The 221272-nt window shown below is 60.1% G+C and carries 202 protein-coding genes and 4 pseudogenes (1 of these 206 running past the window's edge); 102 read left to right on the top strand and 104 right to left on the bottom strand.

Annotation, left to right across the window (positions count from 1 at the left end; all coding sequences use genetic code 11):
* Nucleotides 1-3885: N,N-dimethylformamidase beta subunit family domain-containing protein (locus tag RLEG4DRAFT_RS42425; RefSeq protein ID WP_003576842.1), on the bottom strand; the 3885-nt coding region annotated here is incomplete at its 3' end.
* Between the two features lie 530 nt (nucleotides 3886-4415).
* Between RLEG4DRAFT_RS42425 and RLEG4DRAFT_RS08210 the strand changes: the two genes are divergently transcribed.
* Nucleotides 4416-5741 carry a polysaccharide biosynthesis/export family protein gene (locus tag RLEG4DRAFT_RS08210; RefSeq protein WP_245277935.1) on the top strand — a complete coding sequence of 442 codons (1326 nt, stop codon included), beginning with the start codon at nucleotides 4416-4418 and terminating at the stop codon, nucleotides 5739-5741.
* 136 nt (nucleotides 5742-5877) lie between these two features.
* Nucleotides 5878-7386: an O-antigen translocase gene (locus RLEG4DRAFT_RS08205; protein WP_003576838.1), complete on the top strand. Its 1509-nt coding sequence runs from the start codon at nucleotides 5878-5880 to the stop codon at nucleotides 7384-7386.
* 255 nt (nucleotides 7387-7641) lie between these two features.
* On the opposite strand, the gene RLEG4DRAFT_RS08200 is transcribed toward RLEG4DRAFT_RS08205, so the two are convergent.
* The 6 genes from RLEG4DRAFT_RS08200 to RLEG4DRAFT_RS08175 are packed head-to-tail and all read right to left on the bottom strand — an operon-like array spanning nucleotide 7642 to nucleotide 13185.
* Nucleotides 7642-8871: a DegT/DnrJ/EryC1/StrS family aminotransferase gene (locus RLEG4DRAFT_RS08200; RefSeq protein WP_003576836.1), complete on the bottom strand. Its 1230-nt coding sequence runs from the start codon at nucleotides 8869-8871 to the stop codon at nucleotides 7642-7644.
* On the bottom strand, nucleotides 8868-9839 hold the full coding sequence (locus tag RLEG4DRAFT_RS08195; protein WP_003576834.1) for an NAD-dependent epimerase/dehydratase family protein: 972 nt from the start codon (nucleotides 9837-9839) through the stop codon (nucleotides 8868-8870). The genes RLEG4DRAFT_RS08200 and RLEG4DRAFT_RS08195 overlap by 4 nt, the downstream gene beginning before the upstream one ends.
* Nucleotides 9836-10555, bottom strand: coding sequence for an acyltransferase (locus RLEG4DRAFT_RS08190; protein ID WP_003576832.1), 720 nt, complete (start codon nucleotides 10553-10555; stop codon nucleotides 9836-9838). The genes RLEG4DRAFT_RS08195 and RLEG4DRAFT_RS08190 overlap by 4 nt, the downstream gene beginning before the upstream one ends.
* Nucleotides 10545-11648, bottom strand: a complete 1104-nt coding sequence (locus RLEG4DRAFT_RS08185) for a DegT/DnrJ/EryC1/StrS family aminotransferase (RefSeq protein ID WP_003576830.1) — start codon at nucleotides 11646-11648, stop codon at nucleotides 10545-10547. The genes RLEG4DRAFT_RS08190 and RLEG4DRAFT_RS08185 overlap by 11 nt, the downstream gene beginning before the upstream one ends.
* A complete protein-coding gene (locus RLEG4DRAFT_RS08180) occupies nucleotides 11645-12682 on the bottom strand; it encodes a Gfo/Idh/MocA family protein (protein WP_003576829.1) in 1038 nt (345 codons plus the stop codon). Before RLEG4DRAFT_RS08180 ends, RLEG4DRAFT_RS08185 begins: the two co-directional genes overlap by 4 nt.
* Nucleotides 12679-13185 (bottom strand): acyltransferase, encoded by a 507-nt coding sequence (locus tag RLEG4DRAFT_RS08175; protein ID WP_003576826.1) that lies wholly within the window; start codon nucleotides 13183-13185, stop codon nucleotides 12679-12681. The genes RLEG4DRAFT_RS08180 and RLEG4DRAFT_RS08175 overlap by 4 nt, the downstream gene beginning before the upstream one ends.
* Nucleotides 13186-13748: 563 nt before the next feature.
* Between RLEG4DRAFT_RS08175 and RLEG4DRAFT_RS08170 the strand changes: the two genes are divergently transcribed.
* Nucleotides 13749-14504 carry a response regulator transcription factor gene (locus RLEG4DRAFT_RS08170; RefSeq protein WP_037093347.1) on the top strand — a complete coding sequence of 252 codons (756 nt, stop codon included), beginning with the start codon at nucleotides 13749-13751 and terminating at the stop codon, nucleotides 14502-14504.
* A gap of 222 nt (nucleotides 14505-14726) precedes the next feature.
* Here RLEG4DRAFT_RS08170 and RLEG4DRAFT_RS08165 read toward each other — a convergent pair whose 3' ends face one another.
* The 6 genes from RLEG4DRAFT_RS08165 to RLEG4DRAFT_RS08140 all read right to left on the bottom strand — a co-directional run bounded on the left by RLEG4DRAFT_RS08165 (nucleotide 14727) and on the right by RLEG4DRAFT_RS08140 (nucleotide 24307).
* Complete coding sequence (locus RLEG4DRAFT_RS08165; protein ID WP_003576820.1) at nucleotides 14727-16553, bottom strand: glycosyltransferase family protein; 1827 nt, start codon at nucleotides 16551-16553, stop codon at nucleotides 14727-14729.
* Nucleotides 16554-16557: 4 nt separating this feature from the next.
* Nucleotides 16558-17601 (bottom strand): UDP-glucuronic acid decarboxylase family protein, encoded by a 1044-nt coding sequence (locus RLEG4DRAFT_RS08160; RefSeq protein WP_003576819.1) that lies wholly within the window; start codon nucleotides 17599-17601, stop codon nucleotides 16558-16560.
* 39 nt (nucleotides 17602-17640) lie between these two features.
* Nucleotides 17641-19134 (bottom strand): sugar transferase, encoded by a 1494-nt coding sequence (locus tag RLEG4DRAFT_RS08155; protein WP_003576817.1) that lies wholly within the window; start codon nucleotides 19132-19134, stop codon nucleotides 17641-17643.
* Between the two features lie 14 nt (nucleotides 19135-19148).
* Complete coding sequence (locus RLEG4DRAFT_RS08150) at nucleotides 19149-20036, bottom strand: WecB/TagA/CpsF family glycosyltransferase (protein ID WP_432416790.1); 888 nt, start codon at nucleotides 20034-20036, stop codon at nucleotides 19149-19151.
* An 822-nt stretch (nucleotides 20037-20858) separates the two neighbouring features.
* Nucleotides 20859-22991 (bottom strand): right-handed parallel beta-helix repeat-containing protein, encoded by a 2133-nt coding sequence (locus RLEG4DRAFT_RS08145; RefSeq protein ID WP_003576813.1) that lies wholly within the window; start codon nucleotides 22989-22991, stop codon nucleotides 20859-20861.
* A complete protein-coding gene (locus RLEG4DRAFT_RS08140) occupies nucleotides 22988-24307 on the bottom strand; it encodes an O-antigen ligase family protein (protein ID WP_003576811.1) in 1320 nt (439 codons plus the stop codon). The genes RLEG4DRAFT_RS08145 and RLEG4DRAFT_RS08140 overlap by 4 nt, the downstream gene beginning before the upstream one ends.
* A 610-nt stretch (nucleotides 24308-24917) precedes the next feature.
* Here RLEG4DRAFT_RS08140 and RLEG4DRAFT_RS08135 point away from each other — a divergent pair.
* The 12 genes from RLEG4DRAFT_RS08135 to RLEG4DRAFT_RS08075 all read left to right on the top strand — a co-directional run bounded on the left by RLEG4DRAFT_RS08135 (nucleotide 24918) and on the right by RLEG4DRAFT_RS08075 (nucleotide 40633).
* Nucleotides 24918-25868 carry a glycosyltransferase family 2 protein gene (locus RLEG4DRAFT_RS08135; protein ID WP_003576808.1) on the top strand — a complete coding sequence of 317 codons (951 nt, stop codon included), beginning with the start codon at nucleotides 24918-24920 and terminating at the stop codon, nucleotides 25866-25868.
* Entirely contained in the window at nucleotides 25865-26965 is a 1101-nt protein-coding gene (locus RLEG4DRAFT_RS08130) for a glycosyltransferase family 4 protein (RefSeq protein ID WP_003576806.1), read from the top strand. Before RLEG4DRAFT_RS08135 ends, RLEG4DRAFT_RS08130 begins: the two co-directional genes overlap by 4 nt.
* Complete coding sequence (locus RLEG4DRAFT_RS08125) at nucleotides 26959-28101, top strand: glycosyltransferase family 4 protein (RefSeq protein ID WP_003576804.1); 1143 nt, start codon at nucleotides 26959-26961, stop codon at nucleotides 28099-28101. The genes RLEG4DRAFT_RS08130 and RLEG4DRAFT_RS08125 overlap by 7 nt, the downstream gene beginning before the upstream one ends.
* Nucleotides 28098-30386 (top strand): GumC family protein, encoded by a 2289-nt coding sequence (locus RLEG4DRAFT_RS08120; RefSeq protein WP_003576802.1) that lies wholly within the window; start codon nucleotides 28098-28100, stop codon nucleotides 30384-30386. The genes RLEG4DRAFT_RS08125 and RLEG4DRAFT_RS08120 overlap by 4 nt, the downstream gene beginning before the upstream one ends.
* A 9-nt stretch (nucleotides 30387-30395) precedes the next feature.
* On the top strand, nucleotides 30396-31499 hold the full coding sequence (gmd, locus tag RLEG4DRAFT_RS08115) for a GDP-mannose 4,6-dehydratase (protein WP_003576800.1): 1104 nt from the start codon (nucleotides 30396-30398) through the stop codon (nucleotides 31497-31499).
* Nucleotides 31492-32562: a GDP-L-fucose synthase gene (fcl, locus tag RLEG4DRAFT_RS08110; protein WP_003576798.1), complete on the top strand. Its 1071-nt coding sequence runs from the start codon at nucleotides 31492-31494 to the stop codon at nucleotides 32560-32562. The genes gmd and fcl overlap by 8 nt, the downstream gene beginning before the upstream one ends.
* Nucleotides 32563-34095: 1533 nt before the next feature.
* A complete protein-coding gene (locus RLEG4DRAFT_RS08100) occupies nucleotides 34096-34410 on the top strand; it encodes a co-chaperone GroES (RefSeq protein WP_003576794.1) in 315 nt (104 codons plus the stop codon).
* 42 nt (nucleotides 34411-34452) lie between these two features.
* Entirely contained in the window at nucleotides 34453-36081 is a 1629-nt protein-coding gene (gene groL, locus RLEG4DRAFT_RS08095) for a chaperonin GroEL (RefSeq protein ID WP_003576792.1), read from the top strand.
* A 94-nt stretch (nucleotides 36082-36175) separates the two neighbouring features.
* A complete protein-coding gene (locus tag RLEG4DRAFT_RS08090) occupies nucleotides 36176-36589 on the top strand; it encodes a hypothetical protein (protein WP_003576791.1) in 414 nt (137 codons plus the stop codon).
* Nucleotides 36590-36648: 59 nt separating this feature from the next.
* On the top strand, nucleotides 36649-37743 hold the full coding sequence (locus RLEG4DRAFT_RS08085) for a glycosyltransferase family 4 protein (protein ID WP_003576789.1): 1095 nt from the start codon (nucleotides 36649-36651) through the stop codon (nucleotides 37741-37743).
* Between the two features lie 16 nt (nucleotides 37744-37759).
* Nucleotides 37760-39967 carry an amylo-alpha-1,6-glucosidase gene (locus RLEG4DRAFT_RS08080; protein WP_003576786.1) on the top strand — a complete coding sequence of 736 codons (2208 nt, stop codon included), beginning with the start codon at nucleotides 37760-37762 and terminating at the stop codon, nucleotides 39965-39967.
* A gap of 411 nt (nucleotides 39968-40378) precedes the next feature.
* Nucleotides 40379-40633 carry a helix-turn-helix domain-containing protein gene (locus RLEG4DRAFT_RS08075; protein WP_003576784.1) on the top strand — a complete coding sequence of 85 codons (255 nt, stop codon included), beginning with the start codon at nucleotides 40379-40381 and terminating at the stop codon, nucleotides 40631-40633.
* Nucleotides 40634-40710: 77 nt separating this feature from the next.
* On the opposite strand, the gene RLEG4DRAFT_RS08070 is transcribed toward RLEG4DRAFT_RS08075, so the two are convergent.
* Nucleotides 40711-40935, bottom strand: a complete 225-nt coding sequence (locus tag RLEG4DRAFT_RS08070) for a hypothetical protein (protein WP_003576782.1) — start codon at nucleotides 40933-40935, stop codon at nucleotides 40711-40713.
* A gap of 218 nt (nucleotides 40936-41153) precedes the next feature.
* On the opposite strand from RLEG4DRAFT_RS08070, the gene RLEG4DRAFT_RS08065 reads away from it, so the two are divergent.
* From RLEG4DRAFT_RS08065 to RLEG4DRAFT_RS08045, 5 genes are all read left to right on the top strand, one after another.
* A complete protein-coding gene (locus tag RLEG4DRAFT_RS08065; RefSeq protein WP_003576780.1) occupies nucleotides 41154-41630 on the top strand; it encodes an Hsp20 family protein in 477 nt (158 codons plus the stop codon).
* Nucleotides 41631-41708: 78 nt separating this feature from the next.
* Complete coding sequence (locus RLEG4DRAFT_RS08060) at nucleotides 41709-42218, top strand: Hsp20/alpha crystallin family protein (RefSeq protein ID WP_003576778.1); 510 nt, start codon at nucleotides 41709-41711, stop codon at nucleotides 42216-42218.
* A gap of 455 nt (nucleotides 42219-42673) precedes the next feature.
* A complete protein-coding gene (locus tag RLEG4DRAFT_RS08055) occupies nucleotides 42674-43198 on the top strand; it encodes a hypothetical protein (protein ID WP_003576774.1) in 525 nt (174 codons plus the stop codon).
* Nucleotides 43191-43607: a phage holin family protein gene (locus tag RLEG4DRAFT_RS08050; protein WP_003576772.1), complete on the top strand. Its 417-nt coding sequence runs from the start codon at nucleotides 43191-43193 to the stop codon at nucleotides 43605-43607. The genes RLEG4DRAFT_RS08055 and RLEG4DRAFT_RS08050 overlap by 8 nt, the downstream gene beginning before the upstream one ends.
* Nucleotides 43607-44614: a DUF3618 domain-containing protein gene (locus tag RLEG4DRAFT_RS08045; protein WP_003576770.1), complete on the top strand. Its 1008-nt coding sequence runs from the start codon at nucleotides 43607-43609 to the stop codon at nucleotides 44612-44614. The genes RLEG4DRAFT_RS08050 and RLEG4DRAFT_RS08045 overlap by 1 nt, the downstream gene beginning before the upstream one ends.
* A 557-nt stretch (nucleotides 44615-45171) precedes the next feature.
* Here the strand turns inward: RLEG4DRAFT_RS08045 and RLEG4DRAFT_RS08040 are convergent.
* From RLEG4DRAFT_RS08040 to RLEG4DRAFT_RS08035, 4 genes and pseudogenes are all read right to left on the bottom strand, one after another.
* Nucleotides 45172-45513 (bottom strand): NIPSNAP family protein, encoded by a 342-nt coding sequence (locus RLEG4DRAFT_RS08040; RefSeq protein ID WP_003576768.1) that lies wholly within the window; start codon nucleotides 45511-45513, stop codon nucleotides 45172-45174.
* 227 nt (nucleotides 45514-45740) lie between these two features.
* Nucleotides 45741-45857: pseudogene (locus RLEG4DRAFT_RS38540) on the bottom strand (ATP-binding protein); the annotation flags it as partial.
* Between the two features lie 55 nt (nucleotides 45858-45912).
* Nucleotides 45913-46077: a hypothetical protein gene (locus RLEG4DRAFT_RS40740; protein WP_003576766.1), complete on the bottom strand. Its 165-nt coding sequence runs from the start codon at nucleotides 46075-46077 to the stop codon at nucleotides 45913-45915.
* Nucleotides 46078-46249: 172 nt separating this feature from the next.
* Nucleotides 46250-47206 (bottom strand): SDR family oxidoreductase, encoded by a 957-nt coding sequence (locus tag RLEG4DRAFT_RS08035; protein ID WP_003576764.1) that lies wholly within the window; start codon nucleotides 47204-47206, stop codon nucleotides 46250-46252.
* A 399-nt stretch (nucleotides 47207-47605) separates the two neighbouring features.
* Here RLEG4DRAFT_RS08035 and RLEG4DRAFT_RS08030 point away from each other — a divergent pair, with 399 nt between their 5' ends.
* The 9 genes from RLEG4DRAFT_RS08030 (at nucleotide 47606) to RLEG4DRAFT_RS07990 (ending at nucleotide 56770) form a co-directional block, all read left to right on the top strand.
* A complete protein-coding gene (locus RLEG4DRAFT_RS08030) occupies nucleotides 47606-47845 on the top strand; it encodes a hypothetical protein (protein ID WP_171898188.1) in 240 nt (79 codons plus the stop codon).
* A gap of 394 nt (nucleotides 47846-48239) precedes the next feature.
* Nucleotides 48240-48767, top strand: coding sequence for a sigma-70 family RNA polymerase sigma factor (locus RLEG4DRAFT_RS08025; protein WP_003576760.1), 528 nt, complete (start codon nucleotides 48240-48242; stop codon nucleotides 48765-48767).
* 211 nt (nucleotides 48768-48978) lie between these two features.
* Nucleotides 48979-51375: an FdhF/YdeP family oxidoreductase gene (locus RLEG4DRAFT_RS08020; RefSeq protein ID WP_003576758.1), complete on the top strand. Its 2397-nt coding sequence runs from the start codon at nucleotides 48979-48981 to the stop codon at nucleotides 51373-51375.
* Nucleotides 51376-51391: 16 nt separating this feature from the next.
* Nucleotides 51392-51988, top strand: a complete 597-nt coding sequence (locus RLEG4DRAFT_RS08015) for a c-type cytochrome (RefSeq protein WP_003576756.1) — start codon at nucleotides 51392-51394, stop codon at nucleotides 51986-51988.
* Nucleotides 51985-52965 (top strand): cytochrome c oxidase subunit II, encoded by a 981-nt coding sequence (gene coxB, locus RLEG4DRAFT_RS08010; protein WP_003576754.1) that lies wholly within the window; start codon nucleotides 51985-51987, stop codon nucleotides 52963-52965. Before RLEG4DRAFT_RS08015 ends, coxB begins: the two co-directional genes overlap by 4 nt.
* Nucleotides 52962-54875 (top strand): cytochrome c oxidase subunit I, encoded by a 1914-nt coding sequence (gene ctaD / locus RLEG4DRAFT_RS08005; RefSeq protein ID WP_003576752.1) that lies wholly within the window; start codon nucleotides 52962-52964, stop codon nucleotides 54873-54875. Before coxB ends, ctaD begins: the two co-directional genes overlap by 4 nt.
* Nucleotides 54872-55474 carry a cytochrome c oxidase subunit 3 gene (locus tag RLEG4DRAFT_RS08000; protein ID WP_003576750.1) on the top strand — a complete coding sequence of 201 codons (603 nt, stop codon included), beginning with the start codon at nucleotides 54872-54874 and terminating at the stop codon, nucleotides 55472-55474. The genes ctaD and RLEG4DRAFT_RS08000 overlap by 4 nt, the downstream gene beginning before the upstream one ends.
* Entirely contained in the window at nucleotides 55471-56373 is a 903-nt protein-coding gene (locus RLEG4DRAFT_RS07995; RefSeq protein WP_003576748.1) for a cytochrome c oxidase assembly protein, read from the top strand. The genes RLEG4DRAFT_RS08000 and RLEG4DRAFT_RS07995 overlap by 4 nt, the downstream gene beginning before the upstream one ends.
* A complete protein-coding gene (locus RLEG4DRAFT_RS07990; protein WP_003576747.1) occupies nucleotides 56348-56770 on the top strand; it encodes a c-type cytochrome in 423 nt (140 codons plus the stop codon). Before RLEG4DRAFT_RS07995 ends, RLEG4DRAFT_RS07990 begins: the two co-directional genes overlap by 26 nt.
* 69 nt (nucleotides 56771-56839) lie before the next feature.
* On the opposite strand, the gene RLEG4DRAFT_RS07985 is transcribed toward RLEG4DRAFT_RS07990, so the two are convergent.
* From RLEG4DRAFT_RS07985 to RLEG4DRAFT_RS41110, 4 genes are all read right to left on the bottom strand, one after another.
* Nucleotides 56840-57235, bottom strand: coding sequence for a response regulator (locus tag RLEG4DRAFT_RS07985; RefSeq protein WP_003576745.1), 396 nt, complete (start codon nucleotides 57233-57235; stop codon nucleotides 56840-56842).
* A gap of 352 nt (nucleotides 57236-57587) precedes the next feature.
* Nucleotides 57588-58769, bottom strand: coding sequence for a helix-turn-helix domain-containing protein (locus RLEG4DRAFT_RS07980; protein WP_003576742.1), 1182 nt, complete (start codon nucleotides 58767-58769; stop codon nucleotides 57588-57590).
* A gap of 121 nt (nucleotides 58770-58890) precedes the next feature.
* Nucleotides 58891-59808: a c-type cytochrome gene (locus RLEG4DRAFT_RS07975; protein WP_003576740.1), complete on the bottom strand. Its 918-nt coding sequence runs from the start codon at nucleotides 59806-59808 to the stop codon at nucleotides 58891-58893.
* Nucleotides 59802-60203 (bottom strand): hypothetical protein, encoded by a 402-nt coding sequence (locus RLEG4DRAFT_RS41110; protein WP_210161324.1) that lies wholly within the window; start codon nucleotides 60201-60203, stop codon nucleotides 59802-59804. Before RLEG4DRAFT_RS41110 ends, RLEG4DRAFT_RS07975 begins: the two co-directional genes overlap by 7 nt.
* Nucleotides 60204-60473: 270 nt before the next feature.
* On the opposite strand from RLEG4DRAFT_RS41110, the gene RLEG4DRAFT_RS07965 reads away from it, so the two are divergent.
* Entirely contained in the window at nucleotides 60474-61643 is a 1170-nt protein-coding gene (locus tag RLEG4DRAFT_RS07965; RefSeq protein WP_003576739.1) for a zinc-dependent alcohol dehydrogenase, read from the top strand.
* A 65-nt stretch (nucleotides 61644-61708) separates the two neighbouring features.
* Nucleotides 61709-62197: a cupin gene (locus RLEG4DRAFT_RS07960; protein ID WP_037093471.1), complete on the top strand. Its 489-nt coding sequence runs from the start codon at nucleotides 61709-61711 to the stop codon at nucleotides 62195-62197.
* A 310-nt stretch (nucleotides 62198-62507) separates the two neighbouring features.
* On the opposite strand, the gene RLEG4DRAFT_RS07955 is transcribed toward RLEG4DRAFT_RS07960, so the two are convergent.
* From RLEG4DRAFT_RS07955 to RLEG4DRAFT_RS07945, 3 genes are all read right to left on the bottom strand, one after another.
* Complete coding sequence (locus RLEG4DRAFT_RS07955) at nucleotides 62508-62774, bottom strand: DUF2277 domain-containing protein (RefSeq protein WP_003576735.1); 267 nt, start codon at nucleotides 62772-62774, stop codon at nucleotides 62508-62510.
* Between the two features lie 424 nt (nucleotides 62775-63198).
* Nucleotides 63199-63465 carry a hypothetical protein gene (locus tag RLEG4DRAFT_RS07950; RefSeq protein WP_003576733.1) on the bottom strand — a complete coding sequence of 89 codons (267 nt, stop codon included), beginning with the start codon at nucleotides 63463-63465 and terminating at the stop codon, nucleotides 63199-63201.
* A 55-nt stretch (nucleotides 63466-63520) separates the two neighbouring features.
* A complete protein-coding gene (locus tag RLEG4DRAFT_RS07945) occupies nucleotides 63521-63766 on the bottom strand; it encodes a hypothetical protein (protein WP_003576731.1) in 246 nt (81 codons plus the stop codon).
* Nucleotides 63767-63937: 171 nt separating this feature from the next.
* On the opposite strand from RLEG4DRAFT_RS07945, the gene RLEG4DRAFT_RS07940 reads away from it, so the two are divergent.
* From RLEG4DRAFT_RS07940 to RLEG4DRAFT_RS07925, 4 genes are all read left to right on the top strand, one after another.
* A complete protein-coding gene (locus RLEG4DRAFT_RS07940) occupies nucleotides 63938-65167 on the top strand; it encodes a protein-L-isoaspartate(D-aspartate) O-methyltransferase (RefSeq protein WP_003576730.1) in 1230 nt (409 codons plus the stop codon).
* 10 nt (nucleotides 65168-65177) lie between these two features.
* Complete coding sequence (locus RLEG4DRAFT_RS07935) at nucleotides 65178-65630, top strand: DUF421 domain-containing protein (protein ID WP_003576729.1); 453 nt, start codon at nucleotides 65178-65180, stop codon at nucleotides 65628-65630.
* 60 nt (nucleotides 65631-65690) lie between these two features.
* Entirely contained in the window at nucleotides 65691-66218 is a 528-nt protein-coding gene (locus tag RLEG4DRAFT_RS07930) for a DUF4142 domain-containing protein (protein ID WP_003576728.1), read from the top strand.
* A 140-nt stretch (nucleotides 66219-66358) separates the two neighbouring features.
* Nucleotides 66359-66652: a hypothetical protein gene (locus RLEG4DRAFT_RS07925; RefSeq protein WP_003576726.1), complete on the top strand. Its 294-nt coding sequence runs from the start codon at nucleotides 66359-66361 to the stop codon at nucleotides 66650-66652.
* Between the two features lie 92 nt (nucleotides 66653-66744).
* Here the strand turns inward: RLEG4DRAFT_RS07925 and RLEG4DRAFT_RS07920 are convergent, their stop codons facing one another.
* The 7 genes from RLEG4DRAFT_RS07920 to RLEG4DRAFT_RS07890 form a co-directional block, all read right to left on the bottom strand.
* Nucleotides 66745-67509, bottom strand: a complete 765-nt coding sequence (locus RLEG4DRAFT_RS07920; RefSeq protein ID WP_003576724.1) for a FadR/GntR family transcriptional regulator — start codon at nucleotides 67507-67509, stop codon at nucleotides 66745-66747.
* A 21-nt stretch (nucleotides 67510-67530) separates the two neighbouring features.
* Complete coding sequence (locus RLEG4DRAFT_RS07915; protein WP_003576722.1) at nucleotides 67531-68592, bottom strand: four-carbon acid sugar kinase family protein; 1062 nt, start codon at nucleotides 68590-68592, stop codon at nucleotides 67531-67533.
* Nucleotides 68589-69581: an ABC transporter ATP-binding protein gene (locus RLEG4DRAFT_RS07910; protein WP_037093342.1), complete on the bottom strand. Its 993-nt coding sequence runs from the start codon at nucleotides 69579-69581 to the stop codon at nucleotides 68589-68591. The genes RLEG4DRAFT_RS07915 and RLEG4DRAFT_RS07910 overlap by 4 nt, the downstream gene beginning before the upstream one ends.
* Entirely contained in the window at nucleotides 69581-70588 is a 1008-nt protein-coding gene (locus RLEG4DRAFT_RS07905; RefSeq protein ID WP_003576718.1) for an ABC transporter ATP-binding protein, read from the bottom strand. Before RLEG4DRAFT_RS07905 ends, RLEG4DRAFT_RS07910 begins: the two co-directional genes overlap by 1 nt.
* Nucleotides 70585-71544: an ABC transporter permease gene (locus tag RLEG4DRAFT_RS07900; RefSeq protein WP_003576716.1), complete on the bottom strand. Its 960-nt coding sequence runs from the start codon at nucleotides 71542-71544 to the stop codon at nucleotides 70585-70587. Before RLEG4DRAFT_RS07900 ends, RLEG4DRAFT_RS07905 begins: the two co-directional genes overlap by 4 nt.
* 2 nt (nucleotides 71545-71546) lie before the next feature.
* Nucleotides 71547-72503, bottom strand: a complete 957-nt coding sequence (locus RLEG4DRAFT_RS07895; protein WP_003576714.1) for an ABC transporter permease — start codon at nucleotides 72501-72503, stop codon at nucleotides 71547-71549.
* Between the two features lie 137 nt (nucleotides 72504-72640).
* Entirely contained in the window at nucleotides 72641-74278 is a 1638-nt protein-coding gene (locus RLEG4DRAFT_RS07890) for an ABC transporter substrate-binding protein (protein WP_003576712.1), read from the bottom strand.
* Nucleotides 74279-74599: 321 nt separating this feature from the next.
* Between RLEG4DRAFT_RS07890 and RLEG4DRAFT_RS07885 the strand changes: the two genes are divergently transcribed.
* The 4 genes from RLEG4DRAFT_RS07885 to pdxA all read left to right on the top strand — a co-directional run bounded on the left by RLEG4DRAFT_RS07885 (nucleotide 74600) and on the right by pdxA (nucleotide 79216).
* Nucleotides 74600-75505, top strand: coding sequence for a dihydrodipicolinate synthase family protein (locus RLEG4DRAFT_RS07885; protein ID WP_003576710.1), 906 nt, complete (start codon nucleotides 74600-74602; stop codon nucleotides 75503-75505).
* Nucleotides 75506-75516: 11 nt separating this feature from the next.
* Nucleotides 75517-76704, top strand: coding sequence for a sialidase family protein (locus tag RLEG4DRAFT_RS07880; protein WP_003576708.1), 1188 nt, complete (start codon nucleotides 75517-75519; stop codon nucleotides 76702-76704).
* 350 nt (nucleotides 76705-77054) lie between these two features.
* Nucleotides 77055-78188, top strand: a complete 1134-nt coding sequence (locus tag RLEG4DRAFT_RS07875; protein WP_003576707.1) for an iron-containing alcohol dehydrogenase — start codon at nucleotides 77055-77057, stop codon at nucleotides 78186-78188.
* A 14-nt stretch (nucleotides 78189-78202) separates the two neighbouring features.
* Nucleotides 78203-79216 carry a 4-hydroxythreonine-4-phosphate dehydrogenase PdxA gene (gene pdxA, locus RLEG4DRAFT_RS07870; protein WP_037093339.1) on the top strand — a complete coding sequence of 338 codons (1014 nt, stop codon included), beginning with the start codon at nucleotides 78203-78205 and terminating at the stop codon, nucleotides 79214-79216.
* Here the strand turns inward: pdxA and RLEG4DRAFT_RS07865 are convergent.
* The 5 genes and pseudogenes from RLEG4DRAFT_RS07865 to RLEG4DRAFT_RS07845 all read right to left on the bottom strand — a co-directional run bounded on the left by RLEG4DRAFT_RS07865 (nucleotide 79185) and on the right by RLEG4DRAFT_RS07845 (nucleotide 84155).
* Nucleotides 79185-80276 carry an acyltransferase family protein gene (locus RLEG4DRAFT_RS07865; protein WP_003576702.1) on the bottom strand — a complete coding sequence of 364 codons (1092 nt, stop codon included), beginning with the start codon at nucleotides 80274-80276 and terminating at the stop codon, nucleotides 79185-79187. The two genes, pdxA and RLEG4DRAFT_RS07865, sit on opposite strands and share 32 nt — an antisense overlap.
* A gap of 91 nt (nucleotides 80277-80367) precedes the next feature.
* Entirely contained in the window at nucleotides 80368-81894 is a 1527-nt protein-coding gene (locus tag RLEG4DRAFT_RS07860) for a lipopolysaccharide biosynthesis protein (protein WP_003576700.1), read from the bottom strand.
* 20 nt (nucleotides 81895-81914) lie between these two features.
* On the bottom strand, nucleotides 81915-83000 hold the full coding sequence (locus tag RLEG4DRAFT_RS07855; RefSeq protein WP_003576698.1) for a polysaccharide pyruvyl transferase family protein: 1086 nt from the start codon (nucleotides 82998-83000) through the stop codon (nucleotides 81915-81917).
* 244 nt (nucleotides 83001-83244) lie between these two features.
* Nucleotides 83245-83727 (bottom strand): annotated as a pseudogene (locus tag RLEG4DRAFT_RS07850) (RES family NAD+ phosphorylase).
* Entirely contained in the window at nucleotides 83724-84155 is a 432-nt protein-coding gene (locus RLEG4DRAFT_RS07845) for an antitoxin Xre-like helix-turn-helix domain-containing protein (protein ID WP_003576694.1), read from the bottom strand. Before RLEG4DRAFT_RS07845 ends, RLEG4DRAFT_RS07850 begins: the two are co-directional and overlap by 4 nt.
* A 73-nt stretch (nucleotides 84156-84228) precedes the next feature.
* On the opposite strand from RLEG4DRAFT_RS07845, the gene RLEG4DRAFT_RS40735 reads away from it, so the two are divergent.
* Entirely contained in the window at nucleotides 84229-84372 is a 144-nt protein-coding gene (locus tag RLEG4DRAFT_RS40735; protein ID WP_171898176.1) for a hypothetical protein, read from the top strand.
* Between the two features lie 27 nt (nucleotides 84373-84399).
* Here the strand turns inward: RLEG4DRAFT_RS40735 and RLEG4DRAFT_RS07840 are convergent, their stop codons facing one another.
* From RLEG4DRAFT_RS07840 to RLEG4DRAFT_RS07820, 5 genes are all read right to left on the bottom strand, one after another.
* Complete coding sequence (locus RLEG4DRAFT_RS07840) at nucleotides 84400-85170, bottom strand: ABC transporter permease (protein ID WP_003576692.1); 771 nt, start codon at nucleotides 85168-85170, stop codon at nucleotides 84400-84402.
* Nucleotides 85167-85955 (bottom strand): ABC transporter ATP-binding protein, encoded by a 789-nt coding sequence (locus RLEG4DRAFT_RS07835; protein ID WP_003576690.1) that lies wholly within the window; start codon nucleotides 85953-85955, stop codon nucleotides 85167-85169. The genes RLEG4DRAFT_RS07840 and RLEG4DRAFT_RS07835 overlap by 4 nt, the downstream gene beginning before the upstream one ends.
* Before the next feature lie 10 nt (nucleotides 85956-85965).
* Nucleotides 85966-87006, bottom strand: coding sequence for an ABC transporter substrate-binding protein (locus RLEG4DRAFT_RS07830; RefSeq protein ID WP_003576688.1), 1041 nt, complete (start codon nucleotides 87004-87006; stop codon nucleotides 85966-85968).
* Nucleotides 87007-87053: 47 nt separating this feature from the next.
* Entirely contained in the window at nucleotides 87054-87500 is a 447-nt protein-coding gene (locus tag RLEG4DRAFT_RS07825) for a VOC family protein (RefSeq protein ID WP_003576686.1), read from the bottom strand.
* 107 nt (nucleotides 87501-87607) lie between these two features.
* Entirely contained in the window at nucleotides 87608-88471 is an 864-nt protein-coding gene (locus RLEG4DRAFT_RS07820; protein ID WP_003576684.1) for a helix-turn-helix domain-containing protein, read from the bottom strand.
* Nucleotides 88472-88881: 410 nt separating this feature from the next.
* On the opposite strand from RLEG4DRAFT_RS07820, the gene RLEG4DRAFT_RS07815 reads away from it, so the two are divergent.
* The 4 genes from RLEG4DRAFT_RS07815 (at nucleotide 88882) to RLEG4DRAFT_RS07800 (ending at nucleotide 93521) form a co-directional block, all read left to right on the top strand.
* On the top strand, nucleotides 88882-89895 hold the full coding sequence (locus tag RLEG4DRAFT_RS07815) for a sugar ABC transporter substrate-binding protein (protein WP_003576683.1): 1014 nt from the start codon (nucleotides 88882-88884) through the stop codon (nucleotides 89893-89895).
* 65 nt (nucleotides 89896-89960) lie between these two features.
* Nucleotides 89961-91508 (top strand): sugar ABC transporter ATP-binding protein, encoded by a 1548-nt coding sequence (locus RLEG4DRAFT_RS07810; RefSeq protein WP_003576681.1) that lies wholly within the window; start codon nucleotides 89961-89963, stop codon nucleotides 91506-91508.
* Nucleotides 91498-92517, top strand: coding sequence for an ABC transporter permease (locus tag RLEG4DRAFT_RS07805; RefSeq protein WP_003576679.1), 1020 nt, complete (start codon nucleotides 91498-91500; stop codon nucleotides 92515-92517). The genes RLEG4DRAFT_RS07810 and RLEG4DRAFT_RS07805 overlap by 11 nt, the downstream gene beginning before the upstream one ends.
* 2 nt (nucleotides 92518-92519) lie before the next feature.
* Nucleotides 92520-93521 carry an ABC transporter permease gene (locus RLEG4DRAFT_RS07800; RefSeq protein ID WP_003576678.1) on the top strand — a complete coding sequence of 334 codons (1002 nt, stop codon included), beginning with the start codon at nucleotides 92520-92522 and terminating at the stop codon, nucleotides 93519-93521.
* Nucleotides 93522-93546: 25 nt separating this feature from the next.
* Here the strand turns inward: RLEG4DRAFT_RS07800 and glpK are convergent, their stop codons facing one another.
* The 13 genes from glpK to RLEG4DRAFT_RS07730 form a co-directional block, all read right to left on the bottom strand.
* Entirely contained in the window at nucleotides 93547-95049 is a 1503-nt protein-coding gene (gene glpK, locus RLEG4DRAFT_RS07795) for a glycerol kinase GlpK (RefSeq protein WP_003576677.1), read from the bottom strand.
* A gap of 152 nt (nucleotides 95050-95201) precedes the next feature.
* Entirely contained in the window at nucleotides 95202-96926 is a 1725-nt protein-coding gene (locus RLEG4DRAFT_RS07790; protein WP_003571810.1) for an ABC transporter substrate-binding protein, read from the bottom strand.
* 78 nt (nucleotides 96927-97004) lie between these two features.
* Nucleotides 97005-97301: a DUF2160 domain-containing protein gene (locus RLEG4DRAFT_RS07785; RefSeq protein WP_003576676.1), complete on the bottom strand. Its 297-nt coding sequence runs from the start codon at nucleotides 97299-97301 to the stop codon at nucleotides 97005-97007.
* Nucleotides 97301-98212, bottom strand: a complete 912-nt coding sequence (locus RLEG4DRAFT_RS07780) for a carbohydrate ABC transporter permease (protein ID WP_003576675.1) — start codon at nucleotides 98210-98212, stop codon at nucleotides 97301-97303. Before RLEG4DRAFT_RS07780 ends, RLEG4DRAFT_RS07785 begins: the two co-directional genes overlap by 1 nt.
* A gap of 1 nt (nucleotide 98213) precedes the next feature.
* Nucleotides 98214-99080 (bottom strand): carbohydrate ABC transporter permease, encoded by an 867-nt coding sequence (locus tag RLEG4DRAFT_RS07775; protein WP_003571814.1) that lies wholly within the window; start codon nucleotides 99078-99080, stop codon nucleotides 98214-98216.
* 2 nt (nucleotides 99081-99082) lie between these two features.
* Complete coding sequence (locus RLEG4DRAFT_RS07770) at nucleotides 99083-100153, bottom strand: ABC transporter ATP-binding protein (RefSeq protein ID WP_003576674.1); 1071 nt, start codon at nucleotides 100151-100153, stop codon at nucleotides 99083-99085.
* 9 nt (nucleotides 100154-100162) lie between these two features.
* A complete protein-coding gene (locus tag RLEG4DRAFT_RS07765) occupies nucleotides 100163-101242 on the bottom strand; it encodes an ABC transporter ATP-binding protein (RefSeq protein WP_003576673.1) in 1080 nt (359 codons plus the stop codon).
* Nucleotides 101243-101284: 42 nt separating this feature from the next.
* Nucleotides 101285-102799: a glycerol-3-phosphate dehydrogenase gene (gene glpD / locus RLEG4DRAFT_RS07760; protein ID WP_003576672.1), complete on the bottom strand. Its 1515-nt coding sequence runs from the start codon at nucleotides 102797-102799 to the stop codon at nucleotides 101285-101287.
* Nucleotides 102800-102919: 120 nt separating this feature from the next.
* Nucleotides 102920-103693: a DeoR/GlpR family DNA-binding transcription regulator gene (locus RLEG4DRAFT_RS07755; protein WP_003576671.1), complete on the bottom strand. Its 774-nt coding sequence runs from the start codon at nucleotides 103691-103693 to the stop codon at nucleotides 102920-102922.
* A 296-nt stretch (nucleotides 103694-103989) separates the two neighbouring features.
* Nucleotides 103990-104223 (bottom strand): hypothetical protein, encoded by a 234-nt coding sequence (locus tag RLEG4DRAFT_RS07745; RefSeq protein ID WP_037093469.1) that lies wholly within the window; start codon nucleotides 104221-104223, stop codon nucleotides 103990-103992.
* 55 nt (nucleotides 104224-104278) lie between these two features.
* Nucleotides 104279-104749, bottom strand: a complete 471-nt coding sequence (locus tag RLEG4DRAFT_RS07740) for an Hsp20 family protein (protein ID WP_003576668.1) — start codon at nucleotides 104747-104749, stop codon at nucleotides 104279-104281.
* 557 nt (nucleotides 104750-105306) lie between these two features.
* Complete coding sequence (locus RLEG4DRAFT_RS07735) at nucleotides 105307-105567, bottom strand: DUF4242 domain-containing protein (RefSeq protein ID WP_003571824.1); 261 nt, start codon at nucleotides 105565-105567, stop codon at nucleotides 105307-105309.
* 40 nt (nucleotides 105568-105607) lie between these two features.
* Entirely contained in the window at nucleotides 105608-109129 is a 3522-nt protein-coding gene (locus RLEG4DRAFT_RS07730) for an ATP-binding protein (protein WP_003576667.1), read from the bottom strand.
* 153 nt (nucleotides 109130-109282) lie between these two features.
* Between RLEG4DRAFT_RS07730 and RLEG4DRAFT_RS07725 the strand changes: the two genes are divergently transcribed.
* Nucleotides 109283-109915 (top strand): hypothetical protein, encoded by a 633-nt coding sequence (locus tag RLEG4DRAFT_RS07725; protein ID WP_003576666.1) that lies wholly within the window; start codon nucleotides 109283-109285, stop codon nucleotides 109913-109915.
* 41 nt (nucleotides 109916-109956) lie between these two features.
* Here the strand turns inward: RLEG4DRAFT_RS07725 and RLEG4DRAFT_RS07720 are convergent, their stop codons facing one another.
* Nucleotides 109957-110874 carry a DMT family transporter gene (locus tag RLEG4DRAFT_RS07720; protein WP_171898196.1) on the bottom strand — a complete coding sequence of 306 codons (918 nt, stop codon included), beginning with the start codon at nucleotides 110872-110874 and terminating at the stop codon, nucleotides 109957-109959.
* A gap of 72 nt (nucleotides 110875-110946) precedes the next feature.
* Between RLEG4DRAFT_RS07720 and RLEG4DRAFT_RS07715 the strand changes: the two genes are divergently transcribed.
* Nucleotides 110947-111876: a LysR family transcriptional regulator gene (locus tag RLEG4DRAFT_RS07715; RefSeq protein ID WP_003576663.1), complete on the top strand. Its 930-nt coding sequence runs from the start codon at nucleotides 110947-110949 to the stop codon at nucleotides 111874-111876.
* Between the two features lie 29 nt (nucleotides 111877-111905).
* Here RLEG4DRAFT_RS07715 and RLEG4DRAFT_RS07710 read toward each other — a convergent pair whose 3' ends face one another.
* Nucleotides 111906-112373: a GNAT family N-acetyltransferase gene (locus tag RLEG4DRAFT_RS07710; protein ID WP_003576661.1), complete on the bottom strand. Its 468-nt coding sequence runs from the start codon at nucleotides 112371-112373 to the stop codon at nucleotides 111906-111908.
* Between the two features lie 176 nt (nucleotides 112374-112549).
* Nucleotides 112550-113071: a DUF992 domain-containing protein gene (locus tag RLEG4DRAFT_RS07705; RefSeq protein WP_003576659.1), complete on the bottom strand. Its 522-nt coding sequence runs from the start codon at nucleotides 113069-113071 to the stop codon at nucleotides 112550-112552.
* A gap of 581 nt (nucleotides 113072-113652) precedes the next feature.
* On the opposite strand from RLEG4DRAFT_RS07705, the gene RLEG4DRAFT_RS07700 reads away from it, so the two are divergent.
* On the top strand, nucleotides 113653-113901 hold the full coding sequence (locus RLEG4DRAFT_RS07700; RefSeq protein ID WP_003576658.1) for a membrane protein: 249 nt from the start codon (nucleotides 113653-113655) through the stop codon (nucleotides 113899-113901).
* A 33-nt stretch (nucleotides 113902-113934) separates the two neighbouring features.
* Nucleotides 113935-114291 carry a hypothetical protein gene (locus RLEG4DRAFT_RS07695; RefSeq protein WP_003576657.1) on the top strand — a complete coding sequence of 119 codons (357 nt, stop codon included), beginning with the start codon at nucleotides 113935-113937 and terminating at the stop codon, nucleotides 114289-114291.
* An 80-nt stretch (nucleotides 114292-114371) separates the two neighbouring features.
* Here the strand turns inward: RLEG4DRAFT_RS07695 and RLEG4DRAFT_RS38535 are convergent, their stop codons facing one another.
* The 4 genes from RLEG4DRAFT_RS38535 to RLEG4DRAFT_RS07675 all read right to left on the bottom strand — a co-directional run bounded on the left by RLEG4DRAFT_RS38535 (nucleotide 114372) and on the right by RLEG4DRAFT_RS07675 (nucleotide 117411).
* The gene (locus tag RLEG4DRAFT_RS38535; protein ID WP_003571841.1) at nucleotides 114372-114536 is read right to left on the bottom strand and encodes a DUF1328 domain-containing protein; all 165 of its coding nucleotides are present in this window, start codon (nucleotides 114534-114536) and stop codon (nucleotides 114372-114374) included.
* Between the two features lie 100 nt (nucleotides 114537-114636).
* Nucleotides 114637-115227 (bottom strand): hypothetical protein, encoded by a 591-nt coding sequence (locus tag RLEG4DRAFT_RS07685; RefSeq protein ID WP_003576655.1) that lies wholly within the window; start codon nucleotides 115225-115227, stop codon nucleotides 114637-114639.
* 69 nt (nucleotides 115228-115296) lie between these two features.
* Nucleotides 115297-115689, bottom strand: a complete 393-nt coding sequence (locus RLEG4DRAFT_RS07680) for a VOC family protein (protein WP_003577247.1) — start codon at nucleotides 115687-115689, stop codon at nucleotides 115297-115299.
* 99 nt (nucleotides 115690-115788) lie between these two features.
* Nucleotides 115789-117411 carry an ABC-F family ATP-binding cassette domain-containing protein gene (locus RLEG4DRAFT_RS07675; protein ID WP_003576651.1) on the bottom strand — a complete coding sequence of 541 codons (1623 nt, stop codon included), beginning with the start codon at nucleotides 117409-117411 and terminating at the stop codon, nucleotides 115789-115791.
* A 143-nt stretch (nucleotides 117412-117554) separates the two neighbouring features.
* On the opposite strand from RLEG4DRAFT_RS07675, the gene RLEG4DRAFT_RS07670 reads away from it, so the two are divergent.
* Nucleotides 117555-117884 (top strand): DUF6665 family protein, encoded by a 330-nt coding sequence (locus tag RLEG4DRAFT_RS07670; RefSeq protein ID WP_003576649.1) that lies wholly within the window; start codon nucleotides 117555-117557, stop codon nucleotides 117882-117884.
* Between the two features lie 109 nt (nucleotides 117885-117993).
* Entirely contained in the window at nucleotides 117994-118863 is an 870-nt protein-coding gene (locus tag RLEG4DRAFT_RS07665) for an aldose 1-epimerase family protein (protein WP_003576647.1), read from the top strand.
* Between the two features lie 96 nt (nucleotides 118864-118959).
* On the opposite strand, the gene RLEG4DRAFT_RS07660 is transcribed toward RLEG4DRAFT_RS07665, so the two are convergent.
* On the bottom strand, nucleotides 118960-120543 hold the full coding sequence (locus RLEG4DRAFT_RS07660; protein WP_003576644.1) for a DHA2 family efflux MFS transporter permease subunit: 1584 nt from the start codon (nucleotides 120541-120543) through the stop codon (nucleotides 118960-118962).
* Between the two features lie 23 nt (nucleotides 120544-120566).
* Nucleotides 120567-121748: an HlyD family secretion protein gene (locus RLEG4DRAFT_RS07655; protein WP_003576642.1), complete on the bottom strand. Its 1182-nt coding sequence runs from the start codon at nucleotides 121746-121748 to the stop codon at nucleotides 120567-120569.
* Nucleotides 121749-121884: 136 nt separating this feature from the next.
* Here RLEG4DRAFT_RS07655 and RLEG4DRAFT_RS07650 point away from each other — a divergent pair, with 136 nt between their 5' ends.
* A complete protein-coding gene (locus RLEG4DRAFT_RS07650; RefSeq protein WP_003576640.1) occupies nucleotides 121885-122532 on the top strand; it encodes a TetR/AcrR family transcriptional regulator in 648 nt (215 codons plus the stop codon).
* 59 nt (nucleotides 122533-122591) lie between these two features.
* Here the strand turns inward: RLEG4DRAFT_RS07650 and uxuA are convergent, their stop codons facing one another.
* Complete coding sequence (gene uxuA, locus RLEG4DRAFT_RS07645) at nucleotides 122592-123779, bottom strand: mannonate dehydratase (RefSeq protein ID WP_003576638.1); 1188 nt, start codon at nucleotides 123777-123779, stop codon at nucleotides 122592-122594.
* Nucleotides 123780-123823: 44 nt separating this feature from the next.
* The gene (locus tag RLEG4DRAFT_RS07640; RefSeq protein WP_003576636.1) at nucleotides 123824-124543 is read right to left on the bottom strand and encodes a GntR family transcriptional regulator; all 720 of its coding nucleotides are present in this window, start codon (nucleotides 124541-124543) and stop codon (nucleotides 123824-123826) included.
* Nucleotides 124544-124695: 152 nt separating this feature from the next.
* Here RLEG4DRAFT_RS07640 and RLEG4DRAFT_RS07635 point away from each other — a divergent pair, with 152 nt between their 5' ends.
* The 3 genes from RLEG4DRAFT_RS07635 (at nucleotide 124696) to RLEG4DRAFT_RS07625 (ending at nucleotide 127005) form a co-directional block, all read left to right on the top strand.
* Complete coding sequence (locus RLEG4DRAFT_RS07635; protein ID WP_003576634.1) at nucleotides 124696-125094, top strand: DUF2934 domain-containing protein; 399 nt, start codon at nucleotides 124696-124698, stop codon at nucleotides 125092-125094.
* Nucleotides 125095-125121: 27 nt separating this feature from the next.
* Nucleotides 125122-125373: a hypothetical protein gene (locus RLEG4DRAFT_RS07630; protein ID WP_003576632.1), complete on the top strand. Its 252-nt coding sequence runs from the start codon at nucleotides 125122-125124 to the stop codon at nucleotides 125371-125373.
* A 357-nt stretch (nucleotides 125374-125730) separates the two neighbouring features.
* Entirely contained in the window at nucleotides 125731-127005 is a 1275-nt protein-coding gene (locus tag RLEG4DRAFT_RS07625; protein WP_003576631.1) for an O-antigen ligase family protein, read from the top strand.
* A gap of 73 nt (nucleotides 127006-127078) precedes the next feature.
* Here RLEG4DRAFT_RS07625 and RLEG4DRAFT_RS07620 read toward each other — a convergent pair whose 3' ends face one another.
* The 3 genes and pseudogenes from RLEG4DRAFT_RS07620 to repC all read right to left on the bottom strand — a co-directional run.
* Nucleotides 127079-129103: a polysaccharide biosynthesis protein gene (locus RLEG4DRAFT_RS07620; protein ID WP_003576628.1), complete on the bottom strand. Its 2025-nt coding sequence runs from the start codon at nucleotides 129101-129103 to the stop codon at nucleotides 127079-127081.
* Nucleotides 129104-129226: 123 nt separating this feature from the next.
* Complete coding sequence (locus RLEG4DRAFT_RS07615; RefSeq protein ID WP_003576626.1) at nucleotides 129227-129793, bottom strand: sugar transferase; 567 nt, start codon at nucleotides 129791-129793, stop codon at nucleotides 129227-129229.
* A gap of 226 nt (nucleotides 129794-130019) precedes the next feature.
* A pseudogene (gene repC / locus RLEG4DRAFT_RS42415) lies at nucleotides 130020-130384 on the bottom strand (replication initiation protein RepC); the annotation flags it as partial.
* A gap of 57 nt (nucleotides 130385-130441) precedes the next feature.
* On the opposite strand from repC, the gene RLEG4DRAFT_RS42410 reads away from it, so the two are divergent.
* Nucleotides 130442-130792 (top strand): hypothetical protein, encoded by a 351-nt coding sequence (locus tag RLEG4DRAFT_RS42410; protein WP_037093334.1) that lies wholly within the window; start codon nucleotides 130442-130444, stop codon nucleotides 130790-130792.
* A 47-nt stretch (nucleotides 130793-130839) separates the two neighbouring features.
* On the opposite strand, the gene repB is transcribed toward RLEG4DRAFT_RS42410, so the two are convergent.
* From repB to RLEG4DRAFT_RS07585, 5 genes are all read right to left on the bottom strand, one after another.
* Nucleotides 130840-131892 carry a plasmid partitioning protein RepB gene (repB, locus tag RLEG4DRAFT_RS07605; RefSeq protein WP_003576625.1) on the bottom strand — a complete coding sequence of 351 codons (1053 nt, stop codon included), beginning with the start codon at nucleotides 131890-131892 and terminating at the stop codon, nucleotides 130840-130842.
* A gap of 42 nt (nucleotides 131893-131934) precedes the next feature.
* A complete protein-coding gene (gene repA, locus RLEG4DRAFT_RS07600; protein ID WP_003576624.1) occupies nucleotides 131935-133149 on the bottom strand; it encodes a plasmid partitioning protein RepA in 1215 nt (404 codons plus the stop codon).
* Between the two features lie 197 nt (nucleotides 133150-133346).
* A complete protein-coding gene (locus RLEG4DRAFT_RS07595) occupies nucleotides 133347-133586 on the bottom strand; it encodes a hypothetical protein (RefSeq protein WP_003576622.1) in 240 nt (79 codons plus the stop codon).
* Between the two features lie 130 nt (nucleotides 133587-133716).
* A complete protein-coding gene (locus RLEG4DRAFT_RS07590; protein WP_003576620.1) occupies nucleotides 133717-135666 on the bottom strand; it encodes an SARP family transcriptional regulator in 1950 nt (649 codons plus the stop codon).
* A 26-nt stretch (nucleotides 135667-135692) separates the two neighbouring features.
* Nucleotides 135693-136151, bottom strand: coding sequence for a helix-turn-helix domain-containing protein (locus RLEG4DRAFT_RS07585; protein ID WP_003576618.1), 459 nt, complete (start codon nucleotides 136149-136151; stop codon nucleotides 135693-135695).
* A gap of 345 nt (nucleotides 136152-136496) precedes the next feature.
* Between RLEG4DRAFT_RS07585 and RLEG4DRAFT_RS07580 the strand changes: the two genes are divergently transcribed.
* From RLEG4DRAFT_RS07580 to RLEG4DRAFT_RS07560, 5 genes are all read left to right on the top strand, one after another.
* The gene (locus RLEG4DRAFT_RS07580) at nucleotides 136497-137699 is read left to right on the top strand and encodes an MFS transporter (protein WP_003576616.1); all 1203 of its coding nucleotides are present in this window, start codon (nucleotides 136497-136499) and stop codon (nucleotides 137697-137699) included.
* A gap of 212 nt (nucleotides 137700-137911) precedes the next feature.
* Nucleotides 137912-138472, top strand: a complete 561-nt coding sequence (msuE, locus tag RLEG4DRAFT_RS07575) for an FMN reductase (RefSeq protein ID WP_003576614.1) — start codon at nucleotides 137912-137914, stop codon at nucleotides 138470-138472.
* 244 nt (nucleotides 138473-138716) lie between these two features.
* Nucleotides 138717-139556 (top strand): MetQ/NlpA family lipoprotein, encoded by an 840-nt coding sequence (locus RLEG4DRAFT_RS07570; RefSeq protein ID WP_003576612.1) that lies wholly within the window; start codon nucleotides 138717-138719, stop codon nucleotides 139554-139556.
* 89 nt (nucleotides 139557-139645) lie between these two features.
* On the top strand, nucleotides 139646-140731 hold the full coding sequence (locus RLEG4DRAFT_RS07565) for a methionine ABC transporter ATP-binding protein (protein ID WP_003576610.1): 1086 nt from the start codon (nucleotides 139646-139648) through the stop codon (nucleotides 140729-140731).
* Nucleotides 140712-141365: a methionine ABC transporter permease gene (locus tag RLEG4DRAFT_RS07560; RefSeq protein ID WP_003576609.1), complete on the top strand. Its 654-nt coding sequence runs from the start codon at nucleotides 140712-140714 to the stop codon at nucleotides 141363-141365. The genes RLEG4DRAFT_RS07565 and RLEG4DRAFT_RS07560 overlap by 20 nt, the downstream gene beginning before the upstream one ends.
* Nucleotide 141366: 1 nt before the next feature.
* Here RLEG4DRAFT_RS07560 and RLEG4DRAFT_RS07555 read toward each other — a convergent pair whose 3' ends face one another.
* A complete protein-coding gene (locus tag RLEG4DRAFT_RS07555; RefSeq protein ID WP_003576607.1) occupies nucleotides 141367-142725 on the bottom strand; it encodes an LLM class flavin-dependent oxidoreductase in 1359 nt (452 codons plus the stop codon).
* A 98-nt stretch (nucleotides 142726-142823) separates the two neighbouring features.
* On the opposite strand from RLEG4DRAFT_RS07555, the gene scpA reads away from it, so the two are divergent.
* Nucleotides 142824-144962, top strand: a complete 2139-nt coding sequence (gene scpA / locus RLEG4DRAFT_RS07550) for a methylmalonyl-CoA mutase (protein WP_003576605.1) — start codon at nucleotides 142824-142826, stop codon at nucleotides 144960-144962.
* Between the two features lie 59 nt (nucleotides 144963-145021).
* On the opposite strand, the gene RLEG4DRAFT_RS07545 is transcribed toward scpA, so the two are convergent.
* Nucleotides 145022-146182: a fumarylacetoacetate hydrolase family protein gene (locus RLEG4DRAFT_RS07545; RefSeq protein WP_003576603.1), complete on the bottom strand. Its 1161-nt coding sequence runs from the start codon at nucleotides 146180-146182 to the stop codon at nucleotides 145022-145024.
* A 368-nt stretch (nucleotides 146183-146550) separates the two neighbouring features.
* On the opposite strand from RLEG4DRAFT_RS07545, the gene RLEG4DRAFT_RS07540 reads away from it, so the two are divergent.
* From RLEG4DRAFT_RS07540 to RLEG4DRAFT_RS07530, 3 genes are read left to right on the top strand one after another with little or no spacing between them, the layout of a single operon-like run.
* Entirely contained in the window at nucleotides 146551-147561 is a 1011-nt protein-coding gene (locus RLEG4DRAFT_RS07540; RefSeq protein ID WP_003576601.1) for a Gfo/Idh/MocA family protein, read from the top strand.
* Nucleotides 147562-147571: 10 nt separating this feature from the next.
* The gene (locus tag RLEG4DRAFT_RS07535) at nucleotides 147572-148666 is read left to right on the top strand and encodes a Gfo/Idh/MocA family protein (RefSeq protein WP_003576600.1); all 1095 of its coding nucleotides are present in this window, start codon (nucleotides 147572-147574) and stop codon (nucleotides 148664-148666) included.
* Nucleotides 148667-148684: 18 nt separating this feature from the next.
* On the top strand, nucleotides 148685-149080 hold the full coding sequence (locus tag RLEG4DRAFT_RS07530) for a VOC family protein (protein WP_003576598.1): 396 nt from the start codon (nucleotides 148685-148687) through the stop codon (nucleotides 149078-149080).
* 15 nt (nucleotides 149081-149095) lie between these two features.
* Here RLEG4DRAFT_RS07530 and RLEG4DRAFT_RS07525 read toward each other — a convergent pair whose 3' ends face one another.
* On the bottom strand, nucleotides 149096-150016 hold the full coding sequence (locus tag RLEG4DRAFT_RS07525; RefSeq protein WP_003576596.1) for a helix-turn-helix domain-containing protein: 921 nt from the start codon (nucleotides 150014-150016) through the stop codon (nucleotides 149096-149098).
* Nucleotides 150017-150102: 86 nt separating this feature from the next.
* On the opposite strand from RLEG4DRAFT_RS07525, the gene RLEG4DRAFT_RS07520 reads away from it, so the two are divergent.
* The 5 genes from RLEG4DRAFT_RS07520 (at nucleotide 150103) to RLEG4DRAFT_RS07500 (ending at nucleotide 156301) form a co-directional block, all read left to right on the top strand.
* Nucleotides 150103-151377 (top strand): ABC transporter substrate-binding protein, encoded by a 1275-nt coding sequence (locus RLEG4DRAFT_RS07520; RefSeq protein WP_003576594.1) that lies wholly within the window; start codon nucleotides 150103-150105, stop codon nucleotides 151375-151377.
* An 88-nt stretch (nucleotides 151378-151465) separates the two neighbouring features.
* Nucleotides 151466-152326, top strand: coding sequence for a carbohydrate ABC transporter permease (locus RLEG4DRAFT_RS07515; protein WP_003576592.1), 861 nt, complete (start codon nucleotides 151466-151468; stop codon nucleotides 152324-152326).
* Entirely contained in the window at nucleotides 152323-153159 is an 837-nt protein-coding gene (locus tag RLEG4DRAFT_RS07510; protein ID WP_003576589.1) for a carbohydrate ABC transporter permease, read from the top strand. Before RLEG4DRAFT_RS07515 ends, RLEG4DRAFT_RS07510 begins: the two co-directional genes overlap by 4 nt.
* Before the next feature lie 18 nt (nucleotides 153160-153177).
* Nucleotides 153178-154260 carry an ABC transporter ATP-binding protein gene (locus tag RLEG4DRAFT_RS07505; RefSeq protein ID WP_003576587.1) on the top strand — a complete coding sequence of 361 codons (1083 nt, stop codon included), beginning with the start codon at nucleotides 153178-153180 and terminating at the stop codon, nucleotides 154258-154260.
* A gap of 37 nt (nucleotides 154261-154297) precedes the next feature.
* On the top strand, nucleotides 154298-156301 hold the full coding sequence (locus RLEG4DRAFT_RS07500) for an aldo/keto reductase (protein ID WP_003576586.1): 2004 nt from the start codon (nucleotides 154298-154300) through the stop codon (nucleotides 156299-156301).
* Between the two features lie 44 nt (nucleotides 156302-156345).
* Here RLEG4DRAFT_RS07500 and cydX read toward each other — a convergent pair whose 3' ends face one another.
* The 7 genes from cydX to RLEG4DRAFT_RS07465 all read right to left on the bottom strand — a co-directional run bounded on the left by cydX (nucleotide 156346) and on the right by RLEG4DRAFT_RS07465 (nucleotide 164270).
* On the bottom strand, nucleotides 156346-156468 hold the full coding sequence (cydX, locus tag RLEG4DRAFT_RS38525; RefSeq protein ID WP_003576584.1) for a cytochrome bd-I oxidase subunit CydX: 123 nt from the start codon (nucleotides 156466-156468) through the stop codon (nucleotides 156346-156348).
* 97 nt (nucleotides 156469-156565) lie between these two features.
* The gene (gene cydB, locus RLEG4DRAFT_RS07490; protein WP_003576583.1) at nucleotides 156566-157720 is read right to left on the bottom strand and encodes a cytochrome d ubiquinol oxidase subunit II; all 1155 of its coding nucleotides are present in this window, start codon (nucleotides 157718-157720) and stop codon (nucleotides 156566-156568) included.
* 6 nt (nucleotides 157721-157726) lie between these two features.
* Nucleotides 157727-159307, bottom strand: a complete 1581-nt coding sequence (locus RLEG4DRAFT_RS07485; protein WP_003576581.1) for a cytochrome ubiquinol oxidase subunit I — start codon at nucleotides 159305-159307, stop codon at nucleotides 157727-157729.
* Between the two features lie 77 nt (nucleotides 159308-159384).
* Complete coding sequence (locus RLEG4DRAFT_RS07480) at nucleotides 159385-161076, bottom strand: amino acid ABC transporter ATP-binding/permease protein (RefSeq protein WP_003576579.1); 1692 nt, start codon at nucleotides 161074-161076, stop codon at nucleotides 159385-159387.
* Nucleotides 161073-162803, bottom strand: coding sequence for a thiol reductant ABC exporter subunit CydD (gene cydD, locus RLEG4DRAFT_RS07475; protein WP_003576577.1), 1731 nt, complete (start codon nucleotides 162801-162803; stop codon nucleotides 161073-161075). Before cydD ends, RLEG4DRAFT_RS07480 begins: the two co-directional genes overlap by 4 nt.
* A 4-nt stretch (nucleotides 162804-162807) precedes the next feature.
* Nucleotides 162808-163386, bottom strand: a complete 579-nt coding sequence (locus tag RLEG4DRAFT_RS07470) for a GbsR/MarR family transcriptional regulator (RefSeq protein ID WP_003576575.1) — start codon at nucleotides 163384-163386, stop codon at nucleotides 162808-162810.
* A 284-nt stretch (nucleotides 163387-163670) separates the two neighbouring features.
* A complete protein-coding gene (locus RLEG4DRAFT_RS07465) occupies nucleotides 163671-164270 on the bottom strand; it encodes a HupE/UreJ family protein (protein ID WP_003576573.1) in 600 nt (199 codons plus the stop codon).
* 291 nt (nucleotides 164271-164561) lie between these two features.
* Between RLEG4DRAFT_RS07465 and RLEG4DRAFT_RS07460 the strand changes: the two genes are divergently transcribed.
* Nucleotides 164562-165593, top strand: coding sequence for a hydroxyacid dehydrogenase (locus RLEG4DRAFT_RS07460; protein ID WP_003576572.1), 1032 nt, complete (start codon nucleotides 164562-164564; stop codon nucleotides 165591-165593).
* A gap of 85 nt (nucleotides 165594-165678) precedes the next feature.
* Here the strand turns inward: RLEG4DRAFT_RS07460 and RLEG4DRAFT_RS07455 are convergent, their stop codons facing one another.
* Nucleotides 165679-166710: a Tim44 domain-containing protein gene (locus RLEG4DRAFT_RS07455; RefSeq protein WP_003576570.1), complete on the bottom strand. Its 1032-nt coding sequence runs from the start codon at nucleotides 166708-166710 to the stop codon at nucleotides 165679-165681.
* Nucleotides 166711-166794: 84 nt separating this feature from the next.
* Entirely contained in the window at nucleotides 166795-167253 is a 459-nt protein-coding gene (locus RLEG4DRAFT_RS07450; protein ID WP_003576568.1) for a YbaK/EbsC family protein, read from the bottom strand.
* Nucleotides 167254-167588: 335 nt separating this feature from the next.
* Between RLEG4DRAFT_RS07450 and RLEG4DRAFT_RS07445 the strand changes: the two genes are divergently transcribed.
* Genes RLEG4DRAFT_RS07445 through RLEG4DRAFT_RS07415 form a run of 7 tightly spaced genes read left to right on the top strand, consistent with a single transcriptional unit; the run spans nucleotide 167589 to nucleotide 174784 of the window.
* The gene (locus RLEG4DRAFT_RS07445; protein ID WP_003576566.1) at nucleotides 167589-168935 is read left to right on the top strand and encodes an extracellular solute-binding protein; all 1347 of its coding nucleotides are present in this window, start codon (nucleotides 167589-167591) and stop codon (nucleotides 168933-168935) included.
* A gap of 59 nt (nucleotides 168936-168994) precedes the next feature.
* Nucleotides 168995-170296, top strand: coding sequence for an ABC transporter permease subunit (locus RLEG4DRAFT_RS07440; protein ID WP_003576564.1), 1302 nt, complete (start codon nucleotides 168995-168997; stop codon nucleotides 170294-170296).
* A gap of 2 nt (nucleotides 170297-170298) precedes the next feature.
* Nucleotides 170299-171141, top strand: a complete 843-nt coding sequence (locus tag RLEG4DRAFT_RS07435) for a carbohydrate ABC transporter permease (RefSeq protein WP_003576562.1) — start codon at nucleotides 170299-170301, stop codon at nucleotides 171139-171141.
* Nucleotides 171141-172196 (top strand): ABC transporter ATP-binding protein, encoded by a 1056-nt coding sequence (locus RLEG4DRAFT_RS07430; RefSeq protein WP_003576560.1) that lies wholly within the window; start codon nucleotides 171141-171143, stop codon nucleotides 172194-172196. The genes RLEG4DRAFT_RS07435 and RLEG4DRAFT_RS07430 overlap by 1 nt, the downstream gene beginning before the upstream one ends.
* Nucleotides 172196-172975, top strand: a complete 780-nt coding sequence (locus RLEG4DRAFT_RS07425; protein WP_003576558.1) for a glycerophosphodiester phosphodiesterase — start codon at nucleotides 172196-172198, stop codon at nucleotides 172973-172975. Before RLEG4DRAFT_RS07430 ends, RLEG4DRAFT_RS07425 begins: the two co-directional genes overlap by 1 nt.
* Nucleotides 172959-173963 (top strand): LacI family DNA-binding transcriptional regulator, encoded by a 1005-nt coding sequence (locus tag RLEG4DRAFT_RS07420; RefSeq protein ID WP_003576556.1) that lies wholly within the window; start codon nucleotides 172959-172961, stop codon nucleotides 173961-173963. Before RLEG4DRAFT_RS07425 ends, RLEG4DRAFT_RS07420 begins: the two co-directional genes overlap by 17 nt.
* Complete coding sequence (locus RLEG4DRAFT_RS07415; RefSeq protein WP_003576553.1) at nucleotides 173963-174784, top strand: inositol monophosphatase family protein; 822 nt, start codon at nucleotides 173963-173965, stop codon at nucleotides 174782-174784. Before RLEG4DRAFT_RS07420 ends, RLEG4DRAFT_RS07415 begins: the two co-directional genes overlap by 1 nt.
* Here the strand turns inward: RLEG4DRAFT_RS07415 and RLEG4DRAFT_RS07410 are convergent.
* The 10 genes from RLEG4DRAFT_RS07410 to RLEG4DRAFT_RS07365 all read right to left on the bottom strand — a co-directional run bounded on the left by RLEG4DRAFT_RS07410 (nucleotide 174781) and on the right by RLEG4DRAFT_RS07365 (nucleotide 185942).
* On the bottom strand, nucleotides 174781-175644 hold the full coding sequence (locus RLEG4DRAFT_RS07410; RefSeq protein ID WP_003576550.1) for a glycerophosphodiester phosphodiesterase: 864 nt from the start codon (nucleotides 175642-175644) through the stop codon (nucleotides 174781-174783). The genes RLEG4DRAFT_RS07415 and RLEG4DRAFT_RS07410 overlap by 4 nt on opposite strands.
* 70 nt (nucleotides 175645-175714) lie before the next feature.
* Entirely contained in the window at nucleotides 175715-176809 is a 1095-nt protein-coding gene (locus RLEG4DRAFT_RS07405) for a pyridoxal-phosphate-dependent aminotransferase family protein (RefSeq protein WP_003576549.1), read from the bottom strand.
* A gap of 11 nt (nucleotides 176810-176820) precedes the next feature.
* On the bottom strand, nucleotides 176821-177603 hold the full coding sequence (locus RLEG4DRAFT_RS07400) for an ABC transporter ATP-binding protein (RefSeq protein WP_003576548.1): 783 nt from the start codon (nucleotides 177601-177603) through the stop codon (nucleotides 176821-176823).
* A complete protein-coding gene (locus tag RLEG4DRAFT_RS07395; RefSeq protein WP_003576545.1) occupies nucleotides 177600-178394 on the bottom strand; it encodes an ABC transporter ATP-binding protein in 795 nt (264 codons plus the stop codon). Before RLEG4DRAFT_RS07395 ends, RLEG4DRAFT_RS07400 begins: the two co-directional genes overlap by 4 nt.
* A complete protein-coding gene (locus RLEG4DRAFT_RS07390; RefSeq protein ID WP_003576544.1) occupies nucleotides 178391-179224 on the bottom strand; it encodes an ABC transporter permease in 834 nt (277 codons plus the stop codon). Before RLEG4DRAFT_RS07390 ends, RLEG4DRAFT_RS07395 begins: the two co-directional genes overlap by 4 nt.
* A complete protein-coding gene (locus RLEG4DRAFT_RS07385) occupies nucleotides 179221-180210 on the bottom strand; it encodes an ABC transporter permease (RefSeq protein WP_003576542.1) in 990 nt (329 codons plus the stop codon). The genes RLEG4DRAFT_RS07390 and RLEG4DRAFT_RS07385 overlap by 4 nt, the downstream gene beginning before the upstream one ends.
* Before the next feature lie 40 nt (nucleotides 180211-180250).
* Complete coding sequence (locus RLEG4DRAFT_RS07380; RefSeq protein ID WP_003576541.1) at nucleotides 180251-181861, bottom strand: ABC transporter substrate-binding protein; 1611 nt, start codon at nucleotides 181859-181861, stop codon at nucleotides 180251-180253.
* 123 nt (nucleotides 181862-181984) lie between these two features.
* Nucleotides 181985-183382: an LLM class flavin-dependent oxidoreductase gene (locus tag RLEG4DRAFT_RS07375; RefSeq protein ID WP_003576539.1), complete on the bottom strand. Its 1398-nt coding sequence runs from the start codon at nucleotides 183380-183382 to the stop codon at nucleotides 181985-181987.
* 17 nt (nucleotides 183383-183399) lie between these two features.
* Nucleotides 183400-184461: an ABC transporter permease gene (locus RLEG4DRAFT_RS07370; RefSeq protein ID WP_003576537.1), complete on the bottom strand. Its 1062-nt coding sequence runs from the start codon at nucleotides 184459-184461 to the stop codon at nucleotides 183400-183402.
* On the bottom strand, nucleotides 184458-185942 hold the full coding sequence (locus RLEG4DRAFT_RS07365; RefSeq protein WP_003576533.1) for a sugar ABC transporter ATP-binding protein: 1485 nt from the start codon (nucleotides 185940-185942) through the stop codon (nucleotides 184458-184460). Before RLEG4DRAFT_RS07365 ends, RLEG4DRAFT_RS07370 begins: the two co-directional genes overlap by 4 nt.
* Nucleotides 185943-186179: 237 nt before the next feature.
* Between RLEG4DRAFT_RS07365 and RLEG4DRAFT_RS07360 the strand changes: the two genes are divergently transcribed.
* Both RLEG4DRAFT_RS07360 and RLEG4DRAFT_RS07355 read left to right on the top strand, forming a co-directional pair.
* Nucleotides 186180-187226, top strand: a complete 1047-nt coding sequence (locus tag RLEG4DRAFT_RS07360; RefSeq protein WP_003576532.1) for a substrate-binding domain-containing protein — start codon at nucleotides 186180-186182, stop codon at nucleotides 187224-187226.
* A gap of 73 nt (nucleotides 187227-187299) precedes the next feature.
* Nucleotides 187300-188508 carry an acyl-CoA dehydrogenase family protein gene (locus RLEG4DRAFT_RS07355; RefSeq protein WP_003576530.1) on the top strand — a complete coding sequence of 403 codons (1209 nt, stop codon included), beginning with the start codon at nucleotides 187300-187302 and terminating at the stop codon, nucleotides 188506-188508.
* Between the two features lie 73 nt (nucleotides 188509-188581).
* Here RLEG4DRAFT_RS07355 and RLEG4DRAFT_RS07350 read toward each other — a convergent pair whose 3' ends face one another.
* The 5 genes and pseudogenes from RLEG4DRAFT_RS07350 to RLEG4DRAFT_RS07330 form a co-directional block, all read right to left on the bottom strand.
* Nucleotides 188582-189799 carry an SfnB family sulfur acquisition oxidoreductase gene (locus RLEG4DRAFT_RS07350; protein WP_003576528.1) on the bottom strand — a complete coding sequence of 406 codons (1218 nt, stop codon included), beginning with the start codon at nucleotides 189797-189799 and terminating at the stop codon, nucleotides 188582-188584.
* 357 nt (nucleotides 189800-190156) lie between these two features.
* Nucleotides 190157-190962 (bottom strand): annotated as a pseudogene (locus tag RLEG4DRAFT_RS07345) (ABC transporter ATP-binding protein).
* 12 nt (nucleotides 190963-190974) lie between these two features.
* On the bottom strand, nucleotides 190975-191676 hold the full coding sequence (locus tag RLEG4DRAFT_RS07340) for an ABC transporter permease (RefSeq protein WP_003576523.1): 702 nt from the start codon (nucleotides 191674-191676) through the stop codon (nucleotides 190975-190977).
* Nucleotides 191673-192398 (bottom strand): ABC transporter permease, encoded by a 726-nt coding sequence (locus tag RLEG4DRAFT_RS07335; protein WP_003576521.1) that lies wholly within the window; start codon nucleotides 192396-192398, stop codon nucleotides 191673-191675. The genes RLEG4DRAFT_RS07340 and RLEG4DRAFT_RS07335 overlap by 4 nt, the downstream gene beginning before the upstream one ends.
* Nucleotides 192399-192431: 33 nt before the next feature.
* A complete protein-coding gene (locus RLEG4DRAFT_RS07330; RefSeq protein WP_003576518.1) occupies nucleotides 192432-193130 on the bottom strand; it encodes a GntR family transcriptional regulator in 699 nt (232 codons plus the stop codon).
* A 172-nt stretch (nucleotides 193131-193302) separates the two neighbouring features.
* Here RLEG4DRAFT_RS07330 and speB point away from each other — a divergent pair, with 172 nt between their 5' ends.
* The 7 genes from speB to RLEG4DRAFT_RS07295 all read left to right on the top strand — a co-directional run bounded on the left by speB (nucleotide 193303) and on the right by RLEG4DRAFT_RS07295 (nucleotide 202328).
* Complete coding sequence (gene speB / locus RLEG4DRAFT_RS07325) at nucleotides 193303-194352, top strand: agmatinase (RefSeq protein ID WP_003576515.1); 1050 nt, start codon at nucleotides 193303-193305, stop codon at nucleotides 194350-194352.
* Nucleotides 194353-194427: 75 nt separating this feature from the next.
* On the top strand, nucleotides 194428-195270 hold the full coding sequence (locus RLEG4DRAFT_RS07320) for a transporter substrate-binding domain-containing protein (RefSeq protein ID WP_003576513.1): 843 nt from the start codon (nucleotides 194428-194430) through the stop codon (nucleotides 195268-195270).
* Between the two features lie 113 nt (nucleotides 195271-195383).
* Nucleotides 195384-196766 carry an aspartate aminotransferase family protein gene (locus RLEG4DRAFT_RS07315; protein ID WP_003576511.1) on the top strand — a complete coding sequence of 461 codons (1383 nt, stop codon included), beginning with the start codon at nucleotides 195384-195386 and terminating at the stop codon, nucleotides 196764-196766.
* 17 nt (nucleotides 196767-196783) lie between these two features.
* Nucleotides 196784-198376, top strand: a complete 1593-nt coding sequence (ggt, locus tag RLEG4DRAFT_RS07310) for a gamma-glutamyltransferase (protein ID WP_003576510.1) — start codon at nucleotides 196784-196786, stop codon at nucleotides 198374-198376.
* A gap of 17 nt (nucleotides 198377-198393) precedes the next feature.
* Nucleotides 198394-199827: an NAD-dependent succinate-semialdehyde dehydrogenase gene (locus RLEG4DRAFT_RS07305; RefSeq protein ID WP_003576508.1), complete on the top strand. Its 1434-nt coding sequence runs from the start codon at nucleotides 198394-198396 to the stop codon at nucleotides 199825-199827.
* Nucleotides 199828-199896: 69 nt separating this feature from the next.
* Complete coding sequence (locus RLEG4DRAFT_RS07300) at nucleotides 199897-200961, top strand: phosphotransferase (RefSeq protein ID WP_003576507.1); 1065 nt, start codon at nucleotides 199897-199899, stop codon at nucleotides 200959-200961.
* Between the two features lie 44 nt (nucleotides 200962-201005).
* Nucleotides 201006-202328, top strand: a complete 1323-nt coding sequence (locus RLEG4DRAFT_RS07295) for an aspartate aminotransferase family protein (RefSeq protein ID WP_003576505.1) — start codon at nucleotides 201006-201008, stop codon at nucleotides 202326-202328.
* Between the two features lie 100 nt (nucleotides 202329-202428).
* Here RLEG4DRAFT_RS07295 and RLEG4DRAFT_RS07290 read toward each other — a convergent pair whose 3' ends face one another.
* Nucleotides 202429-203538, bottom strand: a complete 1110-nt coding sequence (locus RLEG4DRAFT_RS07290) for a substrate-binding domain-containing protein (RefSeq protein WP_051040883.1) — start codon at nucleotides 203536-203538, stop codon at nucleotides 202429-202431.
* 135 nt (nucleotides 203539-203673) lie between these two features.
* Here RLEG4DRAFT_RS07290 and RLEG4DRAFT_RS07285 point away from each other — a divergent pair, with 135 nt between their 5' ends.
* The 16 genes from RLEG4DRAFT_RS07285 (at nucleotide 203674) to RLEG4DRAFT_RS07210 (ending at nucleotide 219383) form a co-directional block, all read left to right on the top strand.
* Complete coding sequence (locus RLEG4DRAFT_RS07285; protein ID WP_003576500.1) at nucleotides 203674-204708, top strand: Gfo/Idh/MocA family protein; 1035 nt, start codon at nucleotides 203674-203676, stop codon at nucleotides 204706-204708.
* Nucleotides 204709-204719: 11 nt separating this feature from the next.
* On the top strand, nucleotides 204720-205619 hold the full coding sequence (locus tag RLEG4DRAFT_RS07280; RefSeq protein WP_003576497.1) for a sugar phosphate isomerase/epimerase family protein: 900 nt from the start codon (nucleotides 204720-204722) through the stop codon (nucleotides 205617-205619).
* Between the two features lie 103 nt (nucleotides 205620-205722).
* Nucleotides 205723-206985, top strand: a complete 1263-nt coding sequence (locus tag RLEG4DRAFT_RS07275) for an ABC transporter substrate-binding protein (protein WP_003576493.1) — start codon at nucleotides 205723-205725, stop codon at nucleotides 206983-206985.
* A gap of 66 nt (nucleotides 206986-207051) precedes the next feature.
* Nucleotides 207052-207960 (top strand): carbohydrate ABC transporter permease, encoded by a 909-nt coding sequence (locus RLEG4DRAFT_RS07270; RefSeq protein ID WP_003576492.1) that lies wholly within the window; start codon nucleotides 207052-207054, stop codon nucleotides 207958-207960.
* Nucleotides 207961-207963: 3 nt separating this feature from the next.
* The gene (locus RLEG4DRAFT_RS07265; protein ID WP_003576489.1) at nucleotides 207964-208851 is read left to right on the top strand and encodes a carbohydrate ABC transporter permease; all 888 of its coding nucleotides are present in this window, start codon (nucleotides 207964-207966) and stop codon (nucleotides 208849-208851) included.
* A 61-nt stretch (nucleotides 208852-208912) separates the two neighbouring features.
* A complete protein-coding gene (locus tag RLEG4DRAFT_RS07260) occupies nucleotides 208913-209989 on the top strand; it encodes an ABC transporter ATP-binding protein (RefSeq protein WP_003576487.1) in 1077 nt (358 codons plus the stop codon).
* A gap of 255 nt (nucleotides 209990-210244) precedes the next feature.
* Nucleotides 210245-211267: a LacI family DNA-binding transcriptional regulator gene (locus tag RLEG4DRAFT_RS07255; RefSeq protein WP_003576486.1), complete on the top strand. Its 1023-nt coding sequence runs from the start codon at nucleotides 210245-210247 to the stop codon at nucleotides 211265-211267.
* Nucleotides 211268-211305: 38 nt separating this feature from the next.
* Nucleotides 211306-212259, top strand: coding sequence for an ABC transporter substrate-binding protein (locus tag RLEG4DRAFT_RS07250; protein ID WP_003576483.1), 954 nt, complete (start codon nucleotides 211306-211308; stop codon nucleotides 212257-212259).
* Nucleotides 212256-213077 carry an ATP-binding cassette domain-containing protein gene (locus RLEG4DRAFT_RS07245; RefSeq protein ID WP_003576481.1) on the top strand — a complete coding sequence of 274 codons (822 nt, stop codon included), beginning with the start codon at nucleotides 212256-212258 and terminating at the stop codon, nucleotides 213075-213077. Before RLEG4DRAFT_RS07250 ends, RLEG4DRAFT_RS07245 begins: the two co-directional genes overlap by 4 nt.
* Nucleotides 213074-214078, top strand: a complete 1005-nt coding sequence (locus RLEG4DRAFT_RS07240) for an ABC transporter permease (protein WP_003576479.1) — start codon at nucleotides 213074-213076, stop codon at nucleotides 214076-214078. Before RLEG4DRAFT_RS07245 ends, RLEG4DRAFT_RS07240 begins: the two co-directional genes overlap by 4 nt.
* 4 nt (nucleotides 214079-214082) lie before the next feature.
* A complete protein-coding gene (locus tag RLEG4DRAFT_RS07235) occupies nucleotides 214083-215162 on the top strand; it encodes a phosphotriesterase family protein (protein WP_003576477.1) in 1080 nt (359 codons plus the stop codon).
* Between the two features lie 37 nt (nucleotides 215163-215199).
* Nucleotides 215200-215973 (top strand): glutamine amidotransferase, encoded by a 774-nt coding sequence (locus RLEG4DRAFT_RS07230; protein WP_003576475.1) that lies wholly within the window; start codon nucleotides 215200-215202, stop codon nucleotides 215971-215973.
* Nucleotides 215974-216008: 35 nt separating this feature from the next.
* A complete protein-coding gene (locus RLEG4DRAFT_RS07225; RefSeq protein ID WP_003576473.1) occupies nucleotides 216009-216851 on the top strand; it encodes a BtpA/SgcQ family protein in 843 nt (280 codons plus the stop codon).
* A 2-nt stretch (nucleotides 216852-216853) separates the two neighbouring features.
* Complete coding sequence (locus RLEG4DRAFT_RS07220) at nucleotides 216854-217501, top strand: TenA family protein (RefSeq protein WP_003576471.1); 648 nt, start codon at nucleotides 216854-216856, stop codon at nucleotides 217499-217501.
* 24 nt (nucleotides 217502-217525) lie between these two features.
* Entirely contained in the window at nucleotides 217526-218419 is an 894-nt protein-coding gene (locus tag RLEG4DRAFT_RS07215; protein ID WP_003576468.1) for a ribokinase, read from the top strand.
* Between the two features lie 130 nt (nucleotides 218420-218549).
* Nucleotides 218550-219383 (top strand): inositol monophosphatase family protein, encoded by an 834-nt coding sequence (locus RLEG4DRAFT_RS07210; RefSeq protein WP_003576466.1) that lies wholly within the window; start codon nucleotides 218550-218552, stop codon nucleotides 219381-219383.
* 19 nt (nucleotides 219384-219402) lie between these two features.
* On the opposite strand, the gene RLEG4DRAFT_RS07205 is transcribed toward RLEG4DRAFT_RS07210, so the two are convergent.
* On the bottom strand, nucleotides 219403-220482 hold the full coding sequence (locus tag RLEG4DRAFT_RS07205; protein ID WP_003576465.1) for an ABC transporter ATP-binding protein: 1080 nt from the start codon (nucleotides 220480-220482) through the stop codon (nucleotides 219403-219405).
* A 34-nt stretch (nucleotides 220483-220516) separates the two neighbouring features.
* Nucleotides 220517-221272: the 3' portion of an ABC transporter permease gene (locus RLEG4DRAFT_RS07200; protein WP_003576463.1), read on the bottom strand. Its footprint extends 72 nt past the window's final position; the window shows 756 of its 828 coding nt (coding positions 73-828); the start codon falls outside the window, past its right edge — the gene reads right to left on this strand; it ends in the stop codon at nucleotides 220517-220519.

Raw genomic sequence — 221272 nt, 5'->3', positions numbered from 1 at the left:
CGAGGCGTTGAAGGCGAGCCAGCTCGGAAGCGCCGTGCCGTCGGCAGCCGTTGCCGAATAGGTCAGCGTCTCGCCGCTATCGACATCGGTGAAGGTGGTCGTCGGCAGCACGAAGGAGAAGGCCGAGCCGAGGGTGGCGTTCTGCGTCGCCGTCTGGACGGCGAGCACCGGTGCGTCATTGGCGCCATGGATGGTGACGGTCAGGTTTGTCGTGGAGGTGGCCCCGGCGGCATCACGCATCGTATAGCTGAAGACATCGTTCAGCGTGTTGGTCGACAGGCGCAGCGCCTGGACGGCGGAATTGTTCTCGTTGATCGTATAGGTATAAGCACCAGCTGCATTGAGAACGAGACTGCCATAGGTGCCGTTCAGCGCCGAGCCGAGGGTGCCCGATGTGGCACCGAAGCTGATTGCCGTCACCGTCTTGGTGTCGCCGGCATCCGGATCGGTGTCGTTGGTCAGTACGTTGCCGCTGGCAACCACACCGCCCGAACCATTGGCAACACCGCCCTTCTCGGTCGCATTCCCCGTATCGGCAACTGCCGTCGGCGCCGTGTTGTTTGCATTCGAGGGGTTGAACATCACATCGACCCAATAGTTCGTCTGGTCGAAGCTGCTCGTCGGGAATGCGCTGGAGGCGCCATAATTATAGACGCCGTTGCCGCTTGCCGGTGCCGTCAGCGGGCCACTGGTCACATTGGACAGGAAGTAGTTGGCGGTCGTCGAATAGTTGCCGACATTCGTATGGTAAGATGCCGTATAGGTCTGCCCGGGGGTCAACGACACCGGGCTGGTGAAATAGGCGGTCTGCCAGCCGCTGGCAGTTTCGTTGGTAAAGGTGAGGGTCGCAAGTCGCGTCCCCGTGCTTGACCAGAGCGATCCGGTATGTGTGCCGGTATCCAGGCTGCCCTTGTAAAACCGGATACCGCTCACCGTGCCCGCCGCGGAGGATTGGAATTTGACCCCGAGTTCGACTGCTGCAGTATCGTTGGTGTTGACGACCGCGGGCGTCGCGCCACCGAAGAGTGATGTAAAAGTCGGCCCGGTGACGGTGACAGTGCGTCCCGCTGAGGGTGTCTCGAGATTGATGTTGTCGTCCACCGCCCGCGACCGGATTGTATAAGTGCCTGCAATCGACGGCTGCCATGTATAGGTCCAGTTCTCGTCGCCCGTCGCCGGATGCCAGCTCGCACCGTTGTCGGTCGAGACCTCGACGCTGGCAATGACCCCGCCGCCCGTGTCGGCAGCGGTGCCTGAAATCGTCACGGTGGACCCAGCGGTCACCGTGGCGGGTACCGTGATGACGGAGGTCGGTGCAGCATGGTCCGACGAAGCGGTCGCCGCGGTAAGCCCGGATTGCAGCGTTCCCGGCTGAATGCCCATATCGGCAAGCAAATTGACCATTGCCTGCTGTACGCGAGGATCGGTCGGGGTCGCCTCGTTATCGTGATTATCGCTCAGGCCCCATGTCCAATAGACCGTGCCGGCGCCGAACACCAGCGCACCGCTGGGGGCGCGATAGAGTGTCAGATTGTGGGTCGCGGTGGCATCCCCAGTCGTGTTTCCGTAGTCGAGCAAGTAGGTGGTGACGGGCAGCGTCGTCGACGACAGCTTGACGAGGCCGGCCGGATCGAAGCCATTGTCAGGCGCTTCATCCCACTCGTAGCCAAGATAATTCTTGGTAAGCGTTGCCGTCTGGCCAGGCTGAAGGTTTGCGACGCTCGTATTGCGCCAGAAGCGCAGATTGGCGTCATCATAAGCGACCTTGATCGCACCAAGATTGCCGCCGACGTCGTCGACCTTGAATAATTGGCCGGTTAGCGAGTTCTCAGGATTGCCGCCGCCGATAGCGGGTGGACTGAAACGCGGATCACGGAATGTGCCGGTCCATTCGTTGGAAGGATCGATGCCGCTGTTGGCCCACGTCTCCTTGTAGGAGATGAGAGTGCGATAGGGCGTTCCGTCGGCGCTGTAGGCATTGCCCCAACGGGTACGCCAATAGACCTCGTTACCGCTCCAAAACATCAGGTTGACGCCCGCATCGCGTGCGGCTTCGACATTGGTCCGCTGCTGTCCCGACCAGTACTCGTCGTGCCCGGCATCGACATAGGTCTTGTGATTGAGCAACAGACTGCCATAGCGGTCGGCGTCGACGCCCGACAGATAGGAGACGTCATAACCGTTCTGTTCCAGCCAGTAGATGCCTGCATATTCGGCGCCGAACAGATAGTCCTGCGGGCCGGCATAGGTGCCGACCCCGTCGCGGGTCGCAATCGGCCTGTTGTAGCTGACCGCATAGGCACGGCCTGCCCCCTGCCCCGTCGCTGGGCCGTTGCCGCCATAGAAGTTTGCGCCACCCCAGCCGTTGTAAGCTTGCCAGGTCTCGTCTGCGGTCTGGAAGACGATGTCGCTGTGACTAGCGTCGTCGCGCACGATGAACGGAATTTGATTTTCGCCGAAGGTGCCGTCCTGACGCACGAGCTTGGCGATATACACGCCGGAGACGGCATCATCCGGTACGGCCCACGACGCCGAGACGGCCCAGTTGCCGGCGTCCACCGTGCCGGTCGTAGCATTGCGCAGCGGATTGGGCTGCGTCTGCAATCCGGTATGCTGTATGGTCGTGACCTTGCGGGCGCCCATGCCGCCATAATAGCCGAGCCGATAGATATCGATCCGGTAGTTGGTGGAATTGGTATTGATCTTGAAGCTGACGGTCGCGCCGTTGTCAACGCTGATGTCGGTCGCAAACCCCTCGATGTTGGTGCTGCCGGAGCCGCTGAGGCCCCACTCACTCTCCGGATTGCCCTGCTTCTGGTTTTCCAGCACGATCGCGTTGCTCGCCACCGCCGCGGCGGCTGCCAGATCTTGCGTTGCCAACGACCGCTGCGCAGAAGGTTGGGGTGGCTTCGTCACCGAGCCGGAAAGGACAGCGATACCCTTGGTGCCGGTTCCCGTTCCCAACTCTCCGCCGCCGGGCAATGATCCGTCTGTCATCGCCGAGTTCATCAGGTCTGCGGTTGCGCGCCAGCCCGCGAACGACGATACGTCACGATCGAGAAGCGGATCGCTGACCGAGGCGCCGATGGCCTTCTTGATCGTCGACACATAGTCCGGCCCGTCGGTAAATTTGGTTCCCGGCAACTGACCGTCCTGCTGAAGCAGGCCGCTGCCATGGGCCCAATCGAGAATCCGCGTCGGGGAGGTATAGTAGCCGCATCCGCACACGCCAAAGGGCATGCCAACCGCCAGTGCATTCGGCCCAGCATGATGCGCAGTCGACTGCGCTGACGGCGTCGACTCGAGAATGACGACCTTGCCCGAGTGAGAACGCTCGCCCCCCACGGTAGCGGAATCTGGCCCCGAAGCGGTTGGTGCAGGGCTTTGCGGCAAATACGGAGCCAGAGGATCGTCGCCTATGACGCTCATTCCAGCGTAGGTGTGCGGAAGGGTCGATGCGGCCCTGAATGCAACTCCGTCCGCATCCGGCACGAAATTCACAAAACTTGGCGTATAAGCGGAGGGTACAATTGCGGCCAGATCACCACTTCGCGATCCCATTTCGAGATTGGTTGTGAAAGCGTCAGGCAAGGGCGGCGCTGCGAGCCTATCGTCGACCCGACCGTCCGCGTCGCCGTTCAAGGCCTCTTTCTGTCCCACATCATGCTCGCTGAGCACCGCGTCCTTATGGGGATCGTCGACAAGGGCGCTTTGATTGTTTCCTGCCGCAGTTTGCACCGATGCCGCAAGTTGGGCGCTATCCCAGTGTCCTTCGGCAGGCTTGCGCGGCCTTCCCTTTCCGCCCGCGCCGACAGTGAACCATCGGGGGATCAACGTATCCACCAGGAGTGAGCGCGCAGTCCAGCGGCGAGCGTTGCGATACATGGCAGGTACCTCTCGCGAGATTGTCAGGATCGTCTATGAGGATCGCTTAAACACGAAGTTCTCAAGTATAATCGAAAATGAGCAGAGTATATCCTACGCCTTTCGCCCTACTGGCGGCATCCTTTGGGCAAGCGGCCGTGTTGCCTGGGCGGAAGCCGCGCACTGGACTATTCGAGGCATGGCAAAGGCCGTTGGAATTGCGACATCTTCGATCGGACACGAGCTGGTTTCACGCCGGAGCCGGTCGCCGTCCTTCTCGCCCAGCGCGCCTATTCCTCCGTGCAAACCTTTGATCTTCCGGTATGTTACTTCTGGGCCGCGGGGATATGCGCTCCTGCCCGATTGGGCTGAGGCCCCCGCCCCCACCTCATCAATAATGATGAGGCAAAGCAAGCGAGCTCCACCTTCCTCAAGGCTTCGCCAGACTGCACACTAGCGATGCGGCTTCGGACCTGTCGTCCGGCCGTCGAACAGAATCAAGGCATTGGACTGGCATCCGTTTAAGGATGTTTTGCAGGCGAGATATGTATATGAATTCATCGCACCGGGCCGCTTACCTGTTCTTCCGCGCGACGGCTGTCATCGGCGCCCTCGTCTTTCTCGCCGGAGCCGTGCCGCCGGCTCTCGCCAACAGCGTCCCCCCGGCTTCACAAACCTTAGCTCCACAAACGAAAATCCGCCTGACGATCGTCCAATGGATGCAGTCCAGGGGCCAATATGAACGATGGGATGCGCTCGGCGGCGAATACACCGTCTCGGATGACGGCACGGTCTTTCTGCCGTTTCTTGGATCCCTTTCCGTCGGCAATCGGACAAACGCCGACCTCACAAACGAGATTGGCAAGCGTCTGCAGGAAAAGATCGGTTTGGTTCAGGCACCGGCGGTCAACATCGAAATTCTAGAATACCCGCCAATCTACGTCGTGGGAGACGTCACCACGCCTGGGCAGTACAGTTTCCGCCCCGGATTGACCGTCCTGAAATCCCTGGCAATGAGCGGCGGGCCGCGTCGCGCCAAAGATGAGCAGCAAACGCACTCGATCCAGATCGTCGGAGAATTGCGCGAAATCGATCACTCGATCCTGCGCAGCACTGCGAGGCTGGCGCGGCTGCAGGCGGAGATGGACGGAGCCGACGCGATTACCTTCGATCAGATGACCGGCGCCGATCAGCAATTTGCCGCCGGCATATACAATGAGGAGAGGATAATCTTTCGGGCTCGCGCCAATGCGTTGGAGAGGCAATCGAGGGCGTTCACGGAATTACGCGATCTTTTGACCACTGAGATATCGACGTTGGAAGAGAAACTGACGGGCGCCGACGACAATATCAAATCCGTCGAGGACCAACTGGTCAGCGTCAAGTCCCTGGTCCAGAAAGGCCTGACGATCTCGTCGAGGCAGATGGATCTGGAACGGTTGCTGACGACTTACCGCTCCGACAAGCTCGACCTTCTCACCGCCGTCATGCGCGGCCGGCAGGCGGTCAGTGAGACGACGCGGAACCTTGAGGGACTTTACGACGCACGCCGGAGCGAAGTGGCAACCGAAGCACAGTCCGAACGGGCAAGTCTCGATCAATTCAAGCTGAAGCGCGAAACACTTCAGAAGCTACTCATCGCAGACCTGGGGAGCAATGACGGCGTCAAGACCCTCGTCGAGGACCTCCCGCTTACCTTTAGCGTGACCCGTCGCAACGATGGACAAATCAATCAGTTCCAAGCCTCGGAAACGACGATGCTGGCACCAGGCGATGTGGTGAGAGTCGTTCAGCCGCACATTTTGGATAATACGCCTCAGGCCAACACAAGCCCGTCTTTCGAGACCCAAGCGCTCGCAGATCGAGCCGGCCAGTGACCCGCGAGGTGCGCGTGTTCTCAACAAAATTGAAGCGGAGGTTCGAGCGCCATCGAGGCGCTCAGGCCGCCTGCCCCAAAGAAATCGCCCTTGATATGGACCAGCCTGTATCTCACCTGGCAGCTAGGGTTGAGTGATGACCTTGCGCATGATCCCCCCCAGCGATCAGACTTATACCCAAATCCTGAAATCGACGATGCTGATGGGCGGTTCCTCGCTGATCAATGTCGCCCTGAGCATCATTCGCAACAAGGCGCTCGCCGTTCTGCTCGGTCCGGAAGGCGTGGGGCTTCTCGGCCTTTACGGGGCAATCCTCGACATCGCGCAAGCGATTGCCGGTCTCGGCGTGAGCAGCAGCGGTGTGCGCCGGGTCGCTGAGGCGGCGGGCGCCGGCGACGACGAAAAGATCGCCCGGTCGGCGACAGCGCTCAGACGCATCTCATTGGTGCTCGGGTTGCTTGGCGGGCTTTTGCTTGCGGCGCTGGCGTTTCCGGTCTCGAAATTCACCTTCGGCGACTACCAGCACTCCGGCGGCATTGTGCTGCTCTCCCTGGCCGTATTCTTTCGGCTTGTCGCTGCCGGACAGGCTGCGTTGATCCAGGGCTTGCGGGGCATTGCAAATCTTGCCCGCATCAACGTGCTTTCAGGACTGTTCGGCACGATCGTCAGCATCCCGCTGATCTATCTGTTCGGCGAAAAGGCGATTGCACCCTCTCTCGTGGCGATCGCAGCCGTCTCGCTCCTTCCCACCTGGTGGTACAGCAAACAAATATCCACGCAGCCGCCGGCGATGTCGGCGCGCCAGTTCGGCCGGGAAGCGACAGCTCTGTTCAGGCTGGGTGTTGCTTTCATGGCAAGCGGACTTCTGACTTTCGGCGCGGCCTATGCCATCCGCATTATCGTGCTGAATGAAGGGGGCGTCGTAGCGGCGGGATTGTATCAGGCAGCCTGGGCGCTTGGCGGTCTTTACGCCGGCTTCATCCTGCAGGCGATGGGAACGGACTTCTATCCGCGCTTGACCGCAATCGCCAACAACAATGCCGAGTGCAACCGGCTGGTCAATGAGCAGGCGGAAATTAGCATATTGCTGGCCGGCCCTGGTCTGATTGCCACGTTGACCCTGGCGCCACTCGTGATGAGTTTGTTCTATTCCGCGCAATTCCATGGCGCCGTGGATCTTCTGCGCTGGATCTGCCTTGGGATGATGCTCAGGATCGTCGCCTGGCCGATGGGTTTCATCGTCCTGGCGAAGGGTGCGCAGACGATCTTCTTTTGGACGGAGGTCGCAGCAACGCTGGTGCATGTGGGGCTGGCGTGGCTCTTCGTATCGAAGCTCGGCACGCCAGGGGCCGGCATGGCGTTCTTCGGCCTTTACGTCTGGCATAGTATTCTGATTTACGTGATCGTGCGTCGGCTCACCGGATTTCGCTGGTCGCCCGCCAATCGCAGGCACGCGCTTCTTTTTCTGCCTGCTTCAGGATTGGTAGTCTCGGCCTTTTTCCTCTTACCGGAATGGTCGGCGATGGTGATTGGCTGCCTCGCCGTGGTCGTGACCGGGCTTTACTCGCTGCGCATGCTGGTCGACCTGCTTCCGCCGGAGTCGGTGCCCGCAATCGTCAGAGGATGGATCGTGAAATCCGCATAAGAAAAAGCGCGCAAGATGAGGCGGGCTGAAACCGCAGACAAACCACTGCAAAACTCGCAACGTCACCCCCGGCCTTTTGCGCCTTTTGCCGACGATCTACGAGCACAGACTAAACCACTGAAACGATTTTTTACCTGATGCAGTGATTAGAGGCTCGGCACTACCCAGGAGAGCGGAGACTTTGTCAACGAATTGAGCGCGCATCAGATGATGCGCGCTCAATGATGTTGGGTCCACATGCCGCACGGTGTCTCTTCAGGCAGGGACGACGTCCTGCTCGGGCTGATGGACGACACGCCCGGTGGTGGCCTCAGCAATGGCCTGGCGCAATGTCTCGACCACCCGGACGATATCAACCTCCGTCATCTGGGCATAAAGCGGCAGGATGATCGTTTGTTGCTGCGCAGATACGCTCCGCATCAGGCTCGTGGCAGCGCGGTGGGAGCTCTCACCCGAATAGGCGCCCTCCAGATGGATGTTCATCACACCACGCCGGGTCGAGATGCCCTGATCGAGCAGGGTCTGCATGACGGCCCGCTGGTCGACCGTAGCAGGCAATCTCACACAGAAGCTCTGCCAGTTGCTGCGAGCCCAGCGGGGCTCGGCCGGCAGAGAAAGCCCGGCAATGGTCGACAGACGTTCGCAATATTGCTCGGCAAGCATCCTGCGCTGGGCAACCAGTTCCGGCAGCCGACGCAACTGCTCGCGTCCGACGGCGGCCTGGAGATCGGTCATGCGGTAATTGTAACCCAACTCGTCATAGTCTTCGAAGATGACCTGTTTCGAGCCGTGACGAACGGCATCGGTGACGCTCATGCCATGCTGGCGCCAGAGCCGGAACTTTCGGTCATATTCGGGATTGGCCGTGGTCAACATCCCGCCATCGCCTGTCGTGACCACCTTTCTCGGGTGGAAGGAGAAGCAGGCGATGTCGCCATGCGCTTTGCCGATCTTTTCCCAACGCCCGTCCCACAGGATTTCGCTTCCCGTCGCACAGGCCGCATCCTCGATAACCGGTATCTGATGGCGCTTGCCGATTCCGACGATGGCGCGGAGATCGCAAGGCATGCCGAGTTGGTGCACGCAGAGAATTGCCTTGGTGCGGGGCGTGATTGCCCGTTCGATCAGATTGGCGTCGATGTTGTAACCATCGTCTTCTATATCGACGAAAACGGGCACCGCATCGCAGTATCGAACCGCGTTTGCGGTCGCGATGAAAGAATGGCTGACAGTGACGACTTCATCACCAGCGGTTACGCCGACCGCCTTCAGCGCCAGATGCAACGCGGTCGTGCAGTTGGACATGGCGCAGGCATGTGCGGCGCCGACAAAGGCCGCGAATTCACGCTCGAAAGCGGCGACTTCCGGCCCCTGCGTCACCCATCCCGACAGAATGACGCGGCGTGCAGCCTCAGCCTCTTCTTCACCAAGAACGGGTTTGGCGACCGGAATTGTAGCCAGAATTGTGGATTGAGACGAGCTCATGCTGCCCGCCCTCCGGCGTCGGTCTGCTTTTGCCACCAGGCAACGAGATCACGAAGCCCTTGCTCCATGGAGATCTCCGCCTTGAAGCCGAGCAGCCGTTCGGCCTTGCTGATGTCGGCAAGACGACGAGTCACGCCGTTGACCGTGCGGGCTTCCTTGTGCTCCGGCTCGAGTGAAGAACCCATAATGTCGCTCAGCAACTTGGCGAGTTCCAGCAGGCTTATTTCCTTGCCGCTGGCAACGTTGAACACCTCGTCCGTGACATCGCTTTTGGCGGCCAGAATGTTTGCGCGGGCGATGTCGCGTGCATCGACGAAGTCCATCGTCTGGCTGCCGTCCCCATAGATCAGCGGCGGCATTCCGGCCATAAGACGCTCCATCCAACGGATCAAAACTTCCGTATAGGCGCCGTAAACATCCATGCGCGGCCCATAGACGTTGAAATAACGCAGCGCGACGTAACGCAAGCCATACATTTCCGCAAAGCTGCGCAGCAGCCCCTCGTTGAAGGTCTTTGCCGCACCGTAAATCGTCCGGTTATTGTAGGGATGATGCTCTTCGGTCGTCGGGAAGCTCTCGGCCAGCCCCAGAACGGAAGCCGAGGACGCAGCAACCACCTTCGAGACACCTGCCTTGACGGCAGATTCGAGAACGTTGAACGTCCCCTCTGCCAGAACCTCAAAAGCCAATCGTGGCTCTTCCGCGCATTGCGTGATGCGGATGGCGGCCTGATGAAACACGATATCGACGCCTTCAAAGACTTTTGCCAGAAGCGCCCTGTCGCGGATATCTCCCTCGATGATATTAACGGACCCGCTGGCTATTGCCGTGCTGAGATTATCCCGGCCTCCGCGCACGAAATTGTCGAGGATGATGATCTCGCGCGGTTTTTCCAATGCGACAAGATCGGCAATATGCGACCCGATCAGACCGGCGCCGCCGGTAATGAGCACCCGTTGATTTCTCACGCTCTTCCTCCATGCGATATATCCAGCACAGGATCGGCTTCCGTGCGCCAGCGTATGAACTTCGCCGGCACGCCGGCGACAACTGAAAACGGCTCGACATCTGAGACGACAACGGCGCCCGCACCGACGATCGCGCCTTTGCCTATGCTCACGCCGGGAAGGATTGTGGCGTTCGTGCCAATGTCGGCCCATGCGCCGATACGGACCGGCTTGATTTCGAGATCGGTGCGGATGATCGGCACATCCACCGGCAGTGCCGTGTGGGTCGAGCCAAGCACCTTAGCGCCTGGCCCCCAGCCGACAGAATCCTCGATCACCAAGTCGCGCGCGTCGAAATAGGCCATCGGCCCGATCCAAACATTGTCGCCGATCCTGCATCGCCCGTCGAAGCGTCCCTGGATATAAGCCTGAGACCCGATGAACACGCCATTGCCGATCTCGAACGTCTCCGGATGTTTGAAGCCGGCGCCGCCTGCGACCTGCAGTCCTGTGCCGCAACTCCGCGTGATCGCTTGCCAAATGGCTTTGCGCATCATCGTGTCGACAACCCCGTCGCCCGTCGCGAAACGACCGTAGAGTTCGATCAGGCCGGCGCGCCCGTATGATTGCCTGAGCTCTTCGGCCAGACCGGCCTGGTATGCTGGATCTGCCGGCCTTTCATGACGGCCGTGGACCGCTTGCACGATCCGGACCTCGCCCACACGATCAACTGACATAGGCGTATTCCAGCGCTGCGGCCACCTGATCGACATGCCAAGCCGGCATCTCGGGATAGATCGGCAGTGAGAGGACCTCCCGTGCTGCAACTTCAGAGACCGGAAAGTCGCCGGCCCGGTGGCCGAGATCGGCATGCGCCTTCTGCAGGTGAACAGGGATCGGATAGTGCAGCCCGGACTGAATGCCCTCTGCGGTCAGCAGGCGCTGAAGCTCGTCGCGATCGCGGCTTCTGATGGCATAAACATGGTAGACGTGGCGCCGGTCGGCGATTTCGACAGGCATCGTCAAATTCGGCGAACCGCCCAGCAGCAATGAGTAGCGGCGGCCATGGGCGCGCCGCGCTTCGGTCCAGGCTTCGAGATGGCGGAGCTTGATGCGCAGGATCGCACCCTGAATGGCATCCATCCGGTAGTTGAAGCCCTTCAGCAGATGGTGATAACGCTGTTCCTGGCCCCAGTCGCGCAGCATGCGCATCGTCTTGGCCTGATCGTCGCTGTTTGTGACGACGATACCGCCCTCGCCGCAGGCGCCGAGATTTTTGCCGGGATAGAAGCTGAAGCAGCCGGATGCGCCGATGCTGCCGGCGCGCGCGCCTCTGTACTGCGCTCCGTGCGCCTGGCAGGCGTCCTCGATGACCGGTATCCGGTAGTGGTCGGCAATCGTCTTGATCGCGTCCATATCGGCCATCTGACCATAGAGATGGACGGGAATAATGGCCTTGGTTCGCGGCGTAATCTTTGCCTCGAGTTGAGCCGGATCCATTGTCAGCGTCACGGGCTCGACATCGACGAAGACCGGTCGTGCACCTGCGTAGCAGATTGCCGATACGGTCGCGACAAAGGTAAACGGCACGGTGATGACTTCATCGCCGGGGCCGACGCCTGCCGCAAGCAGCGACAGGTGCAGAGCACTCGTCCCGGTGTTGACCGCTATCGCATGTTTGACGTTGCAATATTCCGCGAATTCCTGCTCGAGGCGGGCGACTTCCTCGCCCAGTATGTATTGCCCCGAGGCGAGCACGCCGAGAACTGCGGCGTCGATTTCGCTCTTGATGGATTGATATTGTGCTTTGAGGTCCAGGAACGGGATCATGCGATGCGCCTCGCCTCTTCCAGCTCGATGATGCGACCGCGCTGGGCGAGCGACCGGCTTGCTGCTTCAAGGATACGAACGACACGCAGCCCGGCTTGGCCATCGGTAATGGGACGCGTACCCTGGTCGATGCAATCGACGAACTGATCCAGTTCGCGTTTCAATGCTTCGGTCATATCGAGCTTGGGTGCCCACATATCGCCGCTGCGATAGCCGACCATCATCTGGTGCACCTTCTCGCCGTAGGCGTGGGAATTCGGGTTCAGTGTGATGCCTTTGTCGTAAACCTTGATTTTTTCGCTGGGTTCGAGATCGTCGTAGACGACCATCTTGTTGCTGCCACCGATCAATGTGCGGCGCACCTTGACCGGCGCCAGCCAGTTGACGTGGATGTGGGCGATAAGCTTGCTTTCGAAGAAGAGCGTCAGATAGGCGATGTTCTCCGGCTCGCCGAGCACGTGGCTCATGCCCGTCGCAGAAACAGCCACCGGCCTTTCCTGCACAACATGGTCCAGGATGGAGAGATCATGCACCGCGAGGTCCCAGATGACGCTGACATCGTGCTGGAAGAGCCCGAGATTGACCCGAACCGAGTCGTAATAATACATGTCGCCCAGGCCGCTTTCGACCAGTTCGCACATCTTGCGCACGGCCCCGGTGTGAACGAAGGTGTGGTCCACGGCCAACACCAGGCGGCGGCGGGCGGCTTCCTCGACCATCCGCGAAGCTTCCTCCGTCGTCGATGCCATGGGCTTTTCGACAAAGACATGCTTTCCGGCCATCATAGCCTGCATTGCGAGTTTGAAATGGGTCGAGACCGGCGTTGCAATGGCGATTGCATCCACTCTCGGATCGCGCAGAACTTCCTCGAAATTGTCGGTGATGGTTACCGCGGGGTACCGGCTTTTAACCGCCGCCAACCGTTCGACATTCAGATCACAGACTGAAAGGAGCTGCGCGCCGGCCGCTTCCGAGATGTTACGAACCAGGTTTGGACCCCAATACCCATACCCAACAACAGCAATGCCGATCATCGCATTCCTCCCAACGCTTGTATGTCAACTGTCCGGTCATGAACGCGACCGGTGATTCTCGCCGGAACGCCGGCAACAATGGCGCCGTCAGGCACATCTTTGGTTACAACCGCGCCGGCGCCGACTTGTGCAGCCACTCCGACGGTCACGCCCGGCAGAATGGTGGCGTTGCTGCCGATCGACGCATGGCGCTTGACCAGAGTGGGGATGACGACCCAGTCGGCCTCCGTCTGCAGGCTGCCATCCGAATTGACGGCGCGCGGGTAGGTATCATTGGTGAACATCACCCCGTGGCCGATAAAAACGCCGTCTTCCAGCGTCACGCCTTCACAGAGGAAGGAATGGCTGGAGATCTTGCAGTCTTTTCCGACAAGGACGTTTTTCTGGATTTCAACAAAGGTGCCGATGCGCGTTCCCGCACCGATCGTGCAGCCGTAGAGATTCACAAGATCCCGATGGTGGATAACGCAACCGTCACCCAGGTTGACGTTCGATGCAATCATCCCAACTCGCCCCCTACTCTTGAACAGACCCTGATGTGGGTGAAACCGGCAATCGCAAGATTGGATCCAAGGTTTCGTTTCACCAGAGCAAATATTTCTTCCCCTTCAAAAAGAATTGTTTTCTTCATCTGAGTAAAGGGACAAAACGTTGAAGCTCATCCACCTAAAGGAGTATCTGCTTACGAAAATAGGATGACGATCGCATGCGAACGTCTAAGGTCATCGCTCGTCAGCAGCGGCAGACCATGCGCCGACTCATCCTGACTCTCCACGTTGAAGACGGCATAGTTTACATGGGTTTAGCGAGTTCGGCCGAATATATGCAGCAACCTGGTGGTCCGATATACAAATGAATTAGCTGCAGATTGATCAGTTTCGGCGATGTAACCATTTGTATCTGCCGATGGAACTTATGTACTGGGGTAACCACTATTAATTAGTTTAACATCCTCGGAACTGTGGTATTAAATTAGCACTTCTGGTAATTAAACTCCCTTATTTACAGAGGAGTTTAATATTCGACTTTGAAGTACCGCGTAAAAAAAGGCTGGGAGGACAAGGCTTTGGATACAATAAATATAAGCCACAGGCAGGAAAACGTATCTCTTCCGTTGGAGATAGAAGACGGTTCGCCGGCATTTGCCGGACCATCAAAATCAAAGCATTCGCTGGTCATTCTTGACAAGAGGGAACTTGATCGGCACTGCCTTGCGCAATGCATGGCCGCCCATACGGCGGATTTTGTTATTCTGGCGTTCGGATCGATTGAAGAGTGGAAGCAAAAGCGTGAAGAATATCCTCCGCTTTCGGCAATCCTCTTGAACGTCGGTGGCAAGACGGTCGACGACCCTGTCGTTTCGGAACAGATCAAGAGTCTTTCGTCGGAATTCGTGTCGACACCGGTCGTCATATTGTCCGATAGTGACGACTTTACCCAGATCGTCAGGGCTATCGATTACGGAGCAAAGGGTTACATACCGGCCTCCGTCAGCATTAGCGTCTGCATGGAACTGATTGCGCTATCGGTAGCAGGAGGACTTTTCGTGCCCGCAAGCGCTCTGTTCGCCATGCGTCACTTGCTGCAGTCGAACAACCCGACAACGCACCCGCTCGCCGGGATATTCACGGATCGCCAGGCCGAAGTCGTAGCAGCACTGCGGCGCGGAAAGGCAAACAAGATCATTGCCTATGAGCTCAATCTGCGGGAGAGTACCGTCAAGGTGCATGTTCGCAACATCATGAAAAAGGTCAAGGCAACCAACAGGACGGAAGTTGTGTTCAAGCTCAACGACTTGTTCCAAACAGGTATTCCGGCATGAGCGTGAGTAAGGTGTTGTTCTGACATCATTGTTGGGGCAAATCTTTCTCTTCATTGCACAAGCGAAACTGCCTTAAATTCTCGTTGGTGGCCGCAAAGCAAATCGGCCATCGACGCAGCGATTTCGTCACACGGCACCTCAGGCCGTGCGGTAGCCGCCGAAATCTGCGGAAATTTTGACGAGCGCCTTCGGCTGCAAGGCCTCGCACACATGTGGCAATCGCTAACGTCCAAACGTTGGCCTGGAGAGCGCCATTCGGATCCTGCGCAACTGACCTCTTCGCGAACGGGGAACCAGACCCCGTGCAAGGTGCCGAAAATATTCGAACTCCGGCAGAGGTGGCACGTTCGGCCTTACGCTGGTCAGACGCATTTTCATCAATAGGCTATCAATGCCCAGATAAAATCGCAGGCGCCAACGAAGATGACGTTCAACGCGTAAAGGTGCCTCACGCTCGCCCGTCTTGTTCACGGGAAGTGGGACATAACGAACGGCATTCGCAAGATCTGACTTCTGACAACGCTCAAGAATATCGGCAACCCATGAAAGCCACTCGTGATCGCTCCGCTTAGGAAGCTGGTGAATGCTTTTTCGATCGCTGGAGTGCCGTTCCGAGGCAGCCGGATTGCCTTCTCGACGCGGTAGATCGAGGATGAGGCACACGCGCCTGAGTTCCTCATGAGACAAAGATGGATAAAAGTACCGTAACCTCCGCCCCTGCTCGAAATCCCCCTTGCAGACCGAAGCAAGCAGAAAATATGCCCATTCGACCGGATCCGGGTCGGTTGCACCATAGTCGATCATCGTTATCTTGACCAAGTTCACTAAAAGGTCATAGGCGCGATCGGCATCGCCGTCACGCAATGCGCAGATGGCAAGACGCAGTTTGGCTTCAGGCAGGTAGGACACATAGTCCAGGCAGCGGACATAACAGTGCTTGGCCTCCTCAACCCTGCCCTGCTCAAGAAACAAATCGCCCTGCTTCAGCAAAGCGCGATCTCTCGCCTCACCGACAACGTGGATGCTCCCCTGCTGTGAGATACGGTCGACCTTTATGAGATCGTCGAAAGGCCCGGGTTGGATGATCTTTTCGCCGAATTGCAGGCCTCGGTTCAGCATGAACCATTGATATATCTGCGCTCTGTGCTTCAGCGTATGACGCGAGTGGACCAAATTATAACCGGCTGTCGCGATGCGCTGTATTTCGTCGGGATGAGCAAAGAGATATTCCAATCGATCAACCACGTTGTGGTGGTCGGCAAAGATACAGCTCTCCATGTCTGCAAAGCCGGCGGCCTCCACTGCTGCCGTACGTTCCGTCAATAGACAGGCGTTTGCACCGGGGATCTCGAAGTGCTTTCGCACGATCTCGCCTCCCGCGGTGCCACATGTGGGGACGACGAAGCTTGCGTTGAGCACGCGCGCATAAGCCTCTCCCGACAACAATTGAGAAGCAAGCTTGCTCTCATAGCTGTGTTGCGGCGAGACCAGGCAGGGATAGCGGTCGCGAATTATTGGAAAGACATTCTGCCGCCACGGATAAAGACCGTAGACTTGGCCCGTAAGCGTGACCGGTATGATCTTCTGCTGACCATAGTCGTGATAGACTTCGGGGTCGATGAAGTTTGGCCAGACGAACAGGCTATCCTTGAGCTCCGGCATATATTCAGGAGTCATGGTTCCAATCGAGAAATATGTCTCGATGCCCCACTGCTCCATATCGGAAAGGAAGCCACTGCGCCGGTCGCACCATGGATCGGCGTTGTGAAGGCCAAGCTTGGGAACTTGGGCATTGATGTTGGTGATTTTTATCCGCTGTGATCCATGTGACCGGTAGCCGCTTTCAAACAGCGTCAGATCCGGCTCATAGCGATCGCATATTTCCGCATAATCACAGTCGCGGTTGACGACGACAACATCGAAGTGGGTGGCGAGGCATTTGACCTGCTGCTGCATGTGCAGCAGCAGGTAACCGGCCGCCTTCGCATTGGGCTGATGGTCCCACTGGAAGAATACCAGCCTTGGTTTGCGGTGTTCGATCCTATCCATGTCCCTATCGTGCGGTTTCCTGAACGGGAAGGCCGACAGCCGGAGTAGGCAGATAGGTGTAAGGCGTTCGCGAGGACCGGATTGCGGGCGTGGTCTTGGCTCCGGCGGCAAGCTTCCACTCGAAATACGCGATCGTTTTCTCGAGCCCCTCTCGCAGGTTCACCGTCGGCTGCCAGCCCAGGTCCTCCTTTGCACGGCGGATGTCGGGCTTGCGCTGTGTCGGATCGTCAATCGGCAGAGGATTGTATACGATGCTTGATTTCGATCCCGTCATCTCGATGACCATTTCGGCGAGTTCCCGGACCTGGAATTCTCCCGGGTTACCGAGATTGATAGGACCCGTAACGCCGGCCGGCGCCCCCATCAGGCGGATGAAGCCCTCGATCAGATCGTCTACATAGCAGAAGGAACGCGTCTGCGTGCCGTTGCCGAAGATAGTGATCGGTTCGTTTTGAAGAGCCTGAACGATGAAGTTCGAGACGACGCGACCGTCATTGGTCTGCATGCGCGGCCCATAAGTATTGAAGATCCGCGCCACCCGGATTTCCACACCGTATTGACGATGATAGTCGAAGAACAATGTTTCGGCACACCGCTTGCCTTCGTCATAACATGCCCGCGGGCCAATGGGGTTGACGCTGCCTCGATACTCTTCGGGCTGAGGATGGACTGCCGGATCGCCATAAACTTCGCTGGTGGAGGCCTGAAAGATCTTCGCCTTGGTGCGTTTAGCCAAGCCGAGCATATTGATGGCCCCGTGCACATTGGTCTTCACCGTCTGCACGGGGTCGTGCTGATAGTGGACGGGAGATGCCGGGCAAGCGAGGTTATAGATCTCGTCGACCTCCACATAAAGCGGGAAGGTAATGTCATGGCGAAGAATCTCAAAGCGTGGGTCGTCGAGGAGGTGCAGCACATTGTCGCGCGAACCGGTGTAGTAGTTGTCCACGCAGAGGACGTCATTGCCCTCTCGCAAAAGCCTTTCGCACAGGAATGATCCCAGAAACCCGGTGCCGCCGGTAACCATAATTCGCTTGTGTCCGTGCATTGATGTGCTCCGTTGTTGATGGTTGGCTCGTGGAAGTGGTCAGCAGGCTCCCCTGCGCTTGAAGACCGCAGGGATTGTGCCGAGAAGAATTTGGCAGTCGAACCACAGGGACCGGTTGTCGATGTAGAACTCGTCGAGTTGCTGCTGCAGCTCGATATCCGCATCGCTTCGTTCGGATATCTGCCAAAGGCCCGTGAGCCCCGGCGTGACGGAACGGCGCTTGTCTCGAAATTCGCTGTCCATAGCCAGGAGGTGATATTCCGGAAACGGACGCGGTCCGACGATGGCCATCTCGCCCGCAATGATGTTGGCCAATTGCGGGAGCTCGTCGATACTCGAAGAGCGCAACATATGTCCTATAACCGGAAGAATGCGCGGATCGTCCTTGAGCTTGAAGTGGCTCAACCACTCGGCGCGCATAGTGGGGTTGTCTCGGAAGAGTGCTTCGAGGCGCTGTTCTGCATCTTGGTACATCGTCCGCAATTTCAGGACGCGCACCGTCTTGCCGGACCGTCCTTCCCTGGCATGGCGAAAAAAGACAGGACCTGGATCGATGGCATAGATTGCGGCCGCTGCAATTGCGACGAATGGCGCGACCACGATCGTTGCAGGAACGGCGATTGCGAGATCGAGGATCCGGCGAACCGGATCCGAGTTGACCGAACCCCCTCCGGTGGTGAGGCGAATGCCGATCTCTCCGCCGATATCGGCAGGTCGCAATCCACTGACCTTGAGGCTCGGCGTGTCGGAAAGCAAAATGACTTCGGCGAACTTGCCGCGCATCGCCGCCAGGTCGGACACAAGCGAGCCTTTGTCACCGGCAATCAGCGCAATGGATGGCCCGCCACCCGGCAATGCGTCCAAAGTATCGGGGGCAAATGGCTCGGGCCTGATGCCATACTGCCAGCGGTCGGTGAAATGTGCCACGATCGCTGGAGCAAGGTTGCCAGCCCCTACGACAACCGCGCGCTCCCCCCAAATTCCAAGTCTCCAGCAAAGGCCTCGTGCAAACCAATGCACAAGCGGCTGAGCAACCAGCCCGAGACCGAGGAACACAATAATGGCAAGCAGCAGTCCTTCCCCCTCCGGCAGGATAACCGCTCCAAATGCCGCAAGGACGGCCACCTTGACGGTAGCTATCGTGCGCCGCCGCAGATGTTCGTGATCATGCAGCCGATATCCAGGATAGAGGCCGGCCGATGCGTAAAGAACAATCGCAGCCAGTGCGGCGACCGCGAACGCACGCTCCATAATCGTGCCTTCCGAACCACCGGGAAGAAAGGACAGGAGAACGAAATAGGCAATCAAATAGCTGGCGGCGTCGCCGGCGATCAGCAAGGACGACGTTGCAAGCCGTGGAAGCCGGCGCCGCAATGCGACGGGCACAGTCAGCCCTGCCGGTACGGAGGCATCGGCAGTCCTGGCTCCTATGGGCGGCACGGACCCTGCCGAAATCGCCCGCGATGTCATGTCATTTGATGTGGATGCCTTCGACGGACCCGGTGTCATCGCTGACGGCATAAATAAGGACATGACGCTTTTACCCCCTACTGCATTTGTCCCGACGCACCCGATCCAGAAATCGCGTCTTCAATCGGAAACTTCCGAAGTCCCAGTCTCTGGAACGCTGTCAGCGAGATGAAGGTCGGCACGACGAGCGCATAACGCCGCCACAGCCGCCGCGGCTCGCACAGAAGACGAAACGCCCATTCGAAGCCGCTTCTTTGAATGAATCTCGGAGCCTGCCGCTTGAGGCCGGCGTGGAAATCGAATGCGGCTCCGACACCGATGAGCATCGATGCTTCCAGACGATCGCGCATGCGCGCCATCCAGAGTTCCTGCTTGGGACTACTCAGCCCGACCCAGATGATATCGGCGCCCGACCGATTGAGCCGGTCGGCAATATCCGTTTCCTCTTGCAGCGACAGTTTATGAAAAGGCGGCGCATAGGAGCCGACGATCCGAGCCTGCGGAAATTTTGCGAGAAGGCGTGCCTGCAACTGCTCCAATGTCTCGGCTGTTGCGCCATAAAGGAAGTGGCGCACGCCTGTTGATCTGCCGGCATCGAAAACGGATAACATCAGATCCGGTCCGTAGACCCTGTCGCTCTCCAAATGACCAGCACGTTTCAATGCCCATACCAACGGCATGCCATCGGGGGTCACGAGGAACGCCCGGTTATGTATCGACCGCAGCTCGGGGTCATCCTGGCATCGGACGATGCCGTGCGCGTCGCGAACGCACACATATTCCTTCCTGCCGTCTTCGATCGCTGCTTGAATAAATCCGGTCGCGCTTTTGAGATTTACTGCCGAGACGCGAACACCAAGGACATTCGTCCATCCTGAAGAGCCACCCGGATGAAGAAGTGAAGTTGGAATTCTGCCTACTGGTTGTTTTCTCATGACCTGCGCTCTCGCGACTGAAACTGTCATCAGAATATCCCGGCAGGTCGATTGCCTCCATACTTGCGGCTCCAGCTATTGGACGTAGAAGAGACTTCACATTTACGTCTTACGCCGGGATGGCGTACGATATTCGAAGTAAGTGTATGTACCCCACCACCTGCCATGCTGCTCTTTTTGATGACTGCAGAGCCGCAGAAGATATTCGCCATGGCTCGAACAAAGCTCGTGAGGTTTAGCGCGGACAAAGCCGGAAGAGAGACATGTTCAAACCAATCGCGAAATGAAGGCCCCGGCCGGCAAACCTTAAGAGATGCCCCAATCAGCTACGGAAAGACCGAAGTCTTGAGGGCTATGTATAGATCACGGAAGCCCTGCCCCCTGAGCAGATGAACGCTTGGAGTTGGTCGACGAACAATCGCTGAGGACGGAAGTCGGTATCAGCACGGTGAAAAATTACAGCGTCATGCCCAGCATGCCGCCGAGGAAGTCGCTAGATTCTGACTCCGATACAATCCTCAATCATCTCAAGGAAATTACGCACCAATATCGGAATGAAGGGCCGCCCGCGAATTGAAGCTTCGACCGAAATCTCATCTCCACTGCCTGGTAAAGAGCATGTCCGAAAGGGGCCCGCGCGTGCGCGCGGCAATGCCATCATTTAATGTGCGGAACGAACATGCGGGCAAATGCCGACGCTGGTTGACAGGAGCCAGAAGATCTCCAAAGCGATCTGGCTGCAACTTCGCCTGACCCTCAGATGACTTTCACCTTGACGCGATCGTTCATTCGCGGATCGGCAGGGCTTCTGCGGACTTTATAGCCGCAGAACACCCCTCGTCCCGGCGCCTTTTATTGCTCGGAGGGCGCGACCATGCTTCCGGTGTCCGCCCCAGCCTTTTGAAGATCACCTAGACTACCAAATTCTCCCGAACGCATGATCCTCGGATCTATTCGAAAGCTCTGGTTGTTCAAGTTGCCGCTGTAGCGGTTGCGCGCGAATTGCACAAATCCAAGCCCAAGATCGGGAGCGTTGACATACGCGGCCATGCCGCTGTCACTGTCAACCGATACAATATTCTCCTCAATACGATTGGGGCGTGCCCATGGCGGACGCCAACCCCTGCCGGTGCCATCATCAACACGAAAAGCCGCGCCCGATCCGTGTGTGATGACGTTTCCTGTCACCAGGTTGCTCCAACCGCCGTTGATACCGATCGCCGTGACATTACCCGAGAGCGTATTTCCCTCGATACGAATCCCGCTTGCCTTCCCATCCGTATAGATCGCCCAGCTGACTGGAGACGGCCACTCCCTGGTATTCTCATAACCGGAAGGCCAGAAGGTCCCATCGGCCCTGTTCATCAGATGACCGGTCCCGGTCACGAGATTGGAGCGGATGGTGCTGTTCAGAGAGTCGGCCTGCTCGCCCATCATCTTGATGGCGCCGCCATCTGCCGTCTGCCGATTGGCATTACGGATGATGTTGTGCTCAATGACAGCGTTATAGACGGCGTCACTGGAACCCCACAGCGAACCGCCGGCGATTCCGAATTGCGCCGTGTTTTCGATCAGGTTGTCGGCGATCCTTACATTGTCGGCCGCCTGGAACCATATTCCGGCGGTTTCAATGTAAACCTTTCCGATGTCATGGATATGGTTTGAAAGGATCCTGGCGCCGTTCGACTTAAGGAACGTGCCATAGTTTGTGCCGACGTAGATCCCGTTGCCAGCCACTTCCGCAATCACATTGCCGGCAATCAATGCATCCTTGCTCTCCGTCACATGGACTCCGACCCCAACATTCTGGATGCTGTTGCCGACTATCTTGACGCCGTCAGCGTGTTCGATCCGTATGGCGCCAAATCCTCTGGTTTCGGTATAGAACTTGCCGCTGCCGTCAGGCGCTCCATCTCTAAACTCGAGCCCGGATACGACCATCCCATTAGCCCCATCCAGCTTGAAGAATGTCGGCAGAATGCCAGCAACGACGACGGAATTGGGTAGCGACCCATCGACAGGGATATAGTGAAGCTGGCCCGCGGCAAGGTCGTACCACCACTCTTCAGGAGCATCGAGCAAGACCTCGGCCCCGGTAAGGAAATAGCGGCTGCCTTCTGCGGTAAAGAAATAGCCTGTGCCTTTGGTATGGATGGTCCGGCCGGCGTCATCGATGGAGACAACTGGGAGCGTATCATTGCCCCACTGGCTTCCGGGTTGATACCCTCCAACGATGTCTGCGACCAGTCCACTTATATCATTCACTGCCGGCAGATCGCCGGCATGGAAACAAAAGCGCGTGTTTGCTGTCGACACGTCGATGGCAGGCTGGCACTTTGCAGCAAACAACCATCCCTTGCGTGGATCGCCATCAGCGGGGGCGTTCGGGAATCGAGCCCTGGTTTGTCGTATCCCATTGACGAAAAGGTCACCGACCCCTTCACCCGGTGGCAATTTCAGAGGCGCCATCCAGCGACCATCGGCCTGCTGCACCCAGTCGCCCACGCGTAGTCCCCCATGCAAAATCGGCGCTTCATTGCATCTTGCCGTGAGGATCAAGCCCGTATCGCGAGAGTCAAAGACGATCGGCTGAGTCAAGTAGTAATCGCCTTTACCCAGCGCGATTGTGTTGGTGCCGCCCTTCGCGCGGGCAGCGTCACGAGCTTTTTCAATGCTGGCGAAAGGGCCATCGCCCCCTTGCTGATTTGCTGCGGGAAGAAGGCCGCTCCAGGTGTCTTTGCCATCGGGAGAGACGTAAAATACCGTCCGCGCCCCGGTGCCGCCGCTCAATACGCCGCTTAAAGAAGTCTCATTCAACCTGGCTGGCAAGGTCGCGGAAGCTTCCGCACAAGTCGCCTCCCTGACAAGAATCTGAAGGCGCTCCGGCGCATCTATTTCTGTCCCGACTGAAGCCGGATTGGCGGGCTGCGGAAAGATCAGGACAGGCAAAAAGTTGAGGATCACTCCAAAACGCCACCGCCTCATGACATCTGCACCCCGCTCGTCACGTCTCGCGAGGGCGCCTGCCAAAGTGGAGAATGTCTGCTCGAAACGACGGGCGCGTATAGCGAAAACATAATGATGGTTGCGGTAAAGAGGATGAAGATGGTGTCATTCTGAACCAGAAAAAAACTCTCGGTCAGATTCATCACCAGGATCATGATCGTAAGGACATTGAGCCACAGCCACCCGTACTGCGGGTCATGACATTGAAGAACCGCGCCCTGGTGGATTGCATGGAGAAGCATCAGAGCAAACGGGATCATTCCCATTATTCCAAAGCTCAACAAGATATCGCGATATCCATTATGCGCGTGGGGTGCTGCCCACCCCAACTTTAACCATATGTGCGTCGCTTCGGGATTCTCAGTTGTCCAGAAAGCCTGGTAACCATAGCCAAGCATCCAACGATCGGATATTTCGCGATCAACCAGTTCCCACAATGGCACCCGGCCCGTCAAAGTCGCATCCTTGCCGAGCGCTTCGAGGGCTGGAACCAGGAACTCGTGCAGCGAAATCAGTATGCCGATAGACAGTTGAACGAAAAGCAGGACGACGACGACGCGGCCGATGCTGCTGCTTCGTTGCAGGAGGGAATAAAAGCCGCTCAGGCAAAACGCCGCTGACGTTGCAATGATAGCGGTCATCGATCCAGAGCTTGCAAGGCAGATGATACCCGCAGCCAACAAGACGAATGCGGTTCGCCGCAGACCGAGCGTCCCGTCGATCAGCACAGCCGTCGCCACCAAAATCATTAAACACGCGTACCAGCCTAGGACGTTCTTATGGATGAAGACGCCCCGCATAGCACCATCTGGCATGTTGGCGAGGTTTGGTGACACCACGGACATAATCACACTGAGGACGATACAGGCTCCGAAGGTCACGAATAACAGGAACAGCAACTGCCTAGGCGTGAAACGTATCGCCAGGACATAGGAAAGAAGCAGGCAAAACAGAAGGCCGATTGCGCGCCGCAAGCTCGTTGTAGGATCTATTGACCACAACGTAGACAGAAATGGCGCGGCGAGGATCAGGGGAATAATAAAATTTCGCTTTATTGCCAGTATAAATTGCGGAAAATTTCGTATCAAAATTACAATTGTAAATAAGTACACCGGAAAGCAAGTAAGGCGCAGTATAGATCTGGCAGAATCGCTGAGCGCTCCGTCGGCATTTGCAAGAATAAGAGGCAGAAAGGCGCCTGCCTGAACAAAAAGGGATATCCCGGCACCCCAGCATTCTATAGCCCGCCAACTGATGGTTGGTCCGCTGGCAGTTGTGAGGCTATCTACTCTCATTATCCGTCCCGACTGAATTGAACAGACAAGCGACCGTTGATCGCGGCACATCAAAAACAAGTGTCGGCCTTTATGGCTGCGATACTCTCAAGCAATCACTCAGCCACATCCGCAGTCAACCTATCCTAGGGAGGTGCGGGCTAAGCCCAATGCACCCTGGCTACACCCAAAGACGATGTTGCACCTAAACTTTCAGCCGGCATGTACCCAAAAGACGGGTCTTCATGTCCGCTAATTGCCCTTAAGAGCAGATGTTGCGCGTGTCCGTTCACCGCTACCGTGCCGATGAATGTCTTGTGCAGCGTGGTGGGTAAACCGCGGTTTCACTGGAATGGGGCAACAATTCTGACAGAGGCGATCTCTGCAGTCGAAGCCTGGAAGGTTAGGATTTCTATGTTTCTGCGTCATAATCCTAGTTCTCTGCGCAACACAACGGGCGCTCTACTCGTCGTGACATTGTCAGCAGCGATCTCATCGGCTCTTCGCAAGATCCTGTTCGGCCGACAAGGTATTTTGGCTTCAAAGCTCACTGGCTGCGTAAAGCTCGACCCCTTAAGCAACTTTGCACTGCTCTACAGCGGTGCATCGCGGCAAACTGCCTGAGCGCGTCATGGAGATATCGGCCCTCAGTGTCCTGATCAATAATTACAACTACGCGCGCTTCGTTGGGCGGGCGATAGATAGCGTGTTGAGTCAAGACGCAGGTAACGTCGAGATAATCGTCGTCGATGACGGCTCTACCGACCAGTCGCGGTCCGTTCTGGAAGCGTATGACCGCCGAGTGAAGGTGATCTTTCAGGAGAACGCAGGACAGGCGGCTGCGATCAATACCGCTGTGGAATCAAGCACAGGGGAGATCCTCTGTTTTCTGGATGCCGACGACTGGTGGGCTCCGGGCAAGCTGTCGGCGACTGCTGCAGCATTCCGGGCAAACCCTCAAGCATCGCTCGTTTATCACCGACTGCAGCCAACGCTTCTCGATGGCACGCCGACGTCTAAGCCGATCCCTCGAACCCTGTGCTCGGGCGCCTTGTCGCCGCTCCTGACCAGCTCGGCCGGCTGGTGGCCTTTTCCGATGACGTCAGCCGTCGCGGTACGCCGCAGCGCATGGAATTTTGCAGGGAACATTCCCGAACAATTCCGCATATCGGCCGACGCCTGGCTCGTGGGGATCTATCCGTTTCTGGGGGACGTCATTGCCATGCCGGATCCGCTTGGATTCTATCGCATCCACAACAACAACTGGTATCGATCGACCGAAGACGCCGCCACACTAAGGAGGCGGATGACGCACTGGCAGCATACCGTTGAAGCAACGAACCAGTTTCTCTCAGCCCATGAACTGCCGGCAAGACTACATCTGACGGATCACCATCCCTATCGCATTGCGTCGGCAAAGCTGCAGGGAGCCGATGCACGCACCCGGCTCAAGCTTGCCGTCGAAGGCCTTTTCTTTGCCGGCGAACCGAACCTGCTCAGGCGGATCCGCGATAGTTTCCGCTCGGCACGCGGCCTGTCACGGCTCGCCCTCGACGCCGGCTTGTCGGAGGCAGCGAAATGAAGGCGCTGTTACTGGTTTCAGAATTGGAAGACTATACCATCGCCTTCGCCAGCGGCGTTGCTCAACACCTGGACGTTGTGCTGGCAGTGCCACGCCGGCGCTATGCGCATCTCGCCTCTTCCATCGATCCGGCTGTCGACCTGCACCTTCTGGACTGGCCGAGACACCGTTCTCTCTCCAATCCCTGGTTTCTGTACCAGCTTACGCTTCTGATCCGGAGAGAGCAGCCGAATCTCATTCACCTCCTCAGCAATTCTACACTTTGGCTGAACCTTGCCGTGCCGTTCTGGCGCCCGATTCCGCTCGTGACAACCGTTCATGATGTGGAAGTCCATCCCGGCGATTCCGATACGCGTACGCTGCCCGTCTGGGCTCCCGAATTGATGGTGAAGCAATCCGGACATCTTGTCGTCCACGGCGAGGGACTGAAGCAGCTGCTTCTCGATCGATACGCGAAATCCGCAGATCACGTCCATGTCCTGTCTCATCCCTCCATCCTTCGTTATGCGGAAATCGCCCGGCGACAGAAGATGACGCCGCGTGAAGCCGATGGAACTACGCGCGTCCTGCTCTTCGGACGGATTTTTGCCTACAAGGGCCTGGAACATCTGGTCAGGGCCGAGGCGATGCTAAAGGACGCGCTTCCCGACCTGCGCATCACGGTCGCAGGCCGCGGCGACGATCCGGCGATATTCAAGCCGCTTATGGGGGATCCCGGCCGCTATGATATTCGCAATCGCTTTATCGAGGATGCAGAGGTCGCCCAGCTTTTCCTGGACACCGACATCGTCGTGCTTCCCTACACGGAAGCGTCGCAAAGCGGAGTGCTCAACCTTGCCGCCGCGTTTGGCAAACCGGTCATCGTTACGGATGTCGGCGAGTTGCGGAGCACCGTTGAGCCCAACGGGTTGGGATTGGTGGTGCCTCCAGGCGATGCCACAGAGCTTGCGGCAGCGATCAGGACATTGGCGGACAACGGCGAGCTTAGAAATCGCTTCGGTGACCGGGCGCTCAAATGGGCCAACGGACCGAATTCGCCCGAACGGGTCGGCGCTCAGGCTGCGGCGGTTTATCGGGAGGTGGTCGGTTCATGCTGACGGAGGCCCTTACGGACAGAAATCGAATGGCTGCACGGAGCGCGGCTAGCGTCCGCCACTATGTTCCAGGCGGCTGCGAGAACGGCGGCGGCATTGGCAGGCTGGTCGGCTATATAACAGAGACAGCGAAAGAGACCGGCACGAAACATTTCGTGACCGATACCAGAGGGGCTCGATGGTCCAAGCTGACGTCCCCCGCCCGCCTGCTCGGCGCCATCCTGACGATGGCAAAGGACCGGATTGTTGCGCCAGCCCGCATTCACCATGTCCATATCGCTGGCCGCGGCAGCACGTCGCGAAAACTGATCCTGACGGAGGCTGCCCGCTTGTTCGGGTGCAGCCACATATTGCACCTGCACGACTACGATTACGCCGGCGACTTTGCGCAACGCTCGCCCCGTCAAAAGCGACTTATTCGTCGGATGTTTCAGAAAGCCGATTGCGTTGTGGCCCTGGGCAAGCGCGACCGCATGACGCTGACGGCACTTCTTGGCGTTGACGAAGCTCGCACGCTTGTGGCCCATAATTGCGTTCCCGACCCCGGGGCGCACAATATTCGCGTCGGCCAGACGCCGTTGATCGTATTCCTAGGCCGGTTGAGCGAACGCAAAGGTGTCCCCGAGCTTCTATCGGCCCTGAGCCACCCGGTCATGAAGGAACTTCAGTGGCGGGCTGTGCTGGCAGGTGACGGCCCTGTCGAGGATTATCGCCGTCAGGCCGACGCTATGGCGCTTTCAGATCTGGTAGAGATGCCCGGCTGGCTTGACGCCGGTGAGGCACGGGCCCTGTGCGCGCGCGCAGATATCCTGGTTTTGCCCTCGCACGCCGAAGGTCTGGCGATGGCGGTGCTCGAAGGGCTGTCCCACGGGCTCGCGGTCGTTACCACGCGGGTTGGGGCACATGATGAAGTCATAACCGACGGTGAAACCGGGATCTTCGTCCCCGTCGGAGACCAGAATGCCCTGGCTTCGGCCCTGGCCAAGCTGGTTTCCGATCCTGAAATCTGCATCCGCCTCGCCGTCCAGGGGCGCACGCATTATCTCAACCATTTCAGCATGAGGGCATATATGCGGTCACTCGAGAAACTTTACGAAACCGTTTCCGCCAAACCTCAAGCAATGGTTGGCGCACGATGACGATTTCAACTGTTCCACCGGACCGCAACCTTCCGATCTCACCGATGCGCTATGATCCTCGCTTTCAGGCCGAGACCAAGGCAGACCACTTCGATCTGGCATCCGCTATTGGCCTCGTCCGGCGCAGAATGATCATGATCATCACGATAACCGTGCTGCTGATGGTGCCCGCGGTGAATATGATCTCTGGGTTGAAGCCCACCTATCAGGCCTGGGCCCGATTGATTGTCCACCAGCCCCTCGCGAACGCGCTTGGTGCAGACGACACCAGCCGCGGTGATCTCCTTGACGTGAAGTCGGAGACTGAGCGGCTTCTATCCAGAAGCATCGCAGAGCGAGTCGTCCGCGAAATGCGGCTTAACGCGCTACCGGAATTCAATCCAGCGCTGCGGAAAATCTCGTTCATTGAGAGGATCCGGGCGAAGTTGCGCGGCCTGTTCGACACGAAAAAATCCGCTCCGGTGGGAGACGGCCTCGAAGCCACTATCCCGGAATTTTATCAAGCGCTCGGCGTCTGGCACGAAGAGAAGAGTGAAGTTATCCAGATCAGCTTCACTGCGACTGATGCTGAACTCGCAGCCGCGGTTCCGAATCGGGTCGTCAGCATTTACCTCGATGAGCGCAAGGACAGTGTCAGTGGCCGCCTCGATGCAGCGGAAGAATGGATTCGACAGCGCATCACCGAACAGCAGGTTCGCTCGGATATTGCTCGCGACACTGCCCGCAACTATCAAGAATCGATGGACATCGTATCGAGAGAAGACGCTCAGGATGAACGTATAAAAACACTGCTGGAAGTCACTGGCCGCCAAGGGAAAATCGAGGAAAGCCGGATGGAGGTAAAGGCGACGATATCCATGCTGGCAGCAGCGAATGACGCTTCGGTCGCAGTGCAGAATATCGTCGTCCCAGACAGCATTGCCACAAAGCAGCGCGATCTGCACGCTCAGGAGCAAGATCTCGCCCGTCTTCTTCAGACGTATGACGGCAACGCCGAGGCCGTGGTGGATTTACGCGAGAAGATCCAACAATCCCGTCTCGATCTCGACCTTGCGAACAAGCAATATCTTCAAACAATGCGTGCCAAGCTGGTCGCGCTTGATCGTGAAGCCAACGCAGTGCAATCCATCTTGGCAGTCGCCCAGGAAAAACGCACACGCGACGCTCTGGCGCAGACGGAATTGACGCGCCTGCAGCGTATTGCCGAAAAGGAGCAAGCGGCTCTCGACAAGCTTGAGGACCAGCGCCGTGACCTTGCCGCCAAGGCCAAGCTGCCTGGGGCGGAATTGGAGGTTTTCTCACCGGCTTCAGTGCCGCTCGTGTCACAGGGACGTGGACGGCTTTTCTATCTGGTGGGCGCCCTCCTGGCTGCCATCTCAGCAGCCGTAACGGCTGCTTTCGTGATCGAAATGTGGGACCGGACGGTCCGGAGTTTCGACCAAATCGCTCGAACACCGCGCACGATACCGGCTGGACTTATCCCGCGTCTGGCACGGAGGGAAAATTCGAAAACGATGTTCGACCATATGCCGGTCCCGATGTTCGACGAAGCAATCCGTACCGTGGTACTTTCACTCAAACAGTCCAGTGGCGGCAAGTTGCCGAACAGTATCGTCGTTACGTCGGCTCACAGCGGAGAAGGCAAGTCGCTTGTCGCGAGATCGCTGGCTATTGAACTTGCCGCAGCAGCAATTCCGGTGCTCCTGGTTGATGCCGATTTTCGCCGGGGAAAGCTCGATTCGTTTTTCCGGTCGGAACTAACGCACGGATTGAGCGAATTCCTGAATGGGCAGGCGGATATCCGCGACATCGTCTACCGCCATCCAAGCGGTATCCACTTCATTCCATCGGGCAAATCCCGTCTCCAGCGGCGCACCCGTTCGAATGGCATGGCAGAAATCATCGAGATGGCAGGCGCGGCCGGCCATATTGTCATCTTCGACAGCGCGCCTGTGCTCGTCTCGACAGATACCGTGCATTTGACTGCCCTGACGGAAAGAACATTGGCAGTTGTCAGATGGGGAAGGACGAGCCGCCGCGCGTTCGAATTCGGCCTCCAGCAAATGAAAAGCTCGCGAAACTCGGAAATCCTTGTCGCGATCAACAACGTAAATCCCAAAACTCACGCATTGTATAACTTCAGTGACTCGGAGCTTTTTTCGAAATCTCTGATGAAATACTACGATCAAAAGCCTGAATACAACACACATAAAGGTAATCTCTCAATTCTTGAGATTGTCCGAACCGTGAAACATCATTTTCTTCTGCATTGGTATTCGAGTTAGAGGGCAATCATGGATACAGGAATGAGAGACAATCGAAAAGTTGCACTGATTACGGGCATAACAGGTCAGGACGGTGCGTATCTGGCCGAATTGCTCTTGGAGAAAGGCTATATCGTTCACGGCCTGAAGCGGCGTTCGTCGTCCTTCAATACCAGCCGCATCGAGCATCTCTACGAGGATCCGCATATCGAGAACCCCCGCTTTATCCTGCATTTCGGGGACATGACGGATTCAACCAATCTTATCCGGGTCGTTCAGGAAACGCAGCCCGACGAGATCTATAATCTTGCCGCACAAAGCCACGTTCAAGTCTCCTTCGAGACGCCGGAATATACGGCGAACGCCGATGGAACCGGCACCCTTCGACTGCTTGAAGCCATTCGCCTCCTGGGCCTGACCAGGAAGACCCGCTTCTATCAGGCGTCCACCTCAGAGCTCTACGGCAAAGTCCAGGAAGTCCCGCAGAGCGAAACGACGCCTTTTTACCCTCGCTCACCCTATGCGGCGGCCAAGCTCTACGCCTATTGGATCGTGGTCAATTATCGCGAGGCCTATGGCATGCACGCCTCGAACGGCATTCTGTTCAATCATGAAAGCCCGATCCGCGGCGAAACATTCGTGACCCGCAAGATCACCAGGGCGGCGGCTGCGATCCATCTCGGACTGCAGGAACGGCTCTATCTCGGCAATCTGGATGCCAAGCGCGACTGGGGACATGCACGTGAATATGTCCGCGGCATGTGGCTGATGCTGCAACAGGACGAACCGGAGGACTACGTCCTTGCGACCGGCGAAACGCACTCGGTTCGTTCCTTTGTCGACAAGGCCTTCGCCAGGGTGGGCATGCCGATCGATTGGCGTGGCCTGGGGGTCGAGGAAAAGGGGTACGACAAGACATCCGGCCGATGTGTGGTGGAGATCGATCCCGCTTATTTCCGTCCGACAGAAGTTGATCTTCTGATCGGCGATCCGACGAAGGCGCACACGAAGCTTGGCTGGAAACATGAGACCAGTCTTGATCAGCTGGTGGCGGAGATGGTTCGCGAGGATCTGAAAGTCATGGCACGAAATGTCCCGTCGGTCGGTGTCACCAGGGGATTTGCCTATGCCTGAGGTGATCTACAGCCTTGCCGGAAAAAGGGTCTATGTCGCGGGCCACCGCGGCATGGTGGGCTCTGCGATCGTGCGGCGTCTCGCCTCCGAGGGCTGCGAGATTTTGACTGCCACCCGCGCCGAGGTCGATCTCAGACGTCAAGAGCAGGTAGAGGCCTGGATGAGCACGAATCGTCCCGACGCCGTCTTCCTGGCGGCTGCGCGGGTGGGCGGTATTCTTGCCAACGCGACCTATCCGGCCGACTTCCTTTACGACAACCTGGTTCTTCAAGCGAACGTCATCCACGCGGCCCATAATGCTGACGTCGAAAAACTGATGTTTCTCGGCTCGTCCTGTATCTATCCGAAATTGGCCGATCAGCCGATCGTTGAAGAGGCACTGCTGACGGGATCGCTGGAGGCGACGAATGAATGGTATGCGATCGCCAAGATCGCCGGCTTAAAGCTCTGCGCTGCCTATCGCAAACAGCACGGCAAGGATTTCGTCTCGGCCATGCCGACCAATCTCTATGGTCCAGGCGACAATTTTGACCTCGACTCAAGCCACGTCATGCCGGCGCTCATACGCAAGGCGCATGAGGCCAAGATCAACAGGCAGCGAGAGATATGCATCTGGGGTACTGGCACGCCGCGCCGCGAATTCCTGCATGTCGACGATTGCGCCGACGCCTGCCTCCATCTCATGAAGACCTATTCTGCCGAAAGTCATGTCAACGTCGGTTCTGGCGAAGACATTGCCATCCTTGATTTGGCACACCTCGTTTCCAAGGTCGTTGGTTTCGAAGGCAAGATCACGCGCGACCTTACCAAGCCAGATGGCACGCCGCGTAAACTCTTGAGCGTCGACAAGCTTCGCAGTCTCGGCTGGTCTCCCAAGATCGGTCTGAAGGAGGGCATCGCAGACGCCTACAGCTCCTTCCTTGATGGGCATTATCTCGAACGCAGCAACAGGGCGATGTCCGGCGATCTGACCGGTCAAAGCGACATCAGCTTGGGGAAGGCCAAGACTTCGGCGCCGCACGCGCCGGCGCGCTCTGCGGTCGCGCATCATCCTCGGGCATAGCGAATTTGCGCGAGGGATAAAAGGATTGGTCCGGGGGGACGCATATGCTGGGATGGAGCAATACATGCAACCAGTCGAAATCAGGATTGCGGCGCTCATTTTCCTGATAGTCGTGTGGGCGGTGATCATCGGTGCGGCAATGAATTTTTTTTCAGTCGAGATACCGACATCGCTTGTCGCTCTATTGCGCAGATAGCCCACGTCAGGGTCGGCGCGATTGCCTTCAACTGAGGACGACCACCGCCGTGGTAAAGTGGCAGGCGCGGCCGTACCACATGCGGCAGCGATCGAAGAATTGCGCCGGCTTTTTCCATTATAGCCATCAACTCGCCATTGCATGGCTGGCCGCTGACCCACTAACGCGTGGAAATCGGGGAACTTCTCGACTCCAGATGCATGTGCCGCATCAGGCCGCTGAGTTTATGCTGACTGCGAATACCACATTCGAACCAGGAAACGAGCTCCCTTGCGACGTGCTGCGCCGCCGAACTGTCAATGTCACATGAATTTTCCTGACACCACTGCCTGAGAACAGCTTTCAGCATGGCGACGTCATCAGGCTGCAGCGCCGGCTTCGTAATCCCCGAATGCTGGGTCATCCGCATTCCTCCCGATTGGGTCAGCCGATCCTAACCGGCGAACCTGCGATTTCAACCGCGAGTACGGAAGCGTACGTATGAGGGGCTGCGGCATACGGGAACAACGGCCCGGATAAGCAACGCGTAACCCTCTGACGAAGCCATGTCCGCAATTGCGGAACCAGACGCATCGCCTATCGTTATCGCGCTGGGACCATGCGAGAGGGGCCTGTTCGCAAGCCTCTCACTTCTGTCCGTTCCCCCGCGTGGTCTCACTTCCCTAACTACCCGTGTCGCGGGGCTTTTTTGTTGCGGTCCGCAGCCATGCTAAAAGCTGTTGTGCACTCTTGATGAGTGACTTCCTGCCATGGGCGAACATAAAAAGAACATCAAACCGACAATTGAAAGCCGAAATGTGACGCTCCCAGCGAGTGCCATTTGGGAGATGTGCAGATGGCGATCGACGAGCCCGCCGGCGAAGCATCCGGCTCTTGTGGGGGGTTCATGTAACCGGTGTAGACGCCGAAACCGGCAGCTGATCTTCGCCAACGAAGCCAACGCGACCATTCAAGTTTCCCTGCCGCGACGGCGCCGACAAGCTATCTGAATATTTTCTCGGACCTTAGACCTGCCGGCATCATCCTGGGTGCAACGGCAAACCAGCTTCGGTTGTCTCCGCAAAACACCCCGCAAAACCGGATGACTCCCATGCGGTTGCTTCCTTGACTGCGCCCGCCTTCTTGGCCCAAAATTGAAATCATTATTTAATTACAGGAACTTAGCAGTCAATAACTGGGAGTGCTAATTTTTTCTGGCTACCCTCTTGAAACCGGATTTATTCGAAACCAAATCGATCGCGCCGATTGCTCCGAAGATGAGGATTGGCACCCGCCCGGACTGGTCATCCGGTTCGGTAGGGGAACAACATCATCATTGTTTTGCCGTTGGAGGAAACATGTCGTTCCGACCGCTTCATGACCGCATTCTCGTCCGCCGGGTCGAATCCGCAGAGAAGACCAAAGGCGGCATCATCATTCCCGATACTGCAAAGGAAAAACCTCAGCAAGGCGAGGTCATCGCCGTCGGCCCCGGCGCGCGCAATGATGCAGGTCAAATCGAGGCGCTCGACGTGAAAACCGGTGATCGCATCCTTTTTGGCAAATGGTCGGGGACCGAGATCAAGATCAACGGTGAGGACCTTCTGATCATGAAGGAGAGCGATGTGATGGGCGTTATCGAAGCCCAGGCCACGGAGAAGAAAGCCGCGTAAGCGACTTAAACAGTCAAGAGCTGCCGAGAAAGGAGTGCCGAAATGGCTGCCAAGGAAGTCAAGTTTAATGCTGAAGCCCGGGATAAGATGCTTCGCGGCGTCGACATACTCGCCAATGCGGTCAAGGTGACGCTCGGCCCGAAAGGTCGCAACGTCGTCATCGACAAGTCCTTTGGTGCTCCGCGCATCACAAAGGATGGCGTTACCGTGGCAAAAGAAGTCGAGCTTGAAGACAAGTTCGAAAACATGGGCGCACAGATGTTGCGCGAGGTCGCCTCAAAAACCAACGATCTTGCCGGCGACGGCACCACGACCGCCACGGTTCTGGCCCAGGCGATCGTCAAAGAAGGCGCCAAAGCCGTGGCGGCGGGCATGAATCCGATGGATCTGAAACGCGGCATCGACCTTGCCGTCGACGCCGTCGTCAAGGAACTAAGGACCAACGCCCGCAAAGTCTCCAACAATTCCGAAATCGCTCAGGTCGGCACCATTTCGGCCAACGGCGATTCCGAGATCGGCCGTTATCTTGCAGAAGCGATGGAAAAGGTCGGCAACGAAGGTGTCATCACCGTCGAGGAAGCCAAGACGGCGGAGACGGAACTCGAAGTGGTCGAAGGCATGCAGTTCGATCGCGGTTATCTTAGCCCCTACTTCGTTACAAATGCGGAGAAGATGCGCGTCGAGTTCGAGGACCCTTATATCCTCATCCACGAGAAGAAGCTCTCCAACCTGCAGTCGATGCTGCCCGTCCTGGAAGCTGTCGTGCAGTCGGCCAAGCCGCTCCTGATCATTGCTGAGGACGTCGAAGGAGAAGCGCTTGCGACCCTTGTCGTCAACAAGCTGCGCGGCGGGCTTAAAATCGCTGCCGTCAAGGCACCCGGCTTTGGCGATCGCCGCAAGGCAATGCTCGAAGACATCGCCATCTTGACGGGCGGCACTGTCATCTCGGAGGACCTCGGCATCAAGCTCGAGAATGTGACGTTGAACATGCTCGGCCGGGCAAAGAAGGTGTCGATCGAGAAGGAGAATACCACCATCATCGATGGTGTTGGTTCGAAAAGCGAGATTGATGGCCGCGTCGCGCAGATCCGGGCCCAGATTGAAGAAACGACCTCCGACTACGACCGCGAGAAGCTGCAGGAACGCCTTGCCAAGCTCGCCGGCGGCGTTGCCGTGATCCGTGTCGGTGGCTCGACGGAAGTGGAAGTCAAGGAACGGAAGGATCGGGTGGACGATGCACTGCATGCGACGCGCGCAGCCGTCGAGGAAGGCATCCTCCCTGGCGGCGGCGTTGCGCTGCTGCGTGCTGTTAAAGCGCTCGACCATCTCGATACGCCGAACGAGGATCAAAGGGTCGGCGTCGAGATCGTCCGCCGTGCAATCGAAGCCCCGGTGCGCCAGATCGCTGAGAATGCCGGGGCCGAAGGCTCGGTGATCGTGGGCAAGCTGCGCGAGAAGAGCGACTACTCGTATGGCTGGAACGCCCAAACCGGCAACTATGGTGATCTCTATGCTGACGGTGTCATCGATCCGGCCAAGGTCGTTCGCACTGCTCTTCAAGATGCGGCTTCGGTCGCCGGCCTTCTGGTGACGACGGAAGCAATGATTGCTGAAAAGCCAAAGAAGGAACCCGCTCCGGTCATGCCTGCAGGTGCCGGTATGGACTTCTAAGGCTAACAGGGGAGAGGTCCGCGCGGTCCGACGACTGCCGGCCTCCCCTTCACCAATCCATCAGTTCCATCGGTCAAGATCAATGGAGCAAGCTATGAGAAAGGAAAATGTCATCAATTCGGAGCAAGCGCCGGCGGCGATCGCTGCCGCGCAGTTGCTCCATCCGGCTGAACATTTCGATCACCCCCTTGACGTGCTGGCGATCAACGACATCAGCGTTGACGAGAAGCGGGCGATCCTGGCTTCGTGGGCATCCGACTGCTTTGCCATCGAGTCAACGCCAGCGCTTCGCCTTTATCCGGGAACGGATAAACCGGTGTCATATGATGAGATCATCCAAGCACTGAAGATGTTGGACAAGGACGGTCCGCAGTCGCAGGATCAATGTCCTTTCGAGTCTTTCAAAAACCACAGAACTCGCCGCAGACCGCAGGCGCTCCGCTTTGGAGGCAGTGGGCTGTGCAGCTACTGGAAAGGAGGACGTCGCCCACACCGATTTGAAACCTGACCGCTCCAAATGCATGATTTTTGCCGTCGACTCTTTGCTCAACTGAGGAGGTTTTGCCGATGAAGATCGCCCAGATCGCACCGCTTGCTGAAAGTGTTCCACCGAAGCTTTATGGGGGAACCGAGCGTATCGTTTCCTACCTTACCCAAGAACTTGTCGCCCAAGGCCACGAGGTCACACTCTTTGCCAGCGGCGATTCCGTCACCAATGCCAGACTGGTGACATGTTCGGACGTCGCGCTGCGGCTTGACCCTGCGGTCAAGGAACATCTGCCGCACCACGTCGTGATGCTCGAGCAAGTCCGCCGGGAGGCGCATCAGTTCGATGTCCTCCATTTCCACACGGACCTCCTGCATTTCCCGTTGATTGGGGAGTTTGCGGACCGCACGGTCACGACGCTGCATGGGCGGCTCGACCTACCCGACCTCAAGCCGTTCTACAAAGCCTTCCCTGATATTCCGCTGGTTTCGATCTCGAACGATCAGCGCCGACCGATGCCACCGGTCAAGTGGGTAGGAACGGTCTACCACGGGCTTGCCAGCGATATCCTCCCCTTTACCGCGAAACCCACAGGCAACTACCTTGCGTTCCTTGGGCGCATCTCGCCGGAAAAGCGTCCGGATCGGGCGATCGAGATCGCCGCAAAGGTCGGCATGCCGCTGAAAATGGCGGCCAAAATAGACAATGCGGACAAAGCCTATTGGGAGACAGTGATCGAACCGATGGTGAACAGCCACGCGAATGTCGAATTTATCGGCGAGATCAATGAGCTCGAAAAGGCTGAATTCCTCGGCAATGCCGGCGCGCTGCTATTCCCGATCGACTGGCCCGAACCCTTCGGACTGGTGATGATCGAGGCAATGGCCTGCGGCACACCGGTCATCGCCTTCAATTGTGGATCGGCCCCGGAAGTTATCGACAATGGGTTGTCCGGCATACTGGTCGACAGTGTTACCGAGGCGGTCGAGAACGTTGAATGGGCGCTTCGGCTTGATCGGCGAAAGGTCCGGGCGACCTTCGAGAAGCGCTTTACGGCGGAACGGATGGCGCGGGACTATCTCGACATCTACCGCAGCCTGCCGGGGGTTCGTGCCAACGCAGCTCCGCTTCACCGGCCAAACCGTCGCGCGCCCGACCTTCAGATCGTCGCCTGAGCCTTGAGGAGAAACTATGTCGACCGCCTCCACGAACGATCCGCCCGCCGCGTCGGCAGGTCCGGCAGCGCCCATCGCGCAGTTCTTCATTCCGGCTGCCGCGTCGTTGCAGGAACGCCGGCCACGCACGCTGAAGCACGGCGACACCTTTGCTGTCTTCGACCACAATGGGGACGCGCTTTCCGGGCCTGGCAGCCCGGAGGGCCTGTTCCATCGGGATACGCGTTATCTCTCGCACCTCTATCTGACGGTCAACGGTAAGCGGCCGATGCTTTTGTCGTCGACGTTGCGCGATGACAACGCCACCCTGACCTGCGACCTCACCAACCCCGATCTCTTCGACGACAACGGCAAGCTCCTCCTCGGCCACGACCTTGTTCATCTGCGCAGGACCCGCTTTCTTTGGCAGGCCCATTGCTACGAGCGACTGACTGTGAAGAACTTTGACGAGCGACCGCAACGTATCCGCATCGATATCGCGTTCGGCGCAGACTTCGCCGATCTATTCGAGGTTCGAGGAACCGTCAGGGCAAAAAAAGGACGCCGTTTTCCAACTGTTATTGAGCAGGACCGCGTCCTTCTCTCCTATATTGGCCTGGACGGGCGCAAACGGTCGACGCGCCTGTCCTTCGATCCACAGCCGGATGCGGTTCGAAGCGATCTGCTAACCTATGAACTCGATCTCGCGCCCCATGAGACCCGCTCGCTGTTCATCGAAATTGGCTGTGACCAAGGCGAAGCACTGAGCCCGAGCTTTCGCTCCTTTTTCGTTGCACTGCGGGATGCGCGTAGGGCGTTACAGAAATCTTCCTCGCGTGCGGCGTCGGTCATAACGTCAAATGAAATCTTCAATGAAGTTGCGCGCCGCAGCATCTCCGACCTCTATATGCTGATGACCGATAAACCTGAGGGGCCTTATCCTTATGCCGGCATCCCCTGGTTCAGCACAGTGTTCGGACGCGACGCGCTCATCACCGCGCTCGAAACCCTTTGGCTGGATCCCGAGATTGCTCGCGGCGTTCTTGGTCATTTGGCTGCCAATCAGGCGACGGAGGTGGATCCAGCGTCAGATGCCGAACCAGGCAAGATCCTTCATGAAGTCCGGTGTGGGGAGATGGCCGAACTCGGAGAGGTGCCCTTTCGGCGCTATTACGGCAGCGTCGATTCGACCCCTCTGTTTGTCGTGCTGGCTGGCGAATATCTCAAAAGGACCGGTGATCTTGCTACCACCAGTCGTCTTTTGCCGCATGTCGAGGCGGCGCTGACATGGATTGACGAGCATGGCGATCGCGACGGCGACGGCTTCGTTGAATATGGACGACTGACCGCAGAAGGACTGATTAACCAAGCTTGGAAAGACAGCCACGATTCCGTTTTTCATGCTGATGGAACGCTCGCCAGCGGGCCGATCGCCATCGCCGAGGTGCAGGCCTATGTGTACGGCGCCTGGCAGTGCGCCGCCGAGATCTTCCGTCGGCTCGGCCGGCCGGACCGTGCTGCAAGGTTCATCGCAAGGGCAGAAGGTCTGCGCCAAGCATTCGATGCTGCCTTTTTCGACGAGGAGCTCGGAACCTACGTTTTGGCACTCGATGGCGACAAGAGGCCGTGCCGGGTCCGCTCCTCCAACGCAGGACATGCCCTCTTCACTGGTATTTCCTATCCGGAGCGCGCAAAACAGGTCGCCCGCACGTTGATGAGCGGTTCCTCATTCTGCGGCTGGGGCATCCGCACCATCGCCGCCACAGAGACGCGCTTCAATCCCATGAGCTACCACAACGGCTCGATCTGGCCGCATGATAATGCTCTGATTGCCAGCGGCCTTGCGCGCTACGGCTATCGGGCGGAAGCGGCACGGATATTCGAAGGACTGTTTGCAGCTTCGACCTATATCGACCTGCGGCGTCTTCCCGAACTCTTCTGCGGGATGCCACGTCAGCGGGCGCAGGGACCGACTTTCTATCCGGTCGCCTGCTCTCCGCAGGCATGGGCGGCGGCAGCTTCCCTATCACTCCTGCAATCCTGCCTTGGTCTCGATTTCGATCCAAATGCGCTGCAGATCAGCTTTAGGGAACCGCGGCTTCCAACCTTCCTCGACGAGGTGACATTGCGACACCTGCTGATCGGATCGGGTTCGGCCGATGTTAGCCTCCGCCGCTCCGGCCGAAATGTCGTCGTGGAGGTAATCGATCGTCGGGGCGATATCCGAATTCAGACGGCCACCTAACGTTTGGTAATGTTCGGTTGGCCCTATCGTCTCGCAATTGCGAGCGACGACGGCCGGCTGGCGCGGTCAACAGACATTGACTTGCGGCTCTTCTCAAACGGCGCCCTCGGAGATCACCCTCATCTTGTGAGGCGGATGGTTCGTGAGATGTGGAACAGTCTTGCCTTTGCCGCGTTGCCAAGCCATGACAGAGAAGCACCATGAAGCACTGACACATCTCGTGATCCGGTACGCGTCCCATCCCGTTGTCAAGCGGCAGTTGCGCAGGCTGCCTGCCTTCGCGGTCCCGGGGGATTCAAATGATGTGATTCAAGATCTGCTCCGAGAGCTTCATCAGGTTTCAGCGCTAAAAGCCAAACCTTGAGCTGAGGCACTGAAACACCCAGAAGCGGTAATGACGGAGGTGCCGCGATGAAAGCGTCAGAACTTATCCAAGCCCGTGAGCAACTGGATTTTACGCAGGCGGAGCTCGCGAACCGGCTTGGCCTGCCGTTGGTGGAAATCCAGCAGTTGGAATCCGGAAACCGCGAGATTTCGACTATTCATGTCCTCGCGTTCGACATGATCCGGCTGCAGGCGGCCCGTGAAAGAAAAAACGTTGCAACATTGCCGCCAGATCTTCAATCGCTCGTCAACCACCTCGGCCGGCAACTCTATCCGAGCTGACGATCGCCAACGCATGTGGATGCGAACCGCTTGATCTTGGCTGGCCTGCCTTACGATTATTGCTCCGATCCAGCGAGCTATTCTATTTCTTCGTCTTCGTCATCCTTCAGTAGATCGGCAAGCGTAGCGACCCTTCCCGTGGGCAGACGGCGCCCTTCTCCCATTAAGGCCTCGTCGTTGCTAATCCAGGCCCACGCCTCCGCCAGTTCGGCTTGAGTGGCACCGGTCGCGATAACCGCGCTCACGAGAGTTTCGTCGACTGGACCAAGGACAGCGACGACGTCTTGCAAAGTCATGGTCATGTCTGATTGGCTCCTTTCTCGCGAAAAGCATTGATCTGGTTCATATGGAGGAGAAGGCAAAAACGTCCATTTTTTTTGGGCGGAATTCCGCTCCTCTTGAATCCGTAACCAGCTGAATTATATTAATCAATTCCGAAAGAATCGGCAAAAAGTCCAGGAGGCGCTAATGCTTTTTGGCGCCTCCTTGTATCCATGTTGCTTCAAAGGAGGATATGGCTATGAGGACAAACCTCGACTTCTCGCCCCTGTTTCGCTCAAGCATCGGCTTTGAGCGAATGTTGAACGCCCTCGAACCGGCAAGTCGCATCGAGACCAGGGATAATTGGCCAGCCTATGACATCGTAAAAACCGGCGATGACGCCTACCGCGTCACAATGGCGGTAGCAGGCTTCTCCCAGGACGAACTGACGATGACTCAGGAGCAGAACATGCTTGTCGTTGCGGGGCAGAAGCCGAGCGCCGAAGACGTCCAGTATCTGCACCATGGCATCGCCGGCCGGAGCTTCGAGCGCCGGTTTGAGCTTGCCGACCACGTCTGGGTCGTGGGTGCCGGTCTCGCAAACGGTCTCTTGAGCATCGATCTCAAGCGCGAAATCCCCGAGGAGATGAAGCCGCGTCAGATCGAGATCAAGACAGATCAGGCGCTGCCCAAGGTCGAGACGAAGCAGATCGAAGCAGAGAAACAAGCGGCGTAAGCCTTCCGGGAAAGGCAAAGGTGCGGGCGATGCCCGGCACCGATGGAAGAGGCCGAGCCAATAGAAAGGAGTAAAGACATGGGTGTCCGTGATCTAATACCTTGGAGCCGGACCAACGGCCATCAGGTTCCAAGCCTTTTGCGTGATGACGACCGGGATACGTTCCTGTCATTGCATCGCGAGGTAAACCGGTTGTTCGACGACGTGTTGCGTGGCTTCGGTTCGGGCCTGCCGTCATTGAGTAGCGCCAATACCTTCGGTGGCGGATGGCCGAGCGTCGAGGTCTCCAATAACGAAAAGGAGATTAAGGTGACGGCCGAGGTCCCCGGCCTTCAGGAGAAGGACATCGAAGTCCTGCTCAATGATGGCGTGCTGACGCTGAAAGGCGAAAAGCAGTCGGAAACCGAGGACAAGGACCGCCAATTTTCTGAGCGCTACTACGGCCGCTTCGAGCGCCGCATTCCGCTCGGCGTCGAGGTCAAGGAAGATCAAGTCGATGCCATCTTCAAGAATGGTGTGCTCACCGTGACCTTGCCGAAGAGCGAGAAAGCGCAGTCGCAGGTCAAGCGCATCGCAATCAAGAGCTAAAGGTCAGTCATGGCGGCGTCTCTGAGGGACGTCGCCGTGACCCTCTAATGAGGGCAAATGGGCCCATAGGTGTCAAAGACCAGTTAGATAGCAAAACGAAGGCAGAAACCAACCTGCAGGCGAGCGGCTTCGAGTGATGTGGCAGGACGCCGAGAACCCAGGATTTCCGCCGGCACCGCGGTCGCCAGAACATGGCAAGGCTCCTAGGCCATCCGCCCTCGCGAAGCTCGCAAAAGAGGTCGGATGCCCGGAGGACAAATTTGCCAGGGGTGCAAACTCAACTATCTCCGAATCTGACAATACTCGTTCCAACTGGAGACGCGACCTCCGCCGCCAGTGAGTGATCACACGCCCCAGGCGGTCGGCACCGAAGCTCTTTCCCACACAAAGTTTGTCATCGGGAACAAAACTACAAGATCGAGGTTCGGCACCACAATCATCTATGGAGGCCCTCGATGACTAACGAATTTTCCCTTCCATCAGCGGAACCCAGTCCTTCTCCAGACACCTCACCCGTCACTGACTTTAAAAACAAGCTGAGCGAAGACATCAGCTCGACGAGGCAGATAATCAAGGAGGGCTCCGGAGCCGTTATTCAGCAGGTGGACGAGGTGGTTTCCGAACAAACCCACTTTGTCGGTCATCAGGTTAGTGGCGTCGCGGCCGCCTTGGAGAAGGTCGGGGCAGAGCTCGAAAGCTCTGATCAGCGACAGGTCGGCCGCTACGCCCGCGAGATCGGCCGAAGCGTCGCAGCTGTCGCCGAAAAGATCGAGGGCAAGGACCTTGGCGAGATTGCCACTCTGGCCGAGAACTTCGGACGCAAGCAGCCGATCGCCTTCCTCGCAATCGCGGCGCTTGCCGGACTATCAGCAAGTCGATTTTTGATCGCTTCCGCCAAACGAGGCGATGAAGTTCGCCCAATCGAAACATCGGCCAAGATGAGAGCTGCTTCTGCAAGCGGGGGCGCCTCAAATGACTAAAACCCCAGAGAATGCGCCTCTTTCCGAATTGATCGGCGGACTTCTACGTGATGTCACCGGTCTTTTGCGCAAGGAGATCGATTTAGCCAAAACCGAAGCATCCGAAAAACTATCGGATGTTTTAAGCGGCGCTGAAATCCTTCTTATCGGATTGGTCATGGCGATCGGAGCTGTCGGCGTCCTGTTGGGCGCCATCGTGAGTGGTCTGGCCGCGTTGCTCGTAGCACAAGGATTTGCCGAGCCGACCGCCAATGCGCTTGCTTCGATTATCGTCGGGGCGATGATCGGCATCATTGCGTGGGCGTTGATCGCACGGGGCCTGGCCGCCTTCAGACGCAGCAATCTGACACTCGCACGGACGACAACATCGCTCCGCAGTGACGTGCAAACCGTGAAGGATAAACTCTGATGGAAACGTCTACAGACAGAACATCCGCCGAGCTTCAGCGAGAAATCGAGCATGATCGACAACGCCTTGGAGATCGCATCGACGCCATCCAGGAGCGAATGTCGCCAGGGCAATTGGTCGATGAGGTTCTGGCCTATGCCAAGAACAGCGGCGGCAACGAGTTCGTTGGAAACCTTGGCCTGGCGCTAAAGGAAAATCCGCTTCCTGTCGCGTTGATGGGTGTTAGCCTGGCTTGGTTGATGGCCAAGGGCGCTCCCTCATCGTCTACTTCACCGGCTTCGGTGGAGCCCGACTATGCGCTTTATCCCGTTCAAGGACCGGTGCGCCGCCTAGGCCCGCCGACGTCGATCGGGGGAGTGCGTTATAGCCATTTTGGCGACGGGTCTGGCAAACAACTGAGGGCCCTGACCGACGAGACAGGACGCCGAGCCGGCCATTTCATGGACGAATCAGGCAAGACATATCGCGGTTTCGTTGATGCGAGCGGCAAGCAGGTCGATCAAATCCTCGACGAGACCGGGGCGATGTTTGACGCAGCGTCTGGCTGGGCCGCCGAAAAGTGGGAACAGGCCAAGAATGCTGCGAAAGAGATTGCCGACCGCGCGGCGGGAACTGCCAGTTCATTGACCAACCAAACCTCTTACGCTGCGGCAAACCTGAGCGAACAGACTACCAGGCTCAACACGTTGATCCTCAGACAGTTTCGCGATCAGCCGCTGGTTGGAGGCGCCCTGGCCTTTGCGGTCGGGGCTGCTATCGGTGCAGTGCTCCCGAGCACTGAAGCGGAAGATGAATTCGCAGGAGAAGCCTCAGATGCCGCCAAGGAAGCGTTGGGCGCTCAGACCTCCCAACTCGTCGACCGCGGGAAAGCCGCTGCATCGGACGTTTATGAGCGCGCTGTCGGAGTGGCACCGGACGCTCACGACGAGATCAAGGATCGTCTTGCGGAGCAAGTTGACGCGTTGAAAAGCGGAGCAAATAGTCGAGATACCACGACTCCAATCTGACGAATTTCTTGGATGCTTAGTCGTTTACCAGGCGATAGATCCGGTAGCGGCTCCGGTTTCTCGCTCGATCCAGACCGGCACATGATCGCTCCTATGTTCCAGCCACGGGCGTGCTTGTCGACCTCCGCTTTCGCTAGAGGGACGGGCGCCCCCGAGCTTATGAGGAAGTGATCGCCCGGCATCGGGCTGAAGTAGCGATGCGTGTCAACGGCGAACAGAAACCGACCGCCTATTGGCGTCCAGTATTCCCTTTGTAAGCGATCAGCATTTGGGCGCGCTCCATGCTGGCCGGGGTTGCAGAGGGTGGATCAAGTGCAGGTGATGGGGACTGACGGCTTTGGCTCCGAGATCGGTTCTTGAAGGGCCAGGAATCGTTTGCGGTCTCAATGATCTCGCGGGATGACTGAGCCTGTCCATCAGAGCGGGCGTTTCCGCCGCCGAAAGACGGATGGTCGGACGAAATCTGAGAGGGGTCAAAAAGGGACACCGATCAATATTCTGCGCCGAAACACAACCGAAATCCCTGCTCAATCAATTGCGTGCGGAGTTTCTGGCCGTTACTCCGATGGCTTGGAGAAGCCGCGGTAGAAGCGTGTCGGCTGGAGCAGTGAACTGACGATGTTGGCGACGATCGGCCCATCCGCCTCGCTCTTGGCCCTCGCTTCCTGCCACTCGCAATCGGCTATGAACTCGGCCCATTTCTGCTCGCGCTCCGCCAGCGACCGCCATTCCAGCAGGTAGGTCAGGTCGTTGCTGCAAGAACCGATCATCGTCGTCCAGAAGCCTAGTGAGCGGATGCCGAGGCGTTCCCAGATCGCCAGCGTTGCGGTCTCGAAACGCTGCTGCAGTGCCGGCAGCCTCCCCGGCAGACATGTATAGATGCGCAACTCGTGGATCACCGGATGCTCCTCATGTTTGATCAGGCAAGATCGTGCATATCGTTCAGCGCCGGAAAAAGCGAGGGGCGCTTGCCTGCCCCAGCCCGCCGGAAGCAAGCAGCCAGCCGCCGGCACGATAGGGTAGCATGACCCCGCCCGCCTCGCGGATCAAGGCAAGCCTACCTGGCACGCCCGGCGCTGGTCGAGGTTGCAGAGGGTGGGCCAAGTGCGGGTGATGAGGTTGTTGGTTAGCTTTGAGATCGGTTCTTGAAGCGCCAGGAATCGTTTCCGGTTTCGATGATCTCGCAGTGATGAGTGAGCCTGTCCAGCAAGACCGGCAAGGCGTCTCCGACAACCGCCTGATACAGTTCGGGCGCGGAGTGATCCGCGCCCGTCGACATTCGAATGAAGAATTCGAAGTTACTTCGAGTTCTTGTGGCTCTGCTCGCCGGCCTTGACGTGCTGCTCGTGCGAGCCACCCTGCTTGCCTGACGAGGTGCCTGTCTTTGCCGACGAAGCACCCTTGGCTGCGCCCGACTTCGAGCCGCCTTTGGAATGCGATGTATCTGTTCCAGTGGATGCCATGATTGTACTCCTCTCGAGAGATCTTGATGACCTCGGGGAATGAACTTTGATTAGAAGATCGAGTTCCCGAATAAATTTCGACTAAACACGCCGGCGTAACGAGATCTGCAACGAATGCGTCTGATCGCCGACGTTTCAAACACCGCGGCCGGAAACTCGTCTGCCCACCCTCTCAATATCCGCCGACGATCGGCAAAATCTCGCCGGTGATGTAACTCGACATCTGCGGGGACGCGAGGAAGACGTATGCGGGCGCGATCTCCTCGGGCTGCGCCGCACGCTTCATTGGCGTCTGACTGCCGAACTTCGCAACGTCATCGGCCTGCTTGTCCGAAGGATTTAATGGTGTCCAGACGGGTCCCGGCGCCACGGCGTTAACGCGAATTCCCTTTGCAACGAGTTGGCTTGAGAGAGCCTTTGTGAAAGCGTGGATTCCACCCTTCGTCATCGAGTAGTCCAGCAGATCCTTCGAACCTTCCAGTCCTGTGACCGATCCGGTGTTGATGATCGCCGACCCGTTCGTCAAGTGAGGTATGGCCGCCTTCGCCATGTAGAAGTAGCCGTAAAGGTTGGTTTTCAGCGTCTCATCGAAGTGCTCGTCGGTCAGGTCCTGGATGTCCGCGGTGTGAACCTGGAACGCGGCATTGTTTACGAGTACATCGAGGCGCGAGAACTGCTTGGTAGTCCTTTGGACAGCGTCGCGGCAGAACTTCGGATCCTTGACGTCGCCCTTGATGACGAGGCATTGGCGGCCCTCCTTTTCGACAGCCGCCTTCGTGTCCGCCGCATCCTGATCCTCGTCGAGATGAACGATGGCGATGTCGGCGCCCTCCCTTGCGAAGAGGATCGCCACGGAACGGCCGATGCCGGAATCGCCACCTGTTATAAGGGCGACCTTGTCTTTAAGCTTTCCGGAGCCCTTGTAGAACGGTGCGTCGTACATTGGGGGGAGCGGAAGATCGGCTTCCGAGCCGGGCTTGTCCTGATGAACTTTCGGAAACGGTGGTTCGGGATAGTGCCGAGCGCCAGCCTGCATCGCACCGGTCGCCTTCGATTTCGCTTTCTCGTCGGCCTTTTCGACCTGACCCTGGATATCGCGCTGCTTCGCGCTGGTGGCTTTCGATGACATCTCGTTCTCCTCTTCTCGTAGGAAGACAACGTTGGCGGTGCAAAAAGGTCCCCCTGGCAGCGGCAAAAAGACCCCAGCGACTGCGAGGCCTTCCGACGGTTTCTGGTGATGCGAACTGCAGACGGTTGACGCGGTAGCAGTCGGGGTCGACGGATCTCGGGGAGCCTCAACATCAGCTTCCTTCGCCCAGACGCTTTGCCCATCGATTAGCTCCGCCATGACGTCCGCGAACGCCAGATCGTTCCCTCGCAGAGGCGACCGATGAGAACGGCGGGATGGCCGGTCGCGGTTGCAAGGACTGCTGGTCGGAGGGAACGAAAGCCATGGCCCTTGGTTTAAGCCTCGGTACGCGGCGTCTGATTCAGGGCGCTGCCGATGACACTAGGGGAGGAGTATGTCGTGAACGTCCTGATATTCAGCAGAGTGAGAAACGATCGCGACGATCCGGATGCTGGTTTCGTCACGACCGACAGTGATCATCGGAAGCTCTATAGGTTCGCTCTGCAATACGACATGGACGGCAAGAGCTGGGCGACAGACGTCTGGGCCTATTCTGTCAAAGATGCCGAAGAGCGCGTGGCGGCGATGCGGCGATCGCTGACGATGTGCGGCCAGCTCTATGGCGAAGTGGAAGGATAAAGCCGAAATGGCGCAGCGTGCGATAGTCCGCACTTGCGCCGGCTGGTTGTCAGCAACACGACGAGGCGGCGCCGGAGTGGTTGAGGACCTCGCAGTTGAAAGGCTTATACACCAATCCTTCGCCACCCAATCTAGGTAAACACCGATTGGATTTGATTGGATCCGACCAATTTGCCAGATGGTTGAAAGGCACGTCGTCCGCTGACGACGAGCCGCCTCAGCGCTTCGGGCTCCTCATTCTGGCTCATGATCTCTGTTGTTCCGGCAGGTGCCAAGCCTTTACGCGCACCTCCGTGGAAAACGAGGGGGCGGAGCAAAACGATCCATCTGTCCGGTATCGTACAGCAACGAAGAGCACGCGTTCGGCTTTTCTTCCCATTACAGGAGAGAAAAAATGACGTCCTCTTTCTCAGTACACTCCGACTTGGATACCAAGGATACATCCATCATCCAGATGGAGATCATCCAATTAACGCCTGCGTTGCATTGCTTTGCCCGGAGGTTCTTACGAAGCAAGGATGACATCGATGATCTCGTGCAGGAAACGCTGCTGAAGGCGTTGAAGTCGATCCATCATTACCAGCCCGGCACCTCGCTCCGGTCGTGGCTGTTTACAATCCTACGAAACACATTCTGCTCCAACTATCGCCGGCAGCAACGCGAACCGACCGGAATGGACGCGACGGTGGGACAAATCGCAGTTGCACCTGCCCAGGAGTGGGTGCTGCGGGAGCGCGAGATACAAAAAGCAATGGCGAAACTTCCGGACGACAGGCGCCGCGCGCTGATACTGGTGGCGACCGGAACGAGTTACGAGGACGCTGCAAGGCTGTGCGGGTGCAGGATCGGCACATTGAAAAGCCGGGTCAACCGAGCACGCGGGTCCTTGTTGTCGCTCCTCGGACCCAACCCCATCGACTGATCATCTATGCGCAAGTGGGTGCAAGCTGGCGTTGCACATGCTGAAGGGAGATCCGCGGCATTGGACCGAAAGCCACTCGTCAAGGCGAGCGCTCGTAGATGGACGCCAAAGGCGAGCACACCTCTCCGCGTGGAACAGTTTGTCCCTGTCGGAGTTCGGCGTGGCGAAGCATCGGCCCGGAAATCCTGCAGAGAAATGTCGCGAGGCGAAAATGTCAGCTAGATCGAGAAAAAATCCGAAAATCGGTGAAGGCAGCCATGTAGCGGGCGGATGGGGCGCTGCGAGAGCGCTCGGAGAAATTCTTCTGCGCGAGCACGTACCGGGGTCCGGGCCCTCACTACTTGCCCATCAAAACAAGGCTGACGGCTATATGTGCGTCAGCTGCGCCTGGGCCAAGCCTGCCAAACCCCATCCGATGGAATTTTGCGAGAACGGCGCAAAGGCGACCGCCTGGGAAATCACCACCCGCCGTGCAGACCGCGCATTTTTTTCAGGCCATACGCTGCATGAACTGGAAGAGTGGAGCGATCACGATCTCGAAGAGCAGGGCCGTCTCACTCACCCGATGCGCTGGAACAGCGCGACCGATAAGTACGAACCGGTCAGCTGGGACGAAGCCTTCGAGGAAATCGGCAGGGAGCTACGAGCCACCCCTCCGCAGCAGGTCGATTTTTATACCTCCGGCCGCGCGTCTCTCGAAACCGCTTATATGTATCAGCTCTTTGCCCGCATCTTCGGCAGCAACAATCTGCCCGACTCCTCCAACATGTGCCACGAAAGCTCGTCGGTAGCTCTCCCGGAAAGTATCGGCTCTTCCGTCGGCACCGCTATACTTTCCGATTTCGAAAATTGCGATTGCATTTTCTATATGGCCCAGAACGTCAACACCTCTTCGCCGCGGATGCTTCACGACCTGCAAGATGCCGTCGACAGGGGCGTGAAGATCGTCACCTTCAATCCGTTGCGCGAACCCGGTCTTGAACATTTCATCAATCCGCAACTGCCGAGCCAAATGCTGACCGGCCGCTCGACACCGATCTCATCGGAGTATTATCAGGTCAGGAACGGTGGCGACATTGCTGCACTCTTCGGCGTGTGCAAGGCGCTGATCGAAGCTGACGATGCGCTGAAGGCATCTGGAACGAGCAAGGTCGCGGGGAGTGATGCCGTGCCCAAAGATCCATCGAATGCTGCAATGGTCGCCTTCGCCGCCTCGATGGCGGCGGCCGACAGGAGGCATGTGCTGGACCACGATTTCATCCAGACCCACACGGCGGGCTTTGAGGAATTTGCCAATGCCGCGCGCCGACATGACTGGGCCGAACTGGAGCGGGTTTCGGGTCTGACCCGCCAACAGATGACCCAGGCCGCAGACACGTATGCCAAGGCGGAATCCGTCCTGATGATCTACGGCATGGGGCTGACCCAGCATGTGATGGGTGTTCATAATGTTCATATGGTTGTCAATCTCGCTCTTTTGCGGGGAAATATCGGCAAACCCGGCGCCAATATCTGTGCCGTGCGAGGTCACTCGAACGTTCAGGGCCAACGCACGGTCGGAATAACCGAAAAGCCGGGCCTGGCGCCGCTCGGCAAGTTGTCGGAGCTCTATCAGTTCGAGCCGCCGACCTGGGAGGGCCGCTCGACGGTCGATACCTGCAAGGCGATCATGGAAGGCGAAGCCAAGGCTTTTATCAGCCTCGGCGGCAATTTCCTGCGCGCCATCCCGGAAACTGACGCGATGGAAGAAGCATGGCGGAAGCTGCGACTGAGCGTTCAGATCGCCACGAAGCTCAACCGCAGCCATGTCATCCATGGCGAGATTGCCTATCTCCTACCCTGTCTCGGCCGCCTCGAAATCGATGAACAGGCAAGCGGTCCGCAAGCCGTGTCGATCGAAAGCTCGGTGGCCCATTTCCACGGATCACGCGGAAGGGCAAAGCCCGCCAGCAAGGAACTCCTGTCAGAGCCCGCGATCATCGCAGGCCTTGCCAAGGCGACGCTGACAAATGGCCGTGTGCCCTGGGATGAATGGGTCGGCGACTATTCGAAAATCCGCGATGCGATCGAAGGGACCTACCCTGAAACCTTCAGGGATTTCAACAAGCGTCTGTTCCAGCCTGGCGGCATTCCAAGACCAGTCCCGGCACGGCAGCGCAAATGGGCGACCTCCAACAAGAAGGCCAATTTCATAACGCCGCCGCGGCTCTTTCCGGAGTTCGACATCGACCCAGCCGCCGGCGAGGTACTCAATCTTGCGACACTGCGCTCGAACGATCAGTTCAACACGACAATCTACGGCTATGGCGATCGCTACCGCGGCGTGGACGGCACCAGGAAAGTCGTCTTCATGAACGAGGAGGATATCGAGCGGCTGGGCTTTAAGGACGGCGACTTCGTCGATCTGACGACTGCCATCGATTTCGCCACGACGCGCCGTGTCACGGGCTTCAGGATCGCACGGCACGACATGCCCAAGGGATGTTGCGCTGCCTATTACCCAGAGGCGAACCCACTCTTTCCGCTCGCCCATCACGACGCCAAAGCCAAGACCCCATCCTACAAGCTGTTGCCGGTGAGCCTCAGCCCCACGGGCGCGCCATCCTAATCCAAGGGCGACGACAATGAGCGCGACCAGACATTTCAGTTGGCTTGCGGCAGGAACGCTGCTCCTCTGCATGTCGCTGATCGGGGTCGCCCTCGGATGGGCAAGACATCCACGCCAATACCGGGCCGATCCGCCGGTCACTTCAGCGCTCGACCAGTTCCGCCTGCTGCCCGACCGCATCGGCGGCACGCCGCCGGATGTCTATTTCGCGCTCAGCAAACCCTATGAGACGACGGCTTATGACTTGAGCCAGGGCAAGCGCCTTTATTCCTGGTTCGGCTGTCCTACTTGTCATGGAGATGGACGCGGTGGAACAGGTCCATCCTTCCTCGACGGCTGGTGGTTCTATGGCTCCGAAATGGTATCGGTCGTGGCATCCATTCGGGACGGGCGGCCTCACGGCATGCCGTCTTACAAAAACAACATGACGAGCGACCAGATCTGGCAGCTTGCCGGCTATGTGAGGTCGATCGGCGCTTATTCCGCTCCCTATACAGCGCCCAGCCGGAACGACGACAAGCATACGCGGCCGGCGGAAAACCGCGCACCCGCCGCAGGTCTTTTCCAGGTCGGACCGGCCGGCGTCCGCTCCGATCGAGGTGTCCAGCCTTGAAAGTCGCCCTGGCATGTATCCTGTTTCTTTCCGGTTGTGCGGGTCCGCAATCGGCGCTCGATGCGAACGGGCCGTCCGCTTTGGCCCTGGAAAACCTCATATTTCTTTTCGTCGCTGTCTGCGGCATCGTCTTCGTACTGGTCATGGGCGTCATGACATGGGCTCTGCTTCGTCGGGCGACGCGGCCCCCCGGCGGGCTCCAGACCGAGCGTTCCATGGGCAGGGTCGTAGCCGGCGCAGTCGTTGCGACTTTCGCCGTCATAACCTTCCTGACCGCCGCCAGCTTTTACGCAACGGCGAGCCTCGATCGCGCGAAGGCCAATCCTGCGATGATCGTCGTTCGGGGCCAGCAATGGTGGTGGCAGTTCACCTATCTCGATGCCAACCCTGCAAAGACCTTCCAGACGGCCAACGAGCTGCATATCCCAGTCGGGGCTGACGTCCGCCTGCGGCTGGAGGCAAGTGACGTCATCCATTCCTTTTGGGTGCCCAACCTCACCGGGAAACAGGATCTGGTGCCCGGACGCGAAAATGCGCTGACGCTTCATGCCAGCAGGCCCGGCGTCTACCGCGGGCAGTGTGCGGAATTCTGCGGCTTGCAGCATAGCCACATGGCATTGCTGGTTGTCGCCGAAGCGCCGGAGGACTACGCCCGATGGCTGGAAGCGCAAAGGGGTGCCGCAGCCGCACCAGTAGATGGCGATGCGGCCGCCGGGAAGCTGGTCTTCATGAGCAAGCCCTGCGCCGCATGCCACACGATCCGCGGCACCGAAGCATCTGGCACCACAGGCCCGGATCTCACCCATGTCGGCAGCCGAAGCACGATCGGCGCGGGACTGCTCGAAAATACGCGGGGCTCAGTTGCCGCATGGATCGCCGATCCGCAAACGCTGAAGCCCGGGAACAACATGCCGTTGGTCCCCGTCACCAGCGAAGAGCTGCGCCAATTGAGTGCCTATATGAGGGAGCTCCAATGACATGGCACGGTAAAACTCCCTCCCCCGCTGATCTGGCTGCCGGCGACGAAAAGGCCGAGGGCTTTCTGCGTCGCACCTGGTCGACGCCATCCGGGCTGCTCGGGGCGTTCTCCACGGTCGATCACAAGATCATCGGCCGTCGCTACATCGCCACAGCCTTCGTCTTCCTGATGCTCGGCGGCATGCTGGCGCTCGCGATGCGTTTGCAGCTCGCCTTCCCGGAGGCGCGCTTTATCAGCGCGGACCGATATAACCAGATCTTTACCGTGCATGGGAGCAACATGATGTTCCTCTTCGCCGTGCCGGTGATGGAGGCGATGGCGGTCTATCTCGTTCCCCTGATGGTGGGAACCCGCAACATCGCCTTTCCCAGGCTGAACGCCTTCTCCTACTGGATGTTTGTCGCCGGAGGGTTGGTTCTGTGGATCTCGCTTGCTCTTGATAGCGCGCCCGATGTCGGATGGTTCGCTTACGTGCCGCTTTCCGGCCCGCAATATGGGGCCGGCAAGCGTGTAGACATCTGGGCCCAGATGATAACCTTCACCGAGGTTTCTGCCCTTGCCGTTGCCGTCGAAATCGTCGTAACCGTCTTCAAGCTTCGAGCCCCTGGCATGTCGCTCGACCGTATCCCGATCTTCGTCTGGTCGATGCTGATCACCGCCTTTCTGGTCATCATGGCAATGCCGGCGATCATGCTCGCCAGTTCATCGCTCATTCTCGATCGCCTGGTCGGCACGCAATTTTTCAACCCTGCAGAAGGCGGCGATGCCCTCCTCTGGCAGCATCTGTTCTGGTTTTTCGGGCACCCGGAAGTCTATATCATCTTCCTGCCTGCCGTCGGCATGGTCTCCGCCATGATCTCCACATTCACGCAGCGCCCGACCTTCGGCTATTTGCCGCTGGTGCTGGCGATGATTGCAACCGGTATTCTCGCATTCGGCCTGTGGGTGCACCACATGTTCGTGGCGGGCCTACCGCGCTTGGGCAGCAGCTTCTTCACCGCATCAAGCATGGCAATCGCTATTCCTGCCGGAACGCAGATTTTCTGCTGGCTGGCAACGCTTTGGGATGGACGCCCCGTCTTCAAGACGCCGATGCTTTTCATCATCGGCTTCCTCATTACCTTCGTCATCGGCGGGCTGACCGGCGTCATGGTCGCATCGGTACCGTTCGATACCCAGGTCCACGACACCTATTTCGTGGTGGCCCATTTTCACTACGTGCTGATCGGCGGTTCCGTCTTCCCGCTCATCGGCGCGATCTACTACTGGTTTCCGAAGATGACCGGCCGGATGATGAGCGAGAGGCTCGGCCGCTGGGCTTTCGGGCTGATCTTCACCGGCTTCCACCTCACCTTTTTCCCGATGCACATCCTCGGCTTGCAAGGCATGCCGCGGCGCGTCTACACCTATCCGCCAGAACTGCCCTGGGCGGGCTTGAACCTGTTTGTCAGCCTCAGCGCGGTCATCCTCGCCGCCGGCTTCCTGGTGTTCTTCATCGATGTCCTGCGCAGTTTCCGGCACGGCCCACCAGCCGGCTCGAATCCTTGGAACGCGTCGACATTGGAATGGGCGATGGCCTCGCCCCCGCCTCCCTATAATTTCCGGCATATTCCCGTGGTCGAGTCCCGGGAGCCGCTCTGGACGTCGGGCGAGACGTTGCCGGTCGCAACGGGATTGCGGCTTGACCGGCGCGAACTCATCGTCAGCACCGTCACATCAGGCGATCCTGAAGCCAGGGAATCTTCGCCCGCCGATTCCATATGGCCGTTTCTGGCAGCCATCGCCACAAGCATCATGTTGATCGCCTCGATCTTCAGCCCCTGGGCGGTCATCTGGGGAGCGATACCAGTGGCGATTACGTTGACCGGATGGTTCTGGCCGAAGCATACGCCGGAGGACGAATCGTGAAGGAACGCATAGCGCTGGATCTGTCGAAACTTCCCCCGCATGGGATGGGCAGTGCCAGCCTGACCTTTTGGGGTACCAGCGCCTTCATGCTTATCGAAGGCACGGGATTTGCTCTGGCGATCGCCGTCTACTTCTATCTGATGAGCCTGGCGCCGCGGTGGCCGATTGAAGCCCCTCCTCCGGACCTTCTTGCCGGCACCATCCTGACTGTTTTGCTTCTTGCCAGCGTTGTGCCGAACATGCTGGTCTCGCGATGGGCGAAGCAGCGGGACCTTCGCAAGGTGCGGGCGGGCCTGATCGTCATGACCATTTTGGGGGTCCTTCCGCTTATACCCCGCGCCTTCGAATTTCCTGGCCTTCACATAGGTTGGGACGACGACGCGTATGGATCCATCGTCTGGACCATGCTCGGCCTGCATACGACCCATATCGTCACCGATCTCGTTGATACCGTCGTCCTTGCCTGCGTGATGTTTTCAAAACACGGAGACAATGCGCGGCGATACGGCGACGTCGAGGACAACGCGCTCTACTGGAACTTTGTCGTGCTTGCCTGGCTTCCCCTTTACGGATGCATCTATTGGGTGCCGCGGCTATGAAAACAGGAAACGCGCTCGTCTTTCTTCTGGCCATTGCAAGGAGCAACCCGGCGGTGGCGCATGATCACCATGCCCATTTGACTTCCCTTCCATGGACGGCCGATCCCTGGATACTTGTGCCGCTCGGTCTCATCGCAATCCTCTATGGCTGCGGCAATATTCGCTTCCGACCGCGATCAGCTGCAAGCCGTGTTGCCTTCGCGCGCCGGAGCTTGACCTTCTGGACCGGGTGGCTCGTCCTTGCCAGCGCCCTTGTCTCGCCGCTGCATTGGTTGGGGGAACAGCTTTTTACCGTCCATATGATCGAGCACGAACTTGTCATGGCGGTTTCCGCACCGCTTCTCGTGTTGGCGCGCCCGTCGGCGGTGCTGCTCTGGGGCCTTCCGAAGACCATCAGGCGTCGGACAGGAGGGGCCCTTGCCGCAAACGGTGTGCGCAGGACCTGGGCGTTTCTCAGCAACGGCACCATCACTACACTGCTGCACGGCATGGCGATCTGGGCATGGCACGCACCCGTGCTCTTCGACGCCGCTGTCGAATACACGTCCCTGCATCGCCTGCAGCATCTTTGCTTTTTTTCGACCGCCATCCTGTTCTGGTGGTCGGTCTTCTGGAAGACCAACAGGGGACTTGCTGCCTTGCATCTCTTCGTGACCATGCTGCATATGAGCATTCTCGGCGCCTTGATCGCACTTTCGCCGAACGTGCTCTACGGATTGCAGACGCGAGTCTCAGGGGATTGGGGGCTGTTACCGCTCGAAGACCAGCAGATGGCAGGCCTGGTGATGTGGGTGCCTGCAGGGGTCATCTATGCCGCCGTCGCGCTGGCGTTGACCGCTCTCTGGATCAGGGATTCAGGCAAGGGAGGCGCAAGTGGAACCCGCATCGTCGCCCCGTAACTCCCTTCGCCCCTTCGTCGTCGTCGGCGCCTGTGCGCTCAGCCTGACGGCGGCATTGGCATTGACAGACTTCTATCGTGGGCGGTCCGAAAGGCAAGCCAGTGCGATCGCCATGACGAAAGGTAACCCATCCCGCGCGGCGGTAATCTTTCGCCGATATGGATGCAGTGGATGTCATACAATTCCGGGCATCGAAGGTGCCGACGGCAAGGTTGGCGGCGATCTTTCCGGTCTGCGCGAGCGGGTCTATATCGCCGGCGTCCTCAACAACTCCGCCGACAATCTCGTCGGCTGGATCGTCGCCCCCCAGGCCTATTCTCCCAAGACCGCAATGCCGGCCACCGGAATATCGGAAAAGGAAGCGCGGGACTTGGCGGCTTATCTCTACGCTCATTGATGCGCGTCCGGTTTTCCCGTTATCGGAGGCCCCAATGGTCCACGCGGCGCCAACGGGTCGGGCCGTCGATCAGTTGAGCCGCTCCAAACCATCTTCCGGGCCAAAAAGAGCAAGGGCGATCTGCCCGAGACTGGACAGTTTTTCGCAGAGCACAAATCCCTTGTACCTGACGGGGATGAGGGTGGGGTCGTAGCGAGTGGCAAAGACGAAATTGATATCTCTGGCATCCAGTCCATCGGCAAGGGCCAACAAAAGCTGGTCGCCAAGAGAAACGTCGAGGATTGCCGCGTCGACGTGTTCGTGGTCGAGAAGCTCGAGGGCACGGCGAGCGCTTGACGTTGGGCCGATGACGATCGCCCCGAGATCCTCAAGCTTACGGCGGGTCTCATCGGCGAGGAAGTACTCGTCTTCAACGATCAGGATGTGCTTTCCAGAAAACAGTCTCGTTTGATCGCTTTTTTTCACCGGGCACCTTTCGAGGCGGGCGTCATTGGGCTTTAAGTCACCGGATGCATCAGGCCGCTGTCACCGCACAACACCCATAGCCGCCGGCCAAACGAATTGGAATCCATCGTTCCGCGCCCCGTCGGTGTTAGACCCAGGTTGACAGGCCGAACTCCAAAACCAGCGACAATATTCGGTTGGGGGTGATGGCTTCGCTCAAATGCGCTATCATGCTAGCCGCGCCAGCTGATACAACGTTGAGCGAGCGCGAGAGGTTTATGCATGATCTGGCTCCTTTGCCTCTCGAACTATCGCTAAAGGCAAAAGTTGCGACCCTCGGCTGGATTAAATGCTGCGACGAGGTGTTGACCGTTTACGGAGAATTAACGGCTTTACTATCGTCCCTGGAATTGCGCGGCTCCAAAAGTGAAGAACGATCGGCCGTGCTGATCTCGATGCTCCGGGCGCGCAAGGAAAAACCCATCAAACGCTCGTATTCCGCCTCCGGGATGCCGTAAGAACCATGGGCCTTCAGAATGAGGCCGTCCCGATCGAGCACCACGACCGTTCCTCGCGTGGATCTGATGAGCTTCTCACCTTCCAGGACGTGAAGTGCTCCCGTCACGCCCGGACGTCGCACGCCCAGCATGAAAGACATATATTGGTGGGTGATGTGCAGCACTTTGCCGCCGACGCGATCATTGAGCATAAGAAGCCAACGCGCCAGCCTTTGCTCTATCGAATACCGCCCGTTGGCCAAGGCCGTATAACTGATCTGAATTGCGAGCGACCTCGAAAACGATGATGCAAGAGAGCGCAATTGCGGCGCTCTCTGCATAAGACGAAGGAGCCTGTCGACGTCGATGCGCTGAGCGGTTCCTTCGATCTGTACAACCAGTTTGTAAGGCGTGCGCCAATCTCCGTCGAGCAATCCGGTTCCCGTCATCCCTTCCCGCCCAATCAGGCCCGCTTCTGCCTGTGAGCCATCGAGAGATACGGCGACCAAAGATACAATTCCGGTTTCGACAAAGGAGACTGCCGTAATCTCTCCAAACTGATGCTCGAGGATATCGCCTTGTACCAGTCGAACCGATTTCAGATGCGGCTGGAGGAGGTCGTGCTCGCGGGGCGAAAGCGCGGAAAGAATGAGATTTTCATGGTCGGCCGATGCCCTTTCCGCTCGACCCCGGCATTGGGAAAGCGCTCCGTAGATCGCGCCGTCATCCAGCGGCTTTTGCACGAAAATCCGATCGGCGAAACGGGGCGGAACGACGTCCCGGCTATAGCCCGTTGCAAAGAAAAACGGAATATTGCGCCTTGATAGCTCATCGGCGACCGGGAACACCATCGTTCCACTGAGATTGATATCCAAGATGGCGACGTCGATTTGGGAAAAATCTTCAATATACTTCAGCGCTTGCGGAACGTTGGATGCCGGCCCGATGACTTTCACTCCGACTTCCGACAGCTTTGACGCAAGGTCGCTGGCCAGGAGGTAATCGTCCTCGACGACCAGGGCCACCCTTGGCGCGGGCTTGTTAAAAGCCGTATTCATGCCATTTGCGTCCCGAGATTTCTGTTCCATTAGGAAACGTTTGGCTTATCCACCGGTTCCAACGCGACCCCCACAGCATCATCGAGGGCCCCCATTCCTTGGTTTCGATAGCCATAAGAAGCTAGGGATGGGGTGTCGGGCGCGGCGGCAGCGACTTTAGGTATCGAGCGATGGCAATACGGTCCTCCTCAGGAAGTTCGGCCGTATTTTTGACGACATCCGCCATCGACCAGCCGACATAACCATGATCCCGCGTTTTGCCGCTTTTCAGCATCTCCACGATATCATTCTCCGACCAGGAGCCGATACCCGCCGGCGTGATATTCGGGTTGAAGCCGACACCTTCCGAGCTTACCCCGCCCGCGAGCCGTGTTTTCGGCTTTATCGCCCCAAAGACGTTGCGGGAGGCATGGCATTCGGCGCAATGGCCGAGTACCTCGACAAGATAAGCGCCTCGATGATGCTCGGGATTTACGTTGAGCATCCCCTCGGACTGGCCCTCGTAAAAGAACAGAAACTTCCAGAGGCCGACGAACCGCCGGATGCGGAACAACAGGTTGATGTCATGCGGTTGCGGTCGATCGGCGACCGGCTCGAGCGTATGCAGAAAGGCGTAGAGATCCTTTACGTCGTCGAGTGTCATTCCGGTATAGCTCGCGTAGGGAAAGACTGGATAATAATGCTGCCCTTCCGGCGACACGCCTGCAATCAGCGCGTTGGCCAGGTCGACCACCGACCACGAGCCTATGCCGGCTTGGCGGTCGGGCGAAATATTGGGAGTCCTGAACGTTCCGTAAGGCGAGGCTAAGGCGAGATCGCCCCCTAGTTTCAGGCGATCCGACTGGCCGGGAGAGGCATGGCACGACGCGCAACCGCCCGCGGCAAATACCAGCCGGCCGCGCTCAACATCGCCCGGAGTCAGCCTCGGATCTCCGGCAGCGAACGGCGGGTGGGGCCTTGTCACCAGCCAAGTCACCGAAGAGACTACCACGACGGCGGCAATGGTAATCGAAAATAGCCGGACAGTACCTTTCAGCATTTCGAACCAGCAGGTTGTTGAAAGATCCTTTCGAGCTGGCGGAGGCTCGACGATAGACGGGCCCCGTCCGCCGCGGCAAAAGTAAAGGTCTCGCGCAGAATAGAGCCTCCACCAAAGAGCCGGACCTGCGCGCCTCGACCGGCACCTTGTGCGCCCGCGCCTTGCGGTTCTGTCGGCTTCCGGTGGTGGCGAGACAGTCCCCGTTGCACAAGACCGATCTCATCCAGCTTGTCGTTCAGTACGTCGCGCCAACGCACCAACAGCCTTGTTTTCGCGCGTTGGATTTCCACAGCCTGCAGCTCAACCAAACGATCACCATCATCAGGACCGTTTTCTTGTGTCTCGTGTCCCGGCCTGCCGTTGGCGCCGGCCGAGATCTTCGCTCGTCTGTGCACGGCATTCTCCAATCAATGCCCAAGGGAAGGTTACTTTTCAACGCGAAACCACGTCGCCAAACAACGGACGACCGTGAATGTTCCGGCCGCCAGCAGCTTTAGGGCTTCGCAGCAGCAGGCATCCGTCGACGGCAATGGTCGCAATATCCAACTCGTCGAGGCTGCCAGTTGGCGTGCACCTCTTTGATCCGGCACGCCACCTTCCCCATTGGAACTTTTGCGGAAAGCTGGGGTTGGGGCGCCGTTGAGGATTGCTGAGGAGAAACCATTGTGAGAGCCCTTACCTGGCATGGCAAGCATGATATCCGTTGCGACAGCGTCCCGGATCCTCGCATTGAGGACGGGCGAGACGCCATCATCAAGGTTACCGCCTGCGCAATCTGCGGATCGGATCTGCATCTTTACGACGGCGTTATGCCGGAGATGCACAGCGGCGACGTCATGGGCCACGAGACCATGGGCGAGGTTGTAGAGGTCGGCAAGGACAATACCAAGCTCAAGGTTGGTGATCGCGTCGTCGTCCCCTTTACCATCTCCTGCGGCGAATGTTTCTTTTGCAAGCGCGGCTTCTATTCGGGGTGCGAACGCTCCAACCCTGATCGCGCGAAAGTCGCCAAATTATGGGGCAATTCACCGGCCGGCCTTTTCGGCTATTCACATCTGCTCGGCGGTTATGCCGGCGGGCAGGCGGAATATCTGCGAGTGCCCTATGCCGACGTCGGACCGATCAAGGTGCCTGACGGGCTTTCCGACGAGCAAGTGCTCTTCCTGTCGGATATTTTCCCGACCGGCTACATGGCCGCGGAGTTTTGCAACATCCAGCCGGGCGATACGATCGCGATCTGGGGCTGCGGACCGGTCGGCCAGATGGCCATTCGTTCGGCTTTCCTGCTCGGTGCCGCGCGGGTGATTGCCATCGATGCCGTGCCTGAGCGCATGGCGCTCGCGAAAGCGGCCGGCGCCATACCGCTCGATTTCATGGACAAGGATATCTACGACCAGATCATGGATTTGACCGACGGTCGTGGCGCCGACGCCTGCATCGATGCCGTCGGGACCGAAGCAGAGGCGGCTGCCAGCTGGGATTCGCGCCTCGACCGCATCAAGGTCGCGATGTTCATGGGAACCGACCGTCCGCACGTGTTGCGCCAGGCCATCCATTGCTGCCGCAATTTCGGCACGGTCTCGATCGTCGGAGTTTATGGTGGTTTCCTGGACAAGATCCCAATGGGCTCGGCGATAAATCGCGGCCTGACCTTCAAGATGGCCCAGACGCCGGTCCAGCATTACCTGCCGATACTGCTGGAGCGCATTCAAACGGGGGAAATCGATCCCTCCTTCGTCATCACCCATCGCGGTACGCTCGAAGACGGTCCGGCTCTCTACAAGACCTTTCGAGATAAGCAGGACGGATGCATCAAGGTCGTTTTGAAACCGTAAGGAGACGCGTCATGGCGCACAGTCAATCGGGCAAAGGCCTCGCCGTCATCACCGGCGCATTCAACATGAACGCCGAGACGATAATGTTCGAGCCGAGTGATTGGGTTCCGAACAATCAGCGTCTTCCTGTAGTGGTTTACAGGGGGCTTTTTGCCGACGGTGAAGCAACTGATTTTAAAAGTCGCTTCGCAGCCAACGGTTGGACAGGCATCTGGACAAACGGTGTATTCGATTATCAGCACTACCATTCCGGCGCCCATGAGGTGCTTGGAATTTCAGTTGGTACCGCCACCCTGCTGATCGGCGGTCCCGGCGGTCAAGCACTAAAGGTCGCGGCGGGAGACTGTCTGGTGCTTCCAGCCGGAACGGGGCACCAAAATCTCGGGTGCACTTCGGACTTCCAGGTGGTCGGCGCTTATCCTAAGGGACAGCAAGCCGACATTCAGACCTCGGCTGCTTCAAGCGAAATGCTGGTGAAAATCTCGTCCGTACCTATACCCCACAGCGATCCCGTTCAGGGCCTGTCGGGATTTCTCATCGAGAAATGGCGGTAGTCCTCCAGCCGCCGCTCGATCCCCGCTCGGATGCATTTGACCAAAGTTCGTTTCGACGCCTTATCTGCCTTGAAGCTCCCTAAAGGCCAGAACCATGGACGTCAGGCAGACAATCGACGCGGCGCTTTCATGCGGGCGTTTTCTCGTCAGCCATTCTACGGGAAGTCGGGACCAGAGCGAGGGCGCTGGGTGCACAGCGGGCTTTATATGCTCTCGTTCAAAACGCAAAACGGTGGACCGTTAACGACCGAAGGACGTTGAAGCGCAGCCCTCATCTGCTCGGGCTATGCGGCAGGGTAAGCCGGAGCTCTTACGCGAAGCGGATCGCTGTTCTCGCGCGCGCCTTTGCGGCAACTTCCTCTCGATCACGAGGAGGTTGGGAGGTCTCAAGCGAACTGAGCAGCTCGTGGGCGCACTTGGCGATTGAGATAACCGCCTGGTCAAACGCCGCCTCATTGCGTTTCGACGGCTTAGTGGTTCCGCTCAACTTGCGCACGAATTGAAGCGCCGCGTCATGAATCTCCACGTGCGTCGCTGGCGGATCGAAATTGAAGAGAGGCTTGATATTTCTGCACATGACTTGCTCCCGGTTCGTCTCCTCTCTCCTGCGGAGAGAAGGGAACTTCACATAAGGTAGTCGCGGGAGCGTGATTTACAAACGTTTCGACACGGCCCATCCGCATCGGGGCGGTCGGAAACACGGTCCTCTCGTCCTTCCGAGCGATAAATCCCGCGACACTTTGATGTCGCTCTCTTGACGGAGCATTTCTTCATAGCTGAGGTTGAGGCGCCATCGACGGCTGGCGAGGAGAAGCGTCGTGAAAGCGCCGACGGGCGCGACGCCATGATCCGGCGCCATCCCGCTCGATTTCATGGGCATGGCGATCGGCTGGCAGGGAAGACGAAGCCGACGACATCGCAGGGATCGGCTATGACGCGCGGGATAAGGAGAGAAAGCGACGGCGCCGCGGCGATCGGATCTCTACAGCCGCGTCCAGCGGTTAACTGCGCTCGACGAATTTGTTGAAACGGCTCGTCTTTCCGTCCTTGGTCTTGTCCTGGTAGAGAAAAGCCAGCTTGTTGTCGTCGAAGATCTTGAAGAATTCGTCCCAGCCGATCTCGTCGAACTCCTCTTCCTTTTCTCCGAAATCGATGCGCAACACGCCGCCGCCTTTACCGCCGGCGCGGATCACCGCCGGTTTACCGTCCCTTTTCTCCGCCCATTTCTGGATCACCTTGTGGTCCGTCGTCGTCTCGGAACTGCTCATTGAAACCTCCAATCTCTGTTTCGTAGTCGGCGGAAGATCGTCCGTGGCGAAGTCCTCAGAGCAGCGGCTGTCGTTGCTTCCAATTGCGATAGGGCGCGAGCAGTTCGCCTGGATAGCGCCGCTCGATCTCGCTTTCGGTCAAAGCAATCCGGGCAAGGATCTCTTCTGCCGCGTCGTCCCCGGCAGCGTCGCTGGCCTTTTCCAACTCGGTCATGGTCGCGAACACTTCGTCGTCGGTCATCGCCCCGAGGCGGGAAGAAAGGTCTTCGACGGGTTCGTTGATGAGTGGGTTCGTGGACACTGACGCCTCAGGTGAATGGTATTTTCTGTTTGCATATGCCTGTCGAACTTCGCTCTTCACACTAAGTTCCCAAATGGAGACCGGCAACGATCGGAATGACGAGGCTCTCCCCTTGTTTTCCACTGCCCGGCCCATAAGCCAAGCTACAACCGCCGACAATGGAACCGATCCATGGATATGACGGGCATCCGAGATCGCATGGTTGAGCATCAGCTGACGCGACGTGGCATTGGCGATCGAAGCGTCATCGAGGCGATGCGCACGGTGCCTCGCGAAAAATTCGTCGCTCTAGGCTTCGAGGAATTCGCCTATGAGGATGCGCCGCTGTCGATCGGCGAGGGCCAAACGATTTCGCAGCCGTTCATTGTGGCCCTGATGCTCGAAAAGGCCGATCTGAAAGCCGGCGACAAAGTGCTCGAGGTCGGAACGGGCTCCGGCTATGCTTCTGCTCTCATCAGCCTGATCGTCAAGCACGTCTATTCCATTGAGCGCCATGAGCGGTTGGCGCTTCGGGCCCGGGAACGGTTCGAAACGCTCGGATATCATAACATCGACGTCCGAATTGGCGACGGCAGCAAGGGCTGGGCAAACGCAGCTCCGTTCGATGCCATTATCGTCTCTGCGGCGGCACCTGAGGTTCCTCCCGCGTTGAAGGAGCAGCTGGACGTCGGGGGGCGGCTTATCATCCCGGTCGGCCATGGCGATACGCAGCGCCTGATACGCGTTACCCGCACCGGAGCTACTACGTTCGAGGAAGAAGATCTCGGGGGAGTGGTCTTCGTTCCCTTGATCGGCGAAGCCGCCTGGACTGCTGCACATTCGATGTACACAGAGGCCGCCCCGTCGCGGGGAACCGTTGCGTCCGGCCCGAGTTCTCTGCCAAACACCGACGGAGAGGTCATGGAAAAAGCGCAAAATTTGCCTGCCCTGCCAGAAGGCGTGCTCGATCATGACGGGTTCCAGAGAAAGTTCTGGGCAGTGCAACGTCTGTCCTGGATCATGTTCACGCTACTTCTGGCCACCTGCTTGCTGGGTCTCCTTGGAAGAGGCGGTCCGTTTTCGCGGCAAACTGTCTTGTTTCCCGAAGGCGCCGTGGACTTTCCCCTCATCTCCCGATGGAATGCTCCCGAAAATCTGACAGTGAACTTTGCGCCTTCGCCCGAGGACCGGGTCTTCACAATCGATGCCGCCTTTCTTCAAACCTTTTCGGTTCAAGGCATCGATCCGCCTCAGAAGGCGACCTTCGCCCGGGAGGGGCGGATAGGCTACGTATTCCACAGCGATCCGGCAAGGGCGACGCAGATCGTGTTTCGTCTGCAGACGCAGCTCCCCGGCCTTTGCCGCACCACCATCGGCATCGGCGGTGAGACCCGCGCGCAATCCACTTTCATTTTTCCATGAGGGCGTCGCCGTGGATGCAGTTTTACGCGGACTGGCAATCTATTTCACGCTTCTCCTGATCATCCGTCTCTCGGGAAGGCGGACGTTGGCCCAGATGACGCCTTTCGACCTGGTCATCGTGCTGGTGATCTCCGAAACCACGCAGCAGGCAATGCTTGGCGACGACTTCTCTCTGACCAACGCCGTCATTCTGATCCTGACGCTGTTTACGACCGACATCGGCCTCTCCTATGTGAAGCGGTGGTGGCCTCGCGCAGCTCATATCATCGATGGCGTTCCGACCGTCCTGGTGACGGATGGCGTCTACGACGAAGGCGCGCTCAAAGGAGCCCGCCTGCAGAAGGAAGATGTCATGCAAGCGGCTCGAAGCCAGGAGGGCATCGAGAGCGTGACGGAGATAAAATTTGCCATCGTCGAAGTGAGCGGCAACATCAGCATCATCAAGAAGCAGAAATCCGGCTGACAAAAAGGGGAACTCTCAGCCTGTCCTGGAGTTAGCGGACGATCAACCCAGGAGATCCCCATGAAACGCCTTGTTATCGCCTCGCTCGCCCTCTCGCTTGCCGTCCCGGCCTTCGCCCAATCCGCGGCCGAAAAGACCGGTGTCAATTCCCTGATGGGCGTCCCGCCGAAAACCGAGGATTTCGTCAAGGAAGCAGCCACCAGCGATATGTTCGAAATCGCCTCCAGCAAGCTCGCTGTCGAGCGCGGCGACGATGCGACCAAGGCCTTTGCCCAGCAGATGGTCACCGACCATCAGAAGACCAGCGAGGAGTTGAAGGCACTGGTCTCCGGCGGCAAGGTCAAAGCGACCCTTCCGGGGGCCATGACGTCGGCTCAGCAGAGCATGCTCGACAAGCTGAACGGCCTGCAGGGAGCCGATTTTAACAAGCAATATCATTCCGACCAGGAATCCGCCCATGAAGACGCCGTCGATCTCTTCAAGCGCTACGGCGACGAAGGGGACGATCCCCAGCTGAAGGCATGGGCAGCAAGCACCCGGCCCGCACTGGAACATCATCTTCAGATGGCCAAGGATCTCAACAAATAGAACGACAGCGCCTCGGTTTCGAAGCCGCGATGCCGAGGTAGCAGGGCCCGGCATCGCGTTCCGAACTCAGTGTCGGTATCTCTTGTCGCCGGGAAACCGTCCGATCCAAACTCGGTTCGAACGCGAACGAAAGCAGCGACATGGCTTTCTTGATCGAGATCCTACTCCCGCTAACGGACGACGCCCATAGTCGGTTCGATGCGGTCCGCAGCGAGCTGACCGACAAGTTCGGAGGCGCGACCCTTTTTACCAACGCCCCGGCGGAGGGCCTTTGGAACGATGGCGGCGCCATCGAGGAAGACCGTATCGTTGTCGTCGAAGTGATGGCGGACGATATCGACCGCGAATGGTGGAGATCCTATCGAAAGGCGTTGCAGATCCGTTTTAAGCAAGACGAGATCGTCGTCAGGTCAACGGCTATCGACCGGCTGTGACGTCTGTGGCGGCTCCTCGGCCACTGTTGCATCCCATGGTTTGAGTTTCAGCGCGATCCGTGAGGTCGCGCGCATAGCTCCTCGGGAAGCGGTCAGAAGGAAAGGTCGAGTGCCCTGCCTTCGAACAGACGGTCACGGGAGCCTTCGAGATGCGCCTTCATCAGCCTTTGCGCATCGTCAGCCTGGCCATCGGCGATCGCCTTGTAGATGGCGTTATGCTCTTCATAGACCTGTTCCAGCCCCTGCCGTGGGCCAAGCAGGGAAAGGCCATGGAGATGCATACCGACGGCGATATGGGCTTTCAGCGCATCGATCGAGGCCGTGTAATAATGATTGTTGGCAGCCTCCGTGACCGCGCGGTGAAAGATGAAATCGGCATCCGTGCGGTGAAGCTGATGGCTGGTCGCCTCGCGCAGATCGGCAAGCGCGCTGGCGATCTTCTGGATCGCCTGCTCATTGCGGCGCTTGGCTGCAAAATAGGCGGCGGCCGGCTCGATGGTCAGGCGGAATTCGTAGCAGCGCTGAATGTCGGCAATGGTCTTAACAGGCGAATAGGCCAGCTGTGTCGTTGGCGACCCATGCGCACTGACGAAGGTGCCGGCACCTTGGCGGGCATAGACCATGCCCTGATCGCGCAGGCGCGCCAGCGCGTCGCGGACGATCGGCCTCGAAACACCCAGCATCGAAGCAAGCTCATGTTCGCCGGGAAGGCGTGAATCCGGCGGATAGTTGCCGCCGCGGATACGCTCGAGCAGTTGGTCGAAGACGCGGTCGACCAGCTTGACGGCCTTGCCGCGTTCGGGCTTGCCCGGCGGGCCGGCTTCCGCGTTCAAAGATTCGCCATTCACTTCAACCACGTCATTCTCCCCGGCGGTATCTTATGCCGCCTGATTCCGAAGAACCAGTTTTAACAAACTATCCGGGTTCCCGAAGCCCCCCGACTTGACGGCGCACCGAAAATGCCGTCCGCCTTCGGCCGCAACGTCGAACCATGGAATGCCGGCCTCGATCTCGCCCTTTGGCGTGAGCACCCTCACCCCCAATGCACGGAAAACCGCAAGCGCGGTATCACCGCCGCCGACCATCAGCATATCGGGCCTGGTATCGTCGATCACCCTTTTGACGCCCGCGGCAAAATCAACGGCGACGAGCGCCGCATCGGCTGCCATGTCGCCGCTGCAGCGCAACAGCACCGGCAGCGCCAGGCCCTCTCCGCATTCGATCTCGCCCATCGGCGCATCCACCACCATACGTAAGGCGCCCGAGGCTTCGAGCCGGTTCATCTGGGCTGAGGTGATCGGATCGCGCGAGCCGAAGGCAAACAGCGTGCGCCGGGTTGGCGTAAATTCAGTTACCGTCCGCCCCCCTGTTTCACCGAGCCGACGGGCGAATGCAGCACCAAGGCCGCGCGCACCGACCCCAAGCGTCGTCCGCCAGACATGACCCTCGACGATTTGATCGAGATCGGTATCGTCTTCGGCATCCGCGACGGCAACATTGTCCACGCCCGTGAAAAGATCGGCGATCGGCAACGGCCTGTCGACACCGCGGCCGACGACGCAGCCGCGGTAGGTCAGGCGCTCCTGATCGGGAATGGCAGGCGCGACAAGAATGTTCTTCAGGCCGAGCGCACCTGCCAGTGCCAGGCTTTCCGCAGCGACATTGCCCTTCAGCCGGGAGTCGATCTTCTTCATGACGATGGCGGGCTTCGCGCCGCCAAGCATTTCCACAGCCAGTCGAATCCTTTCGGCAGCCTCGCGCTCGTTCAGCGCGCGCGAAGCGGTGTTGACGACGACGACATCGCAGCCGGTGGCGATCGCATCCCGCGTCGCCTCGACACTAACGGCGACCGCAACCGAAAGGCCGGCCGTGACGAATGGCGTGCCGGTATCGAGCGCACCCGTCAGGTCATCGGCGATGATCGCGGCCTTCAGCGTCATGCGATCTGCTCCGTATTCACGGCGTGGCAGGCGACAAGATGGCCGGGTTTGGCCGTTTTCCACTCCGGGATGACCTTGCTGCAGACATCCATGGCGATCGGGCAGCGCGTGTGGAAACGGCAGCCCGACGGTGGGTTCAGGGGGCTCGGCACGTCGCCCTGCAGGATCTGCCGCTGCCGGGTGCGCTCATGCTCCGGATCGGTCTCCGGAACGGCCGACAGAAGCGCCCTGGTATAGGGATGCAGCGGATTGTCGAAGAGTTCCTCACGGCTGGCAAGTTCGGCGAGCCGCCCGAGATACATGACGCCGACGCGGGTGCTGATGTGTCGCACCACCGCCAGATCATGAGCGATGAAGAGATAGGTCAGCCCGTATTTTTCCTGCAGATCGAGGAGCAGGTTGATGATCTGCGCCTGAATCGACACGTCGAGCGCCGAGATCGCCTCGTCGCAGACGATGAATTTCGGCTGGCAGGCGAGTGCGCGGGCAATAACGACGCGCTGGCGCTGGCCGCCGGAAAGCTCATGCGGGTAACGCTGGGCAAAGCGGGTCGACAAGCCGACATCGGTCAGCAGCGCGGCCACCCGGTCCTTGAGTTCAGTTTTTGCGCAGAGCTTGTGGAAGAGGATCGGCTCGCCGATCGCCTCGCCCACCGTCATGCGCGGATTGAGCGTCGAATAGGGATCCTGGAAGACGATCTGCAGGTCGCGGCGGAACGGCCGCATCTGCTTTTCGTCGAGCGTGGCCAGATCCTGGCCCTTGTAGACGACCTTGCCGCTGGTCGCCTTGTAGAGATTGAGGATGGTGAAGCCGGTCGTCGATTTGCCGCAGCCGGATTCGCCGACGAGGCTCAGCGTCTCGCCTTCCATGATATCGAGGTTGACATTGTCGAGCGCATAGACGGTCGCCGAGCGCTCACCGAAGGCGCCGAGCTTGACGTGGAAATGCTTGACCAGGTTTTCGATCTTGAGCAGCGGTTGAGCACCCATCATGCCGCCTCCTGCATTCTCTGGACGACGAAACAGGCGGCGCGGTGATTGCTGCTGCCGCTCAAAGGTTCAAGCTGCGGCACGTTCTCGTGACAGATCGCTTCAACCAATGGGCAGCGTGGTGCAAACGGGCAGCCCTTCGGCCGGCGGCCGGGCTCCGGCGGCGTGCCGCCGATCGAGCTCAGCCGGCTTGCCGGCGGATCTGATAGTTTCGGGATCGAGGAGAGCAGACCGCGTGTATAGGGATGGCTCGGACGGGCATAGAGATCATCGACCGGCGCGTCTTCGACGACCATACCGGCATAGAGAACGGCGACGCGATCGACGAGGCCGGCGATCAACGCCAGGTCGTGGGTGATCCAGACGACCGACATGCCGAGCTTGGTTCTGAGATGCTTCACCAGATCGACGATCTGGGCCTGGATGGTGACGTCGAGCGCCGTCGTCGGCTCATCGGCGATCAGCAGTTTCGGATTGCAGGCAAGACCGATGGCGATCATCACCCGCTGGCGCATGCCGCCTGATAGTTCGTGCGGAAAGGCCTGCAGCCGCTCTTCCGGGCCTGGAATGCCGACGAGGCGCAGAAGCTCGACAGCGCGGGCGCGCGCTTCTGCCTTTTTCATCCCGCGGTGATAGATCAGCGGCTCGCAGATCTGGGCGCCGACCCGCATGACGGGATTGAGCGAGGTCATCGGATCCTGGAAGACGAAGCCGATATCGCCGCCGCGCACCTTGCGCAGTTCGGCATTCGACATCGTCTGCAGGTCGCGACCATTGAAGGTTGCCGTTCCCTTGGTGACCTTGATCTTGTTCGGCAGCAGCCGCATCAGGCTCAGCATGGTGAGGCTTTTGCCGCAGCCGGATTCGCCGACGATACCCAGCGTCTCGCCCCTGTCGACATGGAGATCGATGCCGTCGACGACGACGGCGGGGCCGTTGCGGCCGTCGATCTCGACGGTGAGGCCCCTGACATCGAGCAGGCGTTCGGTGTTTTGCGTGTCGATCATTTGTTGCCCCGCGGATTGAGCGCGTCGTTGAGGCCGTCGCCGAGGAAGCTGAAGGCAACCGAGGCAAGGCCGAGCACCGCCGCCGGAGCGGCGAGAAGATGCGGATAATGCTGCCAGACGCGAAGGCCGTCCGAAATCATGTTGCCCCAGCTCGGTGTCGGCGGATTGACGCCGACGCCCAGAAAGCTGAAGGCGCTTTCCAGCACCATCGCCGTGCCGAGACCGGCGCTGACCGAGACGATCAGCGGCCCGAGCGCATTCGGCACGACATACCGCTTGATGATGACCCAGTTCGACAGGCCGAGCGCCTGTGCCGCGGTGATATAGGGCCGGCTGCGGATCGACAGCACCTGGGCGCGCACCAGGCGGGCATAGGGCGGCCAGGAGATCAGCGCCATCGATCCGAAGACGAGGATGAAATCCACCCATATCGTCTGTCGGTAGAAGGGATTGAGGGTCTCGAGGTAACGCGCCTCCATCCATCGGGTGATCGGCGTTTTCAGCGATGCATTGATGACGACGACGAGCAGAAGGTTCGGAACCGACATCGTCACGTCGGTCAGCCACATGATGATGCGGTCGAAGGGATTGCCGAAGAAGCCGGCCACGGCACCGAGCGTGAGGCCGATCAGCACCGCGAAGAAGGTGACGATGACGGCGACGAGAAAGGCGGTCCGCGTGCCGAAGACCACGCGGCTGAAGACATCGCGGCCAAGGTCGTCGGTTCCGAAGAGATGGCTCATCGACGGCAGCGCGTTGCGGGCGTTGAGATCCTGGCTCAGATAGTCGTAAGGCGTCAGGTAAGGCCCGAAGATTGCCGTGAAGGCGAGGATCAGCACGACGACGAGCCCGAAGATGGCGAGCTTGTTGCGCTTCAACCGATACCAGGCATCACGCCACAGGCTGACCGGCTGTTCCTCGATGGTTTCAGGGGTGGAAAGAGGAATTGCGGACATGGTCAGCGGCTCCGTCTTGCATCATTGGCGCGCGGATCGAGCAGCGGATAAAGCACGTCGACCAAAAGGTTCGACACCATCACCAGGAACGACCCGATCAGCGTAATCGCCAGAATGACCGGATAATCGGAATTGATCAGCGCCTGCACCGTCAGGCGGCCGAGGCCAGGCAGGCCGAAAACCAGTTCGACGAAGATCGCGCCATTGACGATGGTGATCATGATCAGACCGAGCTGGGTCACGACAGGCGTCAGCACCGGCCTCAGGATATGGCGGAGCGCCACGATGATCTCGGGCACGCCCTTGGCGCGTGCGGTCCGCACGAAATCCTCCGATAGCACCTCGATGACGGCCGCACGGGTCTGGCGCACGATCAGCGCGATCGGCTGGAAGGAAAGCACGAGCAGCGGCAGCAGGATCCGCACATCGAAAATGCCGCCCCAGCCATAGGGTACGCTTGCGCCCGGTAGCAGTACGATCAGGCCGACCATCAGCAAGGGACCTGCAACATAGGCCGGGATCGCCCAGAGGAAAAGCGCCGACCCCAGAATGGCGTAGTCGAGCCGGGAATTCTGGTTCAGCGCGGCGATCATGCCGAGCGGGATCGCGACGACGGTCGTCAGGATGATGGAACAGAGGGCGAGCTGAAAGGAGACGGGGGCAGCGGCCGAGACCATCGCCCAGACGGCGCGGCCCGAGGTCAGCGAATTGCCGAACCGGCCGTGCAGCAGGTTCCAGATGTAAAGACCGAACTGCTCGATGAAGGGTCTGTTGAGGCCGGCGCTTTCGCGGATGGCTTCGATGCGCTGCGGATTATAGGCGACATCGCCCGGCGCGCGCAGGAAAATGAGTTTTATCGGATCGCCGGCGCCATAGAAGGCCAGCGCATAGACGGCCAGCATCACCACAAGGACGGACGGAATCCAGATGACAAACCGGGTTAGCACGTAGCGCAGCATGGCCACCTCTCACCTGTTGTTCGATGCGGTCCGCCTCTCTCAGAAGCCCGGCAGATCGCATCTCTTCTTCTTGAAACTTGCGCGAAGGCCTTGCAGCCTCCGCGCGCTTATTGGCAATTGGAACGACCTTCCCCGGATCAACCGATGGAAATGTTCCAGGGCTCGACGACCTGCCAGTCGAGGTTCTTGTCCAGGCCCTTGACCTCCTTGGTGGCCCAGCGCGACATCGCCTGAGAATACCACGGGATGAACGCCCAATCGTCGCGGAACGCCTTCTGGGCTTGCTGGGCGAGAGCAACGCGCTGCGGATCATCCGCAGCTTTGGTCGTCGCTTCGGCAAGGGCGCTGTCGACCTTGTCGTTCTTGTATCCGCCGAGCTTGTTTTGAGCGTTCGACGAGGTCGAGGCGATGGAGCCCGCGAGATAGGACACGGCATCAGGAACACGGGTGCCGACGTCGTCGCGGAAGATCTGGACGGAATTCTGATCCGGACCGGCATAGGCGTCCTGCTGCGGCTTCATGTCGACGGCTGTTATGCCGAGATTCTGGCGCCACTGCTCGGCGATGAACTGGGCGGCGGCCTGAATGGCCGGTCCCGAGATACCGACGAACAGGATCTTCGGCAGGCGCTCAGGCCCCCCATAGGTGGATTCAGAAAGCAGCTTCTTGGCGGCCGCCGGATCAAAGGGATATGGCTCGAAACCGGAATTTTCGGCACCTGGAACTGCGTTGAGGATCTGGTCGGCCTTCTTGTGCGGCCCATCCGGATAGGACGCCTTGAACAGGCCGTCGCGGTCGACCGCCATGATCAGTGCCTGGCGAACCTTCGGATCGTCCATCGGCGCGCGGGAGATATTGAACCAGAAATGCTGGCTGGTCGGGATCAGCGGGCCGGCCGAGAATTCCGGACCGAGATCCTGGATGATCGTCGAGGTGATCAGCTCGGTGTGAGCGTTGAACTCGCCGGATTTGATCAGGGACGTCGCCGTCACATTGTCCTCGATCGAGGTGATGTCGATGCGCGCAAGCTTCGGCTTGGGCCCGAAGAATTTTTCATTCGGCTCGAAAGAGAGCTTGCCGGCATCGATATCGATGCTCGCCAGCTTGAACGGACCGGAGAAGACCGGCTTGTTCTCAGGCTTGTACCAGTCGACGATCTCCTCGCCGTCGCTGCCGCGCGACTGCGCCGCCTTGGTGATCGGCGCGATGTGGTTTGCAAGGCGCATGAAGAAGATCGGATCGGCGGCGGCAAGCGTCACGACCACCGTCCCCTCGTCGGGTGCTGCGACACCGGTCAACTCATTGCCGGAACCCGCGGCGATTTCGGCATAACCCTTGACCTTGCTCAGCACCTGGTCGGCGCGCTGGTTCTTGGTGTTCGGCATCGAGGAGACTTCCCACGATCCCTTGACGTCGGCCGAGGTGATCTTACTGCCGTCTGAGAAAACCGCCTTGGGATCGATCTTGAATGTCCAGACGGTATTGTCGGCCGATTCCCAGCTGGTGAAGACGTAGGGCTTGATATTGCCTTCGCTATCGAAATACATCGGTGAGGCCCACCAGATCGAATTCCAGCGGAATGTCCTGCCGCCGCCGCGCAGCGGTGACCAGTCCTGGTCGAAGGCCGGATGTGCGACTTTCAGGACCTGGCCCTCATCAGCCATCACGATGCGGGCATTCATCCCGAATACGGTCAGGCCGACGCCGGCCGCAAGACCGAGCTTCAGCGCATTGCGGCGCGATAAATTGGTTTTCTCAGATTGATCAAAAGACATGGCATTCCTCCCACGGTGAATTCGGCAGCGCTCTCCCCGCACCTGCCAGGCGCAGCACAATCCGTTCCTTATGGTTCCCTCGTTATTGTAAATATGTCAACAAAAAATCACTGTTTTAGTTCGAACAAAATTTCGTCGCAAAAATAATCAAATAATATCAACTAGTTAAATTTCCACCTTCGCGTCACAGCATTTTGTCTTCTTGACAAAAGACCTGCAATGGAAGTTCTTGGCACTTCATAGCGGCAGACGGATGAGAATTCATGCGCAGCGGGGCGGTTCAAACATGGATCGGCAGACCGACGCGCCGAGGAGGGCGGAATGAGCCAACATAGGATCACAGGCGTTTTCAGCGCGGCCGCAACGCCGCTGACGGCGGACAATACGCCTGATTTCGTCCTTTTCACCGACCATTGCCGGCAGTTGCTGGCCGAGGGATGCCATGGCGTGGCGCTGCTCGGCACGACGGGCGAGGCCAATTCCTTCTCCGGCACTGAGCGCCGCGCCATTCTGGAAGCGGCTGTGAGGGCCGGCATTCCCGCCGACAGGCTTCTGCCGGGCACCGGCGTCGTCGCCATTCCGGAGACCGTGGAACTGACCCGGCACGCGCTGTCGCTCGGTGTCACCAAGGTGGTTATGCTGCCGCCCTTCTATTACAAGGGCGTCTCCGACGACGGCCTCTTTGCCGCCTATTCGCAAGTGCTGGAAAAGGTCGCCGACACTCGCCTGAAGGTGATCCTCTATCATATCCCGCAGGTCTCGGGCGTTCCACTGTCCATCCCGCTGATCGGCCGGCTGATTGCAGCCTTTCCGGAAACGGTGGTCGGCATCAAGGAATCGGCCGGCGATTTCAACAACATGCAGGCAATCATCGCCGCCTATCCCGGCTTTTCGGTGCTGGCCGGCGCCGACCCGCTGCTGCTGCCGCTGATGAAGGCCGGCGGCGCTGGCTGCATCACCGCCACTTCCAATCTGGTGGCGGATTCGCTGCGCACAGTTTACGACCATGTCCATGATGAGGCGCGCGCTGGCGATGTCGAGGCGGCACAGGCGCGTATCAACGCCTATCGCACGCTTTCCAACTCCTACGTCCAGATCCCGACCATCAAGGCAATGGTCGGATTGAAGACCGGCAACCCCGCCTGGAAGCGCACGCGCGCACCGCTGATGCCGCTCGGCGAGGCGGATTACGCCGCACTTGCCGAAAGCTATGCCAAGCTGCCTTGAGGAGATCGCCCATGAGTTTTACCGGCCTGCCTTCGGAAGTCGTGCCCGCCATGATGACTGGGCTTATCACCCCTCGCCCAGCCATGAATGGCCGGGCCGATGCCTATCTGCCCTCACCCTGCATCCAGAACCATGCGGCAAATCTCGCCTTTCTGCCCGACGGCACGCTCAGCTGCGTCTGGTTCGGCGGCACGATGGAGGGCATGGGCGACATTTCGATTTACATGTCGCGGTTGGCCCCCGGCGCCGAGCGCTGGTCCGAACCAGACAAGATGAGCGACGACCCGCAGAAATCAGAGCAGAACCCGTTGATTTTCAACGCTCCTGACGGAAAGATTTGGCTGCTCTATACCTCGCAGACCTCAGGCAATCAGGACGGTTCCGTTGTCAAATGCCGCACATCAGACGATGGCGGCAAAAGCTTCGGGCCGGTCAGCGTCCTCTGCGACAGCCCCGGCACCTTCGTTCGCCAACCGCTCGTCGTCAACGGCAAGGGCGACTGGCTGTTACCGGTCTTCCGCTGCGTCGGTCGCAACGGCCAGCGCTGGAGCGGCGACGCCGATACGGCAGCGGTGCTGATCTCGCGGGACGGCGGCGCGAGCTGGCGGATGCACGATATTCCAGACAGCATCGGCGCCGTACACATGAACATCCTGCCGCTCGGAGGCGACAAAATGGTCGCCTTCTACCGCAATCGTTTCGCCGAGAGCATTCTTTCCAGCCGATCGTCCGATAGCGGCGAAACGTGGAGCGCGCCCGAGCCGACCGAACTGCCGAACAACAACTCCTCGATCCAGGCCACGATCCTGAATGATGGAGCGATTGCAATGGTTTATAACCACTCGAATGCAAGCACATCGGATGCGAGGCGCCAGTCTCTCTATGACGAAATCGAGGGCGGCGAGACCAAAGAATTCACTGTTGTCGCCGCCGATATCGGCCGCAAGGCGGTCTGGGGGGTTCCGCGGGCGCCGCTGAGCCTGGCGATCTCGAGGGATGGCGGCAGGAGCTTTCCGCATCGCGTGGATCTCGATACCGGCGACGGCTTCTGCCTCAGCAACAACTCGAAGGATTCGCTGAACCGCGAATTCTCCTATCCCTCGATCATAGAGGGCGACGACGGCACACTCCATATCGCCTACACCTATTACCGGCGCGCCATCAAATATGTGCGGCTTGCCCCGCAATCACTGTCGTAAGAGCGCCGCCGGTGGAAAAACCTGCGTCCGATCGCGCGCGAAAGGACGTCGGCCGGAAGGGCATTGGTCGTCGTTGCGAGAGGATTTGACAACAGCCCGGCCGTTCGTCGCCGGCGCAGCGATGACACTATACTCCGTGTTCGGAATGCCGATTTACATCGTTGAATTTATCATATTTATTTGAATTTCAACGGGATATTGGAACGTGGCACCGCTTTGAAAGCGTATTCGGCGGACATGTTGGGCTCTAAAAATTTCGCTGTCCTGGAATGCTGGCTTGACATTGATCTTACAACTTTACATTAAAGAGAGACGATATCGCCGCAAGGTCTTGCAGGGAGGACTGGTTCATGGCCAGCTTGGATTCGCCAATTACGATCGTCCGGCCGCATCTAATTGAATTCGGCATCGGCACGGCGGGAAAGCTCGGTAAATGGGCTGCAGACCAAGGCTATCGGCGCACGCTTGTCATCTCCGATGCTTTCAACGCATCGCGCATCGATGTGCTGGAACTCACGGGCGAAGTCACCGTCTTTTCTGAAGTGACGCCGGAGCCGGATACCGCCAACCTCGAAAAAGTCCTGGCGGCGGCCAATGGCGCCAACGCCGAACTGATCGTCGGCTTCGGCGGCGGCAGCGCCATGGATCTGGCAAAACTTGCCGCAGTTCTTGCCGGCTCGGCGCAGACCCTGCATGACGTTGTCGGCCCGAACAAGGTGCATGGGCCGCGCAAGGTGGCGCTCGCCCAGGTGCCGACGACCTCGGGCACCGGCAGCGAGGCCGGCATCCGCGCGCTCGTCACCGATCCCAAGACGATGGCGAAGCTTGCCGTCGAAAGTCTGCACATGCTGGCCGACATCGCTGTCATCGATCCGGCCCTGACCTTCACCGTGCCGGCCCGCACCACAGCTGCCACCGGCATCGACGCGATGGCTCATTGCGTCGAGGCCTTCACCAACCGCAAGGCCCATCCGATGGTCGATATCTATGCGATCGAGGGAACGCGGCTGGTCGGCAAATATCTCGCCCGCGCCGTCAAAGACGGCAACGATGCGGAGGCACGCGCTGGCCTGTCGCTCGCATCGCTTTACGGCGGCTTCTGCCTCGGCCCGGTCAATACCGCCGGCGGCCATGCGCTTGCCTATCCCCTCGGCACGCGCTGGCATGTGGCACATGGTGCTGCGAATGCGCTGATCTTCCCGCATGTGCTCGCCTTCAACGCGCCGTCGGCCCCGGAAAAGACGAAAGCAGTGATGCAAGCGCTTGGGCGTCAGACTTCGGAGGAAACAGCATCCGTCTTCGATGCGGCTTACGCTTTCTGCGCCGCCCTCGGGATCGAGATGAAGCTTTCCGGGCTCGGTGTGCCGGAAAGCGATCTCGACGCCATGGCCGACGACGCCTTTGCCATTCGCCGTCTGCTCGATAACAATCCGCGCGATCTCACGCGCGCCGACATTCGCTCGATCTACACAGCTGCGTTCTAGAAGGGATTTTGATGATGGACAGGAATGCGAAAGTCGCGGTGACGCTCGGCGATCCCTCCGGCGTCGGCCCCGAAGTGATCGTCAAGGCCCTGGCGGCCCTTCCGAGCGAAGAGCGCCGCGATTTCGTCATCGTCGGCAATGTCGAAGCGCTGGAGCGCGCCGATCGCGTCTGCGGCACCGGCCTGAAATTCGCGCCTGCCGATGCCGGCGGCGATGACAGGATTGCCGTCGACGAAGTTCTGCTCGGCGCCGCTCTGCCGGAGATCGGCAAGGTCAGCCCCGTCGCCGGCGACGCCTCGGTGCGCTATATCACCCGTGCCGTCGATCTTGCCATGTCGGGTGAAGCCGATGTGATCGTCACCGCGCCGATCAACAAGGAGGCGATGAACCTTGCCGGCCATCACCATGACGGCCACACCGGGCTTCTCGCCCATCTCACCGGTTCGAAGAGTTCCTTCATGCTGCTTGCCTCCGAGCGGCTGAACACTATCCATGTGTCGACCCACATCTCCCTGAAAGGTGCAATCGAACGCGCCAAGACCGAACGGGTGCTGGCCACCATCGAAGCCGGCCACAGGCATTTCCTGCGCCTTGGCAAAAAGGCTCGCATCGCCGTTGCCGGACTCAATCCGCATTGCGGCGAAAATGGCCTGTTCGGCACCGAGGACACGGAATTCCTGGTACCCGCCGTGGAGCAGGCGCAGGCAAAGGGCATCGACGTCGTCGGACCGATCTCGGCCGATACGGTTTTCGCCCGCGCCTATAACGGCGCCTTCGATCTGGTTATCGCCCAGTATCATGACCAGGGCCATATCCCCATCAAGCTCGTCGCCTTCGAGACGGCGGTCAACGTCTCGCTCGGCCTGCCGATCGACCGCGTCTCTGTCGATCACGGCACCGCCTTCGACATCGCCGGCACGGGAAAGGCGAACCACGTCAACATGTTGTCGGCCATCGCCTATGCCCGGCTGATGGCGCGCTCGCCGCGGCGGGATGTCAGTGAGCTGGGCGGGTCCGGACAGCGATAATTTTGTCTACGAAACGAGCAGTTACATAAGCGAAACAGACGACTGCGCTCAGAAGCACGAAGAAAGCGAGAGGGCCATTCACCCCGATCGACCCGGCAACCGGCTTGAATACACCGATCACACCTCGGTGCAAGATGTAGACGGGGTAGGAGATATACCCGACCCACGTCGCCAACGCCTCTAATTTGGCAGGCATTTCCAAAAAGAGGCCAAGCATCACAATGAGCGGCGCCAAGGCCATCGCGAACATCAAATCATAGTAAGGCCGCAGCACGGACGGAACCGGCGCCGCGATGCAGATCATCAGAAGCAGGCATGGCACCAAGGCGATCCAACCCTTTCTCCAGGCCGGCATGCCACCGAATAAACGGCTGATCACAACCCCTGCCGTAAATGAAAACATCACCCTTGGCAGTCCCCCGACCGCGGAAGGCCACTCCCAGCCAATATTCAACAGACCGTAGTGAAGACCGACACAAACCAATAGCGCAGCTGAGACCAAGGCAACGAGGCAAAGGGCGCGGATGGAGAGCCGAAACAGCCACAATGCGAAGAGTATGTTCACCAACAGTTCCCAGAACATCGACCACGCTGGGCCGTTGATTGGAAACATCCCCTGCATCGAGTTGGCTTGAAGGAAATACATCGGGCTGGGCAGAAAAGCCCCATTAGCAACTGTCGACACCAGCAGGTCAATGACACTTTGACCTCGCAGCCCCCAGCTTGTCAGCAGAATGATCTGGACGAGACCAACCAAAATTCCGATCAGATAGAGCGGATAAAGACGCTTGATTCGTGCCGTCATGAACGACTGGAATGGCAGACCGCGCGAAAGCCTTTTTCCGTAAATGTCGGCGATAATAAACCCGCTGAGAACGAAGAAAAAGTCGACTGCGAGATAGGCTGACGGGGCGTATCTCTCTTGGAAATGTGTAGCGACAACACAAATGGCGGCAAAGCCGCGCATCGCATCGAGCGAATAGTAGCGGCTACGGTCGGAAATCGAGACTCCCGCGTTGTCGATTGCCGATGGCGCATAATCGCGGTCGAGACTGGTCATCTATCGATCATCCTATGACACTTTATCTGAGGGGCGTGCGCAGCGGTCGGCTTGAACCGCTGCACAGGTCGCTGCGCAGGAGCGCCCGATATCACGATTGCTGGGCGATAGTGTCTACAATTGCGTCCTTATTTTTCTTGCGCTGCCGTACCTGCTTTATGCTGCCGATCAAGACGTTCAAACGAGCCCTGCAAAGGGCAAATATCAGGCAGCAATACGCCATCCCGCCCGCAACGATTTCCACGGCCAACCGTGGATAAGGCGACCAATGAACGAGCGGTTCGTGCAGGAGCAAAACGACAGCAACCATTCCCGCACATGCCAGACTTGGCCGAAGGAATTGCATCAGATAGGCCCCGACGCTCAACTCTATATGCCGCGAAACCTTCCAGCTGGTGATCGGCCAAAACAACAGAACTTCGATCATAATGGCGAAAACAATGGTTGTGACGCCGTAAGGATAAAGAACTGCGATGGTCACGAGCGTGAGCAGATTGCGTGCCACCTGGTAGTAAAACCACCAATCCATCTCCCCTTGGCTCTTTATCAAGGATGCCTGCACGTAGCCGATCCCAGCCATCAACCCTATGACGCAGTAGAAACGAACTGGCCAAACGGCCTCGATCCAATGCGCGCCGAAAATGGTGGTGATCGCATCACCGGCGACTGCGGCAAGGCCAATGAATACCGGATACGAAACCAGAGAGCAGCCAAACGTGGCCATCAGGAATGCTTCTCGAACTTTCTTCGGATCGCTTCGCAAGGAGGAAAGCAAGACGTGCGTGACAGATGTTAAGCCCCCCGCAATAACGTTATTGATCATATCGAACAAGCGCTTCGAAAAGTTATAGATACCGAGTGCCGATGGGCTCAAGAGCACGCCGATGATCAGGTTGTCCAAGCTCATGGTCTGTAAAAACCGAGTGCCAGAAGCGAAAAAGCCATAGTGAAGAAGGTCGTTCAGGCTTTCTCTCTTTAAGTGAAGGCCGGGCGACCAGCCAGCACCCCAGAATGCAGCGCCGCAGGATGCCGCTGTGGCCGCGATCTGTGCAATCGCGAGCGCCCACAAGCCGAAGCCCGCCAGAACCAATACAAGGCAAATGCAAGCAGAAGTGATCGTGGCTATCACGGTACGGACCGCCACCAGGTGGAATGACATCTTTCTATTGACAATCGCATTCGGAACGACGGCCGTGAAATCGAAGAAGACCTTCAGCCCCATGATGTAGATAAGGGAGGTGACTTCCTTATGCCCCACGTATGCCGCGATTGGCGAGGCGGCGATACACAGCACTCCATAGATCAAAAACGAGAAGGCAAGGGAAAGTGCGAAGATGGTATCGAGGTGGCTACGCCTTATTTCGGCTCTCTGTATGATTGCTTCACCAAATGCAGTCGGTCCAAAACTACCTGCAAATGACACGATACTGAATGCCAGGGCGACAAGACCGAAATCCTGAGGCTGGAGAACGCGGGACGTCACCACGAAAACTGCGAAGGTGAGGACCGTCGGGATGAGCGTACTCATCGCCGACCAAAAGGCACCCGTTACGGCTGCGGCCGATCGGTTCTTATTGACATGGCTGAATAGAATATCATCGTCTCGTGCAACCGACAAAACTGAACTCCTACGGACAATCAAACGATAGAGGGATGAGGGACGAGGTCTGGGGCAGGAAGACCGGGACGCAGATCGATCGGTCTGCTAGACTTGTACCAAGCGCCGTTCATCTCATACGGAAGGCGGGACATGGCCGCCAAAAGCTCATTGGCATTTGTCGCTTGCTCCACCAGGAGAGCGTCGCTACTCCAGCTGCTGATGAAGTCGTGCAGCTTGCTTCCGCTTCTCGCAACCGCGACATGCGGTTTATTGAGCAAAAGACAAAGAATATGACCATGTAAACGGTTGGTGATTATCCGTTGCGCGCCGGACAGCATCTTCACGCCATAATCGACATACCGAGCAGCGACATCCTCGTGATGCTGGGCAACCATCTCGGGACGGCTAAAGCCGCGCCGCATGGCTGCCTTGACGACACTCGACTTGTGCAGGTGCGACAAATTATCCGGACCGTTGATCCAATTGGTAAGGGGTCCCTCAACGATCGCTCGGGCTTCAGCGATATCAACGTCGTCCTCTCCGGAGGGCTGCATGACGTATAATACCCGGAGAGGATCAGCTTCGAACGGTTTAAGCAGCTCGATCCCGAATGCCGTATCCGGCCCCGCCTCGACATCGCAATCGAAGTTCGCTTTTGCCAGTTCGAAACTCCGCTCATCGCGGGTCATGAAGAAAAATTTGCGATGCCTACCAATCGTACGCTTCGCGTACTCCATCAGTGCGTCGTTCGCGAAATCGATTGTTTGAGGCATCTGAATGATGGTTCGATCCGGATATTTGCACGCCAAACGGTAACGAATATCATCTCTGCCGATCCGTGCATCTCCGAAGTCCGCCCACCCGCAAATGAAGATTGGAGCGTCGCCGGGAGCGGCTTTTATTTGGTTAATACTTTCAAGAGAGCTACCGGTAAGCACCGGTAGACGCCCCGTTACCTCCCACAATACCTTTGCCAATCCCAACCAACTTGCATGATGGCCAGGATCTTTGTTTGATGGAAAATCCATTATAATGTAGGGCTGTCCCCTACTAATAAATTTCCTTACCGATCTAATCAACTTTTCTTGTTGTCGCCGTAGTACAACTTCACCGAGATGATGCATATATTCTACTTGTCTTTTAAAAAATGAACAGGATCTACATCTCCAAGTTCGACAAGTCAATTGCACTGCACTGCGTCATAGATACGCACCACCTTATCTTAGCAAATGATGATGAGGTTCGGACGCTGCCGGCTCCGGCTCAGCAACGACCCGTCCAGACAGCTTCAAAGAAATCATCGGATAGCCGCTCGCCGAGACCGGTTCCGGGCCGATGCGGCAACCTCGGCCTAAACGGCCGAGCCCATCACAGGCCGAACAGGCGGCGATCCCAGAAGACCGGCTGGGGGAGGCTGACCGTGATCGATGAGAATTCCGGGTGGGCCGGATTGATCAGCACGTTACGGTCGACGCGGGCGACGACGCTTGGCACCAGCAGGATGGCGCTGCGCTTCTCCTGGCACCACTTTTCGCCGAAAGCCTTGCTGACCCCAGCCGGCATGCCGTCCCAGCCTGAGAGCGCCGGCTCTGACAAGACCTCGTAGCTGAGCCCGCGCGGTATGGTGATCGTGACGTAATGCTGGTTGGGCGGCAGGCTGCCGCTGCCGTGGACGAGCTTTTCGAGCAGCGCAGTCGAATAGTGCTCGCTCGTATAGATGATCGGGCTGCCCTACGTATTCCACCGCCCCGGCGCGATGGTCGAGCCGGTGGCATCGAAGATCGGGTAGGTTCCGGCGGGATCACCGAAACGGACGGATATCAGCGTGCAGTCGAGAAGCTGTGCGCTCACGCAGCGCTGCCGTATTTCAGGCTTCCAAGGATATCAAGCACGAGCTCGCCGCCGATCTCGCTCTGGATGACGACATCGATCGGCCGCCTGTCCTCCAGCATCGCATGCGGACGAAACAGGAAATCACGCGCCTCGGCCTCGGCCTGCCAGACATCGAGCGCCAGGCCCCAGACGCGCGCGAGACGGGCGAGCCTTACGCCCTCGTCGGAAGAGAGCCGATGCTTGGCCTTGCGCCGCTCATAGGTGGCCTTGGGAACGAGCCGGTATTTGAACTGGGCGTCGCTCGGCGCCAGAAGCAGCGCCATGCGGTCAAGCGCCTTGACCGGCAGTCCCGCCTCAATGCTGGAGAGCAGCCCGAAGGCCGAGCGCGACGCCGGCTCCGTGGAGGGTAGCCCCAGAACGTCGGCAACGGCAGCAAATCCCATCATGACAATGGCCCCAATCACTTGAGGTTATATTTGGTCTCAAGTGGGCCGGCGATCAAGAGCATCCTTTGCTTGCTTGCCGAGGGAGGCGGATTACAAGCATGGCGTCGAGATCGGCAACATCGTCAATCCGCTCGGAACCTGCATCGACGTCGGCTTCTGCACCGAACGTCTCGACCTGGTCGCCAACGGCACCCCAGACGACGAGCTAGAATCATAGAGATGTGTTGACCGCATTGAACGCTTTTCAGCTTGGCCCCAGCTGCAGCCGACGGAAAACCCTTTCGATCTGGGCCACACCCGCAAAAAAAATGATGCCGGAGAAAGAGGCAAGTACGACCGCGGCAAAAAGCCTTTCGGCCTGATAATTGAATGTCGACTGGATGATGACAGCGCCCAGCCCCTGGTTCGAGCCGATCCACTCCCCGACGATCGCGCCGATCACACAGGTGGTTGCGGAAATGCGCAGCGACGCAAAGAGCAATGGGGCCGACCGTGGAGCGCGCAGGCGCCAGAACGTCTCCCAGCCGCTCGCCGAAAGCACATGCATCAGGTCGAGCTCGCTCGCAGTCGCCAGATTGAGGCCCCGGGCGGTATTCACCAAGGTTGGGAAGAAGCAGATGAGAGCAGCGATGATGACTTTCGGAAGCATGCCGAGGCCGAAGATGAGGATAATGATCGGCGCGAGCGCAAGCACCGGAATCGTATTGAACAGCAGGACAACGGGGAAATAGGCGGCTTGGAACCGCGGATTATAGACGAAGGCAACCGCCAGGATCACAGCGAGACTATTGCCCAACAGGAAACCGAGGCCCGCCTCGCCCCATGTCGGAATGGCGTTCGACAGCAGGAAGCGCCATTCGCTTGCAAGCGTACGCAGGATCGCCAGCGGCGTCGGGACGATATAGCTGGGAATACCCAGCGCCGGCACGAGCCATTGCCAGGCAAGGAGCAGCGAAAGGGCGCCAATAACAGGAAGGCCGAGGGCCTCGGCAAGGGACAGCGGACGATGCCTCATGCAGCCGAACTCCCCTGCTGGAGCAATTGGCGTAGATGGGCTGCGGTCTCCTGGACATCCAGGCTCTCGCGCCGACAGAGCCCGCGCTCGTCTTTCAGCGGCGTAAGGTCGATGAGCGCCTGGACGCGGCCCGGATTGGCCGCCAGGACCAGCACGCGTCCGCCGAGATAGATCGCCTCGACAACACTATGGGTGACGAACAGGATGGTCGTGCCGGTGCGGCGCCAGACCTCCAGAAGCTCGTCGTTCAGTCGCTCGCGGGTTATCTCGTCGAGCGCACCGAAGGGCTCGTCCATGAGCAGGATATCCGGCTCGCATTGAAGCGCCCGCGCTATGGCGACGCGCTGGCGCTGGCCCCCTGACAGTTGATGCGGATACCGGTCGGCCAGATGCGACAGGCCGACCAGCTCGATCCAATGGTCGGGCCGCGCATCCACCGATCGCGAGACATTCTTCTTCCCCACCTGCAGCGGCAGCTCGACATTCTCCCTCACGGTCCGCCAGGGCAACAGCGTTGCGTCCTGAAAGACGAAGGCGACTTCGCGCCGCCGGCGCGCCTCCGACGCTGTCCCGCCGAGCACCGACAGCTGCCCGTCAAGCGGCGGGAGAAGATCCGCCACCGCACGCAGGAAGGTCGACTTGCCGCAGCCGGAAGGACCCAGAATGGTCAGAAATTCGCCCCTGCCGACGCTGATGTCGACGCCGGACAGAATGCGGGTCGTCTCGGCGGCGCCGGCATAGCCGATAGCCAGATCCTTGGTTTCGATAGCCACTGCTTCGGGCAAATCCGCTCTCTCACGCAATCTTCGGACGGTCGTCTGCCGTCATGTCCAGGATCCTGGTCGTATAGCAGTCCTCCAGCTTCGGCGCGCCGCTCTTGAACTGGCCGATCTTGTCGTAGACCGAAATCTGCTCGGCAAGAGCGGCCGGATCGAAGCTGCCCCAGCCATCCTTACCGGTCGCTGCGTCGAAGCTCAGCGACAATATCCGCGGTACTGTCTTCAGCTCCACGGCAAGGTCGAGCTGCGGATACGCCTCCACCATCAATTTGACCGCCTCTTCAGGATGTTCATGCGTCCAGGCCCAGCCCTTGGCGACGGCACGCAGCACCTTTGCCAGCGTCTCCGCATGGCCGCTCACCGCATCGTCGGTGGCAAAATAGACGTTCGCGTAGGAGGGCAGGCCTGTATCCTTCATCATCAGATCGATGCGGTCGGGGCCGATGATGGAAAGGGCCTGCGTGTTGGTGATCCATCCGGTCACCGCATCGACCTGGCCGGTCATCAGCGGCGTCATGTCGAAGCCGATATTGGCGATGGTTAGGCTCGAGGGATCGATATTGTTCTTCAGCAGGATAGCATCAAGCACGTAACGGGCCGTCGGCTTGCCGATGCGCTTGCCGACCATATCCTTGACAGTGCGGATCGGCGCCTTGGGCAGTGAATAAAAGGCGAAAGGCGCCATGCGGAAACCGCAGGCGAAGATCTTGATCGGCACGCCTGATGACCGGGCAAGAAGAAGCTGTGCCGAATCGGAGAATTGGCCGAGCTGCGCATCACCCGTAATCACGGGCGGCACCGTTGCCGAATTGGGACCGCCAGGAGAAAACTCGACGTCGAGCCCCTCGGCCTCGAACAGACCTTGCTTGACTGCGACGATATCGCCGATCTGTCCGTTGCTCATCAGCCAATCGTATTTGATGACGACCTTGGATGCGGCGGCGTTCGAATGACGAGGCACAAACACGCTGATCCCCGCCGACGCAGCAGCAAGGGCAAAGGCTCCCTTCAGGACAGCGCGCCTATCGACCACGATTTTCTTGTCATCCCGGTTCATTTGCTTGCCTTCCCGTTGTTGAATTGTTGGACGGCTGGCCGGGCCGCTTACGCTCGCTGTTGCGGGTCGATGTCGCCGATCGGGCCGCCTGCGGACCACGCATAAATTTCCCAGAGATTGTCATCGGGATCGGCGAAATAGCAGCATCTTGCGTTCCAGACATAGTCCTGTGGTGGCGCCTGGAAGAGCACGCCCGCGGCCTTCAGCTCCGCATAAGCAGCATCGACCTGCTCCGGCGAGGCGAGCTCGATGGCCGCGCAAGCCTTATGCACGCCTGGGGGCGCGCGACAGCCCGAGACGCCGGTAAACTCGGCAATATGCTCGATCTGCCAGAGTGCCAGCGTCACACCCGCTCCTTTGAAATCGGCAAAGCCGGGAGCCCGGCGGCGTGGTTTGAAGCCAAGCCGTTCGACATAGAAGTCCGACGCCCGGTCGATGTCCTCGACCAAAAAGCAGATGTCGGTAATCGGATTGGCTTGGGCAAAAGCGGTCATATAGGCCTCCTGATGGAAGAAGCCTCGCAGACCGCAGCCTCAAGAGATTTCAAATTCGTGCGGTTGTCTTTCGAAAAATTGCTGATTTGCGATCGGCCGCCGCCGGCTCAAAGACGGACCGATCGTCGGTATTCCTTCGGTGTCGCCCCTATCAGACGGCGGAAGACGCTGGAGAAATGCGCCTGGCTCGAAAAGCCTGTGGCGTAAGCGATGTTTGCGAGCGTTTCCTTGCCATCTGCGAGGTAAAGTCGCGCCCGCTCTATCCTGCGTTCCAGGACGAAGCGATGCGGAGCCATCCCTGCCGCCCGTTTGAATTCCCGGCTGAAGTGAAAGGGGCTCATATGGGCCACCCCGGCCAGTTCCTCGACACTAAGATCGGATTTGCCAAGCAGGCTCTCGATGTAGTCGATCACACGCCGGAGATTGTCTGACGTCAGAGGACGATCGCCGGCTTCAGGTTTGGCGCCCAGAAGCTTTACAACGCAACAGGCGAGTGCCATCCCCAGGTGCTGCATCAAAAGCGGGTCGTCGCGCTCGGTCTTGCCGGCGACAAATGCAAGGGAGAGCGCGACCTGCAGTGTTGTCGAATCAGCCGTGGCGCTGAGTGCATCATTATCCCAATGCTCGGGATCAAAGCGAGAGCCGCCAATGCTGCTGTAGAGCGCAGGTGACTGGAAGATCGAGATATAATCCGCCGCATCACCATCGACTTCAAGAACCGTGGCGGCGGGTTGAAATCCCAGGGTGAACGGCGGCCGCTCAACTTTGCGGAATGCCCCGCTTCCAAGCCGATAGGCATATTTGCCATGCGCCGTTCGATTGATCGAAATTCTATGAAGGGAGCCCCTCGAAACCATTTGCCCCGCGGCGCTGCGATAGCTCTCGACGATCATGTCGCGCTGAACGAAGGCCTTGTAGCCTCCAAGGGATGGCCGGCTTATTGAGAAAATCGTCGGGTCGATATCGGGCATTGTTTCACTCTCCCTGGCAGGCGAGAGGCAAGTTGCGCGCCAAGTGGAAGCCAAGCTTCGCGTTCGATATCAACGTCGCAGCATAAAGCCAGATCGTGCCCATCTAAATCGTGATTTCACGCCCGCTGTCGCGCCACACTGCACCGCGGTTTAGCGGGAATTTATCCTCGGCAAATTTGGCCGCGTGCGCAAGAATTATGCACTGCATCCTTCTTCTTGATCAGTGGCGGTAGACATATCCGATAGATCGTCGGGGCATCCGAAATCGGTCCCAGTCGCGGCAAACCGCGGCCAGGGATGAGCTTTCGTTCCGTCCACTCTTTTCCCAGGAGATCGTTCTTTTGGAAATTCGTTCCTATTCATCCGCCTTAATCCATTTAATCTATAGACATAATTAATTGGAGAGAACGATGAGTATCGAAACGTCTGGAAACGGTCTTGGAAGACGAGATCTGCTGAAACTGTCCGCCGCGGCCGGGGTCGCCGTCGCCGGTGCATCGCTCGTCGGGCTGAAGCCGGTTTTTGCAGCCGGCGACGAGCAGTCGCTGAAGGGCAAACGCATCGCCATCAGCGCGACCGGCACAGATCACTTCTTCGACCTGCAGGCCTATAACGCCCAGATCGAAGAGGTAAAGCGCCTCGGGGGCGAGCCAATCGCCGTCGATGCCGGACGCAACGACGGTAAGCTGGTTTCGCAGCTGCAGACGCTGATCGCCCAGAAGCCGGATGCGATCGTTCAGATCCTCGGCACGCTCAGCGTTATCGACCCCTGGCTGAAGAAGGCGCGCGATGCCGGGATCCCGGTTCTGACCGTCGATGTCGGCTCGACCAACTCGATCAACAACACCACCTCCGACAATTGGGGTATCGGCAAGGATCTGGCGCTGCAGCTCGTTTCCGATATCGGCGGCGAAGGCAATATCGTTGTCTTCAACGGCTTCTACGGCGTGACCCCTTGCGCGATCCGCTACGATCAGCTGGTCAATGTCGTCAAATATTTCCCGAAGGTGAAAATCCTCCAGCCGGAATTGCGCGACGTGATCCCGAACACGGTGCAGGACGCCTTCACGCAGATCACGGCAATCCTCAACAAATATCCGGAAAAGGGTTCGATCAAGGCGATCTGGTCGGCCTGGGATATTCCGCAGCTTGGCGCGACCCAGGCACTGGCCGCTGCCGGTCGGACCGAGATCCGTACCTACGGCGTCGACGGCAGCCCTGAGGTCCTGCAGCTTATCGCCGATCCGAATTCGCCTGCCGGCGCCGACGTCGCGCAACAGCCGGCGGAAATCGGCCGCACTGCCATCCGCAACGTCGCCAAGCTGCTCGCCGGCCAGACGCTACCGCGCGAAACCTATGTGCCGGCTCTGCTCGCCAACAAGACCAATGTCGGCGAAGTCAGCAAGAAACTCGGTATCGGCTGACAAGACTTACGAACGATCCGGTCGTGACTGGATCGTTCGCAATCTATCCACCCGGAGAGATCGACATGACGGCCATTTCGTTAACGCAGCCGGTGACGGCAGCCGACATCATCCGCTTCGAAGGCATCGTCAAGCACTTCGGCGGCGCGCAAGCGCTGGCCGGTGCGTCGCTGATCGTCAGGCGCGGAACCATCCACGGACTTGTCGGCCAGAATGGCGCCGGCAAGTCGACGCTGATCAAGCTGCTGGCCGGCCTTCACCGGCCGGATGGCGGCCGGATCGAGATCGAAGGACAGGCATTCGACCGGTTGACGCCGCATCTCGCCGAAGAGCTCGGCATCCACTTCATTCACCAGGACCGGTTGCTGGTGTCGACCTTCACCGTCGGCGAAGCTCTGTTTCTCGGCCGGGAACCCAGCATTGCGGGCACGCCGTTTCTCGACCGGCGTCTGATGCAGCGCCGCGCCTCTGCCATTCTCAACGACTATTTCGGCATCCGATTGCCGAACGCCGCCCTGATCGGCGAATTGTCGACTGCCGAAAAGCAGATCGTCCAGATCACCCGTGCGCTCCTCAATCAGCCCAAGGTGCTCGTCTTCGACGAACCGACGGCTGCACTGGTGCGCCGCGAGGCCGATATCCTCTTCCGGCTGATCCGTCGCCTGCGCGACGAAGGCGTCACCATCATCTATATCTCGCATTATCTCAACGAAATCGAAGAGCTCTGCGACCACGTCACCGTTCTGCGCAACGGACAGGACGTTGGCTCCGTGCCGATCGGCGAGACCTCTGCCGCAGCGATTGCCCGGCTGATGGTCGAACGCGGCATCAAGGACATGTTTCCGAAGCCTGAAGTCACCCCGGGCGAAGAAATCCTGAAGGTCGAGCAGCTGTCGGCGCCGGGAAAATACAGCCACATCAGTTTCACGCTCCGCCGCGGCGAGGTGCTCGGACTCACCGGCCTGCTCGGCTCCGGCGCCAAGGAGCTGGTGCGCACCCTCTTCGGTCTGGAGACACCAGCGTCCGGCCGCATCGAGATCAACGGCAAACCTGTCCGTTTTGCCAATCCGAGGCAGGCTGCCGGCCACGAGATCGCGCTGGTGCCGGAAGATCGACGTCGCCACGGCGTCGCACTCGACCTCAGCGTTGGAGAAAATACCAGCCTTTCCAGCCTTGGCCGCTTCACGCGGTTCGGCTTTCTCGATCGCAAACGCGAGCGGCGCGAGGTCGATGCCCTGATCACCCGGCTTCAGGTGAAAACCAACGGACGCGACGCTTTGCTGCGCACGCTTTCAGGCGGCAACCAGCAGAAGGTGGCCATCGCCAAATGGCTGAGCCGCCATTCGGAGGTCTATCTCCTCGACGAGCCGACGGTCGGCGTCGATATCGGCTCCAAGGTCGAGATCTATACGCTGATCGGCGAACTCGCGGCGCGCGGCGCCGGCGTCATCGTGCTGTCTTCGGATCTGCCCGAACTCGTCGGCATCACCGATCGCATCCTGGTGCTCTTCCGCGGGCGCGTGGTGCGGGAATTCATCTCGTCGGAGACCACTGCGGATGCCGTGCTGGCTCAATCGACGGGATCATCGGAGAGACAACGCCATGTCGGCTGAAGTGGAATTTGCGCCTTCCGGCTTTTCAGCCGCAGAACCGCCTCACCGCCCGGCCGGCAATATTGGCGCGACGGCATTGCGTTTCGGATCGCTGGTCACCTTTGCCGTCATCCTCATCATCTTCTCGCTGACCGCACCCTATTTCCTCAGCATCGGCAATATCGGCAATGTGCTCGGTCAATCCGCCATCTCGGGCGTGTTGGCCATCGGGCTGACGGTCGTGCTGATTGCCGGCGGCTCCAATGTCGTCACCGGTGGTATCGATCTGTCGGTGGCCGCCAATATGGGCCTCAGCGCCGCCGTCTATGCGAGCGTGATGCAACTCGGCTATGGCGATGTGACAGCAATTGCAGCGGCGATCCTGACCGGCACACTGATCGGCACGGTCAATGCCATTGCCGTCGTCTATGCCGGCATCGTGCCGCTGCTCGCCACGCTCGCCGTGATGAATATCGTCGCTGGCCTTGAATTGGTGCTGACCGGAAATACCGTCCTGCCCGCCTCCACGCCCTTCCTCTCCTTGCTTTCGGCCTCGGACGCTTTCGGCATTCCTGTTCTCGCCTATGTGCTCCTGGGTTTCACGGCGATCACAGCAGCGGTCGTCCAGCACACCCCGCTCGGCCTGCGCCTTTATGCCGTCGGTGAGTTTCCGGACGCGGCGCGAGCGGCCGGTCTGCCGCTTCGCCGCCTGCTCGCCGGCGCCTTCGTCGCCAGCGGCGTCACCGGTGGCATCGCCGGTATCCTCTCCGTTTCCTATCTGAGCGGCAGCACGACCGGCTCCGGCGAGATGCTGTTGCCCGTCGTCGTGACCGCCCTGCTCGGCTCGGTCTTTTCGCGCCGGCTGGTTCCGACGGTCCCCGGGACGCTGCTGTCAGCTCTGCTGGTCGGCTTCCTCATCAACGGTTTCCAGCTGCTGAACATTTCGAGCACGCTGGTCAGCGGTGTCCAGGGCGTGCTTATTCTGATCGTGGTCTCCGCGACCACGCTGTTGCGCCGACAGGAGGCCTGATCATGTCGCTCCAGACCCCGAGCCCCGCATCCATCGGCTTGCCGCGTCTTATCGCCGGCGGCCTGGTGCGCTATGGGCTGATCCTGGCTTTGGTCGCGGTCTTTGCCGCCTTTTCCGTGGCAACGCCGACCTTCATGACGCCTGCGAACCTGCAAAGCATCCTGGTCAATAATTTCACGCTGCTTGCCATCGTGTCTATCGCCATGACCTTTGCCGTCGCATCGGGTGGCATCGATCTCTCGGTGGGAACCGCGATGGATTTTGCCAGTTTCGCCTTCGTCTCGCTGGTGCTTGCCGGCCAGCCGGTGGCGATCGCCGCACTCGCGGGGCTGGCGGCCGGGGCGTTCGTCGGCGCCTTCAACGCGCTTTTGATTTCCGGGATCGGCGTGTCGCCATTCCTCGCCACGCTCGGCACGCTGTTCATCGGCCGCAGCGTCCAGCAATTGCTGACCAATGGCGGCAATCCGGTCTATCTTCCGCCGAACGGCGTGCCGGAAGCCTTCCGTTTTCTCGGCCACGGCGCCATCGCCGGCTTTCCGGTGCCGCTTGCCGTTGCTACTGTCGTCATCACCGCCGCCGCGGTCGTTTTTGCCCGCACCCGGTTCGGCCGCGTCATTCTGTCGATCGGCATCCAGCCGGGCGTCGTGCGCTATTCCGGCATTGCCGCACCAGCCCATGTCGCCGTGACCTTCATTCTGGTCGGGTTGATCGCGGCAATCGCCGGCCTGATCCTGACTGCGACGGTCACCACCTACATCCCCTCCTCGGGCAATGCCTTTCTGCTGAACGCCATCGGCGCCACCTTCATCGGCACGACGCTCAGCCCACTCGGGCGGCCGAACGTCGGCGGGACCGTTCTCGGCGCGCTGCTGCTCAGCATCGTCGCCAACGGGCTGCTGCTCACCGATCTGAACTTCTACTGGCAGCAGGTCGGCACGGGAACACTGATCTTCGCCGTGCTCGCGCTGAGCTTCCTCAACAGGAAGGCCGCCGGCAGCGCATAAGAGGAAGCCGTAGCGAGGATACGTGTCAGCCCACTGAGGCGTCGGAAATCATTCGCGAGACGGCATTCTTCCAGCCGATGATTTTCGCCTGGCGCTCGGTCTCCTCCATCGAGGGACTGAAGCGGCGGTCGCAGGCCCAGGCTTTGGCGAAATCCTGCTTGCCGGGCCAGATGCCGGCTTTCGAGCCGGCAAGCCAGGCGGCTCCCAGCGCCGTCGTCTCGCGGATCGCCGAGCGGTCGACGGGATTTCCGGTCATGTCGGCCAGGCACTGCATCGTCCAGTCAGAAGCCGCCATACCGCCATCGACGCGCAGCACGGTTTCCAGCTGGTTGACGCCCCAGTCCTTCTTCATCGCCACCAGCAGGTCGAGCGTCTGATAGGCGACGGATTCGAGCACGGCGCGGGCAAATTCCGCCGGCCCGCTGTTTCTAGTCAGGCCGAAGATCGCGCCGCGTGCAGCCGGATCCCAATAGGGCGCGCCAAGGCCGGTGAAGGCCGGGACGATATAGACCTGCTGTTCGGGATCGGCCTTGGCCGCAAGCACCCCAGCCTGCGACGCCTGATCGATGATGCCGAGGCCGTCGCGCAGCCATTGCACTGCGGCACCGGCGATAAAGATCGAACCCTCGAGCGCATAGGTCGTCTCGCCGTCGAGGCGGCAGGCAATGGTCGTCAGCATCCGGTTGGAGGAGGAAACACGGTCCTTGCCAGTGTTCAAGAGGGCGAAGCAGCCGGTGCCATAAGTGGATTTCATCATGCCGGGATCGAAGCAGGCATTGCCGACGGCGGCCGCCTGCTGGTCACCGGCAACGCCGAGGATCGGAAGCTCGGCACCCAGCAGAGCCTTGTCAACGCGGCCGAAATCGTCGGCGCATTCCTTGACCTCCGGAAGCATGGCAGAAGGAATGCCAAGAATGCCGAGAAGCTCTTCGTCCCAGGCGCCGTCATCGATGTTGTAGAGCAGCGTTCGCGAAGCATTGGTCGCATCGGTGGCATGCACGCGACCATCCGTCAGCCTGTAGATCAGCCAGCTGTCGATCGTGCCGAAGCAGACCTCGCCCGCCTCTGCCTTCTCCCGCAGGCCTCCTACATTGTCGAGCAGCCAGCGCAGCTTGGTTCCGGAGAAGTAGGGATCGAGCAGCAGGCCGGTCTTGGCGCTGAACAGCTTCTCATATCCGTCGGCCTTCAGACTCTCGCACATTTCGGCCGTGCGCCTATCCTGCCAGACGATCGCGCGGTGAAGCGGCGTTCCTGAGCTGCGGTCCCAGACGACAGCTGTTTCGCGCTGATTGGTGATGCCGATCGCGGCAATGTCGGCGGCATCAAGACCGGCGTCAGTGATCGCCTTGCGCGCAGTGTCGACAACCGACTGCCAGATTTCGGCGGCGTCATGTTCAACCCATCCGGGCTGCGGATAATATTGGGTGATCTCCGTCTGCGCCGAGCCGGCCATTTTCATGTCACCATCGAAAATGATCGCGCGCGACGACGTCGTGCCCTGGTCGATTGAAAGAATATAGCCGCTCATATCCGTCTCCGGCTCGCACGAAATCGCTCAGCCTGCAGTTGGTCGGCAGGACTCGGACGTTTCATGAGAGAAAGATTGTGGGTGCCACCGGCTGGATGCCGGTGGCTAGATGTGGTGGCCGGAAGTCTCGTTGCCTCCGGCCAAGGTCCGCCTTACTTCGACTGCCAGCTCTTGACGAGTTCGTCGTAGTTGACCGTGACCGGCTTTTCCTTCTCGTTCTCGATCTTCAGCTGCGGCGCAAGATTGCCCTTTGCAACAGCATCCTTGTTCCAGTAGTCGAGATCATGCTCTTCGGCGAGTTTCGGTCCGATATCGCCCTGGACGCCCGATTTCTCGATGCGACCCATGACCTTCTCCTGCTCGCCGCAAAGAGAATCCATGGCTTCCTGCGGCGTCTTGGCGCCGGCAGCGGCGTCACCGATAGCCTGCCACCAAAGCTGAGCCAGCTTCGGATAATCGGGAACGTTGGTGCCGGTTGGCGACCACTGAACACGAGCCGGCGAACGATAGAACTCGATCAGACCGCCGAGCTTCGGAGCGCGCTCCGTAAAGCTCTTGTCGCGAATGGTGGATTCGCGGATGAAGGTAAGACCGAGCTGGCTCTTCTTCACGTCGACCGTCTTGGAAGTCACGAACTGTGCATAGAGCCAGGCGGCTTTCGCGCGATCCGTCGGCGTCGATTTCATCAGCGTCCAGGAACCGACGTCCTGATAACCGAGCTTCATGCCGTCTTTCCAGTAAACGCCATGCGGGCTCGGCGCCATGCGCCATTTCGGCGTCCCGTCTTCATTCATGACAGGCAGGCCAGGCTTGACCATGTCTGCGGTAAATGCGGTGTACCAGAAGATTTGCTGCGCGACGTTACCCTGTGCCGGCACCGGACCGGATTCCGAGAAGGTCATGCCCTGAGCTTCCGGCGGAGCATAGGCCTTCAACCAATCGAGATACTTCTGGATCGAGTAGACGGACGCTGGGCCGTTGGTGTCACCACCACGGGCAACGCATGATCCGACCGGGCGCGACTTCTCGTCGACCTTGATGCCCCATTCATCGACCGGAAGACCGTTCGGCAGGCCCTTGTCGCCGTTGCCGGCCATCGACAACCAGGCATCGGTGAAGCGCCAGCCGAGCGACGGGTCCTTCTTGCCGTAGTCCATATGGCCGAAGACCTTCTTGCCGTTCACATCGCGGCCGGTAAAGAATTCGGCAATGTCCTCATAGGCCGACCAGTTGACCGGAACGCCGAGATCGTAGCCGTATTTTGCCTTGAAATCGGCCTTGTTCTTCTCGTCGTTGAACCAGTCGTAGCGGAACCAGTAGAGGTTGGCGAACTGCTGGTCGGGAAGTTGATAAAGCTTCTTGTCCGGTGCCGTGGTAAACTTGGTGCCAATGAAGTCGTCGATATCGAGGCCGGGGTTGGTAACGTCCTTGCCTTCGCCGGCCATCCAGTCGGTCAGGTTGCGCACCTGCTGATAACGCCAATGCGTACCGATCAAGTCGGAGTCGTTGACCCAGCCGTCATAAAGGTTCTGACCGGTCTGCATCTGGGTCTGGATCTTCTCGACAACGTCACCTTCCTGAATGACGTCGTGCGTGACCTTGATCCCGGTGATTGCCGTAAAGGCCGGAGCCAGCACCTGGGACTCGTACTGGTGAGTGGTCAAGGTTTCAGAAACAACCTTGATGTCCATCCCCTGGAGGGGCTTTGCAGCATCGATGAACCACTGCATTTCCTTTTCCTGGTCAGCGCGAGAGAGCGTCGACACGTCGCCGATCTCTTTATCCAGGAACGTCTTTGCCTCGTCCATGCCGGCATAGGCCGACCCGGTCATGGCCAGCAGTACCGCTGCTGTCGTCGTCAATAAATGCCTTCGCATGATATCCTCCCAGGGTTTGCGATTGCAGTCTTCACGTATCAGGCGGCCAGAAACCCCCGGCCATCTGCATCAGTTTGCTCACACGTAACGGAATACGCCGACGGCGTAGACAACGGAGAGAGCAAGAGCCCACCAGAGGCTTGATCCAACGAGACCGAGCCAGGCAAGATGGATAAAGGCGCTGCCGAGCAGCGAAAGGAAAAGCCGGTCCCCGCGCGTCGTCTCGAAGCGCAGGATTCCGATCCGCGGATTGCCGCCCGGCACGGCATACTCCCATGCCCCCATACCAATCAGCAGCAATACGATGACGATGAAGAAAGCAGCCGTCGGCCACGTCCACGCCATCCATGAAAAATCGGGAAGCGAAAAGCTCATCAAACCCTCCCCAGGGCGAAGCCCTTGGCGATGTAATTACGCACAAACCAGATCACCAGCGCCCCCGGGATCAAGGTCAGAACACCTGCGGCGGCCAGCAGACCCCAATCCATGCCGGATGCAGAGACGGTACGGGTCATGGTGGCAGCGATCGGCTTCGCGTCTGTCGTCGTCAGCGTTCGTGCGATCAGCAGCTCGACCCAGGAGAACATGAAGCAGAAGAAGCAGGCGACACCTATGCCGCTCGCAATCAGCGGCGTGAATATCTTCAGGAAAAACCGCGGGAACGAGTAGCCATCGATATAGGCCGTCTCGTCGATTTCCTTCGGCACCCCGGACATGAAGCCTTCAAGGATCCAGACCGCCAGCGGCACGTTGAACAAGCAGTGGGCAAGCGCCACCGCGATATGCGTGTCGATCAGTCCAAAGGCCGAGTAGAGCTGGAAGAACGGCAGGGCAAAAACTGCCGGCGGCGCCATCCGGTTCGTCAGCAACCAGAAGAACAGGTGCTTGTCGCCGAGGAACCGATACCGGGAGAAGGCATAGGCCGCCGGCAGCGCCGCTGCCACCGAGATCACCATGTTCATGACGACATAGGTGATGGAATTGATATAGCCGGAATACCACGCCTTCTCCGTGAAGATCGTCACGTAATTAGCGATTGTCGGGTTATGAGGATAAAGCGTCAGAGAATTGACGATTTCCGCGTTGGTCTTGAAGCTCATGTTGACGAGCCAATAGATCGGCAGCAGGAGCACGATGATATAGATCGTCGGAACCAGCCACCACCACCGCGATTCCTCGCCGCGCCGGCGCATCAGACGGCTGACTTCATCGGAGGAGAGACCGCTTGCGACACTGGTAACGCCTGAGATCTTTCGGCTCGCTGTCGTTTCGTTGGAGGCGCTCATTTCAATTCTCCGCGTCGTGGCTTGTCATGACGGTGTAGAACACCCACGAAAGCAGCAGGATGATCAGGAAATAAATCAGCGACATGGCAGCGGCCGGACCGAGGTCGAACTGTCCGAGCGCGGTCTTGACCAGATCGATCGACAGGAAAGTGGTCGAGTTGCCCGGACCGCCGCCCGTGACGACAAACGGTTCGGTGTAGATCATGAAACTATCCATGAAACGCAGCAGCACGGCGATCAGAAGAACACGCTTCATCTTCGGCAGCTGGATATAGCGGAACACCGCCCAACGGGACGCACCGTCGATCTTGGCTGCCTGATAAAAAGCATCCGGAATGGAAACGAGGCCGGCATAGCAGAGCAAGACGACCAGGCTCGTCCAGTGCCAGACATCCATGATGATGATCGTGACCCAGGCGTCGAGCGGATCCTGCACATAGTTGTAATCGAAGCCGATGGCATTGATATAATAGCCGAACAACCCAATGTCGTTGCGGCCGAACACCTGCCAGATCGTGCCGACAACGTTCCACGGGATCAGCAGTGGCAGTGCCATCAGAACCAGGCACACCGGCACGCCGATGCCTGATTTCGGCATGTTGAGCGCAATGAAGATACCGAGCGGAATCTCAAGAGCGAGAATGATCAACGAAAAAATCAGGTTTCGCTGCAGGGCGGCCCAGAACCGGTCGGAATGCAGGATTTCGGTAAACCAATCCGTTCCGTTCCAGAAGAACTGGTTGTTTCCGAAAGTGTCCTGGACGGAATAATTCACGACCGTCATCAAGGGAATGACAGCTGAGAACGCCACCAGCACGAGGACCGGCAGAACCAGAAACCAGGCTTTGTTGTTCCAGGTTTTTTCCATGATCAAGCCTCCCGTCCGGCGCGCCAAGAGTCTGCATAAATGCTGATCGCCGATGGCTCAAAGGTCACCCTGGGATCAGCCGGAATCTCCCCGTCTTCAGGGATGACGATCGCGATCGGCTGGCCGGCAAACTGGGCGCGGACGATCCTCTGCCGGCCGATATCTTCCACCTTGCTGACCGTCACAGGCATGCCCTCGCGGCCGACCCTGATAAACTCGGGCCGGATTCCAAGCTCTACCTTGGCCGCCTGCGAAGTCTTTGGCGCATAGTCGAGCGACAGCGCGTGATCACCGACCCGAACCGTGCTGCCTTCTACCTTTGCCGGCATGAAATTCATGCCCGGCGAACCGATGAAGTAGCCGACGAAGGTATGGCTCGGACGCTCGAAGAGTTCGGCCGGCGTGCCGATCTGCACGATCTCGCCATCGTACATCACCACCACCTTGTCGGCGAAGGTCAGCGCCTCCGTCTGGTCATGTGTGACATAGACCATCGTAAAACCGAACTGCTTGTGCAGCCGCTTCAGCTGCGATCGCAGCACCCATTTCATATGCGGATCGATAACAGTGAGCGGCTCATCGAAGAGAATCGCGTTCACATCCGAGCGCACCAGGCCGCGGCCGAGCGAAATCTTCTGCTTTTGGTCCGCCGTCAAACCGCGGGCGCGCCGCTTCGCCCAGTCTGCAAGATCAATCATCTCCAATATTTCGCGGACACGACGATCAACATCCGCCTCCGCGACCCCGCGGTTGCGCAAGGGGAAAGCCAGATTGTCATAGACGGTCATCGTGTCGTAGATGACCGGAAACTGGAATACCTGCGCAATATTTCGCTGCTGTGTTGGCAGGTTCGTGACATCCTGTCCATCAAACAGGATACGCCCTTCGGACGGCTGAATAAGGCCGGAAATGATATTAAGCAGCGAGGTCTTTCCGCAGCCCGAAGGTCCAAGCAGCGCATAGGCGCCGCCATCGTTCCACTCGTGATGCACTTCCTTGAGAGCGTAGTCCTTCTCGCTCTTCGGGTTCGGCCCATAGGCGTGTCGAATATGATCGAGGGTGATACGTGCCATGATCTTCTCCTAGCCCCTCTGCCTGGCAGTGGTGATCGCCTGGCCGTCCGCGCCGAATGCCATCAGATGGCGCGTATCGATGAAAACGGAGATGTCCGTGTCCGGGTCGATATTGTGAATGCCGTGCGCAAGCATGACCCAGCGGGTGTCGGCAAATTGCAGATGCACGAAACTTTCCGACCCGGTGATCTCCGAAATCTGGGTCCGTGCTGTCAGCCGCGCCGAATCATCCGTCTGGGCGGTGGGTGCAAGATGATGCGGGTGAAAAGCGATCGTTGCCGGCCCGTCCGGCACGTTCTGAAGATGCGGCGGCACGGCAAAAATCACAGCGCCGTCGCGCAGGAATTTGCCTGCCGATTTGACCAGATCAATAAAATTCAACGGCGGATCGGCGAAGGTTTTCGCCGTCGTCAGATCGATTGGATTGCGGTAGACCTCGATCGTCGGGCCGAACTGTGTGATCCGGCCCTCGTTGAGCGCAGCCGTATTGCCGCCTAGCAACAAGGCTTCGGAGGGTTCCGTCGTGGCATAGACGAAGATCGCGCCGGACTGGGCGAAGATGCGCGGCAATTCCTGCCGCAGTTCCTCGCGCAGCTTGTAGTCGAGATTGGCGAGCGGCTCGTCCATCAGCACAAGGCTGGCATTCTTGACAAGGGCGCGCGCCAACGCGGTGCGCTGCTGCTGACCGCCGGACAGATTGAGCGGCGTGCGATCGAGATAGGGCGTCAGCTTCAAAAGCTCTGCCGCCTTGCGCACGTCACGGTCGATCGTTGCGGCATCCTTGCCGGAGATGCGCATTGGCGACGCGATGTTCTCATAAACGGTCAGCGCCGGATAGTTGATGAATTGCTGGTAGACCATGGCGACGTTGCGCTTCTGCACCGGCATGCCGGTGACATCGGCGCCGTCGAAATGCACCGAGCCGCCTGTGGGACGATCGAGGCCGGCCATCAGCCGCATCAGCGATGTCTTGCCAGACAGCGTCGGCCCGAGCAGCACGTTCAGCGTGCCGCGCTCGAGAACCAGATCGGTCGGATAGATATGATAGTCCGCGCCCACCATCTTGGCGGCGTTTCGCAGTTCCAGCATTCCGATTCCCGTGCCTCCACGCAGCGGGGACCACACGTCGCCTTATCCGGCCATTGCCGGTATGGCAGCCATGTACTCCTCCAGTGACTGAGCCTGCTCCTTGGAAAGGCGCAGACCATCCTTTGTTCTCCTCCACAGCACGTCTTCGCCGTGCCGGGCCCATTCATGTTCGACGAGGTATTTGACTTCGGCCTCGTAGAGATCGCCGCCGAACAGCCGTCCAAGGTCCTCGGCCCCGCTGGCGTCGCCCAGCAGCATCTCGGCCTTGGTGCCGTAGCGGCGCACCAGTCGGCGAGCATGCGAATCCGTCAGGAACGGATAACGCCGTTTCAGCCTGGCGACCTCGGCCTCGTAACCCTTGACTGGAAAATCGCCGCCCGGCAGATGGCTATTTGCCGTCCACGGGGCGCCCTTGACGCCGATTGCGGCACCGATCTTTTCCAGCGCATGTTCGGAAAGCCGGCGATAGGTGGTGAGCTTGCCGCCGAACACGTTGAGCAGCGGCGCAGCACTCCCCTCGCCTTCCAGCTTCAGCACGTAATCGCGCGTTGCCTCCTGCGCCTTCGAGGCGCCGTCGTCATAAAGCGGCCTGACGGCCGAATAGGTCCAGACGATATCCTCAGGTCTGACCGGCTCCTTGAAATATTCCGACGCCGCATTGCAGAGATAGACGGTCTCCTCCTCGGAGATCCGGACATCCTTGGGATCGGCGGTGTAATCGCGGTCGGTGGTGCCGATCAGCGTGAAGTCGCCCTCATAGGGGATGGCGAAGATGATGCGGTTGTCGGGATTCTGGAAGAAATAGGCACGCGGATCGTCGAACTTCTTCTTGACGATGATGTGGCTGCCCTGGACGAGGCGGACATGATGGGCTTCGTTCTGGCCGAAGGCGGAACGGATGACATGATCGACCCAGGGACCGGCGGCATTGACCAGCATCCTTGCCTGATGGCTGTCGTTATGGCCGGTGACCGTATCGGTCGTCTCGATCTGCCACAGGCCATTCTCGCGCCTTGCCGACACCACTTTGGTGCGGGGCATGATCGTCGCCCCCTTGTCGGCGGCGTCGCGGGCGTTCAGCACCACCATGCGGGCATCGTCGACCCAGCCGTCGGAATATTCGAAAGCTTTGGCAAACAGCGCCTTCAGCGGCTTGCCGGCCGGATCGCGGCGCATGTCGAGCACCGATGTCGCCGGCAGCAGCTTGCGGCCGCCGAGATGGTCGTAGAGAAACAGGCCGAGGCGGATCAGCCAGGCCGGGCGGATACCGCCCTTGTGGTAGGGCAGCACGAAGCGCAGCGGCCAGATGATGTGCGGCGCCATCGCCCAGAGGATCTCGCGCTCCATCAGCGATTCACGCACCAGGCGGAACTCGTAATGCTCGAGATAACGCAGGCCGCCATGGATCAGCTTGGTGGCGCCCGACGAGGTGCCGGAGGCAAAATCGTTCATCTCCGCCAGCGCCACGGAATAACCGCGGCCGACGGCATCGCGCGCAATGCCGCAGCCGTTGATGCCGCCTCCGATGACGAATATGTCGTGAATCTCCCGGCCCATTACCCCTCCGAGCCCAATGCCGATTTCGCATCGCACAAAACTTGCGCAATTGCGAAAGTAACAGCAGTTAAAACGAAAGAGATACGAATGTCAAACGAATGTTTGCCGCGGCTTGGCGACCTAGTGTGATCTTGCGTTCGTTTCGATCAGCTTCACATTATTTTCGAGGCAGAGATTGCGGATCGACGGCGCCGGACAGTGATCGGTGATGAAGGTATGAACCTGCGAAAGCTGGCCAATCCTGACCGGTGCTGTGCGCTCGAACTTGGTCGAATCGGCAACGAGAATGACATGCCGGGCATTGGCGATGATCGCCTGGGCGACCTTGACCTCACGAAAATCATAGTCGAGCAGCGCGCCGTCCATATCGATCGCCGACGCGCCGATCACGGCGTAATCGACCTTGAACTGGCGGATGAAATCGACGGCCGCCTCGCCGACAATGCCGCCGTCCGAGCCGCGCACGACCCCGCCGGCGATCACCACCTCGATCGCCGGCAGCAAGCGCAACCTATTGGCGACGTTGATGTTATTGGTGATGACCATCAACTCGTGATGATTGGCGAGCGCCTCGCCCACCGCCTCGGTCGTCGTCCCGATATTGATGAAAAGCGAGGCGCCGCTCGGGATCAGTTCGACCGCAGCCATGCCGATCGCCTGTTTCTCGGAAGCGGCGATCTGACGGCGCGCCTCGTATTTGACGTTTTCGGTGCCGCTCGGGAATGTGGCGCCGCCATGGATGCGTGTCAGCACCTGCGCATCGCAGAGATCGTTCAAGTCCTTGCGGATCGTCTGCGGCGTCACCGAAAAGCGGGAAGCGAGCTCCTCGACCAGGACCCTGCCGCTCGATTTCGCTATTGCGACGATTTCCGTTTGCCGGTCGGTCAAGAACATGAGCACGCACCTTTCGATCTACTTTCGTTTTAAAGAAAGTGAACGCCTGCGCAATGCCTATCTGTCACCTGCTCTCGGCATTTCAGCGGAACTCGCCCTTTTTGTCATGCAAAACTCATCACTTTAAACCTTGCGTCACGGACAACCTGGGGTAGCCAAGCCACGACGATATGCGGCTTTGCGATCAACGCAAGGATCGACGCCACCGGACGTATCCGCTCCGACGGGCCGCCAAGGAAGGTGACGGATATAATCAGGCGGACGAAGGACGCCGCTGTCGTGCGGCGTCCCATCCTTTACGCAGCTCTTGGACGATTAATTCCGCGGGCGGCCTCAACCATAATCCGCAAGCTGTCTGGCTCTTTCACTCCTTGGCGATAGAGCTGCACGAGAATGGCGGCGATGCGCTCGCCCTCCTCGGACGTCGGCTCCACTCCTGCTTCTGACGCGACGATGTCGAAAACACTCTGGCAGACACGCAGGTCGGCAGCGCCGAAGTAATCTGACTTATCGAAATCGGGGGCTTTCATCGTTTTTCCGCGGGCGACGCCATAGGATTCGCCCGCGTCCTCCATCGATCGACGCTTACGCGATCTGCTTCTCACCTTCGATCTGCAGGGGCACCTGTGTCGGCGCGCCATGGCCAATCGCGATCTTGCGTGGCTTCATCGCCTCCGGAATCTCGCGCTTCAGCTCGATGTGCAGCAGTCCGTTCTTCAGAGAAGCGTTTTCCACGCTCACATGGTCCGCAAGCTCAAAACGGCGCTCGAAGCCGCGCGTGGCGATGCCGCGGTGCAGGTATTCCACTTTGACGTCGTCGGCCTTGCCGCCCTTGACGAGAAGCACGTTTCGTTCCTGCGCGATGTCGAGGTCGCCATCCTCGAAGCCGGCGACCGCCATGACAATGCGGTACTCGTTGTCGCCAACCTTGATGATGTCGTAGGGCGGCCAGGCGTCGGCGGCCTGCAGGCGCTGCGGATTGTTGAGCAGCGAAAAAACACGGTCGAAGCCGATGCTGGACCGGTAGAGCGGTGCGAAGTCAAACTCGGTTCTCATGACCAAAACCTCCTAGAAGCGAGATGGAAAGGAACGCGGCGGAAACCTGCGTCCCCGGCTTTCGGCCCCCTTCTGGGCTGCCGACGGCATCGATTTGGTTTTCCGCATTTTCGGTTTCAAGATTGCCATTAGAAAATTTTCGATTTCGCGCTTTGTACGAACCGGACATCTCGTGAAGTCGGACGAACAATCTCTACGGGCATCGCCACGAAGGATTTCGGCAGACACGAAAATCGCGATATCGGATAGCCTGGAAGCTCGGGCGGCTGTCGCAGCTTTTAGGGAAGGACCCGATCGCGCACCTGCCCGAGAAGGTGGTCTGGCGAGAGCACGCTGGGGGATGTCGACCAACAAACACTCCCTTCTGGCAGCGTTCGCGGCCCCATCGGAAGCCTGGCAGGGCAGGTCGAGCCCCTGGCAGGACTAGATCGCCGGCAATCGCAGCGACCGCTCGCCGCCCGAGCGGCCATTATGATTTGGCGCATATCTCGCTTTGCGTCTTCCAACCAGACAGCATGCGCAAAAAGCGCCTCACGTCTGTGCTTGGCCGAGGAGCGCTAAGCAAACATATTGGGACCGATCTCCTCGCTAACTTCTATGATCACATCCGCAGGGACATTGTTCCTCCGGGCCGCGGCGAGAATGGCCTGCGTACTGGGCGCCTCGTAAAGGCAGTAAGTCTTTTTTCTGTCCGCGCTGAGGAACGAAAAAATCCACTTCACTCCTTCCTGATCGTTGATCAGGTTGATTTCCTCGACCCCCTCTTTCGATAGATCGAGTTGTTCTGCAAAGTTTCTTTCAATGATGTAGCGTGGCATGACGAGACCTTCCTCCCACCAAAGCAGCGAACTGTTGGTCTTAGTGCATCGTTGGCTTCAGTCGCTGTTGCAGCCGGACCATTCCCAGCTCGGCTGCGGTTGACCGGGCATCCTCGGATAGCAACATTGCTCTCTTTATCGCGGCCCGGCTACCTATTTTCATTAGCAAGTCTGCATAATCTGCCTGTGTGTGCGCGAGCCACGGCCGCGAGCCGATCGCCGCGTTCATTTCGAGCGCATGCTCAAAGTGCTCCGACGCTTTGTCGAATTCACCCAGCGCCGCTGCCAACACGCCCAGATAGCGGCTGGCCGCGCCGAAGCAAACGGTTGCCATACCGATCGTGACGGTCATCTCCTTGTAGTCGAGCATAAGCTTATAGAGGGTTTTGGCAGCGTCCGCGTCGCCGAGACCGGCGGCGACTTCTGTCAGGAACGAGAGGGACGCACTCCGCTTTCCGTCAAGCGGAAGGGCGAAGCGCGTGCGGGCAAGTTCGCTCAACCTTCGTTGGGCCGCATCCCGGTAGCCCAGGTCAAAGGCAACCAACGCAAAACCTGGCAGCCAGGTGCTTTCCTCCGGGTGTTCCTCAATCAACAGTTTCATGACCGGTGCGACCTCCGAGAGGCGGCTCTGCTCCCGTCGGATCGCGAACATCTGCATGCCGTAAACGCCCTCGGGCGCAGCGCCAAGGGTCTGCATGCCGAGCTTCAGCGCTTCTTCAGCAAGCTCTTCCGCAGCCGCGAACCTTCCATCGAGTATGGCCATCATCGCTCTTGCGATGCGAGCGTAGAACTGGACGTTGAGATGCTGCCGTTTGGTGCCAAGTTCGTCCAGCGCGTCAACCGCCCGATCGGCGCGAGCGCGATCCCCGAGCTCCGTGGAGACATAGGCGTCGACTGAAAGCGCTCGGCTTTGCACATCGTCGTCGTCGATCTCACCCGCGAGGCGTCTTATTTCATCTATGCGAGCGATCCGGTCGTTTCTCTCGCTAACGGACTTGACGGGTGCCGGCGTCAGGAATGGCAGTGCGGAAAGCTCCACGAGCGCAGTCTTGTCGCCAACTCGTCGGGCCAGTTCGATACCTTCACCATGGCACTTTGCGGCGTTCTTGCTGTCGCTCAGGTAGGTGTATGCCCGTGCAAGGCGGCTGAGAAGCTGACACCGTGAACTCTTATCCGCTGGTTCGACCATCTCGAGGGCTTCCTCAAGAAGCGGCACCGTTTCGGCAAGCGAATTCGAGGAGAGGAATTTGGAGCCGTCAAGACCAATCACCGCGCGCACAAAGGCTTGCGTGTCGGCCGCTTTGCGTGCCAATGGGGCGGCCAGCCTGTATTTCGCCAACGAATCCGTCATGCGACCCGCAGCGAATAGAGCGTCGCCGAGTTTCAGGATGGCGGTGAGCAGGTCCCTTTGCCGCTCAGGTCCTTCAGGCAACTGCTCTGCGATTGCCAAGGCATTCTGGAAATGGTCGACCGCCTCGTAGTTGGCTGATTGTGCGAGGGCGCGTTCTCCCGCCTTCATCCAGTAGGGGAGCGCGAGCTCGATCCGTTGCGCTTTCCCGTAGTGCTGGGCGATGAGCTCGGGCTGCGTGGCAGCGACATCGTCATACTGTTCGGCGAGCACCCTGGCGATCTTCTCGTGGAAATGGCGCCGGCGCCGCTTGAGGAGCGATTGGTAGGCCGCATCCTGAATGAGCGCATGTCGAAAAACGAGAGCATCGTGCAAGACGCCGCCTTCGACGACGATCTGGCTGGACTCGAGCTGGTACAGTGCCTTTTCGAGCGCCCGGTCGTCGACGCCTGTGATCTTGGAAAGAAGGCCCCGATCGAATTCCCTGCCTATGACGGCGGCAATTTGCGCGATTTCCTTGGCGGTCGTCGCCAAATGATCGAGACGTGTCATCAGCGAGCCTTGCAGGCTGTCCGGGATCTCTGCGTTAAGCGACGACGGTTTTCCGCTCTCCACGACCGAACGGGTCAACTCCTCGACGAACAGCGGCACTCCGTCCGTTCGCTCTGCAATCCTTTCGGCGAGCTGTTCGGGAATGTCGGAAGCCATGGATTTGATCAGCTCGCGCATCTGTTGTCTGGTCAGGCGCCCGACGGATAGCGTCGTCGCCTGCGCCAGGCCGCTTGCCCAGGCCGCGGTCCATTCCGGTCGATGGGTGACAACGACAAGGGCGGCGGCGCCGTGAAGCCGGCTCACGAGTTCTCTCAGCACTTCGCTGGTGGACGGGTCCATCCAGTGCGCATCCTCGAAAACCATGAGCACCGGTGCGATCCTCGCCGCACGCAGCAAACGGTTCACCAATGTGCGGACGAGAAGTTCCTTGCGCTGGTGGGCTGACAGATCCGGCGGCCTAAACTCGTCGCCGACGTCGAGCGACAGCAGCTCGGCATAGATCGCTCCAACTTCGGAGGGATTTTCGCCGTAGCGGCGAACCAGGGTGAGAAACTTTTCGACGCGCGTGTTCCGGTCATCAGCCGGCGAAAACGACGCGACACGGCTCAGTCGCTCGACGATCGGGTAAAAGGCCGATGTCACGTGATAGGGCGAACACTGCAATCGAATGAGTTCATGCTGTGTCTCTTGCAACTGCTCTTCGAAAGCCTCGACAAGGCGCGATTTCCCGATACCAGCCTCCCCCGACAGGAAGACCGCCTGGCCTTGCCCGGCCTTCGCCAACTCCCACCGGTCGAGCAGCATGCCGATCTCACTGACGCGGCCAACAAATTTCGAAAGCCCGCTCGCATGCGCGGCTTCGAAACGGCTATCCACCTCTCGCTGACCGAGAACTTCGAACAGCGCAATGGGCGAAGTGAAGCCTTTGAGCTCCCGCGTGCCAAGGCTATTGATTTCGAACGACTGCCCGGCGAGGCGTCGGGTGCTGTCGGAGACCACGATCTGACCTGGGGCGGCCGCCGCCTGCAGGCGTGCGGCCAGGTTTGGAGTGTCTCCGGCGATCGATGCACGTTCCTTCGCGCTGCCGTCGGTGTCGCCAACGACCACGCGCCCGGATGCGATGCCGATGCGAGCCTTCAATTGCTGCGCGTTGGGCGACTGCAGGGCGTCGACGGCGGCCATCGCCTCGAGGCCGGCCCGGATTGAACGCTCGGCATGATCCTCGTAGGCCATCGGCCATCCGAAATAGGCAAGCACGCCATCTCCGAGATATTTGGCGACGTAGCCCCCGAAGCGCGTGACGGCGCCGGCGACGCTCTCCTGATAGCGGCGGGTCAACTCGTGCATGTCTTCCGGGTCTAACTGCGCTGACAGCGCTGTCGACCCGACCAGGTCGCAGAACAGCACGCTAAGCAATCGCCGGTCAACCGCAGCTTCGGATACAGCAGTGGCCGAGGCAGGAGGCTGTTCGTCGGAACCTTGATGCGCAAGCCGGTCTATGGCAGCCAGAATAATCTTCCGATGCCCAAGCGAGACGCCGAGTTCCTGGAGGTCGGATTCGGCAAGATGAGGCAGCGCTCTCAGATCGACGTCATTCTCGATGAAGGCGTCGGCGTACTTGCCGAGACCGAGTTGACCTAGCCAATTCTCAATCGTCTGCATCGACGTTGATCCCGCTCCACCGTTCTCAAAAATACCACGAACGCCGGCATCGTACCACGCTGTGCGCAGGAGCTGTTCGTTTTGACGGGTATCGAGGAGGTCTAAACGCCGTGATCGTTGACCGGGCCGCGTCTTGATCCCATTTATGTGCGAATGGCGAAAAACAAGAAGACTGAAACTCCTGCGCTTGTGGAAACGTGGACGCTACCGCCCGCGGCCACTCTAGGCTCTTCGGTGCGCGCCAAGGGAATCCTCTTGGAAATCCGTGCGCGCCTCCCGTCGTCCCTGCGAAAATCGCTCGACATCAGCGGGAGGGTTTTCACGCTGACAATGCCTGAAAGCATGAGGAATGAGTTTCGTCATGCCTCGGCGGTAATTGCGAAATCGCTCGAAGGCATCGAAAGCCTGCCGGTCATCCCGCGCGAAATCGAGGACATCCTCACGATCTCAACGACCGAGAGACGCCGCTGGCTGGAGGACGGCCGCCTGCCCAGCGCCGGGACGCGAACGGTAAAGCTTCGCGGCCGCGCCAGGCAGATCACCTTCCATGTCTTCGAACCACGGATGGTCGAGGACCTGCTCGACCGGGGCGCTGTCGAAGAGTGGCGTGAGAAGGACACCGCGGCCGCCACGGAGAATAGGCGGAGGGCGGCCTACAAGGCAAAGCTGACGCGTTCACTGAAGAAGGACCGTAAGACGACTGCGGCATCGCCAGACCTCGCCGAAGAAGCCTCCGCGAAGCTACGGGGTTGGGAAGAGTTTGGGCGGGACGGGCTGCTCCGCTAGGTCTGGGCGAGACCTGATACCGTCCCGCGGCGAATTTGCGTCTATCGCTTCCGCATCACGTTGACGACGAGCACGCCGAGGATCGCCATAACGCCGCCGACAGCACCGAGCACCGTCGGCGTTTCGCCCAGCCAGACGAATCCGATCAGCGTTGCGACCGGCGGGACGCCATAGAGGAAATTCGAAGCGCGGGCGGCCGACAGCCGCTTCAATGCGATCGCCCAGGTGAGATAGCCGATCGCCGTCGGGAAGATGACGAGATAGGCGACACCCCAGTTCACTTCAGCCGGTGCGGCGGCCAGCGCCAGGATCGTCGCGGGAACGGCCGGAAACAGCGGCACGGAACCGATCAGCAGGATCCAGGCGGTGACGGCCAGTGCGGGCAGCCGCCCGAGCAGCGGCTTCTGCAGCACGCTGGCGATCGCCGAGCAGAGCGCTGCACCAAGGATCATCACGGCGTTCGGATCGAGCTTGAAGCCGTCATCCGAGGCAACCGCGATCAGCGCCACGCCGCCGAAGGAAACCGCAGTGCCCGCCCAGCCCCAGCGACCGAAGCGCTCGCCGAGCGCGAACGTCGCGATGAGAGCGGTGAAGACCGGCATGGTGTTGATGATGAAGCTCGCCGGCCCCGCCGCAACAGTCTGCTCGCCGGTGTTTAGCAGAACCGCATAGGCGGCGATGAAGAGCACGGCGGCAATGGAAAGGCGGACGAAATCGCGTTTTTCCGGCATCGGCCGGTAGATGGCGAGATAGATCAGCGCAATGGCGCCGGCTGCCACATAACGCGCCGTCGCTAGTTCGATCGGCGTCAGCGGTCCGAGACAGATGCGGATCACCACGAAGGAGGACGCCCAGAAGAGGATGGTGACGACGATCGCCGCAAAGGCCACCAGGTCGAACTTGCCTTGCTCTTTCGCCGAAATCGGTGCGCTTGCAGCCATGCTCATTTTCGCCTCCATATGTGCCTGCGCCAATGGATAGGCCTTCGATGCGTGCTTGAAAAGCATCGCAATCGATGATCAAATGTGCCTATGGTTCACAGCTCACCGGTTCTGCCGCCCCTAGACACGCTCGAGACCTTTGCCCGCGCCGCCCGGCTCGGCTCGTTTTCTGCCGCGGCCGAGGAAAGCGGCATCACCCATGGCGCGGTGTCGCGGCAGGTGTCGCGCCTCGAGCGCTGGATGGGTGTGCGCCTGTTTGCCCGCGAGCCCCGCGGCGTTCGCCTGACGCCGGAGGGCATGCGGTTTTTCGCGCGGGCGGAGGAAGCGCTTGCCCTGCTCGGCAATAGCGGCGAGCGCTGGCTGCCTCGTCGCAACAAGGCGGTGGTGCGTCTTTCGGTAACGCCCTCCGTCGCCTCGTTGTGGCTGTTTCAACGTCTGCCGAAGCTCGAAGGGAACGAGTTGCATGTCGAACTGACGCTCGAACACCGGCTGGCGGATTTCGGCGAAGGCACGGACCTTGCCATCCGCTGCGGCAAGGGGCCGTGGGCCGGCGTGCGCGCCCTGCCGCTCTGGCAGGAGAAGTCGTTTCCGATCGCCGCCCCGGTGTTGGCGGAACGGCTCGGCCAGCGTTCCGACGCTCTTTCGCTGCTCGATCTGCCGATCCTCCACGATTCGAATATCGAAGGCTGGCGCCGCTGGCTTTCCCGCGAGGGCGTCGACTATATTCCGCGTGGCCAGGACCGGCGCTTCGAGGACTATAATCTGGTGATCGATGCCTGCGCGCAAGGGCTCGGCATTGCGCTCGCCCGGCCGCCGTTATCGGATGCAGCGTTGGCGACCGGGCGCGTTGTTGCCGTGTCGGAGCGCACACTCGACTATCATGTGGCCTTTCATCTGATCCGGCCGGACGATGCGCTGAGAAGCCCGGCCATCGAATTTGCCGGCCGCTTCCTGCGCGAGGCCGGCCATGACGAGGCGACGATTGCCGCCTTTACGGCGCCCGGCCGCGCGAAAGCGTAAGCCACATGCGGGGCGGCATTCGCTGCTCGCTACTCGGTTGGAAACTGCAGGCGCATTTCCTTCGCCAATTCGAAACCGACGGTCCGATAGACTGGTTCGCCGGCATCCGAGGCATGGAGGACAGCGGTGGTGCAGCCGATCGATTTCAGATAGTCGGCCGCCTTGCTGGTCAGCGCCTGCGCGATGCCGCGCCGGCGGAAGGCGTCCGCAACATAGACGGACCAGATGTAACCGTGCAGCCGCTGTTCTTCCCGGATGATTTCGGGAAACGGCGATTGGTGCAGCTGGCAGGATACGGAACCGGCGATTTCACCCTCGACGACGGCAAGGAACGTGGCCAGGCGGCGCTCTGCGCGGCCGCTTCTGATGAAAGACAATATCCGCGTGGCCGCATCCGGCCGGTAGTGCTCCGGTGGCGTGCCGTAGCTGTCCCAGATCTTCAAATAGTGCCCCACCAGGACTTCGTCCTCGCCGGGCGTTGCCATGCGAATATCCATCATCTCAATCCGGCTTGGAGCAGCCAAAAACGCTCGGCGTTTTGCGTAAGACAAACAGATAGAGCATTTCGATGACTTGAATAAAGCAAAATGCTCTCGGTATGAAAGGTGAGAAATCGAACCTCGGAGGAGGTGACGCCCCCGCCGCGGCGCGGCAGGGAGCGTCAAAAGATAGATCAATTCGCTGACGTCAGCGTCATCGATGCGCTGCCGGCGGCAACATTGAGGCCGAGCTGGCCGGTCAGGCTGACCGTCTGCAGATGAATCGAGCCCGAGGTACCGCCGACCAAAAGATTGGCGCCGACGCCGGCGCCCAGTGTCGCTTCGGCGGTGGCGCCGACATAAAGGCCGGCGAGCGATCCGCGATGATAACCGGCCGTCGGCGCAAACACGGCCCAGATCAGCCGGCTGCGCGTGGTGAAACCGAGATCGATGCCGAGTTTTCTCACTTCGCCGGTATAACGATCCGTGAGCTCGTTGCCGACGGTCGACTGGAAGATGCAATCGGCCTCCTTGGAGGAACCGAGCACATAACCCGTGCCGCCGCCGATATCGCAGGTGAGGTAACCGATCTTCACGCCGTTGCGCAGGTCCGGTTCTTCATAGGTCCTGGTGACCGGGTCGGCGGCGTTGACCGCCGCCGCGCCGATGAGGCTCAACGATACCGCGGCAAACGCCGTCGCAAAAGTCTTATTCATAAGTGTCTCCTTCTCAAATCGTGACGGGAGCAAAATACCCGGCTACTCGCCACCAGATTCGGCTACAGATAACCGGCGGAACCGCAAAACGATCCGGAACCGGCATCCTTTTCGCATCGCCTGTCGAAGTGCCATGGGAGGGCACAAGCGACAAACATGCCTACGGTTCAGCCCCATTGGGACATTTCGAAGGCACTAATTCACGTCATCCGGTTATTTCATGATGTTGTCAGGAATGGTTGCCGGAAAGGCACGCTTGCGATGGGCCTCGTCTTTCCGACCAGATTGCGAGCGCCCTGTTGCCCATTGCGATCGATGGCCGCGCAGGTTGCCATCCGGTGTCTATAGCTGTACTATTTGGAAATATTCTCCCTGCTAGACTGTAACGGCGGGAGAAATGGCATGACTGCTTTGCACTGCCACAGAATGTCCGGTTGCTTTCCGGAATTCTCCTTCTGTTCGAACAGAAATAAAGTCTGAATTCCAGAGATATAATCAGGCGATATTTTCGCAGGGACCGAACAATCGTACACCCACCGATCTCTATTGCAGATGGCGGGTATATTTATCGGGAGGGAAACATGCGCATACGCACGACAAACATCATGCTGGCGGGATGCCTTGCCGTCTCCGGCTGCCAGTCCGGACCGACATCACAGGCGGTCTCGGATCACAATTCCGAATTCGGCTGCATTGCGGGAACCGTCGGCGGCGCGATTGTCGGCGGCCTGATCGGCAGTACGATCGGGGCTGGAACCGGGCAGGTGCTTGCGATCGGCGCCGGCATAGGCGGCGGCGGTTTCGTCGGCAATCGTCTGGCTTGCCGATAATTGGGGCCGATAATGGGGGAAGGATATCAAGCGATGAAAACCCTGGCTTTCGCGACGACACTCATCCTGTGCCAATGCCTTGGGGCAGCAGCACAACAACAGCAGCCCGGATCGATGTATCAGGGCCAGATGGACCGACTCGACGGCAATGCCAGCAAGACGGTCGATCGCTCCGAATACGAAACCTTCATGGGCACGGCGTTCGGAAGCCTCGACAAGAACAAGGACGGCAGCCTGCAGTCCGATGAGACGGTTCAGATCCTGACAGTCGAGCAATTCACTTTGACCGACACCAACCACAATGGCGGCATCAGCCGAAGCGAATTCATGCAGCGGGTCATGGCGGATTTCGCCACAGCCGACCATGACCGTAACGGAAACCTCCAGTGAGAACGGCGGCAAAACGGATGCGGCAATAAAGAAAAACCCGGCGATGTGTTCGCCGGGTTTTTATACTTATTCTATTCGCACTATACTCTGCGCATAAAGCGCATAACGAGCGATACGACGAACAGCACCAGGAAAATGAAGAACAGAACCTGGGCAATAGAAGCTGAAGCCCCTGCTATACCGCCAAATCCGAGGACGCCGGCTATCAAGGCCACAACGAGAAACACCAGAGCGTAATAAAGCATCGCAATCTCCTTTTACGTTGCTGCGGAGATAACGGAGGTCGCCCCATTTGGTTCCCTGTCCCTCTCAGGGCCGGCGCATGCAACGTCGCATCGGCCCGGTTCAGCCAAAATGGAAGGCGCCGCTGACCATCCGGTCACCTTCGTTCGGCTCGGGAGGCTCGGCGGCCTCGAGATAGGCCTTGAGCGGCCCGGTCAGGACGAACCAGATGCTTGCCCCCAGCATGAAACAGGCCCCCGCCGGATCGTCGATGCGGGCGATGAAGGGAAGGCAGGCAGAGCAAAACAGGACGATGATCCGCACCGACCACTCCGCCTCACGTTTGGCGATGGCGCGGGCTCTCAACGACTTGTATTCCCGGGCGCCGTAGCCGCCTCCGCTCGCCCTCATCACCGAAAGCAGTTTTCGCGCGGAGGGCAGCGCCAGCATGACCAGCGCGGCAACACCGAGGGCAAAAGGTTTGCCGGCCAGGACCTGTCCGCTCGCGATCAGGAGAAACGAGAGCACGACGAGATTCCAAGTCGGCTCCAGCAGCTCCGGCGGTTGCCGCGTGCGAAGATGCCAGCTCCGCAGCAAGCCCGCCGCGCCGTGCAGTAGCGGCTGATCGATATAGCGATTGATCCAGTCCATGCTGATGCGCCCGTCCCCGATTGCATGAAGAGGGCTCCGAACACCACGGAATTTGGTCATCATCGTGGCAATAGCCGCCGAATTCGCTCTTCACGTGAAGGAAGCGGCTTGCCAAGGTCTTCGATGCAACATTTAGCGCAGTTCCTGTGCGACCTCCCAGACGTGGCCGGACGGATCCGCAAAGGCCGCCGTGCGGCGGCCCCATGCACGATCGATCGGCCCGTTGAGCAGCGTCACGCCAAGCCTGCGCAGCTCGGCGCAGACCGCATCGACATCGTCGACCTTGACCGTCAGCAGCACGCGACTGCCCGAGCCGAATGCCGCCACCGGCGAGGGCTCGACCAGCTGCGGCGCTTCGGTCCCCCGGAGCAAATTGACCATCGTTCCCGAAAATTTCAGCACCGAGCAGACGTCGTCCTTATAGACGACATCGGCGGCAAAGACCTTTTGGTAAAACGCCCTGGCCTCGTCGATGTCGTCGACGAACAGAGTGATGACTTCGATCCTATCCAGCAGCATGACCATTTCTCCTCCGCTGCTCCGACTGTCCAACCGATATCGTTGGCCGGCTCATTGCTGGTCGCTTCGGCGCCGAGGGTTTCGACATGCCGCATAAAAATAATGTCAGCTCCTGAGACCGGGCGCCTCGTGCCCGGTGCGCGCCACATATTCGGTATAGCCGCCGCCATACTGATGGATGCCCTCCGGCGTCAGCTCCAGCACCCGGTTGGAAAGTGCGGCGAGGAAATGCCGGTCATGCGAGACGAACAGCATGGTGCCCTCGTATTGCGCCAGGGCCTTGATCAACATCTCCTTCGTGTCGAGGTCGAGATGGTTCGTCGGCTCGTCGAGCACCAAGAGGTTCGGCGGGTCGAACAGCATCATCGCCATGACCAGGCGCGCCTTCTCGCCGCCCGAAAGCACGCGGCACCGCTTCTCGACATCGTCGCCGGAAAAGCCGAAACATCCGGCGAGCGCCCGCAAAGGCCCCTGCCCCGCTTGCGGAAACCGGTCTTCCAGCGATTGGAATACGGTGTGCTCGCCGTCGAGAATATCCATGGCATGCTGGGCGAAATAACCCATCTTGACGCTGGCGCCGAGAGCGACGCTGCCTTTATCAGGCTCGGCGGTACCCGTCACCAGCTTCAGCAGTGTCGACTTGCCGGCGCCGTTGATACCCATGATGCACCAGCGTTCCCGCCGCCGCACCATGAAATCCAGCCCCTCATAGATGCTTCGGCTGCCATATTTCTTGTGCACGTTCTTCAGGCTGACCACATCCTCGCCGGAGCGCGGCGTCGGCTGGAATTCGAAGGCGACCGACTGCCGGCGCTTGGGCGGCTCCACCCGGTCGATCTTCTCCAGTTTCTTCACGCGGCTCTGCACCTGCGAGGCATGCGAGGCGCGCGCCTTGAACCGCTCGATGAATTTGATTTCCTTGGCGAGCATCGCCTGCTGGCGCTCGAACTGGGCCTGCTGCTGCTTTTCGTTCTGCGCCCGCTGCTGCTCGTAGAATTCGTAATCGCCCGAATAGGTCGTCAACGTGCCGCCGTCGATCTCGATGATCTTGGTGATGATGCGGTTCATGAACTCGCGGTCGTGCGAGGTCATCAGCAGCGCGCCTTCGTAGCCTTTCAGGAATTCCTCCAGCCAGATCAGACTTTCGAGATCCAGATGGTTGCTCGGTTCGTCGAGCAGCATGACGTCGGGTCGCGCCAATAGAATGCGGGCGAGCGCCACGCGCATCTTCCAGCCGCCCGACAGCGCCCCGACATCGCCGTCCATCATCTCCTGGCTGAAGCTCAGGCCCGCGAGCACTTCGCGGGCGCGTCCTTCGAGCGCATAACCGTCCAGCTCCTCATAACGCGCCTGCACCTCGCCATAACGCTCGATGATCTTGTCCATGTCGTCGGCCTGCTCGGGATCGGCCATGGCCGCCTCGAGCTCGCGCAAATCGCCGGCAACGACGCTGACCGGGCCGGCGCCATTCATCACCTCGGCAACCGCACTGTGACCCGCCATCTCGCCGACATCCTGGTTGAAGTAGCCGATGGTAACGCCCTTCTCGCAGGAGACCTGCCCCTCATCGGGCTGCTCCTCGCCGTTGATCATCCGGAAGATCGTTGTCTTGCCGGCGCCGTTCGGGCCGACGAGACCGATCTTCTCGCCTCTGTTGAGCGCTGCAGACGCCTCGATGAAGAGGATCCGGTGACTGAGCTGTTTGCTGATGTTCTCGATACGAATCATGATGTGCGCTGGGCCTAGGGGGAAAGTTTTCGGCGCCCTTATGCCATGCATGGAAATGCCGGGATAGGCCCGTTTCAAAGCCTCTCGATCTGTCGAGCCGGATTGGCTAAGATTGTCGCCTCCGCCGAAGGGAATTCGTGCCAATGAGCGTTCGTCCGCCGCAATCCTTCAGACAATCGCAGCAGGATAGAAACGGCTTCAACGTCCTCGAATACGAGTTGATGGCGGAACGCGCCGACTCGCTCGGCCGTCACGGGCTGAAGGTGGAGGCGGCGATTGCCAACCTGAAAGCCTGGACTGCGGAGCGCCAGAGTGCCGAAGACCGCGAGATGCTTCTCAATGCAGCCTCCGACGCCGTCTGGGCGTTCTTCATCCAGCGCGAAATCTGCGGGCTGCGCAACAATCGCGATGCCATTCAGCGCTATGGCATCCCGAAAGAGGTGATCGCAAGATTGGGTGCGATCAGGAAATAGCGTCCGACCGACACATGGTCGCCGTCACCACTGCCTTCCACCTATTGGTGGAAATCCCCGGTGCGGGAAGGTATGGCTTGGTAGCGAACCAGCGCGAAAGGGAATTGCGATGCCAACCTTAATCCGGATCGGCAATCAGAATCTCACCGTCGACGTCTCTCCCCTCGGCGCCGAGATGCAGGCGCTCACATCAAGCGACGGACGCTCCTGGTTATGGACAGGCGACGCCGCCTTCTGGACCGGGCGCTCGCCAATCCTGTTTCCAATCGTGGGCAAGGCCCCGGACGACAGGATCACGATCGACGGCACCGTCTACCCGATGGCGCAGCATGGTTTTGCCCGCCGGAGCGAGTTTAGGCTTGCAGCATCCACGGAAACGATGTGCCGGCACGAATTGGTCGCCTCGGAGGCAACCCGGGCGGTGTATCCGTTCGACTTTCAGCTGACTTTGGAGCATGCGGTCGAGGGACGCGCCTTGACGGTGACAGCAGAGGTTGCCAACCGCGACCAAAAGGCGATGCCGTTCGGGCTCGGCTTCCATCCGGCCTTCGTCTGGCCGCTGCCCGGTGCTGCCGGGCGCGCCCATACCGTCACGCTCGACAATGAAGCCGAACCGAGGCTCGTACGGCTGGAGGGTGGCCTTATCAATCCTGCAACGCTGCCCTCCCCGTTCAATGCCGGTCGGCTGGTACTGGATCACGCAATGTTCGACCAGGATGCGATGATCTTCCCGCAAGGCGCAGGCGAAGGGTTGCGCTACGGCGCCGAAGGTGGGCCGAGCTTGCGGTTTGGCTTCAAAAACCTGCCCAATCTCGCCTTGTGGACCAAGCCGGGCGCGCCCTTCATCTGCGTCGAGCCTTGGCATGGAACGGCTACAGAGGCCGGAGGTTCGAGCGAGCTGTCGAAACGTCCCTCCACCACCATCCTGGCGCCGGGTGGCGTGGCAAGCTTCGCCTTTACCGTCGAGATTCCGCAATAGCCTTCACAAAAAGAGCTCTCCTTCGCGGCGAAGGAGGGCTTTTCTCTGTCATGCTTCTTCTGTTGCGCTTACCCGGAATCTTAGCAGGGGCCGACCTTAGTGGGCGCCGGCGCCGCCACCCGCGCGTGGCTTCTGGGCAAAGAGCAGAGCAATGGCAGCAATGGCAAGCACAGTCCCGATAACGGCGAAGGTATCGCTGAAGCCCATGCTGAGGGCCTGGCGTTTGACGATCTGCCCAAGCGCCACGACAGCTTTCTGAGCTGCGACCGCGTGGTCGGAGACGCCGTGAGACATGAAGTAGCCCGTCACCTGGTCGAGACGGTTGCGGACTTCGTCACGGCCGAGTGTCACCGACTGGCCGATGATGTTGGAGTGGAACTGCTCGCGTTTGGTCAGCACCGTGCCGAGCGTTGCCGTTCCGACCGCGCCGCCGAGATTGCGCAGCATGTTGGTCAGGCCCGAGGCGGCGGCCGCGTCAGTGGCTGCGATGCCGGCGGTGGTGATGGCGGTGATCGGCGTCAGCACCAGCGCCTGGCCGATGGCGCGGACGATATTCGGGATCCAGAACTGGTCGCCGGCGGTATCGGCCGAAAGCATCACGTTCATGAAGCAGCTGATCGCGAAGATCGAGATGCCGAGGAAGCCGATGTAACGGGCATCGAAGCGCTTCATCATCATCGGCACGAGCGGGATGAGCAACAACTGCGGCAGGCCGGTCCAGGCCAGCACATTGCCGATCTGCTCGGCATTGTAGCGCTGCACCTGCCCGAGATATTGCGGCAGGATATAGACGCTGCCGAAGAGAGCGACGCCGACCAGCACGTTGACGGCAACCCCAATGCCGAAATTACGCTGCTTCAACAGGCTGAGCTTGACCAGCGGCTTCTTGACGGTCAGCTCGATCCAGATGAAGGCAGCGAGGAAGACGAAGGCAAGGATGCTGAGCTTGACGATGAAGGGCGAGGAGAACCAGTCCTCCTTGTTGCCTTCTTCCAACACCGTCTGCAGCGCCGAAAGCCCGATCGCCATGGTGATGATCCCGGCCCAGTCGCCTTCCTTCAGAAGGTGAAGCTGCATCGGCTGCTTGTCCAGTGTCAGGGCGAGGGCGGCCGCCATCATCAGGCTCGGAATAGTGTTGATGAAGAAGATCGTCTGCCAGCCGTAATTTTCTGTCAGGTAGCCGCCGATCGTTGGGCCGATGGCCGGAGCAAAGGTGACCGAAAGCGCGAAGATCGCAAGGCCGAGCGGCTGTTGGCCCTTCGGCAGCTTAGTCAGCACCATGGTGAAGGCCATCGGGATCAGCACGCCGCCGGCAAAGCCCTGCAGGCCGCGCAGAACGATCATCGTACCCAAGTCATGGGCGAAGGCACAAGCCATCGAGAAGATCGGGAATAGGATTGCGTTGACGAGGATATAGCGGCGGAACGAGAAAACGTTGCTGAAATACGCCGTCAGCGGAATGACGACAATCTCGCCGATCAAGTAGGAGGTGGAGATCCATGCGCCGTTATCGACGCCCGTTCCGATGCCGCCCTCGATGTCGAGGAGGGAGGCATTGGTGATCTGGATGTTGAGGATTGCCATGAAGGCGCCGATCATGCCGGCGAGAACGGCGATCCATTCCCTGGTGCTGGCGCGCGGCTGCGACGTGGCTGAGGCTGTTGCTGCGATGGTGGACATGACACGAACTCCTTGTCCCCGGCCTAGCTGCGGTCGTTCTTGGTATCGATACTCGGCTGGACGGACATGCCCGGGCGCAGGTCGCCACTGAGCGCAGCGTCGCCATCGAGCACTATTTTGACCGGGATGCGCTGGACGACCTTGGTGAAGTTGCCAGTGGCGTTGTCAGGCGGCAGCAGGGCGAATTCCTGGCCGCTTGCCGGAGCGAGACTGTCGACACGGCCGTGATAGGTACGGCCTGGGAAGGTATCAACCTCGATCTCCACCGGTTGGCCGGCGCGGACGTCGGTGAGCTGCGTTTCCTTGTAGTTGGCGATCACATAGACCGCGCTCGTCGGCACGACCGACATCAGCTGGGTACCGGCCTGGACATACTGGCCGACCCGTAGCGTGCGGTTGCCGACGGTGCCGTCAACGGGTGCTGTGATCGTTGCATAGGAGAGGCTCAGCTCGGCCTGATGCTGGACGGCCTGGCTGCGGGCAAGCGCAGCCTTCGCCTGGGCAAGCTCGGCGTTCAGAAGATCGACCTGCTTGACGGCGGCGTCGAGCGAAGCGCTGTCGCGAACGATGGTGGCCTGAGCTGCGGCGATGGCGGAAGCTGCCTGCTGCGCCGTCTGCACCGGGGCATAACCGCTGGTCGCAAGATTGGCGTAACGCTTGTTGTTCTGTTCGGCAAAGGTCTCGTTGGCCTTGTCGACTTCGACGGTGGCGCGGGCAGCGGCAATTGTCGACTGCTGAATGTCGAGCGACGCCTGCTTTGCATTGAGCGTCGCCTCAGCTGCTGCGACATCGGCCTTGGCCTGATCGAGGGCGGCGCGGAAATCGCGGTCGTCGATGCGAGCAAGCGCCTGACCGGCCTTCACCGCCTCGTTGTCCATGACGAGGACTTCGGCGAGATAGCCCGAAACCTTCGGTGCGACAGTCGTGTTGTCGGCCTTCACATAGGCATCGTCGGTCGAGATGTGGAAGCGCCCGACCGTCCAATAGTCATGGCCATAATAGGCGCCTGCGGCGATCAGGGTGACAGCGGCTGCGCCCAACAGCAATCCGCGACCACGGCGCTTTCGAGCGGGCGGCTCCGAAACGACGGCAGCCTCAGCAATGCGGGGTGTGTTGCCGGCGTCAAGGGTTGTCGGCGCGGCTTCCGCTGTGGTTTCTGTGGCAGGTGCGTTGTTGTTCAGAGCCTGCAGCGTTTTGATGGACATTGTCTCTCTCCTGGGAGTGGTCGCTGTCGCTATCGGCCGCGGCCTTTGAATTCGGGTGGAATGCACTTTAGGAAACTTGATATTTTCCAAAATATGTATTAGAAAATGGATGTCAACCGGAATTTGGAAAATTATCATGGTCCAAAATCACGAAATCGAGAAGAGGCCGCGAGGCCGACCGCAAGTCCGCTGCGACGAGGATACGAGAGGCGTGATTATCGAGGCGGCCAACAGCCAATTTCACGAGAATGGCTATGCGGCGGCAAGCATTGCCGCCATCGCCCAGGAGGCGGGCGTCTCGACCAAGACGCTCTACCGCCTGTTTCCGACCAAAGCGGATCTCTTTTCGGAGATGATCACGGAGCGGACCGGGCGCTTTCTCATGGCGCTTGACCCAAGCACACTCGCCGTCACGGATCTCAGGCAGGGGGTGGAGCGCATGCTGATGGCCTATGGCATGCTGACGCTCTCGCTGGACACGATTACCATGACCCGGCTCGTCATCAGCGAGTCCGACCGTTTTCCCGAGATCGCCAATAGCTTCTATGAGAAGGCCATCGTCAGGACCAACACGCTGATGGAGGACTGGCTCCGCAAACAGATCGACCGCGGGCTGATAACACTTGACGATCCGCACGCCGCCTGCGGCATGCTGCGCGGCATGATGATCATGGAGCCGCAGCGCGCGGCGATGCTGCGCCAGGAGCAGCCGCCGAAGATCGATGCGATCGCAGCGCGGGCGAAGATGTGCGCCGATCTATTTTTGAAGGGCTGCGCGCTCTGAAGTGCTGCTCGAGCTCCAGAGCGCGATAATATCTGCCGACGAGCGGCCCCGGGACGCCTTCAGTTCGGCGGGGCACCCAGCGCATGCAGGATGCCGCGGAGTTCAGCAAGGCCGCGCATGCGGCCGATGGCAGGGTAACCCGGCGTGACTGTTTTATCGAGATCGTCGAGCATGCGGTGACCATGGTCCGAGCGGAAGACGATTGTGTCTTGCGCGCTGCGGCGGCGGTCTTCCGCAACCAGTTCCCGGAGAACCGCGACCATGTCGACGTCGCCTTCGAGATGCGCGCTTTCATGGAACGTCCGGCCGTCGCCCTCGCGCGTCGTGGCGCGCAAATGGGCGAAGTGGATGCGCGAGGCAAAGCGCCGGGCGATCGCTGGCAGGTCGTTCTCGGCGCGCACGCCGAGACTGCCGGTGCAGTAACACATGCCATTCGCTGCCGACGGCACCGCGTCGAAGAGAGCGGCATAATCATCGGCGGTCGAGGCGATGCGGGGAAGGCCGAACAGCGAACGCGGCGGATCGTCGGGATGCAGCGTCAGCTTGACGCCGCGCGCTTCGGCCGCCGGCGTCACCGCCTCCAGGAATTCGATCAGATGCCGGCGCAGCTTTGCGGCGTCGATTCCGCCATAGGCGACCAGCTTTTCCCGGAAGGCCGGAATGGTCAGAGGCTCGGTGGTCGAACCCGGCAGAGCCGACGTAATGATCCGGGTGATCTCGGCAATCTCCTCCTCCGACATCGCCTCGAAGACGATACGCGCCCGTTCGCGGTCTTCCGCGGAATAGTGCTGTGCCGCATCCGGCCGTTCCAGAATGAAGAGATCGAAGGCTGCGAAACGCTCATGATCGAAGCGCATGGCCGTGGCGCCCGTCGGCGTCACGAAATCGAGTTCGGTGCGGGTCCAGTCGACGACAGGCATGAAATTATAGCAGACGATCGGAATGCCGCAGGCGGCGACCGCTTCGAGGCTGGCGATCCACGCCTCGATTTCGGCCTTCGCCTCCCCGCCCTTGCGCTTGACGGCATCGGGGATCGGAATGCTTTCGACCACCGACCAGACGAGCGGCGAACGATCGCCCGGCGTCGTCTCGATCAGCGACTGGCGCTCGCGCACTTCCTTTTCCGTCCAGGCCCTGCCGATCGGCACTTGGTGCAGCGAAGAGACGATATTGGTTGCGCCCGTCTGACGAACCTCATCCAGCGTCACCGGCGCTTCCGGTCCGAACCATCTCCAACCTTGCCGCATGCTTGTTCCTTCCCTCGCTTGTCGTTTCGTGTTCGGTCCTGCCGTCAGCAGAAATAGTCGGGGTAGCGCGAGCGCAGCTCGTCGACATCGGGAATGACGGCGCTCAGGTGATGGACCATCGCATCACGTGCAGCCGTCGCATCATGGGCGGCCAGCGCATCGCGGATAGTCATATGTTCGTGCACTACATTGTCCATCCGCGCCAGCACCGGCAGCGTCAGCCGCCGCGCCCGGTCGATCTGCACCTTGACCGTCTTCAGGATCACCCAGATGCCGGGATAACCTGATATCTGGGCGATCGCTTCGTGAAAGGCCTCGTCCTCTTCATGGAAGCTCGAGCTATCCCCAGTCGCAGCATGGGACCGCTGCCGGGCGATGATGGCATCCAGGCGGGCAATATCGGCGGCGGTGGCGGTCAGAGCCGCAGTCTCGACCGTCGTGCCTTCGAGCGCCTTGCGAATGACGACCGCCTCGGGGATTGCCGAAACCGGCACCCGCGACACGACAGTGCCCGACTGCGGATAAATATCGACCAGCCCGCCTTCGGAAAGCCTGAGCAGTGCCTCACGCACCGGTGTGCGGCTGACGCCGAAATCCTCAGCGATGCGTTTTTCCTGCAGCGGCATGCCAGGCGGCATCCGCAGGGAGACGATATTGGCATGCAGGCGCTCATAAATGGCGCCGGCCGTGGTGACCCGGCGCAGCCTGCCGCCGATGTCTTGCGACGGGATGATCAAAACTTCGGTTTCTGACGCCTGCGGCATAACAATAAGGACGGTTGAGACTGTTTGGCATACTAGTATACCAGTCATCTTACCTTGCCAACCCATGCCGAGTTGATGGGTGTCCATCCGTCAAGACGGTCTTTTTGGAACTTAGATCGGCCGAGTGGGTTGAAATCCGCAAGGAGACGCTCATGAAAAACCCAGTACGACGCAAGACAAGCGAAAAGGCAGACGGCGCCCAGCCAGAATTTCCATCTGCCGCGGAGGCGCGCGAACGGAAGAAAGCTCGGCCCGCCGCAAACAAATTCGCCGGGCAGAACGGCGGATCGCCCGCAGCCCCCCGCGAGGAGGAGATCCGGAAAAAGGCCTATTCCCTCTGGGAAAAGGAAGGCAGGCCAGAAGGCCAGCACCGGCATCACTGGACCCTGGCTGAGCACGAACTCGATAAGCAGGGCGAGATCGGCAATCCGCCAAATCTCGCTGCCCTGCGAGAGGCCGCGCGCGAACATACCGATGCATTCCTCGTCAAAACGGATCTCGAAGATGCTGATCAACGCGAAGCCTCCCCCGGCACGCGCGAGCAGAGTTGAACCACCGATTTCAGGAAGGGACCAGACATGGCCGACAAACAAAACTTGAACGCCGGATTCACCGGAACGCCGGCTGAGCAGCCCGAGGGTTTGACCAAAGCCGCGAAGTCGGCCGCCGATGGGGTGAGGCGTGAGGCCTACGCGGTCGTCACCGGCGTCAGGGATCACCCGCAAACCGCAAGCGCCTTGTTGCTCGGCACCGGCATTCTGGCATTCGGCCTGGGCTATCTGCTCGGTCGATCTTCGACCGAAAATATGGCACGCCGATATTGGCGGTAGCGGTAACTCTTTAGCGGCAGCGAGGTTCTATGAGCTGGTCGTAGGGTGGCGACCGCGCATCATGTCTGTCAATGCTTTGCAGCCTGCCCTGCAATCCCTTGGGCGGGCGGTCGCGCTCAACGGTTTTACGCGAACATATATGCCGACCAAACCTTCGACCAACTGCACCTCAGACGTGTCTATTGCTGAAGCTGGCCTTTATGTCGGATTCCGACATTTCATAGAACCGCCTCCGCCCATAAATCCTGTTGCTGGAATGCCACGAGGCTTAAAGCCATAGATTGCACGCAATCCCCGGCTTGACAGGCGTGATCACGATCCTTAGCGAAACGGCATCGGCATGGTCAGGATCGGCAAGTGAAATACCTCGGACAACTGAAGATAGCATTGCTCTATCCCGAAAGTGGGGCGGCAAGCGCACTCGATCGGAACAACCGCATTGCGGTCTTTCTCTTTGCCATCCTTCCCGGACTTTCCCCGAACTTCAACTCGTTCATCCTCCTCGGATCGATGGTGTGGGGCCTCTACTGTCTGGCGACGGGCAGCCTGGCCCTGAACCTGTCGAAATCCGACCGGCTGGTTGCCATTGGCATGTCGATCTACCCGCTGGTGATGATCGCGAGCATATTCGTCAATCCGCCCTACTCCGAAGAACTGGACTGGATATTCCGGCTGCTGCCGTTCTTTGCGGTCTGGCTGGTTCTACCGAGGATGCGCCAGTCTCCCGATGGCCGCCTTGTGCCACTGTTTATCCTCGGCGCAGGTATCGGCATGATCGTTACCTTTCTTTTCAGTCTGCTGCAGATCATGTTCCTGATGGAGAGGGCAGAGGCCGGGACTTCGAACGCCGCACTGCTGGGCGTCATAGGCGTTCTTTTCGGCGGCATCGCTCTTCTCAACGTTCAATCACCCAAGAGTGTCGAGCAGAGAATTGCCATACTGGGATATGCCGCCGGTCTGGGCTGCGTGCTGCTTTCGGGAACACGCTCGGCCTGGCTGGTCATTCCCGTTCATATCGTCATCTTCCTCTGGTATTTTCGCAAACACAGCTTCCATCTGAGTTTACGCAGCCTTGCCATCACCGGCTCTTTGCTGTTTGCGGGACTTATCGCCCTCGGCAGCGGCCAAATCCTTCATCGCATCGAGGCGTTGCAGGAAAATATGGCATCGCTCGAACGCAGCGACGGCGAAGTCACGTCGCTGAGTGCCCGGTACGCTCTGTACAAGGGTGCAATATCGGCGATCAGCAAGGACCCGTTGACGGGGTATGGCCCGCAAAACCGGATGGCTTCGGTATTGGCAGAGCTGCCCGAAAACATAAGGCCGCAACTAACCTATTCGCATGTTCACAACGGTTTTCTGACTGCGGGGATCGATGCCGGCATTTTCGGCATTGCAGCGCTGTCGCTGATGCTCGCGACGCCGGTGATCGGCGCCTGGAGAAAGGAAGCCGGGCCGGGCCGGGATCTGGCCATTGCGCTCGCTCTTCTGCTCGTCAGCAGCTACGTCATCACCGGCAGCTTTGGTATCATGTTCAATCAGAAGGCCCTGGATCCGATCTTCGCCTATCTGGTCGCCCTTATTTGCGTGGATCGCGGCAGCACAGGCTTTGCGCCCGTCGTCCAAATTTGATGCCAGTCACCCGGAAGTGCGCAGCGGTTCCGGGATGACGACTTGCATAAAAAACTAAAGCGCGTTGCATGAATCAAGTTTGACGCAGACGCGATTTGACGTCTGCGGCTGCGGTATTGGTTTCGGCTCCGGTGAAAGCCAGATCCGAGACCTCACCCGTCGACGAATAGCCCGAAACAAGCTCGGCCAATGTCGCACGTGCAGCGACCATATCGTTTCGATCCAATGCCGCGTTGAGCGAGTTGAGCTTTTTCAAAAGCTCCGGCCAGAACAGGAAATCCTCACGCGCCTTCATAATCCGGGGATGTTCGGTTGTTTCCGGATTATCCCCGATCAGCAGTTCTTCATAGAGCTTCTCGCCGGGCCTGAGACCGGTAACCGAAAGCTCGATATCCCCGTCTGGATTATCCTCGTCAAGGACGGCCAATCCGGACAGCTCCACCATTTTGCGGGCGAGATCGGCAATGCGAACGGGTTCTCCCATATCGAGCAGGAAAACATCGCCACCCTCCCCCATCGCCCCTGCCTGGATGACCAACTGCGAGGCTTCCGAAATGGTCATGAAATAGCGGGTGATCTCGCGATGTGTCAGCGTAACGGGGCCACCTTCCTTGATCTGCTGCCTGAAAAGCGGCACGACGGATCCGGAGGAGCCGAGCACGTTTCCGAAGCGGACCATGGAAAAATTCGTTCGCATTCTGTCGGTCGTCGATTCTGCTGCGAGCGCCTGCAGAACCATCTCCGCCAGCCTCTTGCTGGCGCCCATCACATTTGTCGGACGCACCGCCTTGTCCGTACTGATCAGCACGAAATTCGAGACACCGTATTTATACGCTGCGCGAGCCGCAACAAGCGTACCCATGACGTTGTTCTTGATGCCCTCCACGGCATTATGTTCGACAAGCGGCACATGTTTGTAGGCGGCGGCATGATAGATCGTCTGCGGTCGCCAGCTCTGGATGATATGCTCCATGCGATCCTGATCGCGGACGGAACAGAGGATCGGAACGATCTGCAGATCTTCATGCTCGTAGAGTTCGGCCAGCTTCCGCAATTCCGCATCGATATTATAAAGCGCAAACTCGTTCTGATCGAGCAGGATCAGGCTGGAAGGTGCGTTTCGCAGAATCTGGCGGCATAACTCGCCGCCGATCGAGCCACCGGCGCCGGTGACCATCACCACCTTGTTGCGCATCGCCTTGTCGAGCAATTCCTGGCGCGGCGCGACCGCTTCCCTCCCCAGCAGATCTTCGATCTCCAGCTCACGAATGTCGGAAACAGTGACACGTCCCTGGGCAAGTGCCGTCAGATCCGGCAATGTGCGAACATTCACCCTGGCTTTGCGGATATGCTCCAGGATTTCGTTGCGCCGCTGGCGGGATGCCGATGGAAGAGCAAGAAGCACATTGTGCACGCCAAGCGTTTCGGCAAGCACCGGGAGATCCGCGGGGTCATAAATCGGCAAGCCACCCATGACGCCGCCCTTGAGGCGCGGATCATCATCCAGATAGCCGACGACGTTGAGCTCGGCACTGTTCGTCAGGGCAGCCGCCAGTTGCCGCCCGGCCTTGCCCGCCCCATAGATCAGGACCTTCGCGAGCATATTCTTGTGAAGGATACGCTGATAGGCATCTCCGAGCCAATAGCGGATACCCAGCCGCGACAGCCCGATCCCGATCAACAGAAGGAAAGGCTGGAGAATGCCGACGGTTCTCGGAACTCCCGGGACGCTGAGAGCCGTGAAGATCGTCATGAAGGCGAAGCCGTAGATCGCAATCGCCTTCAGGACCGTAATGAAAGCGGCCAGATTGGCATAACGGAAGATCGCCCGATACATGCCCATGACGATGAAGATGGGAAGCGCCATGCACAGCGAAACGAAAACCGGCAGCCACTGCACGCCGGTCAGCACCGTCCATTCATTCAGCCGGAAGCAATAGGCCAGCCAGATCGTCAGAACACAAAAGCTGGAATCCACCAGCAAAGCCAGAGCGCGTTTGGCGACCCGTGGCATCGCCAGCAAAGGAGCGACGAGCGCCTGCAGCGGCACTAACAACCATCGTGAGCGTGGTGCCTCGGAGGCAGAATTTTCAGGCATTGCTTACCAGCGTCTCGCAGATCAACAGACAACCAACCTTCTTGTCGCTTTCCGCAACGAGCGCAACTGAAATAATCGGAAATCAATGCCTTCCGCACCGCTTATCTATCAGAAGTAGGTAGCTTAATGCCGTATTCCCTTGCGGCGGATTACCTTGCCTGCGGTCAGAAACAGGATGCGCATGTCGAAGCCGAATGAACGCCGCTCGAGATATTCGACGTCGAATTTCACCTTCTCCGGAATCGGCAACTCGTCGCGGCCGTTGATCTGCGCCCACCCGGTCAATCCGGGCAGGAGCTTGTCGACACCGTGGGCTGTTCGCAACTCGATCAGATCATCCTGATTGTAGAGCGCCGGCCGTGGGCCGACAAAACTCATCCTGCCCCTCAGAATGCACCAAAGTTGCGGCAGTTCGTCGAGGCTCGATTTACGCAGAAACGAGCCGATGGGTGTCAAAAACCGATCCGGATTTTCGAGCAGATGGGTGGCCACCGTTGGCGTATCGACCCGCATGCTGCGGAATTTCGGCATCAGGAAGATCCGATTGAAACGGCCGACACGTTTTGACCAATAGAGGATTGGTCCCGGCGAGGTAAGGCGAACACAAAGAGCAACGATAAGGATCGGAACGAGCAGGATCACCGACGCAATCAAAGCCAGGAAAAAATCCACTCCCCGTTTCAAACCCATGTTAAGCTGCTCTTCCTTGCTCACCGACGGTTACCGCTCTTTGCCCTATCGCCTTGCCGTATCGTCAAAAAACGTTTCGCGTCAACTGCGAGACATCGGGATTCCTTGTCGGCGACTGGGTCGAGATTGATCGTTCGCTTTAGCTTTAGGATCTCCGCAGTCACCTAACTCCGTGAAATGAAAGCAAAAAGCTCCCAATTCGAAGTTATCGCGGCTTTCATTTCCGTCACGGTTTATTAAACATAATGGCTGCACCGGACAGGTGAAGCGAACCTTTAGCCTGTCTTCCCTCTGATCGGCGACGCGCAAGGGCCATCAACATCGGACCGATGGCAAATTCTCCTCTCTCGCCGCGGCGTGTCAGATCGCTCAGACAACCGCCGGCCGAGTTGATATGCCCTGCCCTCTCCAGGACCAGGCCATCACGGTGGCGGCATTTTCAGGTCCCATGATCTCGCAGGAGGCCGACGGCCTCACTCCGAGCATCGAACGAACGGCGACCGCCGCCGCCATCAGATCGCGCCACGTGCCGACCGTCCCATGAGGGCCATAGGCTCCGATCTCAGGGCAGGCCTGCAGCACCAGCACCAGCACCAGCGGAAAGAATGGCCCAACGTTGGCAGCGGAGATAACGCGTGCCCCGGAGACATGCTCGTTCTGGCCTTGATCTTTCTGTATTTGGGCTATCGCTTCGGCCCGACCTTCCGATCGAACATCCGACGTCGCAAGATGCAGTATGGATTTGAATTCTATATGTGCCGCTCAGAATGTTGGGCATTGCCGCATTTCCAACTGAATGACGATCTCCTCGCGCAGCAGCTCCAACTCGTCGAGGGTGGCGGCGACCTGTTTGGCCGACTGCGACCGTGGCAGGTGCTCGACAGCGTTGCGAAAATGCAGGTGAATCGTACTCCAATCGCCGGCAGCCCCCCTCCATCGCCATCAAATTCGGTGCCTCTTGGCTATGATTCGAGGAAATGTGATTCTCCGGGTGTCTAGATCAAAGAGGTTCCGCAACGGCTACGTTCGGGGGCCTTCTCTTGTGCTTATTGATCTCCGTCTTTCGTCAAATCCTGTGTCTTCTCGAACGCCTCGTAAAGATGATCCAGGTTGCTGGCGATATAGGCTCCAAAGGCAGACGCCCTTTCCGCCTTCAGCGCGATGGTGAATTGTTTCCCGTCATCCTTGATCTTCGCCTTGACCGCGCCGTCCTTGCGCTGCCAGACGTGAGCCGCAGGCTGACGCGTCGCTGTTGATGACGTCGGTTGTTGCCTCCTGCTGATGAAGGCAACCAGCATATCGAAGCGGGCATCCGGCTCCGCTGTCTCGAATTCCGCCGACCTGCTGAACTCGATCGCCCGCGCTGAGATGTTTTCGGTCTCGAACTTTACCGACAGATCGTGCCAGCGGTCACGGCCGGTCGTCTTTGCCGCGCCGATCGCAGCCAGGACTTCCGCTGGGATCCGCCTGGTGACGGACAGCATTTTGGAAACTGTCGTCTTGTCGGCGCTGAGCGCCGACATGATCGTTTCCCTATCGAAACCCAATGTGTCGAGCTTGTCGGCAAACATCGTCCTCTCGATGAACGAGAGATCGGCGCGCGCTGAGTTCTCCTGACCCTGGGCGATGACATGGTCGCGATCGTCAAGTTTCTTGACGATGGCGCGGACAGGTCGGCCGAGTTCCTTGGCGGCCCGGGCGCGACGGTGGCCGAAGGCGATCTGATATCGACCGTCCTTGTCAGGATGCGGGCGGACGAGGATCGGCGAATCCTGACCACGCAGGCGGATAGCCTCGACCAATTCGCGAAACTGTTCGTCGGCATGGGCCAACCGGTCCGTCACGAACGAATCTTCGATCAGGGCAGGGTCGAGATCAATCACCGTCTCGCCGGTCGCCAGCTTCTCCTCGATCGCTTTGGCCGCGTCCGCCTTGGCAGCCAGCGCATCGATACTGCGCGTGACGGCGCCGAGCGCGCCGATGCCCTTATAGGTGATTTGGTGTTTCTCGTCCCTCTGAAGCGGCTCGTCCTCATTGTTTACCGCAGTAAACTTCTTGGAATCGTCCATCAGGCCCGAGAGGAGATTCTTACGTGCCATCAGTCGGCCCTCGCCCCTGTTTACCGCAGTAAACTTTGTCGGTCATTTCCGCCCCCAGGCTTTGTGAATGAGATCGACGATCTCATTGTTGACGGCATCCATTGCCTCCATGGCGCGATCATAGGTCGCGCGGGTAAACTGCCTCCGCTCCACCTCGTAAAGCGTCTGGTTGGTCATCGCCGCGTCCGAGATCGCGACGCTGCGCAACATCGGATTGGTCAGCACATGGTTCTTGAACATCGAACGCATGAAGGCGACCATCTGCGTCTGCGGCCCGTCCTGCGGATCGTAGCGGGTCACGAGATAACGCAGCCAGTCGAGGTTCATGTTGCCGCCGGCTCCTTTCAGCGTATTCAGGACTTCGCCGAGCATCTGCAGGAATTGGCACATCGACATGACATCGAGCATCTGGGGATGCACGGTGATCAGAACCGCCGTTGCGCCGCAAATGGCGCTCATCGTCAAAAAGCCGAGCTGGGGAGGGCAGTCGATGATGACGACGTCGTAATCGTCGGCGACCGAAGACAGCGCCTCGTCCAACCGCGCGAAGAAGACGCGCCCGTAGTCGCCCGCCTTGCCCTGAGCAAGCACGCGCGGCGTATCATGCTCGAATTCCATCAACTCGAGATTGCCAGGCACCAGATGCAGGTTCGGGAAATTCGTCGGCCGGATGATATCCCTCAGCGGCCGCCGCTGATCGTCATAGCGAATGGCGGCGTAGAGCGTCTCATTCTCGCTGACGTCGAACTCCGGCTGAAAACCGTGGATGGCGGAAAGCGACGCCTGTGGGTCGAGGTCGACGGCAAGCACACGGTGACCGGTCAGGGCAAGGTGCTGGGCAAGATGCGCAGCACTCGTGGTCTTGCCACTGCCACCCTTGAAATTGACGACGGCAACGACCTGGAGATGTTCGCTGCCTTGGCGGTGACGCATATAATGCGTTCCGGCGCGGGCATTGTGCTCCAGGAAGCTGCGCATCTCTTCCATCTGCTCGGCCGTATAAGACCGGCGGCCCGACGGTGTGACCTGGGGAAGGGCGCCTTTGCCTTCCAGCGACAGATTGCGAAGGTAGCCGCTGGTTACGCCGAGAAAACGCGCCACTTCGGCCAGCTGAAATTCCCTGAGCCCCTTCAGCGCGCGCGGCGGAAACATTTCGAGCCGATGCTGCTTCAGCTTGTCGGATAGCTCTTGGGCCTGACCAATGATCAGTTGGTCGACATCGGAAATTGCTTTTTCTATCTGCGGCGCCATATTCATGGAAATCTCGAAAATGCGATTTAAAAGCCCTGCGAGCTTTGAAAGCGCATTTAGCGACGATTCTGGAGGAGTGGCAAGGCAAATAGGGTTAACAAGACCCTACCGCTGGGTTGTCCATTTTTTTCAAAGGCTTGGACGCGGGTCCACTGGCGCTCCCGCGTAGCAGCCGCGTATTTACGGGCCGAATCGCCCGCCGCTCAGTGCCGTGTGCCGAGCAGATTACCGTCCTGGCCGCTTTCGTGGGAAAGGGTGACGCCGCTTCTGTCGAGGTCCTGGAGCAGGGCGCCAAGCGCAAGGTCGAGGCAATAGGCGGAGAATTCGGCGTTCAGGTCTTTGGCATTCTCTCGGGCATAGGCAACCAATCGGGCGAGCGATACCAGCTCCTTGAGCTCTTCGTCACTTTTCGGGGTGATCGTTGCTTCGGCTGCATCGTGCATCTGAGAATTCTCCGGCTTCCCTTGCCGGCGCATGCCGACAGAGCAAAGACAGCTTAATCCTCTTGAACGAAAAACGCGCGTGACACAGGCGTGACAGGATTTGCCGGCTTATACTTGTCGGTGCCGGACTTCAGAAGCCAGCCCTGCGTAACGCCTCCCGATACTGTTCCTTCTGCCATTGTTCCTTGAAGGGGACGACGGAAAGCCATTTGTCGACATCGAAATCCGGATAGATCTCACGCACCTTGCGCATATAGAGACGCGCGTTTTTCATATCGCCGAGCATGGCCCAGCAGGCAGCCGAAAGCCGGTCGGCCGGTGTGCGGTCGTCCATTAGGGCGATCTGCTCGAGCGCCTCGGCATAATGGCCGAGGGCGAAATTCGCGCCGGCCGCCGTCCATAGATAGTCGGTCGGGCTCAGCGGATTGAGTGAGATGGCCCGCTCGATCTTGGCCAAGGCATCGGCAGGGCGCGACGCATGGACGAGCGTATCGGCATAACTCGCAATGCCGTCGGCATAATGCGGGCTGAGCTCTTCCGCGAGCTTCAACGCCAGGACGCTTTCATCAAGGTCCCCGAGATAAAGTTTGGCAACGCCGAGCTCACGAAAGCCGGCCGCAAAAGACGGATCGGCGGCGATCGCCCGGTTCGCATAGTCCTCCGCAAGCCCGAGCAACTCGCTGTCGCCACGTGCCGTCAGCAGCCACTCGACGAGAAACGTGCGCGACAATCCGCTGAGCGCAGGGGCAAAATGTGCGCTGTGTTGAAGCGCCTCGCGGAAAGCCTTTCGGGACCGGCGTACATCGGGGAGGGCAAGCCGCTTCACATCCCGCAGACCGAGAAGGTAGCTGTGATAGGCGGCCGAATTGCCCTCGAAGGAATCGCGCATGGTTTCATGCCGGCGGACCTGCCCGGCAAGCTCTCTGGCGATCTGCCGGGCGATTTCGCGCCGGTGGGTTATCAGTTCGTATTTCTCGAGGCTGAAACGCTCGGCCCAGATGACTTCATCGCTGCCGGCATAAATGAGCTGGACAAAGAGCGCAGGGCTGCCGGCACGATCGGTCAGCCTCGTGTCGAGAACATAGGAAATCGAATGGCGCAGTATCAGCTCAGCCTTGTCGGCATTGTGTGCGATGCGAGCGGCCGTATGGGGCGCCACCACCGAAACCGTATTCAGTGTGCAAAGGCCGATGGTCACGTCCTCGATCAGCGCCTCGGAGAGCATCGGCACGGCGCCGACCGCACCGGTCCCACCCGGCGGCAGCAGCACCAGACGGGGCAGGGGACCGGGAACGCGAACGCCGCCGTCGCTGAGCGGCATCGCAACGCTCTGCGGTGGTTGACCACCGGCGAAGATTTTGCGGACCTCTCGCAGCGCCTGCACGTCAAGGCCGATATCGAATTCGCTTTCCAGCTCGTGCTTGCTCCTTTCGAAAAGCCGGCGCGCCTTCTCCAGCTCTCCTTCGGACTCATAGGCATCGAGAAGGATACGACGAATGTTCTCGTCATCCGGTGCCTCGCGGAAAATCCTAAGCGCCGCCTCCTTGATCAGGCTGACATCCTCTCGCGACTGGGCCATTGGCAGCGCCGTCTTCAGCGCATCCACCAGGACGGCCATGTGCCTGTCGCGCTGGCCGGCGATCCATTGCCGCGTATTAACGCTCTGGTCGGCGAGCCCAGCCAGGAAATCCTGTCGAAGGAGGGCAACCAGCCGCTGCAGCCTGTCAACTGCGCCTTCGCCTTCGGGGTTGGTGAGTTCGAAGAGATCACCGGAAAATGCATCTGGCCTGACCCGCACACCGGTCGCCGTGAAGGCCAGAAGCTCGGTACCGAGTTCGATTTGACGCGCCTGAATGCGCGATATGGTCTTTCGCAGGTTGGCCATGATGTCGGAGTTGTCATGGCTGTCCCACAAGAAGCGCGCCAGCGCCGGCCGCGGATATTCGCTACCAGTCCCGTCTCGCAGATCGCGGTCCAGCAGATAACAAATGGCCAGCAGGCCCTTTTCCGGGAACGCCGCTGGTTTACCGGCCGGGTCGATCAGCCGCAACTCACCAAATGACTCGAGCCTGAGCTTCATGCGGATATTGCCTGCCGACTGCCTGACTATTCTCCAAGCGGAAGTGTACTGTCCGCTACCGGAGTGCCCAATGTTACACCGCGGCTTTCCGCCTGCGCCATCGCATTCACCAGTGCGATGATCGTTCCTCGGATATTCCGGTCGGCGATCTTCAGAAAGGCGCGATTGAGCACCAATCCCTCTTTCGTTCGCAGAAATTGGGCGACCGGATCCGTATTTGCGGGCAGATCCAGCCCTTGCAGCGTCAACGGCTCGGAATTTTCCTGTTCAAAGAAGAAGCTCGGCGACGTGTGAAGCACCTCGGCGATTCGCTGCAGACGGCTCGCGCCGATGCGGTTGATGCCCTTCTCGTATTTCTGAACCTGCTGAAAGGTCACGCCGATTTGCTCGGCAAGCCGTTCCTGGCTCATCCCGAGCAGCTGCCGGCGCATTCGTATGCGCGATCCGACATAGCCGTCTATTGCATTCGGTGTCTTGACATTCATCGCGTGTTTTCAGCCTCGATCGTATTTTCAATCGTTCAAGCTGTAGTATCCCCCGCGTTGTTTTTCCATGCTTTGTTTTCATATAGCTTATTCGATATGCGATGATCGCGATCGACTGTAATATGAAAGCCCGAAAAGACCATGCAGAAATCCATCGGCAAAAGCGCAAATCGAACAAAAGCCGTACCGATCCTGATGAAACTGGGCTGTAATTGCCTCCCGGCTTACGCTAGATGCACTTAAGCGACCGTCGCTTGATCCTCTTTCCCAGCCCCGATCGCCCGAAATCCATCGAACAAAGCGACGCGGCACGGCAACCAACCGGGCCGTCGAGGAGAAATGTCCATGGCAACCGTTGCCGAGAGCGCGCCCCGTTTCGAAAAAACAACGATGTCTATCCTGGTGGCAGTCAGCTTCTGCCACATGCTGAATGATATCATGCAGTCGCTGCTCGCCTCGCTCTATCCGCTGTTCAAGGCGAATTACGATCTCGATTTCGTGCAGATCGGCCTGCTTACAATGACGTTCCAGGTCACGGCGTCTCTTCTGCAGCCGCTGGTCGGCATCGTCACCGACCGTTGGCCGATGCCCTATTCACTGCCGGTCGGAATGGCGAGCACCTTTTGCGGCCTCATCCTGCTCGGCAATGCCGGCAGTTTCGCACTGCTACTCGTCGCCGCCAGCCTGATCGGCTTCGGTTCGGCGGTCTTTCATCCGGAATCCTCGCGCGTCGCCCGGCTTGCCTCCGGCGGTCGCCACGGTTTCGCACAGTCCTTCTTCCAGGTCGGCGGCAATGCCGGCCAGGCGATCGGTCCGCTGCTCGCGGCTTTTATCGTGCTGCCGCTCGGCCAGCACAGCGTCTCCTGGTTTGCCGCCATCGCCATGCTCGGCATGGTCGTGCTGAGCTGGGTCGGAAACTGGTATATTGGCCATCGTCGTCAGAACGCCAGCAAGCCGGCGGTGAGCCGGGCTCTGCCGCTGCCGCAGAACAGGGTCGTCTGGGCGCTCGCCATCCTCGTGCTGCTGACGGCGACGAAGAACGTCTACATGGCGAGCGTGTCGAGCTACTTCACCTTCTATGTCATCGACAAGTTTGCGCTCAGCGTCCAGCAGGCACAGCTGATGCTCTTCCTGTTCCTCGGCTCGGTCGCCGTCGGCACGTTCCTGGGCGGACCGATCGGCGATCGCTTCGGCGCCCGTTTCGTCATCTGGTTCTCGATCCTCGGCGTCATTCCTTTCGCGCTGATGCTGCCCTATGCAAACCTTTTCTGGACGGGCGTGCTCAGCGTCGCCATCGGCCTGATTTTCGCTTCGGCCTTCTCGGCAATCGTCGTCTTCGCACAGGAACTGGTGCCCGGACGCGTCGGGCTGATTGCCGGCGTCTTCTTCGGTTTTGCCTTCGGGGCAGGGGGGCTGGGTGCGGCGCTGCTCGGCAGTTTCGCCGACACCCATGGCATCGACTTTGTCTATCGCATCTGCTCCTACCTGCCGCTTCTCGGCCTGCTGACGATCTTCCTGCCGCGCATCCCGAAGCCAAAACCGGCCTGAAGCGATATCGCGCTTCGACAACGCATCGGGCCCGCAATATCCCATATTCCGGGCTTGACGGATGGTGCGGTCTCTCAAGTGGCGATCGCCTGCAGATGAGAATGTATTTTTCTCCTCATCATGGTGAAGAGGGATCAGCATTTCTTTAATCCACTATTTTTATAGATAATATCTATCCAATAATCGGTCGAATGATTTTGGAAGGAAATGGCATGTCTGCTTACAAACTGGTCGGCCTTGCGGGTAGCTTCAACCGTCCCTCGAAGACCTTCACGCTGGTCGAAAACATCGCCGGCCTGGCCGGCGAGAAATACGGCTTCGACAACACCCTCTACGATCTGACCGATGTCGGCCCTTCGCTTGGCCAGGCGCTGCGCCGTGACGATCTCGACAGTCGCGCCATGGAAGTCATCGACGATATCATCCATGCCGACCTGCTGGTCATCGGCGCGCCGACCTATAAGGGCAGCTATCCCGGCCTGTTCAAACATCTGATCGATCTGATCGACCCGCATGAACTGCGCGCCAAGCCGATCATCATCACCGCAACAGGTGGCGGCGACCGGCATGCGCTGATGGTGGAGCACCAGCTGCGCCCGCTCTTCGGCTTCTTCATGTCTCACACGCTGCCGACGGCGGTCTACGCATCCGATCGCGACTTCACCGACTATCGCGTCTCATCCGAACCGCTTTCCAAGCGGATCGGGGAGGTCATCGGCGAGCTCGCAGCCTTCTTTCCGATCAGCAATCAGGCGCTTATCGCGGCCGAATGAAGCGGGCAGGAAATGGCTTGAAACGGCGCCCCGGAGGCGCCGTTTTCGTTTTTTAGATAATGCTTGCGGGCGGGTGTAATCCACAATTTTTATGGAAATTTATCCTGCCGATATCGACAGGGGGGCAAGAGTTTTTCCGACCCCTCCCACACATCAGACGTTCGTGCTTCGCTCCTGATGCGTGCATTTGCCATGATCAGCCGGCTCGGGGCGATTGGCCTCATTCAGTCAGACGGGATACAAAATGACCAAGAAAAAAAATCTTCACGACTTCCAGCTTTCGCGCCGTGCGGCCCTTGCCGCCGTCGCCGTTTCCGCTGCTGCGCTCTTTGCTTTTGCAGCGCCCGCTCCTTCCTTCGCCGAGGACAAGTCGATCAAGGTCGGCATTATGGCCGGCGAGGAGGAGGACATCTGGCGCGTGGTCACCAGCGAGGCGGCCAAGAAGGGCCTCAAGATCGAGACCGTTATTTTCAACGACTACACACAGCCGAATGAAGCGCTGGAGCGCGGCGAGGTTGACGCCAACGCCTTCCAGCACCAACCCTATCTCGATAACCAGATCAAGCAGCACGGCTATCACATCACTCGCGTCGGCTATACCGGCGTCTGGCCGATCGGCCTCTACACCAAGAAGTACAAGTCAGTTGCCGAAATCCCGGAAGGTGCTGTCATCGGCGTTCCCAATGATCCCTCGAACGAAGGACGGGCGCTACGCGTTCTCCAGAGTGAAGGCCTGATCAAACTGAAGGAAGGCACCGGCATTCTCGCAACCGTCGCCGATGTCACCGACAATCCGAAGAAGATCGAGATCAAGGAACTCGACGCCGGCATCGTCGGCCGTTCGATCGACGATCTGGATGCCGGTGTCGTCAACACCGACTGGGCCCTGAAGAGCGGCCTTTCTCCGGCCGAACGCATTGCCCAGGAGCCGATCACTGATAATCCATACCGCAACTTCATTGCCGTCAAGGACGACAATAAAGACGCCGACTGGGTCAAGACACTCGTGTCTTCCTATCAGAACGACACCGTCAAGGCCGAATTTGACAAGGTCTACAAGGGGACAGGTCTCAGCGCCTATTGATCCGAAATCGGGCCGGGGTTAAGGCCTGCCGAGAGGCGGTCCGGGCGTTCCCTGCCCGGGCCGCCTTCAATATTTGTCAGGAAAAGCACATGAATTCCTTTGTTTCCGCGACAGCGATCGAGGCACAGCCGCAAGCGGCAGTGACCGAAGTAGTGAGGCTGACCGACGTGAAGCGGCGTTTCGGAACCACGCCAGCCCTCGACGGTGTTTCGCTGACGGTGAAAAGAGGCGAGATCCTGGGGATCATCGGCCGCAGCGGCGCCGGGAAGTCGACGCTTATCCGCTGCCTGAACGGCCTGGAGCGCGCCGACAGCGGCGAGATCCTGATTGAAGGCCGCGATATCACGGCGCTTGCCGAGCAGGAATTGCAGCCGCTGCGTCGTCGCATCGGCATGATCTTCCAGCATTTCAACCTGTTGTCCGCCAAAACCGTGGAGGAGAATGTCGCGCTGCCGCTGAAGATTGAGGGCGTCGGCAGGAGAGAGCGCTTGCAGCGGGCGCATGAGCTGCTCGATCTCGTCGGCCTTGCCGACAAGGCGAAAGCCTATCCATCATCGCTCTCCGGCGGCCAGAAACAGCGCGTCGGTATTGCCCGCGCACTCGCGGCACGCCCGGCGCTGCTTTTGTCCGACGAGGCAACATCGGCGCTCGACCCGGAAACGACGCGGTCGATCCTGGCGCTGCTCAAGGACATCAACCGTAAGCTCGGGCTGACCATTCTGCTGATCACCCATGAGATGGAAGTTGTGCGCGGTATTGCCGACCGCGTCGCAGTCATCGACGCCGGGCGGATCGTCGAAGAGGGGCAAGTCTGGTCGGTCTTTGCCGAGCCACAAGCCGCCATCACCAGGAGCCTGCTCGGCGGCATCCGCCCGCAGCTTCCCGACCACATCGCCGGTAGGCTTTCGGCGAAGGCGGGCAGCGAGGCGATCCTCAGCGTCGATCTCGCCGGGCCGCAAGCCCAAGGCGCGCTGTTTGCCGAACTTTCGGCGGCGCTGCCGCATTCCTTCCGCCTCGTCCATGGCGGCATCGACCACATCCAGAACCAGCCGGTGGCGCGGTTCTTCGTCGCCGTTCCCACGCGCGACCCCGCGCTTGCCGGAAAGGTCGAACAATTTCTGATGGCCCGATCCGCCCGGGTGGAGGTGCTTGGTTATGACACCGATCATGCTTGAACTGCTGATACGCTCCCTCTGGGAGACGATCCTGATGACCGTCGCCTCAGGCGTGATCTCGCTCGTTGCCGGCCTACCCCTCGGTCTTGCCCTTGTCGTCACGGCACGCGGAGGCATTGCTGAAAACCTTTGGATCAACCGCGGGCTCGGCGCCGTGATCAACGGCTTCCGGTCGGTGCCTTTTATCATCCTGCTGGTGGCACTGATCCCCTTGACGCGGCTGATCGTCGGCACGGCGCTGGGCACCTGGGCGGCCATTGTGCCGCTCGCCATCGCGGCGACACCCTATTACGCCCGCATCGCCGAAGTGTCGCTGCGCGAGGTCGACCGCGGGCTGATCGATGCCGTGCGCGCCATGGGCGGCAACCGCTGGACGATCATCCGCGAAGTGCTGGTGCCCGAAGCGCTGCCCGGCATCGTCGCCGGTTTCACCGTGACGCTGGTGACCTTGATCGGCGCTTCGGCGATGGCGGGTGCCATCGGCGCCGGCGGCCTCGGCGATCTGGCCATCCGCTACGGCTATCAGCGCTTCGAAACCGATGTGATGATCACGGTGGTGGTCGTCCTTATCGTCCTCGTCTGCGGCATCCAATGGATTGGCGATCGACTGGTTGCCAAGCTGGACCATAAATAAGTTAGCGCCGGAATCTGGCGGCGGGATGAGCGGCGGGCAATCTGCCGTTCCCGCCGCCGAAGAGTTTTTGCCGCAATGGTCCCTCAGAATAGTCCGCTTTGAAGACGCCAAGCTCCTGCAGCACCGGCACCACCAGTTCGACGAAATCCCGCAGGCTCTCCGGTGCCACTGTCCGTGCCAGGTTGAAGCCGTCGATATCGCCTTCGGCGATCCATGTCTGTAGGCGATCGGCGATCTGCTCCGGCGCGCCAACCATCGGCTTAATCCGACTGCCAAGCACCATCTGGTCGACGATCTCTCGCTTCGTCACTGGCTTTGCCGCCTGCTTGGTGATTGCAGCAAGCGCCGATTGATTGGCGTTGGTCGAGCTCTGGTCGACAACGTCATCCAGCTGGTATTTCGCCAGGTCGATGCCGATCGAGGCAGAGTAGTGCGCAAGCGAGGCTTCGACGCTCGCATGTCGGCGATAGTCCTCCAATCTGTCCTGCGCTTGCCTCTCCGTCCGCCCGACGACAACGGTGATCAGATTCACGATCTTCAAGGCCGCTCCGCCACGGCCGAATGCCTCCGCCTTCGCCCGGAGCGCATGGACGGTCGGCCGGGCCGCCCCGGGGTTCGGGCTGGCGATAAAGACACATTCGGCGTGGCGGGCTGCAAAATCCTGCCCGCGGGCCGAAGCGCCGGCCTGGAAGAGCAGGGGCGTGCGCTGGGGCGAGGGTTCGGCAAGATGGATACCCTCCATCCGGTAATATTTGCCGTCGTGACTGACGGCACGCACCTTCGATGGAGCGGCATAAATGCCGCCCGACTTGTCGCGCAGCACCGCATCGTCGCCCCAGCTGCCCTCCCAGAGCTTGTAGACGATCTCAAGATATTCCTCGGCAGCATCGTAACGCGCATCATGCTCCGGCAGCGTGTCGAAACCCATGCTGCGGGCAGCGCTATCGAGATAGCCCGTGACGATGTTCCAGCCGATCCGCCCCTTGGTCAGGTGGTCGAGCGTCGACATGCGCCGCGCCAGCAAAAAGGGCGGCTCGTAGGTAGTATTGACAGTGACGCCGAAACCCAGATTTTTCGTAACATAGGCCATCGCCGAAATCGGGATCAGCGGATCGTTGACCGGGATTTGCGCCGCCGTCTCGATTACCGGCGCCGGGCTCCCCTTGTAGACGTCATAAACGCCGACGATATCGGCGAGAAAGATGCCGTCCAGCTTGCCTTGCTCGGCGGTCCTGGCGAACTCCGTCCAGTAGTCGAGATCGGTATACTCGACCGACCGGTCGCGCGGATGCGTCCACAGGCCGTGGTTGATATGCCCGACGCAGTTCATGTCGAAGGCATAGATCTGCATTGTCTTCATGAGACGAATCCTGGGCCTGGAATAAAAATCAAGGATTGGTATCGCACGGCGATCCCGTGAAATGGTAGGGTGCGGGCGAAATAAGCCGGAGGAAAGGCATGACGAAAAAGACGCTGTCGGATTGGGCGGAGCTGGCGCAAAAGGAATTGCGCGCCGCGCCGGAAACGCTGAACTGGCAAACGCCGGAAGGCATCGCCGTCAAGCCACTCTATACGGCCGAGGATCTCGAGGGTGCGGACCACCTCGGCTCGCTTCCCGGTTTTTCGCCCTTTACCCGCGGCCCGCGCGCGACGATGTATGCCGGTCGGCCCTGGACGATCCGCCAATATGCCGGCTTCTCGACGGCGGAAGCGTCGAACGCGTTCTACCGGAAGAACCTCGCCGCCGGCCAGAAGGGCCTGTCGGTCGCTTTCGATCTTGCCACCCATCGCGGTTATGACAGCGACCATCCGCGGGTCGAAGGCGATGTCGGCAAGGCCGGTGTCGCCATCGACAGTGTTGAGGACATGAAGATCCTGTTCGACGGCATTCCGCTTGCCGACATGTCGGTGTCGATGACCATGAACGGTGCCGTCATCCCGATCCTCGCCTCCTTCATCGTTGCCGGCGAAGAGCAAGGCGTTTCGAAGGCCGATCTGTCCGGGACCATCCAGAACGACATCCTCAAGGAGTTTATGGTCCGCAACACCTATATCTACCCCCCGGAATCCTCGATGCGGATCGTCGCCGACATCATCGAATATACCGCAAAGGAGATGCCGAAATTCAACTCGATCTCGATTTCCGGCTACCACATGCAGGAAGCCGGCGCGACGTTGGTGCAGGAACTCGCCTTCACCCTGGCTGACGGCCGGGAATATGTCAGAGCGGCGATCGCCAAGGGTCTCAACGTCGATGATTTCGCCGGAAGGCTGTCCTTCTTTTTCGCCATCGGCATGAACTTCTTCATGGAGGCCGCCAAGCTGCGCGCCGCCCGGCTGCTCTGGACGAAGATCATGGAGGAGTTCCAGCCGAAAAAGGCCTCGTCACTGATGCTACGCACCCATTGCCAGACCTCCGGCGTCTCGCTGCAGGAGCAGGATCCCTATAACAACATCATCCGCACCGCTTTCGAGGCGATGTCGGCCGTACTCGGCGGCACGCAGTCGCTGCACACCAATTCCTTCGACGAGGCGATCGCGCTGCCAACGGAATTTTCAGCCCGCATCGCCCGCAATACGCAGCTGATCCTGAGCCACGAAACCGGTGTCACCAGGGTGGTCGATCCGTTGGCCGGTTCCTATTACGTCGAGAGCCTGACGAAGGAGCTTGCCGACAAGGCATGGGCGCTGATCGAGGAGGTGGAGGCATTGGGCGGCATGACCAAGGCCGTCAATGACGGCCTGCCGAAACGGCTGATCGAGGAGGCCGCCGCCCGCCGCCAGGCAGCCGTCGACAAGGGCGAGGAGGTCATCGTCGGCGTCAACCGCTACAGGCTCGACAACGAACAGCCGATCGACATTCTGGAGATCGACAACAGCGCAGTGCGCACCGCGCAGATCAAACGCATCGAGGAAACGAAGCGCCGCCGCGACGGCAACGCCGTGCGCGAAACACTGGCCGCCTTGACGCTGACCGCACGCAGCGGCCGCGGCAACCTGCTCGAAGCCGCCATCGAAGCGGCGCGGGCCCGCGCCACCGTCGGCGAGATATCGGACGCCATGCGCGAGGCCTTCGGCGATCACACGGCCACGCCTGAGGTCATCACCGGCGTCTATGGCGAGGCCTATGACGACGAGCCGGAGCTCGCCGTGCTCAAGTCGCGCATGACGGAGGTGACGGAAGCAATGGGACACCGGCCGAAGATCATGGTCGCCAAGCTCGGTCAGGACGGACACGACCGCGGCGCCAAGGTGATCGCCTCGGCCTTCGGCGATATCGGCTTCGATGTGCTCGCCGGCCCGCTGTTCCAGACACCCGAAGAGGCGGTCGCGTTGGCGCTCGATGAAAAGGTCAATGTCGTCGGCGTCTCGTCGCTGGCGGCAGGGCACAGGACACTGCTGCCGCAGCTGATCAACAGGCTGAGGGAAAAGGGCGGTGACGACATCATCGTCGTCTGCGGCGGCGTCATCCCGCGGCAGGACTATGAATTCCTGCACGAACATGGCGTTGCAGCCGTGTTCGGTCCGGGCACCAATGTCCTCGAAGCGGCAAACTCCGTCCTCGACCTGCTGCAGGGCAGGCGGCGAAATCAATAGCTCATTACAGTTGCGCAATTCCGCACGCAAAAACCGCTGCACACTTTTGCTGGAATTGCTTAGAGCAACCCACGCTTTGCAAGGTTGCTCATCAGCGCCGAAATGCCGAAGGTCCAGGGCGGGCATTCGGTGGAAAGGCGTACCGTGTTGACGAGCGTGCCGAGGCCGGCCGAGGAAATCTCGACGACATCGCCGATCTTATGGGTGAAACCCTGCTTCGCCGCGTCGCGATCCTGTGTCGGCGCAAACAGCGTGCCGAGAAAGAGCATGAAACCATCGGGATACTGATGATGCGCACCGACCGTCTGTTTGACGAGATCGGTCGGGTCGCGGCTGATCTGCGACATCGAGCTCTTGCCGTGCAACACGAAACCATCCTGGCCTGACACCTTCAGGTCGAGTTCGGCCTTGCGCACATCCTCCAGGCTGTAACCGGCATCGAACAGGCGGATGAAGGGGCCGATCGAGCAGGAGGCGTTGTTGTCTTTGGCCTTGCCGAGCAGCAGCGCCGAGCGGCCTTCGACGTCGCGCAGGTTGACGTCATTGCCGAGCGTCGCCCCCTGGATCTCGCCGCGGCTGTTGACCGAAAGCACGATTTCGGGCTCGGGATTGTTCCAGGTCGAAATCGGGTGCAGGCCGACATCCGCACCCCAGCCGACCGAGGACAGCACCGGCGCCTTGGTGAAAACTTCAGCGTCGGGGCCAATGCCGACTTCGAGATATTGCGACCACATGCCCTCGTCGATCAGCGCCTGCTTGACCTTGGCTGCTTCGGGCGAACCGGCCTTGAGATTGGTCAGGCTGCCGCCGATCAGCGTGCTGACGCGCTCGCGGATCGAGGCGGCGCGCTCCGGATTGCCGGCGGCCTTCTCCTCGATGACGCGCTCGATCATCGATTGCGCGAAAGTGACGCCGCAGGCCTTGACCGCCTGCAGGTCGACAGGCGCCAGCAGATAGGGGTGAGCCTCATCCGGCGCTCCGGTGCTGTTGGCGGCCACTTCCTCCAGTGAGCCGATCGCCTTGCCTTTGGCAGCACGGACAAAATCGGCGGCATCCTGTCGCTCGAGCAGGGCGCTCAGCGTCGGCGTCTCGCGCGAGGTGATGTCGAGCAGCAGGCCGTCCCGCAATGTCACGACACTCGGCCCGGCAACCTCGGGATTCCAGACGCGGCCGACAAAAAGACCACCCGAAGCGGCGGCATCGAGAAGAGAACGAGACATGGCGATCTTCCATCACAGCGAGCCGGGAGCGCTCTTTGAAATCTTTCAGGGTCGTTGCCGCCCTCCAGCCCGGCGGCGGCTGAAATCGATCACATTCATCGAGGTCGGGCAAGGGAGGCTTGGGAAAAAGACTTTCGCCCGATCGGATCGACTGCGGGCTTCTGGCCAAATTTCGAATCGCCGAAAGCACGCAAAATAACTATTTAGATACAAAATAATCGTTATATTTCATATATTTAATTCTTAGCATGGGCCATTTCATCGCTGATCTTGCCTTGACAGACGCCAGCTTTCGTTATCTGTTTTGCCCGACATGCGGATGCCGGCGCCAGCCGGCGCTCAGAAAATCCCGGGAGGATATTGCAGCGATGTTGAGATTTGCCGTCGTCGGAATCGACCATGGGCATACGTTCGATCACGTGAAGGGCTTGCTGGCATCAGGCGGCGAGTTTGTCGGTTACTGCCCCAAAACTTCAGTGCCGGCATTGCGCGAGGCCTTCGAGAAGACCTATCCCGATGCGCCGCAGATCGACCGGGAAAAGCTGTTCGACGATCCGTCGATCGATGTCATCTGCATTGCCGCCATCCCGCGCGACCGCGCCGGGCTTGCCATCCGCGCGATGAAAGCAGGCAAGGACGTGATGACCGACAAGCCCGGCGTAACGACCTTCGCCCAGCTCGAAGAAGTCAAGCGTACGGTCGCCGAGACCGGCAAGATCTTCTCGATCTGCTTTTCCGAACGCCATTGCGTGCGCTCTGCCGTCAAAGCCGGCAAGCTCGTCGCCGACGGCGCGATCGGCAAGGTGATCCAGACGCTCGGCGTCGGTCCGCACCGGCTGCAGCTGCCCACCCGGCCGGACTGGTTCTTCGACCCCGAAGCCTTCGGCGGCATCATCGTCGATATCGCCTCGCATCAGGTCGACCAGTTCCTGTTCTATACCGGCTCGACCTCAGGCGAGGTGGTTGCCAGCTCGATCGGCAATTTCGGCATGCCCGACAAGCCGGCCTTCCAGGATTTCGGCGAGGTGCTGCTGCGCTCAGACAAGGCGGCAGGTTATATCCGCGTCGACTGGTTCACGCCGGAGGCGCTGCCGACCTGGGGTGATGGGCGCCTGACCATCCTCGGCACCGAGGGTTATATTGAGCTGCGCAAATATATCGATATTGCCGGCCGCCCGGGCAAGGATCACCTCTTCCTCGTCAACGGCAAGGAAATGACCCATATCGACTGCAGCGACGAAAAACTCGATTATTTCGATGCGTTCACCGCCGATGTCGGCAACCGCACGCAGACGGCGATGACGCAGGATCACGTTTTCGAAGTCTGCCGCCTTTCGCTCGAAGCCCAGGCGAAAGCCGCCCAGATCGGCGCTCGCTGAGGAGGATATCATGACCAGGAAATTGCGCGTCGGGGTCATCGGCGCAGGCATTGCCGCGCGGCATCTGGCCGGCTTCGGCTGGAACAAGGATCTCTTCGAGGTGCCCGTGCTCTGCTCGCTCGATGAGGAGCGCGGCAAGGCGCTGTGTGAGGAATACGGCATCGGCGAATACACGCAGGATACGGATTCGCTGTTTGCCCGAGACGATCTCGACATCATCGACATTTCGACGCCGCCGAGCTCGCATTTCGAGCTCTGCCGCAAGGGGATCGAATCCGGCAAACACGTGATCTGCGAGAAGCCGCTCTTCGGCTCCATCGCCGAGGTCGACGAGATGGGCCGCATCCTCGCCCGTTTCCCCGGCCGGAAGCTGATGCCGATTTTCCAGTATCGCTACGGCTCCGGCCTGCAGAAGCTGAAGCTGCTGATCGAAACCGGCCTTGCCGGCAAGCCGTTTCTGACGACGATCGAGACCCATTGGTGGCGCGGCCCGGATTATTATGCCGTGCCGTGGCGCGGCAAATGGGCGACCGAACTCGGCGGCGGCCTTCTCGGCCATGCGATCCACGCCCATGACATGCTGAACTATGTGCATGGCCCCTGCGCCGAGGTGTTTTCCTATGGCGCGACGCTGGTCAATCCGATTGAGGTCGAGGATACGGCCGCCCTTTCGGTGAAGATGCAGAACGGCTCGCTGGCGACGCTGTCGATGACGCTCGGCTCGCGCAAGGAAATCTCGCGGCTGCGCTTCTGCTTCAGCGATCTCGTCGCCGAAAGCATCCTCGAGCCCTATACAATGGGCCGCGATCCCTGGGTCTTTACCGCTGGAACAGAGGAGCACCAGGCGAAAATCGACACAGCACTCGCCGCCTATGTGCCCGGCGAGGACGGTTACACCCGTCAATTCGAGCTCTTCCATCAAGCGATCATTGAAGACACGGAGCCGCCGGTGACGCTGCAGGATGCCCGCAATTCGCTGGAGTTGGTGACATCAGCCTACTTCTCGCAGCGCACCGGCCAGCCGACGCCGATGCCGATCGCTGCCGATCATCCGCTCTATCGCTCCTGGCTTCCGGAAGATGAACGGCGCGCGGCTGCCGGTTGAGCAGGGGACGGACACTCCATGCTGAAGTCCTTCGAGCATGTCGGCATGACGGTCAGCGATATGGCCCGCACGGTCGATTTCTACTGCGGCCTGCTCGGCCTCAAGCTGCATCTGCGCAAGGTCATGGCTGACGGCGGAGAGATCGCCTTTCTCGATGCCGGCGGCGGCATGCTCGAAATCGTCGCACCTGCGGGTGGTGCGGCACGGGCGGTCGATGTGCCGGAGGGTACGGCTGGCCTGCGCCATCTGACCTTCCTGTTCGAAAGTGTCGATGAGGCCTTCGCCCGGTTGGAAAAGGCCGGCATCGAGATCAAGGAGCGGCCGCGCCTGGCAGTCAATGCCGAGGTGCTGCACAAGGTCGCCTTCCTGCGCGATCCCGACGGCATTCAGATCGAACTCGCCGAGAAACGGTAGGCGAAGGATCCAGAGCTAATTCCGGAAGGCGCCGGCGGGGATCGTCGTCACCAGCCGGATATCGCGGCGGAAGTCCGATGGCGACATGCCGGCGATGTGACGGAAGGACTTGTTGAAGGCGCTGATCGAGCCGAAGCCGCTGTCCATCGCCACCTGCAGCACATTGGCGCCTTCGCTCATCAGCATCGCCTGGGCGCGCGACAGCCTGAGCAGCGTCACATATTTGCTGAGCGTCATGCCGGTCGATCGCTTGAACAGATTCATCGCATATTTCGGATGCAGGTCGGCGGCGCGGGCGATATCGACCGAATCGATGTCGTGCAGAAAATTGGCGGCGATGAAATCGCACATGCGCGCGACGCTGCGTGAGGAATTCGGGTGTGGCTGATCGCCTTCCAGGCTGACGGCCGTCTTCGACGTCGTCATCGAATAGGGTTCGAGTGCGATGCGCTCGATGCGCAGCAGCAACTCGTCGACCGCGTGCTGGGCCTTGGCGGCATCGCCAGACTTGGAATAGCGAGACCAGCGGGCGAAGTTCTCGTTGTCGGCGGCATCGGTTGCCGAGGTCAGCAGCGTCTCGCCCTTCATCAGCCGGCTGGAAATGCTGATCGGCAGACGCAGCCGGAAGAAATAGATGAGCGGCAGATGGGCACCGGCATAGAGCGAATCATCCGAGGATTCATCCATCTGATGCGGCTGCCCACCCCAGAACAGGCACATTTCGCCGGCGTTCAGCCGGAATTCGTGGTCACTCATCCGATAATGAACCGTGCCACGCATGACGTAGTTGACCTCGACCTGGGCATGCCAGTGCGGCATGGCCATGACGAGCGGATGGGCATGAAACATCTGCAGCGCCGTCGGCGAACCCTCGATGCTGCTTGCGCCGGGCTGATAGATTGCACTCGTGCCGACCTTACTTTCCGCCAAATCCATGTTCCCTTTTTAGGAGACACCCGCTCCTTTGCAGATAGTCTAACCGCGTTCGTGAAAGATCGGCAATTGAAAAGGGAGGATTTTCAATGCGCTTCAAACTTCTCGCTGCGACCGCAGCTATCGCACTGCTCGCTACCGGCTCTGCATTCGCTGAACCGGCCAATCTGACCATCTGGAGCTGGAATGTCGCCGCATCGGCATTGAAGTCCACGCTTCCAGGCTTCAACAAACAGTTTCCCGATATCAAGGTCACCGTCGAGGACCTTGGAAACAGCCAGGTGTTCGACAAGACGCTCGCTGCCTGCGCTGCCGGCGGCGACGGCCTGCCTGATATTGTCAGCATTGAGAATTTCGAGGCTGAAATCTTCTGGAGCCGTTTCCCGGATTGCTTCGCCAATCTGAAGGAGCTCGGCTACACGGCCGATATCCAGGCGAAGTTCCCCGACTTCAAGCGCACCGAACTTGAGGTCGGCGATGTCGCTTATGCCATGCCCTGGGATTCCGGTCCGGTCGCCGTCTTCTACCGCCGCGACATGTACGAAAAGGCCGGCGTCGATCCGAGCACGATCAGCACCTGGGACGATTTCATCGCCGCCGGCAAGAAGATTTCTGCTGCCAATCCCGGCGTCGTCATGGCGCAGGCCGATTTCAACGGCGACAGCGAATGGTTCCGCATGATCGCCAATGAACAGGGCTGCGGCTATTTCTCGACCGATGGCCAGAACATCACCATCAACCAGCCGGCCTGCGTCGCTTCGCTGCAAAAGGTGAAGGAGATGAAAGACGCGGGCACGCTGACTGCGGCCAACTGGGACGAGAAGATCCAGGCCAATACCGCTGGCAAAGCGGCAAGCCAGCTCTATGGCGGCTGGTATGAAGGCACCGTGCGCTCGACCTCGCCTGATCTCAAGGGCAAGTGGGGCGTCTACAGAATGCCGAGCCTGACGGCCGATGGCCCGCATGCCGCCAATCTCGGCGGTTCGTCGCTCGCCATTTCGGCGACCTCGGCAAACAAGGACGCGGCCTGGAAATTCGTCAACTACGCCCTTGGTACGAACGAGGGTCAGGTCACCATGCTGAAGGAATTCGGCTTGGTCCCGTCGCTGCTTTCTGCCGAGAAGGATCCCTTCGTCAGCGAGCCGCAGCCCTATTGGGGCGGCCAGAAGGTCTGGGCCGATATCCTGGCGACGCTGCCGAAGATCGTACCGAGCCGCGGCACCGCCTTCCAGAGCGATGCTGAAGGCATCTTCAAGGCAACGCAGGCGAAATTCTTCGCCGGCGGCTATCCCGATGCGAAGACGGCCCTCGACGATGCCGCCAAGCAGATCGCTTCGGCAACCGGTCTTCCGGTCGCGCAATGAATGACGATGCCGGGCGCTTCAGGCGCCCGGCTTTCTGCCTGCCTTCGGGCGGGCGGGTCATTCATTCGTTTTATGTGGAGGAGGCTCGATGCCATTCAGAACCCGGAGCGCCTATGCGTTCCTCGCCCCCTATCTGCTGGTTTTTGCCACCTTCTGGGTCTGGCCGATCATCGATTCATTCCTGATTTCCTTTCAAAACACCCGCATCAATCCGTGGAAATACAGTTTCCAGGCCAATTGGGGCCGGCTCTTCTACGACCCCGCCTTCTATAACGCTCTCTACAACACGCTGATCATCCTGGTGATCCAGGTTCCCGTGATGATCGCGCTGGCGACCGTCATGGCCGTGCTGCTCAATTCGCCGCTCTTGAAAGCGCGCCCGCTTTTCCGTTTCGCCTTCTTTGCCCCCGTCGTTGTCGGCGAGGTCGCCTATGCCGCTGTGTTCCGGCTGATGTTCAGCCTCGATTTCGGCATCATCAACAAGATGATCGCAGCGGTCGGCTTCAGCCCGGTATCCTGGTTCGACAACGCCAATGCCGCTATGGCCGTGATCATCCTCGCCGTCACATGGCGCTGGGCCGGCTATAATGCCATCATCATCCTCGCCGGCCTGCAGTCTATTCCGGACGATGTCTACGAGGCAGCGACGCTCGACCGGGTGAGCAAGGTGCAGCAGTTCTTCCACATCACCCTTCCGCTCTTAAAACCGATCATCCTCTTCTGTGTGGTGCTCTCGGTGATCGGCACCATGCAGCTCTTTACCGAGCCGTTCCTCATCACCAATCGCGGTGGTCCGGGCGGCGGTACGGAGACACTTGGCCTCTTCCTCTATCGCCAGGGTTTCACCTCGCTGAACTTCGGCTATGCCTCGGCGATCGCCTATACGATGGCTGCTCTCGCGGTGGTGATCTCCCTCTTCAATCTCTGGATCGGGAGGGACCCGAAATGAGATCCAAGTCGCAATCCCTTCTCATCCGTCAGATCGCGCTGCACGCTGCGCTGGCGCCGCTGGCGCTGATCTGGCTGTTTCCGCTCTGGATGATGTTCGTCTTCTCGACAATGCCTGACAACGGCATCTTCAGCCCCGACATCGTGCTCTGGCCATCGACCAACTTCGTCGCGAATTTCAAGAACCTGCAGGCCGATACCGACTTCATCGGCGCTATGGTGATCTCCATCGGCGTCGCGATGATCTACACCGTGCTCTCGGTGATGCTGACCTCGATGGCGGGGTGGGCGCTGGCGCGTTATCGTTTCGTTGGCCGCTCCATCGTCATCGCCATCATTCTCGGCACGATCACGCTGCCTTTCTCGGTGGTCGTCATCCCGCAATTCATCATGGTGGCACGCGAATTCAAGCTGGCGAACACCTGGGTGGCATTGATCGTGCCGCCGCTCTTTAATTCCCTCGGCGTCCTGTTCATGCGGCAGTCCTTTTCGATGATGCCGGGTGAACTCTTCGATGCGGCACGCGTCGAAGGCGTCAAGGAATGGCAGATCTTCCTGCGCATCGCCCTGCCGTTGGCGCGACCGACGATGGCCGCATTGGCGATCATCCTCTTTCTCGTCTCGTGGAACAATTACCTCTGGCCGCTGCTCATCAATTCCAGACCGGGAATGATGACGGCGCCGGTGGCATTGGGAACGCTGATCGGCCTCACCAAGGTTTCCTGGGGCGGCATCATGGCCGGGGCGGTGCTGCTGACGGCGCCGATCCTCGTCGTCTTCGTGGCTCTCCAGCGCCATTTCATCGCCGGCATCGCGGCCGGCGCAATCAAGTAATCGGAATCGGGGAGCTGCATGGCAGAGCTTTCACTCAGCAATATCGTCAAGCGCTTCGGCGGCTTTGAGATCATCCATGGCGCCAATCTGGAGGTGAAGGACGGCGAATTCGTCGTCTTCGTCGGTCCCTCCGGCTGTGGAAAATCCACGCTGCTGCGCATGATCGCGGGTCTCGAGGATATTACCTCCGGCGAGCTTCAGATCGGCGGCAGGGTCGTCAACGACGTCGAGCCGGCCGATCGCGGCATCGCCATGGTCTTCCAGTCCTATGCGCTCTATCCGCACCTCACCGTTGAGGAAAACCTGAGTTTCGGTCTGCGGATGAACGGCAATCCGAAGGCCGATACCGAGCGGCGCGTGCGCCATGTCGCCGAGATCCTGCAGATCACCGAGCTGATGAAGCGGAGGCCGAAGCAGCTTTCCGGCGGTCAGCGCCAGCGCGTCGCAATCGGCCGCGCAATCGTCCGCGAACCCGAGGTTTTCCTGTTCGACGAGCCCTTGTCGAACCTCGATGCCGAACTGCGCGTGCAGATGCGCGTCGAAATATCCAGGCTGCACAAGCAGCTCGGTACGACGATGATCTACGTCACCCACGACCAGACGGAAGCGATGACACTTGCCGACCGGATCGTCGTGCTGCGCGCCGGCAATATCGAGCAGATCGGCGCGCCGCTCGACCTTTACGACGACCCCGCCAACCAGTTTGTCGCCGGTTTCGTCGGCTCCCCGAAGATGAATTTCCTCAAAGCCGTCGTGGTCGAGAGCCAGCCGGGCAGGGTGGTGATCGCGTTGGAAAGCGAAGCCGATACGCGCCTGCCGCTGCCCCTCAGCGAACCCATCGAAGCCGGCACGAAGGTGACGCTCGGCATCCGTCCCGAGCATTTCGTCGATGCCGGCATGGGCGATGCCGATCTCACCGTCGCAATCGACGTTGCCGAGCATCTCGGCAATACCAGCTACATCTACGCCGCCATCGGCAACGAACAGCTGATCATCGAGCGCCCGGAATCGCGCACCGCCGGCAACCGCGAGACACTGACCGTCGGTCTTCCCGCAAGCCACACATTCCTTTTCGACGGCGCCGGCAAACGGCTTCGCTAAACCGCAATCCCAAGGCAGAAAGACGAAAGAGGTTTCCATGACTTCCGATCACCCGATCCGCTGGGGCATCATCGGCCCCGGCACCATCGCTCGCACCTTCGCAGACGGCGTCGCCCATTCCAGAACCGGCAAACTGGTGGCGATCGCCACCCGCAATCCTTCCAAGCCGGGACTTGCCGAAAATTTCCCCGGCGCCCGCATCGTCAATGGCTACGAGGCGCTGCTTTCCGACCCCGAAGTTGATGCGGTCTATATCTCCGTCCCCCACACCGGCCATGCCGAATGGGCGATCAAGGCCGCGCGCGCCGGCAAGCATATTCTCGTCGAGAAGCCAATCGCACTTTCGGCCTATGATGCCGAAGCCGTTTATTACGAAGCGAAGAAAGCTGGCGTCTTTGCCGGCGAGGCCTTCATGTACCGCGTGCATCCGCAGACGGAAAAGCTGGTCGAACTGATCAGGAGCGGCGTCATTGGCACCGTCCGCATCATCCGCTCGAGCTTCGGCTTCAATATGGGCAGCTACAGGCCGGAACATCGGCTGTTCGCCAATGATACCGCCGGCGGCGGTATTCTAGATGTCGGCGGCTACCCGGTCTCGATGGCAAGGCTGATTGCCGGCGCCACGGAAGGTAAGGCCTTCCTCGAGCCGGAGAAAGTTTCGGGCGTCGCCCATCTCGGCGAGAGCGGCGTCGACGAATGGGCGTCGGCCGTGCTCAAATTCCCGAACGAGATCATCGCCGAAGTCTCCTGCTCGATCATGGCGCAGCAGGACAATGTGCTGCGCATCATCGGCTCCGAGGGCCGCATCGAGGTCGCCGACTTCTGGTTCGCCTCCGGCCACAAGGGCGGCACCGGCAAGATCGAGATCTTCAAGAGCGGCAGCCGAGAAACCGTCGAGGTCAAGGAAGATCGCTGGCTCTACTCCTTCGAGGCCGATGCGGCAGGCGATGCGATCCGCGCCGGCAGAAACGAGTTCAGCGCTCCCGGCATGAGCTGGGCGGATTCGATCGGAAACCTGCGCGTGCTCGACCAGTGGCGGGCCTCTGTCGGCCTCGAATACGGCGTCGAGAAAGCCGCAAAGCGCACGGCCAACATATCAGGCGGCACGGTTGCTCGCGGCAACAGCATTCCCCAGCGCCAGATTCCCGGCATCTCCAAGCCGGCCTCGGTCGTCACGCTCGGCTTCGAGTTCTTCCCGAACTTCGCCGCCGCCTCGCTGACGCTCGACGCTTTCTATGAGGCTGGCGGCAATGCCTTCGATACGGCCTATGTCTATGGCGCCGGCAAGACGGAGGCGATCTTCGGCGACTGGCACACCAGCCGCAAGGTGCCGCGCGAGGAGATCGTGCTGATTGGCAAGGGCGCGCATTCACCGCTCTGCTATCCCGATATGATCGCCAAGCAGCTCGACCAATCGCTCGCCCGGCTGAAGACCGACTATGTCGACATCTATTTCATGCATCGCGACAATACCGACGTTCCCGTCGGCGAGTTCGTCGATGCCATGGATGCCGAGGTCAAGCGCGGGCGCATCCGCGGCATCTTCGGTGGCTCGAACTGGACGCGGGCACGTTTCGACGAGGCAATCGCCTATGCGGAAAAGACCGGCAAGGCGCCGCCGGCGGCGCTCTCCAATAACTTCTCGCTTGCCGAGATGCTCGATCCGATCTGGGCCGGCTGTGTCGCCGCCTCCGATGACGACTGGAAAAAGTGGCTGAACGAGAAGCAGATCCCGAACTTTGCCTGGTCGAGCCAAGGCCGCGGCTTCTTCACCGATCGCGCCGGCCGCGACAAGCGGGATGATGAGGAGATCGTGCGGGTCTGGTATTCCGAGCGTAACTTCGGACGCCGCGACCGCGCCATCGAGCTTGCCAACAAGCTCGGCCGCAATCCGATCCATATCGCGCTTGCCTATGTGATCGCCCAGCCTTTCCCGGTCATTCCGCTGATCGGACCGCGCACCGTCGCCGAACTGGAAGACAGTCTTTCGGCGCTCGACTTTAAGCTGACGCCAGATCAAGTAAAGTGGCTGGAAGGCTGAGACAACAAGGAAGGGCGCGGTCTGAAACCGCGCCCTTTCCATATCTAATTGCGCGTTTCGGACGCCTTGTTTCCGGCGGCGTCGTCCATCAGCTCATACCACATGGCGTTGAGGACGGCGAAGGCGGCTGCCAGCGGCAGGCCGAGGATCCATGCGAAATACCACATCGTTTTGTCTCCCTCAGAGCAATTCCAGGAAAAGTGCGAAGCGGTTTTCCGTCCGGAATTGCGTAAAATTAAAGGTTGGATCGGTTGTTGACCCGCTCTAGTAGGCGTGGCTGTTTTTGTCGGTGACGGATTTCTCGTCGACCTTGCCCCACAGAACCTTGTAGACCCAGGCCGTGTAGGCAAAGATGATCGGCAGGAATATCGCCGACACAACCAGCATGATGAACAGCGTCATGTGGCTGGAAGATGCATCCCAGACCGTCAGGCTCGATCGCGCATCGAGCGAGGAGGGCAAGATGAACGGGAACATCGAGAGGCCGACCGTCGAGATGATGCCCGATATCGCGACCTTGCTGAAAAGCAGCGTCATGATCTCGCGCCTTGCCCGCATGGCAAAGAAGGCCAAGGCCGCGCCGGCAAAACCGAGGACCGGTGCGATGATCATCCACGGATGCGTGGTGTAATTGACAAGCCATGCGCCCTTTTCGAGCACCGCGGTCTTCAGCAGCGGATTGGACGGCCCGATCGGGCTGATATCGCTGGTGATGCGGTAGCCGTCGACGCCGATCCACAGGAAGAGCCCGCCAAGCGCAAAAAGCACGATGGCGGCAAGGGCGGCGATGCTGCCATAGCTTCTGGCCCGCTCCGCAACCGGACCGCTCGCCTTCAGCACCAGCCAGGCCGCGCCGTGCATCGTCAGCATGGCGAGGGAAAGCAGCCCGCAAAGCAGCGCATAAGGGTTGAGCAGACCGAAGAACGAGCCTTCGTAGAAAATCCGCATATCGTCGGCAAAGCGGAAGGGCACGCCTTGCAGCACGTTGCCGACGGCGACGCCGAAGATCAGCGATGGCACGAAGCCACCGATGAAAAGCGCCCAGTCCCAGCCGTTGCGCCAAGTGGCGCTTTCCCGCTTCGACCGGTATTTGAAGCCGACCGGGCGCAGGATGAGCGCAAAGAGGATCGCAAACATCGCCAGATAGAAGCCCGAGAAGGAGACCGCATAAAGCGGCGGCCAGGCGGCGAAGATGGCACCGCCGCCAAGGATCAACCAGACCTGGTTGCCTTCCCAGGTGGCGCCGACGGTGTTGATCACCACGCGTCGTTCGGTGTCGGTCCTGGCGACGAAAGGCAGAAGCGTGCCGACGCCGAGGTCGAAGCCGCCGGTGGTCGCAAAGGCGATCAGTATCACGCCGAGCAGCAGCCACCAGATGACGCGCAGGGTTTCATAATCGATGAGTTCGTGAAGGATCATGGCAGGTCACTCCGCCGCCGGGACGAGGGTTTCGGAAATCAGGACGGCTTCCGGCTCGTCGTCCGGCTCCGGCCCCTGTTTGATCGCCTTGATCATCAGGCTCATTTCGATGACGATCAGCACCGTATAGAGTGCGGCAAAACCGATGATCGTCAGCAGCACGGTGCCGGCCCCGAGGCTGGAGACGGCCGCCGCCGTCGGCAGAACGCCTTCGATCACCCAAGGCTGGCGGCCGAACTCGGCAACGACCCAGCCAAGCTCGATCGCGACAAAGGGCAGGGGGATCGCCAGCACGGCAATCCGCAGCAGCAGCGGATATTTTTCGAGATGGCGGCGGGCCGACAGCCAGAAAAAAGTTGCGGTCAACAGGATGAAGAAGATGCCGAGGCCGACCATGATGCGGAAGGACCAGAAGAGCGTCGGCACATGCGGGATCGTATCGCGCGCAGCCTGGACGATCTGCGCGTCGGTCGCCTGACGCGGATCGTCGACATAGCGCTTCAGAAGAAGGGCATAACCGAGATCATGGCCGAGATCCTCGAAGGAGGAGCGCACTTCCTGTGCCACCTGATCCTGCGCGGGTGCGGCACGGATCTGCATCAACGCATCGTAAGCCTTGATGCCGTCGCGGATGCGGGTCTCGGCCTGCTGTTCGAGCTTGTCGATGCCGGGGATCTCCGTTGTCAGCGAGCGTGTGCCGATCAGCCCCATGACCCAGGGGATATGGACGGCGAAATGCGTCTCGCGCGCGTCCTGATCAGGGAAGCCGAAGGCAGTGAAGGCGGCCGGAGCCGGTTCCGTCTTCCACATGCCCTCGATCGCCGCGAGCTTCATCTTCTGGTTCTCGGTCGCGAGGTAACCGCTCTCGTCGCCAAGGACGACGACGGAGAGCGCCGAGGCAAGGCCGAAGGAGGCGGCCACCGTCATCGACCGTTTGGCAAGCTCGATATGCCGGCCCTTCAGCACATACCAGGCCGAGACGCCGAGCACGAAGATCGAGGCGCAGACATAACCCGCCGACACCGTATGGACGAACTTCGCCTGGGCGACAGGGTTGAAGACCACGTCGAAGAAGCTTGTTATCTCCATGCGCAACGTCTGCGGATTGAGCGCCGATCCCACGGGGTTCTGCATCCAGCCATTGGCGATGAGGATCCAGAGTGCGGAAAAATTCGAGCCGAGCGCCACCGCCCAGGTGGCGACCAGATGCCCGACCTTCGACAGCTTGTCCCAGCCGAAGAAGAACAGGCCGACGAAGGTCGCCTCGAGGAAGAAAGCCATCAGGCCTTCGATCGCCAGAGGCGCCCCGAAGATGTCACCGACATAATAGCTGTAATAACTCCAGTTCATGCCGAACTGGAATTCCATGACGATGCCGGTGGCGACGCCGATCACGAAATTGATGCCGAACAGCGTGCCCCAGAATTTCGTCATCTGCCGCCAGATCTGGCGGCCGGTCATGACATAGACGGTTTCCATGATCGCCAAGAGCACGGACAGGCCGAGCGTCAGCGGTACGAACAGGAAGTGGTAAAGCGCCGTCAGCGCAAATTGGAAGCGCGATAGCGCGACGATATCTAGTTCCATAGTCTTTCTCCCACGGTCCCAGGGGGTACGGAGCGTTCCTCAGCGCCGGCCGGCGCGTGAGGGCATGCGGGTCTCGCTCAATCCGGCCGAAGCCGGTCGAGCGCCTTTTCGAACGCCGCCTCTCCGCGGCGTGAAATCTCTGAAATACGGCCGCCTTCGATGACGGCGATGCGGTCTGCGATCGCGGCCTCGCGGCGGATATGGGTGGCGATCACCAGCGAGCGGCCTGTCGCCATCGCCGCGAGACGACAGAGCACGTCGCGGGCGTTGGCGCCGTCGAGGCCTTCTGTGGGCTCGTCGAGCAACCAGAGCGGCGTGTCGCGCAGGAAGAGACGGGCAAGCGCCAGCCGGCGCGACTGGCCGCCGGAAAGGCCGAGGCCTCCTTCGCCGAGCGGCGTATCGATCCCCCGCGGCATGGCCTCGACATCAGCCAGCAGGCCGGCGGCGGCGAGCACGTCGCGAAGGCGGGCTTCGCCGGTATCCGGGTTGGCAAGAAGGAGGTTGCCGCGCAGGCTATCCTCGAAGAGTTCTGTCCGCTGCGTCAGCAGTGTCGCCGTTACCGCGGCAACGCTTCCCGTGCTTGCCGGCAATTCGCCGGAAAGCAGAGCGAGCAGGCTCGACTTCCCGGCGCCGCTGCTGCCGATGACGGCCAGGCGTTCGCCCTGCTGCAGCGCGAGGTCGATGCCCTGGAGCACCGGAACGGCGGAATTCTCATGGAAGGCCGACACGTCGGGCAGTGAAAAAGCATATCCCGGCGGCGGCGCCACCAACGGCTCGGTTACATCTGCGACGGCAAGCCGCGGCGCGATGCGCCTTGCCGCAAGCAGCGTCCTGCCAAGTTCCAGTGCACCGCGGCGTAGCGCCGCAAACGGTTCGACCGCCGCGAAGGCGACGAGCAGCCCGAGTGCGGCGACGGGAGCGGTAATCATCTCCGATTCCGCCAGAGCTGCGACAGCGAGCAGCGATACGGTCAACAGAAGGGTCGAGACGAGGCCGAAGCCGAATGTCAGGCCGGTTTCCACACGGTTCAGCCGATCGTCGGCATGGGCGGCGTAGCCATCGGCCGCAGCGATCGCCTCTTTCTGCGCGGCCAGCCGGCCGGCCATCAGCAAATCGGTCTGGCCGGCAACGAGATCGATCGTCCGCGACCGCAGCGCCTCGATGCCATGGGCGCGCCGGCGGGCATGTTTGCGCGCCGCATGGCCGGCGATCACAGGCAACCCCAGCCCGGTGCCAGCGAGAAACAGGCCGAAGCCCAGGCCGAACAAGGGATGCATCAGCCCCAGCGCCACGCTTGCAGCCAGGGCTGCCCCCACGGCGACCGCGGCCGGCACGAGAATGCGGAGATAGAGAGAATCGAGCGCATCGATATCGGCCGTCAGTCGGAACAGCAGCTTTGCCGGCCGATGCGACAGCGCGCGCGCAGCACCCGGTTCGGCGAAGCCGCGAAACAGCCTTTCGCGCAGAGCGGCAAGTACACCGAGCGTTGCATCATGGGTCGCAAGCCTTTCGCCGTAGCGCGCCACTGTGCGGACGATGGCGAGCAGTCGGATGCCGGCTGAAGGCGCAAAGACGTCGAAGGTGATGGCGGCTGCGGCCGAAAGACCGGCAAGCGAAGTGGCGGTGATAAACCAGCCGGAAAGGCCGAGCAGGGCTATGCCCGCCATAACAGTCATTGCCGAAAGAACTGCGCCGAGCAGCAGTGCGCGCCGGCGCTCGGCAAGGAAGAGATGCAGGATCGGCTTGAGGTCCGCAGCAAATCTACTCATTCGGCCGCCTCCCTCATCATGATGTCGGCGTCGATGCGGACGATGCGATGCATGCGCGCGGCAAGCACCGGATCGTGGGTCGCAACGATCAAAGTGCGGCCCTTGGCGAGCGAAAGCAGGCTCTCGGTCACTTCGGCGGCGGTGGCGGCGTCGAGATGGGCGGTCGGCTCGTCGGCCAGGATGATTTTGAGATGCGGATTGCAGGCCGCACGCGCAATCGCCAGCCGCAGCGCCTCGCCGCCGGAAAGCCCAATGCCGCCTTCGCCGAGTGGCCGATTGCCATAGGCCTCGGCAAGCTTGCCGAGTCTCGCGACACCAAGCGCATCCGTGACATCGTCACGTGCAATGCCCGGTCTGCCGAGTGAAATATTGCCTGCGATGGTGCCGGCAAATATGTGCGGCTGCTGGCCGATCCACGCCATGGCCCCGCGCACCACCGCGGCGCTGTCATCCGCAAGCTCGACGCCGCCGATGACGATGTGCCCACCGGTGCAGGGCGCCAGCCCCGATATCAGCGAAAGAAGCGTCGATTTGCCGGAGCCACTGGCGCCGAGAAGCGCCAGATGTTCGCCTGCAGCGATCTCGAGGTTGAAACCGTCGAGGATCAGCGGTTCGTCCACGCCATAACGGAAGGCGAGATTTTCAAGACGAATGTCAGGCGCCTCGGTTTCGGTGAGAGCGCAAGGTTCGGCCGATCCCCGGATCGGCAAATCGCCTGTAGCTATAGCGTCCAGCGCTTTCAGCGCCGCTTCGCCGGCCACCCGATCGTGCCAGACGGCCGAGAGTTCGCGCAACGGCTCGAAGAAGGCCGGCGCGAGCAGCAGGATGAACAGTCCCTGGGTTAGGTCGAGCCGGCCTGTCCAGGTGCCGAAGCGGATTTCGCCAAGCAGGCTGAAGCCGACATAAACGGCAATCATCGCAACGCCCAGCGCTGCGAAAAGCTCGAGCACGGCCGAGGAGAGAAAGGCGATCTTCAACACCGCCATGGTCCGCAGGCGCAGCGATTCCGCCTCGCGGCGGAGCCGCAGCGCGGTCGCATCAACCGCATCGAGCGCACGGATCGTCGCCAGTCCGCGCAGCCGATCGAGCAGGAAACCGTTGAGCCCACCGGTTGCAACGAGTTGTTTTTCGCTGGCCGCCTGCGCACGCCAGCCGATCAGCGCCATGAAGATGGGGATCAGCGGCGCCGCAAACAGCAAAACTAGGGCGGCGATCCAGGAGACCGGAAGGATGAAGGCAAGGATGACGAGCGGCACCAGGCTCGCCTTCATGCGCGCCGGCTGGAAACGGGCGAGATAGGGGACGATCAGTTCGGCCTGCTCCCCAATCACGCTTGCGGCCTTGCCGGAAACCGGCCGGCCGCGATCAATCGGCGACGATAGGGAAAGCACGGCGATAGCAATGTGCCGCCTGCGGCTGAGCTCGGCGCGCGCAGCATGAAAGGCGAGGCGGCCGCCAGCCGCGTCGAAACAGCTTTTTGCAATTCCGAGGAGAAGGATGCCGAATGCCGGCCAGAGCACATCATATAATCCGCCGCCATCGGCGATGCGGCCAACGGAAACGGCCAGCAACCCCGCCTGCGGAATCCATAAGGCGGCGGCCAGTGCCTGCAGCATCGCCGCTTTGCGAAGCCGGCTTTTTGCCGTGTCACCACGCGACGAAACCGCATCGCCATCCAGCGGCTGAGCCTCTGATCTGTCCTTCGCGTCGAAGAAAGCCGTGCCCATGGCGCTAACTCTTGTTCGCAGGATTCGGCCGGCGGCTGCGGCCGAGCGAAACGACCCGGTCCTTGGCCTCCAGAAGCTTCGTCACTTTCGCGCCCAGCGAGAGTAGCGTTGCAAGCCTTTCCGTTTCAAGTTGTTTAACGTCCTCATACCAATGCGTCAGCTGCTCGATCAGCGTGTGCATTTCGCTCATGCGCGCCTGCGCATGCCGTTCGGCGTCGCTGGCCGGTCGCTGCATCAGAATCTCACGCAGAACCGACAGCGTCGGATCGACTTCACGTTTCTTTCGTTCCTCGGCGAGCGTCCGCAAGATGAGCCAGACATCATCGGGTGTGGTGAAGAAATCGCGGCGATCGTCCGGCTTGTGTTTCAGAATGACGAGATTCCAGGCCTGCAATTCGCGCAGGCTCATCGACACATTGGAACGCGAAATGCCGAGCGCATCGGCGATCTCTTCGGCGCAGATCGGCGCGGGCGAAACGTAGAGCAGGGCATAGATCTGGCCGACGGTGCGGTTGATTCCCCAGCGGGAGCCCATTTCGCCGAAATGGAGAACGAAGGACTGGACGAGAGGCGGCAGGTTCATAGTCTTTTCCGTTGCGTCTGTTATTTCAGTAATTTCTGAAATCACTATATCGACCTTCGCGCCCCGCCGACAATCGGCAAGGCGGCCCTGCGTCAATTTGGATGTCCGTTCGTTGATCGTGCCTCGGATATAACAGGAAGCGACGCGGCCGGATTTGACTTGGATCAATTCCGCAGCACTTTGCGGACGTGGAAACGCCCGGCCATGCGCTACGCATGCCGGGCGTTCTGATTTGACTGCAATAACTAACGGCGTTTACGCGCGCCGCCGCCGATCGAGGCGGCTTAGATCAAGCCGGCCAGAATGCCGACGCCTGATATGGCGGCGATGCCGCCTGCGACGCGCGTCACGAAGACGCCCCGACGTTCACCGGCCTGGCCGATGGCGTAACCAAGCGCGAGGCCGGCGGCATGCAGCAGTGCGGTCGGGATCATGAAACCGGCAGCATAGGCGGCACCTGCAACGTTTTCCGGCATTTCGGCGCCATGCGCATGACCGTGGAAGATTGCAAAGAGGCCGACAAGGCCGAGCGCTGCAGCGAGCGGCGCCTTGACATCAAGCGCAACGATGGCGCCGAGCACGACAACGGAAAGCGCGATGCCCAGTTCAACGAAGGGAACATTGATACCGGCAGCGCCGAGGGCGCCACCGAGCGCCATGATGAGAACGAAGGTCGTCGGCACCAGCCAGGTGGCGCGGCCGCCGAGCTGGAATGCAAAAACGCCGACCATCACCATGGCGAGGACATGATCGAGGCCCGACATCGGATGGGCAAAGCCATGGCTGAAACCGGCAGCCTCCCCGATCGCAGGATGGGCGGAGGCAACGGCTGGAAGCGCTGCGCCAGCCAAAGCAAGCAGGCCGCTCTTGAGTGCTGATTTCATTGCTCATTCCCCTCGTGAGTTTCGAGTATCCTGCGGCCGCTGAACAAAGGTATGGTTCAGGCGCGAGCATCAAGCTAATTCAAAGCGTTTGCGCCGTCAACGCTGCGTTCGCCAAATGCCAAGCCAATTCAATTGCTTATCTGATAGGCAGATGCCACTTTCGAAAGCGGCGCCACACCGAGAGGCGGGTCCTTTCACATTCCACTTTCCGTGATCTGGAAAGGCTCCCGCACAGAGGCTATCAATCGTCCGACGGAGACGGCGCAAACTGCCGCGATGGAGGAGATACCGATGACAAACACCGAACGGCCGCTGGCGATCAGCGCGCCCGAGCCACGCACGCTCGATCTGATCTTCAGCGAAAAGGCGCGCGCCGAACTGCATGCAAAATACGAAATCGTCGAAGCCGATCCGGACAATATCGCCGGCCTTGGTGACGAGATTCTCGGCAAGACGCGCTACATCATCGGCCAACCGCCGCTTTCATCCGAAACGCTGTCAAAAATGCCGGCCTTGCGCTCGATCCTCAACGTCGAAAGCAATCTTCTCAACAACATGCCCTATGACGTGCTCTTCGAGCGCGGCATTCATGTCGTCACCACGGGCCAGGTCTTTGCCGAACCGGTCGCCGAAATCGGTCTCGGCTTCGCCTTGGCGCTTGCGCGCGGCATCGTCGATGCGGACGTCGCGTTCCGCGAGGGCGCCGAACTCTGGGGCGGGGAGGGCAATGCAAGCGCGCGGCTGATTGCCGGCTCGGAGATCGGCATCGTCGGCTTCGGCGATCTCGGCAAGGCACTGCGCCGGCTGCTCTCCGGCTTCAGGGCCCGCATCAGGGTATTCGATCCCTGGCTGCCCCGCTCGATCCTCGAGGAAAACGGCGTTGAGCCCGCAAGCCTGGAGGAGGTCCTGACGAAGAGCGACTTCGTCTTCGTCGTCGCAGCCGTCACCAGCGAAAATAAAGGATTCCTCGGCACCGAGGCCTTCGCCAGCATGCGCCGGGGCGCGGCCTTCATCCTGCTCAGCCGCGCTGACGTCGTCGATTTCGAAGCGCTGATGGCGGCCGTCTCGTCAGGCCACATCGTCGCGGCGAGCGACGTCTACCCGCAAGAGCCGCTGCCGCCCGATCACCCGGTGCGGAGCCTGAAAGGCTTCATCCGTTCGGCACACCGCGCCGGCGCGCTCGACAGTGCCTTCAAGAAGATGGGCGACATGGTGCTCGAAGACATGGACCTGGTGGATCGCGGCCTGCCGCCGATGCGCTGCAAGCGAGCCGAACGCGAGACGGTGTCGCGCATGCGCTCCAAACCGGTCGCGGTAAATTAAATCAGTCGCCCAAAACTGCTGAGCGGTTTCGGGCGACATAAAACCAAGGCTCGGCTTACATAGCATCGTGCGATGCGCGGGAGCTTTAAGCGGCGCGCTGCCCTGTGCCCTGGATCGCCGCGAGCTTCCAGTCGGCGCCCGGCTTGCGCACGAAGGTCCATACCTCGGTGCTTTCGCTCGGACGGTGGTCGTCGCCGGAAACGACGCGGCCACTATCGCGTTCGACCATGGCATCGATCGAGCTATAACGCATGGCGAGCGTCGCATATTCTTGACCGTCTTCGCGCCAGGCCTCGGCAATATCGCCCTGCAGCAGCTTGACGTCGGAGACGCGGTTGCGTACGCCGTTGGTGGCGTTTTCGCCAAGTTCCTCGGCAAGATAGGACATCGCTTCGGGTGTCGTCAGCCGGCGCAAAGTGCCATAATCCTCGGCGCCGTAAGCGGTCTGCACGCTGGTCAGCAATTTCTCGAACTGGTCGAGATCTGCCTGCGCCAGCCCGATCTCGTCGGTCGGGCGGTTGCCGCCAGGCTGCCCGCCGAAGCCGGAACCGATCGCGGGGATCCGGAAGGACGAATTATTCGCGGGCGACATGCCAAAGGACTGGGCGCCAGAGGATTGGCCGCCATTGGATTGGCCGAATGGCCGGCTTTGGCCACCCGCGCCGTAGGAAGGCTGACGACGGTTGGCGAAATAACGCATGGCGAGCATGATGGCGCCGCCGATCAGCGCGATCTGCAGCAGCATGCCGAGGAAGCCGAAGCCGCCGCCGAAACCGTGACCAAGCAGCATGCCGAGGAGACCGCCGGCAATCAGGCCGCCGATCATCGAACGCCCGAAGCCCCCGAAGAGACCGGGGCGCTGGGTGCCGAAGGGCTGCTGCGCGGTAGCGGGTGCCGTCGTCTGCGGACGCGGGGTCATCGACCGTTCGATCGGCGCGACGGGTGCAGGCGCCGTGCGGGTGACGGGCGGAGCCTGAAAGGTGCGCGTGCCGCGGCTCCCGAAACCGAAGCTGCCGGCGCGGCGCGCCTCGGCACTATCGAGGGAAGCAAAAATGGTAGCGCTCGTCAGTGCGGCAATAGCCGCGATCTTGGCAAAACGCGAAACGGCACTCGGCATTCCTGATCTCCTGTCATGCGCAATCATGGCATGTTGGGATAGGATATAGGTACTCTTTCCGGGGTTTGAAGTTTTTTCGCCGCCTTACTGGCAGACGTCGACCCAGCTGGCACCGGTCAGCGCCGCCAGTCGCCCGGTTTCGATGCGCACGGCCGAATTCGTCGAGCCGGCGGCGGGCACGACTTCGTCGAAGCGTTTGAGCGAGATATCGCAATAGATCGGCAGTGGCGAAGGCAGGCCGAAGGGGCAGACGCCGCCGACCGGATGGCTGGTGACCGCTACCACCTCTTCGGCATCGAGCATGCGCCCTTTGGCGCCGAACGTATCCTTGAACTTGCGATTGTCGAGCCGTGCCATGCCGCTGGCAACGACCAGCATCATCTGCTCGCCGACACGCAGACAGATCGTCTTGGCGATCTGGGCGGGCTCGACGCCGTGGGCTTCGGCCGCAAGCGCCACCGTCGAGGAGCTCTCGGCGGTTTCGATGATTTCGATATCGGGTGCATGCGCACGGAGGAAGGCGCGGACGGATTCAAGGCTCATTGCGCGATGCTAGCGCATCGGCCCGCAAATCGGAACCGGTTTTTGGAAAGCACGATGCGAGGTGGAAAGTATTGCAGCGTCTCAAAAGACGCGCCGCACGCATGAGGAATCGCGCAATTTCAAGCGTAAAACATGCCCGCCGAAAACCGCCGCTTGCAAGTCGTCAGGACATCGTCATAATAATTTTGCACACGTGCTCAATTTTGTCATTCGGCCGTTACATCGACCCCCTAGAGCGGACATGTCACGTTTTCGTGGGTTTTCGAAGCGGCCGTCAACACCAGTGATGACCCGTCAAAGAGGCCTCACACTGCTCTTCTGGGGAGATGAAGAAAATGACTATTTTGCCGACATTGAAATCCCTCGCCATCGCTGCCGCCATCCTGGCCTCGAGCTCTGCAATTGCGCTTGCCAAGGATGTTCATATCAGCGTCTGGGCCGGCGGCACCGGCCCCAACGACGTCTATCGCCTCGACGCCATCGAGATCGCAGCCCAGCAGTTGCAGCGCCAGGCCGCGCTGAAGGGTGAAGATCTGAAGATCACCGTCGAGAAGAAGCCCTATTCCGCCTGGGAGGACTTCAAGCAGGCGCTGACCCTTGCGGCGGAAGCCAAGACCGCCCCGAACATCGTCGTCAGCGGCCATGAAGACATCGCGCCCTGGTCGCAGGCCGGCCTCATCGTTCCGATCGAGGATTACGTCGATCTCGACTCCTGGCCGCTCAATGGCATTTACGAAAACCTGCTGAAGATCGCCTCCTACAATGGCACCGTCTACGGCATTCCGCAGGATGCCGAATCCCGGCCGATGTTCTTCTGGAAGCCGTATATGAAGGCGATCGGCTATAGCGACGCCGATCTGGATGCGCTGCCGCAGAACGTTCAGGACGGCAAGTACACCATGAAGAACCTGCTCGAAGACGCCAAGAAGATGCAGGACAAAGGCCTCGTCCAGCCCGGCTACGGCTTCTATCCGCGCACCAGCAACGGCCCTGACTACTGGCAGTTCTATACCAGCTTCGGCGGCACGATGGAGGAAAACGGCAAGCTCGTCTTCGACAAGGCGGCGATGACCCGTACCTATCAGTTCTTCGCCGATGCCGTTAAGGCGGGCGTCACCAAGAAGAACCACATCGGCATGCCGGGCGACCAGTGGTGGAAGGAAGTCGCGACCGGCAAGGCCGGCATCTGGGACGGGGGCACCTGGCACTATGCCCGCCTCGTCAACCAGGAAGGCCTCAAGGACTTCTTCGGCAACGTGATCTTCACGCTGATCCCGGCCGGCGAAGGCGGCAAGGCCAACACGCTGACCCACCCGCTCGTCTACCTCCTGACCGCAGGTCACGACAAGGAAGACACCGAGATCGCCGCCCAGCTGGTCACCATTGCCTCCGAGCCGCGCATCAACGCGCTGCATGCGGTCAAATCAGCCCATCTCGGCATTTCCGAGGCGGAATCGGAAGTCGATTTCTACTCGGCCGACCGCTGGACCCGCGAAGCCACCGAACGCCTGCTGCCGCATGCCAATGCGATGCCGAACAATTCCGATTTCGGCAAATATTGGAACATCATGTGGAAGAACCTTGAGGCATCCTGGACCGGCGCCAAGACCGTCGACGCCGCGGTCGGTGATGCCGAGAGCGAGCTGAGGAGCACGCTCGGCGACAAGATCGTCATCCGCTGAAGCATTCCTCCGGGCGGTGGCAATCCCGCCGCCCGGACGGTTCCGCGAGGAGGCCTTCCATGAAATCGTCCAGAACGCTCGGGCTGCTGATGATCGCGCCTGCGGCGGTCATGATCGTCCTGTTCTTCCTGATGCCGGTGGTTCTGACGGCGGTCTTCTCGATGACCAATATGACGACGGCGACCGGAATATCAGGCGGCGTCTACCAGATCGCGCCCAACTCCCTGATCGCGCTGAAATCAGCGATGCCCGACCTCGCTGCCGAGATGGCCGAACCGCGCTACACGATCGACGAGGCGGGTCTCACGGCCGTCGAGGGCCTCGGGATGGCGCCGGGGATTGCCGCCGAATTGCGCGCCAAACATCTGGGCGAGGTCTTCCCGGCACGCCGCGACCTCGAGCGCATGCTCAAGGATCTCACTGAGCGACCTTCGACGCGCGAGGTCAAGCAGATCTCCGAACAGTTCAACCGCTCCGCCCTCAACACCCGCTTCGACAGCAAGCCACAGCTATTTTCGGCGCTGGACAGTCTGGGGTTCAAGCTGACGCCGGAGCAGAAGGAAACCGTCGCCAAGACCACCTACACCGGCTGGACCTGGACGACCGAGAATTTCTCGCGCATCGCCACCTCGCCCGATATGGCGCGCGTGCTTTTCAACACTGCGCTCTACGTCGCGCTGGTGCTGATGCTTTTCAACGTCGGTTATGCCCTGCTGCTGGCGATCTGGACACATTACATGCCGCCGACGCCGGCTTCGATCTTCCGCGGCATCTGGCTCCTGCCGCGCATCACGCCCGTCGTCATTTACGTCATGCTGTGGAAATGGCTTGCCTGGGATACCGGCTTCATCTCCGTCCTGATGGGCAAGTTCGGCTATCCGCCGAAGAACTACCTGCTCGACACCGCCTACCATGCCTGGTTCTTCGTCGTGTTGATCAACGGTTTCATCGGCGCCTCGATGGGCATGCTGGTCTTCTCCTCGGCGATGAAGGCCATTCCGAAAAGCCAGTTCTATGCGAGCGAGGTCGACGGTGCGTCGCGCTGGCAGCAGATCCGCTATATCATCCTGCCGCAGATGCGCTGGCCGATCCTCTTCGTCACCTGCTATCAGACGCTATCGCTGCTCGCCTCCTTCAATGAAATCCTGCTCGCCACCAATGGCGGGCCGGGCAACGCGACCGAGGTCTGGGCGCTCTCGGCCTATCATACCGCACTCAGGAACTATGCCGGCAATCTCGAATATGGGCTGGGTGCCGCCATGGCACTGGTACTCGTCGTCATCGGCGTGGTGCTGTCGCTGCTTTATCTGCGCGTTTTCAACTACGGCACGCTTGTCGCCAAGCCCCTGATCGAGGATTGACCATGGCCGATCGCTCTCAGCCCTCGGCAAATTACCGCAGCTGGCCTGTCCTGACGGCGCTCACCATCGTCAGCCTGCCGCTGCTCTTGATGTATGTCTATCTCTTCCTCGACACCGTGACGGTGAAGCAGCCGGACGCCTTGCTGCCCTCCGGCTTGACGCTCAATCACTGGCGTTTCCTGTGGGAGACGACGGCCGGGAAGGCGAACATCTGGCAGGTTACGGTCAATACGCTACTGTTTTCGACCTGCACCACCAGCCTTGTGCTCATCATCTCGTCGATGGCCGGTTATGTTCTGTCGCGGCTGAACGTGCCGGCGCGCGGCTTCTTTCTTGCCGGCGTCATGGTGCTGCACGCCTTCCCGTCGGTGACGCTGATCATCGCCATCTTCATCGTGCTGCAAATGATCGGTCTCTACAATTCGCTGATCGGCGTCATCCTGGTGAAGGCGGCGATCGACCTGCCGCTCGGCATCTGGCTGATGAAGGGCTTCTATGACACCGTGCCCTGGGAAATCGAAATGGCCGGCGTCGTCGACGGCGCCTCGCGGTTCCGCGTCTGGCGCAGCCTGGTGCTGCCGCAGGTCAAGCCCGGCATCATGGCGCTCGGCCTGTTCTCTTTCCTCTCCGGCTGGGGCGAGTTCATCCTGCCGCAGGTGCTGGCGCCGGGCAATCAGGTGCAGGTGCTGTCGGTCTATCTCGCCGCCTTCCTCGCCGACGACAACAATTACGATTTTAACATGTTCAAGGCAGTCGGCCTCTTCTACCTCATCCCGGTGCTGATCGCTTACGCGCTCTTCAACAAATATCTCATGAATATCTATGGCGGCGGGAGCAAAGGCTGATGCGCATCCTCCTCGACAATTTCTCGAAGAGCTTCGGCTCCACCAAAGTCATCGAGAATATGCGGCTCGAAGTCGGCGACGGCGAGATGCTGGCGCTGCTCGGCCCTTCCGGCTGCGGCAAATCGACCACGCTTTTTTCGGTCTGCGGCATTCATCGGCCGACCAGCGGGCGCATTCTCTTTGGCGACCGCGACGTCACGGATCTGCCGAGCCAGGCCCGCAATGTCGGGGTCGTCTTCCAGTCCTATGCGCTCTACCCGCACATGACGGTTGCCGAAAACATCGGCTTCCCACTGAAGGTGAAGGGTGTGAATGCCGCCGAAATCAGCAAGGAGGTCGACCAGATCGCGGCCCTCGTCCATATTGGCAACCTGATGGGCCGCCGCCCGGCAGAGCTTTCCGGCGGTCAGCAACAGCGTGTGGCGCTGGCGCGCGCGCTGATCCGCAAGCCCGACGTGCTGCTGCTCGACGAACCGCTCGCCAATCTCGACGCCAAGCTGCGCCTCGAAATGCGCTCGGAAATCCGCCGCCTGCAGCGCGAGACCGGCATCACCGCCATCCTCGTCACCCATGACCAGGTGGAGGCGATGAGCATGTGCGACCGCATTGCCATCATGAAGGAAGGCGAGATCGTCCAGATCGCCACGCCGGCGGAAATGTACAATGATCCGAAGACCGCATTCGTCGCCGGCTTCCTCGGCAACCCGCCGATCACCTTCCTGCGCGGCATCGTCGACAAGGGCGCCTTCGCGATCCCGGAAAGCGAAATCCGCGTGCCGTTGCCGGGATCCGTTGGCGCCGCCGAGGGCACGAAGCTGATGCTTGGCGTCCGGCCGGAGCATTTTACCCCTGCGGGCGATACACCGGTGTCCGGCAAGGTCACCTTCGCCGAAACGCAAGGGCGAGAAAACCTTTACGATGTACGTCTTGCCGGCGGGCCCCTGCTGCGCTCGATCCAGCCGGTGCGCAACGATATCCATGTCGGCGACGATGTCCGCTGGGCAATCGACAGCCGCGGCGTGTTCGTCTTCGACGAGAACGGAAGGAGGCTCTGATGACCCGCGATTTCCAGGCATTCTTCGCGCGATACAGCTGGCCCGCGGCTAAGGGCAGGCTGCCCTTCTGCATCGGCCATCGCGGCGCCAGCGGCCACGAGCGCGAAAACACGATCACCGCCTTCCGCCGCGCTGCCGAACTTGGCGCCGAGATGTGGGAGCTCGACACGCAGCTGACCCGCGACGGCGTCGTCGTCGTCTCGCATGACGATCATCTCGAGCGGGTCTTCGGCATCGACCGGCGCATTTCGGAGATGACGGCGGCCGAACTCGCCGCCCTCGACGGCGTCGACGTGCCGAGTTTTTCAGAGGTCGCCGCCCTCGGGCGGGCGACCGGAACCGGTCTCTATGTCGAACTCAAGGCGCCCGGCACCGGCGTGGCCTGCTGGCGCCATCTTGCCGAGATGAACCAGCGTTTCGCCTGTTTCGGCTCCTTCGATACGGCACAGGTGCGTGAACTCCGCGACGCAGGCTGCGACTTCCCGCTTTCGGTGCTGATCCGGGTCGGCCACGATCCGCATGCGCTGGGTGACGAGGCCGGCGCCGATATATTGCATCTCTGCTGGGAGAGGGCGGGCGAGCGACCGCAGGATCTGGTGACCGAAACACTGATGCACCGCGCCTTCGAGGCGGACCGCGAGATCGTGCTCTGGCATGAGGAGCGGCGGAGCATTCTCGATGACATCATGAAACTTCCGGTTCTCGGTATCTGCACGGATCTTCCCGATCTGATGCGGTCCTCGACAGAGAGGGAAAAAGCAGTTGGCAGACAGGGATAAGGGACCGCGCAAGGCAACCTCCTTCGACGTGGCGCGTGTGGCCGGCGTCTCACGCGCTGCCGTGTCGCGCGCCTTCACGCCGGATGCCAGCGTCTCGCCGAAGACGCGCGAGAAGGTGTTTGAGGCTGCCAAGGAACTCGGCTACCGGGTGAACTATCTTGCCAGAAGCCTGACCAACAAACGCTCCGATCTGGTCGGGGTCGTTGCCGCCGGTCTCGACAATCCGTTCCGGACGCTGCAGATCGACAATCTGGCAAGAGTGCTGATCGCCCGCAATTTCCGCCCGATCCTGCTGCCGACGTCGCAGGAGGCGGATACCTCGACGGTCATCGGCCAGCTACTGCATTACGCCGTTTCAGGCGTCATCGTCACCTCGGACGCGCCGCCGACCGAGATCTGCGAGCAATGTGCGGCCGAAGGCGTGCCGATCGTGCTGATCAACAAGGGCGACGACATCCCCTTCGTCGACCGCATCATCTCCGACGACCGCATGGCCGGCCATCTCGCCGCCGCCCACCTGATCGACCGCGGCGCGCGGAAGCTCGCCGTGATGGCCGCACCTGCCATATCCTATACGGCGCGGCGGCGCAGCGAGGCGTTCCTGGCACGCTGCAAGCAGCTTGAGGTCGAGGCGCAGATGCTGCAGGTCAGGATCAATGATTACCGGAGCGGCTATGATGCGGCGGCCGACCTTGCCGCATCCGGCATCGACGGCTTGTTCTGCGCCAACGACTACATGGCCTGCGGTGTTGTCGACCGCGTCATGCAGGGCCGCAGCCGCGGTGATGCGCCGCCGCTCTCCATCATCGGCCACGACGACATCCCGCAGGCGAGCTGGACCGCCTACGACCTCACGACCATCCGCCAACCCTGCGACCTCCAAGCCGAACAGACGGTCGACCTGCTGATGAGCCGGATGGCGGAACCGGACCTGACCGCGCGCGTCGAATCCACGCCGGTGACGCTGATAAGAAGAAGGACTGCCTGATGAATTCCGCTTTCGATGCCGCCGCCATCCGTACACGGGCGGAGGTCGCAATCGCCGTCGCCCTCGAGGCCGGACGGGAAGCGGCCCGGTTTCGGCGCGACTCCAGTCCCGGCACGCTGGCCGTCGAGAACAAGGGATTGCAGGATTTCGTCACCATCGCCGACAGGAAGGCCGAACAGGCGATCCGCGACGGGCTGCTCTTACGCTTTCCGGACGATATGTTCATGGGCGAAGAAAGTGGCGGGCGATCGGGCGAGGGCGGCACCTGGGTCGTCGATCCGATCGACGGCACGACGAACTATATCAGGGGCTTCCGGCACTGGGCCGTCTCGATCGCCTTCGTCGCCGGCGGCAAGGTCGAAGTCGGTGTGGTCTACGATGCCAGCGAGGATAAGGTCTTTCACGCCGTCCGCGGCGGCGGCGCCTTCAAGGACGGAATTCCAGTGCATGCGGCGGCGACCGCCGATCCGGCCAATGCGCTTGTCATTCTCGGCCACTCCCGCAAGACCAGCTTCGACGACCACCTCGCTCTCTCCAAGCGGCTTCACGAACGCGGCATGGATTATCGCCGCACAGGCGCGGCGGCGATCGACCTCGTTCGCGTCGCCGAAGGTGCTGCCGATCTCTATTACGAACGCCATCTCAATGCCTGGGACATGCTCGCCGGCGCACTGATCGCCGAAGAGGCCGGCGCTACGGTGGCGATGCCGGATGTCGACAGGCTGCTTAAGGATGGTGGGCCCGTCATTGCCCATTCGCCGGGGCTCGCGGGCGAATTCGCATTCATCCTCGATATCGAGGGGCTGACGCCCGCTGCTTAATCCGTCATACGCCGGCGCCACGCGCGCTCGGTTGCCGGTGCCTCGTCAGTGGTGATCTGATCAGGCTTCAGCGCCATCAGCGCTGAGAAATTCAGCCATTCCTCTTCGCTGAAACCGGCCTCTGGATCCTTGAGCGTAAAGGTCCAGGCATCGACACGTTTGCCTTCGTCCTGGCAGAGCCCGATCAGGTCGAGACCTTCCCTGGCGGCATCAAGGATCAGCTGCCAGTGAAGATAGATCGTGTCCGGTTCGGTTGGCCCTCGCAGGTCGGCGCGCAATTCCATTTCAACAGCCTTCCAGCTGCCCGCCTGCCTGATATCGTAGAGCTTATCGGTCGGATCGATGCCGCGCAGGAGATGCGGAAGCTTTTCCTTGACCGCGACGATGAGATCGAGACTGCCGGCGCTGACGATCACCGAGGCGGCGATATCATGGAAATGCGCGGCAAGATGCTCGATGCCCCTCACGTCGATCGCCTCATAATCGTCCTTCATGTCGAACTGCAGCAATGCGGCCGGATGGGTCGATTGCATCATGGCGGCGAGATCCTCACTGAGGATCAGCGGCCGGTCGCCCTCTTTCATCCGGATATCGCGGAGGTCGCCGATGTTCTTTTCTGTGATTGGTCCATGCCCGGTCGTTTCACCTTCGAGGTCGTCATCGTGCAGCACCACGAAACCGCCATCGGCGCGCACCCGCAGATCGAGTTCCATCGAAGCGCCCGCAGCAAAACCCTCCGCCATCACCTCGGCCGAGAACAGCGGATCGGCAAACCGTTTGCGCAGCCGGTGCCATTTCAGACGGGTGCGATGTCCCGCATGCGAAATCTCCAGGCCCTGCGCATCCAGCAATCTCGTCATATGCACCAAGTCTCCGTGATGCCACTTTCCTGCCTTGGCCGCCCGTGATTATCAAGACCGAATATGGCTTTCAACGGCTGTAGACCGCCGATATCGCTTCGGCAGCAGCGGCGATATCGCAGGGATGGCCGGCCTGCCTGAGGGCCGCGCCATAGGCCACGACATTCGAGAGCACCGTCTGGAATGAGGCGCGAGGGCCGGTATGGTTCAGCCGCACGAGGCGGGCCGGCGCGGTTCCCACGCCTTCGGTCAACTCCACGCCCAGCCGCCCCGCGGCTGCGATCAGCGCATCGGGCGTCAACGCCTCCGGCACCGGCACCGCCGTCACCAGGTTCGACGCCTTTGCTGCGGGCACCCAGGCTGCGGCGCCGAGTGCGGTTAGCCCCGCTTGTGTCGCCGATGCCGCCAGCGCATGGCGGGCGACGACGTTCTCCATGCCTTCGGCCTTGATGCGGTCGAGTGCGGCTTCCAGTGCGAAGAATTCCAGCGGTGCCGGCGTTCCCGGCAGGCTGCGCCGGCCACCGTCGACCCATGACTTCAGATCGGCCAGCGACAAGATCGAATCGCGCGGTGCGCCGTCGTGCAGGATCAGATCCCAGGCTCGGCCGCTCACCGAGAGCGCGGAAACACCGGCCGGACCGCCGAGCGCTTTCTGCGGGCCGATCACCGCGATGTCGATGCCGAGTTCGTCGACATCGACCTCATGTCCGCCGACGGAGGCAACGGCATCGACGACCGTGACGATGCCGCGGGCGCGGGCAAGCGCCAGGATCTCGGGCAGGGGGTTGAGAATACCGCTCGCCGATTCCGCGTGAACCAGAGCGAGAACATCGACCCCGGGAGCCGCGTCGAGCGCCCGGGCGACGGCCTCGATCTCGACCGGCAGGCCCGGTTCGGCGACGACATCCGCGACCTCAGCACCACTCCGCCGCAGCCATCGCCCGAACCAGCCGCCATAAGGGCTGGTGACGATGTTGAGAGCGGAAAGGCCGGGCCGCGCGAGGCTGGCCGCCACCGCCTCCAGCGCCACCACCGCCTCGGCCTGCACCAGCAATATGTCGTCGCGACTGTGCAATATGGCGCCGATTCTGTCGGCAAGGACAGCGTAGCGCTCCGCGGGATAAGAGGACACGCCGACCAGGGGATTCCAACCAGGTTCGAACATGGGTACCTCCTTCAGGACGGATCGGTCACGAGACGGGGGACGGCTGCAACAAGGGCACGGCCGGCCTCTGATTGTGGCGCGGCAACAAGTGACGCTGCCGGGCCGGTCTCGACAATCCGCCCGCCATCTATGACGGCGACACGGTGGGAGACGGCGCGGACCACGGCAAGATCGTGGGAAATGAACAGACAGGCAATGCCTTGTTGCTTCTGCAGGTCGACCAGAAGTTCGAGGATCCTGCCGCGCACGGTGACGTCGAGCGCCGAGACCGCCTCGTCGAGAACCAGCAGCGACGGCCGTGTGGCAATCGCCCGGGCAATCGCCACACGCTGGCGCTGGCCGCCGGAAAGCGAACGCACCGGCCGCCCGGCATAATCGACAGGCAGGCCGACACGTTCGAGAAGCATCGCGATCTCGCCGGCGCGCCGGTCTTGCGAAACGACGCCGTGGATGCGCAGCGGATCATCGAGCACCGAACCGACATTCGCCAGCGGGTTGAAGGCGGCCAGCGGATCCTGGAACACCATTTGCATGCGCGCCCGTTTGCGGCGCAGAGCTGCGGCGTTCAGCGTTAGCCAATCCTCTCCCTCGAAACGGATTGCGCCGGCATCACAGGAGAGAAGCCGCAGCAGGATGCGTGACAGGGTCGATTTCCCGCTGCCGGAGGCACCGACCAGACCGAGCGTTTCCCCGGCTGCGATCGTCAGCGAAACATTGTCGAGAGCGGCGACCCGGCGGCCCGCCGAAGTAAACCCTTTCGAGATGTTCTCGATGGAAAGCAGCGTAGGCTTCATGACGTCACCTCTGCGATCAGCGGCGGTGTCGAAAGGTCGCGATGGCTGGCGATGAGAGCTGAAGTATAGCCGCTTTGGGGCGCCGAAAGCACCGAACGAACTGGGCCTGCCTCGACAAGCCTCGCCTCGCGGAAGACGGCGATGCGGTCGACGAAGCCGGAGGCGAGCGCGATGTCGTGGGTGATGAAGAGCAGCGTCATGCCATCCTCGCGCACCAGCCCATCGAGCAGGCGGACGATCTCGGCCTGGACGACGACGTCGAGGGCGCTGGTCGCCTCGTCGGCAATCAGCAGCGCAGGCCTTGCGGCAATGGCCGCCGCGATCGCCACGCGCTGGCGCTGGCCGCCGGAAAGTTGGTGCGGAAAGGCCCGCATCGTCTGGTCAGGCTGCGGTATCCGCACGCGTTCGAGCAATTCCTCGGCCCTGATATAGGCCTGTCTCCAGCTGAGACCGAGATGGCGCCTGGCGCCCTCAGCAATCTGCTCGCCGATCGTCAGGACGGGATTGAGGCTGGAGCCGGGATCCTGGAAGACGAAGCCGAAATCGCGGCCCGGCCGGGGCGGATGGCCGAGGGCGGGCCAGAGCATCTCGCCGCCGACTTTCGTTCCCTCAGGCAACAGGCCGGCGAGCGCCCGGGCGAGCGTACTCTTGCCGGAGCCGCTTTCGCCGATGATCGCCAACCTTTCGCCGGCGGCAATGTCGAGATCGATACGATCAAGCGCCGTCCCATTGTCCCTGCCACGCCCATAGGTGACCGAAAGCTGCCGGAGGCTGCAGAAGATGCCGCTCATGCCGCCCTCACGCCGTTATCACCAAGCGCCTTGCCGAGACCTTCGCTGAAGAGATGGACGCCGAGCACGGTTATGGCGAGCGCTGTACCCGGTATGACGGAGAGATAGGAGGCCGAACGCAGCACGCTGCGTCCTTCGGCGATCATCGACCCCCAGGTGGCGATGTTGGGATTGCCGAGGCCAAGAAAGGAAAGCGCCGCCTCCGTGAGGATCGCGCCGGCGACGATAGTGGCCGAAAGCGCCAGCACCGGCGGCAGCGCATTCGGCAGGATTTCCCGGAAAGCGATCTCCACGGGATGCATGCCGATCACCCGTGCCGCGGCGACGTAATCCTGTTCGCGGATCGCAAGCACCTGCGCCCGCGTCAGTCGCGCCGGATCGGCCCAGGTGCCGAGCGCGATGGCAAGCACGACGACAGGCGTCGAGACGCCGATGGTGCTGACGAAGGCGAGGGCAAGCAGGAAGCCAGGTACGATCTGGAAGGCGTCAACCACGCGCATCAACGCCTCGTCGACTAACCCACCGGCAAAACCGGCCGCCATGCCGACACAGACGCCGAGGATCATCGCCGCAAAGGCCGCCGCGATGCCGACGGCAAGCGACGTGCGCGCACCGTAAATCAGGCCGGCAAGCACGTCGCGACCCAAGCGATCCGTGCCGAGCGGAAAGGCCGGATCGGTGAATGGCGGCAGCAGCGCCCGGCCGGCAATCCGCAGCGGATCGCCCGGCAAAATGATGGGAGCAAAAAGCCCGGCTAAAAGCAGAATGACAAGGATCGCGAGCCCGATCATGCCTTCCCACGTGCTGAGGAGGCCCCGGAGACGGCTCATGCGCCGCCCTCCGAAGCGCCGATGCGTGGGTCGAGCGCGGCATAGACAAGATCGACGAGGAAGTTGACCGCAATGACGAGGACGGCGCTGGTGAGGATAATGCCCATCAGCAGCGGCGCGTCGCGGCCGTTGACCGCTTCCTGCGCCAGCCGCCCAAAACCCGGGATCGCAAAGACGCTCTCGATCACCACGCTGCCGCCGAGCATGGCAGCCGATTGCAGCCCGAGCATGGTGACGAGCGGCAGCAGCGCATTGCGGGCGACATGGCGCAGCACAATCCGGCTGCGCGACAGGCCTTTGGCGCGGGCGAAGAGCACGAAATCGAGTTTCCAGGCCTCGGCCATGCCGGCGCGCATCACCCGTAGGAACAGAGCGAGATAAATCAGGGCAAGCGCGCCGACCGGCAGCACCAGATGATCTGATATGTCGAGGACGCGGAAAAATCCTGTCTTGCCCGACGCGATCGTCTCGATGCCGGCGATCGGAAACCAGCGCAGCTTGACCGAAAAGGCGATGCTCAGAACCAGGCCGAGCCAGAAGCTCGGAATGGCGTAAACAACAAGCGAACCGATCGACAGCAGCCGGTCCCGCAGGCTGCCTGGCCGTGCACCGGCAAGGATGCCGAGCGCCGAGCCGAGGCCGAAAGAGAGTGCCGTCGCGCTGCCCATAAACAGCAGCGTATTGGGCAGACGCTCGGCGATCAGCGCGCCGACCGGCCGGCCAAAGGCGACCGACCAGCCGAGATCGAGCCGCGCCAGCGAGGAAAGATAGAGCCAGAGCCGCGCCAGCACGGATCGATCGAGACCGTAGCTCTCGCGCAGCGACTGCCTGAGGGCTGCATCGCCGCCGCCGATCGAGCCGAGATAGGCGTCGACGGCATCGCCGGAGGCGGTTTCAAGCAGGAAAAAGGTGAAGATCACCACAATCAGCAGCACCGGAATGCTGCTGATCGCCCTACGCCTCAGGAGGATGATTGCACGTTTCACGCCGGACAGGGCCTCTGGAAGAGAATTGCCGCCGATCCTATCACGACTGCAGCGCGGTATCGCCCCAGTTCGAGACGGCCCAGCGCGGGTTGTTCGAGACGTTGAGGACCGTATCGCGGGCGACGGTAATGAAGCCCCATTCCGCGACGTTGATCAGCGGCAGATCGGCGACGACGAGCTGCTGGAACTTGCGGTAGAGATCGGTGCGCGCCGTCGTGTCGACGGTCTCGGAGGCCTGCAGGATGATCTTGTCGAGCTCCGGATTGACGTAGCCGCCCTGGTTGGAGAAGGGCACACCATCCGGTGTGCCGGATCGAACGAGAATGGTGGTGGAGATCGCCGGATCGCCGCGGAATACCGGCGGACCGACGGCAAGGTCGAAGTCGTGGTCGGTATAAACAGCCTTCTGGTGGGCGGCCGCATCGGCATTGACGATCTCCGCATCGATGCCGATCACCGCAAGCGCCTGGCGGAGGTAATCGCCGAACTGGCGGGTCTCGTTGAAATAGGGCGCGGGGCGAAGCTTCAGCTTGAAGCGGTTGCCGTCCGGGCCTTTGATGTAGCCGGCCTTATCGAGAATATCGTTGGCGGCGGCGGGGTTAAAGTCATAGGCCGCAACATCGGATGTATAGAACTCCTGCGAATTCTTCGGCACCGGTCCGGTCGAGGCGGTGGCGTAACCAAGGAAGATCGTGTTGACCACGAATTTCTTGTCGATCGCCTGCGCGATCGCCTGCCGGACCCTGAGGTCGGAGAGCTCCTTGCGGCGATGATTGATCTCGACGACGAGCTGATAGGTCAAGGCCTCGTAACCCTTCGAAATCACCTTGATGCCATCGACCTTGGAGATGCGGTCGAGATCGGCAAGCGGAACTGCCGAGAAAGCGGCAAGCTGGATTTCGTCGGCTTCGAGTGCGGCACCCGCCGACGCGCGGTCGGGCAGCACGCGAAAGACGATCTCATCGAGCTTCGGCTGTTCCTTGTCCCAGTAAGTCTCATTGCGCGCCAGCCGGTAATATTCGCCGGGTTTGTATTCGGCGAAGGTGAAGGGGCCGGTACCGATGAGCGTGTTGTTGGCCGGATTGGTGGCGATATCGCTGCCGTCGAAGATGTGTTTGGCGACGACGCTGGTCACGACCGGCAGCGCATTACGGATCAGCTGGAACGGCGTCGGCTTGGAGAAGCGGAAGACGGCGGTGTAATCGTCAGGGGTATCAACGGCTTCGAGATTGGCGAAAACCAGGCGGCCGAGATTCTGTAGCGGTTTCCAGATATGGAGCGCGGAAAAAGCGACATCAACCGAGGTAAACGGCTTGCCGTCGTGCCAGGTCACGCCGTCGCGCAGCTTGAAGGTGACGGAGAGGCCATCGGCCGAGCCCTCCCAGGAGGTGGCGAGACGCGGCACAAGCCCGTCCTTGCCCTCGAATGAGGCTTCCGCCAGAGGCTCGATCACCTTGCTGGCGATGAAGAAGACGCCGTTTGAAGCGACGATGGCAGGATTGAGGTTCTTCGGCTCGGAATCTGCCGCGACGATCAGCCTCCCGCCCTTCGGTGCATCCTGTGCCAGCACCTGCCGGGCGAGCGCCGTCGAGGCAAGCAGCAGGGCCGTGCTCTTCATCAGCGTGCGCCGCGAGATAGATGGTACGGTCATGACCCCTCCTGGTCGGTGAAATGCCAAGCGCCCGTATTCAGAACGAACCGGCGAATGTCATAGAAACTAAATTCGAATGGTGGGCTGGGCGAGATGTTTTTTTGTCACCCAGCCATTATTCACTCAGCCATTGGCCGCGAAACGTGCGGGCTCCTTAAAGAGATCGCGATAGGTCGCACCCGGATGCGGAGCAACGAGCCGCGGTCCGTGACCCCCAAGCTTTTCCCGCAGCGTTCCCTTTGTATAGTCGGTTTTGTAGACGCCGCGCTTCTGCAGTTCCGGCACCAACAGATCGACGGCATCCTCGAAACTTTCGGGCGTCACGGCATAAGCGAGGTTGAAGCCGTCGACGTCGGTATCCTCGACCCATTCCTGCATCAGATCGGCAACAGTCTGCGGCGAGCCGACGAAAACGGGGCCGAAGCCGCCGACCCCGACCCAGTCGGCCATTTCGCGCACCGTCCATTCCTTGGTGGGATCGATTGTCGTGAAGGTCTCGACCGCTGATTGCACCGCATTGGTATGGCGGTGGCGCAGCACCTCGTCCGGCTCAAACTGGCCAAAATCGATGCCGGTCCAGCCGGAAATCAGCGTCAGCGCACCTTCGAAGGAGGCGTATTTGCGGTATTCGTTGAATTTCTGCTGCGCCTCGGCATCCGTCTCGCCGAGAACGACGGTCTGCAGATTGAAGGCGAGTATTTCGCGTGGGTTGCGGCCGACGCGTTCGGCCGCCTCGCGGACATTGGCGACATAGCGCTTCAACACGGGTTTCGACGGCGACGCCACGAAGATGCATTCGGCATGGGCGCCGGCGAAATCCTTGCCGCGGCTGGAGGCGCCGGCTTGGTAGAGCACGGGCGTACGCTGTGGCGAAGGCTCGCTTAGGTGAATGCCGGGCACGTTGAAGTGCTTGCCGGAATGGCCGATCGGGTGGACCTTGTCAGGGTGGGTGAAAATGCCGGTCTCGCGGTCGCGGACAACCGCACCGTCCTCCCAGCTTCCCTCCCAGAGCTTGTAGCAGACCTCCAGATATTCCTCGGCGAGGTCGTAGCGATCGTCATGCTTTGTCTGCGCGGGCTGGCCGATATTGAGCGCGCCGCTATTGAGATAGGAGGTGACGATATTCCAGCCGACGCGCCCCTTGGTCAGGTGGTCGAGCGTCGAGATCCGGCGGGCAAATGTGTAGGGATGCTCGAAGGAGAGCGAGGCCGTCAGGCCGAAGCCGAGGTGCTCGGTCGCATATGCCATGGTCGGGATGAGCTGCAGCGGATCGTTGACCGGCACCTGCGCTGAATGGCGAAGGGCCGCATCGACATTGCCGTTCAGCACATCGTAGACGCCGAGCACGTCGGCGATGAACAGCCCGTCGAACTTGCCGCGCTCCAGGGTCTTTGCCAGATGCACCCAGTAATCGAGGTCCTTGTAGGTCCAGGACTTGTCGCGCGGATGCCGCCAGAGCCCCGGCGACTGGTGTCCGACGCAATTCATGTCGAAGGCGTTCAGCCTGATTTGGCGGGTCATGTCTTTCTTCCTTGGGATTAGGGATTGCTGCGGCCGAGGCCATAGGTCAGCGCCAAGGCCCCGACGAGCACGGCGCCCTTGACGAAATCCTGGGTGTAATAAGGGGCGTTCAGCATGGTGAGGCCGTTCAGCAGAACGCCGACGAAGACGGCGCCGGCAATGGTGCCGAGTACGTTCGGACGCCTGAGGTTGAAGACGGCAAAGCCGATCAGCGCGGCGGCAACTGAATCCATCAGCAGCGAGCCGCCAGAGGAAATGTCGCCACGCCCGACGCGGGCGGCAATGACGATGCCGCCGATAGACGCCAGCGTGCCCGACAGGACATAGGCAAGAGTCTTCAGCCTGACTGTCGAAGCTCCGGCGAGCCGGGTGGCGACCTCGTTGCCGCCTGTCGCAAACAGCAGCCGGCCGATGCGGGTACGTTCGGTGAGCACGAAGAGCACGACGGCGACCGTCACCATCAGCACCACGGAAACCGGCAGGGTGCCGAAGATGCTGTAACGGCCGATCAGCAGAAAGGCCGGGTCGTAGGCGCCGGTCGCCTTCGAGCCGTCAGGCAGAGTGAGGCCTGATGAAATCGACCGACCGGCTGTGGGTATCAGTTGCAGGCCGGAAAGCAAAAACATCATCGCCAGCGTCGCCAGCAGATCCGGCACCTTCAGGCGCACGATCAGAAAGGCGTTGACGAGACCGACCAGCGCGCCGAAGGCGAGCACCAGCGGCACCGTCGCATAGGCGTCGAGCCCCCAGACGATCATCGCATAACTGGCAGCCATCACGCTCGATGCGGCGACGGCACCGATCGACAGGTCGAACCCTCCGACGGCAAGCGTGACTGTGACGCCGGCGCCGAGAATCGCCACGACCGACACCGCCTGCAGGATGCTCATCAGATTGGCGATATTGATGAAGGCGGGCTCGGCGATGGTGAAGCCGACCGCGAGAGTGGCAAGCAGGATGAACACCGCGCCGGCCCGCAGAAACGCACCAAGGGCGGCAAGGTAGCCGCTAGCGGCTTGCGGTGCTGCCTTCGGCCGGGCGCTTGCCTGCGGCAGAGTGTCGTCGTCGATCGTCGTCATGCGGATATTCCCTGGATGGCGAAAGGAGCGGCAATTCCGCCTGCCGCCGGTCTCAAAACGTGATGGTCGATGACGAGGATGCGGTCTGCCACCTCGTAGGCCTCCTCCGGATCGGAGGTCGCAATCAACGTCGCCCGGTCGGTGCGGGCACGGATTGCTACGATAATGTCGCGGCGGGCGCCGACATCGACGCCCTGGAAGGGTTCGTCCAGCAGCAATAACCGGCTCGGTTCCGCCTCCCAGCGGGCGATCACCGCCTTCTGCTGGTTGCCGCCGGAGAGCGACCAGACCGAGGCGAGCGGGCCTGCGGCCTTGATGCCGAAACGAGCGATTGCCTGCTCGGCCTCGCGTCGTTCGCGGCCGCCAACAAGAAAACCGCGCGGATACCATTTGGAAAGATGCGGCAGGCTGATCGTCGCCGATAGCGAATGGCCGGGCCATGCCGGCGGCATCAGCGAGGAGCGATGGCGGTCCTCTGCTGCCATGGCGACACCTGCTGCAATCGCGTCGGCCGCGCTTTTCGGCTGGTATGGCCGACCGTCGAGGAACATCGCACCATGGCTCAATGCCGTCACGCCGAAGATCGCGTGGAGCAACCAGCTTTTGCCGGCGCCGAGCACGCCGGTCACCGCCACCACCTCGCCTTCATGCAGCGACAGATCGAAAGGATCACCGGTCGGCAGCAGCCTGATGTCGCGCATCTCGAAAATCGCCGGGCCGGTTGCCGACCGCGCATCCGGCCGCGCCGCATCCAGCCTGCGGCCGATCATCGCCTCGATGGCACTCGAAAAATCGATCGGCCGCGAGAAAGTGCCAACGACGCGGCCGCCGCGCATGACGAGCGCGCGGTCGGCGATCACTTCGAGATCGGCGGTACGATGCGAGATATAGAGGATTGCCAAGCCCCGCTTGCGTAGCCCCAACAGAATATCGAAAAGCCGGCGGCTTTCCTCTCCGGAAAGGCTCGCTGTCGGCTCGTCGAGAATGAGGAGATCGGCCCGGTTGGCAAGCGCACGGGCGATCGCCACCAACTGCCGGTCGGCACTGGCGAGTTCGCCGAAATCGCGGTCGAGCGGCAGCATGAAGCCGGCGGCATCGAGTATCGACTGCGCCTCCCGGCGGATGCCCGCGCGCGAGACGAAAAAGGGAGTGCTGCGATCAGCGAAACGGTTGAGAAGCAGGGCGTCGGCAACGGTCAAACCGGCCGCACCAATCAGATCCGTCGACTGATGCACGGTGACGACACCGGCCTTTGCCGCTTCGGCCGGGCCGCGCGGCGCAAAGGGACGACCACCGAGACTGACCGTGCCGCCATCGGCCGGAAGCACGCCGGAAAGGATTTTTACCAGCGTCGATTTGCCCGCGCCGTTTGCACCCATCAGCGCCACGATCTCACCGCGCTCGATCGAAAGATCAGCACCGGCAAGCGCGTGCGTCGACCCGAAACTGCGGGTGATATTTTCAATGTGAATAAGCGGCATCGACAAGGGTCCGGGACTGCATTTCGTATCGGGAGTGTGCCCTGTCCGGGCGGCCGAACTCCAGGTACGCCTTTCCCTGGCGAACTGTCCTCGGGAAACAAAGAATCTCCCGCAGCCGGTAAAATCGGATCATTTACTCTACTAAAAACATAGAGATTATATCTAAATGATCCGATGCGTCGCGAGGGCTGCCGAACCTGTCAGACGACGCTTTCGTTTGCTAGAAGGAACGCGACGATGAAATCCCTCGCACGGCTCGCACTGTCTGCCGCCGTCATTCCGTTCATTTTCATTCAAGGCGCACAGGCCGGCGGCCTGTCCGGTGCTCCCGCTCCCTTCGACAAGGGTGGTGTCAAGGTGGCGCTGATCAGCTATATCTCGGCCGGTGATTTTTTCCAGGCCTACCAGGCGGGCGCTGGGGCCCAGGCCAAGGCGCTGGATATCGACCTGCGCATTTTCCCGGGACGGCAGGATGCCGCCGAGCAGCGCGAACAGATCTTGCAGGCGATCAATCTCGGGGTCTCCGGCATCGTCATCGACCACGGACTACCGGAATCGCTTGGCGACGTCGTGCAACAGGCGATCGACAAGGGCATCAAGGTCGTGGCCTTCGACGTCAACCTCAACAACCCCAAGATCCCGCAGGTGGAGCAAAGCGACCACGAGCTTGCATCGCTGGCGCTCGAGCAGGTGGTGAAGGACAACGGCAAAAGCTTCAACGCCGGTTACGTCTATGTCGCGGGCTTTGCGCCGCTCGACCGCCGCAACGAGGTCTGGGAGAAGTTCAAGTCGGACAATTCAGGTGTGGCCGAAAAAGCCCGCTTCGGCAATGTCAGCGACACAACGGCGACGTCGACCGCCGACCAGGCAAAGGCTGCGCTCACCGCCAATCCCGATATCTCGGTGGTCTTTGCCCCCTATGACGAATTCGCCCGCGGCGTGAAGCTCGCCGCCAACGATCTCGGCGTCGCCAAAAAGCTCAAGATTTATTCGGCTGACGTTTCGACAGCCGACATTCAGGAAATCACCGAGGAAGGCAGCCCCTGGGTCGCGACCGTCGCCACCAATCCGGCTGTCGTCGGCGCCGTCTCCATCCGCGCTGCCGCCCTCGAAATCGCCGGCCAGACGGTTCCCCATCAGATTACCGTGAAGCCGACGCTCCTGACGCAGGAGAGCCTGCGCGCGGCCGGCGTCAAGACAATCGAAGAACTGGCCGAAAAGGTCCCCGCCTTCAGCACCAGCGATGCGGTGACCGCCGGCTGGATCCCCGACAAGCTGTTTTGAGGCCTTTCACCTCGATCCGGCGGGAGCGTGCAGCTCGCGCCGGATCATTATTTGAAGAATTGGAGTTCCGCCCATGAGCCAGTCCAATGTCGTCTTTGCGGTGAGCCGCAATCCGACGCGAGAAGATCTGTTTGCCCGTGCCGAGGAGATCTCGGCCGACCTTTCCCAGCGCGCAGCCGAACTCGACCGTAACGGCCGCCCACCACTTGCCGAGATCGTCAAGCTGAAGAATGCCGGGTTGCTCAACGCGCTGCATCCCACAGAGATCGGCGGCGGCGGCCTCGATTGGGTCGACGGACTGAGGCTGGTGCGCATTCTCGCCCGCGGCGAGAGCTCGATCGGCCAGCTGCTCGGCTACCACTATGTCAACAGCCAGTACATCTACTGGGCACTCGACGGCGCCCGCGCCCATCCGCTGGGCAGCGAGACGGTGGAGAAGAGCCTCTATTGGGGCGCAGCCGTCAATCCGCGCGATCCTGGGCTGGTGCTCACCCGCCGCGGCAACGGCTATGTGCTGAACGGCCGCAAGTCCTTCTCCACGGCAGCGCGGGTCTCCGACTACATCAATGCCAATGCGACGCTAGACGACAAGATCGCCGGCTTCGCCGTGCCCACCAATCGCCCTGGCTACGTCGCCAATGACGACTGGGACAATATCGGGCAGCGCCTGTCCGACAGCGGCAGCGTCGAATTCCACGACTTCCCCGTCTACGAGGAGGATTTCGTTGGTGCGCCCGCAGCTCCCGATGTCGCGCCGCCGGTGCTGTCGACCTTCAACACCCCGTTCATTCAGCTGGTCTTCGTCAATTTTTATCTCGGCACCGCCGAAGGCGCGCTGCGGGCGGCCGTCGACTATGTCAGAACCACGACCCGGCCGTGGATCACATCAGGCGTCGAGCGGGCCGCCGACGACCCCTATATCCTCGAGCGGGTCGGCGAATTTACCGCAGCGCTGAAGGCCTCGGCAGCTCTTGCCGACAGCGCGGCATCCGCCGTGCAGGCGGGCCTCGCCCGAGGCCGAGATGTGACGGCGCGCGAGCGCGGAGAGGCAGCGGCCGAAGCCTATACCGCCAAGGTCCACGCCACTCATGTTTCACTCGATATCACCTCGCGCGTCTTTGAACTGACGGGCGCGCGCTCGACGGCGGACAAATACCGCTTCGACCGGTTCTGGCGCAATGTCCGCACCCACACGCTGCACGATCCGGTGTTCTACAAGGCGAGGGAAGTTGGTGAATTCGTGCTGAACGGCAGGATACCGGAGGTCAGCCTCTACAGCTGAGGCGAGCGCTTCCGTATCGAAAGCAAACCCCGCTGCCGGCGCCGGCAGCGGGATTTTGGAATAAGCCGAAAACTCAGAGCGCGCCGTTCTTCGGCGGCGTCACGCCGTTCAGATGATAGTTGCCGACGACGTGGTATTTCCAGCGCACCGGGTCGTGCAGCGTATGAGTGCGGGCATTGCGCCAGTGGCGGTCGAGATTGTGGCCGATCTGCACCGACGAGGTTCCGGCGAGCTCGAAGAGCGTATTCGAAGCTTCGAGCGCCACCTCAGTTGTCAGCACCTTGGCGGCGGCGACCGCCAGCGTCGCCTCGACCACCTTGTGCTCCGTCGTCTCGACCTGCGCGGCATCCACCTTGTGGCCGGCGCGCTCGACGAGGGCCGTTGCGGCTTCGAGCCGGATGGCAATCTGCCCGACCTTGGCGATCGTCAGCGGATCGTCGGAGGCGCGATCGACGCCGCTATCCATCCAGGGACGCGATTTCGTCCTGACAAACTCAAGCGTTTCGGCAAAGGCCGCCCTGGCGATGCCGAGATCGACACCGGCATGGATGATCTGGCCGACCGAGCCGATCGTCGTCGGCCGCTCGAAGCCCTTGTGATGGAAGACCACGGAATCGGCGGTGACATAGACATTGTCGAGAATCGTCGTGCCGCTGCCAGTGGTTCGCTGGCCGAAACCGTCCCAGTCGTCGACGATCTCGACGCCTTCGGTGCCCTTCGGCACGAAGGCCATGGTCAGCCGCTCCTCCGCATCGAGCGCAAAGACGGTGATCCAATCGGCGAAGAGCACGCCTGTGGAATAGAATTTGCGGCCGTTGATCCGGTAACCCGGGCCGTCGCGCGTGATGCGCGTGTTGTAATGGCCGACCGTCTTCGTACCGCGCTCGGAAAGCGCGTTGCCGAAGCGGTCGCCGGCAAGCACCCGACCGAAGAAATAGCGCTGCTGCTCCTCGTTGCCGTCGGTTCTGAGCGCCTCGAGAATATAGAAATGGTTCTGCGGGATCTGGCCGATCGAACCGTCCGCCTCCGCCAGGATCGCGGTGATCTCGGCAAGCACGGCGTTGGACACGTCGAGCCCGCCATATTGCGCCGGCACGGTGATCGCCAGAAGTCCGGACTGCGCCAGAAGATCGAGTTCGGCAAAGGGCAGGAGCCGGTCGGCGTCGCGCTCGGCGGCGCGCGCGGCAAATTGCGCCGCCAGCCTCCGGGCGATTGCGATCGCTTCTTCGTCGCTGCCGATACGGGCGGCCACGGGCCGGATCTGATCTGCTTGCCTCAGCACGGTATTCATCGGTATCTCCAATTCTGCCGAACCTATCGGTGAAAGAAATCGAGCGCCGCGATAAGGATACAAATTCTATAGATCTGGTAGAAAATAAAAAATGTTTGCTTACCAGCTTCCGACCGCCCGCGATTAGGAGAATTCGCTTTGGCACGAGCAGATCAGCGCGCATTCTTTAGGGCAGCGCTTGCTGCTGGCGGGCATCTTCGGGCGTCCAGCATCGGCCTGGCGCTCTTGCCGTTTAGCCTTTTCGACCTTCGGCATGTGGGCCAGGCAATGATCTTTGCAGCCTGGCTCCAGGGCATGTCGCGCTGTCTCAGGTGAAATTAGTTATCGACCGCCGAATCTGTATCCGCTGTCGACCTCTCAGTGGCGCTCGTGTGCGAGAAACTGCCGAAATCGTTCGGACTTCGGCTGCGTAAAAGCTCGGCCGGCGCGCCGGTTTCTTCGATAACACCCTTGTGGAGAAACACCACCTTGTTGGAAACGTCGCGCGCAAATGCCATCTCGTGGGTCACGATCAGCATTGTGCGGCCTTCTTCGGCAAGCGAGCGCATCACCTTGAGCACTTCGCCGACGAGTTCGGGATCGAGGGCCGAGGTCGGCTCGTCGAACAGCATTACTTTCGGGCGTTGCGCGAGCGCGCGAGCGATTGCGGCGCGCTGCTGCTGCCCTCCGGACAGGTGCACGGGATAGAAGTTTCGCTTGTCGGCGATACCGACCCGTTCAAGCAGGGCTTCGGCCTCCGCAATACATTCCGCACGGTTACGTTTTTGGACGTGCACCGGTGCTTCGATCAGGTTTTCCAGGATCGTCATATGGGACCAAAGATTGAAACTCTGAAACACCATGCCGATGTGTTCGCGGATCCGATCGACCTGCCTGCGGTCGGCAGGCACGGTTCTGTGCCCTGATCGTTTCAGACCATATACCTCACCGCCGATACGGATTTCCCCGCTGTCGGGAACTTCGAGCATATTGAGGCATCTCAGCATCGTCGATTTGCCCGATCCGGACGAACCGAGAATGGAAACCACATCGCCCTCGTGCGCTTCGAACGAAACGCCTTTCAAGACTTCCAGCGGGCCAAAGCATTTCCGAAGATCTTTGACTGAAACGGCAGCGTTTTTGTCTTTGTTGTCGCCAGCCGAAAATGTTCCCCTGTCAGACATGCATACTCCCATCTAAGATTGCAGCCGCATGCGCATGTGCGGCGAAAGCCAAAATTCGACCAGCAAGAGCATGCGCGTAACGATGAAATTGATTGCGAGGTAGATCGCCCCCGCGACGATGAAGATCTCGAAGGCGCGGAAGCTGTCGGCGATCAACTTTCCGGCCAGGCCGGTCACTTCCATGATCGTGATGACGGACGCCAGCGCCGTGGCTTTGAGCATCAGGATGATCTCGTTGCCATAGGCCGGCAGCGCATGTCTGATGGCGATCGGAAGGATGATCCGTCTGAACAGAAGAACGCCCGACATCCCGCAGGCGCGTGCCGCCTCGATCTCCTGGCTGGAAACGGCCCTCAGGCCCCCACGAAAAATTTCGCTGCAATAGGCGGCCGTGTTCAGTGTAAGCGCCAGCACCGCGCACCAATAGGGCTCGCGAAAGAACCACCAGAGCCCGAGGTCCTGCAATCCGTGCCGGAACTGGCCGAGGCCATAATAGATCAGGAACATCTGGACGAGCAGAGGCGACCCTCTGAAGACGAAGACGTAGGCACTGGTTACGGCTCGTCCCGTTGCACCGCCGGTTGCTGCCAGCAGCGAGATCGCAAGCGCCAACATGCTTCCTGCCAGGATGGAGGTGACCGCAAGCTCGAGGGTCAGCGGCACACCGGTGAGAAGCGTGAGAAACGTATCCCACATGAAGCCGATATCCGTCATAGCGCTCTCCTCACGCCCTGGGTCGTTCGAGCTTCCATTCGTCTGAACACAATCGAGGAGAACCAGGTTACGACGAGGTAGAGAACGACCGCTGACAGGTAGAACTCGAAGGGCCGGCGAGTGGAACCTGCAGCGATCTGCGACTGGCGCAGCAGTTCGACGAGGCCCGTGACGGAGATCAATGCCGACTCCTTCAGCACGAGTTGCCAGGTGTTTCCAAGCCCGGGAATAGCGTAGCGAAGGACGAGCGGGGCGACGATACGCCTGAATTTGGGCCAAGGCCGCATACCGACGGCGCTGGCAGCTTCGATTTCGCCGCGCGCAACCGATCTATAGGCTCCGCGAAATACTTCGGCCTGATAGGCCGCCGAAACCACGCCAAGCGCCAGCGTACCGGTGAAAAAGGCCGGCATTCCGATAAAACCCTGATACCCGAAAAGGCCACCGACAGTCCCGAGGAACGCACTGCCGCCGAAATAGAAAAGATAGATGACCAGAAGGTCGGGTACGCCGCGAAGGACGGTAGTGTAGCAGTCGGCAAGCCAGCGTAGGCCCATGTGGCGGGACAACTGCATGAAGGTGACGACCGAGCCGATCACCGTTCCCGCCAGAAAGCCGCAGACGGATACACCGATCGTCATGGCCGCCGCGGTCAGAAGCAGCCACCCCCAACCGGTCGGTCCGAAACCGATGAGAGTCAGGTAACTACCGATAAATGCCATGCGTGGACCTCTTGATGACTGATCATGGTTGCTTCACTCGGCAGCGCGCCGGTGCGCCCAAATGCGCTGAAGCTTCGACATGTTCTTGAGCGAGCTTTGCACATGCGCCCGAGCTGCGATCGCGGCCGCCTCCTTGTCGCGTGCACAGATGGCGTCGGCAATTGCCCGATGCTCGTCGAGGTCCGTGTGTTCCAGATCAACCCAAAGCACTTCGAGCCAAAGCGCCAGGCGAAGCTGCTGGTAAATTTGATCCGTCGCCCTCACGAGGGCCTCGTTTCGGGTCGATTCGACGATCACGCGATGGATGTGCAGTCCGAGATCGAGATTGCGCGCAGCGTCCGACGGCGCTTCGTTGGTCGTCTCCTTGAGTTCCACCATCTGGACGATGACGCCGCGAAGCCGATCAAGGTCTTCCTCGGTCGCCATCTCGCAGGCGAGCTGCGCCGCGCAGACATCGAGCGCTTCGCGAACGACCAGGAGATTGCAGAATTTGGTGACATCGAGATCGGTCACCGTGTAACCGAAATTCCGCTGCCCGACGACAAGCCCTTCTTCTTCGAGCTTCATCAGCGCCTCACGCAGCGGCGTTCGGCTGACGCCGAAGCGTTTGGCTAGCGTAACTTCAGAAAGGCGCTCCGAAGGACGAAGTTGGCCGCTGAGGATCAGATCCTTCAATTGCGCATAGGTGCTCTCGCGCAATGATCCTCGCTGTTCCGTTTTGGTCGGTGCCAATCAATTCCCCTTCCGTCTCTGGTTCACCGGGTTCCGGCGAACCACACCATAACGTTTTTCCTCTTGCCCAATCAAGAAGAATACGATTATGTATACAATGTTGGCGACAACAAGCAATAGCTCTTTGCCTGCTTTTGATCGCGGCCTGATGGGCGAAACACATGGAGGTCGAATGTCGGAGATTCTCAGTCTGGACGAATTGCGGAAGCGCTATTCGAATGCGTCGGGCGATGAAATGTTCGATGCGGAGTTTCGAAAAGTCGCCGAACTGGTCTTCGGTGACGGCGATAGCCGTCAGGCGCCTTACTGCGGCGTTCCGACATTGTTGAAGGCCGCGTATCGTCCCGATGCTGCACCCAATTTCACGGATATGGACATTGCGCTTTTCGGAATTCCCATGGATCTCGGGGTGACGAACCGATCGGGTGCGCGGTTCGGGCCGAGAGCCGTGCGCAATGTCGATCGGGTTGGTCCCTACAATCATGTTCTGCGAGCCGTCCCGACTGCAACTGCGCGCGTTGCCGACGTAGGCGATGTCCCATTCAAAAGCCGTTTTGATCTCACTGCATCCCACCAGGATATCGAACGATTTGTCCACCACCTGATAGGAGCTGGAGTCGTGCCCTTGGCGGTCGGCGGCGACCATTCGGTCAGCCTTCCCATTCTCAGGGCGGTCGGCAGGCATCGGCCGGTGGGGATGATCCACATCGATGCACATTGCGATACGGGCGGTTCGTTTGAGGGCTGCAAATTCCATCATGGCGGGCCGTTCCGCCAGGCGGTTCTCGACGGTGTGCTTGACCCCAGGCGGACGATCCAGATCGGAATTCGAGGAAATTCCGAATATCTCTGGGAATTCTCCTATGCATCCGGCATGACCGTCATCCATGCGGAGGAAGTCGCCGATCTCGGCATCAAAGGCGTGATCGCAAAAGCGAGAGAAATAGCCGGATTAGGCCCGACCTACGTCAGCTTCGATGTCGATTCTCTTGATCCTGCATTTGCGCCCGGCACCGGAACGCCGGAGGTCGGTGGGCTGACATCCGCCCAGGCGCTTGGAATTCTGCGCGGTCTTGCAGGTTTGAACATCGTCGGCGGCGACGTCGTCGAGATCGCTCCGCAATACGACCCTACCTCGAACACGGCGCAAATTGCCGCTCATGTCTTATTCGAGCTCCTCTGCCTTGCGGCCGAGGCAATCAAGGTTCGCGCGTCCTGGTAAATCGCGGACGCGCGGAGTCTGCAACAGCCTTGCCTTGGGAAAAGGGCAGGGTGCAACAAAAAGGGGAATGCCAATATGCAACTATCAAAACTTTTGCTGACGTCCGCTTTGCTTGGCGTGCTGTCGGCTGGCGTTGCCGTCGCTGAGACAAAACCGACGGAGATCACCATTGCAACCGAGGGCGCATACGAGCCCTGGAATTTCACCGGCCCCGACGGCAAGCTCGCAGGCTTCGAGATCGACCTTGCCAACGACCTCTGCGCTCGTATGAAGATCAAGTGCACCATCGTCGCCCAGGATTGGGACGGGCTGATTCCATCGCTCAGCGCAAAGAAGTTCGACGCTATCATGGCGTCGATGATCGTTACCGAGAAGCGCCTTGCCGTCATCTCGTTCAGCAAGCCCTATGCGTCGACGGCGGCCGCCTTCATGGTCGATAAAACCGGCCCTCTCGCAGATCTGCCGGGAACGGGAACGACGGTCGACCTCGCCGGCGACAAGGCGAAAGTCGAGCAGGAATTGCAGCCGCTTCGCGACGCCCTGAAGGGCAAGGCCGTGGGCGCTCAGGTGTCGACGGCAAACACAGCCTTTCTCGATACCTATTTCAAGGGCGTCATCGATCCCAGGGAATACAAGACCGTCGAACAACATGACCTCGACCTTCAGGCCGGTCGTATCGACGCCGTCGTTGCCCAGAAGACGTCACTGAATGCAACGCTCGGCAAGGAAGACTTCAAAGACTACAAGATCGCCGGACCGACCTTCAAAGGCGGGGTCTTCGGACAGGGCATCGCGGCGGGCCTTCGCAAGGACGATACCGTCCTGAAGTCGATGTTCGATGCGGCGATCGAAGCTGCCGAAGCGGACGGCACGATCAACAAACTCGCACAGAAGTGGATGAAGACGACGCTTGATTGATCAAGCGGCAGCGCTCATTTCGGCAGCGATTGGAAGCCGGCGCACCGAGAGGTCGCGCCGGCTGACCGGCCCAGCGTCGCCATCGAAACACACCCATCATTTGGAGAACCACTGTGACCATCCTTCTCAACTCCCTCGAATCCCGCGACGCCGCCTTCATTCTTCATCCCTACACCAACGCTTCGCAGCATTTGAAGGATGGCCCGCTGGTGATTGCCAAGGGGGAGGGGATCCACATCATCGACAGCGACGGCAATAAATATATCGAGGGGCTTGGCGGGCTGTTTTGTGCCTCGCTGGGCTTCAGCGAACAGAGGCTGGTAGATGCGGCAACCCGCCAGATGAAGGAATTGCCCTTCTATCACAGCTTCGGCGGCAAGACGCATGAGACCGCGGTCGAGCTTGCCGACCGCCTCATCCAGCTTTCACCGGTGCCAATGTCGAAAGTGTTCTTTGCCAATTCGGGTTCCGAGGCCAACGACACGGCCATGAAGCTTGTCTGGTATTATCACAATGCCATCGGAAAGCCGGAAAAGAAGAAAATCATCTCGCGGATGCGAGCCTACCACGGCGTGACGATTGCTTCGGCCAGCCTGACGGGACTTCCGAACAACCATCGCGATTTCGATCTTCCCATCGACCGGGTGCTGCATACGGACTGCCCGGAATTCTATCGCTACGGTCGCCCGGGCGAAACGGAAGAAGAGTTTGCGACGCGCTGTGCCGATTCGCTCGAACAGATGATCCTCGCCGAGGGGCCTGAAACCATCGGTGCATTCTTCGCCGAGCCATTGATGGCATCAGGTGGCTGCATCGTCCCGCCGCCGACCTATTACGAGAAGATCCAGGCAATCCTCAAAAAGTACGACGTGCTGCTGATCGCCGATGAGGTCATCTGCGGCTTCGGCAGGCTCGGCACCATGTTCGGCTCCGAAAGCTTCGGGCTTCAGCCGGATATGATCGTCATGGCAAAGCAGCTTTCGGCCGCCTATCAGCCGATTTCCGCGCTGATGATCAACGAGAAGGTCCATTCCGCGGTCGTTGCCGAGAGCGAGAAAATCGGGACATTCGGACATGGTTTCACCTATAGCGGCCATCCGGTCGCGACCGCAGTCGCCTTGGAAACCCTGAAAATCTATGAGGAGCGCGACATTGTCGGTCATGTCAGGGATGTCGCCCCGGTATTCCAGCGACGCTTGAAGGAACTTGGCGACCATCCGCTCGTTGGGAACGCCCGCGGCCGCGGCCTCATCGGGACCCTCGAACTGGTTCGCAACAAGGAAACCAAAGAGCCCTTCAAGCCAACGGACGGCATTGCCATTCACGCAGGCAAGCAGGCCCAGGTCCACGGCGTCATCACACGCGCCCTTGGCGACAACTACTCGCTCTGCCCGCCGCTTATTATTACCGAAGCACAGATCAACGAATTGTTCGACCGCTCCACCCGTGCGTTGGATGACACTTACACATGGGCCAGGGCGACCGGGCTCTACTGAGCGAAGGAATCGACGACATGCGAAATTTCGAAATGCCGGGAAGATCAATAGCTGTCGGCCGCAATGGAATGGCAGCAACATCGCATCCTGTGGCGACTTTGACTGCGATCGATATCCTCAAAGCCGGCGGCAAGGCGATCGACGCTGCGGTGGGGGCCTGTGCCGTGCAATGCGTGGTCGAGGCCGGATCCACCGGCATCGGCGGTGATTGTTTTGCGCTGCTCGCATCCAATGGCAATGATGATATCGTTGCCTATAACGGCTCCGGACGCACGCCGGCTGCGGCGCATTTCGAGTGGTATCAGGACAAGGGGATCACCTCGATCGAGCGATCGTCGCCGCATGCGGTGACCGTTCCCGGTGCGGTGGATGCATGGGCGCGTCTGGTCGCCGATCACGGAAGGATGCCGCTTTCCGAAATTCTCGCCCCCGCAATAGCGTTGGCGCGCGACGGCTACGGGATCACGCCGCGAGTTGCCGCCGACATCTCCAATCAACGCGAATTGTTGCTACGCGATCCTTCGACGCGCCGCATTTTCCTGGCCGATGACCAGGTCCCCTCTGTCGGATCGGTTCAACGACAGTCGGAATTGGCCCAAACGCTGGAGACGATAGCAGCCCTGGGGCGTGACGGCTTCTATCGCGGCCCGGTGGCGGAAGACATGGTGGCGCGGCTGAATTCGCTTGGCGGGCTCCATACGCTTGAGGATTTTGCATCTGCCGCCGGCGAATATGTGAAGCCGGTCAGCGCGATCTATCGAGGCTGGACGGTGCACGAATGCCCGCCGAACGGGCAGGGCATCATCGCTCTGATGATCCTGAAGATACTTGAGCGTTTTGAACGCAAGGGCGATCCGCTCGGCGCCGATAATCTGCACGTCGAAATCGAAGCAACCCGACTGGCCTATGCAGCCCGCGATCGGTGGATAGCCGACACCGCGGTATCGGATGTTCCGGTCGAATTCCTGTTGTCCGATGAACTCGCCGATAGTCTTGCCGCCAAGATCGACATGAATGAGGTTGCCGACGCCACGGCGGCTCTCGACGGTGCCGAGCATGCGGACACGGTCTATATTTCGGTTGTCGACAAGGATCGAAATGTTGCGAGCTTCATCAATTCGATCTTCCATTCCTACGGAAGCGGTTTGATGGCGCCAAACTCAGGCGTGTTGTTCCACAACCGTGGGCAGAGCTTCAGTGTGAAACCGGGCCATCCGAACGCGATAGGGCCGCGCAAGAGGCCCATGCACACGATCATCCCGGGATTGGTGACACGCCACGGGAAAGCTGTCCTGTCGTTCGGCGTCATGGGCGGGCACTATCAGGCAACGGGCCATGCCCACTTCCTCTCCAAGCTGTTCGATTTCGGTCTGGATATCCAGAGCGCCATGGACCTACCTCGGCTTTTTCCACTCCCAGGCACGGCGACGGTCGAGGCAGAAGGACTCCTTCGCTCCTCCATCGGTCGCAATCTCGAAGCGCGCGGTTTCAAGGTTGTCGCTCCGAATTGGGCGATTGGCGGTGCCCAGGCGATCTGGATTGACGATCAAAACCACACGCTGCTGGGAGCTTCCGATCATCGAAAAGACGGTTGTGCGCTTGGCTACTGACAGCAATGGAGAGTGACATGTCGGGATATCCGGATACCCAACTTTACATCAATGGCCTGTGGCGGGACGGCTCGAACGATCACCTCACCATCGTCAATCCCGCTTCGGGCGAGGTCATCGGCCGCGTCTCGAACGCGAGCAGCAGTGATCTCGACGAAGCGCTTGCGGCGGCGGCTGCCGGCTTTGAACAGTGGCGGCATGTAAGTGCCTTCGAGCGGTCAAAGCTCATGCGCCGAGCTGCCGAGATCCTTCGCGACCGTTCGGCGGCGATCTCGATAATGATGACGCTGGAGCAGGGCAAGCCGCTGGCAGAGTCCAAAGCGGAAACGGCGGGGGCCGCCGACATTATCGATTGGTTTGCCGAAGAGGCTCGCCGTAGCTACGGCCGCCTCATCCCCCCGAGAGCGACCAATGTCAGACAAATGGTTGTCAAGGAGCCTGTCGGTCCGGCGGCCGCCTTCAGTCCCTGGAATTTCCCATTGAATCAGGCGGTGCGGAAAGTCTCGGCAGCCCTTGCAGCTGGCTGCTCAATGATATTGAAAGGGCCGGAGGAGACGCCGGCAAGCTGCGCCGAACTTGTTCGCGCCTTCGCCGACGCCGGGCTGCCAGCGGGCGTCCTCAATCTGGTTTTCGGAATTCCGGCCGATATTTCAAATCACCTCATCCCGCATCCCGTCATCCGCAAAATCTCCTTTACGGGATCGACCCCGGTTGGGAAGCATTTGGCTTCGCTCGCTGGCGCCCACATGAAGCGCGTCACGATGGAACTCGGCGGCCATGCGCCGGCACTCGTTTTCGATGATGCCGATATCGATCTTGCGGTCAGACTATTGGCTGGTGCGAAGTTTCGAAATGCCGGGCAAGTCTGCGTGGCTCCCACGCGGTTCCTCATCCAGGAACGCGTTTTTGAAAAATTCCTCGACGGCTTCATCAAGGCGGCCGAGGCAGTGAATGTCGGCGATGGATTGAGCGACGGCACGACAATGGGACCGTTGGCCAACGCGCGAAGGGTCGAAGCGATGGAAGCGCTGACCGCTGACGCGGTGATGCGCGGCGCGAGGATTGCAACCGGCGGCAAACGGATCTGCAATCTCGGCAACTTCTTCCAGCCAACGGTTCTGACCGACGTTCCACAAGACGCGCGCGTGATGAACGAAGAACCCTTCGGTCCGATGGCGATCGTCAGCGCATTTTCGGATTACGGTTCTGCCATTGCCGAAGCCAACCGCCTGCCATACGGGCTGGCGGCTTATGCTTACACGACTTCCGCGAAGACGAGCGCCGACCTTGCCCGCGACATCGAAAGCGGCATGCTTTCTATCAACCACCACGGACTGGCGCTCCCCGAGCTGCCATTCGGCGGCATCAAAGATTCCGGTTACGGCTCGGAGGGCGGGGCCGAGGCGATGGAAAGTTACTTCAATACAAAGCTAGTGACCGAAGCGACATAATCCGATTTTGCGCGCAGAGGGCCCGGAGAAAACATCAAGAGACGTACCTAAAATAGGTGGAAGGGTACAATGTCAGCGTCAAAAAAAAATCCTAAAACAGGTGTGCTCGGCGCCGAACTGGAAACTGCTTCTGTCCCGGTGCCGTGTGACAAAGCGCAACAAATTGCGTGCGACCATTATGGCCTTTCTGGTCGCGCAACATGGCTGTGGGGCGAGAAGGACAGTAATTTTCGCCTGATGCTCGAGGATGGCACGGCCTATCTTTTAAAAATTCTCAATCCTGCAGAGGATCCTCTTGTTACCTCCATGCACAGCTTAGCGCTCTTACATGTGGAGGAAGTGGATCCGGGAATTCCGACCCAGCGTATCATTCACACACGTGACGGTGCCGCGGATTTTCGCTTTGTGGCGGACGACGGCAGCGAACGCGGCGTACGTATGGTCACGTTCGCGCCGGGCGTTGCTCAACGGATTGCGCCACAGTCTCCTTTGCAGCGCCGGCGGGTTGGGGCAATGCTCGGGCGTTTGCAAAAAGCCTTGAAGAGCTTTTCACATGAGGCCGCATCGCATCGCATCACCTGGGATTTGAAACATGCGGTAGGGATGCGTGAGGTTCTGCCGACATTTTCTGATGTCCATCAGCGAACACGCCTCGAAAATGCGATCAGCGAGTTCGAGGAGGCGATCGTGCCTATCATGAACACGCTGGATGCCCAAGTCATCCACAACGACTTCAACATGGAAAACATCCTTGTCGATACGACAATGCCGGATACGATCACCGGCATCATTGATTTTGGCGACATGGTGCACGCTCCGACGCTTTTCGACGTGGGTGTCGCTGCTGCCTATCAGATCGGGGATGAATCTGATCCGATAGGAGCGATGTGCGATCTTATCGGGGGATATCGCATCGAATGTGCCCTGTCCGATGCCGAAATCCTCCTCATCTACAAGGCAGCGGTCATGCGGTTGGTGATGCGGCTTTGTATTCCGAGATGGCGCGCAGGGCTGTTCCCCCAGCACGCTCAGCGCCTGACTGCGCAAACTGCGAGCGTTTGGGCGCAGTTGGCACGCCTTGACGCAATTCCAAGAACCGTCGCTATCGAAAGACTGCGCCAAGCCAATCGGTGATCAAAAGCATGAAGAAAAACGTTTCCCACAAACCGAGCGCACCAATGGTCAACGGGTTCGACTCGGCACGGCTCGGCAGCCTGCCGGAACGAGAGCGCAAGATGATCGAGCGCCGACAGATGTTACTCGGATCGTCGTATCGGCTCTTCTATGAAAATCCAGTCCATATCACCAAGGCCAAGGGCGTATGGTTATGTGGACCGGACGGAGAAGCCTATCTCGACGCCTATAATAACGTGCCGTCGGTCGGTCATTGCCACCCGCACGTTGTGGAGGCAATAAGTTACCAGGCATCGCAACTCAATACTCATACACGCTATCTGAACGAGCAAATCCTCTCCTACTCAGAAAGGCTTTTGGCGACATTTCCGGCCGAACTCGACCGTGTCATGTACACCTGCACTGGAAGCGAGGCGGTCGATCTAGCCCTCCGGTTGGCCCGCCATTATACAGGTGGTACCGGTATCATCATTACGGAGAACGCCTATCATGGCGTTACGGCCTCGGCGGCGGAAATCTCGCCGTTGCTTGGGGACAGCGTACCCCTTGGTCAGCATGTTCTGACAGTGCCGGCGCCCGACACTTATCGCGCCAATGATCGCGATGTCGGCGCGGCATTGGCAGACGACGTCACTAAAGCGATCGGCCACATGCGCCGCCGGGGTATCACGCCAGCCGCCTTTATCGCCGATAGCATCTTTTCTTCGGATGGCGTTTTTGCCGATCCGCCCGGTTTCCTCAAACCCGTCGTGGATGTCCTGAAAAAAGCTGGCGTGCTTTATATCGCTGACGAGGTGCAGCCCGGCTTCGGGCGAATAGGCACAAACATGTGGGGTTTTGCGCGTCACGAAGTCGTCCCGGACATTGCAGTGACCGGCAAGCCGATGGGTAACGGAATGCCAATCGCAGCGGCCATTATGAAGTCGGACATCCAGGAGAGTTTCGGCCGAGGTATACGTTACTTCAACACATTTGGGGCCAACAACGTTTCTTTGGCTGCTGCCTCGGCTGTACTTGACGTTATCGAGAACGAAAATCTTATGCAAAATGCGCGCAAGACAGGGGACTACCTGCGCGCAGGAATGAAGAGCCTGAAAGAGACCTTCGCTTCGATTGGAGATGTACGAGGGAGCGGTTTGTTTCTCGGATTGGAGTTTGTACGCAATCAAAACAGCCGCGAGCCAGATAGCGCCCTCGCGCTGAAAGTTGTTAGCGAGCTTCGTGATCGGCGTGTGTTGATAAGTGCCTCAGGACTGAATGGCAATGTTCTCAAAATTCGGCCGCCGCTCCCCTTCTCTCGCGAAAATGCTGACATGCTGCTCAACGCATTGCAGGATGCCCTTGTCGAAATAGAACGCGAGGGCTGAGGATGGCGGCTCTGCTGCAAAAATATTGAGACCGGTAACTTCTCTGGGGTCATGCGGCGGATGTTCCTTTGTGTCGAGATTTCACCCAACTTTCGTTTCGTCATGACTTGCTTGAAGCCGATATCGCAAGTTCGTCAACGGCATCTTTCGGGGCGCAAGCCGGTTGGTCAGACCACGCCCACACCTGAAACGCATCGCTTTCACCCGGCGTCAACTCAAGCGGCCAGACGATGTTGCGGCCCTCATCAGGATAGAACTCCTGATAGGCCAGCATGTTAGCGAGAAGCATCCGGCCGAGAGTGGCGCCGAGGTCATAGAGCGACATGCGAAAGCAGCTGAGTGAGGGCTGCAGGAATCGTGCACGCGGAGCGTCGCGGAAGCCGATCACCGCGATGTCGCGGCCAGGTATCACACCCGATTCCATCAGCCGGCGGTAGAGGCCGATTGCCATCAATTCGTAGATCAGGATCACTGCCGTCGGCCGCTCTTCCAGCAGCAGCAATTCATGCGCCGCCTGATAGCCGCCCTGTTCGCTCGACTTGACACGAATGACGAGCGAAGGGTCGAAAGTGATATCGTGCCGCTCGAGCGCGCGGCGATAACTTTCGAGAAAGACATAGCCGAGATTGACCTCGCTCGACGGCGCGGTGATGGCGATCCGAAGGTGACCGCGCGCGACCAGGCGTGCGACAGCACGGTCGGCGACACCTTCGAAATCGAGATCGATCCAGGGGAAATTGCCTGGGGAAAGGCTGCGGCCGACCGCAATGAAGGGGATTTTTGCCCGCGACAAAAGATCGATGCGCCGGTCTAAACGCTGCGTATTGGAGATGATCATCGCATCGACGATACGGCGAGCGACGATCCGTTTCAGATATTCGTGCGGATCCTCATCGCTCGGGCAGGGCAGCATGACCAGATCGAGCTTGTGGCGGGCAAACACACTTTGCAAGCCGCTGGTGACGCCGATGAAGAAGTTGTCGGCATTTTCGACCGCCTCCGTGCTGGATTCGATCATTAGCCCGATGACTTTCGTCTCTCCCTGCCTGAGACTCCGTCCCGACTGGTTGGCGACGTAGCCCAGTTCCTCGGCTGCGGCCAGAACGCGCCGGCGGGTTTCCTCGTTGACATCGGGCTTGCCGTTTAGCGCCCGGGAGACCGTGCCGATTGAAATATCCAGGTGTTCGGCAAGCTGGCGAATCCCCTTCATCGGCTGCGTTTTCCCTCCCATCAGCAATTTCGCATTTGGCGTCTCTTGACATCGCAAAATGTTTCCGCCAACATTCGTAAACGTTTACGGAGTGCGTGTCACGAGGAGAGTTGACACCATTCCCCGGAGGAAATCGTGAAATTCAGTGCCATTCTGTGCGGGTGCGGAGCTATGTCCAAAGGTTGGTTGCGAGCCATCGCTTCCAACCCTCAACTGGCTGATGCCATCACCGTCGTCGGCCTCGTCGACCTGAACCGGGAGACGGCGGAAAAGCTCGCCGCCGAGTTCGGTCTTGAAGGCGCCGTCATCGGCTCGGATCTGTCCGAGGTCATCGCCGCCACCAGGGCCGATCTGGTCTTCGACATCGTCATTCCGGCGGCCCGTTACGACGTCGTTTCGACGGCGCTGAAAGCCGGCTGCCATGTGCTCAGCGAAAAGCCGATGGCCGCCTCGCTTGCTGAGGGCGCGGCGCTGATCGATCTTGCCACCGAGACCGGCCGCATCCACGCCGTCATCCAGAACCGACGCTTCATCTCGGGCGTCAGGCGCCTGCGCCGCTTCGTCGACAGCGGCGCGATCGGCGAACTCACCGGCATCCATTGCGACTTTTTCCTGGCGCCGCATTTCGGCGGCTTCCGCGAAGGGATGGACAACGTTCTGCTTCTCGACATGGCGATCCACACCTTCGATGCGGCCCGCTACGTAGCCGACCGGAAGCCACTCGCCGTCTATTGCGTCGAGCGCAATCCGAAGGGCTCCTGGTACAGGCACGGGGCCTCGGCCAATGCAATCTTCGAATTTTCCGACGATGTCGTCTTTACCTATCGCGGCTCCTGGTGCGCCGAAGGCGAGCGCACCAGCTGGGAAAGCCAGTGGCGGCTTGTCGGCTCGAAGGGCATGCTCACCTGGGACGGCGAAGAGAATTTCAAGGCGGCCGTCGGCGGCGAGGAGCCCGGTCTTTTGCGCGGCTCCGCTGTCGTAGACGTTCCCGGCCCGGAACATGACGAGCAGACCCATGGGCACGCCAGCGTCATTGCCGATTTTATCGAAGCGATCCGCACCGGCAAACAGCCGGAAACGGTCAATTCCGACAATATCAGAAGCCTTGCCATGGTCTTCGGCGCGATCGAAAGCGCCAAGACCGGCCGGCGCATCGAAATTTCAGCATAGGATGACGTGACGTGAGCAACCCCGCAAAATCCATTCGCATCGGCACCATGGTCAGTGGCAACAACGGCGATGCAGCAACCCGCATCGGCGAGATCGCCGGCATGGGCTTCGAAAGCTTCGAACCCTTCTTCTGGCAGACGACCAAGGGCCAGAACCTTGCCGAACTCGGCAAGCGCTGCCTCGATGCGATCGGCGACCGCGACATCACCATCTCGACGCTCGGCATGTTCGGCAATCCGCTGGAAGAGAACGCAATCGACCTGGAGACGCTGCAGGGATGGAAGGATTGCATCGACAACGCCCATCATTTCGGCGCCACCTGCGTTGCCGGCTTCACCGGCCGCATCCGAGGCAAGCCGCTGACCGACAGCCTGCCGCGCTACAAGCAAATCTGGAGCGAGCTTGCCAAACGCGCTGCCGACAAGGGCATTAAGATCGCCTTCGAGAATTGCGCCATGGACGGCAACTGGGCAAGCGGCGACTGGAACATCGCCCACAATCCCGATGCCTGGGAACTGATCTTCAACGAGACGCCTGACGAGAATATCGGCCTGGAGTGGGAACCCTGCCATCAGATGGTTTATCTGATCGACCCTTTACCGCAGATCCGCAAATGGGCGCACAAATTCTTCCACGTTCACGGCAAGGACGCGACCATCCGCTGGGAGGTCATTAAGGAACACGGCATCTTCGGCAAGGAGAAGTTCGTCTTCATGCGCACGCCGGGCTTCGGGGACAGCAACTGGACCGACATCATTTCCGAACTGCGCCTCGCCGGCTGGTCCGGCTCGATCGACATCGAAGGTTGGCACGACCCGGTCTATCGCGATGCGCTCGAAATGACTGGTCAGGTTCACGGGCTCAACTATTTGAAGAAATGCCGGGGCGGAGATTTCGTTGTTGATCCCTGATCGACCGCCTAGGGTAGGGCGCCGCCGGGCTGGGAGGCCCGACTGCGCCATGACTGACTAACTTGGTCTTTTCGCGGCGCAGCCGCTTTTTTGGGAGGAAAGCATGAAAAGAATTGCAAGACTGGCGCTAGCGCTCGGCACGGCGATGCTGATGACATCGACCGTCCATGCCGAACAGAAGACATTCAAGATCTGGTGGTTCGAGGAGCCGACCACGGCTCAGGGCATTGTCTGGAAGAAAGCGCTCGAAGAGTTCCAGACGAAACATCCGGATATCACCGTCAGCTTCGAGCAGAAGACCTTTCAGCAGTTGCAGGCCTCAGGCGGCATGATCCTCAATTCCGATCAGGCCCCCGACGTGCTCGAGTACAACAAGGGCAATGCGACCGCCGGCTTGGTTGCAAGCCAGGGATTGCTGACCAATCTGGATGACTATGTGAAGAAGGAAGGCTGGGACAAGATCCTTAACGAAGGCGATTTTGTCCTAAGCCGTTATGACGAAAAGGGCATCTATGGCTCCGGCCCTGTTTGGGGCGTCTCAGTCTTCGGCGAATATGTTTCGTGCTTCTACAACATTGACATGTTCGAAAAGGCAGGCCTCAAGCCGCCGACGACGCTCGAAGAGTGGGTCGCTGGCATGGAAGCCTTCAAGCAGAAGGGTCTCACGCCTCTCGCGCTCGGCGCCATCGACACCAGTGGCCAGCACTTGCTTGCCTCTCTCGCCTATACCAAGGCCGATGACGCCTGGGTCCAGAATTATCAGGGTTTGAAGGCCCCCCTCGACGGCGCGCCCTATCTCTATGCGGCGCAGACATTGGTCGACTGGGTCGGCAAGGGCTACATCAACAAGGACTCCACGGGCATGAAGGACCCGGACGCGGCTCTGCTCTTTACCTCCGGCAAGGCGCCGATGTACGTCTCTGGCACGTGGAATCTCGGCACGTTCGCGTCGACCATCAAGGACTTCAAGTGGGGCCAGTTCGTCATTCCGACGCCGAAATATTCGGTCGGCTCGACTGGCAATCTCTGGGTCGTTCCCAAGGGTAGCAAGAATCCGGATCTCGCCGCAGAGTGGATCAGCCTGACCTTGTCGCCGAAGTACCAAGCTGAACTCGGCAATGCCGGCGGCGTGCCGATTGCCGCTGATCTTTCCGCCATCACCAACCCCATCGGCAAGAACGCCGCAGCGGTTTTCAAGCAGATCTCTGACAAAAGCGGCCTCGGCTTCTATCCTGACTGGCCGGTCCCCGGCTACTACGACGTGCTCAATCAGAAAGACACCGGTCTCTTCCAGGGCAGTCTGACTGCCGAACAATTCGTCGAACAGATCAAGCAGGTTTACGACGACGCGCAGGAAAATCAGTAGCGCGACCCTGAATGCTGGGCTGCGCCTCTGGCGCAGCCCCTTATGGGAGGCTGAAGGAAGAATGATATGGCCATATCCAGCCAGCGATGGAGCGACGGTTCACCAAGCTATAGCCTTTACCTCATCCCGGGGGCGATCGGCTTCATTCTAATCGTGCTCATACCGCAGCTTGCTAATCTCGGGCTGAGCTTCACGGCATGGAAAGGCGTTGGCACGCCGCGACCGGTCGGTCTGCAGAACTATTCTCGCCTGCTTACGGACGACCAATTCTGGGGATCGATGTATCACACGCTGCTGTTCATCGTCTCGATGACCGTGATACCGGTGTGCATCGGCCTGGTGCTGGCCGCTCTGCTGTTCGACTACGTCAGGGACCAGTTCGGGGAATGGGTCTCGAGCTTCTTCAGGGCCGGTTTTTACTTGCCGCAGATTCTGCCCGTAACGGTCGCGGGCGTCCTCTGGGGTTGGATTCTCAATCCCGTCGGTGTCATCAACATCACGCTAAAGTCCATCGGCCTTGATAATCTGGCCCAGAACTGGATCGGCGATGCGACATACGCGCTTGCCGCCGTCTCGCTCGTCATAGTCTGGATACAGGTCGGCTATTGTCTGGTGGTTTTCATGGCTGGTCTTTCGCGCATCGACCCTTCTCTCTACGAGGCTGCCGAGCTCGATGGGGCAAACTGGTGGAGCCGGCTGGTGACGATCACCATTCCACTTCTGGCGCCGGAGATTTTCGTCGTTGTGCTGACCACGCTGATCGCCGCGCTTAAAGTGTTTGCGCCAATCTTTGTCATCACCGCGGGCGGCCCCGACAATTCCACCCTGGTGCCATCCTATCTGACTTACTACCACTTCTTCACAACGCAACGCGTCGGCTATGCTGCAGCCATCGCGGTCGTGCAAACAACTCTGACGATCGGTTTGGCTGTGATTTTTCTACGCTTCCAGAGCCAACAGGAGGCGAAGGAATAGTTCATGGCTTACTCAGTTCTCAGCGATGGTACGACCAAGACAAGGGCGACGGCGGCAGCCGATCGCGCGCGACGCGATCCGATGCGGTGGGTGGTGCTGGCCATCCTTATTCTACTCCTCGCCTTGACGCTCTTTCCGTTTTTCCTTGCTCTGCTCAACGCCGTCAAGGCGAGCGCCGAATACGCAGTCGGCGGACCGCTTTCAATTCCTCGGTCGATCGATCTCACGGCGATCGAGAAATTCTGGACGGTGTCTGATTTCAGTCGCAAGCTGCTCAACAGCCTAGTGATCAGTCTCGGTGTGTCGGTGTTGGGGGTACTGATAAGCCTGTTCAACGCCTATGCGATCGGGGTCGGCAAGGTGCCGGGTTCACGCGTGATTTTGGTGGTCTTTCTTCTCGGCATCATGGTGCCGCAGGAGTCCATCATCTACCCGCTTTACTACATGGCGAAAGCGAGCGGCCTCTACGATACGCAGCTTTCCGTGATCATCATTTTCGCGGTCCTGCAAAGCGCCTTCGGGACTTACCTGCTCTCGACCGTGCTGAGTACCTTTCCCAAGGAAATCCTCGAAGCGGCGGAGATGGATGGCTCGACCCACTGGAAAACGCTGTGGTTCGTCGTCGTCCCGATGCTGAGGCCGACGCTCATGGTCCTGGGAACCTTCTTTTTCATCTGGACTTGGAACGAATTCTTGATCCCGCTCGTCATGCTGGTGTCCAACAACAACCAGACAGTCTCGGTCGCCATGGGCCTGACCCGCGGTCAGAACATGTCGGACCCGGTGCTGCAGGCCTCGGCGGCTTTCCTGGGTATAATACCGACCGTGATCTTCTTCTTGATCTTCCAGCGCACGCTAACGCGCGGCATCGCCGCCGGAGCAGTCAAATGACCATGTCTTTCACGCTTAGCTATCTCATCGGTCCCGGCTGGGGACCAGCAAGGTTTTCGGTATGAGCCAGGACATCCAAATCGAACTCTTGGGCATCGAGAAGCACTACGGCGCCTTTCACGCGCTTAAGAACGTCAACCTTTCAATTCCCAAGGGCACGTTCGTGGCGCTGGTCGGTCCGTCCGGATGCGGCAAGTCCACGTTGCTCCGTTCGCTTGCCGGGCTGGAAAAAATTACCGGCGGCACGCTGAAGATTGCCGGCAAGGTGATGAACGACGTGCCGCCGCGGTCGCGCGATATCGCCATGGTTTTTCAAAGTTACGCCCTCTATCCGCATATGACGGTGGAACAGAACCTGACCTATTCGCTAAAAATGCACGGCGTCCCTAAAGCTGAGGCAAAACAGAAAGCCGAGGAAGTCGCTGTCATCACCGGTCTTTCCCGGCTGCTCGACCGTTATCCGCGCCAGCTTTCCGGAGGCCAGCGCCAGCGCGTCGCCATGGGCCGCGCCATTATCCGCAACCCCCAGGCCTTCCTGTTCGACGAGCCGCTTTCCAACCTTGATGCCGCGCTGCGGGTCTCGATGCGCAAGGAAATCCGGTCCTTGCACGACCGGCTGGGCGCCACCTTCGTCTACGTTACCCATGATCAGGTCGAAGCGATGACCATGGCCGACCATGTGGTGGTGATGCGCGATGGCATCATCGAACAACAGGGCGCGCCGCTCGAACTCTACGACCGGCCAGCCAACCGGTTCGTTGCCGGTTTCATCGGTTCGCCGGCAATGAATTTCATTCCCGCGATCGCCGCGGAAGACGGCAAGAGCCTGATCCTGGATTTCGGGGCGGTGAAGCAGAAGCTTCCAATATCGCGCGCCTTAGAGCCCGGGCGCAAGCTCGTTGCCGGCATCCGGCCGGAGCATATCAGCGTCGTCGCACCTGGAGAGGGCAGTTTCGACGTGCTGATCGCCTTCGTCGAATCGACCGGCTCGTCGACCTTCATTGTCGCGGAGACCCAGCCGGAGCTGACCATCGTCGAGACCCGCCGCGACAGGGTCAAGGCGGGAGACATGATCGGAGTTTCGGTCGATCCGGACCAGATCCATCTCTTCGACGCGTCGACGGACCACGTCATATAAAGGCACCCAAGCAGTCTGTCCGCTTGCATTGTCACAAATCGAACCGGTTGACGCCTTCGAGCCAAATCTCAAAAAAGCACCATCGGCGGCAGGCTGCGTGACAAGCTCGAGCCAACGATCGCCTGAGGGCCGTCGGTCGAGCCTCGATCGGCTAAGAAAACCATAGCCCGTATATTCATCGCTGTTGACAAACGCCCGCAATCGATATTGTCTTGTAAAGCGCTTTACTAAACCGCTTTACAATAGGTCCAGTCGATGGCCAGGGGAACGACACCAAGCTTGAAGGACGTTGCGGCGGCGGCCGGTGTGTCGGTTACCACCGTCTCCCGTTTCGTCAACGGCAGCCTTGATCTTCCCTTTCAGACCAAGAAACGCATCGAGGATGCGATCAAGACGCTGAACTACCGGCCAAACCCGCATGCGCGCCGCTTAAGCCGGGGGCGCTCGGACACAATCGGCCTCGTCGTTCCCGATATCGCCAACCCGTTCTTCGCGACCCTCGTCGCCGCCGTGGAGCAATCGGCCGATGAAAAGAAGCTCGCCGTCTCATTGCATGCCACCCTCAACCGGCCGGGACGCGAGATCGAATATCTGCAGCTGATCGAACGCAATCACGTCGACGGCCTGATCTTCGTCACCAACCATCCTGATGACGGCGCGCTTGCCGCACTCATTAACGGCACCGGCAAGGTCATCATCGTCGATGAGGACATTCCCGATTCGAAGGCGCCGAAGCTGTTCTGCGACAATGAACAGGGTGGTTATCTCGCTGGGGAGCACCTGGCCGCGCAGGGCCACAGCCATGTCCTGTTCATCGGCGGCGACGAGCGTATGATCAGCGCTCGCAGGCGTTATGATGGCCTGCTGAAGGCGCTCAGGGAACGGCATGGTGGCGGGGCCCGAGCCGACCGCTATGCCGGCGAATATACGATCGAATACGGCCGTTCCGCTGCGCTCGACTACCTCTCAGGCGATCGAAAAGCGACCGCGATCTTCGCCAGCTCCGACGAGATCGCCATCGGGCTGGTCGAGGTCTTCAGAAGCCAAGGCGTCTCGATCCCCGATGACATCTCGGTCATCGGCTTCGACGATGTCGGTCCGCTTCATCTTTTTGCGCCGCCGCTAACGGCCATCCGCCAGCCGGTGCGCCAGATCGGGCGGCGGTCGCTGGAGCTGCTTCTGGAAACCAATTGGTACGAGTGGAAGCCATCCGCGTCTGAGGAACTGGTGCCTGTCGAAATCGTGGTGCGGAACTCCGTTGCGCCGCCTGCGAAATAACAATCCGCAACGTCAAAAAACCAAAAGAGGATGAGAACATGACACTGAATTTGACAAGACGGACGATAATCGCAGCCGCCGGCTTCACGGCATTGACCTTCATTGGCCTGTCCGGCGCTCAGGCGGAGGAAAAGAAGACCGTCGCACTGGTGCAAATCAACCAGCAGGCGCTTTTCTTCAACCAGATGAATGAGGGCGCCCAGAAGGCGGCCGACGCCGCCGGCGTCAAGCTGGTGATCTTCAATGCCAACAACGAAACGACCGCGCAGAACAGCGCCATCGAAACCTACGTCCAGGAAAAGGTCTCCGGCCTGGCCGTCGTGGCGATCGACGTCAACGGCATCATGCCGGCGGTCAAACAGGCGGCCGATGCCGGTATTCCTGTAGTCGCCATCGATGCCATCCTGCCGGAAGGCCCGCAGAAGGCGCAGATCGGCGTGGACAATGCCGCGGCCGGCGCCGACATGGGCAAATACTTTCTCGACTACGTCAAGGCGAACATGGGCGGTAAGGCCAAGCTCGGCGTCGTCGGCGCGCTGAACTCCTTCATCCAGAACATCCGCCAGGACGGCTTCGAGAAGACGCTCAAGGGCGTCGACGGCATCGAGACGGCCGGCGTCGTCGACGGCCAGAACATCCAGGACAACGCCCTTGCGGCGGCTGAAAACCTGATAACCGCCAATCCCGATCTGACCGCGATCTACGCCACCGGCGAACCGGCCTTGATGGGCGCGATCGCCGCCGTCCAGAGCCAGGGCAAGCAGGACAAGATCAAGGTGTTCGGTTGGGATCTGACTGCCGAAGCCATTGCCGGCATCGATGCCGGCTTCGTCGTCGCCGTCGTCCAGCAGGATCCAGCTGCCATGGGCGCTGCCGCCGTCGACGCGCTCGTTAAGGCCTCGGCTGGCGAGGCCGTCACCAAGACGATCTCGGTGCCGATCACCATCGTCACCAAGGAGAATGTCGAGCCGTACCGGGCCGTCTTCAAATGATCGGCAACGGACAGCATGATATCGCTGTCGCCCGTTCCGGAGGGGTTGCGCCCTCCGGAACAGGAACACCCGGCAGCACCCGATCCGATCCGCGTATCTCGCTGCGCGGTATCCGCAAGTCCTTCGGGTCGCACCAGGCCCTGCGCGGCGTCGATCTAGACATCTTCCCCGGCGAGTGCCTGGGCCTCGTCGGCGACAACGCCGCCGGAAAATCGACCCTGACGAAAATCATCTCGGGAACCTACATTCCCGATGGCGGAACGATCACCATGGAAGGCGAGGAGGTCCGTTTCTCCGGCCCTGCGGATGCTCGCGGCAGGAACATTGAAATGGTGTTCCAGGATCTCAGCCTCTGCGACCATATCGATGTCGTCGGCAATCTCTTCCTCGGCCGCGAGCTCAGCCGCGGGCCGTTTCTCGACACGAGGACGATGCTGTCCGAAGCCCGCAAGATGCTGGATTCGCTTGAGATACGCATCCCGAGGCTGACCGGCAAGGTCGCCCAGCTCTCCGGCGGGCAGCGCCAGGCGATCGCGATCGCACGCGCCGCCTCCTTCAAGCCGAAGGTGCTGATCATGGACGAGCCGACATCGGCGCTCGCGGTAGCCGAGGTCGAAGCGGTTCTCGCATTGATCAACCGCGTCAAGGCAAACGGGGTTTCAGTGATCCTCATTACTCACCGGCTTCAGGACCTATTCAGGGTCTGCGACCGCATTGCGGTGATGTACGAGGGCACGAAAGTGGCCGAGCGGCAGATCGGCAGCACCAACCTCGAGGATCTGGTCCATCTGATCGTCGGCGAAGGAGCCAGGCAATGACGGCTTACACGGAACGCGGCCACGGCTCTCGCGCCGCCGATTTCCTCGGCGAACATGCGCAGGTCCTGTCGATCGCCATCTTCTTCCTGGCCTGCATGATCTTCTTCTCGGTCGGCAGCGAGACCTTCTTCACGCTCGGCAATATCCTGAACATTGTCCGCCAGGCTGCCCCGATCCTGATCGTCGCCATCGCCATGACCTTCGTCATCATCACCGGCGGCATCGATTTGTCGGTCGGCTCGCAGGTCGCGCTCGTCAATGCCGTCGCGGCGATCGTCATGGCGATGGGGATTCCGTGGCCGTCCGTCGTTATCGGCATGATCGTGCTCGGCGCCTTCATGGGGCTGGTCCAGGGCTGGTTCGTTGCCTATCAAGGCATTCCGGCCTTCATCGTGACGCTCGCCGGCTTGTCGATCCTGCGCGGTCTGGCGCTCTACCTGACCCAGGGCTATTCCATCCCGATCAAGGATGCGCCCGGTTTCTTCGCGCTCGGCCGGGGCGAAATCCTGAGCTTCCCAATCCCGGCGATCATCGCCCTCGTCATCGCCGTTCTCGGCTATGTCGTCATCATCGCGACGAAATACGGCAGGCAGGTCGTGGCGGTCGGCTCCAACATGGAAGCGGCGCGGCGTGTCGGCATGCCGGCCAAATGGATCATCGCCTCGGTCTACATCATCTCCGGCATCGCCTGCGCGGTCGCTGGCCTGCTGATCGCCGCCAGACTCGGCTCCGGCTCGTCCAATGCCGCCGTTGGTTTCGAGTTGCAGGTGATCGCGGCGGTGGTGCTCGGCGGAACATCGTTGATGGGCGGGCGAGGCACTATCCTCGGCACCGTACTCGGCACGCTGACCATCGCCGTCATCGGCAATGGCCTGATCCTGATGCACATATCGCCCTTCTTCACCCAGATCGTCACCGGCGCCATCATTCTCGTCGCCATCTGGCTGAACACGCGCATCTTCACGGCCAATTTCCGTTTCGGGCTGAGCAGGAAAGGATGAGCCGATGAGCGAACCGACAGCAGAGCGCCTGTCCGAGGCGCATGTCCGCTCTGGCAGGGTGATGACTGTGACCGGCCCCGTTTCGGCGGATGCGCTCGGCGTTACGCTGATGCACGAGCATATCCTCAATGACTGCCGTTGCTGGTGGCATGCGCCGAAGACGCCGGAGCGGCAATATCTGGCAGAAAGCTTCGTCTGCATGGAGATCCTCGGCGAACTTCGACAGGATCCCTTCGTCAACAAGCACAATATCACGCTCGACGACGAACATCTGGCGATCTGCGAACTCAAGGATTTCGCCACGGCGGGCGGCCGCACGGTGGTGGAGCCGACCTGCAAGGGCATCGGCCGCGATCCGCTGGCGCTCCAGCGCATCTCGAAAGCATCCGGTCTCAACATCGTGATGGGGGCGGGCTATTACCTCAGCTCCTCACATCCGGAAAGCGTCGCCGCAATGAGCGTCGATGACATCGCCGGGGAAATCGTCCGCGAGGCAAGGGAAGGCGTTGACGGTACCGGCGTCAGGATCGGCCTGATCGGCGAGATCGGCGTCTCCTCGGATTTCACCGCCGAGGAGGAGAAGTCGCTGCGCGGTGCTGCACGGGCGCAGGTGCTGACCGGGCTTCCCCTGATGGTGCATCTGCCGGGCTGGTTCCGTCTTGGCCACCGCGTGCTCGACGTGGTGGCCGAAGAGGGGGCGGATCTCCGCCACACCGTCCTTTGCCACATGAATCCGTCGCATGACGACATTGCCTATCAGAGCGAGCTTGCCGAGCGTGGCGCCTTCATCGAATACGACATGATTGGCATGGATTTCTTCTATGCCGATCAGCAGGTGCAGTGCCCGAGCGACGAGGAGGCCGCGCGCGCGATCGTGCGCCTGATCGAGGCCGGCTATCTCGACCGGATTCTTCTGTCGCACGACGTCTTTTTGAAGATGATGCTGACGCATTACGGCGGCAACGGCTACGCCTATATCATTCGCCACTTCCTTCCCCGTCTTCAGCGGCACGGCCTCGACAGGACGGCTCTCGACGAGATGATGCGCAGCAATCCGCGCCGCGTCTTTCATGCCGGAGCCTAGCTCCATCCATTCAATCGATCACAGGTAAACGCAGACCATGACAAAAAAAATCCTCCTTGTCGGCGAGAGCTGGGTCAGCTCCGCCACGCATTACAAAGGCTTCGATCAGTTCGGCAGCGTCACCTTCCATCTCGGCGCCGAACCGCTGGTCAAGGCGCTCGCTGGCAGCGCCTTCGAGCTCACCTATATGCCGGCGCATGAGGCAGTAGAGAAATTCCCCTTCGAGATGGCGGGGCTCGACGCCTATGACGCCATCATTCTCTCCGATATCGGCGCCAACTCGCTGCTGTTGCCGCCGGATGTATGGCTGCATTCGCGCACGGTGCCGAACCGCCTGAAGCTTCTGAAGGTGTGGGTGGAGAAGGGCGGCGGCCTCCTGATGGTCGGGGGATATTTCTCCTTCCAGGGCATCGACGGCAAGGCGCGTTGGCGGCGCACTCCGGTCGAAGACACGCTGCCCGTCACGTGCCTTCCTTATGATGACCGCATCGAAATTCCCGAGGGAACTGTTGCCGAGGTGGTGAAGCCGGAGCATCCGACGATGAAGGACCTCGAAGGTGCCTGGCCGATGCTTCTCGGCGTCAACGAGGTCGAGCCACGAAACCGCGCGGATGTCGAGGTTGTCGCGCGCTTGCCGGAGGATCAGGGCGGCCATCCGCTGCTGGTCGTCGGCAGGCACGGTGCCGGCCGCACGGCGGCCTGGACATCGGACATCGGCCCGCACTGGCTCTCGCCTGCTTTCTGCGAATGGGAAGGCTACGGCCGGCTCTGGAAAAACATCCTCGGTTGGCTCACCGAAAAGCAGGCATGATTCTACCTCGCGGCAGGAATTGGAAAGGGAATGACATGCAGGAAATTTCGGACAGGCCGTCCAACGCCATTAGGGACATTTTCGGCAGGGACAGGGTTCTGATCGGCATGATCCATTGCCCGGCCTTTCCAGGCGCGCCGCGTTACAGGGGTGCGGCAATGGATGCGATCTACGATGCGTGCATGCGTGACGCCGAAGCCTGCGTGGAAGGCGGCCTGCATGGGCTGATCATCGAAAACCACGGCGACGTACCATTCTCGAAGCCCGAAGATATCGGCCCGGAAACGACAGGTTTCATGTCTGTCGTCTCCGACCGGATCGCGCGCGTGGCCGGCGTTCCGCTCGGCATCAACGTGCTGGCCAATGCGCCGATTCCAGCCTTCGCCATTGCCATGGCAGGTGGGGCCAAATTCATCCGCGTCAATCAATGGGCCAATGCCTATGTCGCCAACGAAGGCTTCATGGAGGGCAGGGCGGCTGAAGCCATGCGATACCGCTCGTTGCTGAGAGCCGAGCACATCAAGGTCTTCGCCGACAGCCACGTCAAACATGGAAGCCACGCCATCGTCGCCGACCGCTCGATCCAGGAACTGACGCGCGATCTCGCCTTCTTCGATGCCGATGGCGTCATCGCCACCGGCCAGCGGACCGGCAATTCGGCAACGATGGAGGAGATCGAGGAAATCGGCGCGGCCACACATCTGCCGCTGCTCGTTGGCTCCGGCGTCAACAAGGACAATATCGTCGATATTCTCAGCCGTACCAATGGCGTCATCGTCGCGTCCTCGCTGAAACATGGCGGCGTCTGGTGGAACCCTGTCGATATCGAGCGCGTGCGCGCCTTCCGCGCCGCAGCCGAACCGGGTCTGAAGGGCTGAGCATGGCGACGGAAAGCCTTTCGGCCCGCATCCTACGCGAAAACGACGCCGTCCTTGGAGCGATGCTCAGCCACCGCTTCGTCGAGGACGTCCAAAACGATAGGCTGACAAAGGCGGCCTTCGAGCGTTATCTCGTCTTTGAGGGCGCTTTTGTCGACAGCGCCATCTCGATCTTCGCCTATGCGGCGGCGACCGCCAAGACGATGGCGCAGAAACGCTGGCTGATCGCAGTTCTCGACACACTTGCAAACGAACAGATCGCCTATTTCGAACGCACCTTCGCCAGCCGCGGAATCGATCCCTCGTCGTTCGATACCGGAATTCCTAGGGTCGAGGCATTCCGCGCCGGCATGCTGGAGATCGCCCGGCGGGGCGGTTTCCTCGATATTGTGGCAGCGATGTTTGCAGCCGAGTGGATGTATTGGACATGGTCGAAAGAAGCAGCCAGCCGCCCGATCAGCGATCCGCTGCTGAAGGAATGGGTCGACCTGCATGTCGAGCCGGGCTTCGCCGCCCAGGCGCAATGGTTGAAAAATGAACTCGACGTTGCAGGAGAAATGCTGGAAGAGGATGAAAAGGCGCGATTGAGCGCGATCTTCGGCCAGGCGTTGCACCTTGAGATCGATTTTCACGATGCGCCTTACCTTTAGCGTCAGCCTTGCGAAAGTGGATGCATGCGCGCCTACATAGTCGGCAACATCGCCATTGACGAAACCATCGCTGTTTCCGACCTTCCCGTGATCGGTGCCTCCATCCTCGGCAATCCCGGTGGCAGCGATCTCGGCGGCAAGGGCACGAACCAGGCGGTCGTCATGGCCCGTTGCGGCGTGCCGACAACGCTGGTGGCGCCTGTCGGCAGGGATGTGAGAGCCGATGCGATCCGCCGCTGCCTCGCGGAGGAACCGCTTCAGAGCGAACTGATCGAGATAGAAGATGCATCAAGCGACGTCTCGATCATCTTCCGGCTGCCGCGCGGCGAAAACGCCATCGTCACGACGACGGAATCGGCGCAAAGCCTGTGCCTGTCCCAAGTTAGGCGAATTCTGTCGACGGCCGGTCCCGGCGATCTCATGATGCTGCAGGGCAATCTGTCCGACCGGACGACCCGCGACATCCTCGAGCATGCAAGAGCGATCGGCATGGTCACTGCCTTCAATCCCTCGCCGGTGCGCTCCTATTTCTCCGATCTCTGGGCGCTGATCGACATTGCCTTTCTCAACAAAGGTGAGGCGCAGACCCTGACGGGAACGACAGGCAGGGACGCCGCTGAATATCTCCTGAGCCGGGGCCTGCGCGAGGTCGTCCTGACCCTCGGCGGCGACGGCGCGATGCTTGTGAACCAGCGCGATAGCATTGAAGTGCCCGCCCGCGCCTGCCATGTGGTCGATACAACAGGTGCAGGCGATACGTTTATGGCCGTCGCTCTGGCATCCTGCGCGCTACGCGGGCAGCGCTTGGACAGGCCAGCTATCGAACACGCCGCGGCCGCCGCCGCCATCACCGTCTCCCGACACGGGACGACAAAGGCGTTTCCGACCATTTTAGAGCTTGAAGCGATTCTGAAATAGCCTGTATGGCGTCGATCGTCAGATCATTGTTGCCGAGGCTGAAGCAGCTTCACAAAATCATCATCAGCGTCTGCCAAGGGATTGGCTCGACACGATTCGCCCGCCACACTGCAGCATCCGGATTTTCTTCATGGCATCCTCCCCGATATCAGCGCGTCTTTCCCCGACTGTGTCGTCCCGCCTCGTCGTGCTTGCCGAGACCGTATTGAAGGCGGGCGAAACCGCCCGCCGCTCGCTGCGCCGGCGAACGTCTCAGGAAATGCTCGCCAAAGCGCCGCGCGACTATCAGACCGAGATCGATGTCGCCGTCGAGCGGATCATCGTCGATGAAATGACCAAGGCCTTCCCGGATTATGCCATCCAGGGCGAGGAAGCCGTCGGCAACCGCACCGCGGGACCGGACACGCCGATCATCTACATCGACCCGATCGACGGCACCACCAACTATGCCTGGGGCCTCCCGCATTTCGGCATGACGATCGCGATCGGCGAAGGCGGCAGGCTTGTCGCCGGCGTCGTCTATGACGCCATGCAGGACGAGTTGTTCAGCGCCGAGCTCGGCGGCGGCGCCTATCTCAACGGCGAACGCATCCGCTGCGCCGATGTCGGCGACATCGAGAACGTGCTGGTCGGCGCCGGTCTGCCGATCCCCGGCCAGGTCAAGGCGGTTGCGGAAGAAACCTATTTCGATGCCATCAAACGCCTGATGGCCAATACGGCGGGCGTGCGCCGCCTCGGCTCGGCGGCGTTGTCGATCGCCTATGTCGCCTGCGGCCGGCTGGACGGATTTTTCGAGGACGGGCTGTCGATCCATGATTTCGGCGCCTCGGCGCTGATGGTCGAAGAGGCGGGCGGCATCGTTACCCGTTTCTCCGGCGCCGAAGTCGAGGGGAAGGGCGATATTCTCGCCGCCAGCAAGGCACTGCATCCCTGGCTGCAGCAAGGTTTCCGGACCAAGGCGTGAGCCGGCGCGTTCCAAGCGGTTACACCCGCAGGAGCGGTTCGCTTTCAGCATCGGCTTTTGCCGGCATCGACTGATGGACGAGTTGATTGTCGCGGAAGACGAAGAAGCCGGCGAAGCTCGGCTCGACCTTCATCCCGGCCCGGCTCCGGTCGTCCGGCGCCACCATCGCCTTCAGGCGGGTGCCGTCGACAAGATCGATATCGACCGTCTTGTGGGTGCCGAAGTCGACGATGCGATGGACTGTCGCCGCATCCGCCCGGTCCGAGGGACGGATCGTCAGCGCTTCCGGGCGGGTTGCCAGCGTCACCGGCCCATCTTTGACGGGAACGGCAAGCGGGAAGAGCGGATGTTCGCAGACGCCGCTCCTGACGTGGCTCTGGACGAAATTCATCGAACCGATGAAGCCGGCGACGAAAGCCGTCTGCGGCTGCCGGTAGATCAGACTCGGCGGGGCGATCTGTTCGGTGCGCCCATCGCGCATGACGACGATGCGGTCGGCGAGCGCCAGGGCCTCGTCCTGGCCGTGGGTGACGAAGAGCGTGGTGATGCCGAGGCGCTGCTGGATATCGCGCACTTCCTCCCGCAGCCTTTCGCGTAAGTGCTGGTCGAGGCTGGCGAAGGGCTCGTCGAGCAGCAGGATCTTCGGCTCGAGCACCAGCGAGCGGGCGAGTGCGACGCGCTGCTGCTGACCGCCGGACAGCTGCGTCGTCATCCGGCGGCCGTAATCGGCAAGGCCGACCAGCGCCAATGCGCTCTCGACACGCTCACGGATTTCCGCTTTCGGCAGCCGGCGGAGCTTGAGGCCGAAGGCGATATTGTTGAAGACGTCCATATGCGTCCAGAGCGCGTGGCTCTGGAAAACCATGCCGGTCGGGCGACGCTCGGGCGGCAGGCTCGTCACATCTTTCGCATCGATGCGGATCGTCCCGCCGCTCGGGCACTCGAAACCGCCGATCATCCGCAACAGCGTCGACTTCCCGGAGCCGGACGGGCCGAGCAGGCAGACGAGTTCGCCGTCGCCGACTTCGAGCGAGAAGTCACGAACGGCAAAGCTGGTTCCGAACAGCTTCGAAACGCCTTCGATCGCCAGATGTGCCATCCTCAAACCCTTTTCTGAAATGACGCGCGGCGCGTCATGCGCCAAAACCTCTGGCAAAGGCGCCGGTGCCGACCACGCGGCGCGCAAACATCAGCGCGATGAAGGACGGCACCCACAGCATGACGGAGAGCACGGCGCCGTATTGCACGACGATCTGATTGTTGATGAAGCTGATCATCAGCACCGGCATAGTGCGGATCTCCGGCGCGCCGATCAGCCAGGCGCCTTCGGTTTCGTAGAAAGTGCCGACGAAGGTCAGGAGCAGCGCTGCCGATATCGTCGGCGCGGCCTGCGGCAGGGTGATCGACCAGAAGACCCGCAGCGGCGCAGCACCCGCGTCACGCGCCGCCTCTTCCATGCGCCGGTCGACATTCTGGAAGGCCGCGACCGGGATCCAGATCATCAGCATCAGCGTTCCGACGAGCTGAATCAGCACGACGCCCCAGAAGGTGCTGATCAGGCCGAGCTGCAGAAAGATGCCGGCAATGGCGACGAGCAGGCCGAATTTCGGAAAGGCATGCGATGCGAGAAACGAGAGGAACAGGATGTTCCTGCCGGGAAAGCGCAGGCGCGAAAAGGCGTAAGCCGCGGGAAGGCAGATGATGGCGGACAGAATGGTCACCGTCGCCGTCAGCCGCAGGCTGAGGAACAGAGCGTCCCAGACATCCTTGCGCGCCAGCGTCTGGCCCCAGAAGCGCAGGCCGAACTGCTGCGGGATCACCGAGGGATAACGCCAGACCTCGGTGAAGGCCCATGTGCCGACGACGATCAGCGGCAGCGCGATGAACAG

The organism is Rhizobium leguminosarum bv. trifolii WSM2297, from assembly GCF_000271845.1.
This window is presented reverse-complemented; position numbering and strand designations above follow the sequence as displayed.

Bases quoted from the DNA above. Each gene is read 5' to 3' on its own strand.
- RLEG4DRAFT_RS08210 (WP_245277935.1), top strand. From the start codon at position 4,416: ATGAATTCATCGCACCGGGCCGCTTACCTGTTCTTCCGCGCGACGGCT.
- RLEG4DRAFT_RS08205 (WP_003576838.1), top strand. From the start codon at position 5,878: ATGACCTTGCGCATGATCCCCCCCAGCGATCAGACTTATACCCAAATC.
- RLEG4DRAFT_RS08200 (WP_003576836.1), bottom strand. From the start codon at position 8,871: ATGAGCTCGTCTCAATCCACAATTCTGGCTACAATTCCGGTCGCCAAA.
- RLEG4DRAFT_RS08190 (WP_003576832.1), bottom strand. From the start codon at position 10,555: ATGTCAGTTGATCGTGTGGGCGAGGTCCGGATCGTGCAAGCGGTCCAC.
- RLEG4DRAFT_RS08185 (WP_003576830.1), bottom strand. From the start codon at position 11,648: ATGATCCCGTTCCTGGACCTCAAAGCACAATATCAATCCATCAAGAGC.
- RLEG4DRAFT_RS08180 (WP_003576829.1), bottom strand. From the start codon at position 12,682: ATGATCGGCATTGCTGTTGTTGGGTATGGGTATTGGGGTCCAAACCTG.
- RLEG4DRAFT_RS08175 (WP_003576826.1), bottom strand. From the start codon at position 13,185: ATGATTGCATCGAACGTCAACCTGGGTGACGGTTGCGTTATCCACCAT.
- RLEG4DRAFT_RS08165 (WP_003576820.1), bottom strand. From the start codon at position 16,553: ATGGATAGGATCGAACACCGCAAACCAAGGCTGGTATTCTTCCAGTGG.
- RLEG4DRAFT_RS08160 (WP_003576819.1), bottom strand. From the start codon at position 17,601: ATGCACGGACACAAGCGAATTATGGTTACCGGCGGCACCGGGTTTCTG.
- RLEG4DRAFT_RS08155 (WP_003576817.1), bottom strand. From the start codon at position 19,134: ATGTCCTTATTTATGCCGTCAGCGATGACACCGGGTCCGTCGAAGGCA.
- RLEG4DRAFT_RS08150 (WP_432416790.1), bottom strand. From the start codon at position 20,036: ATGACAGTTTCAGTCGCGAGAGCGCAGGTCATGAGAAAACAACCAGTA.
- RLEG4DRAFT_RS08145 (WP_003576813.1), bottom strand. From the start codon at position 22,991: ATGAGGCGGTGGCGTTTTGGAGTGATCCTCAACTTTTTGCCTGTCCTG.
- RLEG4DRAFT_RS08140 (WP_003576811.1), bottom strand. From the start codon at position 24,307: ATGAGAGTAGATAGCCTCACAACTGCCAGCGGACCAACCATCAGTTGG.
- RLEG4DRAFT_RS08135 (WP_003576808.1), top strand. From the start codon at position 24,918: ATGGAGATATCGGCCCTCAGTGTCCTGATCAATAATTACAACTACGCG.
- RLEG4DRAFT_RS08130 (WP_003576806.1), top strand. From the start codon at position 25,865: ATGAAGGCGCTGTTACTGGTTTCAGAATTGGAAGACTATACCATCGCC.
- RLEG4DRAFT_RS08125 (WP_003576804.1), top strand. From the start codon at position 26,959: ATGCTGACGGAGGCCCTTACGGACAGAAATCGAATGGCTGCACGGAGC.
- RLEG4DRAFT_RS08120 (WP_003576802.1), top strand. From the start codon at position 28,098: ATGACGATTTCAACTGTTCCACCGGACCGCAACCTTCCGATCTCACCG.
- gmd (WP_003576800.1), top strand. From the start codon at position 30,396: ATGGATACAGGAATGAGAGACAATCGAAAAGTTGCACTGATTACGGGC.
- fcl (WP_003576798.1), top strand. From the start codon at position 31,492: ATGCCTGAGGTGATCTACAGCCTTGCCGGAAAAAGGGTCTATGTCGCG.
- RLEG4DRAFT_RS08100 (WP_003576794.1), top strand. From the start codon at position 34,096: ATGTCGTTCCGACCGCTTCATGACCGCATTCTCGTCCGCCGGGTCGAA.
- groL (WP_003576792.1), top strand. From the start codon at position 34,453: ATGGCTGCCAAGGAAGTCAAGTTTAATGCTGAAGCCCGGGATAAGATG.
- RLEG4DRAFT_RS08090 (WP_003576791.1), top strand. From the start codon at position 36,176: ATGAGAAAGGAAAATGTCATCAATTCGGAGCAAGCGCCGGCGGCGATC.
- RLEG4DRAFT_RS08085 (WP_003576789.1), top strand. From the start codon at position 36,649: ATGAAGATCGCCCAGATCGCACCGCTTGCTGAAAGTGTTCCACCGAAG.
- RLEG4DRAFT_RS08080 (WP_003576786.1), top strand. From the start codon at position 37,760: ATGTCGACCGCCTCCACGAACGATCCGCCCGCCGCGTCGGCAGGTCCG.
- RLEG4DRAFT_RS08075 (WP_003576784.1), top strand. From the start codon at position 40,379: ATGAAAGCGTCAGAACTTATCCAAGCCCGTGAGCAACTGGATTTTACG.
- RLEG4DRAFT_RS08070 (WP_003576782.1), bottom strand. From the start codon at position 40,935: ATGACCATGACTTTGCAAGACGTCGTCGCTGTCCTTGGTCCAGTCGAC.
- RLEG4DRAFT_RS08065 (WP_003576780.1), top strand. From the start codon at position 41,154: ATGAGGACAAACCTCGACTTCTCGCCCCTGTTTCGCTCAAGCATCGGC.
- RLEG4DRAFT_RS08060 (WP_003576778.1), top strand. From the start codon at position 41,709: ATGGGTGTCCGTGATCTAATACCTTGGAGCCGGACCAACGGCCATCAG.
- RLEG4DRAFT_RS08055 (WP_003576774.1), top strand. From the start codon at position 42,674: ATGACTAACGAATTTTCCCTTCCATCAGCGGAACCCAGTCCTTCTCCA.
- RLEG4DRAFT_RS08050 (WP_003576772.1), top strand. From the start codon at position 43,191: ATGACTAAAACCCCAGAGAATGCGCCTCTTTCCGAATTGATCGGCGGA.
- RLEG4DRAFT_RS08045 (WP_003576770.1), top strand. From the start codon at position 43,607: ATGGAAACGTCTACAGACAGAACATCCGCCGAGCTTCAGCGAGAAATC.
- RLEG4DRAFT_RS40740 (WP_003576766.1), bottom strand. From the start codon at position 46,077: ATGGCATCCACTGGAACAGATACATCGCATTCCAAAGGCGGCTCGAAG.
- RLEG4DRAFT_RS08035 (WP_003576764.1), bottom strand. From the start codon at position 47,206: ATGTCATCGAAAGCCACCAGCGCGAAGCAGCGCGATATCCAGGGTCAG.
- RLEG4DRAFT_RS08025 (WP_003576760.1), top strand. From the start codon at position 48,240: ATGACGTCCTCTTTCTCAGTACACTCCGACTTGGATACCAAGGATACA.
- RLEG4DRAFT_RS08020 (WP_003576758.1), top strand. From the start codon at position 48,979: ATGTCAGCTAGATCGAGAAAAAATCCGAAAATCGGTGAAGGCAGCCAT.
- RLEG4DRAFT_RS08015 (WP_003576756.1), top strand. From the start codon at position 51,392: ATGAGCGCGACCAGACATTTCAGTTGGCTTGCGGCAGGAACGCTGCTC.
- ctaD (WP_003576752.1), top strand. From the start codon at position 52,962: ATGACATGGCACGGTAAAACTCCCTCCCCCGCTGATCTGGCTGCCGGC.
- RLEG4DRAFT_RS07995 (WP_003576748.1), top strand. From the start codon at position 55,471: ATGAAAACAGGAAACGCGCTCGTCTTTCTTCTGGCCATTGCAAGGAGC.
- RLEG4DRAFT_RS07980 (WP_003576742.1), bottom strand. From the start codon at position 58,769: ATGAATACGGCTTTTAACAAGCCCGCGCCAAGGGTGGCCCTGGTCGTC.
- RLEG4DRAFT_RS07975 (WP_003576740.1), bottom strand. From the start codon at position 59,808: ATGCTGAAAGGTACTGTCCGGCTATTTTCGATTACCATTGCCGCCGTC.
- RLEG4DRAFT_RS07960 (WP_037093471.1), top strand. From the start codon at position 61,709: ATGAACGCCGAGACGATAATGTTCGAGCCGAGTGATTGGGTTCCGAAC.
- RLEG4DRAFT_RS07955 (WP_003576735.1), bottom strand. From the start codon at position 62,774: ATGTGCAGAAATATCAAGCCTCTCTTCAATTTCGATCCGCCAGCGACG.
- RLEG4DRAFT_RS07950 (WP_003576733.1), bottom strand. From the start codon at position 63,465: ATGAGCAGTTCCGAGACGACGACGGACCACAAGGTGATCCAGAAATGG.
- RLEG4DRAFT_RS07940 (WP_003576730.1), top strand. From the start codon at position 63,938: ATGGATATGACGGGCATCCGAGATCGCATGGTTGAGCATCAGCTGACG.
- RLEG4DRAFT_RS07930 (WP_003576728.1), top strand. From the start codon at position 65,691: ATGAAACGCCTTGTTATCGCCTCGCTCGCCCTCTCGCTTGCCGTCCCG.
- RLEG4DRAFT_RS07925 (WP_003576726.1), top strand. From the start codon at position 66,359: ATGGCTTTCTTGATCGAGATCCTACTCCCGCTAACGGACGACGCCCAT.
- RLEG4DRAFT_RS07915 (WP_003576722.1), bottom strand. From the start codon at position 68,592: ATGACGCTGAAGGCCGCGATCATCGCCGATGACCTGACGGGTGCGCTC.
- RLEG4DRAFT_RS07910 (WP_037093342.1), bottom strand. From the start codon at position 69,581: ATGGGTGCTCAACCGCTGCTCAAGATCGAAAACCTGGTCAAGCATTTC.
- RLEG4DRAFT_RS07905 (WP_003576718.1), bottom strand. From the start codon at position 70,588: ATGATCGACACGCAAAACACCGAACGCCTGCTCGATGTCAGGGGCCTC.
- RLEG4DRAFT_RS07900 (WP_003576716.1), bottom strand. From the start codon at position 71,544: ATGTCCGCAATTCCTCTTTCCACCCCTGAAACCATCGAGGAACAGCCG.
- RLEG4DRAFT_RS07895 (WP_003576714.1), bottom strand. From the start codon at position 72,503: ATGCTGCGCTACGTGCTAACCCGGTTTGTCATCTGGATTCCGTCCGTC.
- RLEG4DRAFT_RS07890 (WP_003576712.1), bottom strand. From the start codon at position 74,278: ATGTCTTTTGATCAATCTGAGAAAACCAATTTATCGCGCCGCAATGCG.
- RLEG4DRAFT_RS07885 (WP_003576710.1), top strand. From the start codon at position 74,600: ATGAGCCAACATAGGATCACAGGCGTTTTCAGCGCGGCCGCAACGCCG.
- RLEG4DRAFT_RS07880 (WP_003576708.1), top strand. From the start codon at position 75,517: ATGAGTTTTACCGGCCTGCCTTCGGAAGTCGTGCCCGCCATGATGACT.
- RLEG4DRAFT_RS07875 (WP_003576707.1), top strand. From the start codon at position 77,055: ATGGCCAGCTTGGATTCGCCAATTACGATCGTCCGGCCGCATCTAATT.
- pdxA (WP_037093339.1), top strand. From the start codon at position 78,203: ATGGACAGGAATGCGAAAGTCGCGGTGACGCTCGGCGATCCCTCCGGC.
- RLEG4DRAFT_RS07865 (WP_003576702.1), bottom strand. From the start codon at position 80,276: ATGACCAGTCTCGACCGCGATTATGCGCCATCGGCAATCGACAACGCG.
- RLEG4DRAFT_RS07855 (WP_003576698.1), bottom strand. From the start codon at position 83,000: ATGCATCATCTCGGTGAAGTTGTACTACGGCGACAACAAGAAAAGTTG.
- RLEG4DRAFT_RS07845 (WP_003576694.1), bottom strand. From the start codon at position 84,155: ATGATGGGATTTGCTGCCGTTGCCGACGTTCTGGGGCTACCCTCCACG.
- RLEG4DRAFT_RS07840 (WP_003576692.1), bottom strand. From the start codon at position 85,170: ATGAGGCATCGTCCGCTGTCCCTTGCCGAGGCCCTCGGCCTTCCTGTT.
- RLEG4DRAFT_RS07830 (WP_003576688.1), bottom strand. From the start codon at position 87,006: ATGAACCGGGATGACAAGAAAATCGTGGTCGATAGGCGCGCTGTCCTG.
- RLEG4DRAFT_RS07825 (WP_003576686.1), bottom strand. From the start codon at position 87,500: ATGACCGCTTTTGCCCAAGCCAATCCGATTACCGACATCTGCTTTTTG.
- RLEG4DRAFT_RS07820 (WP_003576684.1), bottom strand. From the start codon at position 88,471: ATGCCCGATATCGACCCGACGATTTTCTCAATAAGCCGGCCATCCCTT.
- RLEG4DRAFT_RS07815 (WP_003576683.1), top strand. From the start codon at position 88,882: ATGAGTATCGAAACGTCTGGAAACGGTCTTGGAAGACGAGATCTGCTG.
- RLEG4DRAFT_RS07810 (WP_003576681.1), top strand. From the start codon at position 89,961: ATGACGGCCATTTCGTTAACGCAGCCGGTGACGGCAGCCGACATCATC.
- RLEG4DRAFT_RS07805 (WP_003576679.1), top strand. From the start codon at position 91,498: ATGTCGGCTGAAGTGGAATTTGCGCCTTCCGGCTTTTCAGCCGCAGAA.
- RLEG4DRAFT_RS07800 (WP_003576678.1), top strand. From the start codon at position 92,520: ATGTCGCTCCAGACCCCGAGCCCCGCATCCATCGGCTTGCCGCGTCTT.
- glpK (WP_003576677.1), bottom strand. From the start codon at position 95,049: ATGAGCGGCTATATTCTTTCAATCGACCAGGGCACGACGTCGTCGCGC.
- RLEG4DRAFT_RS07790 (WP_003571810.1), bottom strand. From the start codon at position 96,926: ATGCGAAGGCATTTATTGACGACGACAGCAGCGGTACTGCTGGCCATG.
- RLEG4DRAFT_RS07785 (WP_003576676.1), bottom strand. From the start codon at position 97,301: ATGAGCTTTTCGCTTCCCGATTTTTCATGGATGGCGTGGACGTGGCCG.
- RLEG4DRAFT_RS07780 (WP_003576675.1), bottom strand. From the start codon at position 98,212: ATGAGCGCCTCCAACGAAACGACAGCGAGCCGAAAGATCTCAGGCGTT.
- RLEG4DRAFT_RS07775 (WP_003571814.1), bottom strand. From the start codon at position 99,080: ATGGAAAAAACCTGGAACAACAAAGCCTGGTTTCTGGTTCTGCCGGTC.
- RLEG4DRAFT_RS07770 (WP_003576674.1), bottom strand. From the start codon at position 100,153: ATGGCACGTATCACCCTCGATCATATTCGACACGCCTATGGGCCGAAC.
- RLEG4DRAFT_RS07765 (WP_003576673.1), bottom strand. From the start codon at position 101,242: ATGCTGGAACTGCGAAACGCCGCCAAGATGGTGGGCGCGGACTATCAT.
- glpD (WP_003576672.1), bottom strand. From the start codon at position 102,799: ATGGGCCGGGAGATTCACGACATATTCGTCATCGGAGGCGGCATCAAC.
- RLEG4DRAFT_RS07755 (WP_003576671.1), bottom strand. From the start codon at position 103,693: ATGTTCTTGACCGACCGGCAAACGGAAATCGTCGCAATAGCGAAATCG.
- RLEG4DRAFT_RS07745 (WP_037093469.1), bottom strand. From the start codon at position 104,223: ATGAAAGCCCCCGATTTCGATAAGTCAGATTACTTCGGCGCTGCCGAC.
- RLEG4DRAFT_RS07740 (WP_003576668.1), bottom strand. From the start codon at position 104,749: ATGAGAACCGAGTTTGACTTCGCACCGCTCTACCGGTCCAGCATCGGC.
- RLEG4DRAFT_RS07735 (WP_003571824.1), bottom strand. From the start codon at position 105,567: ATGCCACGCTACATCATTGAAAGAAACTTTGCAGAACAACTCGATCTA.
- RLEG4DRAFT_RS07730 (WP_003576667.1), bottom strand. From the start codon at position 109,129: ATGCAGACGATTGAGAATTGGCTAGGTCAACTCGGTCTCGGCAAGTAC.
- RLEG4DRAFT_RS07725 (WP_003576666.1), top strand. From the start codon at position 109,283: ATGGCGAAAAACAAGAAGACTGAAACTCCTGCGCTTGTGGAAACGTGG.
- RLEG4DRAFT_RS07720 (WP_171898196.1), bottom strand. From the start codon at position 110,874: ATGGAGGCGAAAATGAGCATGGCTGCAAGCGCACCGATTTCGGCGAAA.
- RLEG4DRAFT_RS07715 (WP_003576663.1), top strand. From the start codon at position 110,947: ATGGTTCACAGCTCACCGGTTCTGCCGCCCCTAGACACGCTCGAGACC.
- RLEG4DRAFT_RS07710 (WP_003576661.1), bottom strand. From the start codon at position 112,373: ATGGATATTCGCATGGCAACGCCCGGCGAGGACGAAGTCCTGGTGGGG.
- RLEG4DRAFT_RS07705 (WP_003576659.1), bottom strand. From the start codon at position 113,071: ATGAATAAGACTTTTGCGACGGCGTTTGCCGCGGTATCGTTGAGCCTC.
- RLEG4DRAFT_RS07700 (WP_003576658.1), top strand. From the start codon at position 113,653: ATGCGCATACGCACGACAAACATCATGCTGGCGGGATGCCTTGCCGTC.
- RLEG4DRAFT_RS07695 (WP_003576657.1), top strand. From the start codon at position 113,935: ATGAAAACCCTGGCTTTCGCGACGACACTCATCCTGTGCCAATGCCTT.
- RLEG4DRAFT_RS38535 (WP_003571841.1), bottom strand. From the start codon at position 114,536: ATGCTTTATTACGCTCTGGTGTTTCTCGTTGTGGCCTTGATAGCCGGC.
- RLEG4DRAFT_RS07685 (WP_003576655.1), bottom strand. From the start codon at position 115,227: ATGATGACCAAATTCCGTGGTGTTCGGAGCCCTCTTCATGCAATCGGG.
- RLEG4DRAFT_RS07680 (WP_003577247.1), bottom strand. From the start codon at position 115,689: ATGGTCATGCTGCTGGATAGGATCGAAGTCATCACTCTGTTCGTCGAC.
- RLEG4DRAFT_RS07675 (WP_003576651.1), bottom strand. From the start codon at position 117,411: ATGATTCGTATCGAGAACATCAGCAAACAGCTCAGTCACCGGATCCTC.
- RLEG4DRAFT_RS07670 (WP_003576649.1), top strand. From the start codon at position 117,555: ATGAGCGTTCGTCCGCCGCAATCCTTCAGACAATCGCAGCAGGATAGA.
- RLEG4DRAFT_RS07665 (WP_003576647.1), top strand. From the start codon at position 117,994: ATGCCAACCTTAATCCGGATCGGCAATCAGAATCTCACCGTCGACGTC.
- RLEG4DRAFT_RS07660 (WP_003576644.1), bottom strand. From the start codon at position 120,543: ATGTCCACCATCGCAGCAACAGCCTCAGCCACGTCGCAGCCGCGCGCC.
- RLEG4DRAFT_RS07655 (WP_003576642.1), bottom strand. From the start codon at position 121,748: ATGTCCATCAAAACGCTGCAGGCTCTGAACAACAACGCACCTGCCACA.
- RLEG4DRAFT_RS07650 (WP_003576640.1), top strand. From the start codon at position 121,885: ATGGTCCAAAATCACGAAATCGAGAAGAGGCCGCGAGGCCGACCGCAA.
- uxuA (WP_003576638.1), bottom strand. From the start codon at position 123,779: ATGCGGCAAGGTTGGAGATGGTTCGGACCGGAAGCGCCGGTGACGCTG.
- RLEG4DRAFT_RS07640 (WP_003576636.1), bottom strand. From the start codon at position 124,543: ATGCCGCAGGCGTCAGAAACCGAAGTTTTGATCATCCCGTCGCAAGAC.
- RLEG4DRAFT_RS07635 (WP_003576634.1), top strand. From the start codon at position 124,696: ATGAAAAACCCAGTACGACGCAAGACAAGCGAAAAGGCAGACGGCGCC.
- RLEG4DRAFT_RS07630 (WP_003576632.1), top strand. From the start codon at position 125,122: ATGGCCGACAAACAAAACTTGAACGCCGGATTCACCGGAACGCCGGCT.
- RLEG4DRAFT_RS07620 (WP_003576628.1), bottom strand. From the start codon at position 129,103: ATGCCTGAAAATTCTGCCTCCGAGGCACCACGCTCACGATGGTTGTTA.
- RLEG4DRAFT_RS07615 (WP_003576626.1), bottom strand. From the start codon at position 129,793: ATGGGTTTGAAACGGGGAGTGGATTTTTTCCTGGCTTTGATTGCGTCG.
- RLEG4DRAFT_RS42410 (WP_037093334.1), top strand. From the start codon at position 130,442: ATGCTCGTTCTGGCCTTGATCTTTCTGTATTTGGGCTATCGCTTCGGC.
- repB (WP_003576625.1), bottom strand. From the start codon at position 131,892: ATGGCACGTAAGAATCTCCTCTCGGGCCTGATGGACGATTCCAAGAAG.
- repA (WP_003576624.1), bottom strand. From the start codon at position 133,149: ATGAATATGGCGCCGCAGATAGAAAAAGCAATTTCCGATGTCGACCAA.
- RLEG4DRAFT_RS07595 (WP_003576622.1), bottom strand. From the start codon at position 133,586: ATGCACGATGCAGCCGAAGCAACGATCACCCCGAAAAGTGACGAAGAG.
- RLEG4DRAFT_RS07590 (WP_003576620.1), bottom strand. From the start codon at position 135,666: ATGAAGCTCAGGCTCGAGTCATTTGGTGAGTTGCGGCTGATCGACCCG.
- RLEG4DRAFT_RS07585 (WP_003576618.1), bottom strand. From the start codon at position 136,151: ATGAATGTCAAGACACCGAATGCAATAGACGGCTATGTCGGATCGCGC.
- RLEG4DRAFT_RS07580 (WP_003576616.1), top strand. From the start codon at position 136,497: ATGGCAACCGTTGCCGAGAGCGCGCCCCGTTTCGAAAAAACAACGATG.
- msuE (WP_003576614.1), top strand. From the start codon at position 137,912: ATGTCTGCTTACAAACTGGTCGGCCTTGCGGGTAGCTTCAACCGTCCC.
- RLEG4DRAFT_RS07570 (WP_003576612.1), top strand. From the start codon at position 138,717: ATGACCAAGAAAAAAAATCTTCACGACTTCCAGCTTTCGCGCCGTGCG.
- RLEG4DRAFT_RS07565 (WP_003576610.1), top strand. From the start codon at position 139,646: ATGAATTCCTTTGTTTCCGCGACAGCGATCGAGGCACAGCCGCAAGCG.
- RLEG4DRAFT_RS07560 (WP_003576609.1), top strand. From the start codon at position 140,712: ATGACACCGATCATGCTTGAACTGCTGATACGCTCCCTCTGGGAGACG.
- RLEG4DRAFT_RS07555 (WP_003576607.1), bottom strand. From the start codon at position 142,725: ATGAAGACAATGCAGATCTATGCCTTCGACATGAACTGCGTCGGGCAT.
- scpA (WP_003576605.1), top strand. From the start codon at position 142,824: ATGACGAAAAAGACGCTGTCGGATTGGGCGGAGCTGGCGCAAAAGGAA.
- RLEG4DRAFT_RS07545 (WP_003576603.1), bottom strand. From the start codon at position 146,182: ATGTCTCGTTCTCTTCTCGATGCCGCCGCTTCGGGTGGTCTTTTTGTC.
- RLEG4DRAFT_RS07540 (WP_003576601.1), top strand. From the start codon at position 146,551: ATGTTGAGATTTGCCGTCGTCGGAATCGACCATGGGCATACGTTCGAT.
- RLEG4DRAFT_RS07535 (WP_003576600.1), top strand. From the start codon at position 147,572: ATGACCAGGAAATTGCGCGTCGGGGTCATCGGCGCAGGCATTGCCGCG.
- RLEG4DRAFT_RS07530 (WP_003576598.1), top strand. From the start codon at position 148,685: ATGCTGAAGTCCTTCGAGCATGTCGGCATGACGGTCAGCGATATGGCC.
- RLEG4DRAFT_RS07525 (WP_003576596.1), bottom strand. From the start codon at position 150,016: ATGGATTTGGCGGAAAGTAAGGTCGGCACGAGTGCAATCTATCAGCCC.
- RLEG4DRAFT_RS07520 (WP_003576594.1), top strand. From the start codon at position 150,103: ATGCGCTTCAAACTTCTCGCTGCGACCGCAGCTATCGCACTGCTCGCT.
- RLEG4DRAFT_RS07515 (WP_003576592.1), top strand. From the start codon at position 151,466: ATGCCATTCAGAACCCGGAGCGCCTATGCGTTCCTCGCCCCCTATCTG.
- RLEG4DRAFT_RS07510 (WP_003576589.1), top strand. From the start codon at position 152,323: ATGAGATCCAAGTCGCAATCCCTTCTCATCCGTCAGATCGCGCTGCAC.
- RLEG4DRAFT_RS07505 (WP_003576587.1), top strand. From the start codon at position 153,178: ATGGCAGAGCTTTCACTCAGCAATATCGTCAAGCGCTTCGGCGGCTTT.
- RLEG4DRAFT_RS07500 (WP_003576586.1), top strand. From the start codon at position 154,298: ATGACTTCCGATCACCCGATCCGCTGGGGCATCATCGGCCCCGGCACC.
- cydX (WP_003576584.1), bottom strand. From the start codon at position 156,468: ATGTGGTATTTCGCATGGATCCTCGGCCTGCCGCTGGCAGCCGCCTTC.
- cydB (WP_003576583.1), bottom strand. From the start codon at position 157,720: ATGATCCTTCACGAACTCATCGATTATGAAACCCTGCGCGTCATCTGG.
- RLEG4DRAFT_RS07485 (WP_003576581.1), bottom strand. From the start codon at position 159,307: ATGGAACTAGATATCGTCGCGCTATCGCGCTTCCAATTTGCGCTGACG.
- RLEG4DRAFT_RS07480 (WP_003576579.1), bottom strand. From the start codon at position 161,076: ATGAGTAGATTTGCTGCGGACCTCAAGCCGATCCTGCATCTCTTCCTT.
- cydD (WP_003576577.1), bottom strand. From the start codon at position 162,803: ATGGGCACGGCTTTCTTCGACGCGAAGGACAGATCAGAGGCTCAGCCG.
- RLEG4DRAFT_RS07470 (WP_003576575.1), bottom strand. From the start codon at position 163,386: ATGAACCTGCCGCCTCTCGTCCAGTCCTTCGTTCTCCATTTCGGCGAA.
- RLEG4DRAFT_RS07465 (WP_003576573.1), bottom strand. From the start codon at position 164,270: ATGAAATCAGCACTCAAGAGCGGCCTGCTTGCTTTGGCTGGCGCAGCG.
- RLEG4DRAFT_RS07460 (WP_003576572.1), top strand. From the start codon at position 164,562: ATGACAAACACCGAACGGCCGCTGGCGATCAGCGCGCCCGAGCCACGC.
- RLEG4DRAFT_RS07455 (WP_003576570.1), bottom strand. From the start codon at position 166,710: ATGCCGAGTGCCGTTTCGCGTTTTGCCAAGATCGCGGCTATTGCCGCA.
- RLEG4DRAFT_RS07450 (WP_003576568.1), bottom strand. From the start codon at position 167,253: ATGAGCCTTGAATCCGTCCGCGCCTTCCTCCGTGCGCATGCACCCGAT.
- RLEG4DRAFT_RS07445 (WP_003576566.1), top strand. From the start codon at position 167,589: ATGACTATTTTGCCGACATTGAAATCCCTCGCCATCGCTGCCGCCATC.
- RLEG4DRAFT_RS07440 (WP_003576564.1), top strand. From the start codon at position 168,995: ATGAAATCGTCCAGAACGCTCGGGCTGCTGATGATCGCGCCTGCGGCG.
- RLEG4DRAFT_RS07435 (WP_003576562.1), top strand. From the start codon at position 170,299: ATGGCCGATCGCTCTCAGCCCTCGGCAAATTACCGCAGCTGGCCTGTC.
- RLEG4DRAFT_RS07430 (WP_003576560.1), top strand. From the start codon at position 171,141: ATGCGCATCCTCCTCGACAATTTCTCGAAGAGCTTCGGCTCCACCAAA.
- RLEG4DRAFT_RS07425 (WP_003576558.1), top strand. From the start codon at position 172,196: ATGACCCGCGATTTCCAGGCATTCTTCGCGCGATACAGCTGGCCCGCG.
- RLEG4DRAFT_RS07415 (WP_003576553.1), top strand. From the start codon at position 173,963: ATGAATTCCGCTTTCGATGCCGCCGCCATCCGTACACGGGCGGAGGTC.
- RLEG4DRAFT_RS07410 (WP_003576550.1), bottom strand. From the start codon at position 175,644: ATGACGAGATTGCTGGATGCGCAGGGCCTGGAGATTTCGCATGCGGGA.
- RLEG4DRAFT_RS07405 (WP_003576549.1), bottom strand. From the start codon at position 176,809: ATGTTCGAACCTGGTTGGAATCCCCTGGTCGGCGTGTCCTCTTATCCC.
- RLEG4DRAFT_RS07400 (WP_003576548.1), bottom strand. From the start codon at position 177,603: ATGAAGCCTACGCTGCTTTCCATCGAGAACATCTCGAAAGGGTTTACT.
- RLEG4DRAFT_RS07395 (WP_003576545.1), bottom strand. From the start codon at position 178,394: ATGAGCGGCATCTTCTGCAGCCTCCGGCAGCTTTCGGTCACCTATGGG.
- RLEG4DRAFT_RS07390 (WP_003576544.1), bottom strand. From the start codon at position 179,224: ATGAGCCGTCTCCGGGGCCTCCTCAGCACGTGGGAAGGCATGATCGGG.
- RLEG4DRAFT_RS07380 (WP_003576541.1), bottom strand. From the start codon at position 181,861: ATGACCGTACCATCTATCTCGCGGCGCACGCTGATGAAGAGCACGGCC.
- RLEG4DRAFT_RS07375 (WP_003576539.1), bottom strand. From the start codon at position 183,382: ATGACCCGCCAAATCAGGCTGAACGCCTTCGACATGAATTGCGTCGGA.
- RLEG4DRAFT_RS07370 (WP_003576537.1), bottom strand. From the start codon at position 184,461: ATGACGACGATCGACGACGACACTCTGCCGCAGGCAAGCGCCCGGCCG.
- RLEG4DRAFT_RS07365 (WP_003576533.1), bottom strand. From the start codon at position 185,942: ATGCCGCTTATTCACATTGAAAATATCACCCGCAGTTTCGGGTCGACG.
- RLEG4DRAFT_RS07360 (WP_003576532.1), top strand. From the start codon at position 186,180: ATGAAATCCCTCGCACGGCTCGCACTGTCTGCCGCCGTCATTCCGTTC.
- RLEG4DRAFT_RS07355 (WP_003576530.1), top strand. From the start codon at position 187,300: ATGAGCCAGTCCAATGTCGTCTTTGCGGTGAGCCGCAATCCGACGCGA.
- RLEG4DRAFT_RS07350 (WP_003576528.1), bottom strand. From the start codon at position 189,799: ATGAATACCGTGCTGAGGCAAGCAGATCAGATCCGGCCCGTGGCCGCC.
- RLEG4DRAFT_RS07340 (WP_003576523.1), bottom strand. From the start codon at position 191,676: ATGACGGATATCGGCTTCATGTGGGATACGTTTCTCACGCTTCTCACC.
- RLEG4DRAFT_RS07335 (WP_003576521.1), bottom strand. From the start codon at position 192,398: ATGGCATTTATCGGTAGTTACCTGACTCTCATCGGTTTCGGACCGACC.
- speB (WP_003576515.1), top strand. From the start codon at position 193,303: ATGTCGGAGATTCTCAGTCTGGACGAATTGCGGAAGCGCTATTCGAAT.
- RLEG4DRAFT_RS07320 (WP_003576513.1), top strand. From the start codon at position 194,428: ATGCAACTATCAAAACTTTTGCTGACGTCCGCTTTGCTTGGCGTGCTG.
- ggt (WP_003576510.1), top strand. From the start codon at position 196,784: ATGCGAAATTTCGAAATGCCGGGAAGATCAATAGCTGTCGGCCGCAAT.
- RLEG4DRAFT_RS07305 (WP_003576508.1), top strand. From the start codon at position 198,394: ATGTCGGGATATCCGGATACCCAACTTTACATCAATGGCCTGTGGCGG.
- RLEG4DRAFT_RS07300 (WP_003576507.1), top strand. From the start codon at position 199,897: ATGTCAGCGTCAAAAAAAAATCCTAAAACAGGTGTGCTCGGCGCCGAA.
- RLEG4DRAFT_RS07295 (WP_003576505.1), top strand. From the start codon at position 201,006: ATGGTCAACGGGTTCGACTCGGCACGGCTCGGCAGCCTGCCGGAACGA.
- RLEG4DRAFT_RS07290 (WP_051040883.1), bottom strand. From the start codon at position 203,538: ATGAAGGGGATTCGCCAGCTTGCCGAACACCTGGATATTTCAATCGGC.
- RLEG4DRAFT_RS07275 (WP_003576493.1), top strand. From the start codon at position 205,723: ATGAAAAGAATTGCAAGACTGGCGCTAGCGCTCGGCACGGCGATGCTG.
- RLEG4DRAFT_RS07270 (WP_003576492.1), top strand. From the start codon at position 207,052: ATGGCCATATCCAGCCAGCGATGGAGCGACGGTTCACCAAGCTATAGC.
- RLEG4DRAFT_RS07265 (WP_003576489.1), top strand. From the start codon at position 207,964: ATGGCTTACTCAGTTCTCAGCGATGGTACGACCAAGACAAGGGCGACG.
- RLEG4DRAFT_RS07260 (WP_003576487.1), top strand. From the start codon at position 208,913: ATGAGCCAGGACATCCAAATCGAACTCTTGGGCATCGAGAAGCACTAC.
- RLEG4DRAFT_RS07255 (WP_003576486.1), top strand. From the start codon at position 210,245: ATGGCCAGGGGAACGACACCAAGCTTGAAGGACGTTGCGGCGGCGGCC.
- RLEG4DRAFT_RS07250 (WP_003576483.1), top strand. From the start codon at position 211,306: ATGACACTGAATTTGACAAGACGGACGATAATCGCAGCCGCCGGCTTC.
- RLEG4DRAFT_RS07245 (WP_003576481.1), top strand. From the start codon at position 212,256: ATGATCGGCAACGGACAGCATGATATCGCTGTCGCCCGTTCCGGAGGG.
- RLEG4DRAFT_RS07240 (WP_003576479.1), top strand. From the start codon at position 213,074: ATGACGGCTTACACGGAACGCGGCCACGGCTCTCGCGCCGCCGATTTC.
- RLEG4DRAFT_RS07235 (WP_003576477.1), top strand. From the start codon at position 214,083: ATGAGCGAACCGACAGCAGAGCGCCTGTCCGAGGCGCATGTCCGCTCT.
- RLEG4DRAFT_RS07230 (WP_003576475.1), top strand. From the start codon at position 215,200: ATGACAAAAAAAATCCTCCTTGTCGGCGAGAGCTGGGTCAGCTCCGCC.
- RLEG4DRAFT_RS07225 (WP_003576473.1), top strand. From the start codon at position 216,009: ATGCAGGAAATTTCGGACAGGCCGTCCAACGCCATTAGGGACATTTTC.
- RLEG4DRAFT_RS07220 (WP_003576471.1), top strand. From the start codon at position 216,854: ATGGCGACGGAAAGCCTTTCGGCCCGCATCCTACGCGAAAACGACGCC.
- RLEG4DRAFT_RS07215 (WP_003576468.1), top strand. From the start codon at position 217,526: ATGCGCGCCTACATAGTCGGCAACATCGCCATTGACGAAACCATCGCT.
- RLEG4DRAFT_RS07210 (WP_003576466.1), top strand. From the start codon at position 218,550: ATGGCATCCTCCCCGATATCAGCGCGTCTTTCCCCGACTGTGTCGTCC.
- RLEG4DRAFT_RS07205 (WP_003576465.1), bottom strand. From the start codon at position 220,482: ATGGCACATCTGGCGATCGAAGGCGTTTCGAAGCTGTTCGGAACCAGC.